Consider the following 222,098-nt stretch of genomic DNA (forward strand, 5'->3'; position numbering starts at 1 on the left):
CGAGCTGACGATCGACCAGCTCGCCCGCTCCGTCGGTCTCTCGCGCCGCCAGCTGGAGAGACTCTTCGCCCAGAAGATCGATGTCTCGCCGGCCCGCATCTATACGAAGCTGCGGATGGAGCGCGCCAAGATGCTGGTCACCCAGACCAATGCCTCGCTGATCGACATCGCGCTGCAGGTCGGTTTCCAGAACACCTCCCATTTCACCCGTGTCTTCAAGGGCACCTATGGCAGGACACCCGGCCAGATGCGCAGCCATCCGGCGGCCTAAGCTCACCTCCGAAAGCCATTGCTGTATGTGCAGGAGACCCTGCGACGAGATGGAAGTGGGCTCCGGCTTGTGAGCGGCGCGAGGCGGTGCTATCCACGCTTGATCTGTCGGGGGGATAGAATGGCCGAACGGGGCTTGCCGATGAGTTTTGACCGGGCGATACGCATGATCTGCGTCGTCGCGCTGGTTCTGCTCGGCCTCGCGCACCGCCCGGCCGTGTCCTCCGTGCCGCAGCTTTCTCCTCAAGAGATCGCAGCGCTCACCCTTCCCGATGGCACGCTGCCGGAACTCTGCCTGCCATCCGAAGACGGCAAGAGCAAACCACATGCCGGCAGCTCGACCTGCGAAGCCTGCCGGATTGCCGCAACCGCCCTTCTGCCGACACCATCCGATGCGGTGGGCGCCCGCATGCCCTTCGTGGCAGCCATTGTCCTGCCGCAGCCGGCGGAAGCACATTACCGCCAGCTTTTCCCGCCCGCGAGCCATCCTCGCGCACCACCCGTCACCGTCTGATCGAACCTCGTGGCCGGCGCATCGCGCCGGTCGGTCGTATCGTCAGACCGGTGGGCCTGCAGTTTTCGCAGCTCCGGTCGCAATCGGATGTCTGTCATGCTGCAAATGCTCGCCAATCCCGCGGCACCGCCCGCGTTTCCGCGTGTTTCTCCAACGGCGCCGGACTTGCGCACCGCCTCTCTGTCCGGACCGCTTCTGCCGCCGCGCACCGTGGTCTTTCTCGAAGGGCTTGCCCGCTCCCCGCAATACCGTGTCGTCGATGGCTGTATCGCGACCGCCCAGACCCTCTCGGATGGCAGACGGCAGATCATCGATCTGGTCGGACCCGGCCGTCTGATCGGCTTGGGCTTCGGTGATCAGAACCGCTATTCCGCCGAAACCTTAGGCTTCACCCGGCTGGAACTCGTCCCCGACAGCCTGGCTCCGGGCGAGCGCGATCAGGCGCTCAGCGAAATGCTCGCTCGCTCGCAAAGCCTCGTCATGCTGCTCGGCCGCAAGACCGCGCCCGAGCGCGTCGCCTCCGCGCTGATCGATCTTGCCCTCCAATTCGGTCGTCCGGCGCGTGACCGCAAGCGCGGAGCCGTGACCTTCCATCTGTATCCCACCCGCGGCGATCTCGCCGATTGGCTCGGTCTGACCATCGAGACGGTCAGCCGCTGCCTCACCCGCCTGAAGAAGGCGGGTCTCATCGACATCAGACATGGCGATCTCGTCACCGTGCTCGATCAGCGTGAACTCGCCGGCGTGGCCGCCGGTGACCGCGCACTCTCCAACTGAACCTTCCCCCCAACAACAGAGATCCTGGATGACAACCGTTTCCGACCTCCACCCCGTTCAAGCCACAGGCAAGGACCTGTCGCGCCGGTTCTACATCACCGCCTGGCGCTGGCATTTCTATGTCGGCCTCTATGTGGCGCCCTTCATGATCATGCTCGCCGTCACCGGCCTGATGATGCTGTGGACCGCGACTCTCTTCGGCCGGGACGGGGAAAAGACCTATGTGGTCGAACCGCAGGCCACCGTCGCTGCCGTCTCCCTGCAGTCGGAAGCCGCCGTCAAGGAGATCCCCGGCCAGATCGTGCAGTATATCGCGCCGCGCACCCCCGAGCAGGCGTCGCTCTTCCGCGTCAATCAGGGCGAGGCGTCCTACATGGTCGCCGTTGATCCCTATAAAGCCGAAGCGCTCGGCCATTGGGAACGCCAGGCGGGTCTCTACGACCTCGCCAGCGATATCCACGGCACCCTGTTGATCGGCACGCTCGGCGACCGCCTGATCGAGATCGCCGCCGGCTTCGGCATCATACTGGTGATCACCGGCCTCTATCTCTGGTGGCCACGCGATGGCCAGGGCTTCGGCTCTGTGCTTCTCCCGCGCCTCTCGGCAAAGGGCCGCCAGCTCTGGAAGTCGCTGCATCTGACGATCGGCTTCTATGCCTCGCTCTTCCTCGTGGTCTTCCTCATTTCGGGCCTGACCTGGGCCGGCATCTGGGGCGAGAAGATGACCCAGGCCTGGAGCACCTTCCCGGCCGAGAAGTGGGACAATGTCCCCCTCTCCGACAAGACCCATGCCAGCATGAACCACGGTGGCGTCAAGGAAGTGCCGTGGACGCTCGAGCAGACCCCGATGCCCGCCTCCGGGTCTGAAGCCGGAGTCACCGGCACGCCCGACGGCCAGCCCGTCACGCTTGACGCCATCGTCACGCTCGCCCGCACGCTCGGCTTCGACCAGCGCTTCCAGCTCGCGTTTCCGGGCGACGAAACGGCCGTCTGGACCATCTCGCGCGACACGATGAGCAATGACAGTGCCAATCCGTTGATGGATCGCACCGTCCATGTCGATCAGTATACCGGCCGCATCCTTGCCGATGTCGGCTTTGGCGACTACGGCGCAGCCGGCAAGGCCATGGCCGCCGGCATCGCCTTCCACGAGGGCGACATGGGTCTCTGGAATCTGGTGCTGGTCAACCTCTTCTGTCTGTCGATCATCTTCCTTTCGGTCAGCGGCTTCGTGATGTGGTGGAAGCGCCGCCCCAAGGGTGCCGCCCGCCTCGTCGCCCCGACGGTCGGCGAGCCCGGACCACTCTGGAAGACCGGAGCCCTGGTCATGCTGGGAACGGCTCTGCTCTTCCCGCTCTCCGGCGCCATCCTCCTGGCGGTCCTCCTCCTCGACCTCCTCGTCCTGCGCCACATCACGCCGCTGAAGAAGGCCCTGAGCTGATCGTGAAACGGGGCGCGCCGGACCGGAGGAAAGACGCGCCCTTTCCGCCTTCGGAAAAAAATATGGAACAATGGAACCTCTCGGCCATTTGCAAAATATGTGTCCGGTAAACCGAGGAGCGGTTTGCCGGCACCTTTTCGTTTGGTCTTTCAACGGAGGTTTCAGCCCGGTTCATGTGTGGCATTTGTGGAGAAGTTAGGTTTGATGGCGCGTCGCCGTCGGTGGCGGCAGTTTCGGTCATGGCGGATGTTCTGGCCCCTCGAGGGCCGGATTCGGCCGGCGTGATGGTCAGGGGCAATGTCGGGCTCGGTCATCGACGATTGCGCATTCTCGACCTCTCCGACAAGTCGCAGCAGCCCATGGTCGATCCGGACCTCGGCCTGTCCATGGTCTTTAACGGCTGCATCTACAATTTCCGCGAACTGCGGGGCGAACTCGAAGCCAAGGGCTATCGCTTCTTTTCCGATGGCGACACGGAAGTCATCCTGAAGGCCTGGCATGCCTGGGGTCCCGATTGCGTGGCCCGCTTCCACGGCATGTTCGCCTTCGTCATCCACGAGCGCGACACCGGTCGCGTCGTCATGGCCCGCGATCGTTTCGGCATCAAGCCGCTCTATCTCGCTGAGGTCTCCGGCGCCATCCGCTTTGCCTCCTCCCTCCCGGCCATCGTCAAGGCCGGCGGCGTGGACACTTCGATCGATCTCGATGCCCTGCACAACTACATGACCTTCCATGCCGTCGTGCCGCCCCCGCGCACGATCCTGAAGGGTGTGCGCAAGCTGCCGCCTGCAACACTTCGCGTCTACGAACCCGACGGCCGGTTCTCCGATCGCCGCTATTTCGACCCTTCCTATCTGCGTCGTCCGGAAGATGCCGCCGTGTCTCGCGAGGAGTGGCAGGAGCGCCTGCTCGAATCCCTGCGTCTTGCGGTCAAGCGCCGGATGATCGCCGACGTGCCCGTTGGCGTTCTCCTCTCCGGTGGCGTCGATTCGAGCCTGATCGTCGGCCTGCTGGCCGAAGCCGGTCAGACGGGCCTGATGAGCTTCTCGGTCGGCTTCGAGGAAGCCAATGGCGAGAAGGGCGACGAATTCGTCTATTCGGACCTGATCGCCGATCGTTTCGGCACCGATCACCACAAGATCTTCGTCCCCTCGGCCGATCTCATGGGCGCGCTCCCCGGCACCATCGCCGCGATGTCGGAGCCCATGGTCTCCTACGACAATGTCGGCTTCTACCTTCTTTCCAAGGAAGTCTCCAAACACATCAAGGTCGTTCAGTCGGGGCAGGGTGCCGACGAGGTCTTCGGCGGCTACCACTGGTACCCGCCGCTGGTCGGCTCCAATGATGTCGTGGCCGATTACGGCCGGGCCTTCCGCGACCGTTCCCACGAGGTCCTGAAGACCCAGCTCGAATCCCGTTGGATGGCGGAGAGCGATGTCAGCGGCGAACTCCTGCGCGACCACCTCCTGCGCTCGGGCGCGGAAACGCCCGTCGATCAGGCCCTTCGCCTGGACAGCTCCGTCATGCTGGTGGACGACCCGGTGAAGCGCGTCGACAACATGACCATGGCCTGGGGTCTCGAAGCGCGCGTTCCCTTCCTTGACCATGAACTGGTCGAGCTCGCCGCCCGCATTCCCCCGGAAGAAAAGCTGCGCGACGGCGGCAAGGGCATCCTGAAGGACGTGGCCCGCAAGGTCATTCCGTCCGAGGTCATCGACCGCAAGAAGGGTTACTTCCCGGTCCCGCAGCTCAAATACATCGCCGGTCCCTATCTCGACATGCTGCGCGACACGCTCTCGTCGAGTGCGGCCCGCGAGCGCGGGCTCTTCCGTCAGTCCTATCTCGACGCGCTGATTGCAGCGCCTTCCGAACACATCACGCCGCTCCAGGGCTCCGAGCTCTGGCAGGCTGGCCTGCTCGAAATGTGGCTTCAGGCCCACGAGGTATGACCATGAAGAAACTCGAAAAGGGGTCTGCCGCCGCGCGTAAGCCGCGCAGCACCAAGGCCGTTTCTCATCGGCTGAGCCGGCTGCGCGCACCCGGCACCTCTGGCCAGACCGCACGGGCGGCCAGAGGCGGTGGCGCCGAGACCAAGGGCAATGTGGTGCTCGATTGCGGCTGGGGCCGACTTCTCTTCGCCAGCACCTTTTCCGATGACGAGGTGCTGCTCGACGCGCTGAAGGAAGAGGCCCCCGACAGCCGCGACATCGCCTTTTATGTCGGCGATCCGCATGTGCTTCTTTCCCGTGCCCCGCAGGAGATCTTCCTCGATCCGTCCCACACCTTCCGGCTCGATCTCTCGACCTATCGTGCGGGCGGCCGCCGCCCGCGTGGCATCACCATCCGCCGCTTGGGCTCGGAAGGGGATGCGGCCGGCATCAATGCCGTTTATGCCGCCTGTGGCATGGTGCAGGTGCGCGAGGACTTCTTCACCGGCGAGCGTGACAATCGCCCGGTCACCTATTTCGTCGCCCAGGACGACGCGACCGGCGAAATCGTCGGCACGGTCACCGGCATCGACCACCAGCGTCTCTTCGATGATCCCGAGCGCGGCGCCTCGCTCTGGTGCCTCGCTGTGCACCCCCAGGCCCGTCAGCCCGGCATCGGCGAGGGGCTGGTCCGCATACTTGCCGAGCATTTCCAGGCGCGGGGCCTCGCCTATCTCGACCTCTCCGTCCTGCATGACAACGACAAGGCCATCCGCCTCTACGAGAAGCTCGGCTTCCGTCGCGTGCCGCTGTTTGCGGTCAAGCGCAAGAACGCCATCAACGAGAAGTTCTTCGCCCAGCCGGTCGAGGGCTATGAAGAGCTCAACCCCTATGCCCGCCTGATCGTCGACGAGGCGCTCCGCCGCGGCATCCATGTCGAGGTCACCGATGCGGCCGGCGGCTTCTTCCGCCTGATCCATGGCGGCCGCACCATCCATTGCCGCGAAAGCCTGTCCGATCTCACCTCCTCCGTCGCCATGTCGATCTGCGACGACAAGGCGGTCACACGCCGCTTCGCCGAAGCCGCCGGCCTCGCCGTGCCCGAACAGCTTTCCGCGGATGCGTCGGACAATGACAAGCGGGACTTTCTCGAGAAGCACGGCAAGCTGGTGGTCAAACCGGCGCGCGGCGAGCAGGGGCGGGGCATTTCGGTCAGCATCTCCTCTATGGAAGCGCTGCAGGCGGCGATCCGCCAGGCCCGCCAAGTCTGCGACCGCGTTCTTCTCGAAGCCTGCTTCGAGGGTGAGGATCTGCGCCTCGTCGTCATCGATTACAAGCTGGTCGCCGCCGCCATGCGCCGTCCCCCGCGTGTGGTTGGGGATGGTCAGACGCCCATCCGCAAGCTGATCGAGCAGCAATCGCGCCGCCGCGCCGCCGCCACCGGTGGGGAAAGCCGCATCCCGGTTGATGCCGAGACAAAGCGATGCCTCGCCGAACAGGATCTCGATCTCGACAGCGTGCTGGACGAAGGACGGGAGATCACCGTCCGCAAGGCGGCCAATCTGCACACCGGCGGCACGATCCATGACGTCACGGCCCAGGTCCATCCCGATCTCGTCGACGCCGCCTGCCGCATTGCCAAGGCCATCAAGATCCCGGTGGTCGGCATCGATTTCATGATCCGCGATCCGTCCAGGCCCGATTACGTCTTCATCGAAGCCAATGAACGCCCGGGCCTTGCCAATCACGAGCCGCAGCCGACGGCCGCGCGCTTCATCGAGCTTCTGTTTCCGGGAAGCCGGGAGGTCGCGGCCTCAAACGCTTCGGGGTGAGATCAGGAATGGGCCTTGCCCAGCGTATCGGCCATCCGGGCCCCCCGCTCGCCCATCGGCTTGCGGGCCCCGGTGGTCGAATCGCGCGCCGTCTGATGCTCGAGTTCGGCATTGATGAGGGCGCCCACGATCAGGATCACCGTTGAGATCCAGGTCCAGAGCATGAAGCCGATGAAGGTTCCGAGCGTGCCATAGGTGGCATTGAGATCGGCGAAATTCTCCAGATAGTAGGAATAGCCAAGCGAGGTGATCAGCCAGGCCACTGTGCTGAACAGGGTGCCTGGCCCCAGCCAGCGCAGCTTCGCGTCGGCCCGGCTCGGACCATAGCGATAGACGAGCACCGTCCCGCCCCAGATTAGCGCCAGCAGGATCGGCCAGCGCAGGACCTTCATCAGAAGCTCCACGCGGTCAGGCACGAAAACCACCGCCATCACGGCGGGCAGGATCGCAAGGGCCGTCGCAAGGATGACTGCCATCACCATGCCCGCCAGCGTGAAGGCGGTGCTGAGCAGGGTGATATGCAGGAAACTCCGCTTCTCCTTTTCCGCATAGGCAAGGTTCATTGCCTCGAACAATGCGGTTACCCCGTTATGCGCACTCCACAGCGCAATCCCGAGACCGATCAGGAAGCCGATGCTGAGCGTGCTGTTCGCCTGCTGCGCAAAGGCTTCGAACTGGTCAAGGATGAGGTCGAGAGCGCCAGACGGCAGAACCCCCGAAAGGAACTGCATCTGCCCGGCAATAGTCGAGGGATCGGAAATCAGGCCGTAGAGCGAAACGAGCGCGCCGAGACCGGGAAAGAGCGCAAGCAGCAGATAGAAGGCCACGCCTGCAGCAATCAGCGTCACCCGTTCCCGGGTCAGCCGCCCATAGATCCGGATCACCACGTCGCGCAGCCCGCGGCGGGGGATCTTGGTGGGCGAGGTCGCCTCGCGTCCGCGCGCCTCCTCGTCCTGACGCGTGTTTTTTCTGGTTGCCGATGTCTGTGTCATGAGCCTGTCCCCTTTCAACGGGAACACATCTTCTCCGCCATTGTTCCGTCGACGGCGAAGCCGAACCGGAACTGCAACCGTCACCGGGACGTTGGATGAGCGCCGTCACAGGGAGACACGAATATGGACAGAGACAGACAGGATGCCCCCGCTTGGGAGGACAAACCGGATGAAAAACTCACCACCCGACCCTTGGAAGAGGCCGCGCGCCGTCGTGACGCTGCAGCCGCGGCCGGAACGGAGGGTGCGAGCCGGTATCCGGAGAAGCTCAACCTCTACCGTCTCGTGCCGACAGCCGAAGCCGACGACCCGCGCTGGGACAATTCGCCCTATCAGGGCGAGGTTATCGTGGCTGCCCGCTCCACCGGCGATGCCCGCATCGTCGCCGCGGCGAGCGAACTGGACTACATGGAAATCGATGCCAAGCCGGCAGAAGACGTGACCACCAGCATGGCCAGCGCCTTCCGCGCGGAGAAGCTCTACACGGTCATCGAACTCGATCGGGACCGCACCGACCTCAGCCGCGGCGTCGTCGAAGGCGATATCGCCATCGATACCATCCGACCGGTACAGGACTGATCAGAACGGTTGCGACGGATGCGGGCTGTCCTCATAGGCGCCCCATATCGACTGGTCGAAATTGATCGTCGCCCCGGTCATCAGGCCGGACTCCGCCGAGGAGAGGTAAGCGCAGGCGCGCGCCACTTCGGCGGGGTCGACCAGCCGCCCGAAGGGCTGCTTCGCCGCAGCCTCCTTCAGCCAGTCCTCGGAGGCGCCGTGGAATTCACGCTGGATACGGTGTTCGCCATCGCTCGCCATCCAGCCGATATTGAGCCCGTTCACCCGGATCCGGTTTTTGAGCAGGGCAAAGGCCGTATTGCGGGTCAGCGTGTCGAGCGCACCCTTGGAGGCACAATAGGCCGCAATGAAAGGCTGGCCCGCCATCGCCGACATCGAGGAAATGTTGACGATCGTGCCCTCCGTCTTCGTCTCTAGCATTAGCTTGATTGCCTCCTGCATCAGGTAGAAGGGCGCCCGGGTATTGATTGCAAACATCCGGTCAAACAGGGCAGGATCCGTGTCGAGGATCGTGCCGCGATCGGTGATCGCAGCGACATTCACCAGCGCATCCACCCGCCCAAAAGCCGCCCGCGCTTCCGCGATGACCTTGCGACAGTCGTCGACATCAGCCAGATCTGCCGAGACGAAATGCACCGTCGTGCCATAGGCCTCGCTGATGGATCTGGCACGCGCCTCACCCTTGTCCGTGCTGCGGCCGCAGATTACCAGCCCCTCGGCCCCGCGTTCGGCAAAAAGCCGCGCAACCTCCGCGCCCAGCCCCTGCGTTCCTCCGGTCACAACCGCGATCTTGCCATCCAGACGACTCATGCTCTTCCTCCTGCCATGCGCCACAAAGCGTGACACCGGGCGCAATCTGAACCGGAGCCATGGCGAGGCACAAGCCCTATGAGGCTTGTCGAAGCATGAGTTTTTTCAATGGGTCGGGCCCGAGGCGATCACGGGCTGAGCCACCGGATCACGGCAGGGCGTAGATCGAAACAAGCGCTCCGATCCCGATCACGGCCATGAGGGCGATCCCAAAGAAATAGAGCCAGAACGGCCCCTGCTGCGCACGGTTTCCCGAAAAGCGCGGGCGCATCGCCGTGCCGCTGTCGCCGGAGACATCGCGCGGTCGTCCCTCGCGCTGCTCTCGCCGCGCCGTCTGGATCTCGGCTTGCGAAAGCGGGGCGCCGCCCGCTTCCGCATCGGTCTCGAGCGGCGCCATGGCCGGGTCGAAGCCCGGGCGTTTGTCGCCCGTCAGCCCCGCCTGGATATCGCCGCGCACCTGTGCGGGGTTGAGGCCCCTGCGGTTCGGCTCTTCGGCCATGGCTTGCCCTCGCGTAGTATGTCAGACCTTGGCGCTCTCGCCGGCCTCGCGCCGCGTAACGAATTCGGCCGTCACTTCGCGCAGGTTTTCGCTGAGCCAGCGCGCCATGTTTTCCTCTTCCGAGAGGTTCTCGCGCAGCGCCGCCATCGCGCTCTGGAAGCCGCCCATCTCGGCCATGATCAGGAGCGAATTATAGGCCGCGATCTCGTAGTTTTCGAAGGCGAAGTTTGCGATCGAGTTCTTCAGGATCTCGTCGTCGGCCATCGAATGGCCGATGGCGGCCATGCTGCCGCCAGCAGAGAGCATCCAGTCCTTCATCGCGGAATGGTCTTCGTCGAGGCTTCCGAGAATGTCCTCGATCCGCTTCATCTGGTTTTCCGTTTCCTGGAGATGCTGCTCCAGGCGACGTGCCACCTGCGGATAGTTTTCGATCCGCTTCAACTGCGGCTTGATGATGGAAACGGCCTGGTTCTCCATCGCATGTGCGTTCTTGAGGCCGGTGACGAACAGCGAACGTCGGTCTTCTACCATGTCAATTTCTCCCGTGTCGGTTTGCCCTGTTCGAACTGCCGCCCTTGCCGACGGTTCCCTGGCTTGACCGTCCTTGGTGCGGACTGCACCCTGCAGGCCCGATCGGCGGGAGGAGAGGCGACATGAAATCCATCATCATCACAGGCGCATCCGAGGGGATCGGCCGCGAACTGGCCCGGCAGATTGCAGCGCGGGAGAAGGGGTCTGCAGCCCTCGTGCTCGCCGCCCGCAACGCGGCGCGTCTGGAAGAACTCGCCACGGAACTGCGCCCTCACGGCAGCCGCGTCGAGGTCATGCCCACTGACGTGACGGATCGTGAAGCCTGCCGCCGCCTGATCGCCGAAACCATGACCCGCCTCGGCCGCATCGATGTCCTCGTCAACAATGCGGGTATGTCGGCTCACGCCAACTTCTCTGAATGCACCGATGCGGATTTTGACTGGTCGGAAAAGCTGATGGTGATGAACTACTGGTCTGTCGTCTGGCTCACCCGGGCAGCGCTGCCACATCTCATTGTCTCGAAAGGCCTCGTCGTCGGCGTCAGTTCCGTCGCCGGCCTCGTCGGCGTGCCAGGCCGCACCGCGTATTGCGCCACCAAGTTCGCCATGAACGGTTTTCTCGAAGCGCTGCGGGCCGAACTTGCCCACAAGGGCCTGCGCGTGATGATCGCCTATCCCGGCACAATCGACACCGATCTGCGCAAGCGCGGCTTCGGCCCCGGCGGTTCACCGGCCGGCGTCTCCATGATCCGCGATGACCGCGCCATGTCGGTCGAGACCTGCGCCCGGCTCATTCGCGAAGGCATGGAAAAGGGGCGCCGTGAGGTTCTCATGACGCCCCGTATGAAGCTTGGTCGCTGGCTCAGGCTGCTCGCGCCTCAGATCGTCGATCGCATGGCCATGAAAGAGGTCAAGGCGGAGTTCCGGCCCTGACGATCGGCGAGCAATTCCAGGAAAAGTGTCTGCGGTTTTCCGTCCGGAATTGCGTTAAGTTCTAAGCCTCAGCCTTCGAAGTCACCTTCGCCGCTCACCTCGCGTCCGCCGACGATGATCGCCCGCTTGCCGACATGGTTGGCAGCCCCCACGATGCCCTCCTGCTCCATGCGCTCCACCAGCGAGGCGGCCTTGTTGTAGCCGATCGACAGGCGCCGCTGGATATAGGAGGTCGAGCACTTCTTGTCGCGCAGCACCACCTTCACCGCCTTGTCGTAGAGGTCGTTGGTGTCCTCTTCGCCCATGGCGCTCTTGTCGAAGACGGCAACATCCTCTTCCGGCTCGTCCTCCACCTCGTCGGCATCCTCGGTCACGGTGCCCAGATACTCGGGGCGGCCCTGCAGCTTCAGATGCGCGACGACCTTCTCGACTTCCTCGTCGGAAACGAAGGGACCATGCACGCGGGCAATGCGCCCGCCACCGACCATATGCAGCATGTCGCCCTGGCCGAGCAGGTGTTCGGCACCCGGTTCACCCAGAATGGTGCGGCTGTCGATCTTGGACGTCACCTGGAAGGAAACGCGGGTCGGGAAGTTTGCCTTGATCGTGCCGGTGATGACATCGACCGAAGGACGCTGCGTCGCCATGATCAGGTGGATGCCGGCCGCACGCGCCATCTGCGCCAGTCGCTGAATCGCCCCTTCGATCTCCTTGCCGGCGACCATCATCAGGTCGGCCATCTCGTCGACCACAACGACGATATAGGGCATCGGCGAGAGGTCGAGTTCCTGTTCTTCGTAGACGATCTCGCCGCTCTGCCGGTCGAAGCCGGTCTGGACAGAAACAGTGATCGTCTCGCCCTTTTCGCGGGCTTGAGCGGCGCGGGCATTGTAGCCGTCGATATTGCGCACGCCGAGGCGGCTCATCTTGCGATAGCGATCCTCCATCTCGCGCACCGCCCATTTCAAAGCCATCACGGCCTTCTTCGGATCGGTGACGACGGGGGTCAGGAGATGCGGAATGCCGTCATAGACGGAAAGCTCCAGCATCTTCGGATCGACCATGATCAAGCGGCACTCGTCCGGCCTGAAGCGGTAGAGCAAGGACAGGATCATCGTGTTGATCGCCACCGACTTGCCCGAACCGGTGGTGCCGGCAACGAGCAGATGCGGCATCTTCGCGAGCTCCGCGATGACAGGCTCGCCACCGATGGTCTTGCCGAGGCAGACCGGCAGCTTGTAGCGCGTCTCGGCATAATCAGGCGTCTCGATCAGTTCGCGCAGGTAGACGGTCTCGCGCACCGGGTTCGGCAATTCGATGCCGATCACGTTGCGGCCGGGCACCACGGCGACACGGGCCGACAGCGCCGACATCGACCGGGCGATGTCGTCGGAAAGACCGATGACGCGCGAGGATTTCACCCCCGGTGCCGGCTCGAATTCATACAGCGTCACGACAGGGCCGGGGCGCACGTCGATCACTTCGCCTTTAATGCCGAAGTCTTCAAGCACACTTTCCAGAAGACCGGCGCTCTGTTCCAGCGCCTCGGCCGACATCGTCGTGCCCGTCTGGGCCGGCGGCTCCTGCAGGAAGTCGAGATAAGGCAGCTCGTATTCGCCTTCGCCGAGCGCTTCCTGCGCCTTGAAGAGCGGCTGGCGCGCCTGCATGGCCGGAGAGGGAAGGGCGGGCGACTGAACCGCCGGGACCGGTGCGGCAACGGCAACCTCGAGCGGCGCCACCGTCTCGGCCGCCATCGGGATCTGCGAAAGGACAACAGCCGCTGCCGTCACGTCCCGGCTCGCGACCTGGCGGTAAAGGGCCACCACGGAACCTGGTGTTGCCTCGAAGACGGGCTTGCGCGGCAGATGCGCCACGGGCTGGGCGGCACTTGCAAGGCCTTCCGGACGATAGCGGACCACTTCCGCACGCACGGCAGCGGGTGCCTGCGGGGCCGGTGCCGGAATGGTCCGCGCAGGCTGAGCCGCGACACGCTGCATCGGCGGGGCCACCGGATGATGTTCGGCACGGCTCGGCTGTGGCGTGACGGGCCGCACCATCTCGATCTCGGACGGCGCATCGAGGGGCTCGATCATCGCCTCGAAGAAGACATGATCGGAGAGAAGCGAGGCGATCGGTAGCCGCGCGGCCTGTGCTTCGGTCGAGACCTCGACATGCGTTACCACCGGAGTGACTGCAGCCGCAGCCTGCGGAATGCTCGGCGCAGGATGGGTCATCTGGGCCCAGGCTGCGAAGCCTGACGGGGCGGAGGTGTTGACGGCAGGGGTGTTTGCCACCGGCTGCGCGGGGGTCGCGACAGGTGCCGCAACCGGCTCGGGGGCCGCCGGCAGAGGCGGCGTGCGAAGGAAGGCGTTGCGCACCATCGGTGGACGCACCGTCGGCATGGCCTGCTGGGCGGCCAACCGTGCCGCCTCCGCCTGCTGGGCGAGCGAACGCTGCAGATGCGGCGGCACTTGATTGTCGGTCACCGGGCGAGCGGCCGCGCCGACGGTTGCGGCCTGGGTGCTCGCCAGCACGCTGCGCATGCCCTGGACCAGCGGGGCCGGCTGCACGGGCTGCGGCGCAGGGCCGATCTCCCGCGGCGTGGCGCCCTCCGCCATCGATGCTTCCCAGGCGGCCTGTTCGGCCTGCTGGCGTGCCAGTTCCCGGCGAAGCTTGTAGGTGAGCGCCCGCGCGCCCACGGCATCTGGCGGCTGCGGCAGCGTCACCGAGGCCGGCATGCGCGGCGCTTCGGGCTTGGGCGCTGCGGCAGGGGCGCCCGTGCGCGGCAGACCGGCAAAGGGAACGCTGCTCGTCGGCGTCGAGGTCTGTCTGGTCTGCGCGACCTGTGCACGCTGGGCTGGCGGCGCATAGGCCTGCCGCGGCACCTCTGGTCGAACGGTCTGCTCCGGGGCTGTGGTCCGCGCGACCGGTGCACTCGGCTGCCCTGCCGGAGCCGGCATGGTTTCGGGCTTGGCCGGTGTCCGGTCGGGCGTGCGGGTAAAGCGCACATTCGGGCCCAGCACGAAGGCCTTCTGCCAGACCGGCGTCTCCTCGCGCCCTTCGATCTGGTCGGCGGCCGACTGATCGGCGCCTTCCCCCTTGATCTCCCCTAACTGATTGACCTGATACGCGGAATTTGAACGGGGAGGATGCATCGGAAACCTGAACGCTGGCGGGATACAAGAACGCGAAAACGGAGCTATCTGAGTAGAAAATAAAGGTTAACGACCGCTTTCCGTTCGGCAGGAATTTCTAATGAAGCAGCCGCCGGAAAAGGGTCATCCAGACCCCGATGCCGCTGTTGCCAAAGCCGAATTTCGCCCCCTGTCGGAAGATGCGAAGCTTCAAGTTTTTTTCTCGCGCCGGCTCGCCGCTCGGGCTAAGGACGGGGGCGAACAGAAAGCCGGTCATGTCGAAGAAAGAGAAGCCCAGCCCCTTGAAGAAGCTCCTGAAGGCCTGGTCCGCGGCCGGTCCCGAGGATCGCCAGGCCTTCCTGGATCTGGTCTCGGCCGAAGTGCGCGCACGCAAGCCAGCGCCGGTCACACCCGCCCTGGAGCCGGTGCCCGAGGATGCGGCAAACCTGATCGCCAATGGCCGCTATCTGCTGCCCTCGACCATCGAGCGAGTCGAGGCGGTGATGCGTGCGCGAAAACTCTCGCCCTCCGGCGTCATGGCCGAGCTCGGTTTCTCCAGTCGCGATGCCTCGCTCACCCGCGCGCTTGCCATGAAGGCGGCCTTGCGCCTTTCGGTGATCGCAGCGCTCGCCGACTGGCTCGCCGCCCACGAAGCGGAAGGCTGAGGTTTAAGGCCATGCCCCTCACCCTGCTTGCCCCCGTCGACTTCGTCCAGGACATCAAGAAGAGCCGCTTCATCGGTCAGGCCGCGCCGATATCCGGCGAGGAAGACGCCAAGGCCTTTCTGGCCAAGGTCTCCGATCCCGCCGCCAATCACAATTGCTGGGCCTGGCGCATCGGTCAGGCCTATCGTTTTTCGGACGATGGCGAACCCTCGGGCACGGCCGGAAAGCCCATCCTGCAGGCGATCGACGGTCAGGATCTTGATGGTGTCATGGTGGTGGTCACCCGCTTCTTCGGCGGCATCCTGCTAGGCAGTGGCGGCCTCATGCGCGCCTATGGCGGAACCGCAGCCCAGATGCTGCGCGCGGCTGAAAAGCAGGAGATCATTCCGATGGTGACGGGAGAATGCGCCTTGAGCTTTTCGGACCTCGCGCTGGTCAAGGCGCGCCTCACCGCCATCCCGCATCTTGCTCTCGCCGAGACCTTCACCGCCGAAGGCGTGGATCTCGTGGTGACCCTCCGCCAGGGCGACGAGGATCAGGCGATCAGCCTCGTCCGCGACCTCACCAGCGGCCGGTCGCAGCTGACTTTTCCGGATTGAGGCGCCTTAGCCGTTTTTCTTCTTCGGCATGTCCTGGCTGGACAGCTGCTTCCAGGAATTCTGCTGCGCCAGCATGCCGCGCAGATATTGCAGGTTCGCCGCCGCCTGCTGCGGGTCGAGCTCCTGCGCCGCCAGCTGCTCAGCCTCCTGGAAGCGTCCCTGCAGGCCGACCACCAGCGCCAGGTTCTGCCGCACGCGGCTGTCGGCACCCGGCTGCTGCGATGCCTGGCGCAGATAGTCTTCCGCCGTCTTCAGATCGCCGGAAAGCACGAAGGACATGCCCATATTGGACAGCACGCTCGGGTCGTTTGGCTGCATCTGCAGCGCCATGCGGTAGCGTGAGCGCGCTTCGCTCGAGCGGCCGAGCTGGTCGAGCACGGCGCCTTCGGCCGAATAGAGCCGCCAGTCGGGCCGGTCGGGTGTCTGTGCCCGCTGAATGGTGCCGAGCGCCTTCTCCAGCTGCCCGGCGGCGGCCTGCGCCTTGCCGAGAGCCGCCAGCACTTCGCGGTCGCTGGGATGGGCGATGGCCACCTGTTGCATCACGGCAAGCGCCTGCGTGTTGCGCCCGGTCATCATCAGGCCGTTGGCATAGGAGAGGCCGACATTGCGATCCCGCGGATTGCGTTCGTAGGCCTGGCCGATGCCTTCGACGGCGCGGGAAAGCTGCGGTCCGCTCAGCTGGTCGAGTTGCCGGTTGACCTTCGGGATCGAGCCGGTCGTCAGCTCCTTCTTCGAGGATGCGCAGCCCGAAAGCGTCAGCGCCGCGAGCACCAGGCCGGTCGTGGCCATGATCTGCAAACGATGTGCCGAGCCTGGATTTTGCATGCGCATGGTGATTGTCCCGCGTTGAAGTGTCCCCTCCGCCGCGCCTCTGCAGGGCGGCGCAATCTCCACTCAAGCAATAATCTGTTAACCCTAACGGAGTGTTAATCGGACACTCCCGCGATTCTTCCGCTCGTTTCCCAGAAAGCGTCCACCATGGCTCCGTTCCAGTATATCGAAAGACCGTCCCCCTTCAGCAGCAAGGGCGGAAAGACGCTTCCGGTCTTCGCCGTCACCCCGGCCCATGTCGAAACCGGCACGCTGGAGCCACTGGCGCTCGATTGGGCCAAAAAGGCGGGCTTCAAGGCCGATCCCGGCTCGGTGCTGTTGATCCCGACAGCCGAGGGCCATGTCGGCGGGGCCCTCTTTGGCCTCGGCTCCAACCCCTCGGAAAACCCCTATCTGACGGGCAAGCTGGCGCGCGCGCTGCCGGCCGGCGAATGGCATATCGAAACCGCGCCGCTCACCGCCAATCGTCTCCTCCTCGGCTATGGTCTCGGCGCCTACAGCTTCGACCGCTATCGCTCCGAACGCGTCACCGAACCGCGCCTGCTGATCCCGCAGGATGCCGATGCCGCCGACATCAAGCGTCAGATATCAGGCGTCTATCTCGCCCGCGACCTGATCAACACGCCCGCCAATGACATGAGCCCGGCGGATATCGAATCAGCCGTCCGCCGTCTGGCAGAACACTACAAGGCTGAGGTCTCCGTCATCACGGGCGATGAACTCCTCGACAAGAACTTCCCCCTCGTTCATGCCGTTGGCCGCGCCTCCACGGTCGCTCCTCGTCTCATCGAGATGCGCTGGGGCAAGAAGGGCCACCGCAAGGTCACCCTCGTCGGCAAGGGCGTGAGCTTCGACACCGGCGGCCTCGACATCAAGCCGGCCTCCTCCATGCTGCTGATGAAGAAGGACATGGGTGGTGCAGCCAATGTACTCGGTCTCGCCCTGATGATCATGGATGCCAAGCTCAAGGTCGATCTCCACGTGGTCATCCCTGCGGTTGAGAACGCCATCGCCGGCAATGCCTTCCGTCCCGGCGACGTCTACAAGAGCCGCAAGGGTCTGACCGTCCAGATCGACAACACTGATGCGGAGGGACGCCTCATCCTCGCCGACGCGCTGACCTATGCCGATGCCGAGGATCCGGAACTGCTGATCGACATGGCGACGCTCACCGGTGCCGCCCGCGTGGCGCTGGGTCCGGATCTGCCGCCCTTCTTCACGGATGACGAAGACCTCGCCCATGGCATCGCCGATGCAAGCCTCGAGGTTGACGATCCGCTGTGGCGCATGCCGCTGCACAAGGGATACGAGCGCATGCTGAAAGCCCAGATTGCCGATCTGACGAATGCCCCCTCGGGCGGCATGGCGGGTGCCATCACCGCGGCCCTGTTTTTGAAGCGCTTCGTCTCGCCCGGTCGTCGCTGGGCGCATTTCGATATCTTCGGCTGGTCGCCGACGGAGCGCGCCCATTCGCCCGTTGGCGGCGAGGCGCAGGCGATCCGGGCGATCTACCGCTACCTCCAGTCGGGCGCCGACTGAGCCGGAAGATTGGCTGCCCTTGCCATATCGTTCCTTTGCCGGAATGATGTGGCCACGGGCGGTAAGCCCTGACCGCGACAAGGGGGAGGGGCATGGGCCTCGATATGACGGCAACCCAGGCACTGGGCCTCTGGCACAAGGTGACGCTGGAACAGGTGCAGAGGCAAGGTCCGGATCTCACCATGCGACAGCTGGCCGTCTTGCTCGAAATCTATCTCGTGCCGCCGCCGCATACCGTCCGCGGCCTTGCCGCGACCCTCAACGTCACCAAGCCGGTGATTACCCGCGCGCTGGATACGCTCGGCGAAATGGGTCTCGTCGACCGCGTTCGCGACGAGCTCGACCGTCGCAGTGTCATCGTCAAGCGCACCGTCGGCGGCGCGCTGTTTCTGGAAAAATTCGGCGATACCATCATCGCCAGGGGCCGCTCGCTCGGCTGACGGAGAGTTGAAATGCTTGACCGGCGTCTGCACGCCTTCCGCCCCGATCTTGCCGATCTCGCCCTGAAGGGACAGATCGAGGCCCATCGTTTCGTCTCCCCTCAACCGGCCATCATCAACCGGCCGGTCGTGGCGCTTCGCCCGAAACCGGATCTGTCCATTGGCATCGATACCGAACTGCTGATGGGCGAGGAGGTCCGGGTTTTCGAGCGAAACAATGGATGGGCCTGGGTGCAGGCCGTCGATGACGATTATGTCGGTTATTTGCCCGAGGATGCGCTCGGTCCGGTCGTCGCCCAGACCCATGTCGTTACCGCGCCCCGCACTTTCGTCTATTCCGGCGCGGATCTGCGCTTCCCCACACGCATGGCGCTGTCGATGGGCAGCCGGCTAACGATCACGGGCGAGGCGGAGACCCGTGGCACACGTTATCTGCTTCTTGCCGACGGAGGCGCACTCGTCGCCCGCCACCTCAGGCCGCTGTTAGAGCCCGTTCCTGCCGACTATGTCTCCGTTGCCGGTCTTTTCCTGGAAACGCCCTATCTCTGGGGCGGCAAGTCGGGCTTCGGCATCGATTGCTCCGGCCTTGTGCAGCTTTCCATGCGCATGGCTGGCCACAAAGCCCCGCGCGACAGCGACATGCAGGCATTGGGCCTTGGCACACCGATCGAACGACAGGACCTGCAGCGCGGCGATCTCGTCTTCTGGAAAGGGCATGTCGCGATCATGGAAGACGAAACCAGCATGATCCATGCCAACGGCAACACCATGTCCGTAGCGCGGGAAACGTTGGAAGCCGCCATCGAACGTATCGGCTGGCTGTACGGCACCCCGACCGGTTACCGGCGCCCCGTCGCCGAAACGTGAAGAGTTCGGCCTTGGTGCCGCCACGCCGAATGCTTATATCGGCTTCACATTTGCTGACGAGAAGATTGCCCATGCTCCCGGCCTGCCGAAAGATTGAGATGTCCGCCATGACCGGCCGCAGATTTGCGCCGCTCGCTCTGGCGGTTCTGATGGCATTCGCGGCCGCGCCGGTCTCCGCAGCCGAAGGCATCGCCTGGGGTGCCGCGGGGCAGGAGAGCTTCAAGGATCTGCCGGGCGTGAAGCCGCAGGATCCGGCCAATCAGTTCGGCGAAGACATGACCTGCGAAACCCGCACGGTCTCTCCCCGTCCCGGTATCGGCGGCAGGCGCGAACTGCGCGACGTCCTTCCCTATACGGTCTATCGCTGTGAGAAGAACGGCATCGTCTATCAGGGGACCCAGCCACCCCGCACCGGCCGCCAGTGGTATCCCGGCGTCAATCCGCGCGTCATCGACTGAGCACGCGGCAAGAACCAAAACACGGGATTAAGGCTTAGGCCTGATCGTCCTGGCCGAGCAGTCCGTCGAACACTTCAAGCAGCGCTTCGCTGATCGCGCCGCCGAGCTTGTGTCCCGCATCCCGCAAGCCTTCTTCGTCCATGTCGCGCGCCGCCAGGGCAAGCGCTGTGCCCTCCTGCGCGACGATTTCCTTGGCGCGTTCGATTGCCCAGAGCGCGAATTCACTACGGCTTTCGATGGCGACGGTCTGGTCCATGGTCGGTCCTTTTCGGCTGTGCGCGACCCGCTCTTGGAAGGGTCGTTGGGATCGGTCGAAAATGGCTTTGCGGCAGGGTTCAAACCCTGTCTGCAGACAAGAAAAAAGCCCGGCAAGCCGGGCTTCTTTAAGTGTTCGAGTATCAGCATAAACCGCTGATCTCAAATCGGAATTTGGTGCCCAGAAGAGGACTCGAACCTCCACACCCTTTCGAGTACCAGCACCTGAAGCTGGCGCGTCTACCAATTCCGCCATCTGGGCGACGAGGAGCCGTGTAAAGGGACTGCTTCGGCCTGTCAACCGCCATTTTGAAGTTTTCGTGTCAGTCCGCCGAAAGCGCTTCGAAAGTGCCACGGACCTGTTGCTCGTCATTCGTCCCGCCGTGTCCCGATCCCTTCTCGCTGCGCGCTGGAGGCGCCGATGACGGTGTCGTGAAAAAGCCGTGATCGATCCGCTCTAATCTCCCCGTCGGCGCGCCTGCATGCAGGCCCCGCCGGGATCGAGGCAGGACGAAACGATGAAGACACGACCCGCTTTCATGGCCTTGGCCCTTGCCGCTGCAGCGCTTTTCACTTCGACGGCCGAGGCGGCCACGCCCCGACCGGCTCAGCCCTTCGCCGAGCGGCCAGCCGACGTCCAATCCGTCGACCTCGTTTGCGACTTTTCCGGCTGCTACGAGACCTGGGATCGTCCGCCACCGCCGCGCTACCGGCCACGTCCGCTGCCGCCGCAATACTATCCGCCGTCCGTCTATGACGAACCGCCGGTCTATCGTCCGCGTCCGCGCCCACCCGTGTATGTGGAGCCGGGCTACCGCCCGCGGCCCCGTCCGCCGGTTTATGCCGATCCGGGCTACCGTCCGCCAGGTCGCGCCTGGGCACGCCATGTCGATTGGTGCCTCGATCGCTACCGGTCCTACAATCCCCGCACTAACCAGTTCCTCTCGACGAGCGGCTACTACAAGGTCTGCCGTTCGCCCTTCTATTGATCGGCTCGACCGGGGGAAGGCGGCCGCCCGGCCGCCTTTATCGCTTCAGGTGTCGAGACCTTCGTGACGATTGGTTCGATCGACATGGCCCAGATCCCGCTCGGGATCGATTGCATCCCGCACCCTCTGCTTGAGCTCCTTCGGCCCCGGAAAGCCGCCGTCGCGCTTGCGCTCCCAGATGACGTCGCCATTCAGATGGATCTCGAAGATCCCGCCCGTGCCGGGGATCAGCGCCACCTCGCCCAGATCATCGGCAAAGGTATGCAGAAGTTCCTGCGCCATCCAGCCGGAGCGCAGAAGCCAGTTGCACTGGGTGCAATAGGTGATCGAGATACGGGGCTTTTGCATCAGTCGTCCTCACTTCACGGATAAGTTAACCCGTTTTATCAACTTTTCTTGGCGCGTCCAATTGCCACGGCGCAGCGGTTCCGCCAAGAGGCTTGGGTATCGTCATTCTGGAGTTTGTTCATGTCCATTGAACCCAACCGTCTTTTCGTTCCCGCTCTCGCGCCTGTCTACCGCTCGGCCCATGACGGAGTGGAAACCCTCCTGCGTCTGGTGGCCGGTGGCTTCCTCGTCATCCACGGCGCGGGCAAGATCGTCGATCCCTTCGGCGCCGTCCAGATGGTCGAGGGCCTCGGCTTCTATCCCGGTGTCTTCTGGTCGCCGCTGCTCGCCATCACCGAATTCTTCGGCGGCATCCTGCTCGCGATCGGCCTCTTCACCCGTCCGGCCGCCTTTGCCGCCACCATCGTGCTGCTCGTCACGGTCTATTTCCACTGGATCCAGCTCGACCAGGGCTTCTCCGGCGCGGAAAAATCACTGCTCTGGGCCGCCATGACCGCCTTCTTCGTCATTCGCGGCGGCAACAGCCAGTCGGTGGATGCGCGCCTGTCGAAAACCTTCTGATCGCGGGGGGAGGGGCCGGTACCGGCACCCTCCCGTCTTGCCGACAAGGCGGCCGCATGCTTTCTCTGGCAAACCCACCGTGAGAGCCGATTCCCCATGCGCGTTGCCATCGTCGAAAACACCAGGGTCACCGAAGCCGGACAGGTCGGCATTGCTCTTGCCGAGGCAGGTGCAACCCCTGCGACCTTCAGGGCCTTTGGCGGTGAGCCCTTGCCGGACTTCGATGCGTTTGATGCGCTCGTCGTCTTCGGCGGCGAGCAGAATGCCCGCGACGACGAAAAGCATCCCTATCTTCCCGATCTCGCGCAGTTGATGCGCCGCTTCGGCGACAGCGGCAAGGCAGTGCTTGGCATCTGTCTAGGCAGCCAGCTCCTGGCGCGGGCCTATGGCGGCGAAAACCTGATCGGCGCTGCCCGGGAATTTGGCTGGCGCAGCATCGGCCGCACGGAAGCCGGCAAGGCCGATCCGGTGCTTTCCGCCATGCCTGACCGCTTCCTGTCCTTCCAGTGGCACGACGACACCTTCACCCTTCCGGAAGGTGCCGCCCATCTCGCGGAAAACGAAGCGGCCCGCCATCAGGCCTTCCGCATCGGCCGCGCAGCCTATGGCTTTCAGTTCCACTTCGAGGCCAACCGGAATGTCGTCCGCAACTGGATGACCCACTTTCCCGATCTCATCGAGCGCAAGGCGCCCGGCTGGCTTGAGCGCCATCCGGAGCTCGAACCGACCGATGGCGCCCTTTCCGACGAGGCGGGTCTGGCAATCGCCCGCGCCTGGGTCCGGCAGATCAAGCCGGCTTGAGAGGCGTCCGGGGGGATGGCCTCATCGGCCGGAATTGATCCAGTGTCATCTGCCGCCCTCTTGCGAGCCGTCCGCCCCCGTGCTTAATCGACATGCAATCGATTGAGATCGCTTCAGAAACCTGTGGGAGGGGGACATGAAAGCAGTCGGGACGCGCCTGATGGCGCTCTGCTTCATCATCGTGGCACTGGCTATGCAGCCGGTTCAGGCAGCCCCTGTCGGCGCCGACAAGGTCATGCGCGACTGGTATCGCCTGATCCTCGAACTCGTCCGCCACACCCCGACCTATTCGCCCCCGGTCGCGAGCCGCGCCTTCGCCTATCTCGGCGTCACCGGCTATGAGGCGCTTGCCTCGGGCGATACGACAATGACTTCGCTCTCCGGCCAGTTGAACGGTCTGACCCCCGTGCCCCAGCGAGAAGGGGGCATGGCCTATGACGAGGCCGTAGTCATGCAGGCGGCACTCTCCTCGGCCGCCCGCGAATTCTTTGGCAATACCGGCCCGACCGGTCAGCGTGCCCTCAAGCGCATGACCGAAAAGCTCTCCTCCGAAGTCTCCACCGGTCTCGCGCCCGAGCTCGTCGCCCGCAGCCAGGCCTATGGCGAAAGCATCACGGCGCATATTCTCGCCTGGTCGCTGGATGACGGCGGCGCCAAGGTCGAGAACATGGGCTTCCCGCTTGAATACAAGCTCACCGAAGGCCCCGAGCACTGGGTGCCGACGAACCTGATCAATCAGCAGCAGATGCCGCTTCTGCCGAAATGGGGTGAAAACCGCCCCTTCGCCATGAAGATCGGCAATGCCTGCCCTCTGCCGCCGCCGCCGGCCTATAGCGAGCAAGAGGGCTCCGACTTCTACACCGAGGCGCTTGAGGTCTATGAGGCAGTGACCAATCTCACGCCTGAGCAGCGCGCCATCGCCCGCTTCTGGTCGGACGACCCGATGCTCTCGCCCACCCCGCCCGGCCACTGGATGTCAATTGCGCTGAAACTGCTCCATGAGCGCCAGGCTAGCGCTGCCGAGCATGCCGATCTTCTTGCGCGGCTCGGCATCTCGCTGGCCGACGCCTTTATCGGCTGCTGGCACTCCAAGTTCGAATTCGACCTCGTCCGCCCGGTCACCTACATCAAGCGCGTCATCGATCCCAAATGGGAGCCGATCCTGATCACGCCGCCTTTCCCGGAATATCCTTCCGGCCACTCCACCCAGTCCGGTGCCGCGGCGACCGTGCTCACCGCCTTCTTCGGCGAACACTTCGCCTTCACCGACAACACCCATGAAAAGGACAAGCTGCCAAACCGGAGCTTCAAGAGCTTCTGGGATGCGGCGAACGAAGCCGGCATCTCGCGCCTCTATGGCGGCATCCACTTCCGCGCTGCAATCGATCGCGGCCTCGACCAGGGGCGCTGCATCGGCGAGAAGGCGGTGGCCCTGAGGACGCGCGGATGAAGCACTTTTCTCGCGCATATCCGGCCGGTGCGGCGACCGCCGTGGCGCTTCTCTTCGGCCTCCAGGCCGGCACGGCGCTCGCCAATCGCGGCCCGCTCGTTCCCCGCTTTGCCGATGAAACCGCGTCAAGCGGCATCACCAGCACCTATCGCGGCGACTGGGAATTCATGGTCGGCGGCGGGGCCGGCAGCTTCGACTGCAATACCGACGGCTTTCCCGATCTCGTGCTGGCCGGCGGCGAGGACAAGGCGAAGTTCTATCTCAACCGCAGCGAGGCCGGCGGCGCGCTGAAATTCGAGGAAAAGCCCTCCGGCCTCGAACTCGACAAGGTGGTCGGCGCCTATCCGCTCGATGTCGACGGTGACGGCTTGCAGGACGTCCTGCTCCTGCGTTCCGGCGAGAATGTCGTCATGCGCGGCCTTGGCGAATGCCGTTTCGAGCGCGCCAATGAGGCCTGGGGCTTCGACGGTGGCGATGCCTGGTCGACCGCATTTTCCGCCACCTGGGAAAGGGGCAATGCCTGGCCGACGCTTGCCATCGGCAATTACATCGATCGCTTCGAGGACTTCGAGCCCTGGGGCTCCTGCACCGACAACTGGCTGCATCGCCCGGTCGCGGCAAACGAGCGCCGCTTCGCTCCACCGCTATCGCTCACCCCCTCCTATTGCCCGCTCTCGATCCTCTTCACCGACTGGAACCGGTCGGGCACGCCTTCGCTCCGCGTCTCCAACGACCGCGAATATTACAAGGGCGGTCAGGAGCAGATGTGGAATCTGGAGCCGGGTCAGCCGCCGCGCCTCTTCACCCAGGAGGAAGGCTGGAAATACCTGCGCATCTGGGGCATGGGCATCGCCTCCCACGACCTCGATTTCGACGGCTATCCGGAATATTTCCTGACCAGCATGGCCGACAACAAGCTGCAGAAGCTGGGCGAAATCCCGGCCGACGGCAAGCCCAAGCCATCCTATGCCGACGTCGCCTTCGCCAAGGGCGCGACCGCCCACCGGCCCTATACCGGCGGCGAAATCCGCCCCTCGACGGCCTGGCACACGGATTTCGAGGACGTCAACAATGACGGCCGCGCCGACCTCTTCATCGCCAAGGGCAATGTGGCCAAGATGCCGGACTTTGCCGAGAAGGATCCGAACAACCTGCTGGTCCAGGGCGAAGACGGCAAGTTCACCGAAATGGGCGACAGGGCCGGCATCGCCTCGATGGCGACCGGCCGCGGCGGGGCGCTTTCCGATTTCAACCTCGACGGCAAGATCGACCTGCTCGTCGTCAACCAGGCCTCGCCCGTCGAGATCTGGCGCAACACGACGGAAACGCCCGGCCATTACCTGCAAGTCACGCTGCGCCAGCAGGGCCCGAACCGCGAAGCGATCGGCGCCTGGATCGAGGTGAAAACCGGCGACCACTTGCAGCGCCGCGAAATCACCCTCGGCGGCGGCCATGCCAGCGGCAAGACCGGCTGGTGGCATTTCGGTCTGGGCGACCAGGCCGAGACCGAGATCCGTGTCTTGTGGCCCGACGGCGAGGCGGGGGACTGGCAGAAGGTTGCGGCGGACGGGTTTTATGTGGTCGAGCGCGGGGCGCCGCCGAGGGCCTGGAAGCCGGGCGAGGGGATGTGAGGGCGCGACCCATCTCCCCTCGGTCAGGTGAGTGCCCACGAAACCGATCCCCTCTCCTGGAAAATCTGAAGTTTAGGCGGCTTACGCTGGCCTAAGCCTTCGATTTTCCGTCCTCCCCCACAAGCGGGGAGGTGGGCGGCAGCCGCCGAGTTCGTGGCCTTTGCCCCTCACCCTGCCCTCTCCCCGCAGGCGGGGAGAGGGGGGCGCAAGCGGTGGCCGTCATGGCCTTCCCCCCGCTCGCGGGGAGAAGGTGCCGGCAGGCGGATGAGGGGCTGATGTGATTGGGTTTGAGGGGCGAAGGTCGAAAACACGGCGTCAATCTCCGCTCTTGGAGGGGAGACTGCGGCCACCGCTCCGAAGCCTCTCCCACAAGGGGAGAGGCAGAATCGACCTTCACTCCGCCTCTTCCACCGCAGCCTCGGCCACGCGCTTCTGGATCGAGGCGATGCAGCTCTTGGCGCTCGACTTCGACTTATACGTTTCCGAGCGCACCATGATCTCGCCATTGGCCGCGCGGAAGCGGACGAAGGTTTCGCCGTTTTTCGCCTGGTCGATCTCGAAACGATAACCGCTGCCGGTCTCCTCCTTGGTGAGGTCGACGACGGGGGCGGCGGGGGCATTCTTCTTCAGGGACTCGACGCAGTTCTTTGCGCTCGCCTTCGAAGCGTAGTTCTCCGACCAGACCATGACCTCGGCATTGTAGACGAACTGGACGCGGAACTCGCCCTTTTCGGTCTTGATGATCTTGAATTTGTGCATGCCCGTCTCTCCCCTCATCCGTCCATCGGCTTATGATTGCATTCAAATGCTAACGCGACTGAAGCAGGTGGGCAAGAAGGGTTCAAAAGCCCTGGAAGAGGAAGTCGGTGGCGCCGGTGATCTCGTCGGCGCGGGACGAAAGGTCGGCGATGGCGGGGCCGACGACGGAGATCGGGACCGTGGTGATGAATTGGGTGAGCATTGCGAAAGTCTCGCCGTCGATCGTCAGGCGGGGATTGAGGCGCGGGATGAGGTTTCCGACCTCCCCGATGCGAACCAAGGGGACCACCACGACGGGTCGTCAGAGGATCCAGAAAGTTGGATTGCAGGTCGAGGGCAAGGCTTCCATCGTTCCCGATCCGGTGAACGTGGAAGCGGGCCATGGTCAAAACTGCCGGTATTTCGCGAGCGGCAGACCATGCTTGGCGACATAGTCATTCGACGCCTTGATGGCATCGGCATTCTCGATCTTCCAGCGCCGTTCTTTTTCCGCCTTGATGGCGCGGGCAATGCCCTGTTCGGCAGCACCCATGACGTCGAGGCCGAGCGCCTCCGCCTCGGCGACGAGGGCTTCGCTGACAGTCAGGTCCTGTGGCTTGCGGGCTTCGATCGACATGGCGCAACTCCGAGATACGCCAATATAGCGAGTAATGGGCCCTGTGGGGAGGGCCCCCCACCCCTTACTCGTCGCTCATCTTCAGCGCGGCGATAAACGCTTCCTGCGGGATTTCGACTTTACCGAACTGGCGCATGCGCTTCTTGCCGGCCTTCTGCTTGTCGAGGAGCTTGCGCTTGCGGGTCGCGTCGCCGCCATAGCACTTGGCGGTGACGTCCTTGCGGAGCGCCGAGATGGTTTCGCGCGCGATCACATTGCCGCCGATGGCGGCCTGGATCGGGATCTTGAACATGTGCTTCGGGATCAGGTCCTTCAGCTTTTCACACATGTCGCGGCCGCGCTTTTCCGCCGCCATGCGGTGCACCATCATCGACAGCGCATCGACCGGCTCGCCGTTGACGAGGATCGACATTTTCACGAGGTTGCCCTCGCGATGGCCGTCGAGATGGTAGTCGAAGGAGGCGTAGCCCTTGGAGATCGACTTCAGGCGGTCGTAGAAATCGAAGACCACTTCGTTGAGCGGCAGCTCATAAGTGATCATCGCGCGCTTGCCCACGTAAGTGAGTTCGGTCTGGATGCCGCGCCGGTCCTGGCAGAGTTTCAGGATACCGCCGAGATAATCGTCCGGGGTGAGGATCGTTGCCTTGATCCACGGCTCGTGGATTTCGTCGATCTTGACCACGTCCGGCATGTCGGCCGGATTGTGCAGCTCGCGCTCCGTGCCATCGGTCATGTAGAGCTTGTAGACAACGGACGGCGCGGTCGCGATCAGGTCGAGATCGAATTCGCGTTCGAGGCGCTCCTGGATGATTTCGAGGTGGAGCAGGCCGAGGAAGCCGCAGCGGAAGCCGAAGCCGAGCGCCGCAGACGATTCCATTTCGAAGGAGAAGGAGGCGTCGTTGAGGCGCAGCTTGCCCATGGCCGCGCGCAGGTCTTCGAAGTCTGCGGCATCGACCGGGAAGAGACCGCAGAAAACGACCGGCTGGGCCGGCTTGAAGCCCGGCAGCATCTTTTCGGTCGGGCGCTTGTCCTCGGTGATGGTATCGCCGACGCGGGTGTCTGCCACTTCCTTGATCGAGGCGGTGAAGAAGCCGATCTCGCCCGGGCCGAGCGAATCGACATTGACCATTTTCGGCGTCAGCACGCCGACGCGTTCGATCGTGTATTTGGCATCCGTGCCCATCATGCGGATGGTCTGGCCCTTGGTCAGAACGCCGTCGAGCACGCGCACGAGAACCATGACGCCGAGATAGGTGTCGTACCAGCTGTCGACGAGCAGCGCCTTCAACGGTGCCTTTTCGCCGCCTTCGCTCTTCGGCGCCGGCAGCTTGTGCACGATGGCTTCGAGAACGTCGGGAATGCCCAAGCCCGTCTTGGCCGAAATCAGCACGGCCTCGGAGGCATCGATGCCGATGACTTCCTCGATCTGCTCCTTGATGCGCTCGGGTTCCGCGGCCGGCAGGTCGACCTTGTTGAGCACGGTCACGAGCTCGTGGTCGTTGTCGATCGCCTGGTAGACATTCGCCAGCGTCTGGGCTTCGACGCCTTGAGAGGCGTCGACGACGAGCAGCGAGCCTTCGCAGGCCGAGAGCGAGCGCGAGACTTCATAGGCGAAGTCGACATGGCCGGGCGTGTCGATCAGGTTCAGCACATAGGTTTCGCCGTCATTGGCCTTGTAGTGCAGACGCACGGTCTGGGCCTTGATGGTGATGCCGCGTTCCTTCTCGATCTCCATGTTGTCGAGAACCTGCTCCGACATCTCGCGGTCGGCGAGGCCACCGGTCATCTGGATCAGACGGTCGGCCAGCGTCGATTTGCCATGGTCGATATGTGCGACGATGGAAAAGTTGCGGATATGGTCGAGAGGGGTGCGGGACGATGTGCTCATGGCACGCGCATATAGCAGCGGCCCCTTCTCTCGCAAAGCGGAAAGATCGGGTTTTCCGGGCGATCACGGCGGTTTTGACGTCGCAGCCGGGCCTGCGCACCGCGCGACGCGCGCCATTGTCACGGACCGGGCTCTCGCTGATAGTGGAGGGGGCCCGGAAATATTTCCTCGGCCGTTGTCGAATCCTGTGTCGCAGCCGCGTCTCTTGCTCGACGGGATCGATCGACGATGCCGCAAAGGGCCCGCAGGAGGGGCAACGACCATGCAATACATGCTGCTGATCTATGAAAACGAGGAAATCTTCGGCGGACCCGACAAGACCGGGCCGATCATGGCCGATCTCGGACCGCGCCATTTCGCCTTCAGCCACGAACTGGGCGAGAAGATGCGCGCCGGCGCCGGGCTGAAGGGCACGGAGGCTGCGACCACGGTGCGCACCACCGCCGGCAAGCAGACCATCCATGACGGTCCCTTCGCCGAGACGCGCGAACAGCTAGGCGGCTTCTACCTCGTGGAAGCCGAAGATCTGGATGCGGCGATCGCGATCGCCAGAAAAGTGCCGCTCGGCAAGGACGGAGCCATCGAGGTCCGGCCGGTGCTGCCGATGCCGCCGGATCTCGCGGCGAAGCACTGACGGGCGATGCGCAACGCGGTTCTCGACGAGACCTTCCGGGCGGCAGGCGGGCGCATTCGTGCGGCCCTTGCCGCCCGCTACCGCGATCTCGACCTCGCGGAGGAGGCCTTTGCCGAAAGCTGTCTGAAGGCGGTGAAGGCCTGGGGCGAGGAGGCGAGCGACCTGCCGCGCGATCCGGCCGCCTGGCTCTACCGGGTGGCCGAGCGCGCAGCGCTCGACATCCTGAGGCGAAGGCGGACGAGGGCGGCAAACCGTCCCGACGAGCCGGAGCCCGAACCGACCGCCGAGGATCGGCTGACAAGCGACGACGCCGTCATTCCCGACGAACGGCTGAAGCTGATCTTCGTCTGCTGCCATCCGGCCGTTGCCGCTGACAGCCGGGCGGCGCTGACGTTGAAATTGGTCTGCGGCCTCTCGACGGAAGAGGTGGCGCGAGCCTTTTTGGTGTCGGAGACGACGCTCGCCCAACGGCTGGTCCGCGCCAAGCGCAAGATTGCCGAGGCCGGCGTCAGCTTCGAGGTGCCGGGGCCGGAACACTGGGCCGAGCGGCTGGCGGCCGTCCTGTCGACGCTGAAAGTTGCCTATGCCAAGGCGCATGAGGATGCGGCGGGGTCGAGCCGGCATGCGGGCTTTGCCCGCGAAATGCTGGAGGTGACGGCGCTGCTGGCCGAGATGCTGCCACAGGAAGCGGAGGTGCTGGCGCTCGCCGCCACGATCCGCTTTGCCGAGTCCCGTCGGCCGGCGAGGATGGACGCGGACGGCGTGATGGTGCCGCTCGCCGAGCAGGATCCGGCACTCTGGTCGAAGCCGCTGATCGAGGATGCCCGGCGCTATTGCGGCCGGGCGCTCGGTCTGTCGGGCCCGGGGCCGCGCATCCTGCAGATGATGATCCACGCGCTCTGGTGTGGGCGAAAGACGCTTGCCGACCCACCGCCCTGGAAAGCCGTGCTCGCGGCCTATGACATTCTGGTCGAACTGCGTGACGACCCGGTGATCCGCATCAACAGGGCCGTGGCCCTGGCCGAAGTGATGGGGGCGCAGGAGGCGCTGGCGGAACTGGACGGACTGGATGCCGAAGCCTTGTCCGATTTCCTGCCCTTTCATGCCGCGCGTGCAGATCTGCTGGCACGTCTCGGACGCGTCGCCGAGGCCATCGATGCCTATGATCGGGCACTTGCGCTGTCGCCGGGCGAGGCGGAGCGACGGTTTCTGGAAAAGCGACGGGAGGCGTTGGGCATGGCTTCCGGGTGACGCTATCGGCGAGAAGCCTTGAGCGTCAGCTCTCGCTCGGCCAGCTGCCTTGCGGCCAGTTGCGGGCGGTATGGATGATACGCAGGATCAGGATGCGTTCGCCCTCCTTTTGATCGTCGATGGCGTAGCAGAGGATCCAGGGAAGCGGGGCGAGCGATTTTTCAAAGGTGCCCGCTACACGTCCGGGGCGGCCCGTCGGAATGTCACTCAGGCGATTGCCAGCCGCCTCGATCGCGTCGACGATACGCTCGGCGGCATCGGGATCGTCTTCGGCGATATGGCGGAGGATCGCCATGGTGTCACGGGTGGCGTCGGCCGCCCAGACGACCGGGCGCTTCATCCCCGGGTGGCCCGTTCGCGGCGAACCGCTGCGATCATCGCACGCATGTCGGCGATGGCGTCACTATGGCTGACCACGTTGCCGGTACGCCCATCGGCAAGGCTGTCTTCGATCGACTGCCGTAAGGCAAGCTCCTCCTCGACGAAGGCGGTCACCGCTTCCTCGGCAAGGTGCTGGCTGCTCCGGTCCCCGCCCGATGCGAGCGCATCGAGCTGGTCCTTCACCTCCTGACGGATTTCGATCGTCATCGTGGTGCGAGAAGACATAGGCGCTGCTCCTCTGGTTGCCCGATCATCATAGCGCGGCAGTCGAGGATGCACCAGATCAAGCGCGGATCAGCACTCACACCCCGAACTGCTCCGGCCAGTCGCGGCGGGTGGCGACCTGGCCTTCGGTTCGGAGGCGACGGACCATGTCGAGGTCGATCTCGGTGATCAGCCAGTGGCTTTCCTCGACAGCGTCGCTCTCGCTTTCGGCATAGATGCCGTTGGGCGGCATGCCGTAGTCGGAGGGAACGTAGAGGGCGGCGCGGCCGCGGTTTTCGTCGAGCGCCGGGGACCAGGGAGCCGTACCCGCGGTGGGAGAGGCGAGCACGGCAATCTGGTTTTCCAGCGCCCGGGCCTGGGCACCGATGCGCACGCGATAGGCGCCGGCGAGCGTGTCGGTGCAGGAAGGTGCGAGGATGAGGTCGACGCCTTGTTCGGCAAGACCATGCGCCAGCATCGGGAATTCGTTGTCGTAGCAGATGAGGATGCCGAGCTTGCCGAGCGGCGTGTCGAAGGCGGTGAGGCCGTTCTTCCCAGCCGCAATGCCCCATTGCTCGCGCTCGAAGCGGGTCATGATGATCTTGTCCTGATGACCGATCAGACCGTCGGGGCCGAACAGAAAGGCGCGGTTGCGGTATTGGCCATCGGAATCGAGCACCGGGGCGGAGCCGGGCTGGAAGACGATCGAATGGGTTCGGGCAAGCTCCTCGCAGAGCTCGACCCAGGCCGGGATCAGCGGCTGGATGCCGGCGATCGAGCCATGCAGGTCTGAGCGGGTGTCGGGGTCGAGCTGGCCGGCGAGCACCAGACCGGCATATTCCGGCAGGAGCACGAGCTTTGCGCCCCGCTCGACGGCCTGGTGCACCAGGCCCGTCAGGTGGAGGACGTAATCCTCCCAGGTCTCGATGAGATCGATCTTGTATTGGCAGGCGGCAAGCGTGAGGGCTGTCATGTTGTGAGATCCCGTATCCAGAAGGAAAGCGGCTTCGGGCTCTCGACGGTCTCGTCGAGGTCGCGCCAGGTGAAGGTCGTGCGAAGCTCGGGGTGATGGGTATAGCCGCGCTTGGCCCAGAAGACGTCGAGCGGCTGATAGTCGGCGGGCCGGCGCGGATGATCGGCGGGGCGTTCGACGGCGCAGAAGGTGGCGTAGCGCAGGCCGAGCCGCTTTGCTTGCGCCTCGCGGCCCTCGAAGAATTTCACGCCGATGCCTCGGCCGCGATACTGCGGCAGAAGCACGCTTTCGCCGAAGTAGAAATAGTCGGCCGGATCGCGGCCGGCGGCGATGAAGGGTGCCTGGACCTCGTCAGTCTCCGAGATCATCGGTGTGCCCGTCGAGGCACCGACGACTTTGCCATCGTCGATGGCGAGGACAAAGATCGAGCCTTGCGACCGCGCATATGTTTCCATGTACTGGCGCTCATAGTCGCTGTCGCCATGATAGAGATAGGGAAAGTCGCGGAAGACCGCGATCCGAAGCCTTGCAAGGTCGTCGAAATAGGGCGTCGCGTCGCTGCCGGAAAAGGATTGGATCGTGAGCGTCATAGAGTGTTTTCAGTCCGTTGCGGAGTGGTTATACCCATCCAAGACGACCTGAGAAAGCAATTCCACGACGAGGAGTGACCGATGACCGCCGCCGCCACCATCCGTGCCTATTACGACGCCTTCAATGCCGGCGACATGGACCGCTTCCTTTCGCTCCTAACCGACGATGTCGCCCATGACATCAACCAGGGTGCCCGCCAGACGGGCAAGGACGCTTTCGCCAAGTTCATGGATCACATGAACCGCTGCTACAAGGAAGAGCTGACCGACATGGTGATTATGGTGAACGAGGACGGCACGCGCGGTGCGGCAGAGTTCATCGTCAACGGCACCTATCTCGCCACCGACGAAGGTCTGCCGGAAGCCAGTGGCCAGACCTATCGTCTGCCGGCCGGCGCCTTCTTCGAGATCCGCGACGGCAAGGTCGCCCGCATTTCCAACTATTACAGCCTCCCCGACTGGATTGCCCAGGTCGGCGGCTGATCGGCGCGGGTCGACCTTACCCTTGCCAACGAAAAAGAGCCGTCACGCGGCAGCGTGTCGGCTCTTTTCCTGTGCCGGCGTCATGCCGGTATGATCGCTCAGTTGACCGACCAGTCACGCTTGACGGCATCGGCATCCTTCGAGAGATGCACGTGCTGATCGACGTGGTCGACCCAGTCGAGCGGGATATAGTGGTGCTGGCCGTCAGCGGAATCGTTCTTGGTCAGCTTGATGCGGCTTGCGCCATCCATGTGGTCGACGGTGCCGACATGGGCGCCGTCCTGGGCCAGAACTTCCATGTGTTCGCGGATCTGATCTGCAGAAATCATCGGTCATCCTCCTTCGGGTGTTGCGATGGCTGGGAAAGGCGCGACGAGGGGAATTTGTTCCGGGGCCATTCGCCGCAGGGCGCGACAGGCCCGTTGCGGAACATCCTCCGCTCACGTGCATTGAATGTCACGCGCGCGAGATCCTTCGCCGCCAGCGAGTACACATATGTTCCCGAGAATTGCGATCATCGGCACCGGTCCCACCGGCCTCTACACGTTCAAACAACTGATCGGCTCGACCGTTCCCTTGTCGATCACCCTTTACGAAGCGGAAGGTGAGCCCGGAAAGGGAACGCCCTACCACCCCGACATGAACGATCCGGCGATGCTCTCCAACATCCCGAGCATCGAACTGCCGGCCTTCACCGAGACCCTGGTCGACTGGTTGCGGCGGCAGGATGACGAGGCGCTGATGCGTCATGGCATTCGCCGCGAGACGATCGACGAGCGGGAGTTCTATCCGCGCCTTGTCCTGGGCGATTACATGCAGGCGCAGTTCGAGCGGATGTTGACCATTGCCGCCGATCACGGTCATGAGATTTATGTGCGGGCACGCCACAAGGTGGTGGACATCGAAATCCAGCCGGAAGCGATCCGCCTGCGCGTCGCCCATTCCGAGGGCGAGGAAGATGCGAGCTTCGATCACGTCGTGATGGCGACGGGCCACAACTGGCCGGACAGCACGGAAATCCGCCCCGGCTATTTCGTCTCGCCCTGGCCGGCGACCGTGCTGACGTCGATCCGCAACGAGGCCGTTGGCATTCTCGGCACATCCTTGAGCGGCATCGACGCCCTGATGACGGTGGCGACCGCGCATGGCATGTTCTACAGCGATGCGGCGGGCGACCTGCAATACCAGCCGGCAGCCGATACCGAAGGCTTCACCGCAACGCTGATGTCGCGCAAGGGCATCCTCCCTGAAGCGGACTTCTATTGTCCGCTGCCCTATGTGACGCCGCTGATCTGCACCGAGGAGGCCGTCGACGCGCTGATCGCGACAGGTCGTCACGACCTCCTCGATGACGTCTTCGATCTCTTCCGCAGTGAAATCGTTGCCCGCGATCCGGATTATGCCGCGCGCATCGGCCTGTCGCAGTTGACAGTCGAAACCTTCGCGGCGGCCTATTATGCCGACCGCACCGAAAACGATCCCTTTGTCTGGGCCGCGAAGAACCTGGCGGAGACCGAGGAGAACCGCGCCAAGCGCTATACCGTGCCGTGGCGCTACGCTATCCTGATCACGCACGAGATCGTGGCGCGCATCATTCCGCATCTCGACGAAAACGACCTGAAGCGCTTCCACCGGCACTTCAAGGGCATCTTCATCGACGACTATGCAACGGTCCCGCTGATGTCGATCCGCCGGCTGCTGGCGCTCTCGCGGGCCGGCAAGCTCTCGATCCTGAGGCTCGGCGAAGACTACAAGATCCGCACCGCCGAGGACGGCCTGGATCATGGCGCCGAGGTCGTGGTGGGCGAGGCGACCCATCGCTTCGGCGCCTTCATCGATGCGACGGGACAGGAGACACTGTCGGCCACGGATCTGCCATTTCCGACCCTTGTCGCACAGGGCGGAGTGCGGGAATCGGCGACGCCGAAACCGGGCGCGTTCCGGTTGCCCGATCGGGACCCCGCCATGGTGCGCACAGGCGGGATCGACGTCGATGAATTCTATCGTCCGCGGCTCGGCCTGCCTTCGACGGCCAGGCTCTATTGCGCGGCGATCGCCTTCCTGTTGCACAAGGAGCCCTTCGTGCAGGGGATTACCAGCGCGCGGGACATCGGGGAAACCGTCGGCAAGGCGATCCTGGCGGATGTCGCAAAGTCCGACGAACCGCTCTTTCAGATATCCGCGTAGACCGGATCGCCCACGGAGACCGTCACCGGTGCTGTGGGCGCGGCATAGACGCCGAGGTTGCGCTTGTTGTGGCGCATGATGCCGCGCAGGACGTCGGGCTCTTCGGAGAGGCCGGGCTGCGCGACCAGCGTCATGCCACAGCGGCGCGAGGCCTCGGTGACCCGGATCTCGGCCTCGCCGATGCGGATGGACTGGCCGACCCAGTGGTTTTCCATGAAGCCCTGGCCGTCCTGGGTCTCGATGAAGACCGAGGGCCGAAAGCGTCTGGTGTCGATGGAGGATAGCCCCGCTGCCGCCGCGAGTGCCGCAACCGAGGCCGTCGTAACGAGATGCAGCGGCGCTGGCGTGTAGCGGTTGGAGACGACGGGCAGGCGGATATCGCCGGATCCGGCAAGCCCGATCCCGACAGGAAACCCGAAATGTTCGGCGAGACGCTCCGGAAGGTCAGGATCGTCGAGGCCATGTTGCGCGCCGTCGGCAAAGTGCAGCACCGGCAGGCCGGCGACTGGCTGCGAAGCCGTGATGAAGAGGGCAGGCCGCCAGCGGGTTTCGCGTTCAGGGGCAGCCGCAAGCCCGGTCTCCGGGTCGAAGAGGGCAAAGCGCCTGTCGCCCGGTATGCCGTCCGGCGTGACGGTGATCGAGGACAAGGCTTCGCCGCCCACGGAACTGACCGGATAACGCCAGACTTCCTGCACTCGACCGATTTGCCGCATGATGGCTCCCCGTTTCAGACCATCACCATACGCCGTTCAGCCGTTCAATGTTCCAGCAAAAACGGTTCGGCCAAGTTTCCGGTCAGGTCCAGTCGAGCACGATCTTGCTCGCCTTGCCGGCAGCCGCGAGTTCAAAGGCTCTAGCATAGTCGTCCACCTTCATCCGGTGGGTGATGACTTTGCGCACGTCCAGCCCGCTTTCGAGCATGGCCAGCATCTTGTGCCAAGTGTCGAACATTTCGCGGCCATAGATGCCCTTCAGCGTCACCATGCGGAAAACGACCTTGGAGAGGTCGAAATGGAATGGCCGGGCCGGCACGCCGAGAAGCGCGATCCGGCCGCCCATGACGAGATGGTCGATCATCTGGTCAAGCGCTGCCGGCGAGCCGCTCATCTCGAGGCCCACGTCAAAGCCTTCCTTCATCTTCAGCTTCGCCATGACATCGCGCAGGTCTTCCTTCGCCACGTTGACCGGATGCACGTCTGCGACTTCGGCTGCGAGCGCCAGGCGCTCCGGGTTGACGTCGGTGATCACGACATGACGCGCGCCGACATGGCGGGCGATCGCCGCGCCCATGATGCCGATCGGACCTGCGCCGGTGATGATGACATCCTCGCCGACGAGATCGAAGGCGAGCGCCGTGTGCACGGCATTGCCGAGCGGATCGAGGATCGCGCCGATCTCATCGTCGATCGTGTCCGGCAGCGGGATGATGTTGAAGGCCGGGATCTTGGCAAATTCCGCAAACGTCCCCTGCACGTTGACGCCGATGCCCTTGGTCTCCGGGTCGAGATGATATTTGCCGGCGCGTGAGGCGCGGCTGTTCATGCCGACGAGATGGCCCTCGCCGGAGACGCGCTGGCCGATCTGGAGGTTGCGGACATTGGCGCCGACGGCGACGATCTCTCCGGCATATTCATGGCCGGTAATCATCGGCACGGGGATCGTCTTCTGCGCCCACTCGTCCCATTTGTAGATATGCACGTCGGTGCCGCAGATGCCTGTTTTGTTGATCTTGACCAGCACGTCGTCGGGCCCGATCTCGGGAACGGCTGCGTCGATCATCCAGATGCCGGCTTCGGATTTCTGCTTGGAAAGCGCCTTCATGATCAGATCATCCCGATGGTCTTGCCGGCATCGATGAATGCGGCGGTGGCGGTGTCGATATCGGCCTCGGAAAGCGCTGCCGACATCTGGGTGCGGATACGGGCCTGGCCCTTGGGCACGACGGGGAAGAAGAAGCCGGCGACATAGACGCCGCGGGCATCGAGTTCGGCGGCAAGCTTCTGAGCGAGCACGGCGTCATGGGTCATGACCGGGATGATCGGCGTCTCTCCGGGAAGCAGTTCGAAACCGGCCTCAGTCAGGCCCTGGCGGAAACGTGTCGTGTGACCGGAGAGTTTGGCGCGCAGATCGTCGGCGCTTTCGGCTATCTCGATCGCCTTCAGCGAGCCGGCCGCCACGGCAGGCGCCAGGCTGTTGGAGAATAGATAGGGCCGCGCCCGCTGGCGCAGCAGGTCGATCGCGGCTTTCGGGCCGGCGATGAAGCCCCCCATGGCGCCACCCAGCGTCTTGCCGAAGGTGCCGGTGATGATGTCGACGCGGGTGCCGACACCGGTCAGTGTCGGCGTGCCCTTGCCCTTGTCGCCGAGATGGCCCGTGGCGTGGCATTCGTCGATCATCACCATGGCGCCGTATTTTTCGGCGAGCGCGCAGATCTCCGGGAGCTTGGCGACATAGCCGTCCATCGAGAAGACGCCGTCGGTCACGATCAGGCGGAAGCGCGTGCCGTCGGCAATTGCCTTCTTAAGCTCGTCTTCCAGTCCGTCCATGTCCGAATTGGCATAGCGGTAGCGCTTCGCCTTGGAGAGGCGCACGCCGTCGATGATCGAGGCATGGTTGAGGCTGTCGGAAATGACCGCATCTTCAGCGCCGAGCAGCGTCTCGAAGATCCCGCCATTGGCGTCGAAGCAGGCGGCGAATAGGATCGCGTCGTCCTTGTCGAGATAGCGGGCGATCGCCTGCTCGAGCTGCCGGTGAATATCCTGCGCGCCGCAGATGAAGCGGACCGAGGCCATGCCGAAGCCGTGGCTGTCGATCGCGGCCTTCGCGGCCTTTTCGATTTCGGGATGGTTGGCAAGGCCGAGATAATTGTTGGCGCAGAGATTGATCATCTCGCGCGTGCCCTTGGCGTCGCGCACCTGGATGCGGCCCGATTGCGGGCTGACGATTTCGCGTTCGCGTTTCAGAAGCCCATCGGCTTCGATGCCCTGGAGGATGTCGGAGATGTGGTCGAGAAAGCCGGTCTGCATGGGAAATCCCTCGATGCTGAATAATTCCAGCATATCGGAATTTTGCCCTGCGGCAATCGATATTTTGGAATTGCCTTTTCGCCTATCTGTGTAGCACGACCAGCAGGCCCTTGCCGAGTGCGGCCCCGGCATTGCGGATCGCATGCGGAACATCGGCCCGGTAACGGGCGGTTTCGCCGGCCCTGATGACCGTCTTGCTGCCGCCGCTGGAAATCTCGAAACCGTCGGTAAAGGCGGTGAAATGTTCGAAGGCGCCGATCGAATGGGGCTGGCTGACGAGCGCGCCGCCGGGATCCATTTCGAGGTCATACCATTCCGTCTGGCCCGCGAGCCGCGGCGAACTCAGGATCTTCAGCCGGCAGGAGCCGTCGGCGCTGCGGATGACTGGCGTGTGCATGACCGAGGTCACCTCGATCTCCTCGCGCCCGGCAACCGACGTGCCGTTGCCGATGAGATCGGACAACTCGATCTCCATGGCCTGGGTCAGGCTCCAGAGCACGGCAAAGGTCGGGTTGGCCTCGCCGCGCTCGATCTGGCTCAGCATCGATTTCGAAACGCCCGACAGCGTGCCGAGCTGTTCGAGCGTCAGCTTGCGTGCCTTGCGCTCGCGCTTGATGGCCGGGCCGATCTCGGGAGTGTGCTGCATGGGGTCATGTCCTGCGGTTTTGTCGGCGGAGACCGATGGATCCTTTTACGCCGAGCCTGCGGCAGAGTGAAAGAGGTAAGCTTCACGGCTTGACTCCAATATCCGCGCATGAAATTCTCAGATAATGGAATCGACCGATCACTTCGAGAAACATGTGGCCGAACGGCTGAAGCGCCTGCGCCTCGAGCGCGGCCTGACGCTCGATCAGCTGGCGGATCTCTCCGGCGTCAGCCGGGCAATGATCTCGCGCATCGAACGATCCGAGGCAAGCCCGACCGCGGCGCTCCTGGCGCGGCTCTGCTCGGCGCTCGGCGTCTCGCTCTCGGTCTTCTTCGCAAGCGCCGAGGCAGAGCCATCACCGTTGGCGCGACGCGCCGACCAGCCGACCTGGCGCGATCCGGAAAGCGGATATGTGCGCCGTGCGGTCTCGCCACCGGGCACGGGGAGCGGAACCGATATCGTCGAGGTCGAATTTCCGGCCGGTGCCGAAGTGCGCTTTCCCGGCCGCCCCACGGGGCGCAGCCAGACCCAGCATGTCTGGGTCTTCGATGGCGCGATCGAGCTGACCGTTGGTGATGCCGTGCACCGGCTCGAGGCCGGCGATTGCCTCTTCATGAATGTCGGTGACGTGCATGGCTACCGCAATCCGACCGACCGACCCGCCCGCTATGCCGTCGTCATTTCCCTCGGCCCCACGACCCTCTGACCCCACAGGACCGCCCACATGACTGCCACGACCACGACCGAAATCCGCCTGCTCTCGAAAGACGATGCGCTCGCTGCCTTGCCCGACCTCTGCGAGACACTGGCCGATTGCATCGAGGGTGGCGCCTCGCTGGGTTTCATGTCGCCCTTTGCGCCTGAGGATGGTGAGGCCTTCTGGCGCGGCGTGGCCGAGGCGGTCGGACGGGGTGAGGTTCTGCTTTACGGCGCCTTTCTCGGCGAACGGCTCGTGGGCACGGTGCAGGTCGGCTTCGCGCTGAAGCCCAATCAGCCACATCGCGGCGATCTGATGAAGCTGCTCGTGCATCGCGACGCCCGTGGCCTTGGTCTGTCGAAGGCGCTGATGGCAGCAGCAGAACAGGGCGCGGCCCGGGCCGGCCGCACGCTGCTGGTGCTCGATACGGCGGCCGGCGAGCTGGCGGAAGGTCTTTACGAAAAGCTCGGCTGGCAGCGTTCGGGCATCATCCCGAACTACGCGCTTTTCCCCGACGGGCGCTATTGCGACACGGTGATCTTCTGGAAAACTGTTGCCTGCTCGCATCGCTGGCAAGCGATAGAGAGTTAACCCAAAAAACGTCCACGCCTGGCTCTTCTCAGCCGCATGAGCATCTGCTTATGGTCCCGCAGTTTCATGGCTTTAGGGGAGCAAGGGGAACAGTATGGTTGCAAGAGCAACTTTGAAATGGATGGGTGTGGCACTGACTGTGACCGTTGCTGCGCCGGCCTTGGCAGCGGACGTGACCTTCGTGATGCGCAACGACCATCCGAACGCCGTCGAGGTCGAACTCTACAGCCAGGACCGCGATTATGTCTGGCCGGGCAACAACCAGGTCTTCTATCTGGATGACGGCGAAACCAAGCAGATCCCGCTGTCCTGCGAGGAAGGCGAGACCATCTGCTACGGCGCCTGGATTTCCGGCGACAAGCAGAGCTACTGGGGCACCGGTCCGGACAACGCGGAAAACTGCGAAAACTGCTGCTACACCTGCACCGGCGGCGAGACGGAGCAGATCAACCTGACCGAGTAACATCGGATCGGCGGGGGCCGAGGGGCGGGGCGGTTTTTCGGGTCTGTGGACCCGGAGAACCGCCCCTTTGCTTTTGATGAGACAGTTTTGCCTGAGGCGTTTAGCGCTTGCGCTTCTCCGTCAGGAAAACAAGCAGCGCAGCGGTGGGTAGGGCGGCTCCCACGAGCGCGGCCGTCATCCAGCCGCCATGGGCATAGCTATAGGCACCAACCGCGGAACCGATTGCGCCGCCGGTGAAGAAGATCGCCATGAACAGGCCGTTCAACCGGCTGCGCAGCTCGGCACCGAGGCCGAAGATGGCGCGCTGGCCCGTGACCAGCGTCGTCGTCACGCCGAAATCGAGAAGAATGGCGGCGAGGGTCAAAAGGGTAAGCGCGATCCAGGATCCCTCCGGAACGACAAGGGTCATGAGAAAGGCGGCCAATACGCTCGACAGACCGAAGGCGGTGGCGGGGCCTGAGAAGCCGCGGTCCGCGAGGCGACCGGCAATCGGCGAGGCGATGGCACCCGCGACACCGGCCAGGGCAAAAAGGGCGATACCTGTTTGGGTCAGGCCGAAGGCGGGGCTCGCGAGATAAAGCGGCGTGACCGTCCAGAACAGGCTGAAGGCGGAGAACTGGAAGGCCTGATAGGCCGCGCGCCGTTGCAGAACCTTCTGCGTGGTGAGCAGGCGACCCATCGATCCGATCAGCGCGAGATAGCCGAGATGCGTCTTTGGGACCCGCCGCGGCAGGTTTCTGGCAAGGACCGCAGCCAGCACCACCATGACGGCGGCGGAGAGGAAGAAGATCGTGTGCCAGGATCCGAAACGCGCCACCAGGCTCGAGATCGGCCGCGCCAGCATGATGCCGACCATCAGCCCGCTCATGACATTGCCAACCACCTTGCCACGCGCGTGATCCGGGGCAAGCCCCGCGGCGAAGGGCACGATCATCTGGACGGCGACGGCGCCGAGACCGATCGACAGAGATGCGGCAAGGAAGGGAAGCGGTGTCGTGGCGAGCCCAGCGGCGACCAAGGCTGCTGTGACCACGCCCATCATGATCAGGATCAGCTTGCGGTTTTCGACGAGATCGCCGAGCGGCACGAGGAAGAACAGCCCGAGCCCGTAACCGATCTGGGTCAGCGTGACGATCAGGCCGCTGGCATGCAGCGGCAGCCCGATGGCTTCCGCGATCGGGCCGGCGAGCGGCTGCGCATAATAGAGATTGGCGGCGATCAGGCCGCAGGCGGCGCCCATGATGAAGGTGAGGCCGGCGGACAGGCCGGGCGCGCGGGCTGCGTCGCCGCCGCTTGGAACGGGATCTGCAGTGGAGGATGTGGAGGTCATGACACGGTTTCCGGGGGAGGAGGGGGAGGGTCGAGGGAGGTTGAAAGGTCAGTCGAGCAGGGTCAGGAGCGCATCGGCCGCGGCACGCGTGCGGCCGGGGTCCTGGCCGGATTTTCCGGCGATGCGGATGCCCTGAAGGAAGGAAAAGATGGAAAGCGCCGTGCTGGGTGCGTCAATCGCGCTGGAGACGGAGCCGTCTTTCTGGCCGTTCACGAGAAAGCCTTCGATCTGGGCAAGGGTAAAGGCCTGCGAACGCGCGACGCGGTCTGCCACATCCGGATCGAAGAGGGCGAGTTCGACGGCGGCCCCGATGGCAAGGCAGCCCCGTCGCCCGGTCTCGCCGCAGGCGGCCTCGGCATAGAAATGCAGGATCGCCTGGACCTGCTCGCGGCCGGTCGAAGCGCCTTCGAGCTTTTCCGCAAGGAGCGCTGCCCGCACCTGCTTGTAGCGGTCGAAGGCGGCGAGGAAGATCGCTTTCTTGTCCTTGAACGCCTTGTAGATGCTGCCGGCCGTCAGGCCCATGGCCGCCTTGAGATCGGTAATCGACGTGCCGTGATAGCCGCGCTCGGTGAAGACGGTGATGGCCGCATCGAGGGCGGTGTCGATCTCGAATTCGCGGGGCCGGCCGGCGCTGCGACTGGCAATGGTGACATCGGACATCATGGATTTGCCTGATTAGGAAATGATCGTTTCCAAATAGGCGCATTGATGCAAGTCGTCAAGCGCCTGTGCTGCGCGATCCGATTTTGGTCGAATGACCAGGAAAATTGAGGCTGATGCTCTTGTGGCTGAGGCGTCGCCGAGGCAAGTTTTCCGTCAAAACGACCAGAGGGAAACTCAAGACATGCGCGTATTCTATTCCGAAAAACACAAGCTGCGGGATGCCAAGACCGAGCTGCATGGCGGCCTCCTGGTGAAGCCCTTCGAGGGGCCGTTCCGTGCCGAATGGGTGCTGGCTGGCGTCAAGGAAGCTGGCTTTACCGATGTGCGCGCACCGGCCGAACACGGGTTGGAAACGGCGCTCAAGGTGCATGACGCCGGATACCTCGAATTCCTGCGCACCTGCTGGGATCGCTGGCAAGCGCATGGTTTCGAGGGCGAGGCGATCGCCACCTCCTTCCCCTGCCGTCGCAGCCAGACGGGTCGCGTGCCGAAGAACATCGACGGTGCCGTGGGCTACTACACCAATTCGGCGGAAACCTCGATTTCCAAGGGCACCTACGAGGCGGCCATCGCCTCGATGGATGTCGCTTTGTCGGGTGCCGACTGGCTGAACGAAGGCAACCGCTTCGCCTTCTCGCTCTGCCGCCCGCCGGGCCATCATGCCGGCATCGATCTCTTCGGCGGCTATTGCTTCATCAACAACGCCGCCGTCGCGGCCCAGCGCCTCATCGACCACGGCGCAAAGAAAGTCGCGATCCTCGACGTCGACTTCCACCACGGCAACGGCACCCAGGACATCACCTATCGCCGCGGCGACATTTTCTTCGCCTCGCTGCATGGCGAGCCGGAAGACGCCTTCCCCTTCTTCCTCGGCTATGCCGACGAGACCGGCGAGGGCGAGGGTGAAGGCCTGAATGCCAACTACCCGATGCCGTCTGGCACGCCCTTCGAGATCTGGTCGGCAGCCCTTGAGGACAGCCTGAAGAAAATCAAGGCCTACGGCGCCGAAGCCATCGTCGTCTCGCTCGGCGTCGACACCTTCGAGAAGGACCCGATCAGCTTCTTCAAGTTGAAGAGCCCGGACTATATCCGCATGGGCGAGATGATCGCGGCGAGTGGTGTGCCGGTGCTGACCCTGATGGAGGGCGGCTACGGCGTCCCGGAAATCGGGCTGAACGTGGCAAACGTCTTGAAGGGGCTGGAGGGCTGACGGCGCCTCAATAGGTCTTCGCGACTTCGGTGAAATGGCGCTTCAGCCGCGCCACGTCCGCCGGATCGATTTTAATACCGGTCACGGCGATCCAGGGATCGATATGATGCTGCGGCGCATAGACATGGCCGTAACCGACTGGGCTTGTCGTCGCGATCATCATGTCGAACAGCAGTTGCAGCATGGTGAGCACGGGATACCAGGTAAGCTCGGGGGACACATCCGGACCCCGCGTGTCCGAGAGCCAGGCGGGTGCGCGGTAGGCCGAACGTGGCTCGAAGAAGACCACGGGATCGCTGGCATATTGCAAATAGACGATCCGCAGTGGCCCCCATGCGGCATAGGATGAATTGAGGTCGGCTTGCTGGTTGGTGAAGCGCACGATCGAGCCGTCGCCGTAGCGGGGCAGCCAGGCGGGCGAGTTCTCCTCCCGAGCCGCGGTGAGCTCGCTCCACATCCGGCTCTGGAACGGCGGTCCGACCCACAATGCGCCAAAGAAGGGATCGGCGACGATTTCGAGAAGGTCAACTGAGCTTTGTGAGTTGAGGGCTCCAAGGCTCAGGCCATAGAGCACCAGCCGAGGGCGTTCATTGGCCGGCAACTGCTTCCAGTGACGATAGACGGCGCGAAACAGCGCCTTTGCCGACTCCGAGCCATATTCCGGCTCGACCAGCAGCGAGAGCCAGCTGGTCAGATAGGAGTATTGCAGGGCGACGCTTGCGACATCGCCGCGTAGCAGAAAGTCGAGCGTGTCTGCCGCCGCAGGGTCGATCCAGCCAGTGCCGGTGGGAGCCTTGATCACCAGCGTCGAACGCTCGAAACCGCCCTGCCGGATCAGTTCCTCGAGCGCCAGTGCCACGCGCGTCTCGATGTCCTCTCCGTTGTTGAGCCCGGCATAGACGCGGATCGGCTCGAGCGCCGGCTCCTCCCAGAAGCGCTCGATATCTTCTCGCGTCGGGCCGGAGGCGATGTAGTGACGACCCTGACGGCCCAGACCATGCCAGGCGAGACGCGAATCCGGGCCGCCGGCTTTTGTCGAGGAGGTCGGCGCGGCGAATTCGTCCTCCATCAGGTCGTCCAGTTGCTGGAAGGAGGAATCGGCGAGCCGGAGTGCCCCGCGCAAGATGACGTTTTCGCCGATCGACCAGAAGATGAAGGCGGCGATGACGAAGCCGATCGCAGTGGCAAAGCGTGCCGGGAAGATGGTGGCCATACGCGCAGCCAGCCTCCTGAACAGCATCATGAACAGGCGGCCGATCCATAGCATGCCGAGGAATAGGGCGGCGGCCACCAGCACGGCTTCGAGATACGATGCGTCGAGAGGGGCCATCTGCCAGAGCGCGCGTGCCGATTCCTGCCAGACCGCAGAGCGCCAGAGCGCGACGGCCATTGCGGGCACGCCGAACGCAGCTATCCAGAAAAGCGCCTTGTCTCGGCGCAGGCTGGGCTCCGGCAACTCGAAAAACCGCCAGAGAAAGCTTAGGAGAACGCCGAAGAAATAGCCGACGGCCGCAGCAACGCCGGACAGCGCGCCCTGAACCAGAGCGTCGCGCGGCATGAGGCTGGGCGTCAGTGAAGCACAGAAGAAGGCGATCGCGAGAACGACGCCCGACAGGGAAAGCTTGCCGATCAAGACCCTGACGATGACCGACAGTGTACGTCTCCCGCTTCAAGCCGTTGGAGCCATCGCGGCTCCTGTTCTGTTCGAACCCGCAGACTAATCGACTTGTTTAGCCTTTTGAAGGGCAGAAGCGCCGTAAGGCAAAAGCGGACAAACCCGGCATGGGAGCCGGGTTTGTGGTTTGCAAACGATGTTGCCTTGCTCAGAGCGTGCCCTGGCGCTGCTGGATCATCTGATAGGTGTCGAAGCTGTATTCGGCGATCTGAGCCCAGAGATAGGCATCCTGCTTGAACGCCTGCTGGCTGTCGAAGAGCTTCTTGAACCACTCGTTCTTCGCCGCGAGATCCGCATAGGTTTCCTTGGCGGCCTTGTGGCAGGTGTCGAGGATGTCGGACGAGAAGGCACGCAGCTGCGCACCGCCGGCAACGAGTTCGCGCAGTGCCTGGGCATTGGACGCGTCGTAGCGGGCGAGCATGCGGGCGTTTGCGGCCGCGCAGGCATCGGTCAGGATGCGCTTGTAGTTTTCCGGCAGGGCGTTGAACTTGTCGAGGTTGAAGAAGGCATGGACCGTCGGGCCGCCTTCCCACCAGGCCGGGTAGTAGTAATAGGGCGCTACCTTGTAGAAGCCGAGCTTCAGGTCGTCATAGGGACCGACGAATTCCGTGGCGTCGATCGTGCCCTTTTCCAGCGCCGGATAGACGTCCGAACCGGCGATCTGCTGCGGGGTCACGCCGACCTTCGACATGATCTCGCCGGCGAGACCCGCGATGCGCATCTTCAGACCCTTGAGGTCGTCGATGGTCTTGATTTCCTTGCGGTACCAGCCGCCCATCTGCGCACCGGTATTGCCGGCCGGCAGGGCATAGAGCTTGTAGCTCGCCAGGAACTCGTTGAGCAGTTCGTTGCCGCCGCCGGCCGTGAACCAGGAATTGGTCATGCGGGCATTGAGGCCGAAGGGAATGGCGGTGCCGAGCGCAAAGGCCGGATCCTTGCCGATGTAGTAGTAGCAGCAGGTATGGCCCATCTCGATCGTGTCGGCGGTAACGGCATCGGCGACCTGCAGCGGCGGCACGATTTCGCCGGCGGCAAAGACCTGGATCTCGAACTGGCCGTCCGTCGCCTTCGACACGCTTTCAGCGATGTCTGTCGCAGCCCCGAAGATGATGTCGAGGCTCTTGGGGAAGGACGAAGCGAGGCGCCAGGTGATCTTCGGATTTTCCTGGGCGATGGCGGGCGCGGCGAGTGCGGCAGCCCCGACGCCGGCAACGCCGGCCTGTTTGAAGAATTGACGGCGGTTCATGATCTCTTGCCTTTGAATATGATGCGCTCCTCCAGCTCCCGCGGCGGGTCTAGTCGGGCACAGAAGGGAGCGCAAGGGCAAAAGCTCAGGAAATTGTCTGATGACCGGACCAAATTTGCGTTTTCTTTCGCGCAAAAGCAGTTGCGCGAAAGGAACCGTCAGGGAGCGCTGCGCAGCCGCGGGTCATCGAGAGCCGGATTATAGAAGAGTGAGAGGACGAGGCTCTTTGCGATCCGTTCGGCACTCGCCATGAACCAGCGATGCGCCTCTTCCGAGGCGCCGATCTCGACCAGCGTGTCGGAGAAGAGCTGCAGCCATTGCAGAAAGAGGTGTTCGGCCATGCCGTCGACGCCCTGATGGGCCATGACCGGTTTGCCGCCATAGGCGCCGGTCTTGAAGGCGACGGAGCCCCAGAAGGCCTTCATCTTGACCATGTGTTCCGGCCACCGGCCGGAAAGGCGCCCGTCGAAGACGGGGCCGAGATCCGGATGGCGCCGGATATGGCCGTAAAAGGTCTCCACCAAGAGGTCGATGAAGGCGGGATCGACCCCCATGGCCGCCATTTCGGCGGCCGCGCGGGCGGTGATCTCGGCGCGGTGGGCGGCGCGGCCCGAAAGTTCGCTCGTCATGGCTCTCGTCTCGATCTTCCTGTCAAACCCCTGATGCACCCCTGAAGGCAAATGGTCCATGCGGCATCTTGATACAATCCGCAATCTGCCCTAAGTTTAGAATTATTCTAATCTAGGTGATAATCCTGATGTTCAGTTTCTCGTTCCAGGGCGGCAAGCGCCCATTCGACAGCCTCTCCGAACAGGAGATCCTGGCGCTGGCCATTTCCTCCGAGGAAGATGACGCCCGCATCTATCTGGCCTATGCCGATCAGCTCAGGGCGGATTATCCGCAATCGGCCAAGGTCTTCGAGGACATGGCGGAAGTGGAGCATACCCATCGCAACATGCTGATCGAGATGCATCGGGACCGGTTCGGCGAACGGATCCCGCTGATCCGCCGCGAACATGTGCGGGGTTTCTACGAACGCAAACCCGACTGGCTGCGCAAGAACCAGACGCTGGACCAGATCCGGGACGAAGCGATGCGCATGGAAGAGGGCGCCTATCGTTTCTATCACGAGGCCGCCCAGCGGACCTCGGATGCGGCGATCCGCAAGCTGCTCGGCGACCTCGCCATGGCCGAACAGGGCCATGAGGAGATCGCGACCATGCTCGGCGACCGGCATCTGCCGGAGGATGCACGCGAGGCAGAAGACGAGACGAAGAAGCGGCAGTTCATCCTGACCTATGTGCAGCCAGGTCTCGCGGGGCTTATGGACGGCTCGGTCTCGACGCTTGCGCCGATCTTTGCGGCCGCCTTTGCGACCGGTGACACCTGGTCGACCTTCCTGATCGGCCTGTCGGCCTCGGTCGGTGCCGGGATCTCCATGGGCTTTACCGAAGCCGCCCACGACGACGGCAAGCTCTCGGGCCGGGGTTCACCCGTCAAGCGCGGCCTCGCCTCCGGCATCATGACGACGCTCGGCGGCCTCGGCCACGCGCTACCCTATCTCATCCCGCATTTCTGGACGGCGACGATCACGGCGATCATCATCGTCTTCTTCGAGCTCTGGGCGATCGCCTTCATCCAGAACCGCTACATGGAAACGCCCTTCTGGCGCGCCGCCATGCAGGTGGTCCTCGGCGGCTCGCTGGTGCTCGCCGCCGGGGTCCTGATCGGGCAGGGATGATGGCCAGATCTCGGGCTTGACGCAGGATTGGCGCGCGCTGTCATGTGACGATCATCGAATCGCACTAACGGCACAGCATGAAAGCCTCTCCCGCGACCATTGGTCTGGGCGTCACCATGACCATCGGTTACGGCACGCTCTATTATTCCTTCTCCGTCCTTGCGCCCGAAATCGCCCGCGAGTTCGGCTGGGGGCAGAGCTTTGTCTTCGGGGTCTTCTCCTTCGGCCTTCTCGCCGGTGCGGTCGCCGCGCCCGTGCTCGGGCGGTTCGTTGACCGTTATGGTGCGCGGCTGGTTCTCTGCCTCGGCTCCGTGGCAGCGGCCCTTTCGCTCGCTCTTTTCGCGGTGATGCAGAATGCTTGGCAGTTCGCGCTGATCACGCTGGCTGCCGAATTCATCTCGCTTGCCGTCCAATATGACGCGGGCTTTGCAGCACTCGCCCAGGCCCATGGCCGCGAGGCGCGTGCGCATATCACGCTGGTCACTCTGATTGCGGGCTTTGCCTCGACGGTCTTCTGGCCGCTGCTGCAATGGCTGCTGACCTTCATGACCTGGCGGGACATCTATTTGGTGATGGCGGCGATGAACCTGATGATCGCGCTGCCGATCCATCTCGCTTTGCCGCGCACCAGACTGACTGAAAAGCCGGCTTCAACCGCCGAAGTTGAGAGTGCTGGGGTGGACCTGGGCGGGGAGCGCAGGCGCCGGATGGTCCTGATGGCAACCGCCTTCGCCGCCGGTGGTTTCGTCATTTCGGCCGTGGGGTCCACGCTGCTCGTTCTGATGCGCGACCTCGGTTACGCGACAGCCATGGCGACGCTGGCGGGCAGCCTGATCGGTCCGAGCCAGGTGGCGGCGCGGCTTGTCGAATATGTGAGACGCAATCTCTTCTCGCCGCCACTGACGGCGATCTTGGCCGCAGCAGCCATGGCGCTGGGCTTGTCCATGCTCGCAGGCGCGCTTCTGGCGCCATTTGCCGGTTTCGCGCTGGCCTTTGCCGTCTTCTATGGGGCGGGGCAGGGGCTGACCTCGATCGTCCGGGGCGTGCTGCCGCTGCATTATTTCGGTGCGGCCGGATATGGAAAAACCATGGGCACGCTCGCGTCGGCACGGATCATCGCCTCTGCGATCGCGCCGGTCTCGGTCATCTGGCTGAGCGAGGTAATCGGACCATCCGCCGGACTGGGTGCGCTGGTCGCCGCATCCCTTCTCGCGGTGGGTGCGACGCTGGCGCTCACGCGGCGCTGACGGCCAGAGCTTACTGCAGGGCGCCGACCAGAACGTCGGCCGTGCCGTTCTCGATGGTGACCCAGCGGCCGCTATCGGTCGAGGACTGGCGCTTGAGGAAGGAATAGCGCGTCTCGCTCCAGAGCTTGACCTCGTCATTGAGGTTGTCGAGCACGAAATCGCCGGACTGGGTGCGAACGGTGAGCACGGCATGACCCTCGCCATCCGGCTTGCGCACGACGGTCATCAGGAGGTCGCCGGCCGAGAAGCCGGCTTCCATCAGCTTCTTGCGCTTCAGGAGCACAAAGTCTTCGCAGTCACCGACATCGACAGGATAGGCCCAGACTTCCTCGCGGCCATAGATCTGCGCATCGGTCATCGGGACGATGGCGTGGTTGACGCTGGCATTGACGTCGCGGATCACGGTCCAGCCGTGATCGGTAACCTTTGCGGGCATCATGGGACGGCCGCGCACGGCGCATTCCTGCGGCAGCGCCTTGCAGAATTCGTAATGGCCGATGGGCTGAGACGTCACGCTTCCCGTGATCATCGAGCGAAGCGACTGCGGCGCCGAGAAACCGGCATGGGCAGGTGCGAAAACCGCAGCTGCGATGATCAGCGCCTTGATGACGCGTGAGCCGTTCGTCATGAACACGTCCCCTGTATCCTTAACAAAAAGTTAAGATTGCCAGAGGACGCAAGTCAACGGCGCGGGCGTCGCCGCCCACGCAATTCATCGACTATGGTTAAAATGCGACACTTCGAACGCCCGAAAAGAGAATCGGTTCCCAAAGAATGAGGACATATAAAAAGACCGAAATACTCAGATCATTGAGAGTATCGCGTTTTTCATCTTCAAAATGTCTTCGGGGCGGGAAAGGCGGTGGTCGCCGTCGCGAATCAGGGTCAGCACCACATCGTCGAGCGGCAGGAATTCCATGAGCTTCAGGGCGTGCTGATATGGCACGTCGGGATCTTTCATGCCTTGCAGGATATGAACCGGGCAGCCGGTTTCGATCAGCCCCGTCAGCACCCGGTTCTTCTCCCCGTCCTCCATCAGCGCGCGCGTGAAGATATTGGGTTCGGGACTGTATTCGGACGGCTCCTCGAAGTAACCGCGCTCGGCCAGGGACTGGCGCTCCGCATCCGTCAGGCTCGGCTCGATCAGCTCGGCGGTGAAGTCAGGGGCGGGTGCGATCAGCACGAGGCCTTCGACCGAAATGGACAGGCCGAGGCGGCGGGCTTCCTGGATGACGCGCAGCGCAATCCAGCCGCCCATCGAGGATCCGATCAGCACCACCTTCTTGACGCCGGACGCAGCGATGACGGCCAGAGCCTCCTCGGTCCAGCGCGAAATGGTGCCCAGTCGGAAATCGCCGCCGGACACGCCGTGGCCGGAATAGTCGAAGCGGATGGCCGTCAGCCCGTGGGCGCCGGCCAGTGCATCCATCTCGATCGCCTTGGTTCCGGCCATGTCGGAGCGATAGCCGCCGAGCCAGATAAGGGCTGGCTTATCCGTGTCGGGACCGAGGCGGGTGATGACGGCGATCTCGCGTGCCGCATCACCGGAGCCGACAGTGAGTGTGGTCTGTTGGAGAATGTTGGCTGCGTCGGTCATGGGGTGCTCCTTTTATCGAATGGCTGTAAAACACATCCGGGAAGTGACCGACAACAGGTGATTTTCTTTCGCAAGCATGCTATTGACACTGTCGTCGCAGATATCACATAGGCCTTTGACGCGGATGCGCGCGGGTTTTCGCTGCGACATCCCGAAATTTTTTGAGGAGAATACGACCATTCGCAGACCGTTCAAAGCCGATGCCCCCGTCAAGGAAGGGCCGCGCTCCAACCGTGAAATCCGCATTCCGAAAGTCCAGCTGATCAACGAAGAAGGCCAGAACCTCGGCGTCGTGCCGACGGATCAGGCGCTGCGTATGGCGGAAGAAGCCGGACTGGATCTGGTCGAGATTTCGCCGAATGCCGAGCCACCGGTCTGCAAGATCCTCGACCTGGGCAAGCTGAAATACGCCAACCAGAAGAAGGCGGCCGAAGCGCGCAAGAAGCAGAAGATCGTCGAAGTCAAAGAAATCAAGATGCGCCCGAATATCGACACCCATGACTATGAGGTGAAGATGAAGGCGATGAACCGCTTCTTTGAAGAGGGTGACAAGGTCAAGGTGACTCTGAAGTTCCGTGGCCGCGAAATGGCCCACCAGGAACTCGGCATGAAGCTTCTGCTGCAGGTCAAGGAAGACACGCTCGCCATCGCCAAGGTCGAAGCCGAGCCGAAGCTCGAAGGCCGCCAGATGATGATGGTGCTCGCACCGAAGTGATGCGCCTTCCGCACGAGTTCGAAGAAGCCGCCCCTCGGGCGGCTTTTTTCGTTCCGGGGTCAGCCTGTCGTCGACAGAGCCGTCACGCGGCTGACAGTTTGCTGACAAGTTCAGCCACCAGTCTGTCAGTGAGCCTCGTGCATAGTCCTCCCATCGAAACACTTCGAGACTTACTGGAGGACATCCGATGACCAAGCTCATGCGCCGGGCCCTGCTCGTTTCCAGCACGGCACTGATCGCAATCACCTTCATTCCGACCCTGGGCGCGATTGCTCCCACGCCCCTTGCGGCGCTGATTGCCAGCGAGGCCCAGGCCCGTGGCGGCGATGATGACGACGACGGCGGCAGCGAGAGTGACGACAGTGGTCGCGACAGTGACAGCGATCGCGACGACAGCGACGATGACAGCTCTGGCCGTGATCGTGACCGTGACCGTGACCGTGATCGCGATCGTGGTGGAGACGATGACGACAGCGACGATGATGACGATGATGACGATGATGATGACCGTCGTGGCGATGACGACGACGATGATGATGATGATGATGACGACAATCGTCGTGGCCGTGGCGGGGATCGCGACGAGATCCGCCTGATCGTCAGCGACAACCAGCTGTCCGGTCTGCTCAATGGCTCGATGATCCCGGTCGACCAGAACGGCAAGCGCCTGCGCTTCGAGGTCGAGGAAGAGCATGGCCAGACGGAAATCAAGCTTCGGGCACCGCGTGGCACGCTGACGGGCGTCACCGTGATCCCCGCACCCTGATCGAACCGGAACGGCGAAGCCCGAGCCGCCGCGGGTAACTTCGATCCGTTTCGCCCCGTCCGGCCCCCACCGGACGGGGATAGCTTTTCTTCTGTTGGCGGCGGAGGCCGGCCACGCTACTCTCTCTTCAACAATGATCGAGCCACGATGAACCGTCGCCTTTTCTTGATTGCACTTCTGGGCCTGCTGAGCCCCGGCATTTTGCCGGCGGGTAGCGCTTGGGCAAAGAATGGCGGCGACAACGATAGCGATGATGATGATGACGGTGGCGACGACAACAGCGGCTCTGGCGGCGGCGGTTCCGACCGCGACCGCGATGATGACGACGATGACGATGATGACGACGACGACAGCGGTCGCGATCGTGACGACGATGATGACGATGACGACGACGATAGTGACCGGCGCAACGGCCGCGGCTCCGGCAAGGAAAGCGACCATCTGAAGGCGCGCGATGCGGTCGAGCAGGGACGCATTCTGCCGCTTCGCGAAATTCTCAAACGCGTCGATGATCTGGGGGGCGGACGAGTGATCTCCGTCGACCTGAACCTCAAGGCGCGATCTCCCTATTACACCCTGAAGGTTCAGAGCGGCTCGAGGGTCAAGACGATGAAGCTGGAAGCCGCAACCGGGCGCAAGCTCAATATATTCGGATGGTGAGACATGCGCATTCTGCTCGCGGAGGACGATCAGACCATTGCCGACCATACCCGTGCCAGGCTCGAGATCGAGGGCTTTCTCGTCGATCATCGCGCCACGGGGCCTGATGTCTGGGCCGAAGGCGAAACGGGTGATTACAGTGCCATCATCCTCGACCTCGGTCTGCCGGGCATGGACGGGCTTTCGATCCTGAAGCGCTGGCGTGCCGCCGGGGTCGACACACCCATCATGGTCCTGACCGCCCGGGGGTCCTGGATGGAGCGCGTCGATGGGTTCGACGCCGGTGCCGATGATTACCTGCCCAAGCCCTTCCGCAGCGAGGAACTGGTCGCACGCCTGAAGGCGCTTCTGCGGCGCGCCGGCGGGCGGGCCAAGACGAAGGCCTCCGCCGGAGGTTTCGTCCTCGACGAGGCATCCCGCCGGGTTACCTATGATGAACGTCCCATAGAGCTTACCCCGCTCGAATTCCGGTTGCTCGCATTGCTGATCGCCGAGCCGCAGCGGGTTTTCGACCCGATCGAAATCGCGCGACAGGTGCAGGGCAGGGAGGACGACGCGAGCAAGAATGCAGTTGAGGCGATGATTGCCCGCATCCGGCGCAAGACCCATCCCTCGGCCATCGCCACCCGCCGCGGGTTTGGTTACACCTTGGCCGGCGAGGAGGCATGATCCAGTCCCTGCGCCTGCGCCTCCTCGTGGGAGCCGTTCTGGCGATCGCCTTCATCCTTCTGCTGGTTGCCTCGGGACTGAGCCGCATTTTCTCCAACTATGTCGCTGACCGCTATCAGGCGGACATGTCGGCGATCATAGATCAGCTCGCAGCCGGCGTGGAATTCGACGGACCGCAAGCCCGGATGACCGCTGAGCCGGGCGACCCGCGCTTCGAGCTTCCCGGCAGTGGCCTCTACTGGCAGGTGATCGGCGAGAATGGCCTTGTCTTCCGCTCCCGTTCCTTATGGGACGTGGAGCTTTCGACGGATGCGCTGCAGGCGGGTCCCTACGGTTTTCGCCAGGCGCAAGGGCCAGATGGGGCTCCGCTTCTAGTCCAACTGCGAGACCTGGTCGTCGAAACGCCTGACGGCAATCATCCGCTCACTTTGCTCGCCGCCTTCGACCGCAATGTCATGGACAATGCGATCTCCGAATATCATGGCGCGATGACGATCATGCTGGTGTTGACGGCTGCCGTTCTGCTCGCCGCCGCCTTTCTTCAGGTGGGCGTGGGCCTCGCGCCCTTGTCGCGTCTGCAAAATGAACTGGCACTGGTTCGCTCGGGTCGGACGGACCAGTTGCCGGATGCCGGGCCAGCGGAGCTGCGGCCCCTGGTCGGCGAATTGAACGGCCTTCTGAAGGAGCGCGAGACGGCGGTCGAGCGCGCACGCGCCCGGGCGAGCGACCTGGCGCACGGGCTGAAAACCCCGCTCACGGTCCTGTTGCAGCTTGCCGACAATCTGCCGAAGCGCGAGCAGACCCTGATCCGCCAGCAGGTTGACCTCATTCGCCAGCGTGCCGACCGCCAGCTGCAATCGGCGCGGCTGGGGGTTGAACAGATGGCACAGACCGGTCTCGCCTCTCTGACCGGCAAGCTGATCTCGGTTCTAGCGCCGGTGACGGCCGCCAGAGGGGTGAAGTGGAAGGTCGAAATCGATGAGGCGATGACCGCCGACATGGACCCCGCCGACCTCGCCGAGGCCTTGGGCAATGTTTTGGACAATGCCACCCGCTATGCCGAGAAGACCATCTCGATATGCGCCGTGCGCGAGGGCGCTTTCCTCCGCCTGGACGTCGAGGATGATGGCCCAGGTGTCAACGAAGAAGACCTCGTCGCGATCTCGCAGCGCGGCGTGCATCTCGCCGAAGATGAGGGAACGGGTCTTGGTCTTGCGATCAGCTCCGACGTCCTGACTGCGTATGGCGGGCGCATGACCTTCGCCCGGTCCGACATCGGGGGATTGAGGGCCTCGCTCTATCTTCCGGGGCAGGCGTGAGGCAGCACCTGCCGCCCAATAAGATTCATGGGCTCACCCGTTGCGCTTTTTAAGGTCTGCGGTTATAAGCGCGCGTCCGAACGGTCCGGCAGGGCATGCCGTGGCCGTTCTTTATGCTTGAAAACGGGCATTCGTCAGCCTGTTTCGATACAAGAACAATGGAGTAGCAAAATGCCCAAGATGAAGACGAAATCCTCCGCCAAGAAGCGGTTCAAGATCACGGCTTCCGGCAAGGTCCTCGCGGCTGCTGCTGGCAAGCGTCACGGCATGATCAAGCGTTCCAACAAGTTCATTCGCGATGCCCGCGGCACGATGGTTCTGGCTGAACCTGACGGCAAGAAGGTCATCAAGAACTACCTGCCGAACGGTCTCTGAGACCCGCTCGCTGTTGGACAATTAAGGAGATCATGACATGGCACGCGTAAAACGTGGCGTAACTTCCCGCGCCAAGCACAACAAGGTATTCAAGCAGGCCAAGGGCTTCTACGGCCGCCGCAAGAACACGATCCGCGCAGCAAAGGCTGCCGTTGATCGTTCCAAGCAGTTTGCCTACCGCGACCGCAAGAACAACAAGCGCAACTTCCGCGCTCTGTGGATCCAGCGTATCAACGCTGCTGTCCGCGAATTCGGCCTGAGCTACGGCCGCTTCATCGACGGCCTCAACAAGGCTGGCATCGAAGTCGACCGCAAGGTCCTCTCCGACCTCGCCATCCATGAGCCGGCTGCTTTCGCGAAGCTCGTAGACGCTTCCAAGAAGGCACTCGCCTACCTCAAGGATGCCGGCACGACGAATGAGTTTGAAAGCGTGGTCAAGTAAACCAGCGCTCCCAAGCTTCTGTTGATTTTGATTGGGAAACCCGCGCTGGACATCCGGCGCGGGTTTTTCGTTTGCCGCAGCTGCTGTGGCGGTGGGGATTTGGGCATGGCTTATCTGGGGGATGGGTCGGGGGCGCCGAATGGCGAGATCGAACTCACGCAAGATGAAATCGCGAATGTCTTGAAGGCGCTGGTTCAAAGCGACGGCCGGGTGCAGCGGCTCGACCTGCCGAACCGCCGGCTCTGGATCAAGCGACAGGGCGTCAAGGTGCTGCCCCGCTTCGTGTCTCTGCAGGGGCTGGCGGCCGCCCTGTTGCGTGTCCCGCACCTGCGGCCGTCGCCGCAGCTTTCCCCGGCGGCCATGCAGGCCCGCGAGATCGCCCGAATGCGCGCTTTCGCGGGTGCGGGTTTTCCGGTGCCGTTGATCGCCTACCAGTCAAAGACGGCGATGGTGATGACGGATGTGGGCGAAACGCTGGCGCAGCGGCTGAGGGGCCTGCGCAAGACGGATCCGGACGCCCATGAGGCGCTGCTGGTGCGGGCGGCCGAGGCCCTTGGGCGTGTCCACGCCGCCGGTTTGAGCCATGGCCGACCGCATGTGCGGGACCTCTTCCTGCGAGACGGCGACGTCGGCTTCATGGATTTCGAGGAAGATCCGGCTTCGGTCATGCCGCTCGAGATGGCACAAGCCCGAGACGTCTTCCTGTATTTTCTCGTCGTCGCTTCAGCGTCGATCCGGCCACACGAAACCTGTCCGGCGGCGCTCGCGGCCTGGTCGCGACACGCCTCTGTGGCGGCGCGGCATGAATTGCAGGTGCTCACCACTCTCGTAGGCCGAATTTTGCCGCTGATACGGTTGATCGGCCGCGTGCACATGGGTAGTGATCTGCGACGCTTCATCATGGCTACGGAAATTCTGAGGCAGGCTCCGCTCCCAGAGGCGGAAAACCTGAACACCGCCAAGGCAGGACATTATGGTTGAACTAGACGCATTGAAGGCACAGCTTCTGGCGGAGATCGCCGCAGCCGGCGACGAGCAGGCGATCGAGGCCGTGCGCGTGGCAGCCCTCGGCAAAAAGGGTTCGGTCTCCGAACTCTTGAAGACGCTCGGCACGATGACGCCGGAAGAGCGCCAGACGCGCGGTGCCGCGATCAACGCGCTGAAGAACGAGATCACCGAAGAAATCGGAACCCGCAAGACGGCTCTGAAGGATGCGGCGATCAATGCGCGCCTGAAGGCCGAGACGCTGGACGTGTCGCTGCCCGTGCGGTCCTCGCCGGCCGAGCGCGGCCGCATTCACCCGATCAGCCAGATCGTCGACGAGATCACCGCGATCTTCGCCGACATGGGCTTCTCGATCGCCGAAGGTCCGGATATCGAGACCGACTACTACAACTTCACGGCGCTCAACTTCCCTGAGGGCCATCCGGCCCGCGAGATGCACGACACCTTCTTCCTCCAGCCGGATGAGAATGGTGAGCGCAAGGTGCTGCGCACGCATACCTCGCCGGTGCAGGTGCGCACCATGGAAGCCCAGAAGCCGCCGATCCGCATTGTCATCCCGGGCAAGACCTATCGCCAGGACTCGGATGCGACGCATTCGCCGATGTTCCACCAGGTCGAGGGCCTCGTCATCGATAAGACGGCGAATGTCGGCCACATGCGCTGGATACTGGAAGAATTCTGCAAGGCCTTCTTCGAGGTCGACAGCGTCACCATGCGCTTCCGCCCGTCCTTCTTCCCCTTCACCGAGCCGAGCTTCGAGGTCGACATCCAGTGCGACCGTTCCTCGGGCCCGATCGTCAAGTTCGGCGAAGGCAAGGACTGGATGGAGATCCTTGGCTGCGGCATGGTGCACCCGAACGTCCTGCGCGCCGGCGGTCTCGATCCGGACGAGTACCAGGGCTTCGCCTGGGGCATGGGCCTCGACCGCATCGCCATGCTGAAATACGGCATGCCGGACCTGCGCGACTTCTTCAACGCCGATGTTCGCTGGATGAGCCATTACGGCTTCCGCCCTCTGGATGTTCCGACGCTGTTCGGGGGCTTGAGCAGCTGATCTGGGCTTAACTGGCCGCAGTGACGGCCAGATGGAGGGGGCGGTTGGAGGCTGCCCCATCCCTGTGAATGAAGGCAATGCGACGTGATTGAACATCTCGACAACATGCGCCCGGTCGATCTGCTTTGCGATGACGACCTCTTGCATGTGGAACTGACGGACGGTCGTATCGTCAGCGTTCCGATCTGGTGGTACCCGCCCCTTCAGGAGGCGCTGCCGGTGGAGCGGAACAATGTGGAATTCATGCCGTCGAGCATCCACTGGCCCGACATCGATCTCGATGTGACGGTGGTCAGCATGCTCCTCGGAAGGCAGGCCTCAGGCGCGCAACCGCTGGACGGCTCGGGCAAAATGCAGATGGGAACGAGACAATAGGATTAGGCCCTTCGGTTGAAGGATATTGTGGAAGGGGTGAGGGAATGCCGACGGTCCTTCGCAAGTATGGGTTCCGCTTCCATTTCTACTCTGCCGACCGGTATGAGCCACCTCATATTCATGTCGATGGCAATGGCGGCGAAGCGAAGGTCTGGCTCGCTGACCTCAAGGTCGCCGAAGCCGGGGGCTTTAGCCAGAGAGACCTTGCACGTATATTGGAAGTGGTCGACGAACACAGGCAGCAGATGCTGGAGGCATGGAATGACTATTTCGCATGATTCCTATCCCGAGGCGGAGCGCCCGACCGAGGCCTGGTGTGATCCGCATACGCTGCATGTTCGGCTGGCGGATGGGCGGCAGGTGTCGACACCCCTGTGGTGGTATCCGCGCTTGCTGAACGCAACGCCGGCACAGCGCAACAACGTGCATCTCATGCTCGCAGGTGTGCATTGGCCCGATGTCGACGAAGATTTGTCGATCCGGGGCATGCTGGCGGGCTGGAAGGCTCCAGGGGCCAAGGCGCCCGACAAGGCGGCCTGATAGACGCGCAGACGATCGAAGACATCGCGACGGAATTTGGAATTTGCGCGGCTGGCGCATTGAGGAAGACGAGAAAGTCCAATGAAATTCACACTCTCCTGGCTGAAGGATCACCTGGAAACCGACGCCTCGCTCGAGGAAATCTGCGAGCGGCTGACCGCGATCGGTCTCGAGGTCGAGGACGTCGATGACAAGGCGGCCTACAAGCCCTTCGTCATCGCCAAGATCCTGACGGCCGAGAAGCATCCGGAAGCCGATCGTCTGAAGGTCCTCACCGTCGATGCCGGCGACGGCAAGCCGGTGCAGATCGTCTGCGGTGCGCCGAATGCCCGCGCCGGGATGATCGGCGCGCTGGCCCGCCCGGGTACCTATGTACCGGGCATCGATGTGACGCTGTCAGTCGGCAAGATCCGCGGTGTCGAAAGCCATGGCATGATGTGCTCCGAAAAGGAGCTCAACATTTCCGAGGATCACAACGGCATCATCGACCTGCCCGAGGATGCGCCGGTTGGTACCTCCTTCGCATCTTACGCCGGCCTCGATGATCCGGTCATCGAGATCAACCTCACGCCGAACCGTCCGGACTGCACGTCGGTCTTCGGCATCGCCCGCGATCTCGCAGCCTCCGGCCTCGGCACGCTCAAGGCCCCGAAGGCGCCCGCCTTCAAGGTCGAGGGTGAGACACCGCATCAGGTCAAGCTCGAGCTCGAAGACCATCTCTGCCCCGGCTTCGCCTATCGCCTGGTGCGTGACGTGAAGAACGGCCCGAGCCCGAAGTGGATGCAGCAGCGTCTGCTGTCGATCGGCCTGCGTCCGATCTCGGCGCTGGTCGACGTCACCAACTACATGACCTTCGACCAGGGCCGTCCGATGCATGTCTTCGACGCCGACAAGGTCAAGGGCGCGCTGGTGGTTCGCCGCGCGAAGGAAGGCGAAGAGATCCTCGCGCTCGATACCCGCACCTACAAGCTGAACCCGAACAACGTCGTAATCGCTGACGATAACGGCCCGGAATCCATCGGCGGCATCATGGGCGGCGAGCATTCGGGCTGTGACGAAAACACCGTCAACGTGCTGATCGAATCCGCACTCTGGGATCCGATCAACATCGCCAAGACCGGCCGCGCCCATGGCATCATCACCGATGCGCGCTATCGTTTCGAGCGTGGCGTCGATCCGGAATACATGGTGCCGGGCCTGGAGCGTACAACCGAGCTGGTGCTCGAGATGTGCGGTGGCACGGCAGCAGCAGCCAAGGTCGAGGGCTACAAGGGTCACCAGAAGAAGGTCGTCGATTTCCCCTATTCGGAAGTCAAGCGCCTGACGGGTCTGACCGTTTCCAACGCGGAGTCCCGCGAGATCCTGACGGCACTCGGTTTCGAGATCCTCTCGGGCGACGAGACGTCTGCCAAGGTCTCCGTTCCCTCCTGGCGTCCGGATGTCGACGGCAAGGCTGACCTCGTCGAAGAAGTCATGCGCATGTTCGGCGTCGACAAGATCAAGCCTGAGCCCCTGCCGCCCACCGGTTCGGTCAACGGCAAGATCCTGACCACGCTGCAGATCCGCACGCGCTCCGCCCGCCGGGCGCTTGCTTCGCGCGGCATGCTGGAAGCGGTCACCTGGTCCTTCATCTCGGCCGAGCATGCCAAGCTCTTCGGCGGTGGCAGCGAGAAGCTGAAACTCGTCAACCCGATTGCATCGGATATGTCCGACATGCGGCCCTCGCTGCTGCCGGGCCTCCTGACCGCAGCCCAGCGCAATGCCGACCGTGGTTATGGCGACGTGGCGATCTTCGAAGTCTCCGGCACCTATGAAGGCGACACGCCCGACACGCAGCGCCGTGTTGCCGGCGGCGTCCGCCGTGGCACGGCATCGATCGCCGGTGCCGGCCGCATGTGGTCGAACCAGGCCAAGGGCGGCGGCAAGCCGGTCGACGTCTTCGACGCCAAAGCCGATGCGCTCGCGGTGTTGGAAGCCTGCGGCATTCCGATGAGCAATGTCCAGATCGAGCAGGGTGGCCCCGAATGGTACCACCCGGGCCGTTCCGGCACGATCAAGGCCGGCCCCAAGGTCGTGCTCGGCACCTTCGGTGAATTCCACCCGAAGACGCTGGAAGCGCTCGACGTCTCCGGTGCGCTCTGCGGCTTCGAAATATATGTCGATGCCTTGCCGGAACCGAAGAAGAAGGCGACCCGCACCAAGCCGGCACTCGAGCTTTCGCCCTTCCAGGTGGTGAAGCGCGATTTCGCCTTCGTGGTCGAGAAGGCAGTCGAAGCGGGCGCGATCATCAAGGCGGCGACAAGTGCCGATCGCAAACTGATCTCGGGCGTCAATGTCTTCGATGTCTTCGAAGGCGCATCGGTCGGCGAAGGCAAGAAGTCGGTGGCGATCGAGGTTCTGATCCAGCCCTCCGACAAGACGCTGACGGACGAAGATTTCGACGCGCTGACGAAGAAGATCGTCGGCAATGTCGAAAAGTCCACGGGCGGTAGCTTGCGCGCCTGATCCGGCCTAGCTCCCGCCTGACGGGGGCGACTTCTCAACACAGAAAAGCCCTTTCCCTGCATGCCAGGGAAAGGGCTTTTGCTTGTCGAAACACCGGTGGTGCCACGCGATCAGAGGCTGACGCGGCGTCCTTCCTTGTCGGCGGCCTTGCGGTCGTCGCCGTGCTTGGCAAGGATCGCCTTCGCATCCTCGACGGAAATGCGATGCTTCTTGGCGAAGGGAATGGGCTCATAACCCTTGGGCGCTGCGGGCGCGGGCTTGCTGGTGTCGTCTGCCATGCTGGTCTCCAATTCGAAATCGCCCCGGCAGAATGCGGGAGCTCGATGTGTCGCAGTGAAGGGGAAGAAAAGCTCGTCACGAATTGCGAGCGGAGGCGACGCCTGCGAAGGACGTCGTCGATAGACCCTATATGGGGACCGCGGGAGAAAAGCTCAAGCCTGCCTCTGGCAAAGCGCCCCATCGGTTTAGGGAGCGCTCCGACAGGAGCGCGTGTGCGACTGGGTCCATCCGGCTCATGCCTTGAGATCAAGTTGCGCGCCTGCAGCGAGGTCGCGTCTGCGCGGCAACTTGGCAAACATCACCGCATTGCCGGCGAGCGTGAGCGCAAGGCCAAGCATCGCAAGTGGTGTGAAGTGATAGTCTTCGTAGAGGCTCGACAGGGTCAGCGCGACGACCGGGAAGAGCACCGTGGCATAGGCCGCCTTTTGCGACCCGATGCGCGAGACCAGCATCAGATAGGTGGTGAAGCCGACGACGGAGCCGATGACAGCGAGATAGACGAGGGCTGCGAGATAGGTCTGGTTCGGCGGCAGCACGATCGGTGTGCCGGTGATGGCGATCAGGGCAAGAAGCGCGATCGAGCCATAGCTCATGCCCCAGGCATTGGCGGTCACGGGCGCAATGCCTTCCGCGCTGTTGCGGCGGGAGGCCATGTTGCCGAAGGAAAAGAACAGGGTGCCGAGCGCCGAAAGGCCGATGCCCTTCCAGCTGTCCGGATTGACGGCAATGAAGATCTCGGGGCCAAAAAGCAGCGCAAGCCCGGTGGCCCCAAAGCCTGCGGCGACCAGCGTGCGCGGCTTGATCACATCCCCGAAGAAGATCCGGGCATTGACGGCGTTGTAAACGGTGGCGAGCGAGAAGACGACGGAGATCAGGCCCGAGGGCACATAGCTTGCCGCGTGGTAGAAGCAGAGGAAGTTGCAGCAGAAGAGCGACAGCGCCTGGACGAGGATGAAGGGTTGCTGCTTCAGCGTCGGCACCTTGAGGCGACCTGTCAGCGCCAGCACGCCGACAAGGACGAGGGCGGCAAGCGCGAAGCGGTAGAAGACCGAGACCAGCACGGGCACCGGCCCGATCTGCAGCGCGATCGCGATCCAGGTCGTGCCCCAGATCAGCACGGTCGACGAGAAGAGAAGAAGATTGGTCATGGATTGCGCCTCGCTTTCGCAAGGCAGGTAACGCCGAGCGGTCTTTTCCTTCTTGCACGATCTTGCGGTGAACTGCGCCGAGAGGGGCGGGCGGCGGTGATTGCCGATGGCGCAGCGCACAAAGCGCGCTAGAATGCGGGCGATCTTGTAAAGAGCGAACCATGCTGCACACCGCCACCGTCTTCAGCTCCCTCTCCGCCTCGTCCCGCGCCGAGCGAGGGGAGACGCTCGACCTTGGCGAGGGCAGGGGAAGTGCGATCTGGCGCAACAGCCATGACCGCATGCGCTACGAGCGGACCGACGGCCACACCTTCAGCTGCTATCTGCGCGGCGGCGACGGCACGCGAAGGATCGATGCCGGCAGTATTGCCGGCTGGCCGGGTGCGCTCTGCATCATGCCGCAGGGGGCCTCCTCCGAATGGGAGATTACCGACAATTTCGAATTCGTGCATCTCTATGTCGCCGACGACGAACTGCGCCGCCTGTTCGCGGAGACCTTCGACCGTGACGCCCGGCTGATGCTACTGCCGGAGGCGACGTTCGCGGAGGCGCCGAGACTGGCGGAAATCCTGGTGCATCTGGCGACCGCCACGCAGGGTGGCAACCGGCTGCTCGCCGAACAGGCGATTGTCTTGGCTGTCGAGCAGCTCTTTGCCGACCCGCGTTACGGTGGCGAGCGGCGCCCGGTGCTGCGCGGCGGTCTGGCGCCCGTGTTGCGGCGGCGCCTTGTCGAGCATATCGAGGCAAGCCTCGACCAGACGATCACGCTCAAGGATCTGGCGAAGCTCGCCGATTTGAGCGAATTCCATCTGCAGCGGATGTTTCGGGCAAGCTGCGGCGTCTCCCCGCATGACTTCATCCTCAACCGCCGCATCGACCGCGCCCGGCATATGCTGAAAGGCAGCGAGCCGATCGCCCAGATCGCTTCTGCCTGCGGTTTCAGCAGCCAGAGCCATCTGACGCGCATGTTCAAGGCCGTGACCGGCACAACGCCGTCAGCCTATCGCCGCGCGGTCGGCGGCTGATCATCCCATCGCCTTCAATGCTCGTTCCAGCACCCTGAAGGGCCTGATATCGCCCATATGCGCCACGTTGAAGCGCATGAAGCCGTCTGCCGAGAGCGAAGGGCTGAAGACATTGCCGGGCGCCAGTACCACGCCCTGGGGTAGGGCGGCCTGGGCAAGCGCGGTGGAACTGACGCCATCGGGCATGCGGCACCAGAGATAGGGGCCGCCGCGCGGCGTGAGGACGGGATGGATGCCGAGCTCTCCGAGCCGGGTGGCGACCGCACGCCGCTCCGTATCCAGGCGGCGATGCAATTGGTCGAGATATTTTCGATAGCCGCCGCTCGACAGCACGCCATGGATCGCCTCGGTCGCCACCTGGCTCGGGCCACCGAACTGGATTGCGACCTGCAGGTCGGTGAGGAGACGGATCCGCTCGGGATCGGCGGCGATGAAGCCGGTGCGCAGCGAGGCTGAAACGGTCTTGGAAAAGCTGCCGATGCGGATCACACGGGAAAGCCCGTCGAGGGTGGCAAGCGTGATCGCCGGCTCCGGCTCGAAGTCGGCGAAGATGTCGTCCTCGACCACCAGCATATCGGCGCGGCTGACAATACCCAGCAGTTGGAAGGCAACCTGCGGCGAGAGTGTCGCACCGGTCGGATTGTGCAGGCCGGAATTGGTGAGATAGAGGCGCGGTGCCTCACGCGTCACGGCAGATTCGAAGGCGGCGATATCAGGGCCGTTTTCCGTATAGGGCACCGGGATTGCGATGGCCTGATGGGCGCGCAGAAGCGTCTGGAAATTGAAATAGCAAGGATCATCGACGATGACGCGGTCGCCGGGGCGAAGCATAAGCCGGCAGACGAGATCGAGCGCCTGAGTGGCGGAGCCCGCAAGCAGCACCTGATCTTCGGATAGCGCAATCGACTGCTGACGCAGCCGCGTTTCGACGAAGCGCCGGAGGCCAGCGCTGCCCCGCGAGGGACCGTAATCGGTGGTGAGGCTGGTCGCCTGGCGCAGCACGTTGCGCATGCCGGCATGCAGGAGCGCGGTCGGCATCCAGTCCGGCGGCAGCCAGCCGCAGCCGGGCTTGGATGTGCCGGGATCGGCGTCGAGCGCCTGACGTGCGACCCAGAAGGGATCGACCTCAGGCGCCCGGGGTGGCTCCAGCCGGACGAGGGGTGCAGGCGTGCGCCCGGCTTCGGTGACGAAGAAGCCCGAACCGGGGCGCGGGCGGATCAGTCCTTCGGCAGACAGCCGGTCATAGGCCTCGACGACGGTGGAGGGCGACACCGAAAGCTCGACGGCGAGCCGGCGGATCGAGGGCAGCCGGTCGTTGGGCACGAGCTGGCCCGCGCCGATGCGGCCGCGAATATCGGCCATGACCTGCGCCGTCCGCGAGGCCGGCAGCTCCGGGGGTTGAACGCGCTTGTTCATCTGTATGGCCTTTGTCATCAGTACAGTTTGGCCAAATTGTATCGCTCCGTCTCTGGATGCACCAGCCGCTTCGCGCGATAGGGGAGGGCATAAAAGAAGGAGACAAGAATGACGACCTCTTGGAAAGCCTGGGCCAGTGGATTCATTGGCGTGCTGATCTTCAGCGGTTCGCTGCCGGCAACGCGCGTGGGGCTCTCCGATTTCGCCCCGCTGTTTCTGACAACCGCACGTGCCGTCATCGCCGCGGTCCTTGGCGCCGTCCTGCTGGTTGTTCTCCGTGAGAAACGGCCCGCGCGCAGCGACCTCCTTCCATTGGCGGTCGTGGCCCTCGGCGTCGTCGTCGGCTTTCCCCTGCTGACGGCGCTGGCGCTGCAGAGCATCACGTCGGCCCAGTCGATCGTCTTCATCGGACTGCTGCCGCTCTGCACGGCGCTGTTCGGCGTCTTGCGGGCGGGCGAACGGCCCTCGGTGGTGTTCTGGATGTTCTCCGTGACGGGCGCAGCCCTCGTCGCCGGCTTTGCGCTGTCGACCACGGCGGAGATGGCGGTGGCCGGAGCCGGGCTGATGATTGCCGCGGTGCTCGCCTGTGGCCTGGGGTATGCCGAAGGCGCGCGTCTGTCGCGTCGGCTGGGCGGCTGGCAGGTGATCAGCTGGGCGCTGGTGCTGTCGCTGCCGGTGATGCTGCCGCTCGCGCTCTTGACCCTGCCGGAAGGTCTAACCGCCGTTTCGGCTTCCGGTTGGCTGGCTCTCGCTTACGTTTCGCTCTTCAGCATGATGATCGGCTTCATCTTCTGGTACCGCGGCCTGGCGCTGGGCGGCATCGCCTCGGTCGGTCAGCTGCAGCTGCTGCAGCCCTTTCTCGGCTTCGTTCTGGCGGCAGGGCTGCTGCATGAAAAGGTAAGCCTTCCCATGCTGGCGACAGCCCTGCTCGTTGTGCTTTGCGTGGCGGGCAGCCGCCGCTTTGCCTGAAAGAGCATGTCCAGCAAAAGTGCGTAAGCGGTTTTGCGTCCGGACTGCGCCGAAACAAGGCAGGTCGAGTACTTCCGGCTCCTGGCGGAAGTACTCAAGCGACCTTATCGGCCCGCCATCTTGGACATCGCCTCGTTGTAACGCGCGCCGGCCACCTTGTCGGGCGAGACCACGGTCGAGAGCGAGGCGAGGTCTTGCGCCGAGAGCGTGATCCCGGTCGCATCAATATTGCTGTCGAGATTGGCGATCTTGGTGGTGCCCGGGATCGGCACGATGAAATCGCCCTGGGCGAGAACCCAGGCGAGCGCCAGCTGGCCGGGTGACACACCCTTCTCGACCGCCATGCTTTCGAGCGCCGTGACCAGAGCCAGATTGGCGTCGAAATTCTCCTGGTCGAAGCGCGGCAACCCGCGGCGGAAATCGTTTTCACCGAGCTTGGAGAGGTCCTTCAGCGCGCCGGTCAACATGCCGCGCCCAAGCGGCGAGAAGGGCACGAAGCCGATGCCGAGTTCGCGGCAGGTCTCGAGCACGCCGTTGGTCTCCGGATCGCGAGTCCAGAGGGAATATTCGCTCTGGATGGCGGAGATCGGATGAACGGCGTGCGCCCGCCGCAGCGTCGCGGCACTCGCCTCCGAGAGACCGAGCGCCTTGACCTTGCCCTCCTTCACGAGGTCTGCCATGGCGCCGACGGTCTCTTCGATCGCGACATCGGGGTCGACGCGGTGCTGGTAGAAGAGGTCGATGACTTCGACGCCCAGCCGCTTTAGCGAGGCTTCCGCAACCGCACGAAGATGCTCGGGCCGGCTGTCGAGACCGGAGGGGCGCGCCGCCTTCGCCTCGTCGCCGATCGTGAAGCCGAATTTGGTGGCGATCACCACGTGGTCGCGATGCTTTCGCAAGCCCTTGCCGACCAGTTCTTCATTGGTGAAGGGGCCATAGACCTCTGCCGTGTCGAAGAAGGTCACGCCGCGTTCCACCGCATGATCGAAGAGTTTCCGCGCCGTCGCCTCGTCGATATTGGTGCCATAGGCATGGCTCATGCCCATGCAGCCAAGGCCGATGGCGGAAGTCGTGAGTGTGCCGAGTGTGCGGGTCTTCATCAGGCCTCTCCTTCAAAATCTGTAGGCAGCCGGAAGCGGCCGCAGATGTTTATCTAGCGCGTCATGATCTTTCAGAAAATCCATGCATCCCGGATCAGCTTGTTCTATCATTTCGAACAATGAACCGGACCCAGCTTTCCCAACTCGCCGTGCTTGCCACGGTGGCCCATCACGGCAGCTTCCGCAAGGCAGCCGCCGAACTCGGCATCGCGCCCTCGGCGGTGAGCCATGCGATCTCGTCGCTGGAGGAGAGCCTGAACCTCCGTCTGATAGCTAGGACGACACGGAGCGCCGCGCCGACGGCGGAAGGTCGCCAGCTCCTCGAGACCCTCCGGCCGGCGCTGGCCGATATCGCCTCCGCGATCGAGGCGCTCTCCGACAGCAGTGGCCGCCTGGCAGGGGCGCTCCGCATCACCATGCCGATGCTGGCAGCGCAGAGCCTGATCGCCCCACGGCTCGGCGCCTTTGCCGCCGCTTATCCGGAGATCGAGCTGGAGATCGTCACCGACGACCGTTTCGAGGATATCGTCGAGAAGGGCTATGACGCGGGCCTGCGTTTGGGGGAACATCTCGATGCCGATATGATTGCTGTCAGGATGAGCGGCCCCTGGCGCGGTTCGGTCGTCGGTTCGCCGGATTACTTCTCGCGGCATCCGATCCCCAGGGAACCGCGTGACGTGACCGAGCATGCCTGCATCCGCCGGCGTTTCCAGAGCGGCACGATCTATCGCTGGGAGTTCGAGAGGGATGGGCGCGCATTGTCCATCAATGTCCGGGGACCGCTGATCCTCTCCGATCAGGGCCTGATGCGGCAGGCGGCGATCGATGGTGCCGGTCTCGCCTATCTCTTCGATACCGGTGTCGAGGCGGATATCCGCGAGGGGCGGCTGATCCGCGTGCTCGACGACTGGTGCCCGCCCTTCGACGGTTTCTCGCTCTACTATTCCAGCCGCCGCCAGATGCGGCCGGCGCTCCGAGCCTTCATCGATTTCTTCCGCTGGCGGGGCTGACGCGCGCCTAGCCGAGCCTCAGCCGATAGCGGACATGGCCGTCTTCCGGCGCATAGGTGTCGTAAAGCTTCCGGGCGGTGGCATTGTCCCGGTCGGTATGCCAGTAGAGCCGCGACCAGCCTTTGGCCCTTGCGATGGCAATCAGATCGTCAATGAGTGCCCGCCCGATGCCCTGGCCGCGGTAGGTGGCGTCGAGGAACAGGTCTTCCAGATAGCAATCCGGGGTCTTCACCCAGGTGGAATCGTGGAAGTGATGGATGGCAAAGCCGGCGAGCAGGCCATCCACCTCCGCGACGCGCATCGCAACGCGGGAGGATGGGTCGAGAATGCGGGCCCAGGTATAGGCCGTGACGTCGTCGGCAAGCTCGACCTTGTAGAAGGCGAGATACTGGTCCCAGAGGCGACGCCAGGCGGCCTCGTCAGCCGCCGTCGCGTCCCGGATGATGACAGAACGGCTCATGCGCTGGCCGCATTGAGCGCGTCGATCTGCGCTTTTGTCAGCTCCAGCTGACCAGCAGCAATCAGGCTATCGAGCTGGCGCAGGCTCGTGGCGGACGCGATCGGTGCGGTGATCCCCGGCTGAGCCGCCACCCAAGCGATGGCCACGGTGGCGGGGCTGGTCCTGGTCTCAGCAGCCACCTGGTCGAGGGCGCCGAGAATGTGGAAGCCACGCGTGTTGAGATAGGGCTCCATGTCCTCTCCGCGCGCCTTGCCCTCCGTATCGGCGGCGCTGCGATACTTGCCGGTGAGGAAGCCCGAGGCCAGAGCGTAATAGGTGATCACGCCGATCTCCTCCCGCTGGCACAGCTCTGCAAGATCCCCCTCGAATTTCGAGCGGGTGTAGAGATTGTATTCCGGCTGGATGACGTCGTAGCGCCCGACACCGACCTTGGCCGCCGCATCGAAGGTCGCCTGCAGCTGCTCGGCATCGAGGTTGGAGCAGCCGATCGCGCGCACCTTGCCCTCGTCCTTGAGCTTGGCAAAGGCGGCAAGGCTCTCCTCATCATCCGTTTCCGCATCCGGCCAATGGGCGAGATAGAGGTCGATATAGTCGGTCTGCAGACGCCGCAGCGAATCCTCCACCGCTTCCGCAATGCGGCGGGCGCTGAGGCCGCGCTTCTTGCCGCCGAGATCGGCACCCACCTTAGTAACGATAACGGCATCCTCACGTTTCACGCCACCGCGCTTCAGCCAGTTGCCGATGATCGTCTCGCTTTCCCCGCCGACATTGCCGTCAGCCCAGAGCGAATACATGTCGGCCGTATCGATCGTGTTGAAGCCGGCGTCGAAGAAACGGTCGAGAACCTCGAATGAGGTCTTCTCGTCGGCGGTCCAGCCGAAGACATTGCCACCGAGCACGACGGGGGCGATCGAAAGGCCGGTGCGGCCGAGAGCACGTTTCTGCATGGGAAGCCTCGGATAGGTGGGGAAGGAAGGATTGGAGCGACGCTATCAAGCGTAAGTCGACGGCACCATTGAAAAGCATTGATGGGTTCTGAAGCGGGCTTGTCCTATCCCGCGCATGGCCTCGATATGGGTCTCGCATTGCGGCTTTCCAGTGTCGCGAGGGCTTTCAGTCAGCAGTCTTGCGAAACGCGCTGGGCGCCAGGCCGTGATGCTGGGCAAAGACCCGTCGCATGTGCCGCGAGGAGGCGAAACCGGCACGATGCGCCAGGCTTTCCATGTCGAGCCTTGATTGCTTGAGAAGCTCCTGGGCGAGCGTCACCCGCATCAGGTTGACGTAATCGACGACCGACAGACCGACATGTTCGCGGAAGAGGCGGGACAGATGCCGTTCGCTCAAATGCGCGATGTCGGCGAGCCCCGGCAGGGACCAGTCCAGCGCCGGATCGGCCATGATTGCGTCCTGTGCCCGGTGAATGGCGGGATGGATGTGATTGCGCCCCGAAAGCCAGGGCGACATCTGCGGATCCTGGCCGCTGCGGCGCAGATAGATGACCATCTTGCGGGCGGCGGCGAGGGCTGCCTGCGGCGAGGCAAAGCGGCTGACGAGATGCAGCGTCAGGTCGATGCCGGTCGAGATCCCTGCGCTCGAAAAGCGGTTGCCGTCCTCGACATAAAGGCGGTTTTCGAGAACGCTTGCCGTCGGTGCTAGTGATCTCAGTTCATCTAGGCATTCGGCATGGGTGGTGCACTGATAGCCCTCCATCAGCCCGGCGGCAGCCGCCAGCAGCGCGCCGGAGCAGATGGTCACGAGACGCGTGTCGGGCCTGACCGCGCGGGCAAGCCATCGCTTGAGTTCCTTCAGTTCAGCGTCGCGCGCAATCTCCTCGATGCCGACGGTGAGACTGCCGGAGATGACGAGGATCGCCTGCTCCGGCAGGGTCTCGGGCAGCGGATCGAGCCCGTCCAGAACAAGCCCGATCGACGTCTGCTGCCGCGGCTTGGCGGAGATGTAGCGATAGTCGAAGCGAACCCGGTCCTGCTCGCCGTTTGCGTAGCGCAACACTTCCAGCGGACCGGCGATGTCGATCAGCAGCGTGTCAGGCGGAACGAGGATGAAGACCGGGATCACGTCCATGACGATTATTCTCAGGCGGCGGCGGAAAGGGGCGCGAGCGCCTGTTCGACCGTTGCGATCCGGGCAAAGCGGCCGGAAAGCACGAGTTCGGTCCTGATGCGGATGTCCTCGGCGGAGAAGACTTTGCCCGAGGCATGCGTCATCGGGAAGGTCAGCGTCGCCTCAGTGACGAAGTCAACTTCGAAGCCGAGATCGGATGCGTGGCGGGTCGTGGTCTCGCAGCACTGCTCGGTGCGGATGCCGGAGACGATGACGCGGCGGATACCGTTTGCGCGCAGCCAGGCCTCGAGGCCGGTATCGACGAGAGCAGAATGCACACCCTTCTGGAAGGTAACGGTTGGCTCGATCGTGATGTCCTCCAGCGTGCGGACAAGTCCGCTTTCCAGCCGGAAGGCTTCGTCCGTATCGACGTGGAAGATCTGCACGATCGGCATGCCGGCGGCCTTGGCCCCATCGATCAGCGCCTGCTGGCGGGCGATGTAGGCCGGAAGCTCGGACGCGTCCCAATAGGGCGCCTGGCGAAAACTCTCCTGAACGTCGACCACGATGAGGGCAGTGTCTTGAGCGGACATATTCGTCTCCTGTCGTTGCGATGACGTCTAGCATAAGCACAGCAGATGCGCACACCATGCGCCGTCCGGACGAAGACCGGACATTTTCGGCCAAGGGCAATAGGGCGCGGGAGCTGGCAATTGTCTGACAACCCGTTGCGCCCTGTCGGCGCTTCGCCTAATGTCCGCCGCGACAATTTTGAGGAGGATTTGAGATGCTGCGTTTCGGAATTCTGTCGACGGCCAAGATCGGTCGCGAGCTTGTGGTGCCGGCAATCCAGGACGCGGAAAATGCCGTGGTGACAGCGGTCGCGAGCCGCGACCTGGCGAGAGCCCGCGAGATGGCCGACCGCTTCTCCGTGCCGCATGCCTTCGGCTCCTACGAGGAAATGCTGGCCTCCGACGTCATCGATGCCGTCTACATTCCGCTGCCAACCTCGCAGCATGTCGAATGGGCAATCAAGGCAGCAGATGCCGGCAAGCATGTGCTCTGCGAAAAGCCGATCGCGCTGAAGGCTGAAGAGATCGACGAGATCATCGCGGCGCGCGAGCGCAACAAGGTGCTGATCACGGAAGCCTATATGGTGACTTACGCACCGGTCTGGCTGAAGGTCCGCGAATTGCTCGCCGAGGGCGCCATCGGCACGTTGAAGATGGTGCAGGGCTCCTTCACCTATTTCAACCGCGACCCCAGCAACATGCGCAACATCCCCGAGCTTGGTGGCGGCGCGCTACCGGATATCGGCGTCTACCCGACGATCACCACCCGTTTTGTCACGGGCAAGGAGCCGGTCCGCGTGCAGTCGACCATCGAACGCGATCCGGAATTCGGCACCGACATCTATGCGAGCGTGAAGGCCGATTTCGGCGACTTCGAGCTGAACTTCTACGTCTCCACCCAGATGGCCAATCGCCAGCTGATGGTCTTCCACGGCACGGATGGCTTCATCGAGGTGAAGTCGCCGTTCAATGCCGATCGCTGGGGTGCCGAGGAAGTCGAACTCACCAATCGCGGCCACAATGTCTCGCAGATCTTCCGTTTCCCCGACAGCCGTCAGTACAAGCTGGAAGCCGAAGCCTTCGCCCGGGCCGTGGCCGGCACAAAGGGCGAGGTCGTGACACTGGAGAATTCCAAGGCGAACCAGAAGCTGATCGACGCGATCTACCGCGCGGCAGAGAAGGACGGCTGGGAAGCGGTGTAAGCGGCTTCTCGTCGCCTAGCGGCGAAAGACGTAGCGCGAATAGCCGAAGAAGCTGAACAGCATCGCGGCGATGGAGGCAAAGACCAGCGCGGCGTAGGGGCTGAGCAGCGGCGCGCCGATCAGAAGCAGGGCATAGACCCCGTAATTTATGAGCGACGTGACGGCGCCGATGAAGCCGTAGCGAAAGCCTTCGCTGACAACAGAGCGCTTCGAGGCGCCGAAGGTGAAATGGCGGTTGAGCAGCCATGTCGTCGTCATGGCAACCGCGATCGCGACGATACGGGCGGCAAGCGGCCCGATCGGCGTGAAGGTCAGGAACAGCCAGAGCACCCCCGCATCGACGAGAAAGCCGGTGGCGCCGACGACGACGAAGCGCAGGAACTTCTTCATGCCGCGCGGGACGAGCCGCCCTTGGCCGCAGTCTTGGGCGAACGCTCACGCTTCGGCTTTTCCTCCGCCGATACGGGCTCAACCTGGACCTTCGCCGTGTTGAGCGCCGGCAGCGTCAGATAGTGGATCCTGAGCTGCTCGGCGCGAGACCGCGCGACGGAATCGAGGATGAGCGCTGCCGTGAACGACAGGAAAGACATCATCGTCAGAGCCATCGCGGCAATCCAGGTCGGCATGCGCGAGACGAGACCGGTGGTGAAGAATTCGTAGAGAACGGGCGCCATGAAGCCGAGACTGATGCCCATCAGGCCGGCCGCGATCAGGCCGAAGAAGGCGAAGGGCCGGGTTTCCTTCATCAGCATGGCAAACATCCAGAGGATCTTGAAGCCGTCCTTGAAGGTCGAGAGCTTCGAATGCGAACCCTCCGGCCGGCGACCGTAATCGAGCTCGATCTCGCAGACCGGCAGCTTCAGCCGCGAGGCATGCACCGACATTTCCGTCTCGATCTCGAAGCCGCCGGAAACGGCCGGGAAGCTCTTCACATAGCGGCGCGAGAACGCGCGGTAGCCGGAGAGAATATCCGTGAAGTCGTTGCCGAACAGCACGCGGTAGAGCTGGTTGAACAGCCGGTTGCCGAAGGCGTGGCCATGGCGTCCCGCATCGTCATGCACGCCGCGACGCGTGCCGACCACCATGTCGGCGCGTTCGGTGATCAGCGTGCGGATCAGTTCCTCGGCGTCGGCGGGTCCGTAGGTCCCGTCGCCATCCGCCATGATGTAGATGTCGGCGTCGATGTCGCAGAACATGCGGCGCACCACATGACCCTTGCCCTGGCGGCGTTCGCGCACGACGGTCGCGCCGGCGAGCATGGCCTTCAGGGCCGTGCCATCCGTCGAATTGTTGTCGTAAACATAGATCTTCGCCTCCGGCAGGGCCGCGCGAAAATCGCTGACCACCTGGCCGATCGTGGCGGCTTCGTTGTAGCACGGCAGAAGAACGGCAATGTCGAGGGAGGGAATGGCCGCACGGCTCATGGGGACCTGCTCAAAGCGCTGGGGTTCGGGCAGCCCTTGGCCACCATTGGTTTTACTATTTCTTGAGAAGGTTAAGGCTAGGTTTCGGGCAAGATCAGTCTTTGAAATATGGTCCGTCGCTTGTTCCCGATGGGAGGCAGTTCGGATGGACAGGGAGATTTGAGCCAGCATGGCCGACATGACCTTGCCGGATACGTCAAGAGCCTCGCCCGCGCGCCCGCTTCTGGTCTGGACGCTGGTCTACGGCATCGTCACCATGGCGGTGATCGCCCTGCTGAACCTGCCCATGGCGGTCGATTATGTCGGGGCGGACAATGATGACGTCATGCGCCTCGTTCAGGTGCGCGATCTCCTGGCCGGCCAGTCCTGGTTCGACCTGACGCAATATCGTCTGGGGCTCGAGAGCGGCACGCTTATGCACTGGTCGCGCCTCATCGACCTGCCGATCGTCCTGCTGATTGGTGCCTTCGCCCGCTTCGTGCCGATGGAGCAGGCCGAGGCGCTTGCGCTGCTTGTCTGGCCCTTCCTGCTGATCCTGCCGCTGATGGCAGCCATCGGCGTGGCGGCCCGGCGTATGGGCGACGATGTCACCATGCATATCGCGCTGCTGCTGACATCCGTCTTCGTCATCACGGCCAATCGCTTTCTGCCCGGCTCGATCGACCACCACAATGTCCAGCTCGTTCTGGTCGCAACGATCGCCGCCGGCCTGCTCGATCCGGCAAGAGGCACGGCGGGTCATGCGCTGGCAGGTCTCGCCGCAGCCGCAGCCATCGCGATCGGTGCCGAGACGACGCCGCTCATTGCCGCCGCTTGCGCCATCGTCGGCGTCCTCTGGGCACTCGAAGGGGCCGCATACGCAAGAGCCGCACGGGCCTTCTCTCTCACCCTTCTCGTCAGCCTCTCGGCCTTCTTCTTCGCTACGGTCCCCCCGGCGCAATATGCGACCGTCACCTGCGACAGCCTCTCGGTCGGCTTCTATGCGGTGGTCGGCATAGGTGCTGCAGCGCTTTTTATCGCCACCCAACTGCCGGGCATGCAGGATATCCGTCTGCGCATCGCAGCCATCGGCGTCACGGGCCTGCTCGTGGGCCTCGGCGCTCTGACAATCGCCCCGCAATGCCTGCAGAACCCCCTCAACGAGCTGGATCCCCTGCTGCATTCGCTGTGGCTGTCGGGCGTGATCGAAGCGCAGTCCTTCCTTGACCAGTTCGACAAGGAGCCCTCGGCCTTTGGCGGCTTCTACGCCGTCGGCTTCTTCGCCTTCTGTGTCTGCGGCTTCCGGATCCTGAATGGAGATCGCGTCCGGTCGCACGCCATCATCCTCGCCCTGATCGCGGTCTGCTGGCTGATCGCGCTTGTCCAGGTGCGCGGCGCCATCTTTGCAAACCTGCTCGCGATCCCACCGCTCGCGCTCCTCATCGGAGAGCTGCGCCGCAAGACCCGGGAGGAACCCGACCAGTTGGGCACGGGCCTGCTCTTCGCGCTGGCTGCCTTCCTGTCGGTGCCCGGCGCCTGGGCCTTGTTCGGGGTCCTCTTCGTCGAGGGCACGGCCGGGGTAACCAACCGCATGAAAGGGCTGGCACCGGCAACCGCAGCTCAGGCGGCAGAAAGACCGGCCTGCGATGCGCCGGCGGGCTTTGCTGCACTCAACCAACTGCCGACAGGTGTGGTCGTCGCGGCCTCCGACATGGGGCCGGAGATCCTGCGCTTTACCCGCCACCGTGTCCTCTCCGGGCCCTATCACCGCAACCAGGGCGGCATGCTCACCGAACTGCATGTCGGTCTTGCCGAGCCCGAAGAAGCCGCCGCCTTCCTGCGGGGTGCCGGCGCGACGATCCTGGTCTTCTGCCCGGACTTCCCGCAGACGGAAAAGATCGCTGAGACCAAGGCCGATGGCCTCTATGCCGGCATGAGGAAGGGCGAGGTGCCCGGCTATCTCAAGCCCGTGCCCGTGGACGGCCCTTCGGGCATGCAGATCTACCGCGTCGAACTGCCCTAAGGGAAAGCAAGGGGATCGCCTGCGCTGCGGGCTGATCTTGCCGGCGTTTTCCGCTAGGGAAGGGGCATGAGCAATTTCTTCGACAACGATTCGCCGACGAACCTCACCGAGTTCTCCGTTTCGGAACTCTCGGGCTCGATCAAGCGCACCATCGAGACGTCTTTCGATCACGTGCGGGTGCGGGGCGAAATCTCCGGCTATCGCGGGCCGCATTCTTCTGGTCATGCCTATTTCAGCCTGAAGGACGACAAGGCGCGCATCGACGCCGTGATCTGGAAGGGCTCCTTCTCCAGGCTCAAATATCGCCCCGAAGAAGGCATGGAGGTGATCGCCACCGGCAAGGTCACGACCTTCCCCGGCTCGTCGAAATACCAGATCGTCATCGAGCAGATGGAGCCGGCGGGCGCCGGCGCGCTGATGGCCCTGATCGAGGAGCGTAAGCGCCGCTTTACGGCGGAGGGTCTGTTCGATCCCGCCCGCAAGCAGCTCTTGCCCTTCCTGCCCAAGGTGATCGGCGTCGTCACCTCGCCGACAGGTGCGGTCATCCGCGATATCCTGCACCGCATTTCCGACCGGTTTCCCGTCCATGTGCTGGTCTGGCCAGTCAAGGTGCAGGGCGAAGGTTCTGGCGACGAGGTGGCCAATGCCATTCATGGCTTCAATGCGCTGGAGCGAGGCGGCCTGATCCCGCGGCCGGACGTGCTGATCGTCGCGCGTGGCGGTGGCAGCCTCGAGGACCTCTGGAGCTTCAACGACGAAGCGGTGGTCCGTGCGGCAGCTGCCAGCGCCATCCCGCTCATCTCGGCGGTCGGCCATGAAACCGACTGGACGCTGATCGACTACGCCGCCGATGTGCGCGCGCCGACGCCGACGGGCGCGGCGGAAATGGCCGTACCCGTGAAGGCCGACCTCGAGGCGCAGGTGGCGACGCTGTCCGCCCGCCTTTCCGGCGCGATGGTCAGGCAGATGGACAATCGCCGCCAGAACCTGCGCAGCCTCGTACGGGCCTTGCCTTCGCTCGACCAGTTGCTGGCTCTGCCGCGCCGTCGCTTCGACGAGGCGGCTGCCGGTCTCGGTCGCAGTCTCGAGCTCAACACCATGAACAAGCGCCGCAGCTTCGAGCGCGCGGCCGCCAAGCTCTCGCCCGACATGCTGGCGCGCCGCCTGGTGGAGCGTAAGCAAAAGCTGTCGGAAAGTGGTGTCCGCGCCGAACGCGTCATCGAGCGACTGATTACACGCAACAAGGCCGCGATGGGCGGTTTCGATGCCGCACTGAGAGCTGTCCCGGCGCGGCTGACGGCGATGACGGAACGCTCGAAGGACAGGCTGGAAAGCCTGGGTCGCCGGGCCGACAGTGCTGTCATGAACGATCTGCGCCGCGCCCGCCAGGCGCTGGTGGCGCAGGACCGCGTGCTTCAATCGCTCTCCTACAAGAACGTGCTGGCGCGCGGTTATGCCGTGATCCGCGACGAGGAGGACCGGCCTGTCTCGCGGGCCGACGGCCTCACGCATGGCCAGACGATTGCGATCGAGTTTGCCGATGGTCGCGTCGCCGCTGTCGCCGGCGAGGGTGTCTCGCCGCCGGAACCGTCAGCGCCGCAGCCGGCGCGCACCGCGCCTGCACCGAAGCCTCCACGCAAGAGCGAGCCGCCGGCGGGGCAGGGGAGCCTCTTCTGATGGCACGCCGCTTCCTGGTCGTGCTCGCCCATCCGCTGCCGGAGAGCTTTGCGGCCTCTGCGGCACGAACGGTGGTCGAGACGCTGGAAGGACAAGGCCACGAAGTCGATCTGCTCGATCTCTACGCCGAGGATTTCGATCCACGCCTGACCGCCGCCGAGCGCGCCGCCTATATGGAGCCCGGTTATGAGCCACCGGAAGACGTCTCGGGCATCGTCGCGCGGCTCAAGGCGGCCGATGGCCTTGTGCTCGTCTTTCCGCAATGGTGGTTCAATCTGCCGGCGATCATGAAGGGCTTCATCGACCGCATCTTCGTGCCCGGCGTCGCCTTCGAGCACGACAAGGCCGGCGGGCGCATCGTGCCGTTGATGACCCATATCAGGAGCTTCTGGGTGGTGACCTCGACCGGTTCGCCCCGGTGGGTCGTGCATCTCTACATGGGCAATCCGGTCAAGCGCATCCTGAAGCGCGGCGTGGCCGCCTTCTGTGCCAAGTCTGTCGACTTCCGGATGCTCTCGCTGCACGACATGGACCGGGCGACGGAGGAGAAGCGCAAGAGATTTCTGGACAAAGTGAGGTCAGCTTTCGCCCGCCTCTGACCGGCCACGGTTGCATCTTCGAAAATTACACTTTTGATTGAAGATGAAGCGCCATCAAAAACCGATGGTTGACTTTCATTAGGAAGACCTCTATCTACTGGTCATCGATGTTTGCTTGCTAAGCTTTGGTTACCGCGCGGGACAGCCCGCGCCCTGTCGAACCTTCCTCTCAAAAATCGTTCTCTCCGCAGCGCATCCGCGCTGGGTCACTCTATGCGCTATGAAAGGGTTCAACATGACCACTGGCACAGTAAAATGGTTCAATTCCACCAAGGGCTTCGGCTTCATTCAGCCTGACAACGGCGGCCCGGACGCCTTCGTTCACATCTCCGCCGTCGAACGGTCGGGCATGCGCGAAATCGTCGAAGGCCAGAAGCTGGCTTACGACATGGAGCGCGACAACAAGTCGGGCAAGATGTCGGCCTGCAACCTGCAGGCAGCCTGATAGATCCGGGATCCGCTTTCCTTTGACCACGGATGTACTGGCACTGTTGAAGGCACGATCCCTCGGAAAGGTCAGGCGGTTCGCCTGGCCTTTTTTTATTGCCTGAACAAGGCAGCCTCCTGAAAGGAGACCCCCATGACCGAACACCTCACCAAATCCAGACAAACGGCCGAGATCGCCTTCGCGAAAACACAGTCGCAGTTTCTGGCCCGCAGTCGCGCCGTCGACGAGCAAGATGCCATTGCCTCCGCGCGCGAGGAAAAGACATCTCGTCTGCGCGAGGCACGTCTTACCCGCGAGCGTGAAGCACGCGAAAGCGCCACGGCGGCTCTGGTCGCCAAACGGGCGCGCACCTGAAACCTGACATCCAAGAGATCGGAGACAAGATGAAATTCAGCAGAGATCATGGCCTTGCCGAGCGCCGCACAACAGCCACTGAGGCCAAGGCGGCCCTGCTGCAGGCCTATAAGGCGGCACACGCCGCGGCAGATCCCGAGCGCGAGGCCCGCATGGCACAACGTGCGATCCGCGCCGAAGAACGTGCCAAGCGCCATGCCGAGCGCGACCGGTTGAAGGCCGAAGAAGAGGCCCGCGCCGAGCAGGAAGCCCGCGAGCGCGAAGAAGCGGCGATCGCCGCAGCTCGCGCCGAACAGGATGCCCGCGAGCAGGCCGAAGCATCGCGCATCAGCCGCGTGGTCGAAGATGAAGCCGCCCGCAAGGCCGAACGCGACCGTCGCTACGCTGCCCGCAAGGCCCGCCAGAAGTGATCGGGCGGAGCGCGATCATAGCGCCGCTGCCCGTTTTCGCTGCCTGACGAGGCTCACACGGAGGGTGTGAACACTGCGTGTGTAAAATGAGTTGCGCGCAATCGATCAAGCTCATGTGATTATACTAGACAACCATCTTCCTGATCGCCACATGTGGCCTCGAAGCCGGATGGTCTCCCAAGCGTCCGGCGAAAGGAGCATGATCATGATGAAGAAACTCGTTCTGGCTGCAGCCGTTGCTGCAGCATCCCTTGCCACCCTGCCGGCCAGCGCCGCGACCTATGTCGAGGCGGGCGGCTGGACGCCGCGCGAAATCCTCTTCGGCAAGCAGTATAACGGCAATGTCACCGCGATCCGCGTGGACCGCGGCAGCTTCGAGCGGCACACCTACCCGCAGCAGGCGATCTATCCGACCGGCAACAGCCTGGCGCTTGCCCAGGCGGTGGTCGCGGAAGACCCGAGCCTCTCGGCAGCCCTCAAGGTGCGCGGCATCGCCCCGCACAATGTGCTGTGGGTGCAGACGGCCTATAATGGCGGCAAGATCGTCTATTACCGCTGACGATAGAATTGATTGCGCGCCTGTCGCGTGAGGCAGATCGTTTCTCGCGACATGCGCGCATCATAAATCTCTGGTATTATCCCGTCCCAGTTCGAGAGCCTGGGAGGGAGCAATGCGCCTTGCAGTCTACAACGTCGAGAACCTGTTCGATCGCGCCAAGGCGATGAACCTCGAAACCTGGGAGGACGGACGCCCTGTCCTCGAAAAATTCGCCGAGTTGAACAGTCTGCTCGGCGAAATCTCCTACACGCCCGCAGCCCGCAAGAAGATGGCCGACCTGATCGTCGCGCTCGGCATGGAAAAGAGCGACACGGGGCCCTTTGTCATTCTGCGCCGCAATCGCGGCGGCCTGTTGAAACGCCCTCAGTCGGGGGGCGTCGAGATCACGGCTTCGGGCCGCAGCGACTGGGTCGGCTCGCTCGAGCTGCGCGACGAACCGATCAACGAACACGCCATGCGCAACACCGCACGTGTGATCAGCGATCTCAAGGCCGACGTGCTGGGCGTGGTCGAGGCCGAAAGTCGACCGGTGCTGAAGGCCTTCAACGACGAGATCCTTGCCGCCGTCGACGGCACGCCGTTTCGTCACGTGATGCTGATCGATGGCAATGACGAACGCGGCATCGATGTCGGGCTGCTGTCCGGACCGCAGTTTCCGATCGGCCGGATGCGCAGCCATGTCGACGATCGGCTGCCGGATGGCAGCGACCGCATCACCTTTTCCCGCGACTGCCCGGAATTCGAAGTGACGACCGTAAGCGGCAACAGGCTGCTGGTGATGGTCAACCATTTCAAGAGCAAGGGGTTTGGTGGCAAGGCCGAGTCGGACCGCCGCCGCAAGGCCCAGGCGACCCGTGTTGCCGAGATCGTCGAGGAGCGGCTGGCCGAGGGCTGGGAGTATATCGCCGTGATCGGCGACTTGAACGACACACCCGACAGCGATCCCTTGAGCCCGCTTCTGCGGGAGGCCGAGCTGACCGATGCCTTCGAGCATCCGAGCTTCGACAATGGCGGCTTCGAGGGCACCTATGGCCTGTCCAATCCCGGCAACAAGATCGATTACCTGCTGCTCTCGCCCAAGCTCTTTGACAAGGTGGAGAAAGGCGGGGTTATCCGCACCGGCATGTGGCCGGGGGTAAGGCCGAAACGCTGGGAGACCTATGAGGAGCTGAAGAGGCCGCAGGATGCGGCCTCCGATCACGCAGCGCTCTGGGTCGACCTCGACATCTGAGGTCTGGGCCTCAGGCCCATTCACCCTTTCGCATCACCGGCACCTTCGAGCCGTCGGCCCGGATGCCGTCGATGTCCACCTGGCCGGATCCGATCATCCAGTCGATGTGGATCAGCGAGGAATTGCCCCCTTGCGCCTTGATCTGTTCCTGGCTGAGCGAGGCGCCGTTGAGGAAGCACTTCGAATAGCACTGGCCGAGCGCGATGTGGCAGGAGGCGTTTTCATCGAAGAGGGTGTTGTAGAAGAGCACGCCCGAGGCCGAGATCGGCGAGGAATGCGGCACCAGCGCCACTTCGCCGAGACGGCGCGCGCCCTCGTCGGTGTCGAGCACCTTGTTGAGCACGGCCTCGCCCTTCGAGGCCTTGGCCTCGACGATCCGTCCGCCTTCGAAGCGCACCTGGATATTGTCGATCAGCGTGCCCTGATGGGAAAGCGGCTTCGTCGAGGAGACATGGCCTTCCACCTTCAGCGCATGCGGCGTGGTGAAGACTTCTTCCGTCGGAATGTTCGGATTGCAGGTCACACCGTTCTTCGCCGTCGAGGCGCCGCCATGCCATTCATGGCCGTCTGCAAGGCCGACGGTCAGGTCCGTGCCGGGGCCGGTGAAGTGCAGGGCGGCAAATCGCTCGCCGTTCAGCCAGGTGGAGCGCTTCTTGAGTTCCGCATTGTGCTCGGCCCAGGCCGCGACCGGATCGTCGCGATCGACGCGCGAGGCAGCGAAGATGGCGTCCGCCAGCTTGCGCACGGCCTCTTCGATCGGCATGTCGGGGAAGACGAGCTTCGCCCAGGAGGGGTTGGGATAGGAGCAGATGTTCCAGTTGATGTCGAAATTGGAGATATGCTCCAGCGCCGGCTTGTAGGCAATCGAGGTCGCCTTGTTGGCACGGCCGACCTTCGTCGGATCTTCCTGCGCCAGCAGCATCGGATTGTCGCCGGCAATGGCGAGACGGGCAGCGCCATTCTCGTAAGCCTTGGCCATGCCGTCATAGAGCCAGTTCGGCGCGCGGTCGAAGCTGTCGTCGTGACCATGACGATAGCGAGCCAGCGTCGTCTCCTCGTCGGAATAAAAGGTCGTGACCGTCGCCGCACCTGCTTGGTAAGCATGCGCCGTGATCAGCCGCACCAGCGGCACGGCAACCAGCGGCGCGGTCAGCACCAGGTCCTGACCCTTTTGCAGCTGCAACCCGACCTTGATCGCCACCTCGGCGAGCTTGTCGAGCTTGTGCGGATCGATGGAGGCGGAGAGATCGGGGAGGGTCATCGGGTATTCCTGTTCTTGGCTGTCACGCCAGACTTAAGGGGAAAGATGGCGAAGTCCAGACCATGCACGCCGAAGCATGGATCTGTTCAGGCAGTGAGCGGCGCCGCAATCGCACTCAGCGCCTTCAGCGCATCCTGCGGCGAGAGCCGCACCTGCAAGCCGCGCTGGCCGCCATTCATGTAGACGAGCGGCTCGTCCATGGCGGATATCTCGATGGCCGTCGGCACCTGCTTTTTCTGGCCGAAGGGGCTGATGCCGCCGACCACGAAGCCGGTGAGTTTTTCCGCATTGGCCGGCTTCATCATCGCCGCCGATTTGCCGCCGAAGGCGCTGGCGAGCTTCTTCATCGAGACCTCCTTGTCGGAGGGCACGACGACACAGACCGGCTTGCGATCGAGTTCAGCCATCAGCGTTTTCAACACCCGCGACGGATGCTCGCCGATCGCTTCCGCCGCCTGCAGCCCGATGCGCTCGGCATTCGGGTCGTAGTCATAGGTCGCGGTGGTATAGGCGACACCGGCCTTGTCGAGAAACTGCGTGGCGCGGGTGGTCTTGGCCATGGCTCAGGCCTTGAAGATCTGCTGATAGGTCTCGGGCTTGAAGCCGACCGTGAGCTTGCCGTCGACATCGAGCACCGGCCGCTTGATCATCGAGGGCTGCTCCAGCATCAGCGCCTTGGCCTTTGTCGCGTCGAGGTTCTCTTTCTGCGCCTCGTCAAGTTTCTTGAAGGTGGTGCCGGCCTTGTTGAGCAGCACCTCCCAACCGACCTTGCCGATCCAGCTGTCGAGTGTTGCCGCATCGATGCCCTTGGTCTTGTAGTCGTGGAAGTCATGCGCCAAGCCTTGGCTCTCGAGCCAGGTGCGCGCCTTCTTCATCGTGTCGCAGTTCTTGATGCCGTAGATGGTGATGCTCATGCGCCGCTGGTCTCCTGTTCGGGACCGACGGATAGCAAGACGATCCCACGGCTGGCAAGCCGAGCGGGTGGCCTTGGGGCCGGGAGCGGGGAAGTCTTTGCAGGCCCGGCATGAAACGGGTTGCTCGATCGCCCGGAGCACGTCACCCTGTGGCAGCATGAGGGATGCAGACCGATGACGAGCAACCAGGCTTATACGCTGTTTGAAACACAGAGCGGCACCTGCGCCATCGCCTGGAGCGATGAGGGCGTTTCCGGCTTTCGCCTTCCGGGCGACGATCCGGAACAGACGGAGCGCGCCATGCGCCGCCGGTTCCCGGGCGCCGAGCCTGCGGCGCCGACCGCAGAGATTGCCGCGGCTATCGATCGTGTCCGGGCGTATTTTGCCGGTGAGCGCAGCGACTTCTCCGACCTGCCCCTCGACCTTTCGGCCCAGACGGATCTCTTTCGCCAGATCTACCTCGCCACCCGGCGTCTTGGCTGGGGAAGCACCACGACCTATGGCGCGCTGGCGGGGGAGCTGGAGCTGGGACCTGCGGGTGCCTGGACGATCGGTCAGGCCATGGCGAAGAACCCGATCCCGCTGATCATCCCGTGTCACCGGGTCTTGGCGGCTGGGCGAAAGATCGGGGGCTTTTCGGCACCGGGCGGATCGGAGTCCAAGCAGCGCATGCTGGAGCTGGAAGGCGTCGAACTGCCCGACACGTCCCCGGCGCAGCAATCGTTCGTCTTCTGAAGGGGCATACGAAAAAACGGAGGGCGAGGCCCTCCGTTTCAGAAATTTCATATTGGCAGAGGCGTTCGCCTTACTCCCACTCAATCGTCCCCGGCGGCTTCGACGTCACGTCGTAAACGACGCGGTTGATGCCCCGGACCTCGTTGATGATGCGGGTGGCCGCACGTCCGAGGAATTCCATGTCGTAGTGATAAAAGTCGGCGGTCATGCCGTCGACCGAGGTGACGGCGCGCAGTGCACAGACGAACTCATAGGTGCGGCCGTCGCCCATGACGCCGACGGTCTGGACGGGCAGCAGCACGGCAAAGGCCTGCCAGATCGCGTCGTAAAGGCCGGCCTTGCGGATCTCGTCGAGATAGATGGCATCGGCTTCGCGCAGGATGTCGAGCTTTTCGCGGGTCACGCCACCCGGGCAGCGGATGGCAAGGCCCGGACCCGGGAAGGGGTGGCGGCCGATGAAGCTGTCGGGCAAACCGAGCTCCTTGCCGAGTACGCGCACTTCGTCCTTGAAGAGTTCGCGCAACGGCTCGACGAGCTGCATCTTCATGCGCTCGGGCAGGCCGCCGACATTGTGGTGGCTCTTGATCGTGACTGACGGACCGCCGGTGAAAGACACGCTTTCAATGACGTCGGGATAGAGCGTGCCCTGGCCGAGGAAATCGGCGCCGCCGAGTTTCTTGGCTTCTTCCTCGAAGGTTTCGATGAACAGGCGGCCGATGATCTTGCGCTTGGTTTCCGGATCGCTGACACCCTCCAGCTCGCCGACGAACTTGTCGACGGCATCCACATGGATGAGGTGCAGGTTGTAGTGTTCCTTGAACATGGCAACGACATCGGCTGCCTCGTTCTTGCGCATCAGACCGTGGTCGACGAGGATGCAGGTCAGCTGGTCGCCGACGGCTTCGTGGATCAGGAGCGCTGCAACCGACGAATCGACGCCGCCTGACAGAGCGCAGATGACGCGCTTGTCGCCGACCTGGGCACGGATCTGCTCGACTGCCTTCTGGCGATAGGCCTGCATGGTCCAGTCGCCCTTAACGCCGGCGACGTTCTGGACGAAGTTCTGGATGAGCTTTGCGCCATCGGGCGTGTGCACGACTTCGGGGTGGAACTGCACGGCGTAATACTTGCGCGCCTCGTCGGCGATGAAGGCAAACGGCGCGTTGGGGGAGGTGGCAAGCACCTTGAAGCCCGGCGGGATCGCGGTGACGCGGTCGCCATGGGACATCCAGACCTGATGGCGTGAGCCGACCGACCAGAGGCCGTTGAACAGTTCGCAATCCTGCTCGACATCGAGGAAGGCGCGACCGAATTCGCGGTGATGGCCGCCTTCGACCTTGCCGCCGAGCTGGGCGCACATCGTCTGCTGCCCATAGCAGATGCCGAAGATCGGAAGACCGCTGTCGAACAGCACCTGCGGCGCCCGGGGGCTGCCTTCATCCAGCGTGGAAGCAGGGCTTCCCGACAGGATGATCGCCTTGGGCTTCAACCGGTGAAAGCCTTCCTCGGCGGACTGGAAGGGGACGATTTCGCAATAGACGCCGGATTCGCGGACGCGGCGTGCGATCAGCTGCGTTACCTGGCTGCCGAAATCGACGATGAGAACACTGTCGGGATGTGCTGTCTGGGTCATGGCGAGCCTTTAAAGAAATCGCGGCCATCTTTCAATGGCAGATCGCCCGCAAAACCTGGAATTTTTGTGCGCCTGCTCAGAACCAGAAGACGCCGTCTTCTAGCGCCGTCTGCAGGCTGTCGACAGCGAGCGCCAGCTTCTTGTCGATGATGTGCAGATACTGCGTCCAGTCGTCGATATGGTTGACGTCGTGGCGGCCATCGGAAATGCCGCGCAGGCCGATGAGCGGGATGTCGAAGCTCTGACAGGCGCGCAGGATGGCGAAGGTTTCCATGTCGACCATCTGGGCATCGATCGACTGGTAGGCGGCGCCTGAGACGACATTCGCCCCGGTCGAAAGCGTCGCCGCCGGGATCCCGGGAATCCGCAGCGGGAGTTCGACGGAAACGGGGAGATCGAGAAACGGCGTCTTGCCCTTCTCGAACCCGAAGGCCGAGGCATCCATGTCGCGATAGGAGACGGCCGAGACCTGGTAGATCTCCGCCTGTTCGAGCGTCGCCGATCCAGCCGAACCCAGCGAGACGACGAGATCCGGCAGGTCGTCGTGGCTTGAGAGGCGGGCCAGTTCCTTGGTCAGGACGACGGCGGCTTCGACCGGCCCGACACCGGTCATCAGCGGAGATATGCGGGTGCGCAGGAAGACGCCGTATTCTGCATCGGCTGCCATGACGAAGAGCACGTTCTTGCCGGCGACCGGCTTCATCTCGTAGGTCATCCGGAAATCCCCTCGCGGCCGCGGATGACCATCATCGTGCTGGTCATCGAGGCAATCAGCTTGGCCGGGCCGTCGGTCAGCGCATAACCGCGACCGTCGGCGACGATGATGTTGGAGCCGGGCTTGGTGATCTCGCCGCGAAACAGGAAACGCTCGCCGCGCCCTGGCGACATCAGGTTCACCTTGAACTCGATGGTGAGCAGCGACACTTCGGGCGTCGTGACCGTATAGGCGGCATAGCTGCAGGCTGTATCCAGCGCGGCGGAAATCACGCCGGCATGTAGGAAACCGTGCTGCTGGGTGAGCTTGCGGTCATAGGAGAGTTCGATCTCGACGACACCGGGGCTGACGCTCGAAAGCTCGGCCCCCAACGTTTCCATCGCCCCTTGCCGCGCGAAGCTCTGCCGGATCCGTGTTTCGACGGTCTCCTGATCGTAGTCCACCATGGCTCATATCCCCTTCGGCGGCGAAATTGGCATGGTCGTTCCAGGCAGGCAAGGCGGCGAAACGGAAATTCAGTTCAGCCAGGCAATCGACAGGTTGAGCACGCTCGCAAAGGCGACCCAGGCGAGATAGGGCACGAAGAGCAGGGTCGATATCCCGTCGATCGGCTTGGCCTTCACCATGAAAGCCACGATCGTCACCAGCATGCCGGCAATGACGGCAAGTGCGAGTTCGGGGTTCTGCAGGCCGAAGAAGGCGGGCGACCACATGAGATTGAAGGCCATCTGGGCGAACCAGAGCTGCATGGCCGCCGACTTCGGCGCACGCTGCCAGATCCGGGCACCGGCCACACCGATCATCACATAGAGCGTGGTCCAGACCGGACCAAAGATCCAGGAGGGCGGGTTGAAGAACGGCTTTTCGAGGGTCTGGTACCACTCGCCCGGCATGTTGGTGACACCGGCAATGAGACCCGCGCCGACGACGAAACCGATGAAGAGGATGTAGCTTACGATCTTGGACATGGCAGGCATCTAGGGCGCTTCCTTGTGTTCGACCAGCGTTCTAGATCCGGATGATGTGCTGATCCCAGGCGACAGGGCTTTGGCGGGCGAGGAAATCGCCGCGATAGGAGGAGACCACGAAGCTTTTCGGCGAGGGGGCGATGCCCGAAGCATCGGCCAGCACGGTCTCCGAAATCAAGCGTCCGTCCTTACCGTCGAGCACGGCCCAGAGCCCGTTTTTAGGCGAGGCGATGCCGACGAGACCCTGAGCCCGGTTGACGGCGATGGCGCCGACATAATTGCCGAGCCGGTCGGTCGTCTCGTCGGGAAGCTGGACATAGGAGACGGGAACGCCCTTGGCAAAATGCCCGACCAGCGGCGGCCGATCCGTGCGCGGCCCCTCATACTGGCAGGCAAACCAGATCCGCCCATCGGCGGCGACATCGAGATGCCGAGTGGAGAGTTGGCTGAGTTCCGGAGGCAGCGTGTGCTTCTCGATCAGCGCGCCGGTCTTGGCATCGGCCAGAACGAGTGACGGCTCCATATGATCGAGGTTGAGCTTGGTGCGGCCGAAATCCGGATGCGTCTCGATCCCGCCATTGGCAATGACCAGAAGCCCGTCCGCGGTGACGGTGATGTCATGCGTGCCGATGCCATGAGCCGGAACCTCGCCCACGCGCTCGAAGCCGGCGAGGCAGTCATAGACCCCGATCACGCCGGCATTGGCGTCGAAGTCGTTCTCGCTGGCATAGAAGAGCTTGCCGTCGGGCGCGAAGGCGCCATGGCCAAAGAAATGGCGGCCGTCGGAAGCCGCGATGATCCGCGGCTCCACATGCTTCTTGGCGTCGAAGACGACCGCAAACGTGCCGGGCCTTCGGGCGAAGGCAACGGAGAGGCCGTTTTCGGCGCTGTGGCAGAGGCCGTGAATGCGGCCCGGCAGCGCGATTTCGTCGATCAGGGCGCCGCTTTCACTCACGAGGCCTATGGCGAAGGTCCCGTCCGGTCTCTTCAACCCGCTGGCATAGACCGCGTCGCTCCGCTCGAGCGCAAAGGCGGCGCGCGGCGTAAGCCCGGCCAGGAAGGCAAGACCGGCAGAGCGCAGGAAGGCGCGTCGATCGATGAGCGGGGTGACCATCACTTCAGTCGCCGTCGGAGAAGGAGAAGCCGGCCGCAAGGCCGATACCGCCGCCGAGATCGTTGTTGAGCCTCAGGATCAGGTCGCGGCTGTTCAAAAGCAGGAAGTCGAGCTTTGCGATCTGAGCCGGGTCTTCGACAACGGCGGCCACATCGGGCTTGATGTCGCCGGAGACGCGCGACAGCGAACGGGCCACGAAATCGGTCGAGGAGACGACCGAGCGATTGTCTTCGGCCAGAAGCTCCACCATACCGGAGGTAGCAAGCAGATCCCGCAGGCCTTCGATATTCGCGGTGATCGAGCGGAAGGTATTGCCCGAGCGCCAGTAGATCGCCTGGCGTGGCAGGGCTTTTTTCGCGTCACCCTTGTAGAACTGCTCGATCCGCTGATCGCGGATCGTTTCGGCCGCATGCACGAGCACGCCAAGCAGCTCCTTGGCGGCCTCGGCCTCGTCGCGGAAGATCGGGTTGTCGGGGCCGGGCGTTTTCCAAGCGGCCGCCACGCCATCGGGCGCATCCCAGGCTTCGGTCAGTTCGGCTCCCAGCCGCTTGAGATTGGCCGCGATCGCCGTGCCATACTGGCAGCGATAGGCACCTTCTGCCGATTGCAGGCTCTCAGAGCCTGTGCCGAAGAGAACGAATTCCAGCGCACCCAGCCCCTGCATGGCCACGCTCTTTTCCTTCAGCGTCTCGACCGCAGTCACACTCGGATCGGGCTTGGCGAGCGCCGCCTGAACCTGCTTCAGCCCAGTGCCTTTGCGATCGGGAAAGAACAGGATGCGCTCGAAGCGATTGCCTTCGAGAACAGGCCCGACCCGGACGATCTCGATGCGCGACCAGGCTTCGACAACGTCGCCGAATGTCGATTGTGCATTCATGAGGCTTTCGGACGAGGGCGAGCCGCAGAGTTCGACCATGGATTCCTCCATGGTATCGGCCTCTTCTTCGAACCGGCGATAGCCGGGCCGGATGAAGTCATCCACGGCGCGGGCCATCACGGAGGGCACCTTGGCCGTGTCGAGCACGCCGACGGTCGGGCTCGATTCCTGCGCCAGCGCCGGCAGGGGCAGCAACATCGTGGAGAGGAGGGCAAGGCGCGTCAGTAACCGCATCAGAGAGACTCCAGGAATGTGATCAGGGCCTTGCGGTCCTCGAGGTTGGCGGCGGCGAAGGCATTGCGGGCGGCTTCTGCCTCCCCGCCATGCCAGAGGATCGCTTCGGTCAGGTTTCGCGCCCGGCCGTCATGCAGGAAGAAGCTGTGGCCGCTGACGACCTGGGTGAGACCGATACCCCAGAGCGGCGGCGTGCGCCACTCCCGCCCGGTGGCATCTCCGACGGCCTGGCCATCGGCCAAACCTTCGCCCATGTCATGCAGCAGGAAATCGGAATAGGGCCAGATCAGCTGAAAGGCCTGTGCCTTGTTGTCAGCTCTGCGGCTGGTGACGAATTTCGGCCGGTGACAAGCCGTACAGCCGCTCTGATAGAAGATCTCCTTGCCGCGCAGAACCTCTGCATCGTCCACGTTCCGGCGCTTCGGCACGGCGAGGTTCTTGGCATAGAAGGTGACGAGTTCGAGGACAGGGTCGGGACCTTCGGTATCGCCGAGCCGCGGCTGGACGCCGGTGGCGGCTTCGAGACAGGCGGTCTGCTTCTCGGTGCAGTCGCCGAAATGCCTGCGATCATCTGGCGTCGAAATGCCGATATCGCCGGCAAAGGCGCTGGAGCTCTGGTCACGCACCGAGGCATTCTGCGCCTTCCAGCCGAAGCGGCCGAGCTTGATCTCGCCTGTCCTGTGATCGCGGGCCCGGGCGGCGCGGCCGGAAATATCGTCACCATCGAGGTCGTCGGGATCGGCCAGCGCCCGGATGTCTTCTTCGGGAATGGCCTCGATCAGACCGAGCCCGATCATCGGATTGGCGATGCGGGGCGAGAGAACGGTCGTCGGGTCGAGCGGGCCGTAATTCAGGTCGCTGACGGTATAGCTGGGCCTCCGCAGCATCACCGTCTCTCCGCCGGAGAGTGTCACCGGCTCCTCGGTATAGGTGATCACCATGCGGCCTTCGGCGGAGATGCCCGGCACCGCCTGATCCTGCAATTGGCCGCCATAGACGGGATCGGGCAGGGAGGCGATCTCGAGCCGGTCAAGCTTCGCCTGCTCGTCTTCCGTCGCGGCGGGACGCGCCAGTCGGAAAAACATGGACGTGTGATCGCGGTCGCCTTCCGACGGATGGCCGCGACCATCCTTCAGGTGACAGCTCTGGCAGGCGCGCGCATTGAAGAGGGGGCCGAGACCGTCGGACGCCTGGGTGGACGACGGGGAGGAGACCCAGAGCTTGCGGAACAGCGCGTTGCCGAGCTTGAAATCCTGCTCTTCGGCGAAGGTGATATTGGCGGAGAAGTCAGAGAAGGAGTCGGCGCTCACGCCCCGCGGTGAGGTTCCGGCGCCGCCCTGCATCAGCTCGAAGGCCTCGGCCTTGGAAAAATCATCCGTCGGTCGGGTGACGGCGACAACGCGCGCCCTGTCCTTCGGTGTCAGGTCCGCTCGCTCGACGGGCTCGCCGGCCGTGCCAGCCGAGACAAGAATGCCGGTCGTCATCAAGGCGCCGAGGCCGGCGGAGAGAACCCTGCGAGATGTCATGGAAGAGATCGGGTCGCCCGGCTTTCGGACGACCCGCCTTTTGCTGCTTACTGGAAGACGGCGCCAGGATTATCAAGGCTGTCGGAGCCTTCAAGCTCGATCGTGCCGAGATCCAGCGACGCAATGACGCGCTGGATGGTCTGGGTCTGGTCGATCAACCCGTCGATGGCCGCCTGAACGGTGGCATTGCCATCGGCATTGCCTTCGCCGATCATCTGGTCATAGGCCTCGGTCGTCTTGGCGCGCTCTGCCATGGCATTCATCGCAGCAAGCGTCTTGTCGAGCTTGGCCTTCATTTCCTGGTCGAGCGCCTGATCCTTGGCGGCGACGAGTTCGGAGAGCGACGGGCCGGTCATCTTCGTGCCGTCGACGCGGGTGTATTCGCCGGTATAGGCGGATGCAATGCCGACGGCGTCGTTCAGGTGCGAAGCATGGGTGTTGTCGGAGAAGCAATCATGCTCCTCTTCCGGATCATGCAGCAGCACGCCGAGCTTCATGCGCTCGCCGGCCAGCTCGCCATAGGAGAGCGAGCCCATGCCGGTGAGGATGATGGAGATGCCCTTGTTTTCATCGGCAAGCACGTTCTTCGTGGCTTCGCCCTCGGGTGCCCAGGCGGCAACCATCTCTTCGAGATCCTGGACCAGGAGGGTGGAGGCGGCCTTCAGATAGGCCGCACGGCGATCGCAATTGCCATTGGTGCAATTGGCGGTGTCGTAGTCGGTATAGGGACGGTTGCCGGCGCCCGGGCCGGTGCCGTTCAGATCCTGGCCCCAGAGCAGGAATTCGATGGCATGATAGCCTGTCGCGACATTGGCCTCGACTTCGCCAGCTTCATGCAGCTTTTCGGCCAGGAACTCCGGCGTGATCTTGGAGGCGTCGACCTCTTCGCCGTTGATCTTGATCTTCGGGTTGGCAATCACGTTCGCCACATAGAGCGAATTGCCGTCGCTTTCGGTGCCGTAGCCGGCATCGACATAGTCGATCAGGCCTTCATCCAGCGGCCAGGCATTCACCTTGCCTTCCCAATCGTCGACGATCGGGTTGCCGAAGCGGTAGACTTCCGTCTGCTGGTAAGGGACGCGGGCGGCGATCCAGGCTTCACGGGCCGCCTTCAGCGTCTCGTCGCTCGGCTTGGCAATGAGGGCGTCGATGGCGGCATCGAGAGCCTTGGCAGTCGCCAGCGAGTCCTCGAACTTCGCATGGGCAAGTTCTGCGTAATGCGTCAGCACGTCCTTGGGCGCTGGTGCGGCGACGGCCGGGCCAGCAAAGATGGCAGCCGATGTGACGAGCAGCGCGATGGACGCGCCGATGACGGATTTCCTGATCATGGTGTCTCCCTCCGACGCCGATAGGCGCCTCGATTTAACGGACGGCCTCCTCTTCGCGCAAAAAGAAACTGGTGTCAAACAGTCGACTATAAGAAACAACGGTTGGATTTGACGATCGTCAAATCAGCTCGGACGGCGACGCATGCGGCAGAAGAAGAAGCCGTCGGTATCCATGCTGGCGGGGCTGAGCGTGACGGTCTTGCCATCGGCCGAACGGGGCTTCGGGGCCGAGCCACCGAAGAGATGCGTCCAGTCGTCCATCACGGAGACGATCTCGAAGCTCGGATTGGCCTCGCAGAAGGCCTGGACCTGACGGTCGTTTTCCTCCGGCAACACGGAACAGGTGACGTAGAGAAGCGCGCCGCCCGGCCTGACGAAGGCCGAGGCTTCGGTCAGCGCTTCCTGCTGTTGGGTGATGCGCTCCTGGAGGTTGCGATCGGTCAGGCGCCACTTCGTATCCGGACGCCGGCGCCAGGTGCCGGTTCCGGTGCATGGGGCGTCGACGAGAACCTCGTCGCATCGGTCGCGCAGGTTGGAGAGGCCCTTCGCGCTGTCATGCACCTGCACATTGTGGGTGCCCGCGCGCTTCAAGCGTTCGATGATCGGCGCAAGCCGCTTGCGATCGGCGTCATAGGCATGCACCTGGCCCTTGTTGTTCATGGCAGCCGCCATGGCGAGCGTCTTGCCGCCACCGCCGGCGCAGAAGTCGAGCACCTGATCGCCCTCGCGCGGCGTCACGAGATCGGCAACGATCTGCGAACCTTCGTCCTGCACCTCGAACCAGCCCTTCTGGAAGCTGAGTTCGGCTGTGACGTTGGGCAGACGCGACGGGCCCTCGCCGGCCGGCACGCGCATGCCGAAGCGAGCAATCGGCGAAGCCTGGGCGCCGGAGCGGTCGAGCGCCTTCAGTACCTTTTCCCGGTTGGCCTTCAGCGTGTTGACGCGCAGGTCGAGCGTCGGACGGGTGGCGAGCGCCTGGGCCTCGGCGAGCCAGTCGTCACCGAAGGCCTGTTCGAAGGAAGGCTGCACCCAGTCGGGGATGTCACCCTGCACATGCAAGGGTGCGTCCGCGAGGTTGCGGCTGGTAAAGGCCTGGATCTGGCTTTCGGAGAGGGGGGCGGGGGCGAAATTGTCGCCTTCGAGATCGGCCTGCAGCGACTCGAGGCTCATGCCCCACTGTCGCAGCAACACGGCCCAGCCGAGGCTATGAGCGCTGTCGTCATCCATCAGCCAGGCATGGGATAGCTTCATGCGCAGGGCATCATAGACGATATTACCGATGGCCGCACGGTCGCCGGAACCGGCAAAACGATGCGAAAGGCCCCAATCCTTGAGGGCATCGGCAACGGGACGGCGACGGGTCTCGATATCATCCAAGACTTCGATCGCACCGGCAAGACGGCCGCCCAAGCGCATGGTCATTCTCCTCTGAAAGAAGAGAGCGTGGTAGCGGCGATCACTGGCAAGAGCAAGCGTCTAAAGCCGGACGAATGGATCGCCGCCTCCTTGAGGACCGGTCTTAGCCGATGATCTCGTAGCAGACCTTGGCATGGCCGGCGCGGACCATGCCGATGTTCTGGGCTGCAGCCTTGGACAGATCGAGCACACGGCCGCGAATGAAGGGGCCGCGATCGTTGATGCGCACGACAACGCTCTTGCCGCTTCGCGAATTGGTGACCTTGACCTTGGTGCCGAAAGGCAGGCTCTTGTGGGCGGCGGTCAGCTTGGCCGGGTTCATACGTTCGCCGGAAGCGGTCTTCGACGTCAGGGCGTACCAGGAGGCACCACCGCAGGAAGACTTGGCATTTGCACTCTGGGGCGCGAAAGCACAGAGAGCAGCAATAGTTGCAGCGGCGAAAATAGAGCGTCGGTTGATCGTCAAGTTATACGTCCCTAGTCGTTGACACGAGCGGTTTTTTGCGTGCCGACGCCTAGGCAGGGTCAAAAATGGCAAAAACGTGCCACAATGCCATCACGAAAAGTTACAAGTTGTAACATTCGTGATGATGCAAAGAGGATTCTTTACCTTAACGAATCATGAAGAATGGAGAAAAATCGTTTGATTCCAGGAGTCTTTACGGAATGAAAAACCCGCGCGCCGCGTACTGAGCCCGATCACGGAATCTGCGAAGAAAAATTTTGCTTTCCCGCCATATTTCCTGCCCGAATTATGGTGCCTTCGAGGCTGAGACGCTTGGAATGCCGGACTTCCTGCACCCTGGACGCAAAGTTTGACCTCGTGAAACGCCTGTTCAGGCCTTCTGGTTCCAGCTGCCGGAACCAAGTAGATCCTCCAGAGACATCATGTAATTCGGGTACTGGAAGCTGAATCCGAGGCGCTTGATCTTGGCGTTGGAGACGCGCTTGTTTTCGCCATAAAAGGAGCGTGCCATCGGCGTCAGATCGGCGGTCTCGAAGGGCTGCTCGGGCGGCGCCTCCATGTCCATCAACCGGGCTGCCTCCGTGACCACGTCCTGCGGCGGCGAGGGCATGTCGTCGGTCACGTTGAAGATCCCGGCAGTCTTGGGGCCAGCGAGGAAGGCGGTGGCTGCGGCGATGTCCTCGACCCGGATGCGGTTGAACACCTGGTCCTTCTTCACCAGCCTCCGTGCCGTGCCATTTGCAAGGTTCATGAAGGTGTTGCGGCCCGGCCCGTAAATGCCGGAGAGGCGCAGGATCGCAAGCGGCAGATCGTCCCGCGCCGCAACCACCTGCCAGGCCTGCTCGGCCTCGACGCGCTCCACCGAACGGACGGAGACGGGCTTCAACTCCGTTTCCTCGTTGACCCAGGCACCGTTGTGGTCGCCATAGACCCCGACGGTCGAGAGATAGGCGATCCATGCGAGCTTCGGCATGATGGCCTTGATCCCCGCCTGACCGCAGAGCCGGATCAGTGGGTCGCCCTCACTGCCGGGCGCAATCGACTGGACGAGATGGGTGGTTTCGGAGAGTTCGCCGAGCAGCTCTTCGGTAAGGCTCGCGCCATCGAATACGAAGGGGCGGATGCCGGCAGCTTCCAGCGCCTTGCCCTTCTCGGCACTGCGCGTGGTGCCGGCAACCGATGCACCCTGACCGCTGAGCAGCCGGCCGATCGCCTTGCCTGAATATCCCGCTCCGAAAATCATGACCCGCATGCGTCAGCTCCCCGTCATCCATTCCTGTCGGACCGTCTCGTCCGTTTCTCCTGGCATGTGCTCCGCCCGGAGCCTCATGAAGTCGTCGCCGGGCAAAAGCCGCGACAGCGCCCAGGCCGCCATGCCGCGCACATCGGCCGAGGCATCGCTGAGCAAGGCCTGGCAGGGCGGTACCAGCTCCACCGAACCGGAATTGCCGGCGGCGATCAAGACATTGCGCACGAACCGGTCCCGTCCGATCCGCTTGACCGGCGAGCCGCTGAAATAGGTCCGGAAGGTCGGGTCGTCCAGCGTCAGGAAGTAGGCGATGTCGGGCGCCTTCAGGTCCTCGCGGGCCACGAGCTTCATCTCGCGCGCCGACGCCGCGAACTTGTTCCAGGGACAGGCTGCCAGACAGTCGTCGCAGCCATAGATGCGGTTGCCGAAGGCGGGGCGCAGTGCCCGGTCGATTGGCCCCTTGTGCTCGATCGTGAGGTAGGAAATGCAACGCCGCGCATCGATCTGGTAGGGTGCCGGAAAAGCGTTGGTCGGGCAGGCATCAAGACAGGCGCGGCAGGAGCCGCAATGGTCCCGTTCGGGTTCATCGATCTCCAAGTCGGCCGTGGTGAACAGGCTGCCGAGGAAGAGCCAGGATCCGTAGTCGCGGCTGACGAGATTGGTGTGTTTGCCCTGCCAGCCGAGCCCGGCGGCGGCGGCGAGCGGCTTTTCCATGACGGGGGCCGTATCGACGAAAACCTTCACGTCCTCGCCCGCACGCGCGGCAAAGCGCGTTGCCACTTCCTTCAGGCGCCCCTTGATGACGTCGTGATAATCGCGATTGCGGGCATAGACGGAGATGGCCGCCTTCTCGGGTTGAGCCTGCAGCAGGCGCGGATCCTCGTCAGGACCGTAATTCATCCCGAACATCACGACGGATCGCACGTCCGACCAGAGCACACGAGGATTGCCGCGCCGCTCCTTGGTCTCCTCCATCCAGGCCATGGTGCCGTGGCGGCCGGCCTCGAGAAAGCTTTCAAGACGCGCAGGCGCTTCGGGAATGGCATCCGGCAAAGTGATCCGACAGAGATCGAAGCCCTGGGCTTCCGCCTCCTGGCGCAGGAAGCGGGTGAGGTCTGCCCGCCGCTTCCGGATCTTGGGATCGATCTGCGGCTCGTCCATGGCGCTTGCTGTCAGAAGTCGAGGTCGGCGTAATGCGACACCGGCGTGATCCCGCGCACGCGCTCGGTGAGCAGCGGCCGGAAGGAGGGTCGCGACTTGATGCGCTGGTACCATTCCTTGGCGACCGGGAACTCGTTCCAGTCGATCTCGCCGAGATAATCCAGCACGGAGACGGCCGCTGCCGCCGAAAGGTCGGCATAGCTCAGCCGCTCGCCGGCGATCCACTGGCGCGAGCCAGATAGCCAGGTCAGGTATTTCATGTGGTGGCGGATATTGGAGCGTGCCGTGCGCAGCACCTTGGAGTCCGGTGCGCCGCCGCCAAGACCATTTGGAATGATCAACTTATGCACGCGTTCCCGCACCAGCGGCTTGGTCACATCCTGCTCCATCTTCTGCAGGAACCATTCCGTCAGTCGACGGATTTCGGCGCGCTGGAACGGATCTTCGGCAAACAGGCGCCGGTCTCGCTTCAACACGCCGTGGGTCTCGTCGATGAATTCCGAAATGACGAAGGGGCCGCACAGCGCCCGCATGTTGTCATCGACATAGACGGGCAGCGTGCCGGCGGGATTGAAGGCGAGGAATTCCTTGCGCTTCTCCCAGGTCTGCTCCTCCACCAGATCCGTCTGGAAGCCGTATTCGGACAGCACCAGGCGAATGAAACGGGACGCGGTGGACATCGTGTGATGATACAGGGTCGGCATCGGAACTCGGAGTCTCGGGATTTTCATTGGCCGCAGCGCGGGCTGTCGAAGCGGCTGGTCATCAGCGCGGCTTCCAAGCTATAGGGTTTCGGCCCCGGCAATACAAGCAAATCACTTTGCCTTCCTCTTGAAGGAGACCTCATGGAAGATCAATCCATTATCAGCGCGCTCGTGCTCGGCCTGATTGAAGGCCTGACCGAGTTCGTGCCGGTATCATCAACCGCACACGTGCTGCTCGCCGGCCATTTCCTTGGCTTTGAATCGCCGGGCAACACCTTTGCCGTGCTGATCCAGCTGGGCGCCATCCTTGCGATCCTCAGCGTCTACTTCGCCAAGCTCCTGAACATCGCCCTGTCGCTGCCGACCAGCGCCGAGAGCCGGCGTTTCGTTGGCGCGGTTCTCCTCGGCTTCCTGCCGGCCGCAGTCATCGGCTTCCTCGCCCATGATTTCATCAAGACCGTGCTCTTCGAGACGCCGATGCTGATCTGCGTGGTGCTGATCCTGGGTGGCCTCGTCCTGCTCTGGATCGACCGGATGCCGCTGAAGCCCAGATATCACGACGTCACCGAATATCCGCTGTCGCTCGCGCTCAAGATCGGCTTCTGCCAATGCGTGGCGATGATCCCCGGCACTTCGCGCTCGGGCGCGACGATCGTCGGTGCCTTGCTGCTCGGCGCAGACAAGCGCTCGGCGGCGGAGTTCTCCTTCTTCCTCGCCATGCCGACCATGCTCGGCGCCTTCACGCTCGATCTCTACAAGAACCGCAACGCGTTGACCGCCGACGACACCATGATCATCGCGATCGGCTTCGTGGCAGCCTTCGTCTCGGCGCTGTTCGTGGTGCGGGGGCTTTTGAATTTTGTCTCGAAACGGGGCTATGCGCCCTTCGCCTGGTGGCGGATCGCCGTCGGCACGGCCGGCATTCTCGGACTGCTGATGTTCGGCTGAGGCCGGCAGGTCCGAGACAAGAAAAAAGGCTGTCCCGAGGGGCAGCCTTTTTGATTTTGGGAAATCAGTTGGTCGACGGGATGGAAGCCGTCGAGCAGGGGTCGATGCCATAGGCAGGCGAGCAATTGTCCTTGCGGGCCGCCACGGTGGTCGGCGCGACGAAGGAGCCAGCGATGATAACCAGTGCCGCACATGCGAAGAACAGTGCGATGGACTTGCCCATGGAAATGCCTCTTGAGACTGTCTGAAATGAAGGGCCGGCAACCGCTGCCGGCCGGCCGTTGGGGCCAGTCTTTACGCATTGCCACGACCGCCATCAATAGGCGAACTTGCTTTATCCGTGGTTAACGCAGGTCTTGGTTAAGCTGCGTCTTTTGTGCAACGGCGGGACGATCGAAAGGCGGGTGAAGGCAGCCTCAGGCTGCCTTGCCGGAGCCCGTATACTGGCCATGCACGCGATACTGCACGAGATAGGTCGGCAGGATGGCGGCCATGGTGACGGGCTGGATGCCGAGGCCTTCGAGCGTGCGCCCTTCCGCCTTGGCGGCAGGCGACACGACATTGTCCTTTTTCAGAAGCTTGACCTGGTCGCTGGTGAGCGGCGGCGTGATCAGCGGCACGGCGGACGCGATGCTGCCGATCAGCGAGGCGATGCCGAAGGGCAGGTTGACGAGCGCACGCTTGCGGCCGACGACGTCGAGCATCATCTCGAGACACTGCTTGAAGCTCGCGACATCCTGGCCACCGAGTTCATAGATCTTGCCGCGGGCAATTGTGCCGTCGACGGCGCGTGCCACCACTTCGGCGACATCGCCGACATAGACGGGCTGGAACTTGGTCTTGCCACCGCCGACCAGCGGCAGGGCAGGGGCGATGCGCGCCATGGAGGCGAACTTGTTGAAGAAGCCGTCTTCAGGACCGAAGACGATCGACGGGCGCAGGATTGTCGCGTCCGGCAGGATCGACTGCACGGCAGCTTCCGCACGACCCTTGGTCGCGGCATAGACCGAATCCGACTTCGCATCGGCGCCGATCGCCGAGATATGGGTCAGCGTCGCACCAACGGAGCGGGCAGCTTCGGCAACGGCGCGGGCGCCGAAATCCTGCACGGCATCAAAGCCGTTGCGGCCGCTCTCGAACAGAATGCCGACGCAGTTGACCACATGATCGGCACCCTGGACGGCGGCATCGACCGACGAGCGGTAGCGCAGGTTTGCCTGAACGAAGGAGATCTGGCCGACATTGCCGAGCGGCTGCAGGAAGCCTGCGAGATCAGGGCGGCGCACGGCGACACGAATACGATAGCCGCGCTTGGCGAGCGCGCGCACCACATGCCGTCCCACGAAGCCCGAGCCCCCGAAGACGGTGACGAGCGGCGGAAGGTTGGACAAGGTCATGGACGGCTCCCCTGAACTATATGGGCGCACACGATATGCGCGATCTGGCCTCTCTTAGCCGAATCGTCTGGCGGGGGAAAGGCCCGTCAAGGCCTCATCCGCGGGACATTCGGCCTCAGGGGAGGAACGGCTCAAACGCCTTCGACGACAACCATCTCGGCATCCGCGACTTCCTGGCGGATCTTGGCGGCGATCTGATATTCCGGGGAATTGTAGCAGTCGACGGCGGCCTGATGCGAGGGGAACTCGATCACTACATTGCGGGCACGAACCTGACCTTCGAGCTTCGTATACTCGCCTCCGCGCGCGAGGAACACCGCGCCGTACTTCTCAAACGCAGGCTTTGCCGCCGCGACATAGTCCTTGTAACGCTCAGGGTCACGGATATCGACGCGTGCGATCCAGTAGCCTTTGGCCATGTCTTCCTCCCGGTTGTCTTGTGTTACGCCTGTTTTGCGAGCGCGTCGTCCATCTCGGCGAGAATGGCGAGTGCGGCTGCCTTCGGATCCTCCGCCTTGACGATCGGGCGCGCCACGACGAGGTGACTCGAGCCCGCGGCAATCGCGTCCGATGGCGTCATGACGCGCTTCTGGTCCCCCTTGTCGGCGCCGGCCGGCCGGATGCCGGGGGTGACGATCGCCATCTTCGGGCCGACGATCCCGCGCACGGCGGAGGCTTCTTCGGCCGAGCAGACGATGCCGCCCATGCCGGCGGCTCGGGCCTGTTCCGCGCGCTTCAGGACCAGCGTATGCGGGTCGTATTCATAACCGGCATCGGTCAGGTCCTGCTCGTCCATCGAGGTGAGCACGGTGACGCCGAGGAGGCAAAGGCCGGATCCTTCGGCAGCCTTGACGGCAGCCGCCATGGCCTTCGGATAGGCGTGCAGGGTCAGCATGGTCATGCCCATGCGCGCGATATTCTCGACCGCCGACGCCACCGTGTTGTCGATGTCGAGCAGCTTCATGTCGAGAAAGACCTGCTTGCCCTCGCGGGCGAGATCGCGGGCGAATTCCAGGCCGCCGGCAAAGGCGAGCTGATAGCCGATCTTGTAGAAGGAGATGCTGTCGCCGAGCGTGGAGACGACCCGCTCCGCTTCCTGGACAGTCGGAACATCCAGTCCGACGATGAGACGGTGACGTGCGCTCAAGACAAAGACTCCTGCCAGATCTCCATGGCCGTCCAGTCGCATGAGATGCGCCGGTCTGCAAGGGAGAAGCAGAAAAGATTGCCGCCACCCCCAGCTTGATCCTGGTTTCGCGCGATCGGCTGGCCCGCAAGATGACATTTGAGAAGCGTGCCGACGCCGCCATGGCCGACAAAGGCGATCGGCTGACGGGCATCGTGCGCGGCGAGGATCTCCTCGACGGCACGGACGATGCGCGCCTGCGCGTCCACGGCGCGCTCCCAACCCTGATAGCTTTCCTCGGGATGGGCGAAGAACCAGTCGGCCGCCGCCTCGAAATCCGATGGGGCGAGGAAGCCGGTGGCCGATCGATCGTTCTCGTGCAGCTCGGGATGGACTTCGACACCGACACCCGTGGCCGAGGCGAGGATTTCGGCGGTCTCGATCGCCTTGCGCTCTCCGCTGCTGACGATGCGCGAGAGTTCCCGAACCCAGGGCCGGGTGACGCATGCTTCCGCACGGGCGCGGCCAAGCGCGGAGAGACCCCAGTCGGGGACGGGCACGACCGGGTCGATCTGGACCTGCGGATGGGTGATGTAGAGGCCGAACATCAGAGGCCGCTCAGGCCCTGCGGTAGATCCAGAGCTGCGCCGGCGGAATGTTGCGCACGACGAAGTCGAAATGCTGGATGTGGTAACGGTCGGGCTTTGCGATGATCGGAGACACCGGACCATAGGTGATCTGCACCACAGGACGGCCTTCCGGGATACGGGACAGAAGGTCCTCGAGCAGTTGGATGCGGGCTTCCATCGGGAAGCTCAGCATTGGTACGGCCGAGATCACGCAATCAAAGGTCTGATCGGCAAAGGCGCCGAGCGATGTCTTCAGATCAAAGGCGTCGCCGTGGATGAAATTGACACCGGCATAATCCTCGACCAGGCGGCGGTAGAAATCCTCGGAATATTCGACGGACACAATCTTTTCGGCGGGAACGCCGCGCGCCAGGATCTGCTTGGTGATGACGCCGGTGCCGGGACCAAGTTCGAGCACGGGCAGACCCGACTTCGGTTCGATGACACTCGCCATGCGCTTGGCGGTGACGGAAGACGTCGGCACGATCGCGCCGACCGTCTTAGGACCCTGCATCATGCCCTTGAAGAAACGGATCTCCTCGTCGAATTTCTTCTCGAACCGTTCCTTCAGTCGGATGGCCATGATCGTCCCTCTCTCGTTGTTGCTCGATTGTTGCGAGCCTATTGCGACAATTTTGGGTCGTTTTGTCGCAATTGCAAGAGAGAATGCCGCATGTGGGCCATAAGCCTGCAGCAGACGGGCAGCTTAGACGCGCATCGGCATCAGGACGTAGAGCGCGTCAGCACCGGCCGTGTCGCGAATGAGCGTCGGCGAACCGGCATCCGCGAGCATAAAGATGGCATCGTCGCCGGAGAGCTGGGCGGTGATGTCGAGCAGATACTTCGCGTTGAAGCCGATCTCCATCGCGTCGCTTTCATAGCCGACGGCGACCTCTTCTGTCGCACTGCCCGAATCCGGGTTGTTGACGGTGAGCATCAGCTGGCCGTCGGCCAGAGCGAGCTTCACGGCGCGGCCACGCTCGGACGAGATCGTCGACACACGGTCGACGGCGCGGGCAAAGGTCTGGCAATCGACGCGCATTTCCTTGTCGTTCGCCTGCGGAATGACGCGCTGGTAATCCGGGAAGGTGCCGTCGATCAGCTTGGAGGTCAGGACCACGGAGCCGATGGAGAGACGGATCTTGGAATCCGAGATCTCGATGCCGATGGTGAGATCCGGATTGTCGATCAGCTTCTGCAGCTCGCCAACGGTCTTGCGCGGGATGATGATGCCCGGCATGCCTTCCGAGCCCGAGGGGGCATCGACATCGGCGCGCGCAAGGCGGTGACCGTCGGTCGCGACGGCGCGCAGCTTCAGCGCACCACCGGCTTCGATCGTGTGCAGGAAGATGCCGTTGAGGTAATAGCGGGTTTCCTCCGTGGAGATCGCAAACTGCGTGCGATCGATCAGCATCTTGAAGTCGGATGCCTTGATCTTGAAGGAATGGGTGAAGGTGCCGGCGGTCAGGTCCGGGAAGTCCGACTGAGGCAGGCACTGCAGCGAGAATTTCGAGCGGCCGGACGCGACCGTCATCGAGCCACCATCCGGATTGGTCGCCAGCAGCACTTCCGAGCCGTCGGGCAGCTTGCGCACGATTTCATAGAGCAGATGCGCCGGCACGGTGGTGGCGCCTGCCTGCTCGACCATGGCCGCGGTGCTTTCGGTGATCTCGAGATCGAGGTCCGTCGCCTTCATGTCGAGTGCCGCGCCTTCGGCCTTCAAAAGCACGTTGGACAGGATCGGGATCGTGTTGCGACGCTCCACCACGCGGTGCACGTGGTTCAGAGACTTGAGGAGATTGGACCGTTCAAGAGTTATACGCATGGGATGCTACCGCTTTCGACGTGTCGTCTTCCGGAGTTCCGGATCGGAATAAGGGGGCCGGGCAGTCCCCGGGCCGGACGATGTGGACGGGCAAAATGGCAGCAAAAGTGCGGGAAAAGCAAGAGGCTCCAAGGTTTTCCACGCCCGTCCCACCGCAAGGTTATCGGAATGGTTTATGGGCCGGCCGCCCTTGCCGTGAGAGTGGGGGTGGAGGATAAAGGCCGCATGACAACAGAAGACAAAAATGCGTTGGCTACCCCGGCCTCGAAGCGCTATCGCCTGAACGACACAGCAGTCGCCTCACGACCGCTGGAGCCCGCGCTTTATCTGGTCGCAACGCCGATCGGCAATCTCGGCGACATCACCATCCGTGCACTCGAAACTTTGGCCGGTGCCGATGTGCTCGCCTGCGAGGATACGCGGGTGACGCGCGTGCTTCTCGACCGCTACGGCATCGAGAACCGGCCTTACGCCTATCACGAGCACAATGCCGACGAGGCAGGCGCTCGCCTGCTGGCAGCCCTCGAAGCCGGCAAGTCTGTCGCTCTGGTCTCCGATGCCGGTACGCCGCTCGTTTCCGATCCGGGTTACCGTCTCGGCCAGCTGGCGATCGAGGCGGGCCACCGCGTCGTGCCGATCCCCGGCGCCTCTGCCCCGCTCGCGGCTCTGGTCGGCTCCGGCCTGCCGAATGACGCCTTCCTCTTTGCCGGCTTCCTGCCGACCAAGGACAAGGCAAAGCGCGACCGACTGCGCGAGCTCGCCAAGGTGCCGGCGACACTGATCTTCTTCGAGTCCCCGCATCGCATCGGCGATACGCTGGCCGCCGCCGCCGACGAACTCGGCGTCGAGCGCTTGGCCTCTGTCTGCCGCGAGCTGACAAAAGCCTTCGAGGAGTTTCGCCGCGGGCCGTTGGGCGATCTCGCTCAAGACTATGCGGACAAGACGGTCAAGGGCGAGATCGTGCTCGTCATCGGTCCGCCGGCCCCCGATGCTGCGCCTGACGCGGCCGATGTCGACCGTTTGCTGACCGAGCTTGCCACCACCCTGCCGACGGCCAAGGCCGCGACGGAAGCCGCCAAGCTGACAGGCCTTCCGCGCAAGGATCTCTATCAGCGTCTTCTGGAACTCAAGGGGACCGCATGAAGCCCAGGAGCGCGGATCGAAAACGCATCCGCGCCGAGAGGCTGGGCCGCTGGTCGGAATACCGCGCGGCGCTCGCGCTGCTCCTCAAGGGCTACCGCATCGTTGCATTACGCTACAAGACGAAGGCCGGCGAAGTGGACATCATCGCGCGGCGCGGCGATCTCGTCATTTTCGTCGAAGTGAAAGCCAGAAGGGACCTCCGCGCCGGCGTCGATGCGGTGAGCTACACCGCCGAACGGCGCATCGAAAACGCCGCAGATCATTGGCTGCGCAGGCAATCCGATGCAACACGACTGTCACTTCGCCATGATATCATCGTGGTGCGGCCCTGGCGTTGGCCCACCCATTTCGAGGGCGCATTTTAGCTTCGTTTCACTTTCGATCAGGGAATCTCGAAAGCTTCGTTTTGTGACAGCTCTGACATAAAACTTTAAAGTCGCTGTCATGGAGCGCGCCTAATGGAGCCCTCACCGCAACAACCGGTGGAGAGGATCTATTCCATGATCAAGAAGATTTCCCTGGCCGCTCTGGCCCTGACCATGACCGCATCGACGACGCTTGCCGCGACCAACATCACCTGGTGGCACGGCATGGGTGGCCGCAATGGCGAAGTGATCAACGAGATCGCTCAGAAGTTCAACGCTGCCCAGACCGAATGCGTTCTGACGCCCGTTTCGAAGGGCTCGTACGAAGAAGCCCTGTCGGCTGGCATCGCCGCCTTCCGTTCGGGCGAGCAGCCGAACATCCTGCAGGTCTTTGACGCAGGCGCCGCGACCATCATCAACGCCAAGGGCGCGACCATTCCGGCCGAAGACCTCCTGAAGGACAACGGCTTCGAATTCAACCGCGAAGCCTTCATCGAAGGCGTGCGTTATTTCTACGCTGACTCCGATGGCAAGTTCGTCGGTATGCCGTTCAATTCCTCGGCGCCGATCATGTACATCAACGACGAAGCCCTGAAGAAGGCCGGCGTCGAAGCCCCCAAGACCTGGGAAGAGTTCGAAGCCATCGCGCCGAAGCTGAAGGAAGCCGGTTACATCCCGCTCGTTCAGTCGCAGCTGACCTGGCAGTTCACCGAGAACTTCTTCTCGCGCAACAACATCCAGTTCGCCTCGAACAACAACGGTTACGACAGCATCGTCGACACGACGATCAACGTCACCGACGAAAACCATGTCATGATGTATGACAAGCTGAAGGCCTGGTATGACCAGGGCCTGTTCGGCTACTACGGTGCCGCCTGGAACGACAACCAGAAGGTCTTCGAAGAAGGCAAGGCTGCTCTCTGGATCGGCTCCTCGGGCTCCTTCGGCGGCCTGCAGAAGACCGCCACCATGCCCTTCTCGGCGACCTTCCTGCCTTACTGGAACTCGATCGAAGGCGCTGGCGTCCACTCCTTCATCGGTGGCGCTGCTCTCTTCGCAATGGCTGGCAAGTCGGCTGAAGAAAACAAGTGCTCGGCCTCCTTCTTCAACTTCCTGACCTCGACCGAAGTCCAGAAGTTCTACCACCAGGCCACCGGCTATGTCGCCATCACCAACGCTGCTTACGAGCTGTCGAAGTCTGAAGGCTACTACAACGAAAAGCCGGCTGCCGAAGTTGGCATCCAGCAGCTCCAGCTGCCGTCTGCCGAGTGGAACAAGGGCTATCGCCTTGGCTTCTACCCGCAGATCCGCGTGATCATGGAGCGCGAATACAACCGTCTCTTCGCCGGTGAAACCACTGCCAAGGACGCCATGGAAACGATCAAGAAGGAAGCCGACGAGCTTCTCGCCCGCTTCGCCAAGACGGCCGGCTGATCACCATACCCTGAGCGACTGAGAAACCCGGGGGCGACAAGCCCCCGGGACTTGCATTGAGAGGGCCCCATGAAGCGCGTCCAGTTCAACTCGCGATATCTGCCATATCTATTCCTGCTACCGCAGTTCGCGATCATCTCCATTTTCTTCTACTGGCCCTCGATGCAGGCGATCACCTCGTCCTTCTATATCGAGGATCCCTTCGGCTTCGGCTCGACCTTCGTCGGCGCTTCCAACTATACCGATGCGCTTACCTCGCCCGAGTATCAGAAAATCGCCCGCTTCACGATCGGCTACAGCCTGATCGTCACCTTCCTGGCGCTCTCCCTCGGCCTGCTGCTCGCCCTGAAGGCGGATGCGGTGATCCGTGGCAAGTCCGCCTATAAGACGCTTCTGATCGTCGTCTATGCCATCGCGCCGCCGGTTGCCGGCCTGATCGGCATGATGCTCTTCGACCAGCATATCGGCCCCTTCGTCAAATTCGCAGCTCTTTTCGGCTGGGAGATGAAGGTGGGGCTGAACTACTTCGACACGGCCTTCGCCATGGTGATGGTCGCCGTCTGGAACCAGATCCCCTACAATTTCATCTTCTTCCTCTCGGGCCTCCAGGGCATCCCGGCCTCGATCCGTGAAGCCGCCGCCATCGACTGCAAGTCCGGCACGCGCCGTTTCTGGACCGTGATCCTGCCGCTGCTCACCCCGACGGCCTTCTTCCTTCTGGTCATCAACATGACCTATTCGCTCTTCGACACCTTCGGCGTCATCGACGTCATCGTGAAAGACAAGCCGGCCAACAATCCGATCACGCTGGTCTACAAGGTCTATCTCGACGGCTTCCGCGGCAATGACCTCGGCTCGTCCTCCGCCCAGTCGGTCATCCTGATGCTGGTCGTTCTGGTGCTGACCATGATCCAGTTCCGCTTCATCGAACGCCGCGTCCATTACGGTTGAGGAGAGCGCCATGTATCGCACCAAATTCTTCGACCACCTGATCCTGCTCGCAGGCGTCATCTTCATGCTCGGGCCGCTGGTGGTCGCCTTCACGACGTCCACCCATTCGGCGGCCGAGATCCATACCAACGGCCTGATGCTGTCGATCGGCGACGACTTCACCTCGACCTATGACAAGGTCCTCTTCAAGTCTGGCGGTTTCACCGGTCAGGTGACAGGCCTGACCATGGCGATGAACTCGCTGATCCTGGGGCTCGGTTTCGCCATCGGCAAGATCGTGCTCTCCATGCTGGCAGCCTACGCCATCGTCTATTTCCGCTTCCGCTTCGCCACCCTGGCCTTCTGGCTGATCTTCACCACGCTGCTTTTGCCGCTCGAAGTGCGCATCATGCCGACCTACAAGGTGATGAGCGATCTCTCGCTGCTCAACAGCTATCAGGGTCTGATCCTGCCGCTTCTGGCATCCGCCACCGGCACCTTCTTCTTCCGGCAGTTCTTCAAGTCCGTGCCCGACGAGCTGCTGGAGGCTGCCCGCATCGACGGCGCCGGCCCCTTCAAGTTCTTCATCGACGTGCTGGTACCGCTGTCGCGCACCATGATCGCCGCCGTCTTCATCATCATGTTTGTCTATGGCTGGAACCAGTATCTCTGGCCCATGCTGATGACGACAGATGAGGGCTTCTACACCCTGATGCGCGGCATCAAGCAGATCCTGCAGGTCTGGGTCGGCTCGCAGATCCCCGATTACAACGAAGCCTTTGCCATGGCCGTGCTCGCACTGCTGCCGCCCGTCATCGTGGTGGTGGTGTTCCAGAGCTGGTTCATCAAGGGCCTGACCGAATCCGACAAGTAAGAGGAGTACGCTCCATGGCGTCCATCGACATCAACGAGGTCTCCAAGATCTACGACAAGGGCGGCGCAAAGGCCGTCGACAGCGTCGACATCCAGATCGAGGATGGCGAATTCATCGTGCTCGTCGGCCCCTCCGGCTGCGGCAAGTCCACGCTGCTGCGCATGGTGGCCGGTCTTGAGGCCATCTCGCAGGGCACGATTTCGATCGGCGACCGCGTGGTCAACGAGGTCGAGCCGGCAGACCGCGACATCGCCATGGTCTTCCAGAACTATGCGCTTTATCCGCACATGACCGTTTTCGACAATCTCGCTTACGGCCTGAAGAACCGCGGCACCCCGAAGGCCGAGATCGCCGCTCGCGTGGCGGAAGCTGCCAGGATGCTGGAGATCGAAAAATATCTCGACCGCAAGCCGCGCGCGTTGTCCGGCGGTCAGCGCCAGCGCGTCGCCATGGGGCGCGCCATCGTCCGCAAGCCCGCCGTCTTCCTCTTCGACGAGCCGCTGTCGAACCTCGACGCCAAGCTGCGCGTCACCATGCGCGGCGAAATCCGCAAGCTGCAGAAGCGCCTGAAGACCACGGCGATCTACGTGACCCACGACCAGCTGGAAGCCATGACACTGGCCGATCGTCTGGTGGTGCTGAACGGTGGCCGGATCGAGCAGATCGGCACGCCGCTCGAGGTCTATAACCGACCGGCCTCCACCTTCGCCGCGAGCTTCATCGGCTCGCCGGCCATGAACCTCGTCAACGGCCGCATCGAGGGCCATGTGCTTTCCATCGGCGACGCCCGCATTCCCCTGGCCGAGACCTGGCAGCAGGGCGAGGTGCGCGTCGGCATCCGGGCAGAAGACTTGGTGCTGGCCGGCGAAGGGGAGGCGATGTTCGATCTCGCGATCGACTACGTCGAGGAATTGGGCGCCCAGCGTCTGGTGCATGGCCTAATCGGCGATCAGCCGCTGACGGCCGTTCTCGGCTCCAATGTGCCGCTTGGCGACCGTCTGCCGCTACACATCGCCCCGAGCCGCCTGCACTTCTTCACGCTCGACACGGGTCGGCGTCTCGAGCCTTCCGTGAGGCAAGCCACATCGGATGCCACTGTTGCGGATCGGAGCGCTGTGCCGGCCTGACCGATCGCTCGCATTTTAACGATCGGGAACACGTCACTTTAGGAGCTTGTGGATAGGGTGCCCTCTGGATTGTGAGGGGGTACTCATGCCGTTGAAACTTCTTTTGGCCGGAATGGCCAGCATGGCGCTGATGGCGCCGAACCGTCGTGCGGATGGTCAGCCACCGGTCATTGCCGCCAATGCGGATCATCTGGCGCTGAAAGCCGCGCCGATCAATCCGGACTGGATCATCAGGGGAACGCCGCTCGCCCGCATCGGCGAGCATTCTCAAGGAGCCGACGAGGCGAGCCTGACCGCCGTCTGGGATTGCACCGCTGGTGAGTTCCGCTGGTACTTCGGCTGGGACGAGACGGTGGTCATCCAGGAAGGCGAAGTGCATGTCACGGCCGAGGATGGAACCCAGCGCATACTGAGAACGGGCGACATCGCCTATTTCCGCCAGGGCACATGGTCGACCTGGCGGGTCGACACTTACGTCCGCAAGGTTGCCTTCCTGCGCAAGCAGTTCCCGGAGCCGCTGGCCACACTTTACCGGATCCGCAACGCGCTGCGGCGCGGGAAATACTCCGCACTTTGACCTGAAACGATCTTCAGCAAATTTGAGGCTGTGCGGCGTTGCCATCCCCTGCCGCACGGCCTACATCTCCGGTGCTTTTCAACGGGGACAAACCACATGGCGAAGATCACCAATGTCGCGGTCCAGATGGACCACGTATCCACGATCAACATCGCGGGTGATTCCACCTTCGCCATGAGCCTGGAGGCTCAGAACCGGGGCTACAAGCTGTTTCACTACACGCCCGACCGGCTGTCAATGCGCGACGGCCGTGTCTACGCAACCGTCGAGCCGATGGAGCTGCGGGACGTCAAGGGCGACCACTTCACGCTGGGTGCGCCGGAACGCATCGATCTCTCGACCATGGACGTCGTCCTGCTCCGCCAGGATCCGCCCTTCGACATGAGCTACATCACCTCGACGCATCTCCTGGAGCGCATTCATCCCAAGACGCTGGTCGTCAATGATCCGGCCTGGGTGCGCAACTCGCCGGAGAAGATCTTCGTCACCGAATTCGCCGACCTGATGCCGCCGACGCTGATCACCAAGGATCCGGCCGAGATCGCCCGCTTCCGCGAAGAGCATGGCGATATCATCCTGAAGCCGCTTTACGGCAATGGCGGCGCCGGCGTCTTCCACTCCACCCGCGATGACCGCAACTTCACCTCGCTGATGGAAATGTTCGCGCAGATGTTCCGCGAGCCCTTCATCGCGCAGGGCTACCTTCCGGCGGTGCGCAAGGGCGACAAGCGCATCATCCTGGTCGATGGCGAACCGGTCGGCGCAATCAACCGCGTTCCCGCCGAACACGACAGCCGCTCGAACATGCATGTCGGCGGTCGCGCCGAGGCGACCGAGCTGACCGCCCGCGAGCGCGAGATCTGCGCGCGCATCGGCCCAGCACTTCGCGAACGCGGCTTCCTGCTTGTCGGCATCGACGTGATCGGCGACTACATGACGGAAATCAACGTCACCTCGCCGACCGGGATCCGTGAGGTGAAGAAATTCGGCGGCGCGGATATCGCCGCACTGCTCTGGGACGCGATCGAACGCAAGCGCGCTTAACCGCCTGATTTCGATATCGAAGTTCCCCCTGTGTTCCCACTGCACAACCGGGCACAACTGAAGCCCTATCGGTAGATGCAGATGTTCCGCAAATGTTCTTGCGGAACGGCTCGTCTTATGCGAGATTGTTCCTGTCGCTACACGCAATATGAAGTTGCATCGGCGACTATAGGTCGATCGGCGAGGGCGGGCGATGGTAGCGCGTATCAGTACGGTTGCATTCCAGGGCATTGAAGGCGTGCCCGTCGAGGTTCAGGTCATGGTGGCGCCCGGCAAGACGGGCATGCAGATCGTCGGCCTGCCCGACAAGGCGGTGGCCGAGAGCCGCGAGCGCGTTCAGGCCGCGCTCCATGCCTCGGGGCTGGCGCTTCCGGCAAAACGGGTGACCGTCAATCTGGCGCCGGCCGATCTGCCCAAGGAAGGCTCGCATTTCGATCTGCCGATCGCGCTCGGTCTGATGGCAGCACTCGGGGCAATCCCCGGCGATGCGCTGCAGGGCTTTCTCGTCATCGGCGAACTCAACCTGGATGGCACCATCGCACCGATCGCAGGCGCGCTTCCGGCGGCGATCAGCGCCAATGCTCTGGACAAGGGGCTCATCTGCCCCGCCGACAGCGGCGCTGAAGCCGCCTGGGCCGGCAGCGAGATCGACATCCTGGCACCCCGCAGCCTGATTGCGCTCGCCAATCATTTCCGCGGCACCCAGGTCCTGTCGAGGCCGGAGCCCTCGGTCAGAGCGCTTCCCGCCAATCTGCCGGACCTTGCCGACATTAAAGGCCAGGAAAGCGCCAAGCGCGCGCTGGAGGTCGCTGCGGCTGGCGGACACAATCTCTTGTTTGTCGGCCCGCCGGGGTCGGGCAAATCCATGCTGGCGGCGCGCCTGCCATCGATCCTGCCGCCTTTGTCCGCGGCCGAATTGCTCGAAGTCTCGATGATCCATTCGATCGCCGGCCAGCTATCCGGTGGCAAGCTCTCCGATCGGCGGCCCTTTCGCACGCCCCATCATTCCGCCACCATGGCAGCGCTCGTGGGCGGGGGGCTCAGAGCCAAGCCGGGTGAGGCCTCGCTGGCCCATCACGGCATCCTGTTTCTCGACGAACTGCCGGAATTTGCGCCGCCCGTGCTCGATGCCCTTCGCCAGCCGCTGGAGACCGGCGAATGCATCATTGCCCGTGCCAACCATCGGGTATCCTACCCCTCCGATTTTCAGCTCGTTGCCGCCATGAACCCCTGCCGTTGCGGCATGGCAGGAGAGCCCGGGCATGTCTGTGCCCGCGGGATCCGCTGCCAGACGGAATATCAGGGGCGAATCTCGGGCCCCCTGATGGATCGCATCGATATCAGGATCGACGTTCCCGCGGTGTCGGCGACCGATCTGATCAAGCCGCGGGCGGCAGAAAGCAGCGCGGATGTCGCAAGACGCGTGGCAGCCGCCCGTGCCCGCCAGCGCGATCGCTTCGAGCGCCTCGGCCTGCCGTTCAGTACCAATGCGCGCTGCTCCACCGCGCTGATCGAGACACTCGCGGAGCCGGATTCCTCGGGCCTGCAGCTCCTGCGCGACGCGGCGGAGAAATTCCGCTTCTCGGCACGGGGATATCACCGGGTGCTGAAGGTCGCCCGCACGCTCGCAGATCTCGACGGCACGGAGACCCTGGGGCGCATTCATCTCGCGGAGGCGATCTCCTATCGCATCGCGTCCGAGCGCCTTGCGGCGGCGGCGTGAGGGGAGGGAAGGTGAGCGGCGGTGAAGCTCAGTTTTCGGCGGCTGCTTCGCTGGTCGGCCGCAGCATGTCGACCGGCAGCAGCAGGCGGACCACGGCCCCTTCCTGGGGATAGCTGATCTCGGTCTGGCCGCGAACGCCGGCAATGACGCGCTTCATCAGCGTCGAGCCGAAGCCACCCGCGCCCGCCACCGGTGGCGTCGGCGCGGGGCCGCCGTTTTCGCGCCAGGTGATGACGAGCTGCTCGTCATTGTCGGCGGTGCTCTCGATCAGCCAGTCGAGGTCCACACGACCACCCTGGACGCTGAGCGCACCGTATTTCGCGGCATTGGTCCCGAGCTCGTGCAGGATGAGGCTGAGCACCACCACGGTCTGTCCGCCGATCGGCACCTTGGGGCCATTGGCGGTGAAACGTGCGGTGCCGACGATGGCGAAGGGCTCCAGCGCCTGGAAGATCACGCTCTGCAAGGAGGCGTCTTCGCCCTTGCGCAGGCCGCGAAGCAACAGGTTGGAGCGCCCGAGCGCCGCCAGTCGGTCACGCAATCGGGCTGCGAGTTCGTCGGCACTCGAAGCATTCTTGAGCGAAAGGCTGATGATGGCGTTGATCGTGGCGAAGATGTTCTTCAGGCGGTGGTCGAGTTCCAGCGCCATCACCTCCTGCTGTTCGGCCAGTCGCTGGATTTCCTCGCGGGCGGTCATTTCCTTGCGATAGGCCTGGGTGACAAGGTAGATCAGAGTCAGCTCGGTCGTCACCACGAAAATGTAGAGCGCCATGGCGAGCAGCGTGCCCACGGAGAAGTCGAAGCGTCCGGGGCTGATGAAGAAATACCAGGCAGAGAGCCCCGAGAGCGCGGCCACCATCACGCCCTGGCGCAGGCCGAAGACGAAGCCGCAGATGATCACGGCGGGGAAGAAGGTGAGGAAGGGAAACCCGGCCGGCAGGACGGGATCGAACCATGCCCTGATGGCCAGCGCCACCGCAAAGACGATGAGGCTTGCCACATAGGTCGCGATCAGGCCGCCACCGGAGAGCGGGTCTTGAACGGAGGCGAAGGCAGGCAGGCGATGAAGAAGTGCGCGCATGGACCCCCGGGAAATGCACTGAAGCAGACAGTCAATTTGTCGTGAGCCAATCTAGCCGGGGATCGCTACGCCCGCAATGGAGGAAGCGCCGGGACCGGCGCTTCCGATCGTCGACTTACTCGCCGAGGCCGGCAAAGAGCGCAGTCGAGAGATAGCGCTCGGCAAAGGAAGGAATGATGACGACGATGGTCTTGCCGGCATTTTCCTCCCGCTGACCAAGCTTGATGGCCGCGGTCAGCGCAGCACCCGAGGAAATGCCGACCGGCACCCCTTCAAGACGCGCAACGAGCCGAGCATGCTCGAAAGCCTCGTCATTGCTGACGGTGATCACCTCGTCATAGACATGGGTGTCGAGAATGGCGGGGGCAAAGCCCGCGCCGATGCCCTGGATCTTGTGCGGACCGGGATTGCCGCCGGAGAGAACCGGGCTGTCGGTCGGCTCGACGGCCACGACCTTGATGTCGGGCTTGCGGCTTTTAAGCACCTGCCCGGTGCCGGTGATCGTGCCGCCCGTGCCGATGCCGGAAACAAAGATGTCGATCTGGCCATCCGTGTCGTTCCAGATTTCCTCGGCCGTCGTCTTGCGGTGGATTTCCGGGTTGGCGGGGTTTTCGAACTGCTGCGGAATGATCGCATCCGGCGTCGTCTCGGCCAGTTCCTGCGCCTTGGCGATGGCGCCCTTCATGCCCTTCGCGCCCTCGGTCAGGACGAGTTCGGCGCCGAGCAGGGCCAGCATCTTGCGGCGCTCGATCGACATGGTCTCGGGCATGGTCAGGATCAGCTTGTAACCCTTGGCGGCGGCGGCGAAGGCGAGCGCGATGCCGGTATTGCCAGAGGTCGGCTCGATCAGCGTGGTCTTGCCGGGGGTGATCTTGCCCTGGGCTTCCAGGCTTTCGATCATGGCCACCCCGATGCGGTCCTTGACGGAGGCGATTGGGTTGAAGAATTCGAGCTTGGCGAGCAGATGCGCCTTCACGCCCTTTTCCTTGGCCAGCTTGTCGAGACGCACGATGGGCGTATCGCCGATCGTCTCGGTGATCGAGCCGTAAACGCGTCCGCGGCCGGGTTTCTTCTGCTCAGTCATGTATCTCTCCCTGATGATGTGTTTGGCGCGAGCTTACGCTTGGCCTGCGCGCCATGCCAGCATAGCCATGCCGCGCCAAGCGCGATCCTTGGAAAAATCTGCTCCCAGACCGTCGTCTCGAACGCCAATGGAGAAAAGCGCTTCAGAGCACGATTGTTGCAGTGAACGGAGAGATCAGGCAGCCCGCGCCGCGATATAGGCCGCCGTCCCGGCGAGGATGCCCGCAGCACTCCGGTTCAACACCTTCAGCGCTTCCGGCCGCTTCAGGAGCCCACGCGCCTGGGCCGCCAGCAGAATATAGGGCAACAGCACGGCCATCAGCACGATGAAGGTCAGCCCGACCAGCAGGAGGTAGTCGGCAAGCCCGATCGCCTCGAGCGGGATGAGCGTCGGCACCAGCGCGACGTAAAACAGCATGGTCTTCGGATTGCCGAGCGTCACCAACAGGCCGGACAGAAAGGACATGGAGGGACGCATGGCACGCTCCGCCTTGATATCCTGCGGCAGGAGACCGGATGTCCAGAGCTTCCAGGCGACATAGACGAGATAGGCCGCACCCAGGAATTTCAGGATCAGGAAAGGCGTGACGAAAGTCTTGGCCAGAACCGAAAGCCCGAGGATCACGGCCGTCAGATAGACGAGATCGCCGAGAATGAGCCCGAGCCCCATGAAGAAGGTCGGACGGAAGCCGGAGCTCAGAGCCAGCGCCACGATCGCGGTCATGCCGGGTCCCGGAATGGCGGCCGCAATGAACAGCGCGCCGCAATAGGCGATGATCGTCGTCAGTGTCATGGATGGTCTCCTGCGCCGCCATTTCTAGTCCTGGAGCGAAAGACTTGCAACGGTGACACGATCGCGATTGCGCCTTCCACCGCTCTGCAGCTAGGAGGCGCAAACCCCTGTGAGAAACGCCCTCATGCCGAGCCTCTCTGCCTTCCTCGCTTTCAGCCTGATCTGCCTTGGCATGGTGCTGACACCGGGCCCGAACATGATCTATCTCGTTTCCCGGTCGATCTGCCAGGGGCCGATGGCCGGCCTTGTTTCGCTCGGGGGCGTGGCACTCGGTTTCGTTGTCTACATGCTGTTGACCGCGCTCGGGATCACCGTGCTGCTGCTCGCCGTGCCATTCGCCTACGACCTTTTGAAATTCTGCGGTGCGCTCTATCTCGGCTGGCTCGCCTGGCAGGCACTGCGCCCCGGCGGGCGCTCGCCCTTCCAGGTGCGCGATCTGCCCGTCGACAGCCCGCGCAAGCTCTTCGTCATGGGCTTCGTCACCAGCCTGCTCAATCCGAAGGTGGCGATCCTATATATGTCGCTCCTGCCGCAGTTCGTCGATCCGGCACGCGGCAGCGTCTTCACCCAGTCCCTCGCCCTCGGCTTCACGCAGATTGCCATCGCCGTGACCGGCAACGGCCTCATTGCCCTCTCCGCCGGCACCATCGCGCTTTTCCTCGCCGGCCGGCCGGTCTGGATGGTGGTGCAGCGCTGGCTGATGGGAACCGTGCTCACCGGGCTGGCGGTGCGGATGGTGATGGAAGCACAGCGGTGACCTCTGGCCCTTACACCCCCGTCGAACCGAACCCGCCGGCGCCGCGCGCCGTGTCGCTCGTCTCGGTCACCTCGGTGACCCGCACCTGCGTCACCGGTGCAATCACCATCTGGGCGATCCGCATGCCACGGGTAATGATGAAGTCTTCCTGGCCGAGATTGATCAGCAGCACCTTCACCTCGCCGCGATAGTCGCTGTCGATGGTGCCGGGTGTATTGAGGCAGGTGACGCCGTTCTTGAAGGCGAGGCCCGAGCGTGGGCGTATCTGAGCTTCGAAGCCCTCAGGGATTTCCATGATGAAGCCGGTGGGCACCAGCGCCCGCGCACCCGGTGCGAGCGTCATCTGTTCCCCGTCGCTCACCGCAGCTCTCAGATCCATGCCGGCCGCCCCTGCCGTCTCGTAGGCCGGCAGGTCGAGCCCTTCGCCATGCGGCAGGCGCTTGAGGTTGAGCACGGGACCGAGGATGTCGGAGCGGATGGCGGACATGGGCAGAAATCCTTTGTTGCCCGCGCTCAATTGCATATTGGCCGTCGAAACGCTAGATAACCGCCCGACCACAAGGAATTCCAGAGATATGGCTGAAACGCTCGCCGAGGCGGTCTCCCGCCGCCGCACCTTTGCTATTATCGCCCACCCGGACGCGGGTAAGACGACGCTGACCGAAAAGCTGCTGTTGTTCGGCGGCGCCATCCAGCTTGCCGGTGAAGTCAAGGCGAAGAAGGATCGCATCCAGACCCGGTCGGACTGGATGAAGATCGAGCGCGAGCGTGGCATCTCGGTCGTGACCTCGGTCATGACCTTCGAATATGAAGGCAATGTCTTCAACATTCTCGACACGCCCGGCCACGAAGACTTCGCCGACGACACTTATCGCACGCTGACGGCCGTCGACGCGGCCGTCATGGTCATCGACGCCGCCAAGGGTATTGAGCCGCGTACGCTGAAGCTCTTCGAAGTCTGCCGCATGCGCGACATTCCGATCATCACCTTCGTCAACAAGATGGACCGCGAAAGCCGCGATCCCTTCGAGATCCTCGACGAAGTCGAAGAAAAGCTCGCGCTCGACACGGCGCCGATCACCTGGCCGGTTGGTCGATCCAAGACCTTCTGCGGCTCCTACCATCTCGCCAACAACACCTATCGCGGCGGCGATGCCCAGGTCGAACCCTTGAAGGTCAACGGCCCGCAAACCGTTGCCGAGAACCTGCCCGAAAACGAGCGCCAGGCCTTCATTGACGAGCTGGAGCTTGCCCGCGAAGCCTGCCGTCCCTTCGATCGCCAGAGCTTCCTCGAAGGGCACATGACGCCGGTCTTCTTCGGCTCGGCGCTGCGCAACTTCGGTGTGCGCGACCTCATCAATGCGCTCGGTGCCTATGCGCCGCCGCCGCGCGACCAGGTGGCCGACACCCGCACGGTGCATGCTGCGGAAGAAAAGATGACGGCCTTCGTCTTCAAGATCCAGGCCAACATGGACCCCAACCACCGCGACCGCATCGCCTTTGCCCGCATCTGCTCCGGCAAGCTGGAGCGCGGCATGAAGGCGCGCCTTGCCCGCACCGGCAAGCAGATGGGCCTCACGGCGCCGCAGTTCTTCTTCGCCTCGCAGCGCCAGCTGGCGGACACGGCCTTTGCCGGCGATGTCGTCGGCATCCCGAACCACGGGACGCTCAGGATCGGCGACACGCTGACCGAGGGCGAAAACCTCGTCTTCCAGGGCGTACCGAACTTCTCGCCGGAAATCCTCCGCCGTGTACGTCTCGAAGATGCGATGAAGGCGAAGAAGCTGAAGGAAGCCCTGCAGCAGATGGCCGAAGAAGGCGTCGTGCAGCTGTTCTCGCCGGAAGACGGCTCGCCGGCCATCGTCGGCGTCGTCGGCGCGCTGCAGCTCGATGTCTTGAAGGAGCGGCTCTCGGCGGAATACGGCCTGCCGGTCTCCTTCGAAATGTCGCGCTTCTCCGTCTGCCGCTGGATTTCCGCCGATAACAGGGATGATCTGGAAAAGTTCATGACCCAGCGCCGCGGCGACATTTGCCGCGATCTCGACGGCGATCCGGTCTTCATGGCGCAGGACCAGTTCTCGCTGCGCTACGAAGCCGAGCGTTATCCGGCAATCAAGATGGCCGCGATCAAGGAATATCACGTCGCCAAGGCGGCGTGATTGTTCTCTGTTCTGCCCAGATCTGGTCCGAATACCTGCGGTTTTTGACCGGATACTGACCTTTGATCTCCGCCTCGGCGTGATACTGTCCGCACAACTGATAATCTTGTGTGGGCGGTCGTTGCGACCGGGGCGTTTTGTTCAAGGCATTTTCTCGTGAAACCCGCTTGCGGGCACTTTTGACGTCGGTCAGCATCCTGCCATTGCTGGCGGGTCCCGCTCACGCCGGCTCGGTCAATTGGACCGGCGCCACCTCGAGCGACTGGTTCACGGACAGCAACTGGGAATGGGGCTCCGGTGCCCCGACGGCTTCCGATGATGCGCGCATCAGCCAGACCGGTGTGGTGCTCGATGGCGAAGATGGCGCGGCTGCCGATCTCTTCGTCGGAACCGGCAGTGGAACGGATGGCGGCCTGACCGTCTGGCGTGAACTCTCGACCACAAATGCGACAATCGCCTACAGCGATAGGTCGATCGGCATGATCACGGTCACCGGCAACCTCGGGAAATGGACAAACACCGGTTCGACCTATATCGGCAACAACGGCGACGGAACCGTCAACGTGCTGACGCAGGGCGAGTTTCTCGGCGGCGTGGTTTATCTCGGCGCTGGAACGACAGGCGAGGGCACGCTCAACGTCTCGAACCAGAGCCGCTTCGAGGCCGATGCATTCTATATCGGATACGGCGGCGGCGGCTCGTTCACGCTGGAGCAGGACGCAACCGCAATCACCGGGCGAACCATCATTGCAGACGGGATCGGATCGTCCGGCAGCGCCACGGTCGCAACCGTCTCGCAGTGGACACTGTCTGACGCGCTGACCATCGGCGGAGGTGGCGTCGGCACCTTGCTGATCAAGGAAGGCGCGGATGTCTCCGGAACGGCAGCCTATATCGGCAATGGCGCCGGTTCCTCCGGCAGCAGCGTCACGGTCACCGGGTCTGGGACAAGCTGGGTCAACACGGGCGAGCTTTTCGTCGGCTCGTTTGGCGATTCGACGCTGGAAATCCGCGAGTCTGCGACGGTGTCGAACGGCAATGCGGTCATCGGTCGCCATTCCACATCATCGGTCACGGTCAGTGGCAGCGGTTCGACTTGGACCACCGGCGCCTTGCTCATCGGCGGCGACCGCTCCGATATGTCGAGTTCTGATCCCGGCGACGGAACGTTGAATATCCAGGCCGGAGGCACGGTCGAAGGCACATCTGCAGTCCTCGGCGACAGCACAGGGTCTGAGGGTACGGTCAATGTCGACGGGACAGGCTCGCTCTGGGACCTCTCCGATCGCGTCAGTGTTGGCGGGCTGGGTGAAGGCACGGTCGTCATCACGAATGGCGGCAAGATCAGTTCGGCTGGTGGCCTCATCGGTCACGAAGCCACCGGATCCGGTCTCGTGACGATCTCCGGCAACGGCAGCCTTTGGGAAAACACCGGTGTCTTTTACGTCGGCAATGTCGGCGATGGTACGCTCCAGCTTCTCGCCGGCGGCGATCTGACCAGCACCGACGGCTATGTCGGCACGGAAAATGGCTCGGACAGCGAGGCCACCGTCAACGGTGCCGGCTCGAGCTGGATCATGAGCGGCGACTTCCTCGTCGGGCATAACGCTGGCGCAGAAGGCTCCGTGACGATCTCCGCGGGTGGCCTCATCGAAAACCGACAGGGCATTCTTGGTGATCTCGCGGGCTCCTATGGCGAGATGCTGGTGACCGGCAATGGGTCTCTCTGGGATGTTTCCAGCGATCTCAACGTTGGACGCATCGGCGAAGGTGCGTTGACCATCGCTCTTGGCGGCGATGTGACCGCAGCCCGCAGCCTCATCGGCAACAATGTCGGATCGGAAGGCACGGCGACGGTGTCCGGCAACGGTTCGACCTGGATCACGACCGGCGGCCTCTATGTCGGCAACGAAGGAACGGGCACACTCATCGTCACGGGTGGCGGTTACGTCTCTGCTGACGAAATCACCATTGCCAACGAGGCGGATTCCACCGGCACGTTAATCATCGGCGCAGCCCTCGGTCAGACCGCGGGCGGGAGCGCCGGCTTCGATGCGGAAGAAATCCATTTTGGGGATGGCGATGGCACCCTCGTCTTCAACTTTGGAGGAAGCGACGTCACCTTCGACTCGCTGATCGACGGTTCAGGTGAGATCGCCGTGGCCAATGGCCGGGTCGTCTACGCAGGCGATGGCAGCGCGTTCACGGGAACCACCAGCATCACCGGCGGAACGCTTCATCTGAACAACGCCACGCTTGGCGGCATCCTCACGGTCTCCGGCTGGGGCACGCTGAGCGGGAAGGGGACGATCGGAGCGACCACCCTCTCCAGCGGTTCCACGGTAACCCCCGGCGATTCCGGCGTTGGGACCCTGACGGTCGACGGCAATCTGGTTTTTGACGCGGGCGCGACCTACGAGGTCGACGTCAACACCACGACCGGTGCGAGCGATCTCCTGCATGCCACAGGCACGGCAACCCTCAACGGCGGCACGGTGCTGCATGTCGGCCCCTCCAGCGGTTACGCGGCCAACCAGTCCTATGTCATCCTCACCGCCGATGGTGGCCTCACGGGGACCTTCGACACGGTCGATACGGATTACAGCTTTCTTGATGCCGCGCTGAGCTACGGCAGCAATGATGCGACATTGACGTTGACCCGCAACGCGACCGATTTCGCGGATGTTGCGCAGTCCACGAACCAGTCGGCCACGGCAGGCGCGGTCGAAAGCCTCGGCTCCGGCAATGCGGTCTACGACGCGATCGTTGTCCTCGACGATGAGACGGCCGCCAACGCCTTCCAGCAGCTTTCAGGCGAAGTCCATGGCCAAAGCATGAGCGTCAGCCTTGAAAACTCCGGCCTTATTCGGAGTGTGGGCGGCAATCGCATGCGCTCGGCCTTCGGCTCTGTCGGCGCCGGCCAGAGCAATGTCGTCTCCCTTGGGGGCGGCAGTTCGAGCGCGCTGGCTTACGGTGAGGAAAAAGCGAAGACGCCGGCCGAACTAGCGGCTGAATCAATCCTCGCAACGCCTGAAAACAACGGCCCCGTCGCCTGGGCGGAAGCCTATGGCGGCTGGGGCAAGAGCTTCGGAGAAAACGGCGATGCCGATCTCTCCAATTCGATCGGTGGCATCGCCTTCGGCATCGATACGGCACTGGGAGATACGAGCTGGAGGCTGGGTGTTCTTGGCGGTTACGGCGCTGCCTCGTTCGAGCTGAGCGACGGTCTTTCCAGCGGGGATAGTGACGATTTCGATATCGGCTTCTATGGCGGCAATCAGTGGGGGCCGCTCGCCCTGCGCTTCGGCGCGCTCTACAAGCATCAGCAGGTCTCGACGCAACGTACGGTCGATTTCGGTGGCTTCTCCGATCAGCTTTCAGCCGATTACGGTACCAACACGGTGCAGGCCTTCGCGGAACTCGGCTATGAGATCAAGATCCGGGACGTGCGGCTGGAGCCCTTCGTCAACCTGGCGCAGGTCCATATGCACACGCCGGCCTTCACGGAAGAGGGAGGTGCGGCCTCCCTGTCACGCCAGGCAAGTGACATGAACCTCACCTTCACCAATCTCGGCCTCAGAGCAGCGACAGAACTGGCGCTTGCCGGGGTGAGCGCGACCGTTCGTGGGGCGGCCGGATGGCAGCATGCCTTCGGCGATACGGAGACGGCATCGACCCTGTCCTTTGCCGGGGGCAGCGATTTCGTCACCTCCAGCAAGACGGCTGCCGAAAACAGCCTCGTCCTGCAAGCGGGGATCGACATGCCGATCGGTACCATGGCGACCGTGGGTATCGGCTTCGATGGCAATTACAGCAATCGCGGCAATGCCCAGTCACTCAAGCTGAACTTCCAGAAGCAGTTCTGACAGGGCTGTGGCGCCAGGCGGCTGGGCGTGCCGCCCTTCACCCCGTCAACCTGCGGCAGAGATCCGCAACCCCTTCGATGGAGCGAACGTCACCGTCAGTCGCTCGTAAGTCGCGATGGTCGGATGCGATGTCTTGAGCGGATGGGCGTGGGTCGCCGTGATAACCGCGACATCGGCGCCGGCGGCTTCGCCGGCCAGAACGCCAGCAAGCACATCCTCGAACACCAGACAGCGCGAGGGGGCAAAGCCGAGCCGTTCAGCACCGAGGCGATAGCCCGCGGGGTCGGGCTTGCCGATCTTCACGTCTTCCGCCGTGACGATCTGCCGAGGCTGGGGCAGGCCGGCCGCGCCGATGCGCGCGCGCGCCAAAGCCGTCGGGGCCGAGGTGACGATGGCCCAGCGGTCTGCGGGCAGGCTTTCGAGAAAGGCGATGGCCCCCGGGATTGGCACGATGCCGTCCAGGTCCTCGATCTCGCCGCGCTCTACTTCAAGCGCCTCTTTTACCACGTCGATACCGGGAAGGTTCAGCGCGCTGATCGTGTCGATCCCGCGCTTGCCATGCATGGTCGGCAGAAAGGTTTCAAGATCGAGCCCGTGCTTCAGTGCCCAGCGGCTCCAGACCCGCTCGGCGGCAGCGATGGAGTTGAGAAGTGTGCCGTCCATGTCGAAGAGGAAACCGTCATAGAAGCGGTCGAAAAGCCGGTCGGGGGAGTGATGCAAGGGAGGGGTCCTGTGATCGATCTGGCAATAGGCTCCCGTACCCGCTCCGGAGAGCGGCGGCAAACACTTAATCCGGCCAATGCAGGTGACAGGCCCCGCGCGGTCGCATAATCTCCCGACGAAGAGACAGGGGCGTCTGGCGGAAGCCGGGCTGAGAAGCACCCTTTGAACCTGAACCAGATCATGCTGGCGGAGGGAGTCGCTCAGGTGCCGCGTCGGGCTTTCCGCGTCTCACCCGTTGCTTCTCCGCCATCGGGGAGAAGCAGATGAAATCATCGACAATCCGCAACGTGCTCAGCATTGCCGGCTCCGATCCCTCCGGAGGGGCGGGGATCCAGGCCGATCTCAAGGCCTTCTCGGCGCGCGGCTGCTATGGCATGGCGGCCTTGACCGCGCTGACGGCGCAAAACACGCAAGGTGTTTCTGCCGTCGTGCCGCTCGACCCGGACTTCGTCGCCGAGCAGATCCGCATGGTCTTTGCCGATGTCAGGGTGGATGCGGTGAAGATCGGCATGATCGCCAATGCCGGCATCGCGTCTGCAGTGGCGGAGGCGTTGGAGCCGCATCGCGGCATTCCCGTGGTTCTCGATCCCGTCATGATCGCCAAGGGCGGAGCGTCGCTGCTCGATCCGGCTGCAGTCGAGGCGCTGAAGAGCAAATTGCTCCCACTCGCCACCCTCCTGACCCCCAATTTGCCTGAGGCGGCGGCTCTGCTCGGCGAGCCTGAGGCCTCCGAGCGCACGGTCATGGAAGCGCAGGCCATCCGGCTCTCAGCGCTCGGGCCGAAGGCCGTGCTGGTGAAGGGGGGGCACCTTAGGGGTGCCGAAAGCTCCGATGTGCTGGTGTCGGAAGGAGAGGTGCGCTGGTTCGAGGCCGCGCGTTTTGTGACACGCAACACCCATGGCACCGGTTGTTCCTTGTCGAGCGCGCTGGCGGCAGAACTTGCAAAGGGGCGGAGCCTCCAGGATGCCGTCCGTCAGGCCAAGACCTGGCTGGCAGAGGCGGTCGTGGCTTCCGGTCGTCTGTCGGTCGGATCAGGTCATGGACCCGTGCATCATTTCCACGCCTTGTGGTCAGACGAGAACAGGCGCTGAAGGCTTCAGCTGCCTTCGTGACGTTCGAGGTCGCGGATATCGAGGAAGAAGGGTAGGGCGGAGCCCAGCCAGGACTGGTGGTGGGGCTTCAAGGCGCGTCGCTGGTCGATGGTGCCCAGCCGAATGCCGATCTCTCCGTCCGCGCTCTCGCGCCAGAGCGGCGAGCCGCAGTCGCCGCAGAAGAATTGATCACTCGGCTGCCCGCTGTCGCCGATCTTTCGGTAGCGATGCGGGACACCTGAGGTGATCTGGAAACTGTTGGAAATGGCCGGGGCGGTCACGCGATAGGCCGAACCCGTCAGCCTCTGGCAATCGGTGCAGTGGCAGATGCCGACGGCCTGTGGATCGACCTCGGCTTCATAGCGGATGGCACCGCACTGGCATGCCCCTGTGACCCGCATTGCACCCTCTGGAAAAAGAAAACCCGGCGGTGGAGTGCCGCCGGGCAAGGTGAACTTGACTGCAGGGGTTAATGATCAGCCTTGATAAAGGTTCCGTTCTGCAGCTCCTTCATCGCCTGCATCAGTTCCTCGCGGGTGTTCATGACGATCGGCCCGTGCCAGGCGACCGGCTCCTTGATCGGCTTGCCGGTGACCAGCAGGAAGCGGATGCCCTGTTCGCCGGCCTGCACGGTAATCTCGTCGCCGGTGTCGAAAACGACCAGCGTCCGGTTGCCGGAGAGATCTCGGATATTCAGCTCTTCCCCCATATACTCCTTCTCCACCTTCACGCCGAAGGGCTTGGAGGCATCGCGGAACGAGCCGGAGCCGGCGAAGATATAGGCGAAGGCGGAACGATAGGTGTCGACCGGGAAGGTCTTGCGCTTGCCTGGCGGCACGGAAATGTCGAGATAGACGGGTTCGGCGGCAATGCCGTCCACCGGTCCGCTCTTGCCCCAGAAGTCGCCGCAGATCACCCGCACCGAGGTGCCGTCATCGTCGATGACGACGGGGATGTCGCCGGACTTGATGTCCTGGTAGCGGGGCTTCGTCATCTTCAGCGAGGAAGGCAGATTGGCCCAGAGCTGGAAGCCGTGCATCCGGCCGGCGAAATCGCCCTTCGGCATTTCCTGGTGCAGAATACCGCTGCCGGCCGTCATCCATTGCAGGTCACCGGCACCCAGCATGCCCTGATTGCCCAGGCTGTCGCCATGCTCGACGGTGCCGGCCAGCACATAGGTGATGGTCTCGATGCCGCGATGCGGATGCCAGGGGAAACCGCGCACATAGTCGCTCGGCGTGTCGTTGCGGAAATCGTCCATCATCAGGAAGGGGTCGGTCATCGAGGGATCGCCGAAGCCGAACACGCGGTGCAGCTTGACGCCGGCCCCCTCCATGGTCGGCGTGGCGCGGCTTTCATGCTTGACGGGACGAATGGACATCGATGCATCTCCTCGGAGAATGATGGCTGAATTGTCCGGCAATATATGCGAGCGCCGCCTTCGGCGCAGGTATACCCGTCAGAACGCAGTGTTCACTTTTGCGCCAGTCGACAGCAGGAAGCATGTTGCGCTGCACGACAAAAATTTGTCATGAATGGTGGCATGTTTGCAAATCATTAGTCTATCGCGCCAAGACTGGACGGCATGCGCAGTCGGTTCGATGGACCTGGGGCAGAATTCAAATGTGTCGTTGGGCGGCTTATCGTGGTGTTCCGATCTTCCTCGAGGAGCTCGTCACCTCTCCTGCGCATTCCCTGATCGAACAATCCCATTGCGCCACCCGCGCCAAGACGGCCACGAACGGGGACGGCTTCGGCCTTGCCTGGTACGGCGATCGCCCCGAACCTGGCCGCTTCCGCGACGTGCTCCCCGCCTGGTCGGACTGCAATCTGAAGAGCCTTGCTAGCCAGATCCGCTCGCCGCTCTTCCTCGCCCATGTCCGCGCTGCGACCCATGGCGCGACCCGTCGCGACAACTGCCATCCCTTCGTGCAGGGCACCTGGTCCTTCATGCACAATGGCCAAATCGACAATTTCGACCGCATCCGCCGGCCCATGGAAGGCATGCTGGACGACGAGCATTTCCATGCACGTGTCGGCACGACCGACAGCGAACTGCTTTTCCTCCTCGCGCTTCAGTTCGGCCTGAGGGACCGTCCGATTGCGGCGATGAGCGAGGCCGTGGGTTTCGTGGAGCAGATCAGCCTGCATCTGACGGGCACCGCCCGCATCCGCATGACGGCGGCTTTCTCCGATGGCAAGACGCTCTACGCGGTCCGCTATTCCACAGACGAGCATGCCCCGACGCTGTTTGCAGCACCCATGGGTCCGAAGGGCAGCTTCTGTCTCGTGTCGGAACCGCTGAATGACGAGACGGATACCTGGGTGGAGATCCCCGCCGGTAGTGCCGTGATCCTCAGCGAGAACGGGCTGGACGCTGCCGAATTCAAGCCCGAGGTCGAACGCACCCGGGTCGACCAGGCCCGCCGGCCGGCGCTGGCGACGGCTTGACCCTCAAGCCTCAGTCGGCGATGCCGAGTTCGCTGCGCAGCTTGCGCGTCAGCGATGCGCTGACTGTGCGGTAGGATCGGGTGAGATAATCGCGGAGCTCCGCATCGCTGAGCTCGCTCCCGGGCTCAACCGTCACCCATTTGCGTTTGGCAAAATAGGGTGCCTGCGAGATGCCTTCCAATGCGGTCAGGATCTCGAAGCTCTCCTCGCTGACCTTGAAGGCAAGGCGGTTATCACCGTCCGTTAGGAGCGCGAAGACTTTTTCCCCGACCTTGGCGACGCTGCTCTCCCATTGGTCGACCAAGCTGGTGCCGGCGAGGCCGTGAACGAAAGTCTCGAAACCGGAACGGGAAAACAGGCTCATGCCCCGGTCCCGCCGATCTGGGTCGCGATCCAGAGCGCCAGCCGTTCTGCGACCTCGTCCTTGGAGAGATCGGGCCAGCCTTCCACACCGTCGCGGGAGATGAGTTTCACGCGATTGCGGTCGCCACCCATGATCCCGGTTTCCGGCGAGACGTCATTGGCGACGATCAGGTCGGCGCCCTTGCGCTCGAGTTTGGAGCGGCCGTTCTCCTCGACATTCTGCGTCTCCGCAGCGAAGCCGACGACGAGACGCGGGCGCTGCGCATGGTGTCCGACAGTCTTCAGGATATCGGGGTTCTCGGTGAGTTCGAGCGGCGGCGGAGCCTCGCCCGGCTGCTTCTTGATCTTCTGACCGGCAGAGGATGCCACGCGCCAGTCGGCGACGGCCGCAACCATCACGGCGATATCGGCTGGGAGGGCGCCAAGCACGGCATCGCGCATCTCCTCGGCTCGCTCCACATGCAGCGTCCGAACTCCTGCGGGATCGTGGATCGTGACGGGCCCGGAAACCAGCGTCACCTCCGCGCCGAGGCGGGCAAGGGCTGCGGCGATCGCATGACCCTGCTTGCCCGACGAGCGGTTGGCGATGTAGCGCACTGGATCGATCGGTTCATGGGTCGGGCCCGATGTCACGACGGCCGTCATGCCCGCGAGCGGCTTCGGCCCGGACAACAGGTCTTCGACACCGGCGACGATATCCAGCGGCTCGGCCATGCGTCCGCGGCCGCGTTCACCGCTTTCGGCCATCTCGCCCTCCATCGGGCCGATCATCTGGATCCCATCGCCCTGGAGCACGCCAACATTCCGCTGGGTGGCCGGATGCGCCCACATCTTCGGGTTCATGGCGGGCGCGACCAGCACGGGCCGGTCGGTCGCGAGCAGCACGGTCGACGCAAGATCGTCGGCCAGCCCGTTCGCCATCTTGGCCATCAGGTCCGCGGTCGCGGGGGCAACAAGCACGAGATCGCATTCGCGCGCCAGCCGGATATGGCCGACATCCTGCTCGTCTTCCCGCGAGAAGAGTTCGGTATAGACATGGGAGGCGGAGAGAGCGCCAACGGCGAGCGGCGTGATGAATTCCTGCGCGCCGCGAGTCATGATCGGACGCACGCTCGCACCGCGTTCCCGGAGCCTGCGGATCAGGTCAAGGCTCTTGTATGCGGCAATGCCACCCGCGATCACAAGCAAAATGCGCATTCCGGCCAAGGTCATGACGGCAAACCCTTCATCTCTGTGGGGGCGACCCTAGCGCAAATCCGGCACAGGGCAACACCCTGGTGGCCAGAGTGGTAAATGCGCGTCAGCCTGCGCTGCTGTCGAGCTTGAGGGGCACCTCGGCGACAGTCCCGTCGGTGCCTTCCAGATAGCGCAGACCATCGCCCAGCGTCGAAGCCATGGACTTGACGATGCGACTGCCAAGACCCGTGCCTTTCGGTGCACTGTCAGGATCAATGCCGATCCCGTCGTCTTCGACCCGCAACAGGGCTGCGTCATCGCCGATCATCTTCAACTGCACACGGATGTCGCCGGCCTGTCCCGGGGAATAGGCATACTTGAAGGCATTGGTCACGAGTTCGGTGACGATCATGCCGACGGAAACCGCCTTGTCTGCGCTGAGCGAAATCGGATCGGCATCGAGCAAGAGGCGGATCGGCTTTTCGGCACTGTGCAGGGAGCTGTAGAGTTCAGCCGTCAGGCGGCCGAGATAACGGTCGAGTTCGACCTTCGAGACGTCGTCAGAGGTGTAGAGGCTGCGATGCATGCCGGCAATTGCGGTGATGCGCGCCTGCGTCTCGGCCAATTCCGCCTTGACCTCCTCGCTCCGCGCGCTGGAGATCTGCAGCCGCAGCAGGCTCGCGACGAGCGCCAGAGAATTGGCAACACGATGGTTCACTTCGGCAAGCAGAGCTTCGGCCCGCTCCTTGCCGAGACGGATTTCTTCGTCCGCCCGTGTCTTGGCGGCTCTCAGCTGGGCATTGGCCACGGTCTGCTCGACGGCGCTCGACAGGAGAGACAGGAAGTCGTCGCTGACCGTCTTGATCACGTAGTCGGCAGCACCCGCCTTGATCGCTTCGATCGCGACCTGGGCCTCGTTGGAGCCGGTGACGTAGACGACCGGCACGTCGATCGCCGCCTCGCGCATGCGTGCGAGCACGTCATGGCCGGTGGTCTGGCGCAGATAGTGGTCGAGGACGACGACGTCGAACGGGCGCGCGCGCAACAAGGCGAGCGCGTCGTCCTCGGTCTCGGAATGGGCTACCTCGTGACCGAGGCGACCCATATACCGCTGCACCAGCCGGGCGATGGCCGCATCGTCGTCGATGTAGAGGACGCTGAAGCGCATCGCCGGGCCATCCTCAGGGGATTTGCATGACGGAGAAGAACAATCCGAGTTGTCGAATGGCATTGGCGAAGTTGTCGTAGTCGACAGGCTTGGTGATATAAACATTGGCCCCGAGGTCATAGCACCGCTGGATTTCGCGCTCGTCATCCGTCGTCGTCAAGATGACGACCGGGAGCCGCCGCGTATGCGAATTGGATTTAATTTGATCAAGAATATCCGTGCCCGACATGTCGGGCAGATTGAGATCGAGCAGGATCAGCAGATACCGGTCTTCTGAAACCTTGCCGCTACGGTCCTTGCCGAGAACATAGTCCAGCGCGTCCGTTCCGTTGGTGAACGGAATGATCTCGTTGTGCACGCCGGCACGACGCACGTTCTTCTCGATGAGACGAGCATGACCTTCGTCATCCTCGACCATGATGATGGTGACTTCCTTACCCACGGCTTTCATTATTCAACTCCGTACCAAGCGTGACAGGTCAGATGGCAGTCGCAGTACGAAGGTCGATCCTTCCCCTAAACGGGACTGAACGGTTATCTCCCCCCCAAGGTTCCGCGCAAGGGAGCGGACATGGGCAAGACCAATTCCTTCTCCGGACTGGTCCTGTTGGCCGGAACGGCGAAAGAGTTCGAAAATACGTTCGTGATCGTGTTCTGCAATGCCACGGCCGTTGTCCTCCACCTCGATCCGAACCATGTGTCGCCCTTCGGGCGCGGTTCGGACAGCAAGGGCCAAGGGCCGATCCGGATGTTTATATTTGATAGCATTATCGAAAAGGTTACCAAGGATTTGTTCGACCGACAGGCGGTCCGTGTTGAGGCGCGGAGCCTTGATTTCAAGCTTGATGCTGCCGTCGCTTTCGCTGATCTGGTGATAGACGCTGTTGGTGATGGTCTCGAGCATCGGCTGCAGTTCGACGATCTCGGGCTTCAGCTGGCGTCGACCGTCGCGCGAGATCTTCAGGATGGCATTGATCAGGCCGTCCATCTTCTTCGTCGATGAGCGGATGAAGCCGATCGCCTCCGGCAGGTCTTCTGCCGCGGCCAGTCGGGCCTCGTGGATCTGATCCTCCGAAACGGTCTTGCCGTCGTTCAGGACATAGGCCTGCAGCGACTTGAGCGACGCGTCGAGTTCGGCCGTAAAGCCCATGATGTTGACGAGGGGCGCGCGCAGATCATGCGTAACGATATAGGCGAAACGCTGGATTTCCTGGTTCGCCCGCATCAGGTCGTCGGTGCGCTCTGCCACACGGGCCTCCAGGCCCTGGTTCAGAACTTCGACCTCCTGGCGTGATGCCGCAAGCGCGCGGACATGCTGGGCCACGACCAGCAGCGCGCCACCCATGACGGCGACGATGGCAATGCCGCCGCCCAGCGTGATCCACTGAAGCTGCTGCGTCGCGGCGATCTGTTCCTGGGTTCCCGTTTCGACATTGGCGTCGGAGAGGTCCTTGAACTCGTCGAGCATCTGGCGGATCTCGTCCATCAGCTCGCGACCGACGTCACCGCGGACCAATTCAATGGCTTCGTCCTGTTCGCCGCTGCGCACGAGGTTGATCGCCTGACCCATCTCGGTGAGCTTGCCGCGGATCTTCTCGCGCAATGTGTCCATCCGCTCGGCCTTGATCGGCCGGTCTTTGACGGCTTCCGCCAGCGCTTCCACATTTTCGCGAATTTCCGAGACAGCACCTTCATAGGGCTGCAGGAACAGCTCCTCACCGGTGATGACGAAACCGCGCTGCCCTGTTTCGGCGTCGGTGAGCTTCTGCATCAGATCCGCTGCCATGCGGCGGATGTTGCGCTCCTGAAGGATATAGTCGAAGGTCGAGCGCGTGCGCTCCACGAGCCCGAGGGTCGCGACGATGATCCCGATGAGAATAGCGGTGCCGATCAGGAGGAAGAGGAGCGTGGACCGTACGAAACCGGCTTGGGTGGCGGACATGTAACTCCCAGAGGAACAAAAGCTGCGCAATGACGTTTAAACACGGCTCTCGCGACTTTGTTCCATCGAAAGATCGAGAAAATCCGTTTTCTTTTGAAGAGGGCGATCGCCCTAAGAAATCTGGAAGGCGATCACCGCAGCCGAGATTGCGATAACCCAGAGCGCCAGTCGTCCGAGCCGCGTGTGGCGGGCTTCAGCGCGACCAATGCGTTCCGCCGTTTCCGCATCAAACCGCAAGCCATCCTCGCTCATGCGAACGATGTCACTATGCAGCTTCTCGGTTTTCGCTGCAATCTCGGGCAGGGCCTCCGCCAGCCTCAGCGCCGCCTTCGCCCCGTCCCGCAGATCCGTCGCAATGCGCTTGGGCCCGAGATTGTCGCGGATCCAGTGCGAGACCACCGGCTCGGCGGCCTTCCACATGTTGAAGCGCGGGTTGAGAATGCGCGACACGCCTTCGACTACGACCATCGTCTTCTGCAGCATGACGAGCTCGGGGCGCGTCTGCATGTCGAAGAGTTCGGTGACCTCGAAAAGCAGGGTCAGCAGCTTGGCCATGGAGATCGTTTCGGCCGGCTGCCCGTGGATCGGCTCGCCGATCGCCCGGATCGCCTGGGCAAAGCTTGCGACATTATGGTGCGACGGCACATAGCCGGCCTCGAAATGCACCTCGGCAACACGCATGTAATCGCGCGTGATGAAGCCGTAGAGGATCTCGGCAAGGAAACGGCGCTCCTTCTTCCCGAGACGGCCGGCAATGCCCATGTCGACGGCCACGATCATGCCCGTGGGATCGACGAAGAGATTGCCCGGATGCATGTCGGCATGGAAGAAGCCGTCGCGCAGCGTGTGGCGAAGGAAGGACTGGATCAACGTGTCGGCAAGCGCGTTGAGATCATGGCCGGCTGCTCTCAAGCCCTCGACATCCGACATCTTGACGCCGTCGATCCATTCCATGGTGACGACATCGCGGCCGGTCCGCTCCCAGTCGACCTTGGGGACCCGGAAACCCGGATCGTCCTTGGTGTTTTCGGCGATCTCCGAAAGCGCGGCGGCCTCCAGGCGGAGATCCATCTCCACCTTGGTGGTCTGCTCCAGCGTCTTCGTGACTTCAACCGGGCGCAGTCGGCGCGTATGCGGCAGGAAGCGTTCCTGCATGTGGGAGACGAGGTACATGGCCTCGAGATCGGCGGCAAAGCGCTTGCGCACGCCGGGCCGGATCACCTTGACCGCCACCTTGCGTTTGCCCTCGGGCGTTTCCACCTCGGCCGGATGCACCTGGGCGATCGACGCCGCAGCGATGGGTTCGCCGAAATGGGCGTAGAGATCGTCGATGGAGCGGCCGAGCGACTCCCGGATCGTCGCCTTTGAAGCCTCCGTCGGGAAGAAGGCCATGCGGTCCTGCAGCCCGGCCAGATCTTCTGCGAATTCGGCGCCGACCACATCCGGCCGCGTGGCCAGAAACTGGCCGATCTTCACATAGGAGGGGCCGAGCCGCGCAACGGCCCGCGCCAGCCGGTCGGAGCGCTCAGCAGATTTTGCCCGATTGCGGGCCAGGGGCGCGACGGCGGCTTTGGCAATGCCCACCAACGGCGGCAGGCCTTCCGATGGCAAGGCGGCAATCACGCCTTCCCGTACCAGCACCCAGCCCACCCGCGCCAGGCGGAAATATGCCCCGATCGTGCTCATACGGCTTAGATCTTCCAGCCGGAATGCAGCGCGGCGATGCCGCCGGAATAGTTGGTGAACTTGACGTTGGAGAAACCGGCACGTTCTATCATGCGCGCAAAATCCGGCTGGTTGGGGAACTTGCGGATCGATTCCACGAGATACTGGTAGGGCTCCGCGTCGCCCGTGATCATCTTGCCGAAACGCGGGATCGCGTTGAACGACCAGGCATCATAGACCTTGTCGAGAAGCGGCATCTCGACCTCGGAGAATTCGAGAACCAGAAGGCGACCGCCACGCTTCAGGACGCGGAAGGCTTCCGAAAGTGCGACATCGATATGCGGCACGTTGCGGATGCCGAAGGCGATCGTATAGGCGTCGAAGCTCTTGTCTTCAAACGGCAGGCTTTCGGCATTGGCCTCGACGAAGGTGAGGTTGGGCGAAAGCCCCTTCTTCTCCGCACGCTCGGCGCCGACGCCGAGCATGGAGCCGTTGATGTCGAGCACGGTCGCATGGGCCGTCCGGTTGGAGGCTTCCACGATGCGAAACGCAATGTCGCCGGTGCCGCCCGCGACGTCGAGCACCTTGTAATTGGGATCCTTGCGCGGATTGAGCGCCGCGACCATCGAATCTTTCCAGACGCGGTGCAGGCCTGCCGACATCACATCGTTCATGATGTCGTAGCGCTTGGCCACCTTGTGGAAGACCTCGTTGACCAGCCCCTGCTTTTCCTGCTCGTCGACCTGGCGAAACCCGTATGAGGTTTCCATGCCGCCATCGGCGGAAATGCGGCTTGCAGTCATCGGTTCACTCCACATATCGGAACGGTCGGCGGACCATAGCGAAAAGGCTCGTCACGCGCTATCTGCGCAGGAGAAGCCAAAGGCTGGCTGGTCTATAGACCTTTAAAGAAGCGGTTCAAACAGAAAGATGGGCTTAAATGCCGGAATTGCCAGAGGTTGAGACGGTAAGACGCGGCCTCGCCCCCGCGATGGAAGGAGCGAGAGTGCAGCGCCTGGAGCTGCGGCGCGCGGATCTGCGCTTTCCGCTGCCGCGCGATTTTGCCGCAAGGGTTGCGGGACGCCGCATCCAGGCGCTGTCACGCAGGGCGAAATACCTGCTTGTCGATTTTGAAGAGGACCTGACGCTCATCGCCCATCTCGGCATGTCCGGCTCCTTCCGCATCGAGGCAGACGAGGGCGCCAGCCTGCCCGGCGTCTTCCACCACGAACGCAGCAAGGATGAAAAGCACGACCACGTCATTTTCCATCTGGAGCGTCCGGAGGGCGCCGTTCGCATCGTCTATAATGACCCGCGCCGCTTCGGCTTCATGGATCTGATGGCGCGCTCGGAACTCGAAACCTATCCGGCCTTTCGCGAGCTCGGTCCCGAACCCGTGGGCAACATGCTCTCGGCGGATTATCTCGCCACCCGGTTCGCCGGACGCGCCCAGCCGTTGAAGAGCGCGCTTCTGGATCAGAAGGTGATCGCGGGCCTCGGCAATATTTATGTCTGCGAGGCGCTCTGGCGGTCACATCTGTCGCCGACCCGCAAGGTCTCGACCCTGGTCACGAAGACCGGCAAGCCGAAACCGCAGCTGACGCTGCTTGCCAGTTCCATCCGCGAGGTCATTGCAGACGCGATCGAGGCCGGCGGCTCATCGCTGCGCGACCATATCCAGGCGGACGGCACGCTCGGCTACTTCCAGCATTTCTTCCGCGCCTATGATCGCGAAGGAAGGGAATGCCTCACGGATGGTTGTGGCGGTACCGTCGAAAGGATAGTTCAATCCGGCCGCTCGACATTCTATTGTCGCGCCTGCCAGAAATGAGGCCTGAAGGCCGCGGAGGGAGGAAGCCATGTCATTTGAAACCCTGCTGATCGAACGGCGCGATCGTGTTGCGCTGGTGACGCTCAATCGCCCGCAGGCGCTGAATGCGCTGAACTCGACCGTCATGCGCGAGCTCAGCCAACTCCTGGCCGAACTGCAGGCGGACGCCGATATCGCGGCCGTTGTGCTGACGGGGTCGGAAAAGGCCTTCGCCGCCGGCGCAGATATCAAGGAGATGCAGTCGCTGGACTTCGTCGACAGCTATACCGGCGACTTCATCGGCGGCTGGGATCAGGTGGCGGGCTTCCGCAAGCCGATCATCGCCGCGGTCTCCGGCTTCGCCCTCGGCGGCGGCTGCGAACTCGCCATGATGTGCGACTTCATCATAGCCTCGAAGACCGCGAAATTCGGCCAGCCCGAAATCACGCTCGGCATCATCCCCGGCATGGGCGGCTCCCAGCGTCTCACCCGCGCGGTCGGCAAGGCCAAGGCCATGGATCTTTGCCTCACCGGCCGGATGATGGATGCAGCGGAAGCAGAAAGCGCAGGCCTGGTGGCGCGCGTCGTCGAACCTGAGCGGCTCCTGGACGAGGCGCTGGAAGCGGCAGCCAAGATTGCCTCGCTGTCTCTCCCCTCCGTGATGATGGCCAAGGAGGCGGTCAACCGCGCCTTCGAGCAGACCTTGAGCGAAGGCTTGCGTTTCGAGCGTCGCCTGTTCCACTCGCTGTTTGCGACCGAGGACCAGAAGGAGGGAATGGCAGCCTTCGTGGAGAAACGGAAGCCGAGCTTCAAGAACAGATAAGCGTAAGGGAAGGCGCGTTATCTGCAGAATCCGCGTTGACGCAATCGCGCTTTCCCGCTATATGCCCGCCCACGGTTGGGAAAGCCGATGCGCTTTCCCCATGAAACAGCTCCCCAAGTGCTGGTATGGCAGGTCGCAACGACCCGACGCGGCGATGGTGGGCTTTGGTTTGAATTCGAGAGAGGCATTATGGCCAACACAACTTCGGCGAAGAAGGCGACCCGCAAGATCGCTGCCCGTACTGCAGTCAACAAGGCTCGTCGTTCGCGGGTCCGTGGTTTCATCCGCAAGGTCGAAGAAGCCATCGCTTCGGGTGACGCAACTGTCGCCAAGGATGCTCTGAAGGCTGCTCAGCCGGAGATCCAGCGCGCTGCCACCAAGGGCGTCGTTCATGCCAACACTGCATCGCGCAAGATCTCGCGTCTTGCTGCTCGTGTGAAGGCACTGGCTGTCTAATTTTAGACACCTTTTTGACAAATTGTGAAGAGCCTGGCGTTTCGCCGGGCTCTTTGTCGTTCGTGCTGCGTTTTACTGCAAATTGATGTTTTAGAATTTTCTGTTGCAGTGCAGCTTATCATTCCGATGACATAAAAAATTAAATGTTTACAATGACTTCAAGGAGGTGGCTCGCGTAAGGCGCCCTTCGGGCTGGGGGAAGTTACCCCTCCTGGCCGTCAAGGAAAATTTTATTTTTTGGCTTCGCGACAACCCCATTTTGTGCCCGTTTGGGAATCTCCTTGATTCAAAAGCGATTCTTTTTCGCCCGAATGTGACGCAAAAATGAAGTACCAAGAGTCAATGGCCTGAGGCTCCGCTACCGTAAAAATCGGTGTTGATCTTCACATTTGATCCTGCCTTAATGTTTCTCAGCAAAGGGCGAGGGACTAGCCCGAAACGACGGTCTGAACGGCAGGAATGCTCTCAAGATAGTCGCCTTTGCCGGAGCGGAGTGTGTCCATTCCGTTTTCTCATAAAGTGATCGGCGTTGCATCGGAAACTTGGCTGTTTCCGGGTGATGACGATTTGTGCCTTGAAAGGGCCCAGCGGCTCTGAAGGGATGAACGATCGGCATGACGAGGATGCCGTTCGCTTTGAAAGGACATCCGTCGGCGTGAGGGGGCGACGGAAGCTGTGTCGGGCTTTTGGCTGAAGCGCGACGAGTGTTCGGGGACTGTCGATCTCTAGGGGTCGACGTGAGATGAAGCGGCTGTCGGACGGCGAGAGAAACGCCCGACACCTGGAATGAATTGGAAGGCGGCAAAATGCAGATGAACTCTATGACGGCCGGTGCATTGGCGAACGGGGACAATGCACATTCGGCGCTTGGCGCCGCGTGCTCCGACGGAGCAGGAGAGAATGCCGATATGAAGCATAACGATCTCTTTGACCGCTTCAGCAAGCGACTGAAGGCTCAGGTCGGGGTCGACGTCTACCAAAGCTGGTTTGGGCGCCTGAAGCTCCATTCCGCATCGAAGAGCGTGGTCCGTCTGACGGTCCCCACCACTTTCCTGAAGTCGTGGATCAACAACCGCTATCTCGATCTCATCACCTCCATCTTCCAGGCCGAAGATCCCTCGATCCTCAAGGTCGAGATCATGGTGCGCAGCGCAAGCCGCAGCACCCGCGGTCCGCAGGTGGAAGAGCGCGCGGCCGGCAGCGAAGCCGCCCAGCCCGCGGCCGCCCGCAAGTCCGGTCCCCAGTCGATCGGCCAGATCGCGCAGCCGCAGACCCCGTCCAACGGGACGGCTCCGCGCAGCCAGAGCGGTCCGCTCTTCGGTTCGCCGCTCGACAGCCGCTACACCTTTGATGGCTTCGTGGAAGGCGCGTCCAACCGCGTGGCCCTCGCTGCCGCCAAGACGATTGCCGAAGCCGGTGCCGGCGCCGTGCGCTTCAACCCGCTCTTCATCCATTCCTCGGTGGGTCTCGGCAAGACGCACCTTCTGCAGGCGATTGCCAATGCGGCCATCCAGAGCCCGCGCCAGCCGCGCGTCGTCTATCTGACGGCCGAATACTTCATGTGGCGCTTCGCCACCGCGATCCGCGACAACGATGCCCTGACGCTCAAGGACTCGCTGCGCAACATCGACCTCCTGATCATCGACGACATGCAGTTCCTGCAGGGCAAGATGATCCAGCACGAGTTCTGCCATCTCTTGAACATGCTGCTCGACAGCGCCAAGCAGGTCGTCGTCGCCGCCGACCGCGCTCCCTGGGAGCTTGAATCGCTCGATCCGCGCGTTCGTTCGCGCCTCCAGGGTGGCGTTGCCATCGAGATGGAAGCGCCCGACTACGAAATGCGCCTCGACATGATGAAGTCGCGCCTGGAAGTCGCCCGCAAGGACGACCCCTCGCTCGACATTCCCGCAGACATTCTCGAACACGTCGCCCGCAACATCACCAGCAGCGGCCGTGATCTGGAAGGCGCCTTTAACCAGTTGCTCTTCCGTCGCTCCTTCGAGCCGAACCTGTCGATCGAGCGTGTAGACGAGCTGCTCGCTCACCTCGTCGGTGCCGGTGACCAGAAGCGCGTGCGGATCGAAGACATCCAGCGCGTCGTTGCCCGTCATTACAACGTCTCGCGTCAGGAACTCGTCTCGAACCGCCGCACCCGCGTCATCGTCAAGCCGCGCCAGATCGCCATGTATCTGTCGAAGACGCTCACCCCGCGCTCCTTCCCGGAGATCGGCCGTCGCTTCGGCGGACGTGACCACACGACGGTCTTGCATGCTGTTCGCAAGATCGAGGAACTGATCTCGGCCGACCAGAAGCTGTCGCAGGAAATCGAACTCCTGCGCCGCCTGATCAACGAATAAGCGAGCCGTTGTTTGCAGAATACGAAGGCCCGCCGGTTCGTCGCCGGCGGGCTTCTTGCGTTCAATCGAGCGCCTCGGTGCGAGACCTCATCAGCAATTCGGGATTGATAACGGCGCTCAGCAGGCGAGATCGGCGACGACGGCGTCGAGGATCAGCATGCCCGGCGGCGTGCAGCGCAGCCGCGAATTGCCGAGGCGCTCGATGAAGCCCTGGTCCAGCAGGAACTGCTCCTTGTCCGGATCGGGATCGCGGCCGGAAAGCTGCTGCCAGCGGGAGAGGTCGACACCCTCGCGCAGGCGAAGCCCCATCAGCAACAATTCGTCCGCCTGCGCCTCGTGATCCAGCTCCTCGCGGTCGATGATGCCATGGCCGTTCTGCTCGACGGCGGAAAGCCAGGTCTCGGGATGACGTTCGGCCACCGTTGCGATCTTGCTCCGCCCCTGCGTCAGCCGTCCATGCGCGCCGGGGCCGATCCCGGCATAATCGCCGTAGCGCCAATAGGTGAGGTTGTGCCGACTTTCGGCTCCCGGGCGGGCATGGTTGGAAACCTCATAGGCCGGCAAGCCTTCGCGCGCCGTGATCTCCTGCGTCGCCTCGTAAAGGGTTGCGGCATGCTCGTCGTCGGGCACGATCAGCTTGCCGGCCTTGTGCAGGCCGTAAAAGGCGGTGCCTTCCTCGATGGTCAACTGGTAGAGCGAGAGGTGATCGACCGCATAGGAGATCGCCTCCTTCAACTCCTTCTCCCAGGCCTCGACCGTCTGGTTGGGGCGGGCATAGATGAGATCGAAGGACATGCGCGGAAAGATCTCGCGTGCCAGCCGGATCGCCTTCAGCGCATCCGCCACGTCATGCAGTCGTCCGAGAAATCTAAGATCCGGATCATTCAGCGCCTGCACGCCGAGCGACACCCGGTTAACCCCTGCGGCCCTGTAGCCGCGGAAACGGGTCGCCTCGACGCTGGAGGGGTTCGCCTCCATCGTGATCTCGATGCCGTCGGGCGTGTGCCAGTTGGCGGCGATCCCGTCGAGGATCGCGCCGACCGTCGAAGGATCCATCAGCGAAGGCGTGCCGCCCCCCATGAAGACGCTGGTCACCGTCTTCGGCCCCGACAACGCCCGCACGGCCTTCAGCTCAGTAAGGAACGCCTGAACGAAGCGCGCCTGATCGACCGGCTGATGCCGCACATGGCTGTTGAAGTCGCAGTAAGGGCACTTGGCCGCGCAGAAGGGCCAATGCACGTAAACGCCGAAGCCGGGTTCTCCCGTATCGGGCAGCAGCGTGAAGGACCGGTCGGTCAACGCTTCAGGCCTCCAGGCAGGTTTCGACGAAGAGCTTGAAGGCCCGTGCCCGGTGCGACAGGGCGGCCGCATCGCCCGGCTTCCAGCCATGCTTCTCGTCCGCCGTCATCTCGCCGAAGGTGCGTTCATGCCCCTCAGGCTGGAAGATCGGGTCGTAACCGAAGCCGGCGGACCCACGCGGCGGCCAGGCAATGGTGCCTTCGACCTCGCCGCGGAAGAATTCGGTGTGACCGTCCGGCCAGGCGAGACAGAGCACGCTGACGAAGCGGCAGGTCCGCTGGGCGGCTTCCGTCGCGCCCCGCTCGGCAAGCGCCTTTTCGACCTTTTCCATCGCCCAGGGGAAATCACGCGTGCCGTCTTCCCGCTCCGCCCAGTTGGCCGTGTAGACGCCGGGCGCACCATCAAGCGCATCGATCACCAGCCCGCTGTCATCCGACAGCGCCGGCAGACCGGACGCCTTGGCCGAGGCCAATGCCTTGATCGCGGCATTCTCTTCGAAAGTCGTGCCGGTTTCCTCAGGCTCGACGAAAGCAAGGTCCTTGGCCGATTTGGCCGAGAAGCCGAAGGAGCCGATCAGGTCGGCGATCTCGGCAATCTTGCCGGCATTGTGGCTGGCCACGACGATCATGCGGGTGTCAAGCTTGCGCATGGGGTCCTCAGAGATTCCAGAGTTTGGGTTCGGCGCATTCCAGGCTGTTGCCGGCCGGGTCGCGGAAGTAGATGGAACGGGCGCCGGTCGGCCAGCGGAAATCGGCCTCGATCGCCACTCCGGCGGCTGTCAGCTTCGCGGCCATCTCGTCCAGTCTGTCTCCCGAAACGCGAAAGCAGAGGTGTCCCGCACCTGTGGTGCCATGTGGCGGCACGGGCAGCGCACCGGGAGACGCAGCCTTCACCGTCTCCTCGGCGTTGAAGATCAGCACCACGGTCTGACCGCAGCGGAAGAAGATGTGCCGGTCATCGTGGCGGGCGATGCGCTTGAGACCGAGGACGGTGCCGTAGAAGTGCTCGGCGGCATCCAGATCGGACGCATAGAGCGCGGCCTCCAGAACACCTTCGATCTCCTGTGCCATCGACCCGGCCCTCAGTCTCAGCCGATTGCCTGCTTCTGCAGGGCCACCAGTTCATCGATACCGTTGCGGGCAAGGCCAAGCAGCGTCAGGAACTCGTCCTGGCTGAAGGGCTTGCCTTCCGCGGTGCCCTGGATTTCGACGATGCCGCCGGAGCCGGTCATGACGAAGTTGGCATCGGTCTCGGCGGCCGAGTCTTCCAGGTAATCCAGGTCGATCACCGGCTGGCTTGCAAAGATCCCGCAGGAGATCGCGGCGATATGGTCCTTCAGAACCTTCTCGACCTTCACCATGCTGCGCGCTTCCATCCACTTCAGGCAGTCGTGCAGGGCGATCCAAGAGCCGGTGATTGCCGCCGTGCGCGTGCCGCCATCCGCCTGGATGACGTCGCAGTCGATCGAGATCTGCCGCTCGCCGAGCGCTTCGAGGTCGACGATGGCGCGCAGCGACCGGCCGATGAGCCGCTGGATTTCCTGAGTGCGGCCGCTCTGCTTGCCGGAGGAGGCTTCGCGGCGCATGCGCTCGCCGGTCGCGCGCGGCAGCATGCCGTATTCGGCCGTCACCCAGCCCTTGCCGGAATTGCGCAGCCACGGCGGCGTCTTGTCCTCAAGGCTTGCGGTGCACAGCACATGCGTGTCGCCGAACTTCACCAGGCAGGAGCCTTCCGCATGCTTGGAGAAATTGCGCTCGAACGAGACCTTGCGCATTTGGTCGGTTTTTCTGCCGGATGGCCGCATTGCAATCTCCTGAGTTGTTCGTTGCCTTCTAAGGAGGGAGCCACCCATTTGCAAAGAAAAACCATGCCGCAACGCCGCAGGAGGCGTGCCGAAGCCTCAAATACCCCTTGGTCATCGAACACGCAGTGATTATATTTGCGCCATGAAACCTCTGAGATCCTGTCCGCTGCGCCAATGGCATCACTGAAGACGACTGTCGCAGACGTTTCCGCGTCGCTGGACGAACGCTCACGGGAAGTGTTTCGCCGCATCGTCGAAACCTATCTCGATTCCGGTGATCCGCTGGGCTCGCGCAACCTGTCGCGCCTGCTGCCGATGTCGCTATCCCCGGCGTCGGTGCGCAATGTCATGAGCGATCTGGAAGATCTCGGCCTCATCTATGCGCCCCATGTCAGCGCCGGTCGACTGCCCACTCAGGCGGGTCTGCGCTTCTTTGTCGACGCCTTCATGCAGGTGGGCGACCTCTCGGAAGGGGAGCGCGACGAGATCGAGCGGCAGATCCGCCCGACCAGCGCCGATCAGCCGATGGAGGCGATGCTGACTGAAGCAAGCCGCATGCTCTCCGGGCTGTCGCGCGGCGCAGGCCTCGTCATATCGTCCAAGAACGATCCCGTCCTGAAGCATGTCGAATTCATCCGGCTCGAGCCGACCAAGGCCCTTGCCGTCCTTGTCGGCGAGCACAATCAGGTCGAAAACCGCATCATCGAGCTACCGGCCGGCGTAACCGCTTCGCAGCTGACGGAAGCGGCGAACTTTCTGAACGCCAATCTTGCCGGCCAGACGCTGCGCGAATTGCGCGGGCAGATCGAGAAGCTGAAGACCCAGGTCGCAAGTGAACTCGACACGCTCTCGCAGGATTTGGTCGAGCGCGGCCTTGCCGTCTGGTCGGGCGAAGTCGCAGAAAAGCAGCCGGCCCGCCTGATCGTGCGTGGCCGTGCCAACCTGCTCGAAGGTCTTGCTGGCTCGGAGGATATCGATCGGCTGAGGCTGCTCTTCGATGACCTCGAGCGCAAGGAAAGCCTGATCGAGATCCTCGACCTTGCCGAAAGCGGCCCGGGCGTGCGCATCTTCATCGGCTCCGAGAACAAGCTCTTTTCGCTGTCGGGTTCCTCGTTGATCGTGGCACCCTACCGCGACGGCGAAGACCGCATCGTCGGTGCCGTCGGCGTCATCGGGCCGACGCGCCTGAATTACTCGCGGATCGTGCCGATGGTCGACTACACCGCGCAGCTGATGGCCCGGCTGTCGCGCAGCGGGCGTTAGGCGGATTTCCCGCCAACCCTTGATTTTTTCACCCCAAACCCTGATATCGGGCACGAATTCGACACCGAGAGTTCGGACACCAAAACCATTCGGAGAACGTCATGACCGAAGAAACCAACAAGAACGGACCTGACGCGGCGGCCCACGAGGCGCACGCAACCGAAGCGGCTGAACAGCAGGCTGCGGGCGCAGACGAGGGCGCGACGGAGGCTCAGCTGGACCCTGTGGAAGCCCTCCAGGCCGAGAACGCCGACTTGCGCGACCGCTTCCTGCGCCTCGCCGCTGAGATGGACAATCTGCGTCGCCGCACCGACCGCGAGATCAAGGACGCGAAGTCCTATGCCGTCACGAGCTTTGCCCGCGACATGCTCTCCGTTTCGGACAATCTTCGTCGCGCCATCGAGACGCTGCCGGAAGAGGCGCGCGCTGCGGCCGACGCAACGCTGACGGCACTGATCGAAGGTGTGGAAATGACCGAGCGCGGCATGCTTGCCACGCTGGAACGCCATGGTGTGCGTAAGATCGACGCCGAGGGCCAGAAGTTCGACCCGAATTTCCATCAGGCAATGTTCGAGGTCCCGAACCCGAATGTTCCCAACAACACGGTGGTTCAGGTTGTCCAGGCTGGCTATGCGATCGGCGAACGCGTCCTGCGCCCGGCCATGGTCGGTGTCGCCAAGGGTGGTCCGAAGGCGGACGCCGTTGCCGAGGACGCCGCCAAGGCTTGAGGGTTTAAGTTAGAGGCCACATGAAAAAAAGCGCCCGATGGGCGCTTTTTTGTTGAGCTCATCTGACGCTGCAGATCAGGCCGCGTTCGAGGCCTGTTCTTCGTTCAGGAAGGTGTAGATCGCCGAAGCGGATTCGGTCGCGCGGAGCTTGGCCACCAGATCCTGGTCGCGCAGCACGCGGGCAATCCGTGACAGGGCCTTGAGATGGTCTGCACCGGCACCTTCGGGTGCGAGGAGCAGGAAAACGAGGTCGACCGGCTGGTCGTCCAGGGCCTCGAAATCCACGGGTGTTTCCAGGCGTGCGAAGACACCGGTGATCTTGGTGATCTTATTGAGCTTGCCATGCGGGATCGCGATCCCATTGCCCACGCCCGTCGAACCCAGACGCTCGCGCTGCAGGATCACGTCGAAGATTTCCCGTTCCGGAATGTCGGTGAGCTTGGAGGCTTTGGCCGCAAGTTCCTGAAGCAGCTGCTTCTTGGAGTTCACCCGGAGGGCCGGTACGACAGCATCCTGCTGCAGCAAATCTGCCAATGCCATATCAATGTCCTTCATGCCTCGGATCGACGAGCGGGCGGCCGCCTCGTGCAGCCGCCCAAGCCGATCCTCAGCCTTTGATGTTGGCGGAATCGATCCACCCGATATTACCGTCATTCCGACGATAAACGATATTCAATTGTTCACTTCCCGGGTTTCTGAACAGAAGAACCGGTTCATCCGTCATGTCGAGAGCCATAACGGCCGTAGCGACCGACATGGTCCGCAGTTTCTTGGTGCTCTCGGCCACGATCGTCGGGGCGTAGTCTTCCGGCAGTTCCTCGTGATCCTCGTCCACGGAGTCCATGACCGTATAGGCCACCTCGATCGGCGGGTTCTGAGCCTCGCCGGCGTGATGATCCTTCAGCTTGCGCTTGTAGCGGCGCAGGCGCTTTTCGACTCGCTCAAAGGCCGTGTCGAAGGCCACTTGCGGATCATTGGCCTCGCCTGCGGCATGCAGGTTCGCGCCGGTATCGAGATGCACCAGGCAATCGGCCGCGAAGCGCGACTGCGACTTCGTGACGACCACTTGCCCGGAATACCCTCCGTCGAAGTACTTGGTAACCGCATCCTGGATTCGGTCTTCGATCCGCTGGCGGAAAGTTTCACCGATTTCCATCTGCTTGCCGGATACACGCACACTCATGGAGTTTCCCTTCTTATGATTGGTTGCGTATCCATTTTACGCCAAGCGACGTCCGCGTCCAAGCTTTTCGAGCGGTTCGGTCAGTCTCTGCCTTCGTTTGTCGGGCGTGGTCGAGGGGACTTTTCCCTCGGCGACAGTGTGCGCTGTCGATTGCGGCGCGCTTCTAGCCGCCATCGGCCGCAGAGTCAATCTCCTGTTAATCTTTGCGGTGATTTGGGCCGGTCAGACGGCGGAAACCTTGGCCATGGCGCGCTTTTCACGACGTCTTTGCACCGAGGAGGCGATGTTCATCGACTCCCGGTATTTCGCAACGGTGCGCCGCGCAAGCTCCACGCCGCTTGCCTTCAGCTGATCGACGATATCGTCATCGGAGAGCACGGCATCGGGGCTTTCCTGGGCGATGAGCGCGCGGATCCGGTGGCGAACCGCTTCCGCCGAATGACTGTCTCCGCCCTCGGCCGATGCGATGGATACGCTGAAGAAGTATTTCAGCTCGAACAGCCCGCGCGGCGTCATCATGTATTTGTTCGTGGTGACGCGGCTGACGGTCGATTCGTGCATTTTGATCGCGTCGGCAATCGTCTTCAGATTGAGCGGGCGCAGATGATCGACGCCGTGATCGAGGAAGGCCGATTGTTGCCGGACAATCTCTGCCGCGACCTTGGTGATGGTCTTTGCCCGCTGGTCGAGGCTGCGGGTCAGCCAGTTGGCGTTCTGAAGGCATTCCGACATGAAGGCCTGGTCGGGCGCATCCTTGGCCGTACCGGGGCGCACGGCCGCCATATAGCTGTGATTGACCAGCACGCGGGGCAGGGCGTCCGGGTTGAGCTCCACCCGCCATCCGCCGTTTCCATCGGCCCGGACCACGATGTCGGGCGTGACAGACTCGCTGACGGCGTGTTCGAAGCTGCTGCCCGGCTTGGGGTTGAGCTTGCGGATTTCCGACAGCATGTCGATGAGGTCTTCCTCGTCGACGCCGCAGATTTTCTTCAGCGTCGCGAAATCGCGCTTTGCCAGGAGCTCGAGATTGTCGACCAGCACCGCCATGGCAGGATCATAGCGGTCCCGCTGGCGCAGCTGGATCGCCAGGCATTCACTGAGCGAGCGGGCAAACACACCCGCGGGTTCCAGCGTCTGCAGGGTGGTGAGAACCTCTTCCACGGCATCGCGCGACAGGCCGAGGCGGCTGGATATCTCGGAGAGATCGGCCCGCAGATAGCCGGCTTCGTCGAGATGGTCGACGAGCACGGAGGCGAGCAGCTGATCGGAGGCGGTACTGAGCGCAAACGGGATCTGCTGATTGAGGTGGTCGCGCAGGCTGATCTGGCCGGCGACGAAATCGTCGAGGTCGAAACCTTCGCTGCCATCGCCCGATTGCCCAGGCATCGATTTCCACTGGCCGAGCAGCTCTGGCGCGTCGGGGCGTTGGGCCGAGCCTTCATCGGCAAAGGCCGTATCGTAATTGGTGTCGAGGCGATCGCTCAGGCGGTCGCTGGCGTCGTTTTCGTACCAGTCGCTGTCGAGAGCGGGCGGTGCTGCGAAGTCGTCGCCGTTGGCCTGATTGTCCTGCTGTGATCCGGTGCCGTGGCGATCGGCAGTCTCGGAAGGGTCGCCGCTCAAATCTCCGTCATCTGCCGCCATTTCGAGCAGCGGATTGCGCTCGACTTCCTGCGCGATGAACTGCATCAGTTCGAGGTGAGTCATCTGCAACAGCTGAATCGATTGCATCAGCTGCGGAGTCATCACCAGAGACTGGCTCTGTCGCAGGAACAGGTTGGCGGATAAGGCCATGGCGGACGTTCGACTCCCCTACATTCCCCCGTATTCCCGCCCTTGATGGCGGGAAAAATCCACTTGGCCCAAAAATTGCTTTTTATTTTACTTTGGTCAAGCCGCAGGAGGGGGAGGGGTGGCGTTTTCTTCGCCGAACCCTAGAGGCTGAACTGTTCGCCGAGATAGAGACGACGGACATCGGCGTTGTTGACGATGTCGTTGGCGCGGCCGTGGGTCAGCACTTCACCGGCATGGATGATATAGGCACGGTCGATCAGGCCGAGCGTTTCGCGCACATTGTGGTCGGTGATCAAGACGCCAATGCCGCGGGCCGTCAGGTGACGGACCAGATTCTGGATGTCCGAAACAGAGATGGGATCGACGCCGGCAAACGGCTCGTCGAGCAGCATGAAGGTCGGGTCCGTCGCCAGCGCGCGGGCGATTTCGAGACGGCGTCGCTCACCACCGGACAGCGCCACCGCCGGTGACTTGCGCAGCTTCTCGATGTGGAATTCCGCCAGCAGTTCGTCGAGCTTGGCTTCGCGCTTGCGTTTGTCGGAAATGTGCACTTCGAGCACGGCACGGATGTTTTCTTCGACCGTCAGCCCACGGAAGATCGAGGCTTCCTGCGGCAGATAGCCGACGCCGAGGCGGGCGCGCCGATACATCGGCATCGACGTCACGTCATTGCCGTTGATCGAGATCGTGCCGGCATCGACCGGAACGAGGCCCGTGATCATGTAGAAGCAGGTTGTCTTGCCAGCGCCGTTCGGCCCGAGCAGGCCAACGGCCTCGCCTCGGCGCACCACGAGCGAGGCGCCATTGACCACACGACGGGAATTATAGGTCTTGGTCAGTCCATGGGCGATCAGCGTGCCTTCGTAGCGCGCCTTGTCGCCCGGCAGGCCGGCCGGGGCAGCCGCCTTCTTGGCCTGCTTTGTCCTGGAGAAAAAAGGAATGTGCACGTTCACGCGGACCCGTCAGTTGCTCTGCTGGGACTTGGGATCCAGCTGGATCTGGACGCGCCGGCCACAGCTGTCGAGCTTCGCCCGTCCCGTTTCCATCTGAACGGTCAGCTTGCAGCCGACAAAGACATTCTGTCCCTCAGACAGCACCACGCGCTCGCCTTCGAGCACGAAAAGCTGCTGAGCCATGTCGAAATAGCCCTTGTCGGCGGTTGCCTGCTGCGTGCCGGAGGAGAGGAACACCTTCTGCGCGACGTCGATCTTCTCGATGTCGGCATTGCCCTGCGTGACCGTCTGGCCTTCGCCACGGTAATGCACCACCATCGAGCCTGCCTGCAGCGTCGTCGTACCCTGGACCACCTTCACATTGCCGGAGAAGAAGGCCTTCTTCTCCTGCTCGCGGATTTCCAGCGCGTCGCTTTCGATCTGGATCGGCTGGTCGTTCGACAGCTTCAGGCCGTCCATCTGGCTGTTGGTCGTCTGCGCTGCAGCGGCCGATGCCAGGATGCTCGCCGAAACGAACAGGAAGCCAGCGACAACAGACGTGGTAGAGGGGCGATTCATCATGGCTGGGCGGCTTCCATAGACCGATTGCTGCGAAGGGCGGACGGCTCGATATTCAACTTGACGCTGCCCGAAAAAATCATGGTTCGCCCCTTATCCTTCATCTCGAGCGAGTTCGCAACAATCGAGGCGCCTTTGGTCTGGATCGCCACCGGATCATCCGTCTTCATGGTGCCGCCGGAGATATCGAGATGCGCGGAGCCGAACTGCGCATCGATGCCGCTGCTGAGGTTCAGGGTGAAGGGCTTGTCGAGATCGAGGATATTGGCGCCGCGGTCGAAGATGCCGCTGGTCGCCACGACATTGGCGACAACCTTGTCATTGACGGGTACCGCCGCTGCTATCGTCTCGAGCGTGATCATGTTGGGGTTCTTGATATCCTGCAGCGCGCGCTCGGCCCGCATCGAATACCGCACGCCGTCGGAATTGCGCCCGGCGATTGCAGGCTTCTCCATCACGACCTTGCCGTCTTCGATCTTGGCCGATTCAATCTGCAGCTCCTCGGGCATCAAGCCGCGGACAAAGGAGACGGCCACGAAGGCGAGCGTGATCCCGAGCGCGGCGACCGGCAGCAGAAAGCGCAGGCGACGCACACGGCGCGAATGGTTCACGGCCCGTCGATAGGCTTCAGCGCCGGATCCGCTTTCGGCGGTCGGCAGGCCGTCATGTGTCGTTTGCAGCATTAACAGGAACCCGTTCTCATGGCGCTTGGCCGAAACCTGTGCGCCTACTTTCGTCGTTTCGCATGTCCACCGGTCCTTGCCAATATGGATTGTGGCGGCCCGGTTACAAGAACTGCGCCAGAGGGAGCGTCGACGGGCCGGGTGGATAAAGTGAGGCGACGCCGATCACGATTTAGCGTGTGATGCACGTCATATCGCTCGCAAAGCCACCGATTTATGGTTAAGTTGTTCCTTGACTGAGCTTTTTTGCTTTGGCAACTTTGTCGCCGCTCACGTCACAAGAGAAATTTCAGGGGGTCCGCGTGATAAAGTCGGAATTGGTGCAGATCGTCGCGGCCCGCAATCCGCATCTCTACCATCGCGATGTCGAAAACATTGTGAACGCGGTACTCGACGAAATTACCGATGCGCTCGCAGCGGGCAACCGCGTGGAGCTGCGCGGCTTCGGCGCCTTCTCCGTCAAGAACCGCCCGTCGCGTTCCGGCCGAAATCCCCGCACGGGCGAGACCGTCTTCGTTGAAGAGAAGTGGGTGCCCTTCTTCAAGACCGGCAAGGAATTGCGCGAGCGCCTCAACCCCGGCATGGGCGACGAGGACGACGAATAAGACGCTTTTCGCGTTGAAAATTCCGCCTCTGTCCTTACCTTGAACCGCTGAGAGGTCCCGGTTGCGGGATCGGGCAGAAATGGGAGTTGTCGAGATGGTGCGCAAAGTGGTGAGCCTCGTGGTATTCGTTCCGCTCGGTGTGCTCCTCGTCATTCTGGCCGTTGCCAACCGCGCGCCGGTCAATCTCGCCCTGAACCCCTTCAATCCGGCCGACCAAGCGCTCTCGGTTTCAGCACCCCTCTTCGTGCTGCTGATCCTTGCCGTCATGCTCGGCGTGCTGCTGGGTGCGATCGTCACCTGGTTCACCCAGGGCAAGCACCGCAAGAAGGCGCGCAACCAGTCGCGCATGGCCCAGCAGTGGCAGGCCGAGGCGGATCGTCAAAAGACGCGCGCCGAAGAGATCGCCGGCTCGACCCTTCCCCAGATCGGCGCGCGCTGACCGCGCCGGCGGCGCAAGCCACGAGTGCTCGCGCCAAATTTCCTTTTCGCGCCGGGCCGGCAATGCTAAGGGCAGGCCGAGACGAACACCGACCCACGGATATCAGACGTGAAGAACAAGGAACGTCGCCCCGGCAAGCCATTCCCGGGAGCGAAGGCGAAAGGCAATGGCTCGGACCGGCCGGGCTCGGCAAAGCCCGCGTCTGCCAAGGGGAGGGACGATCGCTCGATCCGCCAGCCACGCCGCGATGCCGATGCGCCCAAAAGCCGCCCGCAGCCGCAGGCCGTTGACACCACGGCCGAGCCCGCTCGGCCCTTGACGGTACGCTCCGGCGAGCGCCCGGCCGAGCGCGTGCCGCTGATCCTGGAATCGACGGGGGCCGGCGATTTCCACCTGATCGACAGCGGTGAGGGCCTGAAACTCGAGCAATACGGTCCCTACCGGATCGTGCGGCCGGAAGCCCAGGCGCTCTGGCCGCGTGCATTGCCCGCCCATATCTGGGACAAAGCCGATGCGGTCTTTACCGGCGACACGGATGAAGATGGCATGGGCCGCTGGCGTTTTCCCCGCGAGGCGCTCGGCGAGACCTGGCCGCTTTCGCTCCTCGGCGTCGATTTCCATGGCCGGTTCACGGCTTTCCGTCATGTCGGTGTCTTCCCGGAGCAGATCGCCCACTGGAGCTGGATGAAGGAGAAGATCGAAGCAGCCGACCGGCCGCTGAAGGTCCTCAATCTCTTCGGCTATACCGGCGTTGCCTCGCTGGTTGCCGCTGCTGCCGGTGCCGAAGTCACCCATGTCGACGCCTCCAAGAAGGCGATCGGCTGGGCCCGCGAGAACCAGTCCTTGAGCCGCCTGGACAAGGCGCCGATCCGCTGGATCTGCGAAGACGCGATGAAGTTCATCTTGCGCGAGGAGCGTCGCGGTAATCGTTACGACATCATTCTGACCGACCCGCCGAAATTCGGCCGCGGCCCGAATGGCGAAGTCTGGCAGCTTTTCGACCATCTGCCGCTGATGCTCGACATCTGCCGAGAACTCCTGGCCCCCAAGGCGGTGGGTCTGGTGCTGACCGCCTATTCGATCCGCGCCAGCTTCTATTCGATCCACGAACTGATGCGCGAAACCATGCGTGGCAAGGGCGGTCTGGTCGAGTCGGGCGAGCTCGTGATCCGTGAGGCTGGTCTCGACCGCAAGACGCCTGGCCGCGCTCTCTCCACCTCTCTTTTCAGCCGCTGGGTGCCGAAATGACCGATGATTTTCGCCACGAGGGACCGCGCCGCGTCGGCCAGGTCAAGGAAGTCACCAGCCTCGCCAATCCGATCATCAAGGACATCAAGGCGCTGTCCCTGAAGAAGGCGCGGGACGAGAGCAAGACCTTCCTCGCCGAGGGCCTGAAGCTCGTCATCGACGCACTCGATCGCGGCTGGACCATCCGCACCCTCGTCTATGCCAAAGCTGGCAAGGGCAAGCCGCTGGTCGAGAAGGTCGCTGCGCGCACCGTCGCCGCCGGCGGTCTGGTGCTGGAAGTCAGCGAAAAGGTCATGTCCTCGATCACCCGGAGGGAAAATCCGCAGATGGTGGCCGCCGTCCTCGAACAGCGCTGGACACCGCTGAAAGAGATCCAGCCGAAGGGCACGGAAACCTGGATTGCGCTCGATCGCGTTCGCGACCCCGGCAACCTCGGCACCATCATCCGCACGGCAGATGCTGCCGGTGCCGCCGGTGTCATTTTGGTTGGCGACTGCACCGACCCCTTCTCGATGGAAACCGTGCGCGCCACCATGGGCTCGATGTTCGCTTTGCCTCTGGTCAAAACGACGCCCGCCGATTTCCTCAAGTGGAAGAAGTCGGTCGACGCCCGTCTGGTGGCCACGCATCTCGCCGGCGCCGTCGACTATCGCACCATCGACTACAAGTCGAAGCCGGTCATCCTGATGATGGGCAATGAGCAGTCGGGCCTGCCGGATGAGCTGGCTCAGGCGGCTGACAAGCTCGCCCGCATCCCGCAGGTCGGCATGGCCGATAGCCTCAATCTGGCAGTCGCCACCGGTGTCATGCTCTTCGAGGTCCGCCGCCACCTGCTCACGCTCTATGGAGCCAAGTGACCATGCTCGCAGCCTTCAACCGGCCAGGCCCGGTGCTCACCTTCATCGCAATTGCCCTGATCCTCGATCAGGCGATCAAATATGCGGTGGAAGTCACTCTGCCGATGCATGAGCTGATCCCGGTTTTGCCGTTTTGGGCGCTGTACCGCACCCACAATCTCGGTGTCGCCTTTTCCATGCTGTCCCATCTCGACAGCTGGTTCATTATCGGCCTGCGCCTCGTCATTGTCGGCTTCGTTCTGTGGCTGTGGCGCAAGACCGGCCCGGAGCAGCATTTCGCCCATCTCGGCTTCTCGATGATCATCGCTGGCGCGCTCGGCAATATCATCGACCGGCTGACCTATGGTTATGTCGTCGACTACATCCTGTTTTACACGGACACCTGGTCCTTTGCGGTCTTCAATCTGGCCGACAGCTTCATCACCATCGGTGCGATCTGCATCGTGATCGACGAGATCATTCAGCACCGCAAACCGAAGCCGCCGGAGGCTTGACAGGCGTCATAAGCCTCCGAAGTTTTGTCACTTTCCTGTAGCAGTGTCGTGTTTAAAGGCCCGTGACTTCAACGCTGGATAGATCCGATGAGCGTGGAACTGATCGAACGAGACCTTCTCCTGGAAAGCCCGGCAGCCCTGCCGCTGGGACTTGCATCCTCCCGGGATCTCCTGGGCCGCATTGGCAGCCTCGAGACCCGCCTTGCCCGTACCGAACGCGAGATCGACGCCGCGCAGGCAGTGCGTTACCGCGTCTTCGTCGAGGAGATGAAGGCCCAGGTCGATCCCGAATGCGCTCGCCGCGGCCGCGACGTTGACAGCTGGGATGGCCTTTGCGATCACTTGCTGGTTCTCGACCGCGCCATCGAAGGTGACACAGAAGACCAGATTGTCGGCACCTATCGCCTGCTGCGCCACGACGTGGCGATCGCCCATGGCGGCTTCTACTCGGGTTCGGAGTTCGGCGTCGACGCGCTGGTCGCCCGCCACCCGGGCAAGCGCTTCATGGAGCTCGGCCGCTCCTGCGTGCTGCCGCAATACCGCACCAAGCGCACCGTCGAGCTGCTCTGGCAGGGCTGTTGGGCCTATGCCCTCCAGCACCGCATCGACGCCATGTTCGGCTGCGGTTCCTTCCCCGGCACGCAGCCGGAAGAACACGCGCTTGCGCTTTCCTTCCTGCATCACAATGCTGTCGCGCGCGGCGAATGGGCCGTGGATGCGCTGCCGCATCTCTACCGCGAGATGGACCTGATGCCGTCGGAAGCCGTCAATACCCGCCGCGCCCTCTTTGCCATGCCGCCGCTGATCAAGGGATATCTTCGCTTGGGTGCCATGGTCGGCAATGGTGCCGTCGTCGACCAGGCGTTCAACACCACCGACGTCTTGATCATCCTGCCCATCTCCAGCATCTCCGGCCGCTACGTCAACTATTACGGCGCGGACGCCGGCCGCTTCGCCAGCGCCAGCTGAAGACATGCCCTCTCCCCCGTGGGGGAGAGGGCCTTGCCGGCCAGGCGAGAGGCTTTCGCAGGGTGCGGGACCCCGTTTCTGCCGATCATCGTGGCAATGCGCATGCCGCTGCGTGCACCCGGCCGACACTCTGCCGGCCACCGCATGCCTGTCTCTCGACCGTCCTTGCCGGCTTCGGGACCTCTGCCACCATCGGCAGGTCCGCGAGCTCCCGAAGGCTCATGTCTCGCACCATCGGGTGGCCTGTGGGGTCATGCCGCCAGTCATGAGGTGCTGGCGTCGAATGTGTAGTCGGTCTCCAGAGAAACTTGAACATGGTTCGACCCTTTTCTGCTCCAATCGCAAGATTTTGCCGCTGTTGGTGAGATCATGTTCAGCCTCTCGCCACCGAAATTCAATTGAGTTTCGCCCCGATCGATTATAGCTTTTCTATATGAAGAACCTCAGTCAGGTGCATCTGAACGGCCTGCGTGCCGTTGAAGCTGTTGGTCGCCTAGGCTCCCTGCAGGCGGCGGCAGACGAACTCGGCGTCTCGATCGGCGCCGTCAGCCAGCAGGTGATCAAGACCGAGCAGCAGCTTGGCCGGCTGCTCTTCGAACGGACGAGCCGCGGCATGGTGCCGGCCGAGACGGCGGTCGACGTGCTGGCCCGCCTGTCCGATGGTTTCCGCCATCTCTCGAGCGCCGTGGATCTTGCGAAGCGGAGCGATGACAGCGTGCTGACCATCTCGGTCGCCCCGGTCTTCGCCGCCCGCTGGCTGGTGCACCGCATCCCCGCCTTTTCCGAGCGCTTTCCCGAGATCGGCCTGCGGATCGATGCCAATGATCGTCTGACCGATGTCAGTCACACCGATGTCGACCTCCGGATCCGTGTCGGCCGCGGTCATTGGCCGGGCTTCAAGGCGGAGCTGATCCTCGATCAACGGGTGGTGCCGGTCTGCACACCGGCCATGGCGGAGCGTTTGAAGCAGCCAGCGGACATTTTGGACCTGCCGAAGATCATCGACGGCCGCGCCATGTTCGGCTGGGATCTGTGGCTCGCAGCGGCGGGGCTCGAAGGGGCGGAGATCAAGGCCCGCCACACCTTCAGCGAAGCCTCCCTCTGCCTCGATGCGGCGATTGCCGGGCAGGGGGTGATGCTGGCCTGGCAGACGATTGCCTCTCATCAGTTGCGGCATGGCCAGCTGGTCGCGCCCTTCGGCCCGGCGGTAAGGACCGGCTTCGGCCACTACTTCGTGACGGCAGAAAATGCGCGGCGGTCGGAGAAGGTGGAGAAGTTCAAGCGCTGGCTGAAGCGCGAGATCGAGGACGACATGGAGCGGCTCGCAAAAGCCGCTCCCGTGTTCGCTTAAACCGCCGCGTTATAGGCCGCAATCGCCGCCATGTTGACGATGTCGCTGTCCTTGGCGCCCATTTGCGCAATCTGCACCGACTTTTCGAGGCCGATGAGCAGCGGCCCCATGACGGTCAGCCCGCCCAGTTCCTGCAGCATCTTGGTCGAGATCGCCGCCGAATGGATCGCCGGCATGACCAAGACGTTCGCCGTCCCCGACAGGCGGCAGAACGGATACTGCTCCATCCGATGGCTGTTCAGTGCCACATCTGCTCCCATCTCACCGTCATATTCGAAGGAGACCCCGCGCCGGTCGAGGATCTTCACAGCCTCACGCACGCGCTCGGAGCGCTCGCCGGTCGGATGGCCGAAGGTCGAATAGGCCAGCAGAGCGACGCGCGGCTCAAGCCCCAGCCGATGGGCGACACCGGCAGCCTCTTCTGCGATGTCGGCGAGTTCGTCCGCTGTCGGCATGTCGTGCACGGCGGTATCCGCCACCACGATCGTCCGCCCGCGTGCGAGCGCCAGCGACACGCCGATGACGCGATGTCCGGGCGCCGTGTCGATGCAGCGGCGCACGTCTTCGAGCGCGGTCGAATAGTTGCGCGTGGTGCCGGTCACCATGGCATCGGCATCGCCGAGCGCCACCATGCAGGCGGCGAAATGGTTGCGGTCCGTGTTGATCAGCCGCTGTGCATCGCGGTGCAGGTAACCCTTCCGCTGCAGGCGGGCATAGAGATATTCGGTATAGGCCTCCACCCGGGTGGAGACACGCGCATTGACCACTTCGATGCCCGTGCGGTCGAGATCGATCCCCGCCCGCTCGGCGGTCGCCTTCAGCGGCTCGTCGCGGCCGAGCAGGATGGCGGTGCCGAGCCCCTGGTTGGCAAACGAAATCGCCGCGCGCATGACCTGCTCTTCCTCGCCTTCGGCAAAGACGACGCGCTTCGGATGACTGCGCACATGTTCGTAGATCCGCTGCGTGGCCGCTGCGATCGGGTCGCGGCGGGCGGAGAGTTCATGGGCATAGGTGCCGAGATCCTCGATTGCCTTGCGCGCGACACCGCTTTCCATGGCAGCCTTTGCCACCGCAACGGGGATCGCCGAGATGAGGCGCGGATCGAAAGGCACGGGAATGATGTATTGCGGTCCGAAGCGCGGGCGCTGGCCCTGATAGGCCGCCGCCACGTCGTCTGGAACGTCTTCGCGCGCCAGATTGGCAAGCGCTTCCGCTGCCGCGATCTTCATCGCATCGTTGATCTGGCTGGCGCGCACATCGAGCGCGCCGCGGAAGATGTAGGGGAAACCGAGAACATTGTTGACCTGGTTCGGATAGTCCGAGCGGCCGGTCGCCATGATCGCATCCGAGCGGATTTCGGCCACTTCCTCCGGCGTGATTTCCGGGTCCGGATTGGCCATGGCGAAGATGATCGGGTTCGGCGCCATCGATGCAATCATGTCCGCGGCAAAGGCGCCTTTCTGCGACAGGCCGAACACGACGTCCGCCCCGACCATCGCCTCCCTCAGGCTGCGCCGGTCGGTCTTCACGGCATGGGCGCTCTTCCACTGGTTCATCCCCTCGGTACGGCCTTGATAGATCACGCCCTTGGTGTCGCAGAGAATGATGTTCTCGCCGTTGAAGCCCATGGCCTTGATCAGCTCGATGCAAGCGATCGCCGCAGCGCCCGCACCGTTGCAGACGAGTTTTGTCGTCTTGAAGTCGCGTCCGGTCAATTCCAGCGCGTTGATCAGACCCGCCGCCGCGATGATCGCGGTCCCGTGCTGGTCGTCATGGAAGACCGGGATGTCCATCAGCTCGCGCAACCGGCTCTCGATGATGAAGCAGTCAGGCGCCTTGATGTCTTCGAGATTGATGCCGCCGAAGGAGGGGCCGAGGTAACGCACGCAGTTGATGAACTCGTCGACATTCTCGGTATCGACCTCGATGTCGATCGAATCGACGTCCGCGAATCGCTTGAAGAGAACCGACTTGCCTTCCATCACCGGCTTGGAGGCCAATGCCCCGAGATTGCCCAGGCCCAGGATCGCGGTGCCGTTGGAGATGACGGCCACCATGTTGCCGCGAGTGGTATAGTCGTAAGCCGTGGCCGGATCGGCCGCGATCGCCTTGACCGGAACCGCAACGCCGGGGGAATAGGCAAGCGACAGATCGCGCTGCGTGGCCATGGCCTTGGTCGGGGTGATCTCGAGCTTGCCGGGGCGCCCTTGGGAGTGGAAGTCCAGCGCTTCCTGTTCCGTGACCGAGACTTTCGTCCGGCCGGTCGTCTTCTCGCTTGCCATGCTTCCCCTCACCTTGTTGTGGGCAGCGGGCGAACGCCGGCCCATCCTGGTTGTTTTTCCTCGCCTTAAGTCGTTAGTGTTGCACGACTTCCTTTTCAAGAAAACATTGAGCCCGTGACGCTATACCAAGCCACCCCGAGTGATGTCCTGAATGTCGCCGAGCTGACCTCGGAGGAAAGCCGTGCGACGGCGACCCCGATGATGGAGCAGTATATCGAGATCAAGGCCGCCAACCCGGGCAGCCTGCTCTTCTATCGCATGGGCGATTTCTACGAGCTCTTCTTCGAGGATGCGGTCGATGCCTCGCGGGCGCTGGGCATCACGCTGACGCGCCGTGGCCAGCATCTCGGCCAGGACATTCCGATGTGCGGCGTGCCGGTGCACGCGGCCGACGATTACCTGCAGAAGCTGATCACGCTCGGCTTCCGCGTCGCCGTCTGCGAACAGGTCGAAGACCCGGCCGAGGCGAAAAAGCGCGGCTCGAAGTCGGTGGTGAAGCGCGACGTCGTGCGCCTCGTCACGCCGGGCACACTGACTGAGGAAAAGCTCCTCTCGCCCTTCGAGTCCAACTATCTGATGGCGCTGGCCCGCATTCGCGGCAGCTCCGCCCCGCAGCTGGCGCTCGCCTGGATCGATATCTCCACCGGCATCTTCCGCCTCGCCGAAACGACGGAAACGCGGCTGCTCGCCGATATCCTGCGCATCGAGCCGCGCGAGCTGATCGTGCCCGACACGCTTTTCCACGACGAGGAGCTGAAACCTGCCTTCGACGTGCTCGGTCGTGTCGTCGTGCCCCAGCCTGCCGTGCTCTTCGACAGTGCCAGTGCCGAAGGGCGCATCGCCCGCTACTTCGGAGTGACCACCCTGGACGGCTTCGGCGCCTTTTCCCGTGCCGAGATCGCTGCTGCTGCCGCAGCCGTCGCCTATGTGGAAAAAACGCAGATCTCCGAGCGCCCGCCGCTCGGTCTGCCCGAGCGCCAGAACGCAGCCTCCACCCTCTTCATCGATCCGGCCACCCGCGCCAATCTCGAACTGGTCAAGACACTGTCGGGCGAGCGCAATGGCTCGCTCCTGAAAGCGATCGATCGCACCGTCACCGGTGGCGGCGCGCGTCTGCTCGCCGAACGCCTGATGTCGCCGCTGACGGACCCCGAAGCCATTGCAGAGCGCCAGGATTCGATCGCCTTCCTGCTGGCCGACGGCCTGCTTGTCGACCGCCTGCGCGATGCCCTGAAGCGCGTGCCGGATATGCCGCGTGCGCTGTCTCGTCTGGCGCTCGATCGCGGCGGCCCGCGTGATCTCGGTTCCATCGTCGCTGGCCTTGCCGCCTCAACCGAAGTTGGCCGCCTGCTCGATCCCTCGGGTCTCCCGAAGGAACTCTCCGAGGCGCTTTCCGATCTCGCAGCCCTTCCCGTCGATCTGGGCCCGAGCCTGGCATCGATGCTGGCCGACGAACTGCCGCTTCTGAAGCGCGACGGCGGCTTCCTGCGCGATGGTGCAATTCCGGAGCTCGACGAACTGCGGGCCCTGCGCGACCAGTCACGCCGGGTCATCGCCGGCCTGCAGCTGCAATATGCCGAGGAAACCGGCATCAAGTCGTTGAAGATCAAGCACAACAACGTGCTCGGCTATTTCATCGAGGTGACCGCCGGCAATGCAGGGCCGATGACCGACACGGACGAGGCGAAGTCCCGCTTCATCCATCGCCAGACCATGGCCAACGCCATGCGCTTCACGACGACAGAACTCGCCGACCTCGAAAGCCGGATTGCCAATGCTGCCGGTCAGGCGCTGTCGCTCGAACTGGCAGCCTTCGACCGGATGGTGGCGCAGGTGATTGCCGCTGCCGAGCCGATCAAGGCAGCCGCTCGCGCGCTCGCCGTGATCGACGTCGCCGCCGGCCTTGCCGCCCTCTCCGAGGAGCAGGGTTACTGCCGCCCGCTCGTTGACGATAGCAGGATGTTCAAGATCACCGCTGGCCGCCATCCGGTGGTCGAGCAGGCGTTGCGCCGCCAGGCTGCGAGCCCCTTCATCGCCAATGATTGCGATCTCTCGCCGCATGACACCAAGGGCCCCGGCGCCATCTGGCTGCTCACCGGTCCCAACATGGGCGGTAAGTCGACCTTCCTGCGCCAGAATGCGCTAATCGCCATCCTTGCCCAGATGGGCTCCTTCGTGCCCGCGGGTGCCGCCCATATCGGCGTGGTCGATCGCCTATTCTCCCGTGTCGGCGCCTCGGACGATCTGGCGCGCGGCCGTTCCACCTTCATGGTCGAGATGGTCGAAACGGCGGCCATCCTCAACCAGGCCACCGACCGCTCGCTGGTCATCTTGGACGAAATCGGCCGCGGCACCGCGACCTTCGACGGGCTCTCGATTGCCTGGGCGGCCGTCGAACACCTGCATGAGGCAAACCGCTGCCGCTCGCTCTTTGCCACCCACTTCCACGAGCTTACCGCACTCTCGGAAAAGCTCGCCCGCATGTCGAACGTGACGATGCGCGTCAAGGAATGGGATGGCGACGTCATCTTCCTGCATGAGGTTGGCCCGGGTGCGGCCGACCGCTCCTATGGCATCCAGGTCGCCCGTCTTGCCGGTCTGCCGGCTGCCGTCGTCGCGCGCGCCCGTGATGTTCTGACCCGCCTGGAAGACAGCGACCGCAAGAACCCGGCCGCCCAGCTGATCGACGATCTGCCGCTGTTCCAGGTCGCCGTCCGGCGTGAGGAGATCCAGAAATCCGGCCCGTCGAAGGTCGAGGAGGCGCTGCGCTCACTCGATCTTGACGACCTCACGCCTCGCCAGGCGCTCGAGGCGCTCTATGATCTCAAGAAACAACTTGGCAAGCCTTGACCGGTAGAGTGCCTGTCAATCGCGCCCGAAAAGCGCTATAGCGCCACCAATCCCGGCCGATTCCCGGGTTCCCAAGAGATGATGCCGCCCCCATGGCCAATGCAGTCCTCGCCTTCGACGATCTCCTCGACATTGACGCGCTTCGTGCGTCCTGCAAGACCATCGCCGAGGCCGGTTGCGGCAACATGCTGGAGACCCGCTCGAAGCTTTTGCCGATCCTGAAGAAGGCGTCGGCCGATGCCCGCGAACAGGCGCGCTTGAAGCTGTTCGAGGATGGCAGCGGGATGAACTGCGCCAACCGCATCTCCTGGATCCAGGACCAGCTGATTTCGGTGATCTTCGATTTCGCCCGGACCCATGTCTATCCGAAGGATACGAACGGTCTCGCCGTTGCCGCCGTCGGCGGTTACGGTCGCGGCACGCTCGCACCCGGCTCCGACATCGACCTGCTGTTCCTGCTGCCACCAAAGGCTGGCCCCGCCATGCACAAGGCGGTGGAATTCGTGCTCTATCTCCTCTGGGATGTCGGCTTCAAGGTTGGCCATGCTACCCGTACGGTCGAGGAATGCATAAGGCTGTCGAAGGCTGACATGACCATCCGCACGGCGATCCTCGAGACCCGCCACATCTGCGGAGAAGAGGCCCTCGTCACCGAACTGCAGCAGCGCTTCGACCAGGAAGTGACGACCGGCACTGCACCCGAATTCATTGCCGCCAAACTTGCCGAACGCGACGAGCGCCACCGCAAGGCAGGCGACAGCCGCTATCTCGTCGAGCCGAACGTCAAGGAAGGCAAGGGCGGCCTGCGCGATCTTCAGACGCTCTTCTGGATTGCCAAATACAATTACCACGTCCGCGATACCGACGAGCTCGTGCGTCTCGGCGTGCTCTCGCGCCACGAATGGCGCCTGTTCCAGAAGGCGGATGACTTCCTCTGGGCGGTCCGCTGCCACATGCACTATCTGACCGGGAAGCCGGAAGAGCGGCTCTATTTCGACATCCAGCCGGAAATTGCCAAGAACCTCGATTATCAGTCGCGTCCGGGCCTCTCGGCGGTCGAGCGCTTCATGAAGCATTACTTCCTGGTGGCGAAGGACGTCGGCGATCTCACGCGCATCTTTGCAGCAGCGCTGGAAGACCAGCAGGCCAAGGCGGCACCCGGCATCGGCGGCATGATCGGCCGCTTCGCCAACCGTCCCCGCAAGATCCCGGGCGCCAGCGAATTCATCGACGATCGCGGCCGCATCGCGCTTGCCGATCCCGGCATCTTCAAGAAAGATCCGATGTCCATCATGCGGCTCTTTCATGTGGCCGATCTGAACGGGCTGGAATTCCATCCCGATGCCCTGAAGGCCGTGACGCGGTCGCTCTCGCTGATCAAGAACGATTTCCGCGAGAGCGAGGAGGCAAACCGCCTCTTCCTCTCCATCCTGACCTCGCGCAAGGATCCGGGCTTCATCCTGCGGCGCATGAACGAGGCCGGCGTGCTCGGCCGCTTCATGCCGGAATTCGGCAAGATCGTCTCGATGATGCAGTTCAACATGTATCATCACTACACCGTCGACGAGCATCTCATCCGCACGGTCGAGGTTCTCTCCGAGATCGACAAGGGCAATGCGGAGGAGATCCATCCGCTCGCCAACAAGATCATGCCCGAGATCGAGGACCGTCAGACGCTCTACGTCGCCGTACTCCTGCACGACATCGCCAAGGGCCGCCAGGAGGACCACTCGGTGGCCGGCGCCAAGGTGGCGCGCAAGCTCTGCCCGCGTCTCGGACTGACCCCGAAGCAGACCGAAATGGTCGCCTGGCTAATCGACCAGCATCTCCTGATGTCGATGGTCGCCCAGACGCGCGACCTGCATGATCGCAAGACCATCACCGACTTTGCCGAGAAGGTGCAGTCGCTCGATCGCCTGAGAATGCTTCTGGTGCTGACAGTCTGCGACATCCGCGCCGTCGGTCCCGGTGTCTGGAACGGCTGGAAGGGCCAGCTTCTGCGCACGCTCTACTACGAGACCGAGCTTCTGCTTTCCGGCGGCTTCTCTCAGGTTTCCCGCAAGGAGCGCGCCAAGCACGCGGCCGAACAGCTCACTCAGGCGCTCGACGGCTGGAGCCAGAAGGATCAGCGCACCTATACCAAGCTGCACTACGAGCCCTACCTGCTCTCGGTCGATCTCGAGGACCAGGTCCGCCACGCCCATTTCATCCGCCAGGCGGACAAGTCGGGCCAGGCGCTCGCCACCATGGTGCGCACCCACCAGTTCCACGCGATCACCGAGATCACCGTGCTCTCGCCGGACCACCCGCGCCTACTGTCGATCATCGCCGGCGCCTGTGCCGCAGCCGGCGCCAACATCGCCGACGCGCAGATCTTCACGACCTCGGACGGCCGCGCGCTCGACACGATCCTGATCAACCGGGAATTCCCGATCGACGAGGACGAGATGCGCCGTGCGGCCACGATCGGCAAGATGATCGAAGACGTGCTCTCGGGCCGCAAGCGCCTGCCGGAAGTCATCGCCACGCGCTCCAAAGGCAAGAAGAAGAACAAGACCTTCCCGGTCCAGCCGGATGTGCGCATCTCCAATGCGCTGTCCAACAAGTTCACCGTCATCGAGGTTGAATGCCTCGACCGCATCGGTCTGCTTGCCGAAATCACCGCCGTTCTCTCGGATCTTTCGCTCGACATCCATTCGGCCCGCATCACCACCTTCGGTGAAAAGGTCATCGATACCTTCTATGTCACCGATCTGGTCGGCCAGAAGGTCACCAATGAAAACCGCCAGGCCAACATCGCAAACAGGCTGAAAGCGGTCATGGTTGACCAGCCGGATGAACTTCGCGACAACATGCCCTCCGGCATCATCGCGCCGCCGCCACGCGCTGCGCCGGTGCCCAAGAAGGCACGGGCCTGAGGAATGAGCCTCGTCAAGAAATTCATGACCGTCGGTGGGGCGACGCTCGGCAGCCGCATCTTTGGCTTCGCGCGCGAAACCCTCATGGCCGCAGCACTGGGGACTGGTCCGGTCGCCGACGTCTTCTATGCCGCCTTCCGCTTTCCCAATCTCTTCCGGCGTCTTTTTGCCGAAGGCGCGTTCAATGCCGCCTTCGTGCCGCTCTTCGCCAAGGAGATCGAGGCGAATGGCATCGACGGCGCCAAGCGCTTCTCCGAAGAAGTTTTTGGCGTCCTGTTCTCGGTCCTTCTGATCCTGACCATCGGCATGCAGCTTTCGATGCCGCTGCTGGTCCAGTGGATCATTGCGCCGGGCTTCGCCGACGATCAGGAGAAATTCGACCTGACGGTGCGCCTCGCGATCGTCATGTTTCCCTATCTCATGTGCATGTCGCTGACGGCCATGCTGAGCGGCATGCTGAACTCGCTGCATCACTTCTTTGCCGCAGCGATCGCACCGGTCTTTCTCAATGTCCTGATGATTGGCGCGCTGGCCTGGGCGCTCTGGACCGGCGCCGATCCCTCGGTCACGGCCTGGGCCCTCTCCTGGTCGGTGCTCGGCGCGGGGCTCTTGCAGATGGCCGTCGTTTATCTCGGTGTGCGCCATGCCGGCATCCGCATCGGCTTCAAGCGCCCGCGCTTCACGCCGAACGTCAAGCGCCTGCTGGTGCTCGCAGTCCCGGCCGCCATCACCGGCGGCATCACCCAGATCAACCAGCTGATCGGCCAGGCCATCGCCTCGACCAAGGAAGGGGCGATAGCCGCCCTGCAATATGCCGACCGCATCTATCAGCTGCCACTCGGCGTGGTCGGTGTCGCGGTCGCCGTGGTGCTGCTGCCAGAACTCGCCCGCGCGCTGAAGGGCGGGCACATGAAGGAGGCGGGCAACCTCCAGAACCGCTCGATCGAATTCGTGCTGTTTCTCACCCTGCCGGCCGCTGCCGCAATCTGGGTGCTCTCGGACGAAATCATCCGCGTGCTCTATGAGCGCGGCGCATTTTCCGAGCAAAACACCGCGGTTGTCGCCTCGATCCTCGCCATTTACGGCATCGGCCTCCCGGGCTTCGTGCTGATCAAGGCGCTGCAGCCGGGCTACTACGCCCGCGAGGACACCAAGACGCCGATGCGCTTCACCATGGTTTCGGTGGCGCTCAACACGGGCCTTGCCATCACGCTCTTCCCGATCTTCGAGGAAAGCGGCATTGCGATCGCTGAAGCCGCTGCCGGCTGGACCAACACCATTCTGTTGTTCTCGGTGCTGGTCTGGCGTGGCCATATCGTCTTCGAGTGGTCGCTGGTCACGCGCACACTGCGGCTGATGATCGCCTCGGCAATCATGGCGGGCCTGCTCGTCTACCTGTCCGATCGGTGGTCCGCCTGGCTGCAGCCATCAAGCCCGCTCTTCGATCAGATCCTGGCGCTGGGCGGTCTGGTTGTCGTGGCCATGCCCGTCTATTTCGGCATCGCCTTCCTGATCGGTGGCGCAGATATCGGCACGATCCGCCGCAGCCTGAAGCGCAGGAAAAAGGCCGCTGACGAACCCGCGGCGACCCCCGCTGATCCCGATCAGCAATAAGTCCAGGTGCGCTTCGGCCCGATATCGACATGAACGATACCGTTGCAGTAGCGGCCGATCCCGCCGATGCCGGGGGCCGTGCGCGCCGCCGCGACGATCTTCTTTTCCGGCACGCCGGGAACGCGAATGTCAGCGGCGAAACAGTGGCTGTGCTGGGACTTGCCCGAGCGCGGACGGTGGCCTGAGGTCACCACCGGCTTCTTGCCGGTCTTCTTGGCGATGTGAGCAAGGATCGCCTTCAGCTCGTCGGGAAAACAATTGGCTTTGACGCTGACGCGCTGCAGCGTGTAGGCGACGGCCGTATCGTGCTTCATGAAGAAATGGCGCTTCTTCTTCTCGACGGCCTCGACGGGTGAGAGGAGACCGAGTGAAAGAACGCAGCCGAGCGCGACGCGAAACAATGTGCGCATGAGTGACCTTCTGGAATGAGATTGTTGTTTTCAGCGATCCAGATCGCTTGCTGCGGTTTTTTATTCCCGCAAATGTGTCAAATTTGGTGCGCTTTGCTCGATTTGAGATTTACACGCATTTTTGTCTTGCAAATCAGTCCGTTTGAAGGGCGCCAATTCATTCCTTAAACCCCTCGAATCCGGGAGGAAATTTGCCTATGCGTGATGTCGGCTTCCTTTCCGTCACATCTCGAACCGAAAGCCCCCATCATGAGCGCAAACAGCCTCTTTCTCGTCAGCCTCGTCGTCGACAGCTATGATCGTGCGAAGACCTTCTATTGCGACGCCCTTGGCTTCGACTGCGTGGAAGACACGGCAATGCCGGACGGAAAGCGCTGGCTCGTGGTTCGCCCGAAGGGAGGCGAGGGCGCTTCGCTCCTGCTCGCGGAGGCATCGGACGACACCCAGCGCGCGGCCATCGGCAACCAGACCGGCGGCCGCGTCGGCTTCTTCCTGAAGACCGATGACTTCGCCCGCGACCATGCACGCTTCATGCAGGCCGGGGTCATCTTCCGCGAGGCGCCGCGTCACGAGCCTTATGGCACGGTCGCGGTCTTCGAGGATCTCTATGGCAACCTCTGGGACCTGATCGAGCCGGCGCGTCCCTGAGGGGTGCCCTCCACCGAAGTGAGCGCTTGATTGCGCCCCGCGCGCCGTGCATAAGCCCTGTCCGACGCGATCAGAAGATCGGGCCCTCCACCAGCCTGTTGAGGACAACAATGACTGAGTTCAAGCCGCTGGTATTCTCCGGCGTTCAGCCCACCGGCAATCTCCATCTCGGCAATTATCTCGGCGCCATCAGAAAGTTTGTCGCGCTGCAGGAAAACAACGACTGCATCTACTGCGTCGTCGACCTGCATGCGCTGACGGCCCAGCTGGTCCACGAAGACATGGCGACCCAGATCCGCTCGATCACGGCCGCCTTCCTCGCCGCCGGCATCGACCCGAAGAAGCACATCGTCTTCAACCAGTCGCAGGTGCCGCAGCATGCGGAGCTTGCCTGGATCTTCAACTGCGTGGCCCGCATCGGCTGGATGAACCGCATGACGCAGTTCAAGGACAAGGCCGGCAAGGATCGCGAGCAGGCCTCGCTCGGCCTTTACGCCTATCCGAGCCTGATGGCTGCCGACATCCTCGTCTACCGCGCGACCCATGTGCCGGTCGGCGAAGACCAGAAGCAGCATCTGGAGCTCGCCCGCGACATCGCCATGAAGTTCAACATGGACTTTGCCGAGAAGATCCGCCCGACGGGTCTCGGCATCGACATCAAGGTCGGCGACGAGCCGGTGCATGCCTATTTCCCGATGGTCGAGCCACTGATCGATGGCCCGGCGCCGCGCGTCATGAGCCTGAAGGACGGCACCAAGAAGATGTCGAAGTCGGATCCCTCCGATCTCTCGCGCATCAACCTGATGGACGACCAGGACGCGATCTCCAAGAAGATCCGCAAGGCGAAGACCGATCCCGACGCGCTTCCGAGCGAAACGGAAGGCCTCAAAGGCCGTCCCGAAGCCGATAACCTCGTCGGCATCTTCGCGGCCCTCGCCGACAAGTCGAAAGCTGATGTCCTTGCTGAATTCGGCGGCCAGCAATTTTCCGTCTTCAAGCCGGCGCTCATCGAGCTTGCCGTCGACGTGCTCGCCCCGATCAATGCCGAGATGCGCCGTCTGATGGAAGACCCGGCTCACATCGACGCGGTGCTGCGCGACGGTGGCGAGCGGGCGCGGGCGCGTGCCGAAAAGACCATGAACGAAGTCCGCGACATCATCGGTTTCGTGCGATAAGGTCGCGGTCGCGAGCGGGTCCCACCGGAGCCCCGCTCGCGCCACATGTCATCGTCCGGCGGCGGGGTATTCTATGGTTTCAACGCGTCTGTCACGTCTTGAAGGTCACCGCCGCAAGTTCATGGCGGTTATCGACAATACCCCGGAATGCTTTCGCGCGGTGCATTATGCCGGCCGCCGTGCCAAGAATTCCAATGGCGGACTGGTCCTGACCTATGTGATCCCCGATGGCGACTTTCAGCAATGGCTGGGTGTCGAGGAGATCATGCGGGCCGAGGCCCGGGAAGAGGCGGAAGCCATCATGGCCAAGGCCGCCCAGACCGTGCGGGACACGATCGGCATCGAGCCGGAGATCGTCATCCGGGAAGGCAGCTCCTTCGCCGAGATCAACGGCCTGATCGAGGAAGACCGCGATATCGCGATCCTCGTTCTCGCGGCCGGATCGACCAAGGAAGGCCCGGGTCCGCTCGTTTCGATGATCGCCGGTCGCGGCGCCGCTTTCCCGATCCCGGTCACGGTTCTGCCGGATACGCTGACCAATGAGGAAATCGACGCGCTCTGCTGATTTCGCCATCCCGGCTTTCGTGTCTTGAAGATGCGGTCCGCAACGTCTATTTTGGAAGTATTCTAATCTTTAGCGGTGCGCTCACCGCCCGGAGGCCATAATGTTCATCCAGACCGAAGCTACGCCGAACCCGGCGACCCTAAAATTCCTGCCCGGCAAGGTGGTCATGGAAACCGGCACGGCCGAATTCCGCGACGCCGAAAGCGCTGCGGCCTCGCCGCTCGCATCCCGCATCTTCACGATCCCGGGCGTGACGGGCGTCTTCTTCGGCTATGATTTCGTCACCGTCTCCAAGGACGGCCCCGAATGGCAGCATCTGAAGCCGGCGATCCTCGGCACGATCATGGAGCATTTCATGAGCGGCGCGCCCGTCATGGGCTCGGCTTCCGGCTCCGTCGAAGCCGAAGGCGACGATGAATTCTTCGATGCCGGCGACGAAACCATCGTGGCAACCATCAAGGAACTGCTCGAAACCCGCGTCCGCCCTGCGGTCGCCCAGGACGGCGGCGACATCACCTTCCGTGGCTTCAAGGATGGCAAGGTCTTCCTGAACATGAAGGGCTCCTGCGCCGGTTGCCCGTCCTCGACGGCGACCCTGAAGCATGGCGTACAGAACCTGCTCCGCCACTTCGTTCCGGAAGTGCAGGAAGTCGAAGCGGTCTGATCCGACCGGACGGGAGACGAGATGATCGTTCTTGCGATCGATACGGCGGGTGTGGACTGCGCAGCCGCCGTTTTTGATTCCGATACCGGCACCATCCTCGGTCGCGTCAGCGAGACCATCGGTCGTGGCCATGCCGAACGGCTGATGGCGATGATCGACGAGGCGCTGGCCGAGGCAAAGCTTTCCCTGACGGATGTCGGGCGTATCGGCGTGACCATTGGCCCCGGCTCCTTCACCGGCATCCGTGTCGGCGTCGCGGCTGCCCGGGGGCTGGCATTGGCCCTGGATGTGGAATGCGTCGGCGTCTCGACGCTTGAAGTCTTGAGCCAGACAAGCCTGGAAAAGCAGGGGCTGATCCTCGCCGCCATCAACGCCCATCGCGACGAAGTCTATGCACAGAGCTTTCAGGACGGCGTCCCCCACGGCGAGCCGCTTTTGCTCGAGCTCGATGATTATCTAGCGCGCGCAGCCGTTCCCGGCACCGTTCTTGTCGGCTCTGCCTCGGCCCTTGTCTCGGATCTCCAGGCGGAAACGGGGCCGGATCATTACCCGATCGAGATCGTCGCGCGTATCGCTTCATTAGCGAAAGCTCAGGGCAAGCCGAAGCCGCTCTATCTCAGGGGACCGGATGCGAAACCGCAGACCGGATTTGCCGTATCGAGAGCCTGACATGCGCGACAGCCTGTTCTACCGCCAGCCCGAATTCGAGATTGTCCCGATGACCTCCGAACACTGCCGCGCGGTGTCGGAGCTGCATGGTCAGCGCTTTCCCCGCGCCTGGGGCGACGGCGAGTTCTTAAGCCTCCTTCTCCAGCCCAACACTTTCGGTTTCGCCGCCTGGCAGACCAATACGCTGATCTTCAAGGCGCCGCTCGCCGGTTTCGTGCTCGCCCGCGAAGTGGCCGGCGAGGCGGAGATCCTGACGATTGCCGTCAGCGACAAGGTCGCGCGCTTCGGCCTCGGCTGGCGGCTGATGCAGGCAGCGCTCCGCGAGGCGAAGGGCAGGGGCGGGGAATCCATGTTTTTGGAGGTCGATGACGGCAATCAGGCCGCACTCGGCCTCTATCGCAAGCTCGGCTTCGAGAAAGCCGGTGAACGCCCCGCCTATTACACCGATGAAAACGGCCGCCGGTCCTCCGCGCTTGTCATGCGCCGCGATCTTCGCTAACCCGGCGGTTGGACCAACCGACCATCTGCGGATATGCTGACATTATGAATGACGCCCTGAAATCGCTCGAAACGCTGTGTGCCGAACGGGGCATGCGCATGACCGAGCAGCGTCGCGTCATTGCCCGCATCCTGGAAGAATCGCATGATCATCCGGATGTCGAGGAGCTCTACCGCCGCTCATCCAAGGTGGATGCGAAGATCTCGATCTCCACGGTTTACCGGACGGTCAAACTCTTCGAAGACGCCGGCATCATTGAGCGGCATGATTTTCGCGATGGCCGCTCGCGCTACGAGACCGTTCCGGAAGAGCACCACGATCACCTGATCGACCTGAAGACCGGTACCGTCGTCGAATTCCATTCGCCGGAAATCGAGGCGCTGCAGGAGCGCATTGCCCGCGAACACGGCTTTCGCCTCGTTGGCCACAGGCTCGAACTCTACGGCATTCCCCTGTCGAAGGACGAGAAATAGGCCGATGCCCGCCATGCCAGTGAGGCCCGCGTGATCAACTGGCTGAGGGTCGGCCTTTTTCTCATCGTGCTGCTGGTCATCTCGGGCCTGATGATCCCGGTCCAGCTGCTGGCACTGCGCTTCGACTGGCCGCTCCGGCGCCGGCTGCCGCGCTACTGGCACCGCATGGCGCTCTGGTTCCTCGGCATTCGCGTGCATGTGCATGGCAGGCTGGAGACCCGCCGGCCGCTGATGATCGCCGCCAACCATGCCTCTTGGAAGGACATCCTCGTCCTCGGGTCGATCGCCGATGTCGCTTTCATCGCCAAGACCGAGGTTGCCTCCTGGCCGGTCTTCGGTTTCCTCGCCAGATTGCAGAAGACGATCTTCGTCGTGCGCGAGGAAAAGCGCCGCACGGGGGATCAGGTCAACGAGATCGCCGCCCGCATGGCCGACGGCGAAATTGTCGTGCTCTTTCCCGAAGGCACAACGTCGGACGGCAATCGTATCCTCGGCATCAAGTCGTCGCTCTTTGGCGCTGCGGCCGCAGCCCTGCCAAAAGACGACGAGAACGGCATCGTCAATGTCCAGCCGACGGCCATTGCCTATACCCGCGTCCAGGGCATGCCCATGGGCCGCTACCACCGCCCGATCGCCGGCTGGCCGGGAGATACGGGATTGATGGAGCATCTGATCGGCGTTCTGCGGGCCGGCGCGCTGGATGTCGACGTCACCTTTGGAGAGACGGTCGAGTTTCGCAAGGGTGACAGCCGCAAGGCGCTCGCGCTGCGCATCGAAGAGCAGTTGCGCGCGATGCTGCTCGCCCATCTCAGAGGTCGCCACAGGCGCTGATCATCCGCGCTCATTTTTCGGTTTAATCGTGGGCCGAAAACCACTAAATAGCGCGCCATGACCCAGGAAACCGTAAGCCTTCCCGAGACCCCGGCGCCGGGCGCCAACACGCGCAAGGTCTTCATCAAGACCTATGGCTGCCAGATGAACGTCTATGACAGCGGCCGCATGGCCGATGCCCTGGCGGCCGATGGTTATGTGCCGACCGAGGTCATGGAAGAGGCGGATCTCGTCCTGCTCAACACCTGCCACATCCGCGAAAAGGCGGCCGAAAAGGTCTATTCCGCGCTCGGCCGTCTGCGCGAGCACAAGAAGGCGCGTGCGGCGGAAGGCAAGGAATTCATGATCGGCGTCGCCGGTTGTGTCGCCCAGGCGGAAGGCGAGGAGATTTCCCGCCGCGAGCCAGCCGTCGACGTGGTGCTCGGCCCGCAGACCTATCACCGCCTGCCGCAGGCTCTGCAGAAGGCCCGTGCCGGCGAGCGTGTGGTCGATACGGAATACGCGCTCGAAGACAAGTTCGAGCATCTGCCGGATCCGACCAAGGTCATCGGCAAGCCCCGCTCGGTCACGGCCTTCCTTACCGTCCAGGAAGGCTGCGACAAGTTCTGCACCTTCTGCGTCGTGCCCTATACCCGCGGTTCGGAAGTCTCCCGTCCGCTCACGCAACTCCTGACCGAAGCGCGCAAGCTGGTGGACAGCGGCGTGCGCGAACTGACGCTGCTCGGCCAGAACGTCAATGCCTGGCATGGCGAGGATGAGAAGGGGCGGGCGATCGGCCTCGGCGATCTCCTCTATAGGCTCGCCGAAATCCCCGGTCTCGCGCGCCTGCGCTACACCACCAGCCATCCGCGCGACATGGACGACCGGCTGATCGAGGCGCATCGGGATCTGCGCATGCTGATGCCCTATCTGCATCTGCCAGTGCAGTCTGGCTCCGACCGGATCCTGAAGGCGATGAACCGCCGCCACAAGGCATCGGAATACGTTGCTCTCATCGATCGCATCCGCTCCGTCCGCCCCGATATTGCGCTTTCGGGTGACTTCATCGTCGGCTTCCCCGGCGAGACGGATCAGGACTTCGAAGACACGATGAATCTCGTGCGCGAAGTGAACTACGCGCAGGCTTATTCGTTTAAGTATTCGACACGTCCCGGCACGCCTGGCGCCGATTTGCCCGACCACTTGGCCGAGGATGTAAAGACCGAACGCCTGGCACGGCTCCAGGCGCTGTTGCTGGACCAGCAGCAGGCCTTCATGCAGTCGATGATCGGCAAGACCATCGACCTGCTTCTGGAGAAGCCGGGCCGCATGCCGGGACAGCTCATCGGACGCTCGCCCTGGCTGCAGTCGGTGAATGTTGATGCAAAGTCATCGCAAATCGGTGACATTATACAGGTACGAATCACCGCAGCCGGCCCAAACAGCTTGTTTGCCGAGGTGGCAGAGGGTTAGAGTGAGGGCCTGAACCTGATCACAGCAGGAGCCTGATCGCTTGAACGCAACAGAAGTGGTTTCTTCACCCTCGCGCAATGTCCGCACCTCTGCGACCGACGCCAATCACTTCATCTTGACGTTCGAGAACAACAGGCTTGCCAGCGAGCTATTCGGCCAGTTCGACCAGCATTTGAAATTGCTTGAGCAGCGCCTCCAGATCGAGGCCCGCGCCCGCGGCAATTCGGTGGCCATTACCGGCGAACTTCAGGCAACGAACCAGGCTCGACGCGCGCTCGACTTCCTCTATGCCCGCCTGCAGAGCGGCGGCTCCGTGGAAGCCTCTGACGTCGAGGGTGCCATCCGCATGGCGGTCGCCGCAGACGACCAGCTGTCGCTTCCGACGCTGGAGCGCAAGGCCAAGCTGTCGATGGCGCAGATCTCCACCCGAAAGAAGACGATTGCGGCCCGCACCCCGACGCAGGACGCCTATATGCGGGCGCTCGAGCGTTCGGAAATGGTCTTCGGCGTCGGCCCTGCCGGTACCGGCAAGACCTACCTTGCCGTCGCCCATGCCGCACAGCTCCTCGAGCGCGGCGTCGTCGATCGCATCGTGCTGACGCGCCCTGCGGTTGAAGCCGGCGAGCGCCTCGGCTTCCTGCCGGGCGACATGAAGGACAAGGTCGATCCGTATCTCCGCCCGCTCTATGACGCCCTCTATGACATGATCCCCGGCGACAAGGTCGAGCGCGCCATCACCGCCGGCGTCATCGAGATCGCCCCGCTCGCCTTCATGCGCGGGCGGACGCTTGCCAACGCGGCGATCATTCTCGATGAGGCGCAGAATACGACCTCGATGCAGATGAAGATGTTCCTGACGCGTCTCGGCGAAAACGGCCGCATGATCATCACCGGCGACCCGAGCCAGGTTGACCTGCCGCGCGGCGTCACCTCCGGTCTGGTCGAGGCGCTGAACGTGCTGAAGGGGGTCGAAGGCATTTCCGTCGTCCGCTTCAAGGATACGGACGTGGTTCGCCACCCGCTGGTCGGCCGCATCGTGCAGGCCTATGACGCCAAGTACAAGGTACAGGACGAGAGCGAGCAGAGCGAGCACTAAGCCCGCTTCACCACCAAACGATGAGCCAGTTGGACATACAGATTGCCGTCGAAGCCGACGGTTGGGATGACGAGACGGCGCTGGAGGCTTTGGCCTCCCGCGTGCTCGGGGCAGCGGAAACCCATCTTGCGACGCGCGAGGGCCAGCCCTTTCCGAAGCAGCCGACGGAAGTGTCGCTCGTCTTTGCCGATGACGAGATGATCCGCGAGATCAACGCGGAATGGCGCGACAAGGACAAGCCGACCAACGTCCTGTCTTTCCCCGCGTTTCCGGTGACGCCCGGCAAGATGCCGGGGCCGATGCTGGGCGACATCATCATCGCCCGCGAGACGGTCGAGCGCGAAGCCGTCGAATTGGACAAGACTTTCGAGGATCATCTGACCCATTTGATGGTTCATGGATTCCTGCATCTTTTCGGCTACGACCACATGGAAGTGAACGACGCCGAGAAAATGGAAGCGCTGGAGACTCGCATTCTGGCGGAACTTGGCCTATCTGACCCCTATGCGGGGCAGGACCCGATCTGATAGTTTGGAACAATGACCGATTTTGCGACGAAAACGGCCCCTGAGGCCAAAGAGAGTAACGAGGGTTCCTCTTCCGAAGAGGGCAGTAGTCCCCCCCGAGCGGAAAGCTCGGCCCGACAATCCCCGTCTTTCTGGGCCCGCCTGGGCCGCATTCTGAAGCCCTCTTCCTCCACGAGCCTGCGCGAGGACTTGACCGTCGCGCTGAAAGCCGATGCGACCTTGGGCGAGGCCTTCACGCCCGAAGAACGGGCGATGCTGCACAACATCCTCCGCTTCCGCGAAGTCCGCGTTGAGGACATCATGGTCCCGCGCGTCGACATCGAGGCGGTCGACCAGAGCGTCACCATCGGCGAGTTGATGACGATCTTCGACGTCTCCGGTCGCTCGCGCATGCCGGTTTATGCCGAAACGCTGGATGACCCGCGCGGCATGGTTCACATCCGCGACCTCCTCTCTTACGTCACCAAGCAGGCCCGCAGCCGTAGGCGCGTGGCGAAGTCTGCTTCGCCCGCAAATGGCGCGGAGAAGGTGGAGAAGGTCGAAAAGGCACCGGCCAAACCGAAGATCGATTTCGATCTTGCGCGCATCGATTTGAGCAAGACGGTTGCTGAGGCCGGCATCATCCGCTCCATCCTGTTCGTGCCGCCGTCGATGCTGGCATCCGACCTGATGACCCGCATGCAGGCGGCCCGCACGCAGATGGCTCTCGTCATCGATGAATACGGCGGTACCGATGGTCTCGTCAGCCACGAGGACATCGTGGAAATGGTCATCGGCGACATCGACGATGAACACGATGACGAAGAGGTCATGTTCAGCCGGGTCGCCGACGACGTGATCGTCGCCGATGCCCGCGTCGAACTGGAAGAGATTGCCGAAGCGATCGGTCCCGACTTCGACATCAAGGATCGTCTGGAAGACGTCGACACCCTGGGTGGTCTTATCTTCTCGGCTCTTGGCCGGATCCCGGCACGGGGCGAAGTGGTGCAGGCCTTGCCAGGCTTCGAGTTCCACATCCTCGATGCCGACCCGCGCCGCATCAAGCGCGTTCGCGTTGCCCGCAAGCGCGCAGGCGCCCGTCGTCGGTCAACGACAAAGGGTGATGTCGATACCCGCGCCGATGGTGACATCGACGCAAAGGCCGCCAAGGCGGCGACAGCCGATACCTCTCTGCAGGGCGAAGGCGCGACCAAGGCGCGCGCCAAGGCTCCGGCAAAACCCCGCGCGCCCAAGGCTTCAGTGAAGCCGGCCGAGCCTGCCGTCGAGCCGGCCGTCCAGCCTCTTGCTGAGCCGGTCGCCGAGGTCGGTCAGCCGCCTCTGGAGAATGCCGACCGCGCTTAGACGGTAGCGGCCGGCACCGCCCGCGCCGAAAACCGCGACAGGCCTCCGGTTTTTTGGAAGACTGCCCGCGATTGATTCGCGGGCACGAGGGGTGGATATGCAGGCTTTGGCAGCGAGGATTCTGCTGCTGTGGGGGGTAAGGCGCGCTGGTCTTGCCATTCTCGCAGGAGCGATCGGGGCGCTGGCCCTTCCGCCCTTTGATTTCTTTGCCGCGATGTTCGTGTCGTTCACGCTGCTCGTGTGGCTGCTCGACGGCGCGACGGGCAATGCCGAGACGGGGAGGGCGGGGCTGTCGTCCTCCTTCTGGATCGGCTGGCTCTTCGGCCTCGGCTACTTCGTCTGTGGCCTCTGGTGGCTTGGCAATGCACTGCTTCTGGAGGCCGAGGAATTCGCCTGGGCGCTCCCTCTGGCCGTCCTGGGCCTGCCCGCCGTGCTTGCCATCTTCTATGGTCTTGCCACCATGCTGGCCCGCCTTCTCTGGTCGGACGGCATGGGGCGCATTGCAGCGCTTGCCGCCGCCTTCGGTCTCCTCGAATGGCTCCGCAGCTTTGTGGCGACCGGCTTTCCCTGGAATGCCATCGGTTATGCAGCAATGCCGGTGCCTTTGATGATGCAGTCGAGCCACGTCCTCGGCATCCTCGCCATCACCCCGCTCGCCGTCTTTGTCTTCGCCTCTCCGGCTCTTCTTGGAACCCGCAAAGGGGCATGGCCGGGGCTTCTTCTCGCCAGTGCGCTCCTCGTCGCGCATTTCGGCTACGGCGCGTTCCGCCTCTATGTCGAGCCCCCGGTCGAGACGGACAAGACAATGGTCGTGCGTCTCGTCCAGCCCTCTATCGATCAGTCACAGAAGCTGGAAAACACCGATCGCATCGGCATCTTCGAAAAGCATCTGGCCCTGACCGCCGCGCCACCGGAGGAAGGCAAGCCGCGACCTGACGTGATCGTCTGGCCGGAAACCTCCGTACCCTTCATCCTGATGGAGAACCCGGACGCCCTCGTGCGCATCGGCGATGTGCTGCAGGACGGGCAGATCCTGCTGACGGGGGCCGTGCGGGCCGAGGAGCGCGGCGCCGGTCTGCCGCCGCTCTACTACAACTCGGTTTACATGATCGATGACAAGGGACAGATCCTCGGCGCGAGCGACAAGGTCCATTTGACGCCCTTCGGAGAATACGTGCCCTTCGAGGATCTCCTCCGGCAGTTCGGGATCGAGGAGTTGATCAGCCTTCCCGGCGGGTTCACGGCCGCTGCCAGCCGCACGCCGCTTACGCTTCCCTCCGGTATCGGGCTCTATCCCCTGATCTGCTACGAGGCCATCTTTCCGGGTGAGGTTGCATCGGATCTCGCCGGTGCAAGTGCAATCTTGAACGTCACCAACGACGCCTGGTTCGGCGCGAGCCCCGGTCCCTATCAGCACTTCCTCCAGGCGCGGCTGCGGGCCGTGGAAACCGGTGTGCCCTTGATTCGCGTGGCAAACAGCGGGATTTCGGCCGTCATCGACCCCTATGGGCGTATCGTTCAGGGACTGTCCCTTGACGCCGCCGGCGCGGTGGATGCAACTCTCAGTGTTAAATCTGTCCCGGTCCGGCACAGCCACAACCACGCCTTAAACCTTTGGTTGGTGGTGGGAATGATGACCTTCATGGCGGCCATTTCTAGTCTGGGTTTTATTAGGCGGGCGAATTGACCAAAAACCCCTAAAATTGCATAGTGGCTCAGACCGGTAATCTACAAGTATGCTGAAAGATCATCGACGGCGAGCACAACGTCTCGTTATGGTTGGGCGGGCATCGGGTGAGGGTCGCAACGCCAACAACTTTGTCAGGACGACATTAATGATCGAGAACAAGAAGAAGCCGAACCCAATTGACATTCACGTCGGGAGCCGGATTCGCCTTCGTCGCACGATGCTTGGCATGAGCCAGGAGAAGCTTGGTGAAAGCCTCGGGATCACTTTCCAGCAGATTCAGAAGTATGAAAAAGGCACCAACCGCGTGGGTGCGAGCCGCCTGCAGAACATCTCCAACATTCTGACGGTTCCGGTTTCCTTCTTCTTCGAAGACGCACCCGGCGAGCAGCCCGCGAACTCCACCGGCATGGCGGAAGCGTCGAGCTCAAACTATGTCGTAGACTTCCTGTCCTCGTCTGAAGGCCTTCAGCTGAACCGCGCTTTCGTCAAGATCGCCGACCCCAAGGTTCGTCGCAAGATCGTCGACCTGGTCAAGGCTCTGGCCGCTGAAGCCGACAGCGAATAAGCCCAATCATCCCCCGATAAAGAGAGCGGCCGCAGGGCCGCTTTTTTTGTGCCCGTGGAAGGAAAAGTTTACTCACATAAAGATATATTTATGTGGTTGTGTCCTTGTCATCGCCGCTCGAACTGAGTAACGATGCCGTCATCCATACTTTGAGGGGAATCCCGATGCGCGCAAACTATCTCTTCACCAGCGAATCCGTTTCCGAAGGTCACCCGGACAAGGTCTGTGACCGCATCTCCGACGAAATCGTCGATCTCGTCTACCGCGAAGCGGCCAAGACCGGCGTCGATCCCTGGACCGTGCGCATCGCCTGCGAAACCCTTGCCACCACGAACCGCGTCGTCATCGCCGGCGAAGTTCGTCTGCCGCCGAGCCTGATGAAGACAGACAAGAACGGCAACGAGGTCATCAATCCCTCGAAGTTCAAGTCTGCCGCCCGTAAGGCTATCCGTGATATCGGCTACGAGCAGGACGGCTTCCACTGGAAGACCGCCAAGATCGACGTGCTTCTGCACTCCCAGTCCGCCCACATTGCTCAGGGCGTCGACAAGGCTGCCGACAGCTCCAACAGCGAAGGCGCGGGCGACCAGGGCATCATGTTCGGTTATGCCTGCAAGGAAACGCCGGACCTGATGCCGGCCCCGATCTATTACTCGCACAAGATCCTGCAGACGCTCTCCACCGCCCGCAAGAAGGGCGAGGGCGACGTCGGCAAGCTCGGCCCCGATGCCAAGAGCCAAGTCACCGTCCGCTATGTCGATGGCAAGCCGGCCGAGGCCACCTCGATCGTGCTGTCCACCCAGCATCTCGACGAGAACTGGGATTCGAAGAAGGTTCGCCAGGTTGTTGAGCCCTACATCAAGGAAGCACTCGGCGACCTGAAGATCGCCGACGACTGCGCCTGGTACATCAACCCCACGGGCAAGTTCGTCATCGGTGGTCCCGATGGTGACGCTGGCCTCACCGGCCGCAAGATCATCGTCGACACTTATGGCGGTGCAGCCCCCCACGGTGGCGGCGCCTTCTCCGGCAAGGACACCACCAAGGTCGACCGTTCGGCGGCCTATGCTGCGCGTTATCTCGCCAAGAACGTTGTTGCCGCCGGCCTCGCCGACAAGTGCACCATCCAGATCTCCTACGCGATCGGCATTGCTCAGCCGCTGTCGATCTATGTCGATCTGCACGGCACCGGCAAGGTAACCGAGGACGAAGTCGAAGCCGCCATCCGCAAGGTCATGGACTTGTCCCCGTCCGGCATCCGTCGCCATCTTGACCTGAACAAGCCGATCTATGCTAAGACGGCGGCCTACGGCCATTTCGGCCGCAAGGCTGGCCGTGACGGTTCCTTCTCCTGGGAGAAGCTGGATCTGGTCAAGCCGCTCAAGGATGCGATCAAGGCTTGATCTGAATGACGGAAAAGGAACGCAGGACACGGTCGACCGAGGCATTCTTCGGTCGGCGCAAGGGTAAGCCGTTGCGCGACCAGCAGGTCGAGCGGATGGAAACCGTCCTGCCGGAATTGAAGGTCGACCTCGCCGCGCCCGTGCCGGCCGACCTGAAATCCCTGTTCCCCGTTCCCGTCGACAAGCTCCGCCTTGAGATCGGCTTCGGTGGCGGGGAGCATCTCGTTCATCGCGCCCGCACCAACCCCACGACCGGTTTCATAGGGGTCGAGCCCTTCGTCAATTCCATGGCGAAGCTGCTCGCGGTCGTCGAGGCCGAGGGTCTGAAGAACATCCGCGTCTACGACGATGACGCGACCCAGTTGCTGGACTGGCTGCCGGAAGGCCAGATCGACCAGATCGATCTGCTCTACGCCGATCCCTGGCCGAAGAAGAAGCACTGGAAGCGCCGTTTCGTCTCACAAGTAAACCTGGAGCGCTTTCACAAGGTGCTGAAGCCGGAAGGCATCTTCTGCTTCGCCTCCGACATTGACACTTATGTCAACTGGACGCTGCAGCATTGCCGCGATCATGGTGGGTTCGAATGGACGGCCCGCAATGCAAGCGATTGGCTGACGCCCTACGAGGGCTGGCCGGGCACGCGCTATGAGAACAAGGCCCGCCGCGAAGGGCGTTCATCGGCCTATCTCACATTCCGCAAGCGCTGATTCGCAGCGCCAGAGGCTGCGATGTCTCGCTGCACCACTCAGTGCAGCGAAACGGTCTTCAGGTCGTCTTCCGCAGCCTTGAAGAAGGTGCTGGATCGGTTATCCGTGAGCAGGATCGGCGTGCCGTCAGCGGCAAACAGCGCCCACAGATCCAGTGTCGGGTCGATTTCCGGGGCTTCCGGGAAGCAGCGGGACACTTCGTCCGACTTCATCTTGCGGATATAGCCGACTTCGCCAGCGCCGAGATGCGCCAGTTCGGATTTCGTCAGGCGGGATGAGGCTTCTTTCAGTAACATTCCGATCCTCCGCGAATGAGGGAGAGGCGGCACAGCATTGCCGCAACCTTCATTCTGCGGTGGAGATGTTAATTTTCCTTACCAGATGCACGGGATCATGCCTGATGATCTCGATCGCCAGAAGCCCGTTTCGCAGCGAAGCCCCGGTGATTTCCATGCCGTCTTCGATTGCAAACACCCGCTGGAACTGGCGGGAGGCAATGCCGCGAAACAGGTAGTCCGCTTCATCGCGCTCGGCCTGTTTGCCGCGAATCACCAGCTGATTGGCCTCCACGCTGACGTCGAGCTCGTTCTCCGCAAAACCGGCCACAGCAAGCGTCACCCGAAGCCGCTCCGCACCCTTCTGCGGCGGCAGTCTCTCGATGTCATAGGGCGGATAGCCGTCGCTTCCTCTCGGCCGCCGAAAGGCGCTGCCGTCGCCTGTGTCGAAGGTGATGATGAAAGCTTCCGTTGGCAGTCTGTTGCGCGTCATTTCCCGTTCCTGTGTGGCGGACCTGGACCTCCGCCCCAGCCGAATATGGGAAATCTGGAGGGCCCCGACAAGCACTCTCTTGCTTGACAAATAGCACCCCGCGTTCCAAGCCTCCGCCTTTAGACTTTAGGATCGACCCATGACAGAACCCCGCAAGATCATCATCGACACCGACCCTGGTCAGGACGATGCCGCAGCCCTCATGCTCGCCTTCGCCAGCCCCGACGAACTCGAACTGCTCGGCATCACCACAGTCGCCGGTAACGTGCCGCTGACGATGACCAGCCGCAACGCCCGCATCGTTTGCGAGCTCTGCGGCGAAACGGACCGCAAGGTGTTCGAAGGGGCCGATCGTCCCATGGTGCGCCCGCTCGTCACGGCCGAACACGTGCACGGCAAGACCGGCCTCGATGGCGCCGTGCTCCCCGAGCCGACGATGAAGGTTCAGGACCAGCATGCTGTCGACTTCATCATCGACACGATCCGCAACGAGCCGACCGGCACCGTCACCCTCTGCACGCTCGGACCGCTGACCAATATCGGCCTCGCGCTTCAGAAGGCCCCGGACATCGCGCCCCGCGTCAAGGAACTCGTCATGATGGGTGGCGGCTTCTTCGAGGGTGGCAACATCACCCCAGCTGCCGAATTCAACATCTATGTCGATCCGGATGCCGCCGCAGCCGTCTTCGCCTCCGGCATCCGCATCACCATGATGCCGCTCGATGTGACGCATCAGCTGATGACGACGAAGGCGCGCGTCGCCCGCATCGCCGAAATCGGCACCAAGCCGGCCAAGGTCATGGTCGAATGGCTGGAATTCTTCGAGCGCTTCGATGAAGAGAAATACGGTTCGGATGGCGGTCCGCTGCACGACCCGACCGTCATTGCCTACCTGCTGAAGCCCGAGCTCTTCAGCGGCCGCTTGTGCAATGTCGAGATCGAGCTGCAATCCGAACTGACCGTCGGCATGACGGTCGTCGATTGGTGGCGTGTCTCCGGCCGCACGACCAATGCCACGGTCATGCGCAATGTCGACGCCGACGGTTTCTTCGATCTTCTGACAGAGCGTTTCGCGCGCCTCTGACGGCCAAAAAAAGAGGGGCGCAGCCCAGGCCGCGCCCCTTTGTCATTCACGCCAAGCCTTCGGCTCAGAACTCTTCCCAGTTGTCGGCGCTCGGCGCAGCACCGCCGCCGGCAGCCGCAACCTTGCGCGGTGCGGGTGAGTAGGCGGGAGCCTTCGGGTTCTGAGCCACCGGGCTCGCCGGGCTTCGCATCGTTTCCGCTGCAGCGCGTAGAGCCTGGACCGGTGCGCCTGCACCCGTCACCTGGAACTTTGCCACCAGCCCGCGCAGCGTGTCGGATTCATTGCGTAGCGCCATGCTGGCTGCGGTCGTCTCTTCCACCATGGCCGCGTTCTGCTGGGTCACCTGGTCCATCTGGTTGACGGCAGCATTGACCTCCTTCAGGCCGGATGCCTGCTCGCTGGCCGAGGCGGAGATCTGGCGGATGAGACCGTTGATCTGCATGACCTGCTGGGCGATCTTTTCGAGGGTCTGCCCGGCCTCGCCGACGAGTTCGACGCCGTCCTTGACCTGGGCGGCCGAGGCATTGATCAGCGCCTTGATCTCCTTCGCGGCCGTGGCCGAGCGCTGAGCGAGCTCGCGCACTTCCTGGGCGACAACTGCAAAGCCCTTGCCGGCTTCGCCCGCACGAGCCGCTTCGACGCCGGCGTTCAGCGCCAGAAGGTTCGTCTGGAAGGCGATTTCATCGATGACGCCGATGATGCGGGAGATCTCCTGCGAGGACTGCTCGATGCCATGCATGGAGGCGACCGCCTTCTGCACGACCTCGCCGGACTTTTCGGCATCCTTGACCGCGACCGAAACCGTGTTGGCAGCCGTGCCGGCATTGTCCGCGCTGGAATTGACCTGTTCGGTCAATTCGTTCAGCGCCGCAGCCGTTTCTTCGAGGCTCGCCGCCTGCTGCTCGGTGCGCTTGGACAGGTCGGCAGCGCTTTCCGAGATCTCGCTCGTGCCGGCCGCGATGTTCACCACGCTGCCGTTGACGGAGGCGATCGCCTGCTCGAGGCTTGCCACCGCATCGTTGAAGTCGCGCTTCAGGGCGGCGTATTCGCCCGGGAACTCGTCTGCGATGCGATAGGTCAGGTTACCCTGCGAGAGCTGTGCGAGACCACTGCCGAGAGCGGTCACGACATGCTGCTGCACCGAGGCGGAGGCGTTGCGCTCCTCTTCGTTGCGACGACGCTCGCCTTCGGCCGCCTTGCGCTGTGCATCGGCTTCGGCGGCAAGCATGTTGCTTTCGGCGAGCTTGTGACGGAAGCCATCGAGCGCCTTGGCAACGAGGCCGATCTCATCCTGGCGGTCCTGATTCGAGACGTCGCTGGCATAGTCGCCCCTGGTCATGCGCTCGACATCGCCGACGAGGCCGTGCAGCGGCCGCTGGGCAAGCGAGCGGACAGCGAGGAAGAGTGCCAGCATCACCGCTGCGAGCACGATCAGGCCGCCGATTATCATCATCATCGTCTGCGCTTCGATCGGTGCGTTGATCGCAGCATGCGGAATGTCGATGATGACAGCCCAGGTGGCGTTCACGCCGGGAACGGCGAAGGGATAGAGCAGCCGGTCATAACCTTCGCCGGTCTCATCCGAGAGGTTGGACACCAGGCTGCCCGTGCCGTTTGCAAGCGACGCCTTCAGGGCGTCCGCCCCTTCCGCTTCATAGGGCTTCATCAGAAGCTCGTCCGTCGGGGCCACGAGCCACTGTGCGCCCTGTGCGACGAGCAGCACGCGGCCGGTCTCGAACGGCTTCAGCGCCTTGAGCTTTTCGGAGAGCGACAGAAGGGACATGTCGACGCCGGTGACGCCGATCAGCTTGCCACCGGAATAAACCGGATAGGCGATCGAGCTCATCGTGGTCGGAACGTCGGTGCCTTCGGCAAGATAGGGTGCGGTGATCGCGCCTTTGCCGCTCTTGGCAGCCAGCGCATACCATTCCGCCGGATAGTCTGCGCGGAAGGTGGAGAACTGAATGTTGCCGTTGCGATCCTTCGACCAATAGGGCGTGAAGTCGCCGTCATCATTGGCCGAAAGCTCAAGCTTGCCCTTGATCTCGTCCTTCTGGCCGTCGATGGCGCGCGGTTCTTCCGCCATCCAGCTGCCGAAGGCGAAGGGGTTCTGTTCCAGGTTCGCCTTGAGAATATTGGTGATGCCGAGACGGTCGAGCGACTTGCCCTCGTGGCCGCGACCGATGACGCCCGACATGGTGCGGGCCGCACTGGCGAGCTCGCCGATGTCGCCGGCGATTTCGCGGGCGATCGATTTGGCCTCGGCATTGGCCTGTTCCATGGTCAGCGCATGAACGCGATCACGGGTTTGGGAAATGAGAACCAGATTGGAAAGGATGAGAACCAAGCCGATGGCAAGGCCGGTGACGACCAACAGTTTGGCGGCGATCGAACGGGCAAAAAAGGCGAACATGGGAGCCTCGAAAATTGAGGTTCAGGACGCAGGGACATTCGTTCCACACCCTCATGGCGCGGCCGGGCGCGCTTCCACGCACCCCGATCGCTGCCGATGCTATGTTCCATTGTTTAAAGTTGAATAAATCAGACTTGTGGCTTCTGATAGGGTCTCAGAGCGCTGCGGCGACCTCTGATGCAGCCGGGATCGATGGCTGTGCGCCGGCCTTGAGGCAGGCGAGCGAGCCGGCAACGGCCGCCCGACGAAGCGCTTCATCGAAGCCGAGGCCTGCATCGAGGCTGGCGGCGAGATAGCCGCAGAAGGTGTCGCCAGCGCCCACGGTATCGACGGGCTCAATCTTCAGCCCCTTGGTCCGATGCAGCGCACCGCCTTCGGCTGCGATCACGCCGTCGCCGCCGAGCGTAACGATCAAGATCTGCCCGGTCTTTCCGTGCATCTCGATCAGGATCTGCTCCCGTTCGCTGGCCGTCAGATTGTCGCGACCGACAAGCCGCTCGAATTCCGTCTCATTGGCGATCACGATGTCGGCCAAGGCTGCGAGCTCCGTCGTCTCTGCAATGAGAGGCGCGATGTTGAGCACGGTGCGAACGCCCTTGGCCTTGGCGGCGTTGAGCGCTGCCTTGACGGAGTTTGCCGGCACTTCCTGCTGCAGCATCAGGATGTCGCCACTCTTCATGTCTCCGACAGCCTTTTCGGCCTGCTCCGCGCTGACCGTGCCATTGGCGGCAGGCACCACGGCGATCATGTTCTCGCCGTCGCCACCCACCAGAATGAGGGCCGTGCCCGTGGGGCCATCAACCCGTGCGACCGCGGCGAGATCCGTCCCCGATTTGTCGAGAAGATTCAATGCCGGGCCTGCGAACTCGTCTTGGCCAACCGCACCCACCATGCGCACATCAGCCCCTGCGCGCCGCGCTGCGAGCGCTTGATTGGCACCCTTGCCGCCCGCGGCCGTCGCAAATCCGGTGCCGGGGACCGTCTCGCCCGGCTTCGGCAGACGTGGCGTGGTCGCGACGAGGTCCATGTTGATGGAGCCGAAGACGGTGATCATGAGCGCGGTGCCTCCCTGAATGCTCTAGGCTGTCGCGCTCTTTTGGACCGGGTCTCAGTCCTCGTCAACAACCCTCAGCTTGAGCAGGCCCGTGCGGCTCTCGACGCTGCGGGGCTGCACATCGTCGGCATCGCCACCGCCCGGAGCCTCGAATTCCATGGCCTCGATCTTGGCGCCCCGTTTCGCCAGCTTGTCCGAGGAGGTGATGATCATCTCCACGTCCTTCTGGGCGGCAAGGAAGTGGCTCTGCAGCTTCCGGGTCCGGTCGTCCAGGCGCCCGAGATCTTCCATCAGGCGAATGACCTCGCCCTGGATGAGATGCGCCTGTTCGCGCATGCGCTGATCCTTCAGTACGGCCTGGATCACCTGGATCGACAGCATCAGCAGGGAAGGCGAGACGATCACCACCTTCTGCCGATGCGCCTTCTGGACGATGCCTTCAAAATTCTCGTGAATTTCAGCGAAGATCGATTCCGACGGCACGAAGAGGAACGCCATGTCCTGCGTCTCGCCCGGGATCAGGTACTTCTCCGAGATGTCCCGGATATGCACCTCCATGTCCCGCCGGAACTGCTGTGAGGCTGCCTTCTTCTGTTCCGGGTTTTCGGTGTCGCGGATGCTGTTCCAGGCCTCGAGCGGGAACTTGGCATCGACCACCAGCGGCGGCGAATTGTTCGGCATCCGGATGGTGCAGTCGGGCCGCGAGCCGTTGGAGAGTGTCGTCTGGAATGCGTAGGCGCCCATCGGCAGGCCATCGGCGACGATGGTCTCCATGCGTGATTGCCCGAAGGCGCCGCGGGTCTGCTTGTTGGACAGGATGGCCTGCAAGCCCACCACATCCTTGGCCAGCGACTGGATGTTGTTCTGTGCCGCATCGATGACTGCCAGCCGCTCCTGCAAGGTTCGCAGGTTGTCATGCGTCGACTTCGTCTGCTCGGTGATCGTGGTGCCCAGTCGGTGCGTCATCCCGTCGAGCCTCTGGCTGATCGACTGGTTGAGCTCTGCCTGACGGCTGCCGAACACCTCGGCCATGGTGGCAAGCCGGCCCTGCATCTCGGCTTGCGCCTTCAGCAGTTCCGCAAGCCGCGCTTCCGCCGCCTCGTCGCGCCGCGCCGTCTCCTCCATCAGCCTGGCCCTGGCTGCGGCCCCACGCAGTGACACGACGATTAGCGCCACGACAGGGAGAAGCAGGATCACCGCGGCAATCGCCACGAGGAAGAGGGGTGAAAGGGTGACTGAGCCGATGGTCACCGCCGGAATGTCCTGAATGTTCATGCGGCGACCATAGCTGATTCGCCGATGCCATGCAGATCAAAGAGTGAACAAGGAGCTCGACCGTTGTTTGCGCTTTGCCAATTGTGAAAAAATTTTGAGGCCAGATTTGACGAAACGCAAGTGGCCGAGCCGGGTGGCCGGAAATCCCCAAGGTGAGGCGAAAAGCTGCCTTTGGCGAGCAACCAAAGATTTACCATTTTAGCGCTCCCTTGGATATGTAAATCAGCACCTGCTGATATTTCCTGTGGTTGTAGAAAGACGCGTTACCCATGTCCCACCTCGACAATTCCGACCTGAACAATCGCCTTCGCTTTCTGGGGCTCGACGACAAGGGACGCGAAACGCTGAAGCGGCTCGGACCGCTGATCCGCAAGAATATCGGCGGCGCGCTCGACATCTTCTACGACAAGGTCCGCAAGGTCCCGGAAACTGCTGCTTTCTTCCGCAATGACGACCACATGAAGGGCGCCAAGAAGCGTCAGGAAGAACATTGGGGCATCGTCGGCACGGCGGACTACACGCATAGCTACGTCGAAGGCGTCACCAAGGTCGGCAAGGCCCATGCCCGCATCGGGCTCGAGCCGCGCTGGTATATCGGTGGCTACGCGCTCGTGCTCGAGCAACTCGTCCATGCCGTCGCCCGCGAGCGCTGGCCAAGCCGCTTCGGTCGGCAGAAGTCGGAGTCCCTCGCCGAAGAGATCTCGGTAATCGTCAAGGCAGCCCTTCTCGACATGGATTATTCGATCTCGGTCTATCTCGCGATCCTCGCCGAACAGCGACAGGCGGCGGAGGATGCGCGGCTGAAGGCCGAGGCCGAGCAGGCGACCGCACTGGCCGCCCTGCGCGGCGTGCTGGCCAAGCTCTCCGCCGGCGACCTGGATGCCCGGCTGCCGAACGATCTGCCGGCCAACTTCGTCCAGATGGCCAATGACTATAACGCCTCGGTCGAAGCCCTGCGCTCGACCATCGTGACCGTGCGCCAGTCCGCCGATGAAATCTTCAAGTCCACAGCCGCCATCTCGGATGCCACCGACGATCTCGCCCAGCGCACCGAGCAGCAGGCCGCCGGGCTGGAGGAAAGCACGGCCGCCCTGCATGAACTCACGCAAAACGTCACCCTGACCGCCGACGGTGCCAAGGAGGCCTCCGATGTCGTGGGCGTGGCGCTCACCGAAGCACGCGTCTCGGAAGAGGTCGTCTCCCGTGCCGTAGATGCCATGGGCGCGATCGAGAAATCCTCTGACGAGATTTCCAAGATCATCGGCGTGATCGACGAGATCGCCTTCCAGACCAATCTTCTGGCCCTGAATGCCGGCGTCGAGGCGGCCCGTGCAGGCGAGGCCGGACGCGGCTTTGCGGTTGTGGCGCAGGAAGTGCGCGAACTGGCCCAGCGCTGCGCCAATGCCGCCCGCGAGATCAAGAACCTGATTTCCCAGAGCTCCAGCCAAGTCGAAGCGGGCGTCGGCCTCGTCAACAACGCTGGCGATGCGCTCGGCAAGATCATCGTGCGCATCGGCGAGATCAACGAGATCGTCGGCAAGATCGCCCTCGCTGCCGCCGACCAGTCCGGCGGGCTTCGCGAGGTCAACACCTCTGTCGCGTCGATGGATCAGATCACCCAGCGCAATGCCGCCATGGTCGAGGAAAGCTCGGCCCAGACGGCAACGCTGCGGGAGGAGGCAGGTCGCCTCGTCCAGGCTCTCCAGGGCTTCAAGACCACCGGGTCGGCGACGCATCACGCAGCGCGCGCCAGCTATCGGATGGCAAGCTGAGCCATCAACCACGACCCCGCACGGCGGTCTGATTTGTCGCCGTGCGTTTAGAAACTGTTCAGCAAACCGTGACAGTTCTGAATGACAATCGTCATCCTGAGAGTGCGCATCGCATCATGACCAACAAAGCCCAGAACGACCTTTCCGAACGCCTCGAGTTTCTCGAAATCGATCAGAAAACCCGCACGACGCTTGCCGAACTGCGACCGTCGATCAAGGAAGTCCTGGGCGGCGCGCTCGACAAGTTCTACGGCAAGGTTTCGAAGACCGGGAAGATCGACTCGCACTTCCGCGACGGCGTGCATATGAACGGGGCGAAGAACGCGCAGATCGGTCACTGGGACAAGGTCGCGAGCGGCAATTTCGACGAAAGCTACGTCCGCGGCGTGACCGCCGTCGGCAAGGCCCATGCCCGCATCGGGCTTGAGCCGCGCTGGTATATCGGCGGCTATTCGATGCTGGTCGGCGAACTCCTGGCCGGCGTGCTCGTCAAGCATTGGCCTTTCCCCTTCGGCAAGCAGCATGCGGTCTCGCTCGGCGAGAAGCTTCGGGCCGTGGTGAAGGCTGCCATGCTCGACATGGACTATTCGATCTCGGTCTACCTCGAAGAGCTGGAAAGCAAGCGCCAGGCGCTGGAAGACGAGCGCGCCCGCTTCGCCGCCGATCAGGCGATTGCCATGGAGCATCTGCGCCGCGGTCTGGAGGCGCTCGCCCAGGGCGATTTCGAAGCCCGCATGACAACGGACCTGCCGGACAATTTCAAGGAAATGGCCGGCCACTACAATGAAACCGTCGATCGCCTGAATGTCTCCTTCGCCGCCATTCGCCGCGCCTCAGAAGGTATCCTGACCGGCACCGATGCAATCGCCCACGCCTCTGGCGAACTCGCCAGCCGCACCACCCGCCAGGCAACCGGCGTGCAGGAAAGCTCGACGGCCCTGCAGCAGCTCTCCGTCAGCGTCAGCCAGACGGCGGCCAATGCGGAGCGTGCCTCGCAGGAAGTGCGCGACACGCAGTGCCAGGCCAAGACCTCCGGCACGGTGGTCTCCCAGGCCGTTTCCGCCATGGATGCGATCGAGAAGTCTTCGACCGAGATCTCCAAGATCATCGGCGTGATCGATGAGATCGCCTTTCAGACGAACCTTCTGGCGCTCAATGCCGGTGTCGAGGCCGCCCGCGCCGGCGATGCAGGCAAGGGCTTCGCCGTGGTCGCACAGGAAGTTCGCCAGCTCGCCCAGCGCTCAGCCGATGCCGCCAAGGAGATCAAGCAGCTCATCTCCCAGAGCTCCGATCAGGTGAAGGAAGGCGTCGGCCTCGTCACCAGCACCGGTGAGGCGCTGAACGACATCATCACCCGCATCGATGCGATCGACACCTTCGTCTCCGATATCGCCGCCGCAGCCAAGGATCAGGCGATCGGCCTCAACGAGGTCAACCAGGCGACCCGCAACATGGATGTTCTGACCCACGAAAATAGCGATATGGTCGAGCGGACCTCAGACGAGACACGCCGTCTGCGTAGCGAAGTCGCAGCCCTTGTCGAACAGCTCTCGCAGATCCGCACGCGCAGTGATCGGCAGGACTACGTGCCCGGCAGAGCCATGGAGCGCCGCGTCGCCTGACCGGCGGCGCAGGTGAGAAGCCACGCACTTTTTCCGTTTCCTCCCAAGGGAACTTGCGCTAAGGGAGGCCATGACCATCAAGCCTCTCATCATCCTGCCCGATCCCCTGCTGCGTCAGGTCTCCGCGCCCATCGAGCGCGTCGATGCCGAGCTCGAGCAGTTCATCGACGACATGCTCGAGACCATGTACGAGGCGCCCGGCATCGGGCTTGCCGCGATCCAGGTGGGCGTGCCGCGCCGCCTTCTCGTCATCGATCTCGCCAAGGAAGGCGAAGAACCGGCACCGCTGGTCTTCATCAATCCTGAGATCCTCAAATCCTCCGACGAGCGCTCGGTCTATGAGGAAGGTTGCCTCTCGATCCCGGACTACTACGCCGAGGTGGAACGCCCGGCGGCGATCACGGTGAAGTCGCTTGGCCGCGACGGCAAGGAGCAGCTGACGGAGGCCGACGGCCTGCTCGCCACTTGCCTTCAGCACGAGATCGACCATTTGAACGGTGTGCTCTTCATCGACCACATTTCTCGCCTGAAGCGCGAGATGGTGATCAAGAGGTTCACCAAGGCCGCCCGTCAGAAGATCTGATCCCGGCGTCTATCCATTCGCGCGTTGAGGCAGATAAGATGGCACTTCGCATCATCTTCATGGGCACGCCGGACTTTTCCGTTGCGACCCTGAAAGCGCTGCATGCGGCGGGCCACGAAATCGTCGCCGCCTATTCGCAGCCGCCCCGTCCCGGCGGCCGTCGTGGCCTCGACCTGCAGAAGTCGCCCGTTCACCAGGCGGCCGAAGAACTCGGCATCGAGGTTCGCCACCCTCTGAATTTCCGCGATCAGGCCGATCGCGATGCTTTCGTCGCGTTGAACGCCGATGTCGCCGTCGTCGTTGCCTATGGCCTGCTGCTGCCCGAGGCGATCCTGAACGGCACGCGACTGGGCGCCTATAATGGCCATGCCTCGCTCCTGCCGCGCTGGCGTGGTGCAGCCCCGATCCAGCGCGCCATCATGGCCGGCGATGCCGAAACCGGCATGATGGTGATGAAGATGGACAAGGGCCTCGACACTGGCCCCGTGGCACTGACCCGCAAGGTGACGATCGGCCCCGACATGACCGCCGGCGAACTGCACGATGCGCTGAGCCTTGCCGGTGCCGAAGCCATGGTCGAGGCGATGGCGAAGCTCGAAGCCGGCACGCTGCAGATCGTTGCACAGCCTGAAGAGGGCGTGCTTTACGCCGCCAAGATCGACAAGGCCGAGACCCGGGTCGATTTCTCCCGCTCTGCATCCGAGGTGCACAATCACATCCGCGGCCTCTCGCCTTTCCCGGGCGCCTGGACGGAGATCGAAGTCAACGGCAAGCCGGAGCGGGTGAAACTCCTCGCCTCACGCTTGGCTGAAGCGGAGGGAGCGCTGGCCGCTCCCGGCACGGCTATAGACGATCGCCTGACGATTGCCTGTGGCACAGGCGCCGTCAGCCTCGTCCGTCTGCAGAAGGCCGGCGGCAAGGCCATGAACGCCGAAGATTTCCTTCGTGGCACGCCGCTTCCCAAGGGCACGGTGATCGCCTGATGCCGCGCTTCCGGATGACCGTCGAATATGATGGCTCGGCCTATGTCGGCTGGCAGCGCCAGGAAAACGGGCACTCGATTCAGGCCGCCCTCGAACAGGCCATCCTGTCGCTGACCAGCGAGACCGTCGTCATCCGGGGCGCAGGCCGCACCGATTCCGGCGTGCACGCCATGGGCCAGGTCATCCATGCCGATCTCTCCCGTGCCTGGGAGCCGCACAAGCTGCGCAACGCGCTGAACGCGCATCTGGCCATGGCGTCCGAGCAGGTCGCCGTGCTTGACGTGCGCGCCGTGCCGGACGAGTTCGACGCCCGCTTCTCGGCGCTTCGCCGCCACTATCTCTATCGGATTATCACCCGTCCGGCGCGTCTGGCTCTGGAGGACAAACGCGCCTGGTGGGTGCCGAAGCCGCTGGACCATGAGGCGATGCACGCGGCCGCCCAGCAGCTGGTCGGTCATCACGACTTCACCACCTTTCGCTCCGCCCATTGCCAGGCAGCAAGTCCGGTGCGCACGCTCGATCGGCTGGATGTGACCCGCCGCGACGGGCTCATCGAAATTCGCGCAACGGCGCAGAGTTTCCTGCACAACCAGATCCGCTCATTCGCCGGTACGCTGAAGCTCGCAGGTGAGGGCAAGATGACGCCGTCGGATGTGCGCGCGGCACTCGAAGCCCGCGACCGTGCGGCCTGCGGACCCGTGGCGCCGCCGGAAGGCCTCTACTTCATGGCCGTGGATTATCCCGGTGACGAGCCGTTCAACGGCTGAGAGCCTCAGCCCGGGTAGACGCCGAGATACTGCTCCAGAACCTCGGCAATGATCATCGACGGCACAAGCAGCACCATCACGATGGTCGAGACCATCAGCAACTGGTCGCCGACAATCATCCGGACGATGCGAAAGAGCGCGGCAATCAGGGTGATCATCAGCAGCAGCCAGAGGAAAGCCACGATGCCGGCCAGTGCGGGCACGAACATCATGAGCAGCACGAGCAGGCCGTAGGAATAGGAGACGGGCAGGGCGAGCCAGTTGGTGACGACCACCATGGCTGCAAATTTCTCGCCGACCCCGATCAGCCAGCAGAGAATGCCGAGCAGGACGAGCGGAAACACCCAGTTGGATGCCTCAACGAGCGCAAGGCGGAAGAAGAAGAGGGCACCCGTCTCCGTGCCGTCAGGCAGGCCCTGGAGATAGAGGAGCCGCCACCAGGCAAAAGAGACGAGGATCGCCGGCAGCGCCCAAAGGATCGACCAGAAGGAGCGCAAAGCCCCGCGGTCGGTCAGATCGAGATAGGAAAAGCCTGCCGGATCCTGCTTGAACAGCAGCCACAGGCCCCGGAGATAGAACTCGACCTCCTTAAGCGTCGGCATGGGCGAACCACTGTTCGATGAAGGTCTGGTAGATCACGGTGAGCGTTTCGAGATCCGAGACCGCAACCCGCTCGTCGACCATGTGCATGGTCTGGCCGACGAGACCGAATTCCACGACCGGGCAATAATCCTTGATGAAGCGCGCATCGGACGTGCCGCCGGTGGTCGAGAGCTTCGGCACCTTGCCGGTGACGGTCTCGATTGCGCCGGAGAGCGAGGCGATCAGGGCGTTGTTACGCGTCAGGAACACATGGCTCGGCCGTTCCGACCAGGTGATGTCGTAAGCGATCGCTGCACGATCCGGCCGAAGTTCGGGGTCGACGGCAGCGTCATCGAGACGACGGATGATCTCCGCCTTCACGCTGTCTGCGGTCCAGAGATCGTTGAAGCGGATGTTGAACTTGAAGCGGGCGGAAGCCGGAATGACATTCGTCGCGGCATTGCCGACATCGATAGTGGTCACCTCGAGGTTCGACGGCTGGAAGCTTTCCGTACCCTCGTCGAACACCGGGAACATCAGGCTCCTGGCAAGCGATAGCGCCCCGCGCACCGGATTGTCGGCCAGATGCGGATAGGCTGCATGGCCCTGCACGCCCTTGACCGTGACGGTGCCGGAAACCGAGCCGCGCCGGCCGATCTTGATCATGTCGCCGAGCGTATCGGGATTGGTCGGTTCGCCCACCACGCAGGCATCCCACTTTTCGCCGCGCGCGGCTGCCCATTCGAGCAGCTTGATCGTGCCATTGACGGCCGGGCCTTCCTCGTCGCCGGTGATGAGAAGCGAGACGGAGCCTTTTGGCGCCTTGCCGGCTTCGACCAGTCGCGCATAGGCCGCAATGAAGCAGGCGATCCCGCCCTTCATGTCAACCGCGCCCCGACCGTAGAGCATGCCGTCCCGGATGTCGCCGGAGAAGGGGCCGGCACTCCAGTCGCTTTCCGCGCCGACGGGCACCACGTCGCTATGCCCGGCAAACATCAGATGCGGACCGTCAGAGCCGGCCCGGGCATAGAGGTTTTCGATGTCGGGTGTACCCTCGTCCGTCGCCACCATCCGGTCGACCTTGAAGCCGAGCGGCGAGAGAAAGCCTTCGAGCACGTCGAGCGCCCCGCCTTCTGCAGGCGTGACGGAAGGGCAGCGGATGAGAGCCTGGAGGACGTCGACGGGATTTGTAACGGTCATGGACACTTTTACGGGATTGGCCGCGCGCCGGTTCAGGCCGGCAATCGGTCTCTGGGAGGATTTGGAAGACTTAGCTGATCCGCCATGACCTGTCACCCACCGCTCACGACGAACGCATGTCGGTTCCCGGCCCGTAACGGTTGTCGTCCTCAGCCGGTGGCCATACGCACAGCACGAAGAAAAGGATCAGCGAGAAGGCCGGCATCAAAAGCAGGATGGAGACCATTCCCGGCATGCCGATGTCGTGCAGCCGCTTGGTGCCCAGCATCAGCAGGGAAAGCAGCGAAAGGCTGGCCGAGGTGAGGAAGAGTGAAAAGCCGCCGGGCGAGACCTCGTCCGACCCTGTAACGAACGCGATCACCGCCGCGTTCGTCATCATCCAGAACAGGGTGCCGAGGATGAAGATGCGGCGGCCAATGCGCCCGTCCCAGAGGAAGAGCGCCCAGCCGACCGTCGTCTCGCGCCCCGGCCCGGACATCTGGTTTTAGTCGCGCAGAAGTTCGTTGATGCCGGTCTTCGAGCGGGTCTTCTCATCGACGCGCTTCACGATGACGGCGCAGTAGAGATGCGGTGCAGCCAAGCCGTTCGCCATGACGGCATTGCCCGACGGCATCGAGCCGGCAACGACGACGGAGTAGGGCGGGACTTCGCCATACATGACTTCGCCGGTGGCGCGGTCGACGATCTTGGTCGACTTGCCGATATAGACGCCCATGCCGAGCACGGAGCCTTCGCGGATGATGCATCCTTCGACGACTTCCGAACGGGCGCCGATGAAGCAGTTGTCTTCGATGATGGTCGGGCCAGCCTGCAGCGGCTCCAGAACGCCGCCGATGCCGACGCCGCCGGAGAGGTGGACATTGGCACCGATCTGGGCGCAGGAGCCGACGGTGGCCCAGGTGTCGACCATGGTGTTTTCACCGACATAGGCGCCAAGATTGACGAAGGACGGCATCAGGACTACGCCCTTGGAAACGTAAGCCGAGCGGCGAACGACAGCGTTCGGCACGGCGCGGAAGCCGGCCGAGCGAAATTCGCTCTCGCCCCAGCCTTCAAACTTCGACGGCACCTTGTCCCACCAGGTCGAGGCGCCGGGGCCGCCCTTGACGACTTCCATGTCGTTCAGGCGGAAGGACAAGAGCACGGCCTTCTTCAGCCACTGATGCACGACCCAGGTACCTTCTTCGCCGCGGGCGGCGACACGAGCCTTGCCGCTGTCGAGCAGGTTGAGTGCCGTTTCGACCGCATCACGGATCTCGCCCTTGGTCGCCGTCGTGACGGTATCGCGGTTTTCGAATGCCGCTTCGATGACGTGTTCGAGCTGGGCGAGATCGGTGGCGCTCATCTGAATTCCTTAAACTTCGTTGTCTACCGTGGGATTGGAACCGATCAGGATCTGATCGAAAATTCGCGCAAAGCTCTAGCGCATTCAGGACGGGATGAAAACAGGCGCAGCAGCACTGCGTTTGTGAAAGGAAAAGGCATGGCACGGTGGAAAAACGGCAAGCACAGGCGCAAGGATGGATCCTGGGATCCGCTGAAGGATAGCTCCACCGACAAGCAGACGGCACAAGTCATTCCGCGCACCCCGCAATCGGCATCCTCCTCCTATACGCTTGCCTATGTCGATGATGAGTTCCTCTGCCGCGAGGAGCTGCGGCCGGTCCGCCTGCAGCTTGAACTGCTCAAGACGGAGATGATCCTCACCGAGCGCAACATCAAATCGACGGTCGTCATGTTCGGCGGCGCCCGCATTCCCGCTCCCGGTCAGGCCGCCTGGGCCGCGAAGAACGACATTCAGAAGAAGAACCTGGAGAATGCCTCGGTCTACTACGAGGAAGCGCGCAAATTCGCCCAGCTTTGCTCGGCCCAGGCGAAGAAGATGGACTATCACGAATATGTCGTGGTCACCGGCGGCGGTCCGGGCGTGATGGAAGCGGGCAACCGCGGGGCGGAAGAGGTCGGTGCCCCCTCGATTGGTCTCAATATCGTGCTTCCGCATGAACAGGCGCCGAACCCCTATGTGACGCCCGAGCTCAGCTTCAACTTCCACTATTTCGCCATTCGCAAGATGCATTTCCTGATGCGCGCCAAGGCGATCACCATCTTCCCGGGCGGTTTCGGGACGCTGGACGAGTTCTTCGAGACGATAACGCTCATTCAGACCAAGCGCATGGCGCCGATCCCGCTAATTCTCTTCTCCCGGGCTTTCTGGGAGGACATCATCAATTTCGAGGCGCTTGCCGCCTTCGGTACGATTGCGCCCGAGGATCTCGATCTCTTCCAGTTCGCCGAAACGGCCGACGAAGCCTGGAAGATCATTGCCGACTTCTACGACCTGAGCGACGAAACGGCCCCGTAAGGGGCCGCTCGCATTTTCGATTGTGGACGCTGATCCGCTGATTAGCGGAACATAACCGGCCGCTTCGGCATGTCGTCGGCGGTGATGAAGCCGTCCTTGTTGCGGTCCATGCGGGTGAAGATCTTGTCGGCCATGGCGGTCGCTTCTGCCTGGCTGATCTGGCCGTTTTCGTCGGTATCGGCCACACGCATCATGCGACCGGGGCCGCGCATGCCATCAGGCCCACCACGGTTTTCGGCACGTTCATTGTGCCAGCCGTGTCGCTTGCCTTCATGGCGCTTGCCCTCGTGACGCTTGCCATGCATGCCTTCGCCGCGCGGGCCGTCATCGTTCATCGCCTGTTCCTTGGGGGCTTCGCCGGGCGGCGGCGGGGGAGCATCGGCCTCGGCGGTGTCGCGGTCGGCCTGACGTTCGGCGCGCATGGCTTCGCGTTGAGCCTTCCGCTCTTCACGCATCGCTTCGCGATGCTGGCGCATCTCGCCAGGTGTCAGGACACCATCCTTGTCGGCGTCGACGGCCGCGAACATGGCCGTGCTCGCCGCTGTTGCTTCTTCCTTGCTGATCTTGCCGTCCTTGTTCGTGTCATGCTGCTGCAGCATCTGCACGAACATCACTTCCGGACCACCACGGCCGGGGCCACGGCGCTCGCCGCGGTTCTGCGCGAACGCGCCACCGGCGGTGGTACCGACGAGGAGGGAGGCTGCCACGGCGGCCAGCGTCAGGGTCTTGCCGTTCATTCGGGTATCCTTTCGAGTGCTTCGTTTCGATGGGATGACCGTAGCGGCGGGAAGACCCTGAACCTACTTAACTCTCTGTAAGCTGCATGAAACTTTCGTAAGCTTCCGCTCACGCCTCGTCGGCGAGCAGCCTTTGCAGGAAGGTCGTGAGATCGTCGGTGAGATAATCGACGACATCGGCATCGATATGCTCCACCCGCTCCCAGGTTTCGAGGATCGCCGTGTCGAGATTGCGCGGCACGAGCAGCACGGTCTTCATGCCCAGGGACTTCGGCACCATCAGATTGCGCGGCAGATCCTCGAACATCGCGGCGTTCTTGGTGTCGATGCGGTTGAGGCTCGCGAACTTGTCATAGGTCGCGCCGGCCGGCTTCGGCACGTAGTCGGCAGCGACAATGTCGAAGATGTCGTCGAAATGGTCGAGGATGCCGAGTGCCCGCGCGGCCGCTTCCGCATGCGCCACCGTGCCGTTGGTGAAGATGAACTTGCGCCCCGGCAGCCGCTTGATTGCCGAGCCCAGGGCCTCGTCCGGGATCAGCGCCGAATAGTCGATGGCATGGGCACGTTCAAGAAAGGCGTTCGGATCGACCTTGTGATGCAGCATCAGCCCGGCCAGGGTGGTTCCGTGTTCGTGATAGTAGCGCTTCTGCAAGAGCTTCGCTTCCGCCGGCTCCATCTGCAGCAGCTCGGCGACGAAACCGGTCATGTTCGTGTCGATCTGTGCGAAGAGGTTGATGTGATGCGGGTAGAGCGTGTTGTCGAGGTCGAAGACCCAGTCGCGCACATGAGCGAAATCGGCGGGCGAGGGGATCTTGGCTGGGCTGTTCATCAGGTCCTCTTGGGGATTGCAGACTGCCTGGCGATGCCGGGCGCGTTGCCTCTAATTAGCATTGGTCGCCGCTTCGGGAAGTGCTATCTGGAAAAGATGGGAAAGAAGATGGCGATTTCGGCGATGAAACGGCTGGTGGTCCTGCAGGATCGCAAGCGCCTGCCGTCGCGATTCCATCCGGTGAGTTCGGGCACCATTCGTCACCGTCAGGTCTGAGCCACCCGGCCCGCGTGTCAAGCGTCTGAGGCCTATCCGCCCTGCCTTCCCATCTTCGCCGCAAGCTGCCGAGACGCGCTGCGGCTCTTCTGGACATCATCCCATGGAACTCTGGGCCATCATCACCATTGGCAGCGCCTTCCTGCAGAACCTGCGCTCAGCGCTGCAGAAACACCTCAAAGGCCGCATGGGCACGACAGGGGCGACCTTCGTGCGCTTCGGCTTCGGCCTGCCTTTCGCCTTTCTGTACCTCGCCATTCTGCATCTCGGCCTGAACCGGTCGCTGCCCGTCCCGGGTCTGACCTTCGCGATCTGGGCGCTGATCGGCGCCTTTGCCCAGATCGCCGCGACCTTTCTGCTCGTGCACCTTTTCTCCTTCCGCAACTTCGCCGTCGGCACCGCCTATTCGCGCACCGAGCCAGCCCAGGCAGCACTGCTGGCGCTGGTTCTCTTCGGCGAAACGATCGGGCTCGGGACGGTCGCTGCCATCCTGGTGTCGATCCTCGGTGTGATGCTGATCTCGGTCGCACGCACGGCATTGACGCCTTTGAGCCTTGTGACGTCGGTCGCCAGCCGCACGGCGCTGATCGGCCTGACCTCGGGCTTCTTCTTCGGCATATCCGCGATCGCCTATCGCACCGCGTCGCTGTCGCTCGCCCCGAGCCTTCCCGCACCCGATGCCGTGGTGCAGGCTGGCTATACGCTCTGCGTGGTCATCACGGTCCAGACCGTCTCGATGCTGCTCTGGATGATCTGGCGCGATCGTGCCGAACTGACCCGCGTGCGCGCCGCCTGGAAGGTCAGCGCCCTTGTCGGCTTCGTCGGCGCCACCGCCTCCTTCGGCTGGTTCACGGCGATGACCCTGCAGCAGGCCGCCGTGGTCAAGGCACTGGCCCAGGTCGAGATGCTCTTCACCTTCGCTTCTGCTGTGCTCGTCTTCAAGGAGAAGATCAACCGGCTGGAGATCGCCGGATGTATGTTGATCGTCTTGGGCGTGCTGCTGCTGTTTCTCGTGTGAGGGTGGCGATACCCCCCGTTGCGACCCATCCCGCTGCGCGATACACCGGACGAAGCAGCGCGCCGAGGGCGGGAGAGACATGATGGACGCCAAGAGACCCGCGATACCACCGACCAGCGTCGACGCTACGCACCCTTACCCGAAGCGCTGGACGGCGCTGATGGTGATGATGCTTGCCAACTTCATGAACCTGCTCGACGTCACCATCGTCAATGTCGCGCTGCCGAGCCTGCAGTCCGAGCTGGGTGCGACCTCGAGCCAGATCGAATGGGTGGTTGCTGGCTACGTGCTGGTTTTTGCGCTTGGGCTCCTACCCTTTGGCCGGTTGGGCGATGTCCGCGGCAAGAAGCAGGTTTTCATTGCGGGCGTTGCGGCCTTCAGCCTTGCCTCGCTGCTGTGTGGTCTGGCGCCCGATATCGGCTGGCTCGTGGTCGCGCGGCTCCTGCAGGGCATGGGCGCGGCGGTGATGACGCCGCAGGTGCTCGCGATTGCCCAGATGATGTTTCCGCCGAAGGAGCGGGCGGCGGCATTCTCGCTCTTCGGATTGAGCGCCGGCCTCGCCTCGGTTTCAGGCCCGATCCTCGGCGGCTGGCTGATCGCGCTCAACCTCTTCGATCTCGGCTGGCGACCGATCTTCCTGATCAACATCCCCGTCGGCATCATCACGATCCTGCTTGGCTGGCGGTTGATCCCCGCGCTCGCGCCCAAACCCGGCCTGAAGAACGACTTTGGCGGCATTGCGCTCGCCGCGCTGACGATCTTCTGCGTCATCTTTCCGCTGATCGAGGGCCGCGGCTTCGGTTGGCCCGCCTGGTGCTTCGGCATGCTCGCCATGGCCTTACCTTACGGGGTCGCCTTCGGCTTCTGGGAGCGCCGACAGCACGACCGGAAGGCACCCGAACTTCTGCCCGTGGCGCTGATGAAGAACCGCAACTATGTCATCGGCTCGCTGATGACCGCGACCTTCTTCTCGACGCTGCCGGGTTTCTTCCTGATCTTCGCGATGTTTTTGCAGCAGGGTTACGGCCTGACGCCGCTGCAATCGGGTTTGACGACTGTGCCCTTTTCGGTCGGCATCTTCGTCGCCTCGCTCATCTCCGGCCGTCTGGGCAGCATTGCCCCGCGTGTCCGCGTGATCGTCGGCGTGGTGATGGTCGTCATCGGCATGGGCCTGTTGCGGATGGAAATCCAGACGGTCGGTGAAAACATCGACCGCATGGCGCTCCTGCCGTGGTTCCTGCTGAGCGGCCTTGGCATGGGCATCGCGATCGCCCCGATGTTCCAGCTGGTGCTGGCGGGCGTGCCGCCACAGGATGCGGGCGGTGGATCTGGCGCGCTCCAAGCGATCCAGCAGGTGGGCAGCGCGCTGGGGATCGCCATTGTCAGCGAGATCTTCTTCTCCGATCTCGCGCGCAATGCGGCAGCAGGCATGTCGGGGAAACAGGTCTATGCCGAAGGCTTGAGCCTCGGCCTCATCTACAACTTCGTCGCTTATGCGTTGGTGCTGATCGCTGTCCTGTCGATGCGCACCGTGACCCCGGGAAGCGAGAAACTGGAGCGTCCGCTGCCGATCGAGTGACCGGCAGCTGGCTTGGTCGTCATATCAGGGGACGAGCAGCGTCCCGGCGCCGGTCTCGGTGAAGAGCTCGAGCAGCACGGAATGGGCCGTCTTGCCATTGAGGATGACGACGCCTTGAACGCCGGCACGGATCGCCTCGATGCAGGTCTCGACCTTGGGGATCATCCCGCCGGAAATCGTGCCGTCCTTGATCAGCGCATGCGCTTCGGCAACCGAGAGCTCCTTGATCAGCTGGCCGTTCTTGTCGAGAACGCCGGGCACGTCGGTGAGGAAGAGCAGGCGCGAGGCATTGAGCGCGCCGGCGATCGCACCGGCAAAGGTGTCGGCATTAATGTTGTAGGTGTGGCCGTCGCGGCCGGGAGCAACCGGTGCGATGACCGGGATCATTTCGGAACGCGCGAGCAGGTCGAGCAGCGTGCGGTCGACCTCGACCACTTCGCCGACGAAACCGAGATCGAGCACGCGTTCGATATTGCTGTCTGGATCGCGGACCTTCTTCTGCGCCTTTTCGGCGAAGACCATGTTGCCGTCCTTGCCGCAGAGCCCGATCGCCCATTCGCCGGTCTGGTTGATCAGCGCGACGATTTCCTTGTTGATCGAGCCAGCGAGAACCATCTCGACGATCTCGACCGTCTTCTGGTCGGTGACGCGAAGGCCGTTTTCGAAGCGCGATTCGATGCCCATCTTGGCGAGCATGGCGCCGATCTGCGGGCCGCCGCCATGGACAACGATCGGATTGACGCCGGACTGCTTCAGAAGCGCGATATCGGCGGCAAACGCCTTGCCCAGCTCGGGATTGCCCATGGCATGCCCGCCGTATTTGACCACGATGGTCTTGTTTTCATAGCGTTGCATGAAGGGCAGGGCCTGGGCGAGAAGCCGAGCCTGCGTTTCGCTTTCGGAAGCTGACATGGGAAACCTCACTTTGGATCGCGGCCTTTTAGCGCATGTGTCGCCATGAGGGAATAATCGGTCCGCAATATAAGCGCGGCGTGACATGCTTCTTCTTCTCGTCGCATTGTCCACCGAAGATGCCGCGCTATATCCTAGCCACTGCGTGAGGGGGCTCCATGGAACGCGACGACATCGGCAATCTGCTGGCGCGGGTAGCGCTGAAGGACCGTGCCGCCTTTTCCTTGCTCTACAGTCGCATTTCGGCGAAACTTTTCGCCATCTGCCTGCGTATGCTGAAAGACAGAGGCGAGGCCGAAGAGGCGCTCCAGGATGTGTTCGTCAAGATCTGGCACAAGGCCGGCAGCTACACGGGCGAGGGCGACAACGCCTATCCGTGGCTTTGCGCGATCGTGCGCTACCACTGTATCGACAGGCTGAGAGCCCGCCGACCGCAGGGGGAGGATATCGAGGCCGCGGTCGACATCGCCGATCTCGCGCCGGATCCGGAAGAGCATGCGGTGCTCAGATCGGAAGGCGGCCGCATTGACACATGCCTGGAGGCATTGGATCCTGACAGGGCGCTCGCCGTTCGTCAGGCCTATGTGGAAGGACTGTCCTATCAGGAACTGGCGGATCATTTCGCGGTTCCGCTGAATACGATGCGCACATGGCTGCGACGCAGCCTGCTGAAACTGAGAGAGTGCATGGATGAGCACGCCTGACCAGAGCAAGGGAGACCGGTCGCGGGACGAAGTCCTCGCGGGAGAATATGTCCTCGGCGTCCTGAGCGGAGCCGATCGGCAGAAGGTCGACGCACGCCTGCGCCACGACCGGCAATTTGCCGCCATGGTCAAGCGCTGGGAAGAAAACCTCACCCAGTTCAACGACGATTACGCCGAGGCGCCGCCGCCGGATCATTTGTTCTCCAAGATCGAGGATCGTCTCTTCATCTCGCCGGCTGCCGTGGCAGCAGCCAAGGGAAGCCTGTGGAACTCGCTGGTGCTCTGGCGCGGCTTGAGCTTCGCGTCGATTGCGGCACTCGGACTTGTCGTCGGGTTCGATTATGCCGAACGCATTCGTCCGAAACCGCAGGCAGCGCTGACGGCCGAACTTGCCGGTGAGAACCAGGCGATCGCCTTGCATGCCCGTTACGACGGGACTTCGGGCCGCCTTTCCGTCACGCCGGTGGCGAGTGGCGGAGCCGATCAGAAATCGCTCGAACTCTGGCTGGTGGAGGGCGACCAGGCGCCGATCTCGCTCGGCGTGCTGCCGCAGACCGGGCAGGGCGAACTGGACGTGCCACAGGATCTGAGGGATCGTCTGGCGAGCGGCGTGGTGCTGGCAGTCAGCCTCGAACCCTTCGGTGGTTCGCCGACCGGGCAAGCCACCGGGCCTGTCATCGCACTCGGTGAAGTGCGTCCCTGACAAAGAAATTACGCTTCAATATCAATTGATTGATGATCAGGCGGCCGAATTTCTCGCGCCGCCTGAAACTTGTTTCGCAGACGCTCCGTCCTTGAAGGCGTTCCGCTGAGGAACCACCGATGTCCCGCCCGAAACCGAGGGACACGGATCGCGAACACAAAGGACAGAGGAAACCTAAAATGTTCAAGACCGCTCTTCGCCCGCTTGCATTCTCTGCTGCCATCCTGGCCGGCGCTGCCGCAGCCTATGCCGCCAATCCGATGGTCGGCGGTGGTGAAATGCTCGAAACCAAGAACATCGTCGAAAACGCCGTCAACTCGAAGGATCACACGACGCTGGTTGCTGCCGTTCAGGCCGCAGGTCTCGTCGAAACCCTCTCGGGTGCCGGCCCCTTCACCGTTTTCGCGCCGACCAACGACGCCTTCGCCAAGCTGCCGGCCGGCACGGTCGACACGCTTCTGAAGCCGGAAAACAAGGAACAGCTGACGAAGGTGCTGACCTGCCATGTGGTGCCAGCCGATGTCATGTCGGAAGCCCTCGTCAAGATGATCGCCGATGATGGCGGCGAACACGACGTCACCACCGTGGGCGGTTGCGTGCTGAAGGCCAAGGCCATGGACGGCAAGGTGACGCTGACCGACGAGAACGGCGGCGTCTCCACCGTCACCACCGCCGACGTCAAGCAGTCTAACGGCGTCATTCACGTCGTCGACGCGGTGATCCTGCCGAAGATGTAAGACATGCGGTTCGGCCCGGTCTCCGCCTGACAGGGCCGACCTGATCGGAGCCTGAGCGTCAAAGGCCCCGACCGACGGCCTCGCTGATTGCCCCGCGCAATTGGTCGAGGCCGTCACCTTTTTCGGACGAGGTGGACAGGACAACCGGGAAGGCGGCAGGCCGCTTCCTGATCTTTTCCTGCGTCTCCGCGATCAGCTTCGGCACGGCCGGCGCCTTGATCTTGTCGGTCTTGGTCAAAACGATCTGATAGGACACGGCCGCCTTGTCGAGCAGCGACAGGACTTCATCGTCGTTCTTCTTCAGACCGTGACGGCTGTCGATCAGCACATAGACGCGCTTCAGCGTCGCACGACCCCGCAGATAATCGAAAACGAGTTTCGTCCACGCATCGACATGCTCCTTCGGTGCCTGCGCATAGCCGTATCCCGGCATGTCGACGAGTGCCATCGGCGGCAGGTCGTCGACCTGGCCCGAATAGCCGTCCGGCACGAAGTAGTTGAGTTCCTGGGTGCGGCCGGGCGTATTGGAGGTCCGCGCCAACCCCTTCTGGCCGACCAGCGCATTGATCAGCGACGACTTACCCACATTCGAGCGACCGGCAAAGGCCACTTCAAGCGGTCCTTCCGGCGGCAGGAATTTCATCGACGGCACGCCGCGGATGAAGATCCAGGGCCGGCCGAAAAGCGGCAGGTCGTTCTTGTCGAGTGCATCGGTCATGGGTCTGGCCTTTCGTAAGCCGGACAGATCCGGGTTTTGACCGGGAAAGTCAAGCAGCCGCGGTCGGGACGGGCCGCCGAGACTGCCGCGCGTGGCTGATCAGATAGGTGAAGAGGGCTGCCATGACGAGCACACCGCCGATGACGGTGCGGGCCGACGGGATCTCGTTGTGCAACAGCACCATCCAGATCGGAGCGAGGATCATCTCGCCGGTGCCGAGAAGGGCGGCGAGCGCCGAGGGGATCATCCGGGCTCCCGTGACATAGAGTGCCATGCCGAGGCCGAGATTAAGCGCACCGAAGCAGAAGAGCAGCGCCAGGTCCTGCAGCCCGACAGCGAAGGCACCCGCCTGGGTCGCGGCAATCAGGCAGGCAATGAAGGACCCGCCACAGGCAGCCGGTGTCATGCGAATGCCGGGATAGCGGCGGGTAACGACGGTCATGCAGGCGAAGATCGCGGGGATCGCGGCGGCAAGTGCCAGTCCGAGCGGCGAGCCGCCTTCGCCGATGGAGGAGGACACCATGATGCCGACCCCAAGGATGACGGCACCGATCGCCCCCCAGGTCACCGGCGTGATCGGCTCGCCGAGCACGATGCGCGCCAGCAGAGCCGCAAACAGCGGGATGGAGGCCATGAAGAGCACGACATTGGCGACAGGGGTCATGGTGACGGCCAGCACGAACAGCGTGGAGACCGATGCGAAACCTGCAGCGATAAATGCCCCTGGCCAGCCAAGCGCTCGGAAGAGGCGGATCGTGCCGCCGAGCCCGTCCCGGATCAGCATGAAGGCGACGAGAAAGAGGCCCGCGAACAGGCAGCGCCAGAATACGATCGTCCAGCCATCCTCCACGCCGATGAAGCGCTGGATCGCGCCACCATAGCTCCAGGCGACGGCGGAGCCGGCGACAAGCGCGATGCCGAGCCAGGAACGTTGTGTGGAGGAGGAGTCTGACATGGGATTAGGTCTCGATCACCATAGAAAAAGCCCCGGCATGGCCGGGGCTTTGCGCGTCACTTGGTCTGGGCCGGTTTTCGCCGGAACATGTTGCCGATGTTCTTGAACAACTCGATCTCGACGCCGTGGCGCTTCATGATGACTGCCTGCTGCAGGATCGACAAGGTGTTGTTCCAGGCCCAGTAGATCACGAGACCCGCCGGGAACGAGCCGAGCATGAAGGTGAAGATCACGGGCATCCAGTTGAACAGCATCGCCTGGGTCGGGTCCGGCGGCGTCGGGTTCATGCGCATCTGCAGCCACATGGTGATGCCCATGATGATCGGCCAGATGCCGAGATGCAGGAAGGTCGGCGCGTCGAACGGCAGGAGACCGAACAGGTTGAGGAAGGTCGTCGGATCCGGAGCCGAGAGGTCCTGGATCCAGCCAAAGAAGGGCGCGTGGCGCATTTCGATGGTGACGTAGATGACCTTATAGAGGGCGAAGAAGACCGGGATCTGCAGGAGCACCGGCCAGCAGCCGGCAACCGGATTGATCTTCTCTTCCTTGTAGAGCGCCATCATCGCCTGCTGCAGGCCCATGCGGTCGTCGGCATACTTTGCCTTCAACTCTTCGAGCTTCGGCTGCACGCGCTTCATGTTGGCCATGGAGGCGTACTGCTTGTTGGCAAGCGGGAAGAAGATCAGCTTGACGACAATGGTGGTCAGCAGGATCGCAACGCCGAAATTGCCGACCAGATGGAAGAAGTAGTCCATCAGGTGGAACATCGGCTTGGTGATGAAATAGAACCAGCCCCAGTCGATCATCAGGTCGAACTTCGGAATGCCGAGATTTTCCTGGTAGCTGTCGATGACCGGAACCTGCTTTGCGCCAGCGAAGACGAGCGTCTTCACCGAGGTGCTCTGGCCGGCCGGGATGCTCAGGGCGTCATTCTTGTAGTCGGCCTGATAGCGGGACTGGCCATCGGTGAAATAGGAGAAGCGTGCCTCGTAAGGCAGGGTCTGCTGCGGGATCAGCGATGCCGCCCAGTACTTGTCGGTGATGCCGAGCCAGCCGCCGGTCGCCTTCGGGTTGCTGATGGCGGCTTCTTCGACGTCGGTGTAATCATGCTCGACAAGGCTGCCTTCGGTGCCCAACACGCCGAGGAAACCCTCGTGCAGAACGAAGATGGAAGGCGTGGTCGGCTTGTTGTAGCGGGTCACGCGGCCGTAAGGCGCAAGGCTCGCCGCTGCGGTGCCGTTGTTCACGATCGTGTCTTCGACGGTGAACATGTAGTGCTCGTCGACCGAGATCGTGCGGTTGAACGTCAGCCCTGCTTCGTTGGTATAGGTCAGCGTAACAGGCGTCGTCTCGGTCAGCGTTGCGCCTTCGGGCGCGGTCCAGACGGTGTTCGGGCCCGGAACCGATCCGGCGTTTTCACCGGCGATGAAGCCGAGTTCGGCAAAATAGGCGTCGCGCGTTTCAGCCGGATTGAAGAGCGTCACGATCGGGCTCGTCGGATCGACGGTCTCGCGATACTGCTTGAGCTTCAGGTCATCGAGGCGGGCGCCGGTCAGGTTGATCGAGCCTTCGAGGTCCTGGGTCTCGATCGCAACGCGCGCCGTCTTGGCAACCGCAGCTTCACGGCTGACTTCCGCGTTCGCGGCACCACCGGCCGGCAGGTTGCCGTCGACGGTGGCGGCCGGCGTCGTCGCCTGCTGCTCGGTCTGCGCCTGCTGCTGGGCGATCTGGGCTTCCTGCGCCTGACGCTGGGCCTCAATGCGCGGGTTCATGTAGAAGAACTGCCAGGCGAGGACGATCACCACCGATAAGGCAATCGCGATGAAATAGTTGCGGTTGTTCTGCATCACTCTTTCCTGGGAGCGGTCTTGTTCGACCGGGAGTTATTCGTCTGGCGGTTCTCGATGCGCTGGATCAACTGACGGGACAACTGATCGAAAGGCACATCCAGGACCTCGCGCCGGGCGACAATGACATAGTCGTGTCCCGGCTGCATTGCAAACGCCGCATTCAGTCGCACGGCTTCTTTCAGCCTGCGCCGCATGCGGTTGCGTTCCACTGCATTGCCGTGTTTCTTGGTGACCGTAAAGCCCACGCGGGGCGGCGCTTCATCTTTGCGGTCCAGCACTTCCAGAAGGAAGGTGCGACCTTTGCGCGCTTCGCCGTGCCTAACGGCGAGAAACTGGGGCCGGCTTTTCAGCCGGCCGACAGGATTTTTGGAGTCCGTGGACGTCATGGGCCCGTCAATCTCGTCGGGCTCATACGGCCCTTAGGCCGAGAGCTTGGCGCGACCGCGTGCGCGGCGTGCGTTGAGGACCTGGCGGCCGCCCTTGGTGGCCATACGCGCACGGAAGCCGTGGCGGCGCTTGCGAACAAGCTTGGAAGGTTGGAAAGTACGCTTCGACATTTATTTAATACCGCGGTGTGCGGCCCTTCTTGGATGTGCAAATTGCAACAGCGTTTTGGTTCGTCGCACGGGTCAGCGCCGCCGGGCGCCTGTATCCGAACGTGCGCGGCTTATAGTGTCAGGGGGCACAGGAGTCAATGATGCCGGGTTTTAAGGCCTGATCCGGCAAATAAAGGCGAAATTCCTCTCCTCGCCACACATCCGCCATGCCCTTTGCGTCGTTAACATGAACAAACTTTCATGTTTATTCGCTGCTTGCGCATGATAGGCATGAGAGACAGCATTGAACCGGAGACTGGCGTCATGTGCCCGTTAGGCATGGCTCGCCTCCGGCCGTTGTGGATCGGACGACAGGAATGAGGGCCTAATGCTCGACCGGCAGGATCATGATCTGCAGGCCGACCTCTCCGGAGGCTACGCCATGCCGTCCCGCATCCGCGGGCTTTCCGGCAAGCTCCTGTGGCTGACCATAGCCTTCGTCATGCTGGCTGAAATCCTGATCTTCGCCCCCTCGATCGCGACCATGCGCCAGAGATGGCTGCAGGATCGGCTGAACACCGCGGCAGCCGCGGGCGTCGTCATCGACGGGCTTCAGCCGCTGGAGCTGCCGCGCGGGGTCCAGGAGGACACGCTGGCGACGACGGGCACCAAGGCGATCGTCCTCCGGAAGGACGGCACGTCGCGTCTCCTCGCCGTCACCGAAATGCCGAACGAAGTCGATGCCGCCTTCGATCTTTCCGATTACTCCGAGCTCGGATCGATCAGGGACGCCTTCTATACCCTGCTTTTCGGAGGCGACCGGTTGCTGCGCATCTACGGTCCGATTGCCGAAGGCAGCGACGTGACGGTGGAAATCGTCATCGACGAAGGGCCGCTCCACAAGGCCATGCTGGGCTATGCCCGTAACATCCTCTTCGTCTCGCTGATCATCTCGGTGATTACAGCAGTCCTGATGTTCCTTGCCATCAACCGCGTCATGATCATGCCCGTGCGCCGTCTCGCGCGCAGCATGCAGGCCTTTGCCGAGAACCCGGAAGATCCGTCGCGCATCCTGCCGGCCACGCACGGCAAGGATGAGATTGCCGTTGCCGGTCGCCATCTCTCGCGCATGCAGGACCAGCTGCAGAAGACGCTGCGCCAGCAGAAGACGCTGGCCGACCTCGGCCTCGCCGTCTCCAAGATCAATCATGACATGCGCAACATCCTGGCCTCGGCGCAATTGATGTCCGACCGTCTGGTCGATGTCGAGGATCCCCTTGTGAAGAGCTTCGCTCCGAAGCTGCTACGCACCATCGACCGGGCCGTCGGTTACACCAGCGAGGTCCTCTCTTACGGACAGACCTCCGAGGCCGAGCCACGCCGCCGGCGTTTCCTGCTTTCCGAAGTGTGTCAGGAAGTGCGGGACCTCCTGCATCTCAGCCACGATTCCGGCATCGAATTCGTTGACACGATCGCCCCCGACATCGAGGTGGACGCAGACAGCGAACAGCTCTTCCGCGTCATTCACAACATTTGCCGCAACGCCGTGCAGGCGCTCGCCTCTTTCACGCCGGAAGAACCGGATCACGTGCGCCGCATCACGGTGTCGGCCCAGCGCATGGGCTCGGTCGTCGCCATCGTCATCGACGACACGGGGCCTGGCATGCCGCGCAAGGCACGCGAAAACCTCTTTGCCGCCTTTCGCGGTTCGGCACGTTCAGGCGGAACGGGCCTCGGTCTCGCCATTGCTCGCGAACTCGTGCTCGCTCATGGCGGAACGATCGCCCTTGTGGAAAAACCAGGCCCCGGCACCATGTTCCGGGTCGAAATCCCCGACAGGCCAGTGGCTCTCGACGACTGGCGCGCCCGCGCCTGAGCGGACGTGCCGCGTCGCATGAAAAGGAAAATGACTCTTTTTTGAAATGGGCGCTTGCATTCCTGAGCGACCCGCTTTAGAGGATCGCCACACGCCGACGGACAGTCGGCCGGTACGCACCCGTAGCTCAGCTGGATAGAGCACCAGACTACGAATCTGGGGGTCAGGAGTTCGAATCTCTTCGGGTGCGCCATTCTTCTTCTCAGCAATAGTGAACCGTCGTTTCGCGCGTGCCATGCGCAATCGCTTGGATCCGCGTGCAATTCCAAGGCGGATGGCTGAGGTTCGATCTTTCCCTCAAATTTTAGCTTTCTCGGTTCCGCGATATTCATCTTCTTCTGTAACCAGACTCTAAAACACGGATGATAGCGTCCTCATGCGAAATCACCGCCGGTGCGGTGAAGGCATAGTGGAGCATCGCATGGCACTGTCTTCCTGGACCGATCAGCAGGTGATCAACCAGCTCAATTCGGGCTCCAAATGGTCCGGTTCGGTGATCACCTATTCGTTCCCGACGGTCGTCACCGGCATGGCGCGATACAGCGGCGAGGGCACCGGCTTTTCGGCCTTCAATGCCACCCAGCAGGCGCGCGCCGAACTGGCGCTGACGCTTTGGGATGACGTGATCGCGACCTCGATCCAGAAAGTTGCGCCCGGCACGACGAGCACCGCCTCGAACATCGAGTTCGGCAATTCGACATCGGGTGTCTCCTACGCCCATGCCTATTTCCCGACCGTTGGCAGCGTCTGGATCAACAGCGCCTACAATTCCAGCCAGGGCACCAATGACCTGATGACGCCGAAGATCGGTGCCCATGGCTTCCTGACCTTCGTCCATGAAATCGGTCACGCGCTCGGCCTAGAGCACATGGGCGACTACAACGGCAGCGCCGATACGCCCTCGTCCTATCAAGACTCGACGGTTTATTCGGTCATGTCCTATTTCGGCCCGTCCTGGGGTTCGGGCTCGGCAAATGGCCAGGGTCTGGTTGCCTGGGCAGATTGGGTCGGCGCAGACGGCAAGCTTTATTCGCCGCAGACCCCGATGATGAACGACATCATGGCCATGCAGGCCATGTATGGTGTCGATACGACCACACGCACGGGTGACACCGTCTACGGCTTCCAATCCAATGTCACCGGGACAACCGCAGCGATCTTCGACTTCACCCAGAACCTCAATCCGATCATCTGCATCTGGGACGCTGGCGGCACCGACACGCTGAACCTCTCCGGCTGGAACACCGCAAGCAATGTCGATCTTGCGCCGGGATCCTTCTCGTCTGCCAACAGCATGACGATGAACATTTCAATCGCCCGGGGCGCCTGGATCGAGAATGCGGTGACGGGCAACGGGAACGACACGGTGCAGGGCAACGCCCGCGACAACGTCATCACCACCAACGGCGGCAATGACACCATTCGCGCCTTAGCCGGCAATGACACGATCGCAGCCGGTGGTGGAAATGACACGATCGATGGCGGCGATGGCACCGACGTCGTGCTTTTCAACGACAGCTGGTCGAACATCAGCTGGACTTACAGCGTCGCGACGGCGACCTTCACCTTCATGGGGCTGCTGATCGGGACCGATACCGTGACCGCGGTGGAGCGTTTCATCGACGCGCTCAATGTCGAGCGGAGCCTTGAGTCCCTTCTTGATCCCGATCTGTTGCCGGCACTTGTCTCGGTGAGTGCTGATGCGGCCGAAGTGACGGAAGGCACGGGCGAACCGACGGCGGTCACCTTCACCGTCTCTTTGAGCAAGGCGGCGCTTTCGGAGGAAACGCTGACCTGGCGGGTGGCGGGAACGGGCTCCAGCGCCGCCAATGCCCAGGATTTTGCCGGTGCTCAGTCTGGAACCGTGTCATTTGCCGCGGGTGAGACATCGAAGACCATAACGGTCTACCTTGCTGCCGACACCACCTTCGAGGCGAGGGAGACTTTTGCCCTGACGCTCTCCGCCCCGTCGCTTGGCCTCAGCCTCGCCACAGCCTCGGCAACGGTCTCTATCGTCAATGACGACGCCCAGCTGACGCCGATCGTCAAGCGGGGTGGTCGATCCGCTGACACGCTCACTGGTTCGGACGCCATGGAGCATTTGGATGGTGGCAACGGCAATGACACGCTGCGCGGCCACGGCGGCAACGACACCCTGATCGGGGGTGCTGGCCACGACTTGCTCGACGGTGGCACCGGTAACGACCGAATGGTCGGGGGAACCGGAAATGACACCTACATTGTCGATTCCGCAGGTGATGTGGTGGTTGAGGCTCGCAACGGCAACACCGATACGGTGCGCGCAACCTTGGAGGCCTACACGCTGACCGCCTGGGTCGAGAACCTGGTCTATGTTGGCGATGGTGATTTTGTCGGGACGGGCAACGAGCTCGCAAACAAGATCTGGGGCGGAACCGGAAACGATGTACTGTCTGGCGGCGGCGGCAATGACAGCATATCCGGTGGCGGTGGCAACGATACCGTCTACGGTGGCAGCGGGAATGACGTCCTGTCGACGGGCGCTGGCGACGACTACATCAATGGCGGCTCCGGGATCGACCGCATGACGGGCGGTGCCGGGAACGACACTTACGTCGTCGACAACACGCGCGATGTTGTCGTGGAGCTCGCCAATGGTGGCACGGACACGGTGCAGACGACGCTCACAAGCTATCGCCTCGGCGCCCATCTGGAGAATCTGACCTATCTCGGCTCCGCTTCCTTCACCGGAACGGGCAATGACCTCGACAACGTCATCACCGGTGGCAGTGGCGCGAATACGCTCAACGGCGCCGGCGGCAACGACACGCTCTACGGCAACGGCGGCAACGATGTCCTCATCGGCGGGACCGGCAACGACAATCTCTATGGCGGTTCCGGAAACGACCGTCTGGATGGCGGCACCGGCAATGACTGGCTCTATGGTGGCCTTGGGAATGACACGCTGACCGGGGGAGCCGGGGCCGACATGTTCGTCTTCGACGAAATCGGGTCGGGCAACGCCGACCGCATCATCGACTTCGACGGGACACTCGACCAGATTTTGATCGATGCCGACGTCTTTTCCGACATCGGTTATCTCGGAACTTTGCTCGAGGAAAACTTCGGGACCGGAACGGTCGCCACCACAGCGGACCAGCGTATCCTCCATGACCAGGTATCGGGCGCACTTGCCTATGACGCCGACGGCGATGGCGCCGGTTCTGCCATCGTGTTTGCCTATGTGAAGGCAGGTCTGACGATCGCTCACGAGGATATCGCCGTCGTGTGATGAGGTCTTGTCACCCAGACCCATGACGCACATGGCAGCGTCGCCCAACCCGTTGCGCATTTTGTTCAACAAAGCACTTGGATATGCGGGCGAGCTGAATTAACAGTTTGCGGCAACGTTGCAGATCGCGTCCTGTGACGTCTCTCCTTGAGATCAGGCATTGAGATGTGCTCTTGGAGGGGGAAGCCCGCTGCCAGGCGGGAGATGGACCGGCGGTGGGAAAACCAGATGAGATGGAAGCGCACACTTCAATTGCTCGACGTTCACGCGGAGGGTGAGATCGGCAAGGTCGCCGTGGGAGGTGTGCCCAAGATCCCGGGCGAGACGGTGGCCGATCAGCTTGCCTGGCTGAACAGCGATCCCAAGGGCGAGGCGCTCCGCCGCATGCTCGTGCTCGAGCCGCGCGGGGCTCCGATCGGTTCGGTCAATCTCTTGCTGCCGCCGAAGCATCCGTCAGCCGACGCCGCCTTTGTCATTCTCCAGCCGGACCAGGCCCATGCAAGCTCGGGCTCCAATTCCATATGTGTGACGACCGCGCTTCTGGAAAGCGGCATGGTGGAAATGCAGGAGCCGGAAACGATCGTGATGCTGGAAACGGCAGCCGGGCTCGTCAAGGCGACCGCCACCTGCCGCGATGGGCGCTGCGAGCGTGTGAAGCTCACCATGGTCCCGTCCTTCGTCCACGAACTGGATGTGGCGCTCGACACCGAGCAATGGGGCCGCATCACCTTCGACTTGAGCTATGGCGGCATCTTTTACGCGCTGGTCGATGTCGGTCAGGTGGGCCTGACGATCGAGAAGGGCAATGCCCGGGCACTCGTTGATGCGGGCATGATCCTGAAGGAAGAGATCAATCGGAAAATCCCGGTCGTCCATCCCGAGATCCCGGCGATCTCGGGTGTCGCCTATGTGATGTTCCGGGACGTCGATCCTGACGGCGCGATCCGTACCTGCACGACCATGTGGCCCGGTCGTGTCGATCGCTCGCCGTGTGGCACCGGCAATTCGGCTAACCTCGCGACGCTCCATGCCAGAGGCAAGGTCAAGGTCGGCGACACGATGCTGTCGCGATCGATCATCGGATCTGAATTCGAGGTCGGCCTTTCGGCACTCTCGCAAGTCGCTGGCCGGCCCGCCGTCATTCCGACGATCAGCGGCCGCGGCTTCACCTTCGGCCTGCATCAGATCGCGCTCGACCCCTTCGATCCTTTCGAGCGGGGCTTTGCGCTGACCGACGTCTGGGGACCGTCCTCAGGCTCGATCGGTTGACTTTTCGAGCGGTGTTTCTGCATTGTTCCAAATTGAATAAAATTCGACGTTAGCTGGTAGCCGAATTGTAAGGGTCTTGCTTCCAAGCATCTTGCTAAGCATCGATGCCGGCGAATAAGTAAGCTTCATCGTCATGAACGAGACAAGTAATCCGTAAATGAAAGCAAACGCTACGACAGGTTCTGCCCTGCCGCTTCCGGCAAACGCGCTTCCGACATTGCGCGGATGCGCCATCTTTGCTGGTCTCACTCCAGAAGAAGATCGCGAATGGCTTCTGCGCTGCCACTCCCGTACGTTGAGCGCCGGCGAAAGCCTCGTCGACTTCGAGGATATGTCGAAGGACGTCTTCATCGTTCAGACGGGCGAGATCCGGGCCGTGCTACGCTTTTCCGTCGGCAAGGAAGCCATTCTTGGCAGCTTCAAACGCGGCGACATTCTTGGCGAGCAATCCGCGATCGACGACATGGCCCGCTCTGCAAGCCTGATGGCCGTCAGCGATGCCACGGTAACCGTCATCCCATGCATCGTTTTCCATGACATCCTGAGGCAGAGATCCGACGTGGCGCTGGCGCTGCTGCAGCTTCTGTCCAAGCGCATTCGCGCCATGAACGACCGCCTGTCGGAACTCTCTTTTCTCGACACGAAGCACCGTCTCTACAACACGCTGCTGCGGCTTTCCCGCGTGCGCAACGATGGCGGACGCGAGCGCATCATCTCGCCGCCGCTCGTGCATGCGGAGCTGGCCGAGCATATCGGCGCCAGCCGCGAAACGGTTTCGCGCGAAATGTCCCGGCTGGCTCGTGAGCAGCTGGTGGAGCGCACCAGCCGCGCAATCGTCCTGAAGAACCCGGTCGAGCTCTCCCGCCGCATCTCGCGGGCGCTTGAAGGCTAAGCGGACGGGTAGATGACGCCTTTGCGCAGGATGACATTGGCATAGAGCCGCGGCTCGCCTGTCTGCACGACCGTATGGGCGGCCTTTACCCTGTTGTAGAAATCGGCACCGACGAGCTTGGTAACGGGCACCTTCGGCTCATGCTTTGCGCAGCAATCGATGATCTCCCGATGCACAGGGTCGACCTGATCCGGTTTGCCGCCAACCACCGAGCGGAAGATTGCCTCCGGCACGAAATCATCGATCGGCATGACGCGGAGGATCGCGTCGAGCACGGGCACGAGCGCGTGGCCGTCAAGGCGCACCAGCCGTCTGGCGTGCTCCAGCGCCGGATAATTGCCGTCGACGATGGCGATCTCGTCGCCATGGCCCATGGCGCGCAGGGTGGCGAGAAGCTCGGGGCTCAGCAGGGGATCAATACCCTTCAGCATGGGTGGTATCCTTGAACAACACGGTTTGATCGATGAGGTAGCGGTGGAAGATCGGCAGGCTCGCGCCGCCGATGGCGCGGGCCTGGTCTCCGACTTCGCCTTCCACGATATCGGGAATGACGACGCCCTGAAGGTCGAGCCGGTTCATCGCCTCGACCGTCGCCTTCACCAGTCGGTGGCGCACCCAGGCGGGGAAGCCACCGTCGATGATGGCGGCGGAGAAGTCGATGATCGAGGCGGCGGCAATCACGGCCTGCGCCAGGGCGGCGGCTGTGTCCTGCAGCCAGATCTCCAGCGGCTCGCCGAAGTCGATCCATTCCTCGGCCGCATACCAGAGTGGCTGCGGGTCGATGCCGCGCTCCCGCAGGAGATTTTCGAGCACGAAGATCGAGGCAATGTCGAGAAGCTGGCGTGTCTGGCCGTGCTTGTCGCGCACGGGCAGGGGGCCGATGGCTCCTGCGGTCCCTGTCCGTCCCACGAACAGCGACGAGTTGACGACGATACCGCCGCCGATGAAGGAGCCGATGTAGAAATAGACGAAATCCGGATAGCGCTGTCCGGCACCGAAAACGAGCTCCGCACCGCAGGCGCTGGTGGCGTCGTTGCGCAGGTAGACGGGATGCGCCATGCGGTTCTGAACCTCGACCTGCAGATCGACATGGCGCCAGATCTCCATGGCCCCTTCGGGCGCGCCGACTTCCTCGGCCCAATTCCACAACTCGAAAGGTGCTGCAATCCCGATCCCGGCGATCCGCCCCCGCATCGTCGCGGTCATAGCCGCTTCCATCTCGGCGATGCCTTCGCTGATGAACGGCAGCAGGTGATCGGGATGGGGATAGCGGTAGGTGCGGTGCCGCTGCTCGCGGATGTTGCCGGCGAAATCCATCAGCACGAGGTCGGCGCTGCGGCGACCGATCTTGACCCCGAAGGAGAAGACGGCCTCCGGATTGATGAACATCGGCACCGAAGGTTGCCCCACGCGTCCACGAATCGGCTCACCGCGCATGAGCAGTTCGTCGCTCTCGAGCGAGCGCATGATCACGGACACCGTCTGGGCCGACAATCCCGTAAGCCGCGCAATGTCAGCCTTCGAACAGCCGGGGTTCTGGCGCACCAGCGACAATACGAGACGCTCGTTATAGGCGCGCACGCGCACCTGGTTCGAGCCGCCGCCAGCGCTCACCCTGGGCGCCGGATCCGCCAGTCTTGCTTGATCATCCTGTGACACTTCAGGCCGCTCCTCCCGACCGCTCTCTTTTACGAGAGCCTCTCCAGAATGTCACACCGATTTAATAATTCAACTGGATTTATTTATTGACAGTCCAAATGTTCTGATGTTCTAAATGGGGCCGTGGAGGAGTGGATGCCTGATGGCAGCCGAACGGTTTGCCAGGGGGTGATCCGTGCCGACACACTGCGGCCGGAGGAGCTGGCCGACACCATTCGGGAGGAATACCAAATGAAAAAGTCTCTGATCACTGCTGCCCTGTCGACCCTGGCTCTCGGCGTTGTCTTCGCCGCGCCGGCACAGGCAGCCGACGTTTCCGCCTGCCTCATCACCAAGACCGACACCAACCCCTTCTTCGTCAAGATGAAGGAAGGCGCGACCGCCAAGGCGGCTGAACTCGGCGTGACGCTGAAGTCCTACGCGGGCAAGATCGACGGTGATAGCGAAAGCCAGGTCGCAGCCATCGAAACCTGCATCGCCGACGGCGCCAAGGGCATCCTGCTGACGGCGTCCGACACCAAGGGCATCGTCCCGGCTGTCCAGAAGGCCCGCGACGCCGGCCTCCTGGTCATCGCTCTCGACACCCCGTTGGAGCCGATCGACGCTGCCGACCAGACCTTCGCGACCGACAACCTTCTCGCTGGCGAACTGATCGGCAAGTGGGCTGCAGCAACCCTCGGCGACGCTGCCAAGGACGCCAAGATCGCCTTCCTCAACCTGACGCCCTCGCAGCCGTCGGTCGACGTTCTGCGTAACCAGGGCTTCATGAAGGGCTTCGGCATCGACGTTGCCGACATCAACAAGATCGGCGACGAAACCGATCCGCGCATCGTCGGCCACGACGTGACCAACGGCAACGAAGAAGGCGGCCGTACCGCGATGGAAAACCTTCTCCAGAAGGACCCTTCCATCAACGTCGTTCACACCATCAACGAGCCGGCCGCTGCCGGTGCTTATGAAGCCCTGAAGGCTGTCGGCAAGGAAAACGACGTCCTGATCGTTTCCGTCGACGGCGGCTGCCCGGGCGTTAAGAACGTCGCTGAAGGCGTCATCGGCGCCACCTCGCAGCAGTATCCGCTGCTGATGGCCTCGCTCGGCATCGAAGCGATCAAGAAGTTCGCGGACACCGGGGAAAAGCCGGCCGCAACCGAAGGCAAGAACTTCTTCGACACGGGCGTTGCTCTCGTCACCGACAAGCCGGCTGCCGGCGTCGAGTCGATCGACACCAAGGTCGGCACCGAGAAGTGCTGGGGTTGATCTCAGCCTCCTGCGCCTGAACTGAGACGCCGGCGGGAGTTCGCTCTCGCCGGCAGGCGCAACGCCCGGCCTTGCGCGGCGGCGGGCCGGGCGTATCCTTCATGTAAAAACTGAGCAACGGCAGGGAGGATGACCCATGCAGCCGGCCAATCCCGAAACGCGGACCCCACAGGAATTTGAAAAGGTCCTGTCTTCGAGTTCGACCGAGGTCGCCTCGTTCGACCGCCATGAGAAGAGCGCGCTCGAGCGCTTCCAGCATTTCCTGCATTCGAGCCCGGCAGCCGTGGCGCTGATCGTGCTCGTGCTGTCGATCGCTGTCTTCGGCCTCATTCTCGGCGGCAAGTTCTTCTCCGCCTTCACCCTGACCCTCATCCTGCAGCAGGTGGCGATCGTCGGCATTGTGGGAGCCGCCCAGACGCTGGTTATCCTGACGGCCGGCATCGACCTCTCGGTTGGTGCGATCATGGTGCTTTCGTCCGTCGTCATGGGTCAGTTCGCATTCCGCTACGGTCTCCCGCCCGAACTTGCGGTGCTTTGCGGCTTTGTCGTCGGCGCCTTCTGCGGCTTTATAAACGGTGTCCTCGTTGCCCGTATGAAGCTGCCGCCCTTCATCGTCACGCTCGGCATGTGGCAGATCGTGCTCGCCACCAACTTCCTCTATTCGGCCAATGAGACGATCCGCGCCCAGGATATCGAAGCCAATGCGCCGATCCTGCAATTCTTCGGCGAGAGCATCCGCATGGGCGGTGCCGTCTTCACCTATGGCGTCATTGCCATGGTCCTGCTGGTCGCCGTGCTCTGGTATGTGCTCAACCACACCGCCTGGGGCCGCCATGTCTACGCGGTCGGTGACGATCCGGATGCGGCGGAACTCGCCGGCGTCAACGTCAAGCGCATGCTGATCTCCGTTTACACCCTCTCCGGTCTCATCTGCGCGCTTGCCGGCTGGGCTCTGATCGGCCGTATCGGCTCGGTCTCCCCAACTGCCGGCCAATTCGCCAACATTGAATCCATCACGGCCGTGGTCATCGGCGGCATCTCGCTCTTCGGCGGACGCGGCTCGGTGCTCGGCATGCTCTTCGGTGCCTTGATCGTCGGTGTCTTCCAGCTCGGCCTGCGCCTGATCGGAACGGACCCGCAATGGACCTATCTCCTGATCGGCGTCCTCATCATCGCAGCCGTGGCAATCGACCAGTGGATCAGAAAGGTAGCAGGCTGATGACCCAGAACCCCATCCTCACCGCCCGCGGACTGGTCAAGCGCTACGGTCGCGTCACCGCTCTCGATCACGCCGACTTCGACCTCTACCCCGGCGAAATCCTCGCCGTGATCGGCGACAACGGGGCCGGCAAGTCCTCGTTGATCAAGGCGATCTCAGGCGCGGTCTCGCCCGATGAAGGCGAGATCCGCCTCGAAGGCAAGCCGGTTCATTTCCGCTCGCCGATCGATGCCCGCCAGGCCGGCATCGAAACGGTGTACCAGAACCTCGCCCTGTCGCCGGCGCTTTCAATCGCCGACAACATGTTCCTCGGCCGCGAGCTGCGCAAGCCGGGCGTCATGGGCTCGGTCTTCCGCAAGCTGGATCGTCCGGCGATGGAAAAGATCGCGCGGGACAAGCTCTCCGAACTCGGCCTGATGACCATTCAAAACATCAACCAGGCCGTGGAAACCCTGTCGGGTGGCCAACGCCAGGGGGTGGCGGTCGCGCGTGCGGCAGCTTTCGGCTCGAAGGTCATCATCCTCGATGAACCGACGGCAGCCCTTGGGGTCAAGGAGAGCCGCAAGGTGCTCGAGCTGATCCTCGATGTGCGGTCGCGAGGTCTGCCGATCGTGCTGATCTCCCACAACATGCCGCATGTGTTTGAGGTTGCTGACCGCATCCACGTCCATCGCCTCGGCAAGCGGCTCTGCGTCATCAACCCCAAGGACTACACAATGTCCGACGCGGTCGCCTTCATGACGGGTGCGCGGCCGGCGCCGGAGGCCGAGCAGGCCGCATGAGCCAGTCGCTGGACGAGCTTCTGTCTGAAATCGAGAGACGGGCGCAATCCGACGCCCGTCTGCTCGTCGCCGTCGCAGGCCCCCCGGGGGCGGGTAAGTCGACACTTGCCGACCGTCTGCACGAGATCCTGACGGAAAGAGGCCAGCGGAGTGCGGTCCTTCCCATGGATGGGTTTCACCTGGACAACGCAATCCTGGAACAGCGCGGCGATCTCTCGCGCAAGGGCGCACCCCACACCTTCGACGTGCGCGGGCTCGCTGATCTCTTGCGCGCGGTAAAGGCCGGAGGCGAGGTTTTCGTTCCGGTCTTCGATCGCTCCCGGGAGCTGGCAATTGCTGCCGCTCGCTGCATCGCGCCGGAGGATCGCATCGTGATCGCCGAGGGGAATTATCTCCTGCTCGACCAGGGGCGCTGGGCAGGCCTTGCCGATCTCTTCGATCTCACCGTCATGGTGGCGCCACCGATTGAGGAACTGGAGCGGCGGCTGATCGCCCGTTGGGTGCATTACGGTCTCACTCCGGCACAGATCGAAGCGAAGGTGGAAGGCAATGATCTTCCGAATGGCCGACTCGTTCTGGAACGCAGCCGCATGGCAGATTTCACCTTCGACCAGTTCTGAAGGTGCCGGATTCCAAACGTAGTCGGACATGCGAAAATTATTAAGTTCTAATTAAATGCGCCATCGGTAAAATTGTACCGGTTTGGTTCAGCGAATTTCAGCCTCCCCCTGATACAACTCCTCCATGAAAGGTTAACGCGGCACCCGCCGTGTTGAGGAGGCTTTGAAAGCCTCGTTCGGGTGCTTTGGACAGGGGGTGTAAATGGCTATTTTGATTGTCGAAGACAATCCGACCAATGCGATGATCATCAAGCATCTCGCAAAGAAGGTGACGGCCGCAGAGATCAAGGTCGCCGGCGACGGGAATACGGCGCTGATGCTGTGCCACGCCGAAAATTTCGAAATGTTGATCGTCGACCATATGCTGCCGGGCATGTCCGGGCTGCAGTTCACCAAGGCCGTCCGCCTCATGGATCGCTACCGTGACGTACCCGTCGTCATGGTGACTGCCGATGACGAGCCTCGCCTGCGCGAGGAAGCAAACGCAGCCGGCGTGACGGATTTCCTGCACAAGCCGGTCGAGGCCGTCGCCTTCCGCAAGCTGCTGGCCGATCACCTCGGTGCTGCGGCTGTCCATGCCGAACTTCGCTCAGCCTGATTGAAGGACGCTGAACCATGAAAAGCATTCTCGTTGCACTTCTCGCGAGCGCTTTGACCGCAACGGCCGCCCTCGCACTCGATGCCCCGACCGGACCCGTTGTCCTGACGGTAAAAGGCAGCATCTCGAACACCAATGCCGGCGACACGGCCCAGTTCGACCTGGCCATGCTGGAAGCGCTGAAGGGTCGAAAGGGCGAGATGGAAACGCCCTGGACTGAGGGCAAGGTCACCTTCGAAGGCCCGTTTCTGCGTGAGGTCCTGTCCGCCGTGGGGGCCACGGGCGCCAATCTCAAGGTCCGGGCACTGAACGATTATGCCGCGGAAGTGCCGGCGGAAGACGCCAAGCTCGATACGATCCTGGCCACCAAGCTGGACGGCAAGCCGATGTCGGTCCGTGACAAGGGCCCGCTCATGCTGGTCTATCCCTTCGATCTCGATGCCGATCTCTACAATGAGAAATACTTCTCGCGTTCGGTCTGGCAGATCAAGGAAATCGAGGTCATCAAGTGACATTGACGGGAGCAACAGCGCGGAAGTTTGTAGGCGGAGGCACGGTTGCCTTCGTCCTGCAAACCGTTTCGGCTGTGCTCCTGCTTGTCCTTCTCGTTCTCTTCGTTGATATCGCCCGCCAATACCGGATCATGGAAGATGGCGTCCGTGAGAACTCCCTGTGGTCGGTGTATCAACTCGACCGCGAAGTGCGCCAGCTGAACCACAGCCTCGCAGATGTCCGTCGTGATG

At 63.0% G+C, this 222,098-nt stretch carries 231 protein-coding genes, 2 tRNA genes, 1 pseudogene and 1 riboswitch (2 of these 235 only partly in view); of the genes and pseudogenes, 127 read left to right on the forward strand and 107 right to left on the reverse strand.

The annotated features are described in order from the left end of the window. The 6 genes from M1E12_RS20490 to ngg form a co-directional block, all read left to right on the forward strand. On the forward strand, positions 1-271 hold the 3' end of the coding sequence (locus M1E12_RS20490; RefSeq protein WP_113458251.1) for a GlxA family transcriptional regulator. 716 nt of this gene lie to the left of the window's left edge; 271 of the gene's 987 nt are visible here — the last part of the coding sequence; its start codon lies off the left edge, out of view; its stop codon occupies positions 269-271. 120 nt (positions 272-391) lie between these two features. Beyond that, a complete protein-coding gene (locus M1E12_RS20495) occupies positions 392-784 on the forward strand; it encodes a hypothetical protein (RefSeq protein WP_479563095.1) in 393 nt (130 codons plus the stop codon). A gap of 96 nt (positions 785-880) precedes the next feature. Further along, entirely contained in the window at positions 881-1,561 is a 681-nt protein-coding gene (locus M1E12_RS20500) for a helix-turn-helix domain-containing protein (protein ID WP_479563096.1), read from the forward strand. 28 nt (positions 1,562-1,589) lie between these two features. Then, positions 1,590-3,002: a PepSY-associated TM helix domain-containing protein gene (locus M1E12_RS20505; protein ID WP_479563097.1), complete on the forward strand. Its 1,413-nt coding sequence runs from the start codon at positions 1,590-1,592 to the stop codon at positions 3,000-3,002. Between the two features lie 173 nt (positions 3,003-3,175). Continuing rightward, the gene (locus M1E12_RS20510) at positions 3,176-4,951 is read left to right on the forward strand and encodes an N-acetylglutaminylglutamine amidotransferase (protein WP_479563098.1); all 1,776 of its coding nucleotides are present in this window, start codon (positions 3,176-3,178) and stop codon (positions 4,949-4,951) included. Positions 4,952-4,953: 2 nt separating this feature from the next. After that, entirely contained in the window at positions 4,954-6,762 is a 1,809-nt protein-coding gene (gene ngg, locus M1E12_RS20515) for an N-acetylglutaminylglutamine synthetase (RefSeq protein WP_479563099.1), read from the forward strand. Between the two features lie 2 nt (positions 6,763-6,764). Here the strand turns inward: ngg and M1E12_RS20520 are convergent, their stop codons facing one another. Next, entirely contained in the window at positions 6,765-7,754 is a 990-nt protein-coding gene (locus M1E12_RS20520; protein WP_479563100.1) for a YihY/virulence factor BrkB family protein, read from the reverse strand. Between the two features lie 123 nt (positions 7,755-7,877). Here M1E12_RS20520 and M1E12_RS20525 point away from each other — a divergent pair, with 123 nt between their 5' ends. After that, on the forward strand, positions 7,878-8,333 hold the full coding sequence (locus M1E12_RS20525) for a hypothetical protein (RefSeq protein ID WP_479563101.1): 456 nt from the start codon (positions 7,878-7,880) through the stop codon (positions 8,331-8,333). Here the strand turns inward: M1E12_RS20525 and M1E12_RS20530 are convergent, their stop codons facing one another. The 3 genes from M1E12_RS20530 to M1E12_RS20540 form a co-directional block, all read right to left on the reverse strand. Further along, positions 8,334-9,143, reverse strand: a complete 810-nt coding sequence (locus M1E12_RS20530; protein ID WP_479563102.1) for an SDR family oxidoreductase — start codon at positions 9,141-9,143, stop codon at positions 8,334-8,336. It abuts the gene before it with no gap. A 148-nt stretch (positions 9,144-9,291) separates the two neighbouring features. Further along, on the reverse strand, positions 9,292-9,642 hold the full coding sequence (locus M1E12_RS20535) for a hypothetical protein (protein ID WP_479563103.1): 351 nt from the start codon (positions 9,640-9,642) through the stop codon (positions 9,292-9,294). 21 nt (positions 9,643-9,663) lie between these two features. Continuing rightward, positions 9,664-10,173: a ferritin-like domain-containing protein gene (locus M1E12_RS20540; RefSeq protein WP_136539996.1), complete on the reverse strand. Its 510-nt coding sequence runs from the start codon at positions 10,171-10,173 to the stop codon at positions 9,664-9,666. Between the two features lie 122 nt (positions 10,174-10,295). Here M1E12_RS20540 and M1E12_RS20545 point away from each other — a divergent pair, with 122 nt between their 5' ends. Next, positions 10,296-11,105, forward strand: coding sequence for an SDR family oxidoreductase (locus M1E12_RS20545; RefSeq protein ID WP_479563104.1), 810 nt, complete (start codon positions 10,296-10,298; stop codon positions 11,103-11,105). A gap of 68 nt (positions 11,106-11,173) precedes the next feature. Here the strand turns inward: M1E12_RS20545 and M1E12_RS20550 are convergent, their stop codons facing one another. Continuing rightward, positions 11,174-14,260, reverse strand: a complete 3,087-nt coding sequence (locus M1E12_RS20550) for a DNA translocase FtsK (protein WP_479563105.1) — start codon at positions 14,258-14,260, stop codon at positions 11,174-11,176. A gap of 254 nt (positions 14,261-14,514) precedes the next feature. Between M1E12_RS20550 and M1E12_RS20555 the strand changes: the two genes are divergently transcribed. Beyond that, a complete protein-coding gene (locus M1E12_RS20555; RefSeq protein WP_479563106.1) occupies positions 14,515-14,904 on the forward strand; it encodes a hypothetical protein in 390 nt (129 codons plus the stop codon). Between the two features lie 11 nt (positions 14,905-14,915). Beyond that, positions 14,916-15,503, forward strand: a complete 588-nt coding sequence (locus M1E12_RS20560) for an IMPACT family protein (RefSeq protein ID WP_479563107.1) — start codon at positions 14,916-14,918, stop codon at positions 15,501-15,503. Positions 15,504-15,509: 6 nt separating this feature from the next. Here M1E12_RS20560 and M1E12_RS20565 read toward each other — a convergent pair whose 3' ends face one another. Beyond that, positions 15,510-16,334 carry a tetratricopeptide repeat protein gene (locus M1E12_RS20565; protein ID WP_479563108.1) on the reverse strand — a complete coding sequence of 275 codons (825 nt, stop codon included), beginning with the start codon at positions 16,332-16,334 and terminating at the stop codon, positions 15,510-15,512. Positions 16,335-16,481: 147 nt separating this feature from the next. Here M1E12_RS20565 and M1E12_RS20570 point away from each other — a divergent pair, with 147 nt between their 5' ends. The 4 genes from M1E12_RS20570 (at position 16,482) to M1E12_RS20585 (ending at position 19,638) form a co-directional block, all read left to right on the forward strand. Further along, positions 16,482-17,873, forward strand: a complete 1,392-nt coding sequence (locus M1E12_RS20570; protein ID WP_479563109.1) for a leucyl aminopeptidase family protein — start codon at positions 16,482-16,484, stop codon at positions 17,871-17,873. 92 nt (positions 17,874-17,965) lie between these two features. Beyond that, positions 17,966-18,313 (forward strand): MarR family transcriptional regulator, encoded by a 348-nt coding sequence (locus M1E12_RS20575; protein WP_113458267.1) that lies wholly within the window; start codon positions 17,966-17,968, stop codon positions 18,311-18,313. Between the two features lie 12 nt (positions 18,314-18,325). After that, positions 18,326-19,180, forward strand: a complete 855-nt coding sequence (locus M1E12_RS20580; RefSeq protein WP_479563110.1) for a C40 family peptidase — start codon at positions 18,326-18,328, stop codon at positions 19,178-19,180. Positions 19,181-19,287: 107 nt separating this feature from the next. Next, the gene (locus tag M1E12_RS20585) at positions 19,288-19,638 is read left to right on the forward strand and encodes a hypothetical protein (protein ID WP_479563111.1); all 351 of its coding nucleotides are present in this window, start codon (positions 19,288-19,290) and stop codon (positions 19,636-19,638) included. 34 nt (positions 19,639-19,672) lie between these two features. Here M1E12_RS20585 and M1E12_RS20590 read toward each other — a convergent pair whose 3' ends face one another. Both M1E12_RS20590 and M1E12_RS20595 read right to left on the reverse strand, forming a co-directional pair. Then, positions 19,673-19,894 (reverse strand): hypothetical protein, encoded by a 222-nt coding sequence (locus tag M1E12_RS20590; protein ID WP_479563112.1) that lies wholly within the window; start codon positions 19,892-19,894, stop codon positions 19,673-19,675. Positions 19,895-20,068: 174 nt separating this feature from the next. Continuing rightward, positions 20,069-20,155, reverse strand: a tRNA-Leu gene (locus tag M1E12_RS20595). A gap of 256 nt (positions 20,156-20,411) precedes the next feature. Between M1E12_RS20595 and M1E12_RS20600 the strand changes: the two genes are divergently transcribed. Then, complete coding sequence (locus M1E12_RS20600) at positions 20,412-20,882, forward strand: BA14K family protein (RefSeq protein ID WP_310239872.1); 471 nt, start codon at positions 20,412-20,414, stop codon at positions 20,880-20,882. A 45-nt stretch (positions 20,883-20,927) separates the two neighbouring features. Here the strand turns inward: M1E12_RS20600 and M1E12_RS20605 are convergent, their stop codons facing one another. Next, complete coding sequence (locus M1E12_RS20605; protein WP_479563113.1) at positions 20,928-21,230, reverse strand: Rdx family protein; 303 nt, start codon at positions 21,228-21,230, stop codon at positions 20,928-20,930. Between the two features lie 120 nt (positions 21,231-21,350). On the opposite strand from M1E12_RS20605, the gene M1E12_RS20610 reads away from it, so the two are divergent. The 4 genes from M1E12_RS20610 to M1E12_RS20625 all read left to right on the forward strand — a co-directional run bounded on the left by M1E12_RS20610 (position 21,351) and on the right by M1E12_RS20625 (position 25,673). Next, positions 21,351-21,791: a DoxX family protein gene (locus tag M1E12_RS20610; RefSeq protein WP_136540018.1), complete on the forward strand. Its 441-nt coding sequence runs from the start codon at positions 21,351-21,353 to the stop codon at positions 21,789-21,791. A gap of 96 nt (positions 21,792-21,887) precedes the next feature. Next, positions 21,888-22,592 (forward strand): type 1 glutamine amidotransferase, encoded by a 705-nt coding sequence (locus tag M1E12_RS20615; RefSeq protein WP_479563114.1) that lies wholly within the window; start codon positions 21,888-21,890, stop codon positions 22,590-22,592. A 136-nt stretch (positions 22,593-22,728) separates the two neighbouring features. Further along, the gene (locus M1E12_RS20620; protein WP_479563115.1) at positions 22,729-24,042 is read left to right on the forward strand and encodes a vanadium-dependent haloperoxidase; all 1,314 of its coding nucleotides are present in this window, start codon (positions 22,729-22,731) and stop codon (positions 24,040-24,042) included. Next, complete coding sequence (locus tag M1E12_RS20625; RefSeq protein WP_479563116.1) at positions 24,039-25,673, forward strand: CRTAC1 family protein; 1,635 nt, start codon at positions 24,039-24,041, stop codon at positions 25,671-25,673. The genes M1E12_RS20620 and M1E12_RS20625 overlap by 4 nt, the downstream gene beginning before the upstream one ends. A 393-nt stretch (positions 25,674-26,066) precedes the next feature. On the opposite strand, the gene M1E12_RS20630 is transcribed toward M1E12_RS20625, so the two are convergent. From M1E12_RS20630 to lepA, 4 genes are all read right to left on the reverse strand, one after another. Then, positions 26,067-26,432, reverse strand: a complete 366-nt coding sequence (locus M1E12_RS20630) for a YegP family protein (protein ID WP_479563117.1) — start codon at positions 26,430-26,432, stop codon at positions 26,067-26,069. An 82-nt stretch (positions 26,433-26,514) separates the two neighbouring features. After that, the gene (locus M1E12_RS20635; RefSeq protein WP_479563118.1) at positions 26,515-26,712 is read right to left on the reverse strand and encodes a CcdB family protein; all 198 of its coding nucleotides are present in this window, start codon (positions 26,710-26,712) and stop codon (positions 26,515-26,517) included. Positions 26,713-26,817: 105 nt separating this feature from the next. Continuing rightward, complete coding sequence (locus tag M1E12_RS20640; RefSeq protein ID WP_479563119.1) at positions 26,818-27,048, reverse strand: type II toxin-antitoxin system CcdA family antitoxin; 231 nt, start codon at positions 27,046-27,048, stop codon at positions 26,818-26,820. Positions 27,049-27,112: 64 nt separating this feature from the next. Beyond that, a complete protein-coding gene (lepA, locus tag M1E12_RS20645; protein WP_113460273.1) occupies positions 27,113-28,936 on the reverse strand; it encodes a translation elongation factor 4 in 1,824 nt (607 codons plus the stop codon). A 262-nt stretch (positions 28,937-29,198) separates the two neighbouring features. Between lepA and M1E12_RS20650 the strand changes: the two genes are divergently transcribed. Continuing rightward, positions 29,199-29,570, forward strand: coding sequence for a YciI family protein (locus M1E12_RS20650; RefSeq protein ID WP_479563120.1), 372 nt, complete (start codon positions 29,199-29,201; stop codon positions 29,568-29,570). A gap of 6 nt (positions 29,571-29,576) precedes the next feature. Continuing rightward, positions 29,577-30,821 (forward strand): RNA polymerase sigma factor, encoded by a 1,245-nt coding sequence (locus tag M1E12_RS20655; RefSeq protein ID WP_479563121.1) that lies wholly within the window; start codon positions 29,577-29,579, stop codon positions 30,819-30,821. A gap of 25 nt (positions 30,822-30,846) precedes the next feature. Here the strand turns inward: M1E12_RS20655 and M1E12_RS20660 are convergent, their stop codons facing one another. The 4 genes from M1E12_RS20660 to M1E12_RS20675 form a co-directional block, all read right to left on the reverse strand. Further along, complete coding sequence (locus tag M1E12_RS20660) at positions 30,847-31,161, reverse strand: type II toxin-antitoxin system RelE/ParE family toxin (protein ID WP_479563122.1); 315 nt, start codon at positions 31,159-31,161, stop codon at positions 30,847-30,849. Continuing rightward, the gene (locus M1E12_RS20665) at positions 31,158-31,427 is read right to left on the reverse strand and encodes a CopG family ribbon-helix-helix protein (protein ID WP_479563123.1); all 270 of its coding nucleotides are present in this window, start codon (positions 31,425-31,427) and stop codon (positions 31,158-31,160) included. The genes M1E12_RS20660 and M1E12_RS20665 overlap by 4 nt, the downstream gene beginning before the upstream one ends. Positions 31,428-31,503: 76 nt before the next feature. Then, entirely contained in the window at positions 31,504-32,379 is an 876-nt protein-coding gene (locus M1E12_RS20670) for a carbon-nitrogen hydrolase family protein (RefSeq protein ID WP_479563124.1), read from the reverse strand. Next, positions 32,376-32,969, reverse strand: coding sequence for a GNAT family N-acetyltransferase (locus M1E12_RS20675; RefSeq protein WP_479563125.1), 594 nt, complete (start codon positions 32,967-32,969; stop codon positions 32,376-32,378). The genes M1E12_RS20670 and M1E12_RS20675 overlap by 4 nt, the downstream gene beginning before the upstream one ends. 81 nt (positions 32,970-33,050) lie before the next feature. Between M1E12_RS20675 and M1E12_RS20680 the strand changes: the two genes are divergently transcribed. Beyond that, positions 33,051-33,452: a ketosteroid isomerase-related protein gene (locus M1E12_RS20680; protein ID WP_479563126.1), complete on the forward strand. Its 402-nt coding sequence runs from the start codon at positions 33,051-33,053 to the stop codon at positions 33,450-33,452. Positions 33,453-33,550: 98 nt separating this feature from the next. Here the strand turns inward: M1E12_RS20680 and M1E12_RS20685 are convergent, their stop codons facing one another. Beyond that, positions 33,551-33,781 (reverse strand): DUF2171 domain-containing protein, encoded by a 231-nt coding sequence (locus M1E12_RS20685; RefSeq protein ID WP_113460265.1) that lies wholly within the window; start codon positions 33,779-33,781, stop codon positions 33,551-33,553. Positions 33,782-33,947: 166 nt separating this feature from the next. On the opposite strand from M1E12_RS20685, the gene M1E12_RS20690 reads away from it, so the two are divergent. Then, positions 33,948-35,639, forward strand: coding sequence for an FAD/NAD(P)-binding protein (locus tag M1E12_RS20690; RefSeq protein WP_479563127.1), 1,692 nt, complete (start codon positions 33,948-33,950; stop codon positions 35,637-35,639). On the opposite strand, the gene M1E12_RS20695 is transcribed toward M1E12_RS20690, so the two are convergent. The 4 genes from M1E12_RS20695 to M1E12_RS20710 all read right to left on the reverse strand — a co-directional run bounded on the left by M1E12_RS20695 (position 35,624) and on the right by M1E12_RS20710 (position 39,311). After that, positions 35,624-36,352 (reverse strand): MOSC domain-containing protein, encoded by a 729-nt coding sequence (locus M1E12_RS20695; RefSeq protein WP_479563128.1) that lies wholly within the window; start codon positions 36,350-36,352, stop codon positions 35,624-35,626. The genes M1E12_RS20690 and M1E12_RS20695 overlap by 16 nt on opposite strands. Positions 36,353-36,434: 82 nt before the next feature. Further along, a complete protein-coding gene (gene tdh / locus M1E12_RS20700; RefSeq protein WP_479563129.1) occupies positions 36,435-37,460 on the reverse strand; it encodes an L-threonine 3-dehydrogenase in 1,026 nt (341 codons plus the stop codon). Between the two features lie 2 nt (positions 37,461-37,462). Next, positions 37,463-38,665, reverse strand: coding sequence for a glycine C-acetyltransferase (locus M1E12_RS20705; protein ID WP_479563130.1), 1,203 nt, complete (start codon positions 38,663-38,665; stop codon positions 37,463-37,465). An 82-nt stretch (positions 38,666-38,747) separates the two neighbouring features. Continuing rightward, entirely contained in the window at positions 38,748-39,311 is a 564-nt protein-coding gene (locus M1E12_RS20710) for an XRE family transcriptional regulator (protein WP_113460261.1), read from the reverse strand. A gap of 121 nt (positions 39,312-39,432) precedes the next feature. On the opposite strand from M1E12_RS20710, the gene M1E12_RS20715 reads away from it, so the two are divergent. The 3 genes from M1E12_RS20715 to M1E12_RS20725 all read left to right on the forward strand — a co-directional run bounded on the left by M1E12_RS20715 (position 39,433) and on the right by M1E12_RS20725 (position 41,062). Further along, entirely contained in the window at positions 39,433-40,017 is a 585-nt protein-coding gene (locus M1E12_RS20715; RefSeq protein WP_479564934.1) for a helix-turn-helix domain-containing protein, read from the forward strand. 18 nt (positions 40,018-40,035) lie between these two features. Beyond that, a complete protein-coding gene (locus M1E12_RS20720) occupies positions 40,036-40,599 on the forward strand; it encodes an N-acetyltransferase family protein (protein WP_479563131.1) in 564 nt (187 codons plus the stop codon). Positions 40,600-40,720: 121 nt separating this feature from the next. After that, a complete protein-coding gene (locus M1E12_RS20725; protein ID WP_479564935.1) occupies positions 40,721-41,062 on the forward strand; it encodes a hypothetical protein in 342 nt (113 codons plus the stop codon). A gap of 100 nt (positions 41,063-41,162) precedes the next feature. Here M1E12_RS20725 and M1E12_RS20730 read toward each other — a convergent pair whose 3' ends face one another. Beyond that, entirely contained in the window at positions 41,163-42,392 is a 1,230-nt protein-coding gene (locus M1E12_RS20730) for an MFS transporter (RefSeq protein WP_479563132.1), read from the reverse strand. Positions 42,393-42,440: 48 nt separating this feature from the next. Beyond that, positions 42,441-43,055, reverse strand: coding sequence for a TetR/AcrR family transcriptional regulator (locus M1E12_RS20735; protein ID WP_479563133.1), 615 nt, complete (start codon positions 43,053-43,055; stop codon positions 42,441-42,443). 181 nt (positions 43,056-43,236) lie between these two features. Here M1E12_RS20735 and M1E12_RS20740 point away from each other — a divergent pair, with 181 nt between their 5' ends. Continuing rightward, on the forward strand, positions 43,237-44,265 hold the full coding sequence (locus M1E12_RS20740) for a histone deacetylase family protein (protein ID WP_113460256.1): 1,029 nt from the start codon (positions 43,237-43,239) through the stop codon (positions 44,263-44,265). Positions 44,266-44,272: 7 nt separating this feature from the next. Here M1E12_RS20740 and M1E12_RS20745 read toward each other — a convergent pair whose 3' ends face one another. The 3 genes from M1E12_RS20745 to M1E12_RS20755 all read right to left on the reverse strand — a co-directional run bounded on the left by M1E12_RS20745 (position 44,273) and on the right by M1E12_RS20755 (position 47,815). Next, on the reverse strand, positions 44,273-45,898 hold the full coding sequence (locus M1E12_RS20745) for an alpha/beta hydrolase (RefSeq protein ID WP_479563134.1): 1,626 nt from the start codon (positions 45,896-45,898) through the stop codon (positions 44,273-44,275). A gap of 190 nt (positions 45,899-46,088) precedes the next feature. Then, positions 46,089-47,186 carry a TRAP transporter substrate-binding protein gene (locus tag M1E12_RS20750; protein ID WP_113460254.1) on the reverse strand — a complete coding sequence of 366 codons (1,098 nt, stop codon included), beginning with the start codon at positions 47,184-47,186 and terminating at the stop codon, positions 46,089-46,091. Positions 47,187-47,344: 158 nt separating this feature from the next. Then, the gene (locus tag M1E12_RS20755; protein WP_479563135.1) at positions 47,345-47,815 is read right to left on the reverse strand and encodes a group III truncated hemoglobin; all 471 of its coding nucleotides are present in this window, start codon (positions 47,813-47,815) and stop codon (positions 47,345-47,347) included. Between the two features lie 128 nt (positions 47,816-47,943). On the opposite strand from M1E12_RS20755, the gene mbfA reads away from it, so the two are divergent. Continuing rightward, positions 47,944-48,927: an iron exporter MbfA gene (gene mbfA / locus M1E12_RS20760; protein ID WP_113460252.1), complete on the forward strand. Its 984-nt coding sequence runs from the start codon at positions 47,944-47,946 to the stop codon at positions 48,925-48,927. Between the two features lie 77 nt (positions 48,928-49,004). After that, a complete protein-coding gene (locus M1E12_RS20765; RefSeq protein WP_479563136.1) occupies positions 49,005-50,174 on the forward strand; it encodes an MFS transporter in 1,170 nt (389 codons plus the stop codon). A 10-nt stretch (positions 50,175-50,184) separates the two neighbouring features. Here the strand turns inward: M1E12_RS20765 and M1E12_RS20770 are convergent, their stop codons facing one another. Beyond that, positions 50,185-50,802: a transglutaminase-like cysteine peptidase gene (locus tag M1E12_RS20770; RefSeq protein WP_479563137.1), complete on the reverse strand. Its 618-nt coding sequence runs from the start codon at positions 50,800-50,802 to the stop codon at positions 50,185-50,187. A gap of 174 nt (positions 50,803-50,976) precedes the next feature. After that, positions 50,977-51,771, reverse strand: a complete 795-nt coding sequence (locus M1E12_RS20775; RefSeq protein ID WP_479563138.1) for an alpha/beta hydrolase — start codon at positions 51,769-51,771, stop codon at positions 50,977-50,979. A 178-nt stretch (positions 51,772-51,949) separates the two neighbouring features. On the opposite strand from M1E12_RS20775, the gene infC reads away from it, so the two are divergent. The 13 genes from infC (at position 51,950) to pheT (ending at position 62,196) form a co-directional block, all read left to right on the forward strand. Then, the gene (gene infC, locus M1E12_RS20780) at positions 51,950-52,486 is read left to right on the forward strand and encodes a translation initiation factor IF-3 (RefSeq protein WP_183954642.1); all 537 of its coding nucleotides are present in this window, start codon (positions 51,950-51,952) and stop codon (positions 52,484-52,486) included. Positions 52,487-52,673: 187 nt separating this feature from the next. Continuing rightward, entirely contained in the window at positions 52,674-53,252 is a 579-nt protein-coding gene (locus M1E12_RS20785) for a hypothetical protein (protein ID WP_479563139.1), read from the forward strand. 147 nt (positions 53,253-53,399) lie between these two features. Continuing rightward, a complete protein-coding gene (locus tag M1E12_RS20790; RefSeq protein ID WP_162760046.1) occupies positions 53,400-53,912 on the forward strand; it encodes a hypothetical protein in 513 nt (170 codons plus the stop codon). Between the two features lie 3 nt (positions 53,913-53,915). Further along, a complete protein-coding gene (locus M1E12_RS20795; protein WP_479563140.1) occupies positions 53,916-54,581 on the forward strand; it encodes a response regulator transcription factor in 666 nt (221 codons plus the stop codon). Then, on the forward strand, positions 54,578-55,900 hold the full coding sequence (locus M1E12_RS20800) for a sensor histidine kinase (protein WP_479563141.1): 1,323 nt from the start codon (positions 54,578-54,580) through the stop codon (positions 55,898-55,900). Before M1E12_RS20795 ends, M1E12_RS20800 begins: the two co-directional genes overlap by 4 nt. 171 nt (positions 55,901-56,071) lie before the next feature. Next, positions 56,072-56,275, forward strand: coding sequence for a 50S ribosomal protein L35 (gene rpmI, locus M1E12_RS20805; protein WP_102020677.1), 204 nt, complete (start codon positions 56,072-56,074; stop codon positions 56,273-56,275). 37 nt (positions 56,276-56,312) lie between these two features. Beyond that, positions 56,313-56,717 carry a 50S ribosomal protein L20 gene (rplT, locus tag M1E12_RS20810; RefSeq protein WP_113460242.1) on the forward strand — a complete coding sequence of 135 codons (405 nt, stop codon included), beginning with the start codon at positions 56,313-56,315 and terminating at the stop codon, positions 56,715-56,717. Between the two features lie 105 nt (positions 56,718-56,822). Further along, positions 56,823-57,698, forward strand: coding sequence for a serine/threonine protein phosphatase (locus M1E12_RS20815; protein ID WP_479563142.1), 876 nt, complete (start codon positions 56,823-56,825; stop codon positions 57,696-57,698). Then, positions 57,691-58,776, forward strand: a complete 1,086-nt coding sequence (gene pheS / locus M1E12_RS20820; RefSeq protein WP_113460240.1) for a phenylalanine--tRNA ligase subunit alpha — start codon at positions 57,691-57,693, stop codon at positions 58,774-58,776. The genes M1E12_RS20815 and pheS overlap by 8 nt, the downstream gene beginning before the upstream one ends. Positions 58,777-58,860: 84 nt before the next feature. Next, positions 58,861-59,151: a DUF2442 domain-containing protein gene (locus tag M1E12_RS20825; protein ID WP_479563143.1), complete on the forward strand. Its 291-nt coding sequence runs from the start codon at positions 58,861-58,863 to the stop codon at positions 59,149-59,151. A 44-nt stretch (positions 59,152-59,195) separates the two neighbouring features. Then, complete coding sequence (locus M1E12_RS20830; protein WP_479563144.1) at positions 59,196-59,429, forward strand: DUF4160 domain-containing protein; 234 nt, start codon at positions 59,196-59,198, stop codon at positions 59,427-59,429. After that, complete coding sequence (locus tag M1E12_RS20835; protein WP_479563145.1) at positions 59,413-59,691, forward strand: DUF2442 domain-containing protein; 279 nt, start codon at positions 59,413-59,415, stop codon at positions 59,689-59,691. The genes M1E12_RS20830 and M1E12_RS20835 overlap by 17 nt, the downstream gene beginning before the upstream one ends. Before the next feature lie 81 nt (positions 59,692-59,772). Next, the gene (pheT, locus tag M1E12_RS20840; RefSeq protein WP_479563146.1) at positions 59,773-62,196 is read left to right on the forward strand and encodes a phenylalanine--tRNA ligase subunit beta; all 2,424 of its coding nucleotides are present in this window, start codon (positions 59,773-59,775) and stop codon (positions 62,194-62,196) included. Positions 62,197-62,306: 110 nt separating this feature from the next. Here the strand turns inward: pheT and M1E12_RS20845 are convergent, their stop codons facing one another. Together M1E12_RS20845 and M1E12_RS20850 are read right to left on the reverse strand one after the other, a co-directional pair. Beyond that, on the reverse strand, positions 62,307-62,474 hold the full coding sequence (locus tag M1E12_RS20845) for a hypothetical protein (RefSeq protein WP_479563147.1): 168 nt from the start codon (positions 62,472-62,474) through the stop codon (positions 62,307-62,309). A 234-nt stretch (positions 62,475-62,708) separates the two neighbouring features. Next, positions 62,709-63,623, reverse strand: a complete 915-nt coding sequence (locus M1E12_RS20850; RefSeq protein ID WP_479563148.1) for a DMT family transporter — start codon at positions 63,621-63,623, stop codon at positions 62,709-62,711. Between the two features lie 161 nt (positions 63,624-63,784). Between M1E12_RS20850 and M1E12_RS20855 the strand changes: the two genes are divergently transcribed. Continuing rightward, positions 63,785-64,648, forward strand: a complete 864-nt coding sequence (locus tag M1E12_RS20855; protein ID WP_479563149.1) for a helix-turn-helix domain-containing protein — start codon at positions 63,785-63,787, stop codon at positions 64,646-64,648. On the opposite strand, the gene M1E12_RS20860 is transcribed toward M1E12_RS20855, so the two are convergent. Then, complete coding sequence (locus M1E12_RS20860; RefSeq protein WP_479563150.1) at positions 64,649-66,064, reverse strand: aminotransferase-like domain-containing protein; 1,416 nt, start codon at positions 66,062-66,064, stop codon at positions 64,649-64,651. A gap of 108 nt (positions 66,065-66,172) precedes the next feature. Here M1E12_RS20860 and M1E12_RS20865 point away from each other — a divergent pair, with 108 nt between their 5' ends. Continuing rightward, positions 66,173-67,033 (forward strand): DMT family transporter, encoded by an 861-nt coding sequence (locus M1E12_RS20865; RefSeq protein WP_479563151.1) that lies wholly within the window; start codon positions 66,173-66,175, stop codon positions 67,031-67,033. Positions 67,034-67,137: 104 nt separating this feature from the next. On the opposite strand, the gene M1E12_RS20870 is transcribed toward M1E12_RS20865, so the two are convergent. Beyond that, entirely contained in the window at positions 67,138-68,133 is a 996-nt protein-coding gene (locus M1E12_RS20870) for an aldo/keto reductase (RefSeq protein WP_479563152.1), read from the reverse strand. Between the two features lie 119 nt (positions 68,134-68,252). Here M1E12_RS20870 and M1E12_RS20875 point away from each other — a divergent pair, with 119 nt between their 5' ends. Further along, positions 68,253-69,143 (forward strand): LysR family transcriptional regulator, encoded by an 891-nt coding sequence (locus M1E12_RS20875; RefSeq protein ID WP_479563153.1) that lies wholly within the window; start codon positions 68,253-68,255, stop codon positions 69,141-69,143. Positions 69,144-69,150: 7 nt separating this feature from the next. On the opposite strand, the gene M1E12_RS20880 is transcribed toward M1E12_RS20875, so the two are convergent. The 4 genes from M1E12_RS20880 to M1E12_RS20895 form a co-directional block, all read right to left on the reverse strand. Beyond that, positions 69,151-69,603 (reverse strand): N-acetyltransferase family protein, encoded by a 453-nt coding sequence (locus M1E12_RS20880; RefSeq protein ID WP_479563154.1) that lies wholly within the window; start codon positions 69,601-69,603, stop codon positions 69,151-69,153. Continuing rightward, positions 69,600-70,550: an aldo/keto reductase gene (locus tag M1E12_RS20885; protein ID WP_479563155.1), complete on the reverse strand. Its 951-nt coding sequence runs from the start codon at positions 70,548-70,550 to the stop codon at positions 69,600-69,602. Before M1E12_RS20885 ends, M1E12_RS20880 begins: the two co-directional genes overlap by 4 nt. Positions 70,551-70,716: 166 nt before the next feature. Continuing rightward, positions 70,717-71,685, reverse strand: a complete 969-nt coding sequence (locus M1E12_RS20890; protein WP_479563156.1) for a GlxA family transcriptional regulator — start codon at positions 71,683-71,685, stop codon at positions 70,717-70,719. Between the two features lie 11 nt (positions 71,686-71,696). Further along, positions 71,697-72,257 carry an isochorismatase family protein gene (locus tag M1E12_RS20895; RefSeq protein WP_479563157.1) on the reverse strand — a complete coding sequence of 187 codons (561 nt, stop codon included), beginning with the start codon at positions 72,255-72,257 and terminating at the stop codon, positions 71,697-71,699. A 194-nt stretch (positions 72,258-72,451) separates the two neighbouring features. On the opposite strand from M1E12_RS20895, the gene M1E12_RS20900 reads away from it, so the two are divergent. Next, complete coding sequence (locus tag M1E12_RS20900) at positions 72,452-73,438, forward strand: Gfo/Idh/MocA family protein (RefSeq protein ID WP_479563158.1); 987 nt, start codon at positions 72,452-72,454, stop codon at positions 73,436-73,438. Positions 73,439-73,453: 15 nt separating this feature from the next. Here the strand turns inward: M1E12_RS20900 and M1E12_RS20905 are convergent, their stop codons facing one another. Continuing rightward, positions 73,454-73,828, reverse strand: a complete 375-nt coding sequence (locus M1E12_RS20905) for a GtrA family protein (RefSeq protein WP_310239952.1) — start codon at positions 73,826-73,828, stop codon at positions 73,454-73,456. After that, positions 73,825-74,862, reverse strand: a complete 1,038-nt coding sequence (locus M1E12_RS20910; RefSeq protein ID WP_479563159.1) for a glycosyltransferase — start codon at positions 74,860-74,862, stop codon at positions 73,825-73,827. Before M1E12_RS20910 ends, M1E12_RS20905 begins: the two co-directional genes overlap by 4 nt. Positions 74,863-75,031: 169 nt before the next feature. On the opposite strand from M1E12_RS20910, the gene M1E12_RS20915 reads away from it, so the two are divergent. The 8 genes from M1E12_RS20915 to M1E12_RS20950 all read left to right on the forward strand — a co-directional run bounded on the left by M1E12_RS20915 (position 75,032) and on the right by M1E12_RS20950 (position 82,142). Further along, a complete protein-coding gene (locus tag M1E12_RS20915; RefSeq protein ID WP_479563160.1) occupies positions 75,032-76,864 on the forward strand; it encodes a hypothetical protein in 1,833 nt (610 codons plus the stop codon). Positions 76,865-76,930: 66 nt separating this feature from the next. Further along, positions 76,931-78,541, forward strand: coding sequence for an exodeoxyribonuclease VII large subunit (xseA, locus tag M1E12_RS20920; protein ID WP_479563161.1), 1,611 nt, complete (start codon positions 76,931-76,933; stop codon positions 78,539-78,541). Continuing rightward, on the forward strand, positions 78,541-79,140 hold the full coding sequence (locus M1E12_RS20925; protein ID WP_479563162.1) for an NAD(P)H-dependent oxidoreductase: 600 nt from the start codon (positions 78,541-78,543) through the stop codon (positions 79,138-79,140). The genes xseA and M1E12_RS20925 overlap by 1 nt, the downstream gene beginning before the upstream one ends. Before the next feature lie 235 nt (positions 79,141-79,375). Then, the gene (locus M1E12_RS20930) at positions 79,376-79,585 is read left to right on the forward strand and encodes a cold-shock protein (RefSeq protein WP_006725042.1); all 210 of its coding nucleotides are present in this window, start codon (positions 79,376-79,378) and stop codon (positions 79,583-79,585) included. Positions 79,586-79,720: 135 nt separating this feature from the next. Continuing rightward, complete coding sequence (locus M1E12_RS20935; RefSeq protein WP_310239964.1) at positions 79,721-79,942, forward strand: hypothetical protein; 222 nt, start codon at positions 79,721-79,723, stop codon at positions 79,940-79,942. Between the two features lie 29 nt (positions 79,943-79,971). Continuing rightward, the gene (locus M1E12_RS20940) at positions 79,972-80,352 is read left to right on the forward strand and encodes a DUF6481 family protein (RefSeq protein WP_136540131.1); all 381 of its coding nucleotides are present in this window, start codon (positions 79,972-79,974) and stop codon (positions 80,350-80,352) included. Between the two features lie 205 nt (positions 80,353-80,557). Then, complete coding sequence (locus M1E12_RS20945) at positions 80,558-80,911, forward strand: hypothetical protein (RefSeq protein WP_136540133.1); 354 nt, start codon at positions 80,558-80,560, stop codon at positions 80,909-80,911. 112 nt (positions 80,912-81,023) lie between these two features. Continuing rightward, a complete protein-coding gene (locus M1E12_RS20950) occupies positions 81,024-82,142 on the forward strand; it encodes an endonuclease/exonuclease/phosphatase family protein (protein WP_479563163.1) in 1,119 nt (372 codons plus the stop codon). A 10-nt stretch (positions 82,143-82,152) separates the two neighbouring features. On the opposite strand, the gene M1E12_RS20955 is transcribed toward M1E12_RS20950, so the two are convergent. The 3 genes from M1E12_RS20955 to M1E12_RS20965 all read right to left on the reverse strand — a co-directional run bounded on the left by M1E12_RS20955 (position 82,153) and on the right by M1E12_RS20965 (position 84,317). Then, positions 82,153-83,403, reverse strand: a complete 1,251-nt coding sequence (locus M1E12_RS20955; RefSeq protein ID WP_479563164.1) for an aminopeptidase — start codon at positions 83,401-83,403, stop codon at positions 82,153-82,155. 86 nt (positions 83,404-83,489) lie between these two features. Beyond that, entirely contained in the window at positions 83,490-83,963 is a 474-nt protein-coding gene (gene ybaK, locus M1E12_RS20960) for a Cys-tRNA(Pro) deacylase (RefSeq protein ID WP_479563165.1), read from the reverse strand. Between the two features lie 3 nt (positions 83,964-83,966). Then, on the reverse strand, positions 83,967-84,317 hold the full coding sequence (locus M1E12_RS20965) for an ArsC family reductase (RefSeq protein ID WP_479563166.1): 351 nt from the start codon (positions 84,315-84,317) through the stop codon (positions 83,967-83,969). 174 nt (positions 84,318-84,491) lie between these two features. Here M1E12_RS20965 and M1E12_RS20970 point away from each other — a divergent pair, with 174 nt between their 5' ends. Continuing rightward, complete coding sequence (locus M1E12_RS20970; protein WP_479563167.1) at positions 84,492-85,052, forward strand: methylated-DNA--[protein]-cysteine S-methyltransferase; 561 nt, start codon at positions 84,492-84,494, stop codon at positions 85,050-85,052. 70 nt (positions 85,053-85,122) lie between these two features. Here the strand turns inward: M1E12_RS20970 and guaA are convergent, their stop codons facing one another. The 13 genes from guaA to M1E12_RS21035 all read right to left on the reverse strand — a co-directional run bounded on the left by guaA (position 85,123) and on the right by M1E12_RS21035 (position 98,443). Further along, complete coding sequence (gene guaA / locus M1E12_RS20975; protein ID WP_479563168.1) at positions 85,123-86,685, reverse strand: glutamine-hydrolyzing GMP synthase; 1,563 nt, start codon at positions 86,683-86,685, stop codon at positions 85,123-85,125. A 76-nt stretch (positions 86,686-86,761) separates the two neighbouring features. After that, positions 86,762-87,400 carry a 5'-methylthioadenosine/S-adenosylhomocysteine nucleosidase gene (locus tag M1E12_RS20980; RefSeq protein WP_479563169.1) on the reverse strand — a complete coding sequence of 213 codons (639 nt, stop codon included), beginning with the start codon at positions 87,398-87,400 and terminating at the stop codon, positions 86,762-86,764. Continuing rightward, positions 87,397-87,846 carry a PaaI family thioesterase gene (locus tag M1E12_RS20985; protein WP_113460212.1) on the reverse strand — a complete coding sequence of 150 codons (450 nt, stop codon included), beginning with the start codon at positions 87,844-87,846 and terminating at the stop codon, positions 87,397-87,399. Before M1E12_RS20985 ends, M1E12_RS20980 begins: the two co-directional genes overlap by 4 nt. 69 nt (positions 87,847-87,915) lie before the next feature. Then, entirely contained in the window at positions 87,916-88,368 is a 453-nt protein-coding gene (locus M1E12_RS20990; protein WP_377344265.1) for a TspO/MBR family protein, read from the reverse strand. A gap of 40 nt (positions 88,369-88,408) precedes the next feature. Beyond that, on the reverse strand, positions 88,409-89,485 hold the full coding sequence (locus M1E12_RS20995) for a DUF1513 domain-containing protein (protein WP_479563170.1): 1,077 nt from the start codon (positions 89,483-89,485) through the stop codon (positions 88,409-88,411). Position 89,486: 1 nt separating this feature from the next. Next, complete coding sequence (locus tag M1E12_RS21000) at positions 89,487-90,593, reverse strand: imelysin family protein (protein WP_479563171.1); 1,107 nt, start codon at positions 90,591-90,593, stop codon at positions 89,487-89,489. Beyond that, positions 90,593-92,119, reverse strand: a complete 1,527-nt coding sequence (locus M1E12_RS21005; RefSeq protein WP_479563172.1) for a di-heme oxidoreductase family protein — start codon at positions 92,117-92,119, stop codon at positions 90,593-90,595. Before M1E12_RS21005 ends, M1E12_RS21000 begins: the two co-directional genes overlap by 1 nt. Before the next feature lie 47 nt (positions 92,120-92,166). Beyond that, on the reverse strand, positions 92,167-93,447 hold the full coding sequence (locus M1E12_RS21010) for an imelysin family protein (protein ID WP_479563173.1): 1,281 nt from the start codon (positions 93,445-93,447) through the stop codon (positions 92,167-92,169). Positions 93,448-93,570: 123 nt separating this feature from the next. Then, positions 93,571-94,863 carry an RsmB/NOP family class I SAM-dependent RNA methyltransferase gene (locus tag M1E12_RS21015; RefSeq protein WP_479564936.1) on the reverse strand — a complete coding sequence of 431 codons (1,293 nt, stop codon included), beginning with the start codon at positions 94,861-94,863 and terminating at the stop codon, positions 93,571-93,573. Positions 94,864-94,966: 103 nt separating this feature from the next. Then, a complete protein-coding gene (locus tag M1E12_RS21020; RefSeq protein WP_479563174.1) occupies positions 94,967-95,329 on the reverse strand; it encodes a septal ring lytic transglycosylase RlpA family protein in 363 nt (120 codons plus the stop codon). 370 nt (positions 95,330-95,699) lie between these two features. Beyond that, positions 95,700-96,581, reverse strand: coding sequence for an SDR family oxidoreductase (locus tag M1E12_RS21025; RefSeq protein ID WP_479563175.1), 882 nt, complete (start codon positions 96,579-96,581; stop codon positions 95,700-95,702). Between the two features lie 3 nt (positions 96,582-96,584). Further along, a complete protein-coding gene (queG, locus tag M1E12_RS21030; RefSeq protein WP_479563176.1) occupies positions 96,585-97,739 on the reverse strand; it encodes a tRNA epoxyqueuosine(34) reductase QueG in 1,155 nt (384 codons plus the stop codon). Positions 97,740-97,750: 11 nt separating this feature from the next. Next, entirely contained in the window at positions 97,751-98,443 is a 693-nt protein-coding gene (locus M1E12_RS21035) for a glutathione S-transferase family protein (protein WP_479563177.1), read from the reverse strand. 141 nt (positions 98,444-98,584) lie between these two features. Here M1E12_RS21035 and M1E12_RS21040 point away from each other — a divergent pair, with 141 nt between their 5' ends. Continuing rightward, on the forward strand, positions 98,585-99,391 hold the full coding sequence (locus M1E12_RS21040) for an undecaprenyl-diphosphate phosphatase (protein ID WP_113460202.1): 807 nt from the start codon (positions 98,585-98,587) through the stop codon (positions 99,389-99,391). 64 nt (positions 99,392-99,455) lie between these two features. On the opposite strand, the gene M1E12_RS21045 is transcribed toward M1E12_RS21040, so the two are convergent. From M1E12_RS21045 to dnaN, 7 genes are all read right to left on the reverse strand, one after another. Beyond that, the gene (locus M1E12_RS21045; protein ID WP_167494938.1) at positions 99,456-99,614 is read right to left on the reverse strand and encodes a hypothetical protein; all 159 of its coding nucleotides are present in this window, start codon (positions 99,612-99,614) and stop codon (positions 99,456-99,458) included. Between the two features lie 193 nt (positions 99,615-99,807). Beyond that, a complete protein-coding gene (locus M1E12_RS21050) occupies positions 99,808-100,788 on the reverse strand; it encodes a complex I NDUFA9 subunit family protein (RefSeq protein ID WP_136540165.1) in 981 nt (326 codons plus the stop codon). A gap of 131 nt (positions 100,789-100,919) precedes the next feature. Continuing rightward, a complete protein-coding gene (locus M1E12_RS21055; protein ID WP_113460200.1) occupies positions 100,920-101,207 on the reverse strand; it encodes a DUF1330 domain-containing protein in 288 nt (95 codons plus the stop codon). 23 nt (positions 101,208-101,230) lie between these two features. After that, positions 101,231-101,935 carry an orotidine-5'-phosphate decarboxylase gene (gene pyrF / locus M1E12_RS21060; RefSeq protein WP_310239996.1) on the reverse strand — a complete coding sequence of 235 codons (705 nt, stop codon included), beginning with the start codon at positions 101,933-101,935 and terminating at the stop codon, positions 101,231-101,233. Continuing rightward, on the reverse strand, positions 101,932-102,522 hold the full coding sequence (locus tag M1E12_RS21065) for a histidine phosphatase family protein (protein ID WP_479563178.1): 591 nt from the start codon (positions 102,520-102,522) through the stop codon (positions 101,932-101,934). Before M1E12_RS21065 ends, pyrF begins: the two co-directional genes overlap by 4 nt. A gap of 10 nt (positions 102,523-102,532) precedes the next feature. After that, complete coding sequence (gene pmtA, locus M1E12_RS21070; protein WP_113460197.1) at positions 102,533-103,126, reverse strand: phospholipid N-methyltransferase PmtA; 594 nt, start codon at positions 103,124-103,126, stop codon at positions 102,533-102,535. Positions 103,127-103,249: 123 nt separating this feature from the next. Then, positions 103,250-104,368 carry a DNA polymerase III subunit beta gene (gene dnaN / locus M1E12_RS21075; protein ID WP_113460196.1) on the reverse strand — a complete coding sequence of 373 codons (1,119 nt, stop codon included), beginning with the start codon at positions 104,366-104,368 and terminating at the stop codon, positions 103,250-103,252. A gap of 168 nt (positions 104,369-104,536) precedes the next feature. Between dnaN and rsmI the strand changes: the two genes are divergently transcribed. From rsmI to M1E12_RS21120, 9 genes are all read left to right on the forward strand, one after another. Further along, complete coding sequence (gene rsmI / locus M1E12_RS21080; protein WP_479563179.1) at positions 104,537-105,511, forward strand: 16S rRNA (cytidine(1402)-2'-O)-methyltransferase; 975 nt, start codon at positions 104,537-104,539, stop codon at positions 105,509-105,511. Next, on the forward strand, positions 105,508-105,876 hold the full coding sequence (locus tag M1E12_RS21085) for a YraN family protein (RefSeq protein ID WP_310240002.1): 369 nt from the start codon (positions 105,508-105,510) through the stop codon (positions 105,874-105,876). The genes rsmI and M1E12_RS21085 overlap by 4 nt, the downstream gene beginning before the upstream one ends. A gap of 135 nt (positions 105,877-106,011) precedes the next feature. Beyond that, positions 106,012-107,310 (forward strand): extracellular solute-binding protein, encoded by a 1,299-nt coding sequence (locus M1E12_RS21090; protein WP_310240004.1) that lies wholly within the window; start codon positions 106,012-106,014, stop codon positions 107,308-107,310. A 69-nt stretch (positions 107,311-107,379) separates the two neighbouring features. Continuing rightward, a complete protein-coding gene (locus tag M1E12_RS21095; protein WP_113460192.1) occupies positions 107,380-108,261 on the forward strand; it encodes an ABC transporter permease subunit in 882 nt (293 codons plus the stop codon). A gap of 10 nt (positions 108,262-108,271) precedes the next feature. Further along, positions 108,272-109,114, forward strand: a complete 843-nt coding sequence (gene ugpE, locus M1E12_RS21100; RefSeq protein WP_479563180.1) for a sn-glycerol-3-phosphate ABC transporter permease UgpE — start codon at positions 108,272-108,274, stop codon at positions 109,112-109,114. A 14-nt stretch (positions 109,115-109,128) separates the two neighbouring features. Then, positions 109,129-110,241 (forward strand): sn-glycerol-3-phosphate import ATP-binding protein UgpC, encoded by a 1,113-nt coding sequence (locus M1E12_RS21105; protein ID WP_479563181.1) that lies wholly within the window; start codon positions 109,129-109,131, stop codon positions 110,239-110,241. A 130-nt stretch (positions 110,242-110,371) separates the two neighbouring features. Then, positions 110,372-110,818: a cupin domain-containing protein gene (locus M1E12_RS21110; RefSeq protein WP_479564937.1), complete on the forward strand. Its 447-nt coding sequence runs from the start codon at positions 110,372-110,374 to the stop codon at positions 110,816-110,818. Positions 110,819-110,914: 96 nt separating this feature from the next. Continuing rightward, positions 110,915-111,862: a glutathione synthase gene (gene gshB / locus M1E12_RS21115; protein WP_479563182.1), complete on the forward strand. Its 948-nt coding sequence runs from the start codon at positions 110,915-110,917 to the stop codon at positions 111,860-111,862. A 193-nt stretch (positions 111,863-112,055) separates the two neighbouring features. Next, complete coding sequence (locus M1E12_RS21120; RefSeq protein WP_479563183.1) at positions 112,056-113,585, forward strand: YifB family Mg chelatase-like AAA ATPase; 1,530 nt, start codon at positions 112,056-112,058, stop codon at positions 113,583-113,585. A gap of 28 nt (positions 113,586-113,613) precedes the next feature. Here M1E12_RS21120 and M1E12_RS21125 read toward each other — a convergent pair whose 3' ends face one another. From M1E12_RS21125 to M1E12_RS21135, 3 genes are all read right to left on the reverse strand, one after another. Continuing rightward, positions 113,614-114,666, reverse strand: a complete 1,053-nt coding sequence (locus M1E12_RS21125; protein ID WP_479563184.1) for an HWE histidine kinase domain-containing protein — start codon at positions 114,664-114,666, stop codon at positions 113,614-113,616. A 115-nt stretch (positions 114,667-114,781) separates the two neighbouring features. Further along, positions 114,782-115,750 (reverse strand): cysteine synthase A, encoded by a 969-nt coding sequence (gene cysK, locus M1E12_RS21130; RefSeq protein ID WP_113460185.1) that lies wholly within the window; start codon positions 115,748-115,750, stop codon positions 114,782-114,784. 174 nt (positions 115,751-115,924) lie between these two features. Next, entirely contained in the window at positions 115,925-116,542 is a 618-nt protein-coding gene (locus M1E12_RS21135) for a LysE family translocator (protein ID WP_479563185.1), read from the reverse strand. 124 nt (positions 116,543-116,666) lie between these two features. Between M1E12_RS21135 and M1E12_RS21140 the strand changes: the two genes are divergently transcribed. Next, the gene (locus M1E12_RS21140) at positions 116,667-117,299 is read left to right on the forward strand and encodes a LysE family translocator (RefSeq protein ID WP_479563186.1); all 633 of its coding nucleotides are present in this window, start codon (positions 116,667-116,669) and stop codon (positions 117,297-117,299) included. A gap of 10 nt (positions 117,300-117,309) precedes the next feature. Here the strand turns inward: M1E12_RS21140 and dut are convergent, their stop codons facing one another. Next, complete coding sequence (gene dut / locus M1E12_RS21145) at positions 117,310-117,786, reverse strand: dUTP diphosphatase (RefSeq protein ID WP_479563187.1); 477 nt, start codon at positions 117,784-117,786, stop codon at positions 117,310-117,312. A gap of 88 nt (positions 117,787-117,874) precedes the next feature. Between dut and M1E12_RS21150 the strand changes: the two genes are divergently transcribed. After that, complete coding sequence (locus M1E12_RS21150; protein WP_479563188.1) at positions 117,875-119,458, forward strand: peptide chain release factor 3; 1,584 nt, start codon at positions 117,875-117,877, stop codon at positions 119,456-119,458. Positions 119,459-119,625: 167 nt separating this feature from the next. Beyond that, complete coding sequence (locus M1E12_RS21155; RefSeq protein WP_479563189.1) at positions 119,626-123,324, forward strand: autotransporter domain-containing protein; 3,699 nt, start codon at positions 119,626-119,628, stop codon at positions 123,322-123,324. 45 nt (positions 123,325-123,369) lie between these two features. Here M1E12_RS21155 and M1E12_RS21160 read toward each other — a convergent pair whose 3' ends face one another. Next, complete coding sequence (locus M1E12_RS21160; protein WP_479563190.1) at positions 123,370-124,044, reverse strand: HAD-IA family hydrolase; 675 nt, start codon at positions 124,042-124,044, stop codon at positions 123,370-123,372. A gap of 118 nt (positions 124,045-124,162) precedes the next feature. After that, positions 124,163-124,259: riboswitch (TPP riboswitch) on the forward strand. Positions 124,260-124,310: 51 nt separating this feature from the next. On the opposite strand from M1E12_RS21160, the gene thiD reads away from it, so the two are divergent. Next, entirely contained in the window at positions 124,311-125,138 is an 828-nt protein-coding gene (gene thiD, locus M1E12_RS21165) for a bifunctional hydroxymethylpyrimidine kinase/phosphomethylpyrimidine kinase (protein ID WP_479563191.1), read from the forward strand. A gap of 5 nt (positions 125,139-125,143) precedes the next feature. Here the strand turns inward: thiD and M1E12_RS21170 are convergent, their stop codons facing one another. Continuing rightward, positions 125,144-125,539 carry a GFA family protein gene (locus M1E12_RS21170; RefSeq protein WP_479563192.1) on the reverse strand — a complete coding sequence of 132 codons (396 nt, stop codon included), beginning with the start codon at positions 125,537-125,539 and terminating at the stop codon, positions 125,144-125,146. Positions 125,540-125,607: 68 nt separating this feature from the next. Next, positions 125,608-126,519: a pirin family protein gene (locus tag M1E12_RS21175; protein WP_113460177.1), complete on the reverse strand. Its 912-nt coding sequence runs from the start codon at positions 126,517-126,519 to the stop codon at positions 125,608-125,610. A 242-nt stretch (positions 126,520-126,761) separates the two neighbouring features. Here M1E12_RS21175 and M1E12_RS21180 point away from each other — a divergent pair, with 242 nt between their 5' ends. Further along, positions 126,762-127,589, forward strand: coding sequence for a class II glutamine amidotransferase (locus M1E12_RS21180; RefSeq protein ID WP_113460176.1), 828 nt, complete (start codon positions 126,762-126,764; stop codon positions 127,587-127,589). A gap of 10 nt (positions 127,590-127,599) precedes the next feature. On the opposite strand, the gene M1E12_RS21185 is transcribed toward M1E12_RS21180, so the two are convergent. The 7 genes from M1E12_RS21185 to ubiE form a co-directional block, all read right to left on the reverse strand. Further along, positions 127,600-127,953, reverse strand: coding sequence for an MmcQ/YjbR family DNA-binding protein (locus M1E12_RS21185; protein ID WP_479563193.1), 354 nt, complete (start codon positions 127,951-127,953; stop codon positions 127,600-127,602). Further along, on the reverse strand, positions 127,950-129,164 hold the full coding sequence (gene coaBC / locus M1E12_RS21190; RefSeq protein WP_479563194.1) for a bifunctional phosphopantothenoylcysteine decarboxylase/phosphopantothenate--cysteine ligase CoaBC: 1,215 nt from the start codon (positions 129,162-129,164) through the stop codon (positions 127,950-127,952). Before coaBC ends, M1E12_RS21185 begins: the two co-directional genes overlap by 4 nt. Positions 129,165-129,252: 88 nt before the next feature. Beyond that, the gene (locus M1E12_RS21195; protein ID WP_479563195.1) at positions 129,253-130,296 is read right to left on the reverse strand and encodes a sensor histidine kinase; all 1,044 of its coding nucleotides are present in this window, start codon (positions 130,294-130,296) and stop codon (positions 129,253-129,255) included. A gap of 13 nt (positions 130,297-130,309) precedes the next feature. Beyond that, positions 130,310-130,747, reverse strand: coding sequence for a response regulator (locus tag M1E12_RS21200; protein ID WP_113460172.1), 438 nt, complete (start codon positions 130,745-130,747; stop codon positions 130,310-130,312). Between the two features lie 3 nt (positions 130,748-130,750). Then, positions 130,751-132,238, reverse strand: coding sequence for a sensor histidine kinase (locus M1E12_RS21205; protein WP_479563196.1), 1,488 nt, complete (start codon positions 132,236-132,238; stop codon positions 130,751-130,753). Positions 132,239-132,349: 111 nt separating this feature from the next. Continuing rightward, the gene (gene ubiB / locus M1E12_RS21210) at positions 132,350-133,924 is read right to left on the reverse strand and encodes a 2-polyprenylphenol 6-hydroxylase (protein ID WP_479563197.1); all 1,575 of its coding nucleotides are present in this window, start codon (positions 133,922-133,924) and stop codon (positions 132,350-132,352) included. Positions 133,925-133,929: 5 nt separating this feature from the next. Continuing rightward, positions 133,930-134,706: a bifunctional demethylmenaquinone methyltransferase/2-methoxy-6-polyprenyl-1,4-benzoquinol methylase UbiE gene (gene ubiE / locus M1E12_RS21215; protein WP_479563198.1), complete on the reverse strand. Its 777-nt coding sequence runs from the start codon at positions 134,704-134,706 to the stop codon at positions 133,930-133,932. Positions 134,707-134,843: 137 nt separating this feature from the next. Between ubiE and mutM the strand changes: the two genes are divergently transcribed. The 4 genes from mutM to dnaA all read left to right on the forward strand — a co-directional run bounded on the left by mutM (position 134,844) and on the right by dnaA (position 139,349). After that, positions 134,844-135,734, forward strand: a complete 891-nt coding sequence (gene mutM, locus M1E12_RS21220; RefSeq protein ID WP_479563199.1) for a bifunctional DNA-formamidopyrimidine glycosylase/DNA-(apurinic or apyrimidinic site) lyase — start codon at positions 134,844-134,846, stop codon at positions 135,732-135,734. A gap of 28 nt (positions 135,735-135,762) precedes the next feature. Continuing rightward, the gene (locus M1E12_RS21225; RefSeq protein ID WP_113460167.1) at positions 135,763-136,536 is read left to right on the forward strand and encodes an enoyl-CoA hydratase; all 774 of its coding nucleotides are present in this window, start codon (positions 135,763-135,765) and stop codon (positions 136,534-136,536) included. Between the two features lie 189 nt (positions 136,537-136,725). Continuing rightward, entirely contained in the window at positions 136,726-136,992 is a 267-nt protein-coding gene (gene rpsT, locus M1E12_RS21230) for a 30S ribosomal protein S20 (RefSeq protein ID WP_113460166.1), read from the forward strand. Positions 136,993-137,798: 806 nt separating this feature from the next. Beyond that, on the forward strand, positions 137,799-139,349 hold the full coding sequence (gene dnaA / locus M1E12_RS21235; RefSeq protein ID WP_113460165.1) for a chromosomal replication initiator protein DnaA: 1,551 nt from the start codon (positions 137,799-137,801) through the stop codon (positions 139,347-139,349). A gap of 117 nt (positions 139,350-139,466) precedes the next feature. Here dnaA and hemW read toward each other — a convergent pair whose 3' ends face one another. From hemW to rph, 4 genes are read right to left on the reverse strand one after another with little or no spacing between them, the layout of a single operon-like run. After that, the gene (gene hemW / locus M1E12_RS21240; RefSeq protein ID WP_479563200.1) at positions 139,467-140,648 is read right to left on the reverse strand and encodes a radical SAM family heme chaperone HemW; all 1,182 of its coding nucleotides are present in this window, start codon (positions 140,646-140,648) and stop codon (positions 139,467-139,469) included. A 4-nt stretch (positions 140,649-140,652) separates the two neighbouring features. Next, positions 140,653-141,297: an RdgB/HAM1 family non-canonical purine NTP pyrophosphatase gene (rdgB, locus tag M1E12_RS21245; RefSeq protein ID WP_479563201.1), complete on the reverse strand. Its 645-nt coding sequence runs from the start codon at positions 141,295-141,297 to the stop codon at positions 140,653-140,655. Between the two features lie 7 nt (positions 141,298-141,304). Then, positions 141,305-141,718: a VOC family protein gene (locus M1E12_RS21250; RefSeq protein ID WP_479563202.1), complete on the reverse strand. Its 414-nt coding sequence runs from the start codon at positions 141,716-141,718 to the stop codon at positions 141,305-141,307. Between the two features lie 17 nt (positions 141,719-141,735). Beyond that, positions 141,736-142,452, reverse strand: coding sequence for a ribonuclease PH (gene rph, locus M1E12_RS21255; protein ID WP_113460161.1), 717 nt, complete (start codon positions 142,450-142,452; stop codon positions 141,736-141,738). A 174-nt stretch (positions 142,453-142,626) separates the two neighbouring features. On the opposite strand from rph, the gene hrcA reads away from it, so the two are divergent. Both hrcA and grpE read left to right on the forward strand, forming a co-directional pair. Beyond that, positions 142,627-143,715, forward strand: coding sequence for a heat-inducible transcriptional repressor HrcA (gene hrcA, locus M1E12_RS21260; RefSeq protein WP_113460160.1), 1,089 nt, complete (start codon positions 142,627-142,629; stop codon positions 143,713-143,715). Positions 143,716-143,816: 101 nt separating this feature from the next. Then, on the forward strand, positions 143,817-144,443 hold the full coding sequence (gene grpE / locus M1E12_RS21265; RefSeq protein ID WP_136540237.1) for a nucleotide exchange factor GrpE: 627 nt from the start codon (positions 143,817-143,819) through the stop codon (positions 144,441-144,443). A 75-nt stretch (positions 144,444-144,518) separates the two neighbouring features. On the opposite strand, the gene ptsN is transcribed toward grpE, so the two are convergent. The 6 genes from ptsN to lptC all read right to left on the reverse strand — a co-directional run bounded on the left by ptsN (position 144,519) and on the right by lptC (position 149,611). After that, the gene (ptsN, locus tag M1E12_RS21270) at positions 144,519-144,983 is read right to left on the reverse strand and encodes a PTS IIA-like nitrogen regulatory protein PtsN (protein ID WP_113460311.1); all 465 of its coding nucleotides are present in this window, start codon (positions 144,981-144,983) and stop codon (positions 144,519-144,521) included. 67 nt (positions 144,984-145,050) lie between these two features. Beyond that, positions 145,051-145,626 (reverse strand): ribosome hibernation-promoting factor, HPF/YfiA family, encoded by a 576-nt coding sequence (hpf, locus tag M1E12_RS21275; protein ID WP_113460158.1) that lies wholly within the window; start codon positions 145,624-145,626, stop codon positions 145,051-145,053. Between the two features lie 222 nt (positions 145,627-145,848). Beyond that, entirely contained in the window at positions 145,849-147,417 is a 1,569-nt protein-coding gene (rpoN, locus tag M1E12_RS21280; RefSeq protein ID WP_310240056.1) for an RNA polymerase factor sigma-54, read from the reverse strand. Between the two features lie 140 nt (positions 147,418-147,557). Then, positions 147,558-148,304 (reverse strand): LPS export ABC transporter ATP-binding protein, encoded by a 747-nt coding sequence (gene lptB, locus M1E12_RS21285; RefSeq protein WP_162760080.1) that lies wholly within the window; start codon positions 148,302-148,304, stop codon positions 147,558-147,560. 75 nt (positions 148,305-148,379) lie between these two features. Next, positions 148,380-148,931 (reverse strand): LptA/OstA family protein, encoded by a 552-nt coding sequence (locus M1E12_RS21290; RefSeq protein WP_136540241.1) that lies wholly within the window; start codon positions 148,929-148,931, stop codon positions 148,380-148,382. Continuing rightward, a complete protein-coding gene (gene lptC, locus M1E12_RS21295; protein WP_479563203.1) occupies positions 148,928-149,611 on the reverse strand; it encodes an LPS export ABC transporter periplasmic protein LptC in 684 nt (227 codons plus the stop codon). Before lptC ends, M1E12_RS21290 begins: the two co-directional genes overlap by 4 nt. A gap of 302 nt (positions 149,612-149,913) precedes the next feature. Between lptC and M1E12_RS21300 the strand changes: the two genes are divergently transcribed. From M1E12_RS21300 to M1E12_RS21330, 7 genes are all read left to right on the forward strand, one after another. Then, positions 149,914-150,216, forward strand: coding sequence for an integration host factor subunit beta (locus tag M1E12_RS21300; protein WP_054149157.1), 303 nt, complete (start codon positions 149,914-149,916; stop codon positions 150,214-150,216). Positions 150,217-150,310: 94 nt separating this feature from the next. After that, the gene (locus M1E12_RS21305) at positions 150,311-150,655 is read left to right on the forward strand and encodes a LapA family protein (protein WP_113460309.1); all 345 of its coding nucleotides are present in this window, start codon (positions 150,311-150,313) and stop codon (positions 150,653-150,655) included. A 108-nt stretch (positions 150,656-150,763) separates the two neighbouring features. Further along, complete coding sequence (locus M1E12_RS21310) at positions 150,764-151,903, forward strand: class I SAM-dependent methyltransferase (RefSeq protein ID WP_479563204.1); 1,140 nt, start codon at positions 150,764-150,766, stop codon at positions 151,901-151,903. Next, positions 151,900-152,760, forward strand: a complete 861-nt coding sequence (locus tag M1E12_RS21315; RefSeq protein ID WP_479563205.1) for a TrmH family RNA methyltransferase — start codon at positions 151,900-151,902, stop codon at positions 152,758-152,760. Before M1E12_RS21310 ends, M1E12_RS21315 begins: the two co-directional genes overlap by 4 nt. 2 nt (positions 152,761-152,762) lie before the next feature. Continuing rightward, positions 152,763-153,254 (forward strand): signal peptidase II, encoded by a 492-nt coding sequence (lspA, locus tag M1E12_RS21320; RefSeq protein ID WP_113460151.1) that lies wholly within the window; start codon positions 152,763-152,765, stop codon positions 153,252-153,254. 87 nt (positions 153,255-153,341) lie between these two features. Further along, positions 153,342-154,223 carry a l-ornithine N(alpha)-acyltransferase gene (gene olsB, locus M1E12_RS21325; RefSeq protein WP_479563206.1) on the forward strand — a complete coding sequence of 294 codons (882 nt, stop codon included), beginning with the start codon at positions 153,342-153,344 and terminating at the stop codon, positions 154,221-154,223. Positions 154,224-154,656: 433 nt separating this feature from the next. After that, positions 154,657-155,574: a LysR substrate-binding domain-containing protein gene (locus M1E12_RS21330; protein WP_479563207.1), complete on the forward strand. Its 918-nt coding sequence runs from the start codon at positions 154,657-154,659 to the stop codon at positions 155,572-155,574. Here the strand turns inward: M1E12_RS21330 and M1E12_RS21335 are convergent. Further along, a complete protein-coding gene (locus M1E12_RS21335) occupies positions 155,571-157,856 on the reverse strand; it encodes an NADP-dependent malic enzyme (RefSeq protein WP_479563208.1) in 2,286 nt (761 codons plus the stop codon). The genes M1E12_RS21330 and M1E12_RS21335 overlap by 4 nt on opposite strands. 198 nt (positions 157,857-158,054) lie before the next feature. Between M1E12_RS21335 and mutS the strand changes: the two genes are divergently transcribed. The 3 genes from mutS (at position 158,055) to murJ (ending at position 165,238) form a co-directional block, all read left to right on the forward strand. Next, positions 158,055-160,706, forward strand: coding sequence for a DNA mismatch repair protein MutS (mutS, locus tag M1E12_RS21340; RefSeq protein WP_479564938.1), 2,652 nt, complete (start codon positions 158,055-158,057; stop codon positions 160,704-160,706). A 92-nt stretch (positions 160,707-160,798) separates the two neighbouring features. Continuing rightward, positions 160,799-163,624 carry a [protein-PII] uridylyltransferase gene (locus M1E12_RS21345; protein WP_479563209.1) on the forward strand — a complete coding sequence of 942 codons (2,826 nt, stop codon included), beginning with the start codon at positions 160,799-160,801 and terminating at the stop codon, positions 163,622-163,624. Between the two features lie 3 nt (positions 163,625-163,627). Further along, entirely contained in the window at positions 163,628-165,238 is a 1,611-nt protein-coding gene (gene murJ / locus M1E12_RS21350) for a murein biosynthesis integral membrane protein MurJ (RefSeq protein ID WP_479563210.1), read from the forward strand. Here the strand turns inward: murJ and M1E12_RS21355 are convergent. Next, positions 165,229-165,648, reverse strand: a complete 420-nt coding sequence (locus tag M1E12_RS21355; protein ID WP_310240076.1) for a YcbK family protein — start codon at positions 165,646-165,648, stop codon at positions 165,229-165,231. The genes murJ and M1E12_RS21355 overlap by 10 nt on opposite strands. 249 nt (positions 165,649-165,897) lie before the next feature. On the opposite strand from M1E12_RS21355, the gene M1E12_RS21360 reads away from it, so the two are divergent. The 16 genes and pseudogenes from M1E12_RS21360 to trmB all read left to right on the forward strand — a co-directional run bounded on the left by M1E12_RS21360 (position 165,898) and on the right by trmB (position 179,953). Further along, positions 165,898-166,296 (forward strand): VOC family protein, encoded by a 399-nt coding sequence (locus M1E12_RS21360; protein ID WP_479563211.1) that lies wholly within the window; start codon positions 165,898-165,900, stop codon positions 166,294-166,296. A gap of 110 nt (positions 166,297-166,406) precedes the next feature. Next, on the forward strand, positions 166,407-167,471 hold the full coding sequence (gene trpS, locus M1E12_RS21365) for a tryptophan--tRNA ligase (protein ID WP_479563212.1): 1,065 nt from the start codon (positions 166,407-166,409) through the stop codon (positions 167,469-167,471). A gap of 73 nt (positions 167,472-167,544) precedes the next feature. After that, complete coding sequence (locus M1E12_RS21370; protein ID WP_113460142.1) at positions 167,545-168,036, forward strand: universal stress protein; 492 nt, start codon at positions 167,545-167,547, stop codon at positions 168,034-168,036. 100 nt (positions 168,037-168,136) lie between these two features. After that, a complete protein-coding gene (locus M1E12_RS21375; RefSeq protein WP_113460141.1) occupies positions 168,137-168,700 on the forward strand; it encodes a NifU family protein in 564 nt (187 codons plus the stop codon). A 21-nt stretch (positions 168,701-168,721) separates the two neighbouring features. Next, complete coding sequence (gene tsaB, locus M1E12_RS21380) at positions 168,722-169,369, forward strand: tRNA (adenosine(37)-N6)-threonylcarbamoyltransferase complex dimerization subunit type 1 TsaB (protein ID WP_479563213.1); 648 nt, start codon at positions 168,722-168,724, stop codon at positions 169,367-169,369. 1 nt (position 169,370) lies between these two features. Then, on the forward strand, positions 169,371-169,868 hold the full coding sequence (locus M1E12_RS21385) for a GNAT family N-acetyltransferase (protein WP_113460139.1): 498 nt from the start codon (positions 169,371-169,373) through the stop codon (positions 169,866-169,868). 44 nt (positions 169,869-169,912) lie between these two features. Further along, entirely contained in the window at positions 169,913-170,341 is a 429-nt protein-coding gene (locus M1E12_RS21390) for a Fur family transcriptional regulator (protein ID WP_479563214.1), read from the forward strand. A gap of 33 nt (positions 170,342-170,374) precedes the next feature. Further along, on the forward strand, positions 170,375-171,172 hold the full coding sequence (gene olsA, locus M1E12_RS21395; protein WP_479564939.1) for a lyso-ornithine lipid O-acyltransferase: 798 nt from the start codon (positions 170,375-170,377) through the stop codon (positions 171,170-171,172). Positions 171,173-171,229: 57 nt separating this feature from the next. Further along, positions 171,230-172,624, forward strand: a complete 1,395-nt coding sequence (gene miaB, locus M1E12_RS21400) for a tRNA (N6-isopentenyl adenosine(37)-C2)-methylthiotransferase MiaB (RefSeq protein ID WP_479563215.1) — start codon at positions 171,230-171,232, stop codon at positions 172,622-172,624. A gap of 40 nt (positions 172,625-172,664) precedes the next feature. After that, entirely contained in the window at positions 172,665-173,720 is a 1,056-nt protein-coding gene (locus M1E12_RS21405; RefSeq protein ID WP_113460136.1) for a PhoH family protein, read from the forward strand. A gap of 20 nt (positions 173,721-173,740) precedes the next feature. Beyond that, on the forward strand, positions 173,741-174,247 hold the full coding sequence (gene ybeY / locus M1E12_RS21410; protein WP_479563216.1) for an rRNA maturation RNase YbeY: 507 nt from the start codon (positions 173,741-173,743) through the stop codon (positions 174,245-174,247). A gap of 12 nt (positions 174,248-174,259) precedes the next feature. After that, a pseudogene (locus tag M1E12_RS21415) lies at positions 174,260-175,405 on the forward strand (transporter associated domain-containing protein); the annotation flags it as partial. A gap of 280 nt (positions 175,406-175,685) precedes the next feature. Then, complete coding sequence (gene lnt, locus M1E12_RS21420; RefSeq protein WP_479563217.1) at positions 175,686-177,275, forward strand: apolipoprotein N-acyltransferase; 1,590 nt, start codon at positions 175,686-175,688, stop codon at positions 177,273-177,275. A 148-nt stretch (positions 177,276-177,423) separates the two neighbouring features. Beyond that, complete coding sequence (locus M1E12_RS21425; protein ID WP_113460133.1) at positions 177,424-177,843, forward strand: helix-turn-helix domain-containing protein; 420 nt, start codon at positions 177,424-177,426, stop codon at positions 177,841-177,843. A gap of 164 nt (positions 177,844-178,007) precedes the next feature. Then, complete coding sequence (metK, locus tag M1E12_RS21430) at positions 178,008-179,246, forward strand: methionine adenosyltransferase (RefSeq protein WP_113460132.1); 1,239 nt, start codon at positions 178,008-178,010, stop codon at positions 179,244-179,246. 5 nt (positions 179,247-179,251) lie between these two features. Beyond that, positions 179,252-179,953 carry a tRNA (guanosine(46)-N7)-methyltransferase TrmB gene (gene trmB / locus M1E12_RS21435; RefSeq protein ID WP_479563218.1) on the forward strand — a complete coding sequence of 234 codons (702 nt, stop codon included), beginning with the start codon at positions 179,252-179,254 and terminating at the stop codon, positions 179,951-179,953. 38 nt (positions 179,954-179,991) lie between these two features. On the opposite strand, the gene M1E12_RS21440 is transcribed toward trmB, so the two are convergent. Further along, the gene (locus M1E12_RS21440) at positions 179,992-180,249 is read right to left on the reverse strand and encodes a BQ00720 family protein (protein WP_102020787.1); all 258 of its coding nucleotides are present in this window, start codon (positions 180,247-180,249) and stop codon (positions 179,992-179,994) included. Between the two features lie 49 nt (positions 180,250-180,298). Continuing rightward, entirely contained in the window at positions 180,299-180,721 is a 423-nt protein-coding gene (locus tag M1E12_RS21445) for an Hsp20 family protein (RefSeq protein ID WP_113460130.1), read from the reverse strand. Positions 180,722-180,860: 139 nt separating this feature from the next. Here M1E12_RS21445 and M1E12_RS21450 point away from each other — a divergent pair, with 139 nt between their 5' ends. Next, the gene (locus M1E12_RS21450) at positions 180,861-181,805 is read left to right on the forward strand and encodes a nucleoside hydrolase (RefSeq protein WP_479563219.1); all 945 of its coding nucleotides are present in this window, start codon (positions 180,861-180,863) and stop codon (positions 181,803-181,805) included. 64 nt (positions 181,806-181,869) lie between these two features. On the opposite strand, the gene M1E12_RS21455 is transcribed toward M1E12_RS21450, so the two are convergent. The 3 genes from M1E12_RS21455 to M1E12_RS21465 form a co-directional block, all read right to left on the reverse strand. Beyond that, positions 181,870-184,218 carry a methyl-accepting chemotaxis protein gene (locus tag M1E12_RS21455; protein ID WP_479563220.1) on the reverse strand — a complete coding sequence of 783 codons (2,349 nt, stop codon included), beginning with the start codon at positions 184,216-184,218 and terminating at the stop codon, positions 181,870-181,872. A gap of 154 nt (positions 184,219-184,372) precedes the next feature. Continuing rightward, positions 184,373-185,272: a ribokinase gene (locus tag M1E12_RS21460; RefSeq protein WP_479563221.1), complete on the reverse strand. Its 900-nt coding sequence runs from the start codon at positions 185,270-185,272 to the stop codon at positions 184,373-184,375. A 54-nt stretch (positions 185,273-185,326) separates the two neighbouring features. Continuing rightward, a complete protein-coding gene (locus tag M1E12_RS21465) occupies positions 185,327-186,547 on the reverse strand; it encodes a DNA recombination protein RmuC (RefSeq protein ID WP_136540283.1) in 1,221 nt (406 codons plus the stop codon). A gap of 269 nt (positions 186,548-186,816) precedes the next feature. On the opposite strand from M1E12_RS21465, the gene M1E12_RS21470 reads away from it, so the two are divergent. From M1E12_RS21470 to truA, 5 genes are all read left to right on the forward strand, one after another. After that, positions 186,817-188,319: a methyl-accepting chemotaxis protein gene (locus tag M1E12_RS21470; protein WP_479563222.1), complete on the forward strand. Its 1,503-nt coding sequence runs from the start codon at positions 186,817-186,819 to the stop codon at positions 188,317-188,319. Positions 188,320-188,432: 113 nt separating this feature from the next. After that, positions 188,433-189,941 carry a methyl-accepting chemotaxis protein gene (locus tag M1E12_RS21475; RefSeq protein WP_479564940.1) on the forward strand — a complete coding sequence of 503 codons (1,509 nt, stop codon included), beginning with the start codon at positions 188,433-188,435 and terminating at the stop codon, positions 189,939-189,941. 70 nt (positions 189,942-190,011) lie between these two features. After that, positions 190,012-190,524: a peptide deformylase gene (gene def / locus M1E12_RS21480; protein ID WP_310240112.1), complete on the forward strand. Its 513-nt coding sequence runs from the start codon at positions 190,012-190,014 to the stop codon at positions 190,522-190,524. Between the two features lie 38 nt (positions 190,525-190,562). Continuing rightward, positions 190,563-191,507 (forward strand): methionyl-tRNA formyltransferase, encoded by a 945-nt coding sequence (fmt, locus tag M1E12_RS21485; protein ID WP_479563223.1) that lies wholly within the window; start codon positions 190,563-190,565, stop codon positions 191,505-191,507. Further along, positions 191,507-192,274, forward strand: coding sequence for a tRNA pseudouridine(38-40) synthase TruA (gene truA, locus M1E12_RS21490; protein ID WP_479563224.1), 768 nt, complete (start codon positions 191,507-191,509; stop codon positions 192,272-192,274). Before fmt ends, truA begins: the two co-directional genes overlap by 1 nt. 5 nt (positions 192,275-192,279) lie before the next feature. Here truA and M1E12_RS21495 read toward each other — a convergent pair whose 3' ends face one another. From M1E12_RS21495 to dapD, 4 genes are all read right to left on the reverse strand, one after another. Continuing rightward, on the reverse strand, positions 192,280-192,876 hold the full coding sequence (locus M1E12_RS21495) for a hypothetical protein (protein ID WP_310240116.1): 597 nt from the start codon (positions 192,874-192,876) through the stop codon (positions 192,280-192,282). Then, positions 192,863-194,056 carry a succinyl-diaminopimelate desuccinylase gene (dapE, locus tag M1E12_RS21500; RefSeq protein ID WP_479563225.1) on the reverse strand — a complete coding sequence of 398 codons (1,194 nt, stop codon included), beginning with the start codon at positions 194,054-194,056 and terminating at the stop codon, positions 192,863-192,865. Before dapE ends, M1E12_RS21495 begins: the two co-directional genes overlap by 14 nt. Positions 194,057-194,159: 103 nt before the next feature. Continuing rightward, positions 194,160-194,534, reverse strand: coding sequence for a DUF805 domain-containing protein (locus M1E12_RS21505; RefSeq protein WP_113460118.1), 375 nt, complete (start codon positions 194,532-194,534; stop codon positions 194,160-194,162). A gap of 6 nt (positions 194,535-194,540) precedes the next feature. Then, on the reverse strand, positions 194,541-195,401 hold the full coding sequence (gene dapD / locus M1E12_RS21510) for a 2,3,4,5-tetrahydropyridine-2,6-dicarboxylate N-succinyltransferase (protein ID WP_479563226.1): 861 nt from the start codon (positions 195,399-195,401) through the stop codon (positions 194,541-194,543). A gap of 138 nt (positions 195,402-195,539) precedes the next feature. On the opposite strand from dapD, the gene M1E12_RS21515 reads away from it, so the two are divergent. Then, the gene (locus tag M1E12_RS21515) at positions 195,540-196,418 is read left to right on the forward strand and encodes an LOG family protein (RefSeq protein WP_479563227.1); all 879 of its coding nucleotides are present in this window, start codon (positions 195,540-195,542) and stop codon (positions 196,416-196,418) included. 41 nt (positions 196,419-196,459) lie between these two features. Here the strand turns inward: M1E12_RS21515 and M1E12_RS21520 are convergent, their stop codons facing one another. Together M1E12_RS21520 and M1E12_RS21525 are read right to left on the reverse strand one after the other, a co-directional pair. Continuing rightward, entirely contained in the window at positions 196,460-197,155 is a 696-nt protein-coding gene (locus M1E12_RS21520) for an EF-hand domain-containing protein (RefSeq protein WP_479563228.1), read from the reverse strand. 109 nt (positions 197,156-197,264) lie between these two features. After that, complete coding sequence (locus M1E12_RS21525; RefSeq protein ID WP_113460114.1) at positions 197,265-197,984, reverse strand: pyrimidine 5'-nucleotidase; 720 nt, start codon at positions 197,982-197,984, stop codon at positions 197,265-197,267. A gap of 9 nt (positions 197,985-197,993) precedes the next feature. Between M1E12_RS21525 and M1E12_RS21530 the strand changes: the two genes are divergently transcribed. The 3 genes from M1E12_RS21530 to M1E12_RS21540 all read left to right on the forward strand — a co-directional run bounded on the left by M1E12_RS21530 (position 197,994) and on the right by M1E12_RS21540 (position 200,797). After that, entirely contained in the window at positions 197,994-198,200 is a 207-nt protein-coding gene (locus M1E12_RS21530; RefSeq protein WP_479563229.1) for a hypothetical protein, read from the forward strand. A 103-nt stretch (positions 198,201-198,303) separates the two neighbouring features. Further along, the gene (locus tag M1E12_RS21535) at positions 198,304-199,218 is read left to right on the forward strand and encodes an EamA family transporter (protein WP_479563230.1); all 915 of its coding nucleotides are present in this window, start codon (positions 198,304-198,306) and stop codon (positions 199,216-199,218) included. Between the two features lie 79 nt (positions 199,219-199,297). Beyond that, positions 199,298-200,797 (forward strand): MFS transporter, encoded by a 1,500-nt coding sequence (locus tag M1E12_RS21540; protein WP_479563231.1) that lies wholly within the window; start codon positions 199,298-199,300, stop codon positions 200,795-200,797. 24 nt (positions 200,798-200,821) lie between these two features. On the opposite strand, the gene argB is transcribed toward M1E12_RS21540, so the two are convergent. Beyond that, positions 200,822-201,709, reverse strand: a complete 888-nt coding sequence (gene argB / locus M1E12_RS21545) for an acetylglutamate kinase (protein ID WP_113460111.1) — start codon at positions 201,707-201,709, stop codon at positions 200,822-200,824. Between the two features lie 158 nt (positions 201,710-201,867). Between argB and M1E12_RS21550 the strand changes: the two genes are divergently transcribed. The 3 genes from M1E12_RS21550 (at position 201,868) to M1E12_RS21560 (ending at position 203,853) form a co-directional block, all read left to right on the forward strand. Beyond that, positions 201,868-202,413 carry a sigma-70 family RNA polymerase sigma factor gene (locus M1E12_RS21550; RefSeq protein ID WP_479563232.1) on the forward strand — a complete coding sequence of 182 codons (546 nt, stop codon included), beginning with the start codon at positions 201,868-201,870 and terminating at the stop codon, positions 202,411-202,413. After that, positions 202,400-203,116 (forward strand): anti-sigma factor, encoded by a 717-nt coding sequence (locus tag M1E12_RS21555; RefSeq protein ID WP_136540311.1) that lies wholly within the window; start codon positions 202,400-202,402, stop codon positions 203,114-203,116. Before M1E12_RS21550 ends, M1E12_RS21555 begins: the two co-directional genes overlap by 14 nt. Positions 203,117-203,295: 179 nt before the next feature. Beyond that, a complete protein-coding gene (locus tag M1E12_RS21560) occupies positions 203,296-203,853 on the forward strand; it encodes a fasciclin domain-containing protein (RefSeq protein ID WP_479563233.1) in 558 nt (185 codons plus the stop codon). Between the two features lie 58 nt (positions 203,854-203,911). Here the strand turns inward: M1E12_RS21560 and yihA are convergent, their stop codons facing one another. Genes yihA through rpmH form a run of 5 tightly spaced genes read right to left on the reverse strand, consistent with a single transcriptional unit; the run spans position 203,912 to position 207,933 of the window. Then, on the reverse strand, positions 203,912-204,571 hold the full coding sequence (gene yihA, locus M1E12_RS21565) for a ribosome biogenesis GTP-binding protein YihA/YsxC (RefSeq protein WP_479563234.1): 660 nt from the start codon (positions 204,569-204,571) through the stop codon (positions 203,912-203,914). A gap of 49 nt (positions 204,572-204,620) precedes the next feature. Next, positions 204,621-205,526 carry a DMT family transporter gene (locus tag M1E12_RS21570; RefSeq protein WP_479563235.1) on the reverse strand — a complete coding sequence of 302 codons (906 nt, stop codon included), beginning with the start codon at positions 205,524-205,526 and terminating at the stop codon, positions 204,621-204,623. A gap of 56 nt (positions 205,527-205,582) precedes the next feature. After that, complete coding sequence (gene yidC, locus M1E12_RS21575) at positions 205,583-207,373, reverse strand: membrane protein insertase YidC (protein WP_479563236.1); 1,791 nt, start codon at positions 207,371-207,373, stop codon at positions 205,583-205,585. Next, entirely contained in the window at positions 207,373-207,762 is a 390-nt protein-coding gene (rnpA, locus tag M1E12_RS21580) for a ribonuclease P protein component (RefSeq protein WP_136540321.1), read from the reverse strand. Before rnpA ends, yidC begins: the two co-directional genes overlap by 1 nt. Positions 207,763-207,795: 33 nt before the next feature. Continuing rightward, positions 207,796-207,933 carry a 50S ribosomal protein L34 gene (gene rpmH, locus M1E12_RS21585; RefSeq protein ID WP_006727993.1) on the reverse strand — a complete coding sequence of 46 codons (138 nt, stop codon included), beginning with the start codon at positions 207,931-207,933 and terminating at the stop codon, positions 207,796-207,798. Positions 207,934-208,354: 421 nt separating this feature from the next. Between rpmH and M1E12_RS21590 the strand changes: the two genes are divergently transcribed. From M1E12_RS21590 to M1E12_RS21610, 5 genes are all read left to right on the forward strand, one after another. Further along, positions 208,355-209,788: an ATP-binding protein gene (locus tag M1E12_RS21590; RefSeq protein ID WP_479564941.1), complete on the forward strand. Its 1,434-nt coding sequence runs from the start codon at positions 208,355-208,357 to the stop codon at positions 209,786-209,788. A 116-nt stretch (positions 209,789-209,904) separates the two neighbouring features. Then, positions 209,905-209,981: transfer RNA gene (locus tag M1E12_RS21595), tRNA-Arg, on the forward strand. Between the two features lie 228 nt (positions 209,982-210,209). Beyond that, a complete protein-coding gene (locus M1E12_RS21600; RefSeq protein ID WP_479563237.1) occupies positions 210,210-213,059 on the forward strand; it encodes a M10 family metallopeptidase C-terminal domain-containing protein in 2,850 nt (949 codons plus the stop codon). 228 nt (positions 213,060-213,287) lie between these two features. Beyond that, a complete protein-coding gene (locus M1E12_RS21605; RefSeq protein ID WP_479563238.1) occupies positions 213,288-214,328 on the forward strand; it encodes a 4-hydroxyproline epimerase in 1,041 nt (346 codons plus the stop codon). 157 nt (positions 214,329-214,485) lie between these two features. After that, positions 214,486-215,220 carry a Crp/Fnr family transcriptional regulator gene (locus M1E12_RS21610; protein WP_113460100.1) on the forward strand — a complete coding sequence of 245 codons (735 nt, stop codon included), beginning with the start codon at positions 214,486-214,488 and terminating at the stop codon, positions 215,218-215,220. Here the strand turns inward: M1E12_RS21610 and M1E12_RS21615 are convergent. Next, complete coding sequence (locus M1E12_RS21615; protein ID WP_479563239.1) at positions 215,217-215,651, reverse strand: RbsD/FucU family protein; 435 nt, start codon at positions 215,649-215,651, stop codon at positions 215,217-215,219. The two genes, M1E12_RS21610 and M1E12_RS21615, sit on opposite strands and share 4 nt — an antisense overlap. Beyond that, on the reverse strand, positions 215,635-216,879 hold the full coding sequence (locus M1E12_RS21620; protein ID WP_479563240.1) for an ROK family transcriptional regulator: 1,245 nt from the start codon (positions 216,877-216,879) through the stop codon (positions 215,635-215,637). Before M1E12_RS21620 ends, M1E12_RS21615 begins: the two co-directional genes overlap by 17 nt. A 231-nt stretch (positions 216,880-217,110) precedes the next feature. On the opposite strand from M1E12_RS21620, the gene M1E12_RS21625 reads away from it, so the two are divergent. The 7 genes from M1E12_RS21625 to M1E12_RS21655 all read left to right on the forward strand — a co-directional run. Further along, positions 217,111-218,136, forward strand: a complete 1,026-nt coding sequence (locus tag M1E12_RS21625) for a sugar ABC transporter substrate-binding protein (RefSeq protein WP_113460305.1) — start codon at positions 217,111-217,113, stop codon at positions 218,134-218,136. A 136-nt stretch (positions 218,137-218,272) separates the two neighbouring features. Beyond that, positions 218,273-219,355 (forward strand): ABC transporter permease, encoded by a 1,083-nt coding sequence (locus tag M1E12_RS21630; RefSeq protein ID WP_113460098.1) that lies wholly within the window; start codon positions 218,273-218,275, stop codon positions 219,353-219,355. Continuing rightward, positions 219,355-220,137 carry an ATP-binding cassette domain-containing protein gene (locus M1E12_RS21635; protein WP_479563241.1) on the forward strand — a complete coding sequence of 261 codons (783 nt, stop codon included), beginning with the start codon at positions 219,355-219,357 and terminating at the stop codon, positions 220,135-220,137. The genes M1E12_RS21630 and M1E12_RS21635 overlap by 1 nt, the downstream gene beginning before the upstream one ends. Further along, positions 220,134-220,757 (forward strand): nucleoside triphosphate hydrolase, encoded by a 624-nt coding sequence (locus M1E12_RS21640; protein ID WP_479563242.1) that lies wholly within the window; start codon positions 220,134-220,136, stop codon positions 220,755-220,757. The genes M1E12_RS21635 and M1E12_RS21640 overlap by 4 nt, the downstream gene beginning before the upstream one ends. 202 nt (positions 220,758-220,959) lie before the next feature. Further along, positions 220,960-221,355 (forward strand): response regulator, encoded by a 396-nt coding sequence (locus M1E12_RS21645; protein ID WP_113460095.1) that lies wholly within the window; start codon positions 220,960-220,962, stop codon positions 221,353-221,355. 17 nt (positions 221,356-221,372) lie between these two features. Continuing rightward, on the forward strand, positions 221,373-221,867 hold the full coding sequence (locus M1E12_RS21650; RefSeq protein WP_479563243.1) for a putative pterin-binding protein: 495 nt from the start codon (positions 221,373-221,375) through the stop codon (positions 221,865-221,867). Next, on the forward strand, positions 221,864-222,098 hold the start of the coding sequence (locus M1E12_RS21655; RefSeq protein WP_479563244.1) for an ATP-binding protein. Its footprint extends 2,027 nt past the window's final position; only the first 235 of its 2,262 coding nucleotides appear in the window; it begins with the start codon at positions 221,864-221,866; its stop codon lies beyond the right edge, outside the window. Before M1E12_RS21650 ends, M1E12_RS21655 begins: the two co-directional genes overlap by 4 nt.

The organism is Rhizobium sp. K33 (assembly GCF_056501445.1).

Excerpts from the sequence above, each read along its gene's own strand:
- miaB (WP_479563215.1), top strand. The coding sequence starts at position 171,230 with ATGACCCAGGAAACCGTAAGCCTTCCCGAGACCCCGGCGCCGGGCGCC.
- metK (WP_113460132.1), top strand. The coding sequence starts at position 178,008 with ATGCGCGCAAACTATCTCTTCACCAGCGAATCCGTTTCCGAAGGTCAC.
- M1E12_RS21105 (WP_479563181.1), top strand. The coding sequence starts at position 109,129 with ATGGCGTCCATCGACATCAACGAGGTCTCCAAGATCTACGACAAGGGC.
- xseA (WP_479563161.1), top strand. The coding sequence starts at position 76,931 with ATGAGCAATTTCTTCGACAACGATTCGCCGACGAACCTCACCGAGTTC.
- M1E12_RS20630 (WP_479563117.1), bottom strand. The coding sequence starts at position 26,432 with ATGCACAAATTCAAGATCATCAAGACCGAAAAGGGCGAGTTCCGCGTC.
- M1E12_RS21425 (WP_113460133.1), top strand. The coding sequence starts at position 177,424 with ATGATCGAGAACAAGAAGAAGCCGAACCCAATTGACATTCACGTCGGG.
- M1E12_RS21025 (WP_479563175.1), bottom strand. The coding sequence starts at position 96,581 with ATGCGGGTCATGATTTTCGGAGCGGGATATTCAGGCAAGGCGATCGGC.
- M1E12_RS20695 (WP_479563128.1), bottom strand. The coding sequence starts at position 36,352 with ATGCGGCAAATCGGTCGAGTGCAGGAAGTCTGGCGTTATCCGGTCAGT.
- rpsT (WP_113460166.1), top strand. The coding sequence starts at position 136,726 with ATGGCCAACACAACTTCGGCGAAGAAGGCGACCCGCAAGATCGCTGCC.
- M1E12_RS20650 (WP_479563120.1), top strand. The coding sequence starts at position 29,199 with ATGCAATACATGCTGCTGATCTATGAAAACGAGGAAATCTTCGGCGGA.
- M1E12_RS20600 (WP_310239872.1), top strand. The coding sequence starts at position 20,412 with ATGAAGACACGACCCGCTTTCATGGCCTTGGCCCTTGCCGCTGCAGCG.
- M1E12_RS20765 (WP_479563136.1), top strand. The coding sequence starts at position 49,005 with ATGAAAGCCTCTCCCGCGACCATTGGTCTGGGCGTCACCATGACCATC.
- rnpA (WP_136540321.1), bottom strand. The coding sequence starts at position 207,762 with ATGACGTCCACGGACTCCAAAAATCCTGTCGGCCGGCTGAAAAGCCGG.
- M1E12_RS20540 (WP_136539996.1), bottom strand. The coding sequence starts at position 10,173 with ATGGTAGAAGACCGACGTTCGCTGTTCGTCACCGGCCTCAAGAACGCA.
- M1E12_RS20900 (WP_479563158.1), top strand. The coding sequence starts at position 72,452 with ATGCTGCGTTTCGGAATTCTGTCGACGGCCAAGATCGGTCGCGAGCTT.
- M1E12_RS20685 (WP_113460265.1), bottom strand. The coding sequence starts at position 33,781 with ATGATTTCTGCAGATCAGATCCGCGAACACATGGAAGTTCTGGCCCAG.
- M1E12_RS20545 (WP_479563104.1), top strand. The coding sequence starts at position 10,296 with ATGAAATCCATCATCATCACAGGCGCATCCGAGGGGATCGGCCGCGAA.
- M1E12_RS21460 (WP_479563221.1), bottom strand. The coding sequence starts at position 185,272 with ATGATCACCGTCTTCGGCTCCATCAACATGGACCTCGTCGCGACCACG.
- M1E12_RS20590 (WP_479563112.1), bottom strand. The coding sequence starts at position 19,894 with ATGGACCAGACCGTCGCCATCGAAAGCCGTAGTGAATTCGCGCTCTGG.
- dapD (WP_479563226.1), bottom strand. The coding sequence starts at position 195,401 with ATGAGCGCCACCGATCTCGCCCAGCTCGAACACGTCATCGAAGCGGCA.
- M1E12_RS21455 (WP_479563220.1), bottom strand. The coding sequence starts at position 184,218 with ATGTTCGCCTTTTTTGCCCGTTCGATCGCCGCCAAACTGTTGGTCGTC.
- M1E12_RS21095 (WP_113460192.1), top strand. The coding sequence starts at position 107,380 with ATGAAGCGCGTCCAGTTCAACTCGCGATATCTGCCATATCTATTCCTG.
- M1E12_RS20850 (WP_479563148.1), bottom strand. The coding sequence starts at position 63,623 with ATGACCAATCTTCTTCTCTTCTCGTCGACCGTGCTGATCTGGGGCACG.
- M1E12_RS21615 (WP_479563239.1), bottom strand. The coding sequence starts at position 215,651 with ATGCTGAAGGGTATTGATCCCCTGCTGAGCCCCGAGCTTCTCGCCACC.
- M1E12_RS20890 (WP_479563156.1), bottom strand. The coding sequence starts at position 71,685 with ATGGACGTGATCCCGGTCTTCATCCTCGTTCCGCCTGACACGCTGCTG.
- truA (WP_479563224.1), top strand. The coding sequence starts at position 191,507 with ATGCCGCGCTTCCGGATGACCGTCGAATATGATGGCTCGGCCTATGTC.
- M1E12_RS20990 (WP_377344265.1), bottom strand. The coding sequence starts at position 88,368 with ATGTCCAAGATCGTAAGCTACATCCTCTTCATCGGTTTCGTCGTCGGC.
- tdh (WP_479563129.1), bottom strand. The coding sequence starts at position 37,460 with ATGAAGGCGCTTTCCAAGCAGAAATCCGAAGCCGGCATCTGGATGATC.
- M1E12_RS20770 (WP_479563137.1), bottom strand. The coding sequence starts at position 50,802 with ATGACGAACGGCTCACGCGTCATCAAGGCGCTGATCATCGCAGCTGCG.
- M1E12_RS21085 (WP_310240002.1), top strand. The coding sequence starts at position 105,508 with ATGAAGCCCAGGAGCGCGGATCGAAAACGCATCCGCGCCGAGAGGCTG.
- M1E12_RS20560 (WP_479563107.1), top strand. The coding sequence starts at position 14,916 with ATGCCCCTCACCCTGCTTGCCCCCGTCGACTTCGTCCAGGACATCAAG.
- rsmI (WP_479563179.1), top strand. The coding sequence starts at position 104,537 with ATGGTTTATGGGCCGGCCGCCCTTGCCGTGAGAGTGGGGGTGGAGGAT.
- thiD (WP_479563191.1), top strand. The coding sequence starts at position 124,311 with ATGAAATCATCGACAATCCGCAACGTGCTCAGCATTGCCGGCTCCGAT.
- M1E12_RS21055 (WP_113460200.1), bottom strand. The coding sequence starts at position 101,207 with ATGGCCAAAGGCTACTGGATCGCACGCGTCGATATCCGTGACCCTGAG.
- rplT (WP_113460242.1), top strand. The coding sequence starts at position 56,313 with ATGGCACGCGTAAAACGTGGCGTAACTTCCCGCGCCAAGCACAACAAG.
- M1E12_RS20740 (WP_113460256.1), top strand. The coding sequence starts at position 43,237 with ATGCGCGTATTCTATTCCGAAAAACACAAGCTGCGGGATGCCAAGACC.
- M1E12_RS20655 (WP_479563121.1), top strand. The coding sequence starts at position 29,577 with ATGCGCAACGCGGTTCTCGACGAGACCTTCCGGGCGGCAGGCGGGCGC.
- M1E12_RS21370 (WP_113460142.1), top strand. The coding sequence starts at position 167,545 with ATGGTTTCAACGCGTCTGTCACGTCTTGAAGGTCACCGCCGCAAGTTC.
- M1E12_RS20495 (WP_479563095.1), top strand. The coding sequence starts at position 392 with ATGGCCGAACGGGGCTTGCCGATGAGTTTTGACCGGGCGATACGCATG.
- dapE (WP_479563225.1), bottom strand. The coding sequence starts at position 194,056 with ATGACCGTTACAAATCCCGTCGACGTCCTCCAGGCTCTCATCCGCTGC.
- M1E12_RS21125 (WP_479563184.1), bottom strand. The coding sequence starts at position 114,666 with ATGCGCGCACTTCTTCATCGCCTGCCTGCCTTCGCCTCCGTTCAAGAC.
- M1E12_RS20965 (WP_479563166.1), bottom strand. The coding sequence starts at position 84,317 with ATGAGCATCACCATCTACGGCATCAAGAACTGCGACACGATGAAGAAG.
- M1E12_RS20670 (WP_479563124.1), bottom strand. The coding sequence starts at position 32,379 with ATGACAGCCCTCACGCTTGCCGCCTGCCAATACAAGATCGATCTCATC.
- M1E12_RS21600 (WP_479563237.1), top strand. The coding sequence starts at position 210,210 with ATGGCACTGTCTTCCTGGACCGATCAGCAGGTGATCAACCAGCTCAAT.
- M1E12_RS20930 (WP_006725042.1), top strand. The coding sequence starts at position 79,376 with ATGACCACTGGCACAGTAAAATGGTTCAATTCCACCAAGGGCTTCGGC.
- trmB (WP_479563218.1), top strand. The coding sequence starts at position 179,252 with ATGACGGAAAAGGAACGCAGGACACGGTCGACCGAGGCATTCTTCGGT.
- rph (WP_113460161.1), bottom strand. The coding sequence starts at position 142,452 with ATGCGGCCATCCGGCAGAAAAACCGACCAAATGCGCAAGGTCTCGTTC.
- M1E12_RS21305 (WP_113460309.1), top strand. The coding sequence starts at position 150,311 with ATGGTGCGCAAAGTGGTGAGCCTCGTGGTATTCGTTCCGCTCGGTGTG.
- M1E12_RS20725 (WP_479564935.1), top strand. The coding sequence starts at position 40,721 with ATGGGTGTGGCACTGACTGTGACCGTTGCTGCGCCGGCCTTGGCAGCG.
- yidC (WP_479563236.1), bottom strand. The coding sequence starts at position 207,373 with ATGCAGAACAACCGCAACTATTTCATCGCGATTGCCTTATCGGTGGTG.
- M1E12_RS21180 (WP_113460176.1), top strand. The coding sequence starts at position 126,762 with ATGTGTCGTTGGGCGGCTTATCGTGGTGTTCCGATCTTCCTCGAGGAG.
- M1E12_RS20575 (WP_113458267.1), top strand. The coding sequence starts at position 17,966 with ATGGGCCTCGATATGACGGCAACCCAGGCACTGGGCCTCTGGCACAAG.
- M1E12_RS21505 (WP_113460118.1), bottom strand. The coding sequence starts at position 194,534 with ATGTCCGGGCCGGGGCGCGAGACGACGGTCGGCTGGGCGCTCTTCCTC.
- M1E12_RS20615 (WP_479563114.1), top strand. The coding sequence starts at position 21,888 with ATGCGCGTTGCCATCGTCGAAAACACCAGGGTCACCGAAGCCGGACAG.
- M1E12_RS21630 (WP_113460098.1), top strand. The coding sequence starts at position 218,273 with ATGCAGCCGGCCAATCCCGAAACGCGGACCCCACAGGAATTTGAAAAG.
- M1E12_RS21000 (WP_479563171.1), bottom strand. The coding sequence starts at position 90,593 with ATGCGGTTACTGACGCGCCTTGCCCTCCTCTCCACGATGTTGCTGCCC.
- M1E12_RS20500 (WP_479563096.1), top strand. The coding sequence starts at position 881 with ATGCTGCAAATGCTCGCCAATCCCGCGGCACCGCCCGCGTTTCCGCGT.
- M1E12_RS20530 (WP_479563102.1), bottom strand. The coding sequence starts at position 9,143 with ATGAGTCGTCTGGATGGCAAGATCGCGGTTGTGACCGGAGGAACGCAG.
- M1E12_RS20610 (WP_136540018.1), top strand. The coding sequence starts at position 21,351 with ATGTCCATTGAACCCAACCGTCTTTTCGTTCCCGCTCTCGCGCCTGTC.
- M1E12_RS21045 (WP_167494938.1), bottom strand. The coding sequence starts at position 99,614 with ATGGGCAAGTCCATCGCACTGTTCTTCGCATGTGCGGCACTGGTTATC.
- M1E12_RS20785 (WP_479563139.1), top strand. The coding sequence starts at position 52,674 with ATGACCAAGCTCATGCGCCGGGCCCTGCTCGTTTCCAGCACGGCACTG.
- M1E12_RS21520 (WP_479563228.1), bottom strand. The coding sequence starts at position 197,155 with ATGAACGGCAAGACCCTGACGCTGGCCGCCGTGGCAGCCTCCCTCCTC.
- M1E12_RS20605 (WP_479563113.1), bottom strand. The coding sequence starts at position 21,230 with ATGCAAAAGCCCCGTATCTCGATCACCTATTGCACCCAGTGCAACTGG.
- M1E12_RS21110 (WP_479564937.1), top strand. The coding sequence starts at position 110,372 with ATGGCGCCGAACCGTCGTGCGGATGGTCAGCCACCGGTCATTGCCGCC.
- M1E12_RS20830 (WP_479563144.1), top strand. The coding sequence starts at position 59,196 with ATGCCGACGGTCCTTCGCAAGTATGGGTTCCGCTTCCATTTCTACTCT.
- M1E12_RS21005 (WP_479563172.1), bottom strand. The coding sequence starts at position 92,119 with ATGACATCTCGCAGGGTTCTCTCCGCCGGCCTCGGCGCCTTGATGACG.
- M1E12_RS21195 (WP_479563195.1), bottom strand. The coding sequence starts at position 130,296 with ATGCGCTTCAGCGTCCTCTACATCGACGACGATGCGGCCATCGCCCGG.
- M1E12_RS20940 (WP_136540131.1), top strand. The coding sequence starts at position 79,972 with ATGAAATTCAGCAGAGATCATGGCCTTGCCGAGCGCCGCACAACAGCC.
- M1E12_RS21590 (WP_479564941.1), top strand. The coding sequence starts at position 208,355 with ATGCCGTCCCGCATCCGCGGGCTTTCCGGCAAGCTCCTGTGGCTGACC.
- M1E12_RS21445 (WP_113460130.1), bottom strand. The coding sequence starts at position 180,721 with ATGACGCGCAACAGACTGCCAACGGAAGCTTTCATCATCACCTTCGAC.
- M1E12_RS21345 (WP_479563209.1), top strand. The coding sequence starts at position 160,799 with ATGGCCAATGCAGTCCTCGCCTTCGACGATCTCCTCGACATTGACGCG.
- rpoN (WP_310240056.1), bottom strand. The coding sequence starts at position 147,417 with ATGGCCTTATCCGCCAACCTGTTCCTGCGACAGAGCCAGTCTCTGGTG.
- M1E12_RS21525 (WP_113460114.1), bottom strand. The coding sequence starts at position 197,984 with ATGAACAGCCCAGCCAAGATCCCCTCGCCCGCCGATTTCGCTCATGTG.
- M1E12_RS20720 (WP_479563131.1), top strand. The coding sequence starts at position 40,036 with ATGACTGCCACGACCACGACCGAAATCCGCCTGCTCTCGAAAGACGAT.
- M1E12_RS20880 (WP_479563154.1), bottom strand. The coding sequence starts at position 69,603 with ATGAGCCGTTCTGTCATCATCCGGGACGCGACGGCGGCTGACGAGGCC.
- M1E12_RS21555 (WP_136540311.1), top strand. The coding sequence starts at position 202,400 with ATGAGCACGCCTGACCAGAGCAAGGGAGACCGGTCGCGGGACGAAGTC.
- M1E12_RS21465 (WP_136540283.1), bottom strand. The coding sequence starts at position 186,547 with ATGAACATTCAGGACATTCCGGCGGTGACCATCGGCTCAGTCACCCTT.
- lnt (WP_479563217.1), top strand. The coding sequence starts at position 175,686 with ATGCAGGCTTTGGCAGCGAGGATTCTGCTGCTGTGGGGGGTAAGGCGC.
- M1E12_RS21010 (WP_479563173.1), bottom strand. The coding sequence starts at position 93,447 with ATGATCAGGAAATCCGTCATCGGCGCGTCCATCGCGCTGCTCGTCACA.
- gshB (WP_479563182.1), top strand. The coding sequence starts at position 110,915 with ATGGCGAAGATCACCAATGTCGCGGTCCAGATGGACCACGTATCCACG.
- M1E12_RS21640 (WP_479563242.1), top strand. The coding sequence starts at position 220,134 with ATGAGCCAGTCGCTGGACGAGCTTCTGTCTGAAATCGAGAGACGGGCG.
- M1E12_RS20520 (WP_479563100.1), bottom strand. The coding sequence starts at position 7,754 with ATGACACAGACATCGGCAACCAGAAAAAACACGCGTCAGGACGAGGAG.
- M1E12_RS21605 (WP_479563238.1), top strand. The coding sequence starts at position 213,288 with ATGAGATGGAAGCGCACACTTCAATTGCTCGACGTTCACGCGGAGGGT.
- M1E12_RS20680 (WP_479563126.1), top strand. The coding sequence starts at position 33,051 with ATGACCGCCGCCGCCACCATCCGTGCCTATTACGACGCCTTCAATGCC.
- M1E12_RS21050 (WP_136540165.1), bottom strand. The coding sequence starts at position 100,788 with ATGACCTTGTCCAACCTTCCGCCGCTCGTCACCGTCTTCGGGGGCTCG.
- M1E12_RS21225 (WP_113460167.1), top strand. The coding sequence starts at position 135,763 with ATGTCATTTGAAACCCTGCTGATCGAACGGCGCGATCGTGTTGCGCTG.
- dut (WP_479563187.1), bottom strand. The coding sequence starts at position 117,786 with ATGTCCGCCATCCGCTCCGACATCCTCGGTCCCGTGCTCAACCTCAAG.
- lptC (WP_479563203.1), bottom strand. The coding sequence starts at position 149,611 with ATGCTGCAAACGACACATGACGGCCTGCCGACCGCCGAAAGCGGATCC.
- grpE (WP_136540237.1), top strand. The coding sequence starts at position 143,817 with ATGACCGAAGAAACCAACAAGAACGGACCTGACGCGGCGGCCCACGAG.
- murJ (WP_479563210.1), top strand. The coding sequence starts at position 163,628 with ATGAGCCTCGTCAAGAAATTCATGACCGTCGGTGGGGCGACGCTCGGC.
- M1E12_RS20625 (WP_479563116.1), top strand. The coding sequence starts at position 24,039 with ATGAAGCACTTTTCTCGCGCATATCCGGCCGGTGCGGCGACCGCCGTG.
- rpmI (WP_102020677.1), top strand. The coding sequence starts at position 56,072 with ATGCCCAAGATGAAGACGAAATCCTCCGCCAAGAAGCGGTTCAAGATC.
- guaA (WP_479563168.1), bottom strand. The coding sequence starts at position 86,685 with ATGACCCAGACAGCACATCCCGACAGTGTTCTCATCGTCGATTTCGGC.
- M1E12_RS20775 (WP_479563138.1), bottom strand. The coding sequence starts at position 51,771 with ATGACCGACGCAGCCAACATTCTCCAACAGACCACACTCACTGTCGGC.
- M1E12_RS20580 (WP_479563110.1), top strand. The coding sequence starts at position 18,326 with ATGCTTGACCGGCGTCTGCACGCCTTCCGCCCCGATCTTGCCGATCTC.
- M1E12_RS21560 (WP_479563233.1), top strand. The coding sequence starts at position 203,296 with ATGTTCAAGACCGCTCTTCGCCCGCTTGCATTCTCTGCTGCCATCCTG.
- M1E12_RS21570 (WP_479563235.1), bottom strand. The coding sequence starts at position 205,526 with ATGTCAGACTCCTCCTCCACACAACGTTCCTGGCTCGGCATCGCGCTT.
- M1E12_RS20845 (WP_479563147.1), bottom strand. The coding sequence starts at position 62,474 with ATGGCAGACGACACCAGCAAGCCCGCGCCCGCAGCGCCCAAGGGTTAT.
- M1E12_RS21035 (WP_479563177.1), bottom strand. The coding sequence starts at position 98,443 with ATGCCGACCCTGTATCATCACACGATGTCCACCGCGTCCCGTTTCATT.
- M1E12_RS20505 (WP_479563097.1), top strand. The coding sequence starts at position 1,590 with ATGACAACCGTTTCCGACCTCCACCCCGTTCAAGCCACAGGCAAGGAC.
- M1E12_RS20800 (WP_479563141.1), top strand. The coding sequence starts at position 54,578 with ATGATCCAGTCCCTGCGCCTGCGCCTCCTCGTGGGAGCCGTTCTGGCG.
- M1E12_RS20895 (WP_479563157.1), bottom strand. The coding sequence starts at position 72,257 with ATGTCCGCTCAAGACACTGCCCTCATCGTGGTCGACGTTCAGGAGAGT.
- M1E12_RS21650 (WP_479563243.1), top strand. The coding sequence starts at position 221,373 with ATGAAAAGCATTCTCGTTGCACTTCTCGCGAGCGCTTTGACCGCAACG.
- lepA (WP_113460273.1), bottom strand. The coding sequence starts at position 28,936 with ATGAGCACATCGTCCCGCACCCCTCTCGACCATATCCGCAACTTTTCC.
- ubiE (WP_479563198.1), bottom strand. The coding sequence starts at position 134,706 with ATGACTGCAAGCCGCATTTCCGCCGATGGCGGCATGGAAACCTCATAC.
- M1E12_RS20730 (WP_479563132.1), bottom strand. The coding sequence starts at position 42,392 with ATGACCTCCACATCCTCCACTGCAGATCCCGTTCCAAGCGGCGGCGAC.
- M1E12_RS21250 (WP_479563202.1), bottom strand. The coding sequence starts at position 141,718 with ATGGCACAGGAGATCGAAGGTGTTCTGGAGGCCGCGCTCTATGCGTCC.
- M1E12_RS20525 (WP_479563101.1), top strand. The coding sequence starts at position 7,878 with ATGGACAGAGACAGACAGGATGCCCCCGCTTGGGAGGACAAACCGGAT.
- M1E12_RS21610 (WP_113460100.1), top strand. The coding sequence starts at position 214,486 with ATGAAAGCAAACGCTACGACAGGTTCTGCCCTGCCGCTTCCGGCAAAC.
- M1E12_RS20690 (WP_479563127.1), top strand. The coding sequence starts at position 33,948 with ATGTTCCCGAGAATTGCGATCATCGGCACCGGTCCCACCGGCCTCTAC.
- M1E12_RS20835 (WP_479563145.1), top strand. The coding sequence starts at position 59,413 with ATGACTATTTCGCATGATTCCTATCCCGAGGCGGAGCGCCCGACCGAG.
- M1E12_RS21540 (WP_479563231.1), top strand. The coding sequence starts at position 199,298 with ATGATGGACGCCAAGAGACCCGCGATACCACCGACCAGCGTCGACGCT.
- M1E12_RS21090 (WP_310240004.1), top strand. The coding sequence starts at position 106,012 with ATGATCAAGAAGATTTCCCTGGCCGCTCTGGCCCTGACCATGACCGCA.
- M1E12_RS20665 (WP_479563123.1), bottom strand. The coding sequence starts at position 31,427 with ATGTCTTCTCGCACCACGATGACGATCGAAATCCGTCAGGAGGTGAAG.
- cysK (WP_113460185.1), bottom strand. The coding sequence starts at position 115,750 with ATGACTGAGCAGAAGAAACCCGGCCGCGGACGCGTTTACGGCTCGATC.
- tsaB (WP_479563213.1), top strand. The coding sequence starts at position 168,722 with ATGATCGTTCTTGCGATCGATACGGCGGGTGTGGACTGCGCAGCCGCC.
- mutM (WP_479563199.1), top strand. The coding sequence starts at position 134,844 with ATGCCGGAATTGCCAGAGGTTGAGACGGTAAGACGCGGCCTCGCCCCC.
- hpf (WP_113460158.1), bottom strand. The coding sequence starts at position 145,626 with ATGAGTGTGCGTGTATCCGGCAAGCAGATGGAAATCGGTGAAACTTTC.
- M1E12_RS20970 (WP_479563167.1), top strand. The coding sequence starts at position 84,492 with ATGACGAGCAACCAGGCTTATACGCTGTTTGAAACACAGAGCGGCACC.
- M1E12_RS20870 (WP_479563152.1), bottom strand. The coding sequence starts at position 68,133 with ATGAAGACCCGCACACTCGGCACACTCACGACTTCCGCCATCGGCCTT.
- dnaA (WP_113460165.1), top strand. The coding sequence starts at position 137,799 with ATGCAGATGAACTCTATGACGGCCGGTGCATTGGCGAACGGGGACAAT.
- lspA (WP_113460151.1), top strand. The coding sequence starts at position 152,763 with ATGCTCGCAGCCTTCAACCGGCCAGGCCCGGTGCTCACCTTCATCGCA.
- M1E12_RS21635 (WP_479563241.1), top strand. The coding sequence starts at position 219,355 with ATGACCCAGAACCCCATCCTCACCGCCCGCGGACTGGTCAAGCGCTAC.
- M1E12_RS20750 (WP_113460254.1), bottom strand. The coding sequence starts at position 47,186 with ATGAACCGCCGTCAATTCTTCAAACAGGCCGGCGTTGCCGGCGTCGGG.
- ybaK (WP_479563165.1), bottom strand. The coding sequence starts at position 83,963 with ATGGCCAAGACCACCCGCGCCACGCAGTTTCTCGACAAGGCCGGTGTC.
- M1E12_RS20860 (WP_479563150.1), bottom strand. The coding sequence starts at position 66,064 with ATGAACAAGCGCGTTCAACCCCCGGAGCTGCCGGCCTCGCGGACGGCG.
- M1E12_RS21330 (WP_479563207.1), top strand. The coding sequence starts at position 154,657 with ATGAAGAACCTCAGTCAGGTGCATCTGAACGGCCTGCGTGCCGTTGAA.
- pheT (WP_479563146.1), top strand. The coding sequence starts at position 59,773 with ATGAAATTCACACTCTCCTGGCTGAAGGATCACCTGGAAACCGACGCC.
- M1E12_RS20565 (WP_479563108.1), bottom strand. The coding sequence starts at position 16,334 with ATGCGCATGCAAAATCCAGGCTCGGCACATCGTTTGCAGATCATGGCC.
- M1E12_RS20570 (WP_479563109.1), top strand. The coding sequence starts at position 16,482 with ATGGCTCCGTTCCAGTATATCGAAAGACCGTCCCCCTTCAGCAGCAAG.
- M1E12_RS21150 (WP_479563188.1), top strand. The coding sequence starts at position 117,875 with ATGGCTGAAACGCTCGCCGAGGCGGTCTCCCGCCGCCGCACCTTTGCT.
- M1E12_RS20945 (WP_136540133.1), top strand. The coding sequence starts at position 80,558 with ATGATGAAGAAACTCGTTCTGGCTGCAGCCGTTGCTGCAGCATCCCTT.
- M1E12_RS21200 (WP_113460172.1), bottom strand. The coding sequence starts at position 130,747 with ATGAAAGCCGTGGGTAAGGAAGTCACCATCATCATGGTCGAGGATGAC.
- M1E12_RS21375 (WP_113460141.1), top strand. The coding sequence starts at position 168,137 with ATGTTCATCCAGACCGAAGCTACGCCGAACCCGGCGACCCTAAAATTC.
- M1E12_RS20875 (WP_479563153.1), top strand. The coding sequence starts at position 68,253 with ATGAACCGGACCCAGCTTTCCCAACTCGCCGTGCTTGCCACGGTGGCC.
- M1E12_RS21015 (WP_479564936.1), bottom strand. The coding sequence starts at position 94,863 with ATGCGCTTGGGCGGCCGTCTTGCCGGTGCGATCGAAGTCTTGGATGAT.
- M1E12_RS20585 (WP_479563111.1), top strand. The coding sequence starts at position 19,288 with ATGACCGGCCGCAGATTTGCGCCGCTCGCTCTGGCGGTTCTGATGGCA.
- M1E12_RS21470 (WP_479563222.1), top strand. The coding sequence starts at position 186,817 with ATGTCCCACCTCGACAATTCCGACCTGAACAATCGCCTTCGCTTTCTG.
- M1E12_RS20755 (WP_479563135.1), bottom strand. The coding sequence starts at position 47,815 with ATGACGAGCGAACTTTCGGGCCGCGCCGCCCACCGCGCCGAGATCACC.
- ubiB (WP_479563197.1), bottom strand. The coding sequence starts at position 133,924 with ATGAGCACGATCGGGGCATATTTCCGCCTGGCGCGGGTGGGCTGGGTG.
- rpmH (WP_006727993.1), bottom strand. The coding sequence starts at position 207,933 with ATGTCGAAGCGTACTTTCCAACCTTCCAAGCTTGTTCGCAAGCGCCGC.
- argB (WP_113460111.1), bottom strand. The coding sequence starts at position 201,709 with ATGTCAGCTTCCGAAAGCGAAACGCAGGCTCGGCTTCTCGCCCAGGCC.
- coaBC (WP_479563194.1), bottom strand. The coding sequence starts at position 129,164 with ATGACCTTGGCCGGAATGCGCATTTTGCTTGTGATCGCGGGTGGCATT.
- M1E12_RS20955 (WP_479563164.1), bottom strand. The coding sequence starts at position 83,403 with ATGACCCTCCCCGATCTCTCCGCCTCCATCGATCCGCACAAGCTCGAC.
- M1E12_RS20885 (WP_479563155.1), bottom strand. The coding sequence starts at position 70,550 with ATGCAGAAACGTGCTCTCGGCCGCACCGGCCTTTCGATCGCCCCCGTC.
- M1E12_RS21385 (WP_113460139.1), top strand. The coding sequence starts at position 169,371 with ATGCGCGACAGCCTGTTCTACCGCCAGCCCGAATTCGAGATTGTCCCG.
- M1E12_RS21450 (WP_479563219.1), top strand. The coding sequence starts at position 180,861 with ATGACAGAACCCCGCAAGATCATCATCGACACCGACCCTGGTCAGGAC.
- M1E12_RS20790 (WP_162760046.1), top strand. The coding sequence starts at position 53,400 with ATGAACCGTCGCCTTTTCTTGATTGCACTTCTGGGCCTGCTGAGCCCC.
- ptsN (WP_113460311.1), bottom strand. The coding sequence starts at position 144,983 with ATGGCATTGGCAGATTTGCTGCAGCAGGATGCTGTCGTACCGGCCCTC.
- mbfA (WP_113460252.1), top strand. The coding sequence starts at position 47,944 with ATGTTCAGTTTCTCGTTCCAGGGCGGCAAGCGCCCATTCGACAGCCTC.
- pheS (WP_113460240.1), top strand. The coding sequence starts at position 57,691 with ATGGTTGAACTAGACGCATTGAAGGCACAGCTTCTGGCGGAGATCGCC.
- M1E12_RS21135 (WP_479563185.1), bottom strand. The coding sequence starts at position 116,542 with ATGACACTGACGACGATCATCGCCTATTGCGGCGCGCTGTTCATTGCG.
- M1E12_RS21290 (WP_136540241.1), bottom strand. The coding sequence starts at position 148,931 with ATGATGAATCGCCCCTCTACCACGTCTGTTGTCGCTGGCTTCCTGTTC.
- M1E12_RS20550 (WP_479563105.1), bottom strand. The coding sequence starts at position 14,260 with ATGCATCCTCCCCGTTCAAATTCCGCGTATCAGGTCAATCAGTTAGGG.
- ybeY (WP_479563216.1), top strand. The coding sequence starts at position 173,741 with ATGAGCCAGTTGGACATACAGATTGCCGTCGAAGCCGACGGTTGGGAT.
- M1E12_RS21065 (WP_479563178.1), bottom strand. The coding sequence starts at position 102,522 with ATGTTCGGCCTCTACATCACCCATCCGCAGGTCCAGATCGACCCGGTC.
- M1E12_RS21170 (WP_479563192.1), bottom strand. The coding sequence starts at position 125,539 with ATGCGGGTCACAGGGGCATGCCAGTGCGGTGCCATCCGCTATGAAGCC.
- hrcA (WP_113460160.1), top strand. The coding sequence starts at position 142,627 with ATGGCATCACTGAAGACGACTGTCGCAGACGTTTCCGCGTCGCTGGAC.
- mutS (WP_479564938.1), top strand. The coding sequence starts at position 158,055 with ATGATGGAGCAGTATATCGAGATCAAGGCCGCCAACCCGGGCAGCCTG.
- M1E12_RS21515 (WP_479563227.1), top strand. The coding sequence starts at position 195,540 with ATGGCACGGTGGAAAAACGGCAAGCACAGGCGCAAGGATGGATCCTGG.
- M1E12_RS20795 (WP_479563140.1), top strand. The coding sequence starts at position 53,916 with ATGCGCATTCTGCTCGCGGAGGACGATCAGACCATTGCCGACCATACC.
- ugpE (WP_479563180.1), top strand. The coding sequence starts at position 108,272 with ATGTATCGCACCAAATTCTTCGACCACCTGATCCTGCTCGCAGGCGTC.
- M1E12_RS20985 (WP_113460212.1), bottom strand. The coding sequence starts at position 87,846 with ATGGTGGACTACGATCAGGAGACCGTCGAAACACGGATCCGGCAGAGC.
- rdgB (WP_479563201.1), bottom strand. The coding sequence starts at position 141,297 with ATGCGCAAGCTTGACACCCGCATGATCGTCGTGGCCAGCCACAATGCC.
- pmtA (WP_113460197.1), bottom strand. The coding sequence starts at position 103,126 with ATGGCCATCCGACTGAAGGAACGGTTCGAGAAGAAATTCGACGAGGAG.
- M1E12_RS20705 (WP_479563130.1), bottom strand. The coding sequence starts at position 38,665 with ATGCAGACCGGCTTTCTCGACCACATCTCCGACATCCTCCAGGGCATC.
- M1E12_RS21625 (WP_113460305.1), top strand. The coding sequence starts at position 217,111 with ATGAAAAAGTCTCTGATCACTGCTGCCCTGTCGACCCTGGCTCTCGGC.
- M1E12_RS20905 (WP_310239952.1), bottom strand. The coding sequence starts at position 73,828 with ATGAAGAAGTTCCTGCGCTTCGTCGTCGTCGGCGCCACCGGCTTTCTC.
- M1E12_RS20855 (WP_479563149.1), top strand. The coding sequence starts at position 63,785 with ATGCTGCACACCGCCACCGTCTTCAGCTCCCTCTCCGCCTCGTCCCGC.
- M1E12_RS20735 (WP_479563133.1), bottom strand. The coding sequence starts at position 43,055 with ATGATGTCCGATGTCACCATTGCCAGTCGCAGCGCCGGCCGGCCCCGC.
- M1E12_RS20640 (WP_479563119.1), bottom strand. The coding sequence starts at position 27,048 with ATGTCGATCGAAGCCCGCAAGCCACAGGACCTGACTGTCAGCGAAGCC.
- M1E12_RS21335 (WP_479563208.1), bottom strand. The coding sequence starts at position 157,856 with ATGGCAAGCGAGAAGACGACCGGCCGGACGAAAGTCTCGGTCACGGAA.
- M1E12_RS21355 (WP_310240076.1), bottom strand. The coding sequence starts at position 165,648 with ATGCGCACATTGTTTCGCGTCGCGCTCGGCTGCGTTCTTTCACTCGGT.
- M1E12_RS21185 (WP_479563193.1), bottom strand. The coding sequence starts at position 127,953 with ATGAGCCTGTTTTCCCGTTCCGGTTTCGAGACTTTCGTTCACGGCCTC.
- def (WP_310240112.1), top strand. The coding sequence starts at position 190,012 with ATGACCATCAAGCCTCTCATCATCCTGCCCGATCCCCTGCTGCGTCAG.
- M1E12_RS21550 (WP_479563232.1), top strand. The coding sequence starts at position 201,868 with ATGGAACGCGACGACATCGGCAATCTGCTGGCGCGGGTAGCGCTGAAG.
- M1E12_RS20535 (WP_479563103.1), bottom strand. The coding sequence starts at position 9,642 with ATGGCCGAAGAGCCGAACCGCAGGGGCCTCAACCCCGCACAGGTGCGC.
- M1E12_RS20675 (WP_479563125.1), bottom strand. The coding sequence starts at position 32,969 with ATGACGCTCACGATCCAATCCTTTTCCGGCAGCGACGCGACGCCCTAT.
- M1E12_RS21440 (WP_102020787.1), bottom strand. The coding sequence starts at position 180,249 with ATGTTACTGAAAGAAGCCTCATCCCGCCTGACGAAATCCGAACTGGCG.
- M1E12_RS21495 (WP_310240116.1), bottom strand. The coding sequence starts at position 192,876 with ATGCCGACGCTTAAGGAGGTCGAGTTCTATCTCCGGGGCCTGTGGCTG.
- M1E12_RS21535 (WP_479563230.1), top strand. The coding sequence starts at position 198,304 with ATGGAACTCTGGGCCATCATCACCATTGGCAGCGCCTTCCTGCAGAAC.
- M1E12_RS20510 (WP_479563098.1), top strand. The coding sequence starts at position 3,176 with ATGTGTGGCATTTGTGGAGAAGTTAGGTTTGATGGCGCGTCGCCGTCG.
- queG (WP_479563176.1), bottom strand. The coding sequence starts at position 97,739 with ATGGACGAGCCGCAGATCGATCCCAAGATCCGGAAGCGGCGGGCAGAC.
- M1E12_RS20865 (WP_479563151.1), top strand. The coding sequence starts at position 66,173 with ATGACGACCTCTTGGAAAGCCTGGGCCAGTGGATTCATTGGCGTGCTG.
- M1E12_RS20950 (WP_479563163.1), top strand. The coding sequence starts at position 81,024 with ATGCGCCTTGCAGTCTACAACGTCGAGAACCTGTTCGATCGCGCCAAG.
- ngg (WP_479563099.1), top strand. The coding sequence starts at position 4,954 with ATGAAGAAACTCGAAAAGGGGTCTGCCGCCGCGCGTAAGCCGCGCAGC.
- yihA (WP_479563234.1), bottom strand. The coding sequence starts at position 204,571 with ATGACCGATGCACTCGACAAGAACGACCTGCCGCTTTTCGGCCGGCCC.
- olsB (WP_479563206.1), top strand. The coding sequence starts at position 153,342 with ATGAGCGTGGAACTGATCGAACGAGACCTTCTCCTGGAAAGCCCGGCA.
- M1E12_RS20910 (WP_479563159.1), bottom strand. The coding sequence starts at position 74,862 with ATGAGCCGTGCGGCCATTCCCTCCCTCGACATTGCCGTTCTTCTGCCG.
- M1E12_RS20915 (WP_479563160.1), top strand. The coding sequence starts at position 75,032 with ATGGCCGACATGACCTTGCCGGATACGTCAAGAGCCTCGCCCGCGCGC.
- M1E12_RS20935 (WP_310239964.1), top strand. The coding sequence starts at position 79,721 with ATGACCGAACACCTCACCAAATCCAGACAAACGGCCGAGATCGCCTTC.
- M1E12_RS20980 (WP_479563169.1), bottom strand. The coding sequence starts at position 87,400 with ATGACCTACGAGATGAAGCCGGTCGCCGGCAAGAACGTGCTCTTCGTC.
- M1E12_RS20925 (WP_479563162.1), top strand. The coding sequence starts at position 78,541 with ATGGCACGCCGCTTCCTGGTCGTGCTCGCCCATCCGCTGCCGGAGAGC.
- M1E12_RS21205 (WP_479563196.1), bottom strand. The coding sequence starts at position 132,238 with ATGTCCGCCACCCAAGCCGGTTTCGTACGGTCCACGCTCCTCTTCCTC.
- M1E12_RS20620 (WP_479563115.1), top strand. The coding sequence starts at position 22,729 with ATGAAAGCAGTCGGGACGCGCCTGATGGCGCTCTGCTTCATCATCGTG.
- M1E12_RS21360 (WP_479563211.1), top strand. The coding sequence starts at position 165,898 with ATGAGCGCAAACAGCCTCTTTCTCGTCAGCCTCGTCGTCGACAGCTAT.
- M1E12_RS20660 (WP_479563122.1), bottom strand. The coding sequence starts at position 31,161 with ATGAAGCGCCCGGTCGTCTGGGCGGCCGACGCCACCCGTGACACCATG.
- M1E12_RS21140 (WP_479563186.1), top strand. The coding sequence starts at position 116,667 with ATGCCGAGCCTCTCTGCCTTCCTCGCTTTCAGCCTGATCTGCCTTGGC.
- M1E12_RS21645 (WP_113460095.1), top strand. The coding sequence starts at position 220,960 with ATGGCTATTTTGATTGTCGAAGACAATCCGACCAATGCGATGATCATC.
- dnaN (WP_113460196.1), bottom strand. The coding sequence starts at position 104,368 with ATGCGTATAACTCTTGAACGGTCCAATCTCCTCAAGTCTCTGAACCAC.
- M1E12_RS21390 (WP_479563214.1), top strand. The coding sequence starts at position 169,913 with ATGAATGACGCCCTGAAATCGCTCGAAACGCTGTGTGCCGAACGGGGC.
- M1E12_RS21120 (WP_479563183.1), top strand. The coding sequence starts at position 112,056 with ATGGTAGCGCGTATCAGTACGGTTGCATTCCAGGGCATTGAAGGCGTG.
- M1E12_RS20710 (WP_113460261.1), bottom strand. The coding sequence starts at position 39,311 with ATGCAGCACACTCCCGAGATCGGCCCGGCCATCAAGCGCGAGCGCAAG.
- M1E12_RS20815 (WP_479563142.1), top strand. The coding sequence starts at position 56,823 with ATGGCTTATCTGGGGGATGGGTCGGGGGCGCCGAATGGCGAGATCGAA.
- M1E12_RS21175 (WP_113460177.1), bottom strand. The coding sequence starts at position 126,519 with ATGTCCATTCGTCCCGTCAAGCATGAAAGCCGCGCCACGCCGACCATG.
- fmt (WP_479563223.1), top strand. The coding sequence starts at position 190,563 with ATGGCACTTCGCATCATCTTCATGGGCACGCCGGACTTTTCCGTTGCG.
- M1E12_RS21040 (WP_113460202.1), top strand. The coding sequence starts at position 98,585 with ATGGAAGATCAATCCATTATCAGCGCGCTCGTGCTCGGCCTGATTGAA.
- M1E12_RS21315 (WP_479563205.1), top strand. The coding sequence starts at position 151,900 with ATGACCGATGATTTTCGCCACGAGGGACCGCGCCGCGTCGGCCAGGTC.
- trpS (WP_479563212.1), top strand. The coding sequence starts at position 166,407 with ATGACTGAGTTCAAGCCGCTGGTATTCTCCGGCGTTCAGCCCACCGGC.
- M1E12_RS20555 (WP_479563106.1), top strand. The coding sequence starts at position 14,515 with ATGTCGAAGAAAGAGAAGCCCAGCCCCTTGAAGAAGCTCCTGAAGGCC.